General features: G+C 56.5%; 169 protein-coding genes, 1 tRNA gene and 3 pseudogenes (1 of these 173 running past the window's edge). 111 read left to right on the forward strand and 62 right to left on the reverse strand.

The genetic code is table 11. The annotated features are described in order from the left end of the window. From ACFO6X_RS03715 to ACFO6X_RS03730, 4 genes are all read left to right on the forward strand, one after another. A tRNA-Asn gene (locus tag ACFO6X_RS03715) sits at window positions 1-29 on the forward strand (it extends 47 nt beyond the left edge of the window). 582 nt (window positions 30-611) lie between these two features. Continuing rightward, window positions 612-1,763 carry an ATP phosphoribosyltransferase regulatory subunit gene (locus ACFO6X_RS03720; protein WP_382430175.1) on the forward strand — a complete coding sequence of 384 codons (1,152 nt, stop codon included), beginning with the start codon at window positions 612-614 and terminating at the stop codon, window positions 1,761-1,763. 24 nt (window positions 1,764-1,787) lie between these two features. Beyond that, a complete protein-coding gene (locus tag ACFO6X_RS03725; protein ID WP_382430177.1) occupies window positions 1,788-3,164 on the forward strand; it encodes an adenylosuccinate synthase in 1,377 nt (458 codons plus the stop codon). A 62-nt stretch (window positions 3,165-3,226) separates the two neighbouring features. Continuing rightward, window positions 3,227-3,751 (forward strand): phosphoribosyltransferase, encoded by a 525-nt coding sequence (locus ACFO6X_RS03730; protein ID WP_382430179.1) that lies wholly within the window; start codon window positions 3,227-3,229, stop codon window positions 3,749-3,751. Window positions 3,752-3,776: 25 nt separating this feature from the next. Here the strand turns inward: ACFO6X_RS03730 and ACFO6X_RS03735 are convergent, their stop codons facing one another. Together ACFO6X_RS03735 and fabI are read right to left on the reverse strand one after the other, a co-directional pair. Further along, window positions 3,777-8,204 carry a response regulator gene (locus tag ACFO6X_RS03735; protein WP_382430181.1) on the reverse strand — a complete coding sequence of 1,476 codons (4,428 nt, stop codon included), beginning with the start codon at window positions 8,202-8,204 and terminating at the stop codon, window positions 3,777-3,779. An 89-nt stretch (window positions 8,205-8,293) separates the two neighbouring features. After that, a complete protein-coding gene (gene fabI, locus ACFO6X_RS03740; RefSeq protein ID WP_382430183.1) occupies window positions 8,294-9,091 on the reverse strand; it encodes an enoyl-ACP reductase FabI in 798 nt (265 codons plus the stop codon). Between the two features lie 131 nt (window positions 9,092-9,222). Here fabI and ACFO6X_RS03745 point away from each other — a divergent pair, with 131 nt between their 5' ends. From ACFO6X_RS03745 to ACFO6X_RS03770, 6 genes are all read left to right on the forward strand, one after another. Beyond that, the gene (locus ACFO6X_RS03745) at window positions 9,223-11,040 is read left to right on the forward strand and encodes an extracellular solute-binding protein (protein WP_382430185.1); all 1,818 of its coding nucleotides are present in this window, start codon (window positions 9,223-9,225) and stop codon (window positions 11,038-11,040) included. Between the two features lie 3 nt (window positions 11,041-11,043). Next, a complete protein-coding gene (locus tag ACFO6X_RS03750) occupies window positions 11,044-12,075 on the forward strand; it encodes a microcin C ABC transporter permease YejB (protein WP_382430187.1) in 1,032 nt (343 codons plus the stop codon). 7 nt (window positions 12,076-12,082) lie between these two features. Then, the gene (locus ACFO6X_RS03755; RefSeq protein WP_382430510.1) at window positions 12,083-13,114 is read left to right on the forward strand and encodes an ABC transporter permease; all 1,032 of its coding nucleotides are present in this window, start codon (window positions 12,083-12,085) and stop codon (window positions 13,112-13,114) included. 38 nt (window positions 13,115-13,152) lie between these two features. Continuing rightward, entirely contained in the window at window positions 13,153-14,895 is a 1,743-nt protein-coding gene (locus ACFO6X_RS03760; protein ID WP_382430189.1) for an ABC transporter ATP-binding protein, read from the forward strand. Further along, window positions 14,882-15,523 (forward strand): maleylacetoacetate isomerase, encoded by a 642-nt coding sequence (gene maiA, locus ACFO6X_RS03765; protein WP_382430191.1) that lies wholly within the window; start codon window positions 14,882-14,884, stop codon window positions 15,521-15,523. Before ACFO6X_RS03760 ends, maiA begins: the two co-directional genes overlap by 14 nt. A 126-nt stretch (window positions 15,524-15,649) precedes the next feature. Next, window positions 15,650-17,788: a putative bifunctional diguanylate cyclase/phosphodiesterase gene (locus tag ACFO6X_RS03770; protein WP_382430193.1), complete on the forward strand. Its 2,139-nt coding sequence runs from the start codon at window positions 15,650-15,652 to the stop codon at window positions 17,786-17,788. Window positions 17,789-17,796: 8 nt separating this feature from the next. Here ACFO6X_RS03770 and ACFO6X_RS03775 read toward each other — a convergent pair whose 3' ends face one another. Next, window positions 17,797-18,348, reverse strand: a complete 552-nt coding sequence (locus tag ACFO6X_RS03775; RefSeq protein ID WP_382430195.1) for an NUDIX hydrolase — start codon at window positions 18,346-18,348, stop codon at window positions 17,797-17,799. A gap of 10 nt (window positions 18,349-18,358) precedes the next feature. Further along, entirely contained in the window at window positions 18,359-19,054 is a 696-nt protein-coding gene (locus tag ACFO6X_RS03780; RefSeq protein ID WP_382430197.1) for a fumarylacetoacetate hydrolase family protein, read from the reverse strand. Window positions 19,055-19,131: 77 nt separating this feature from the next. On the opposite strand from ACFO6X_RS03780, the gene pgeF reads away from it, so the two are divergent. Further along, the gene (gene pgeF / locus ACFO6X_RS03785; protein WP_382430199.1) at window positions 19,132-19,983 is read left to right on the forward strand and encodes a peptidoglycan editing factor PgeF; all 852 of its coding nucleotides are present in this window, start codon (window positions 19,132-19,134) and stop codon (window positions 19,981-19,983) included. On the opposite strand, the gene ACFO6X_RS03790 is transcribed toward pgeF, so the two are convergent. Beyond that, window positions 19,894-20,211 carry a hypothetical protein gene (locus ACFO6X_RS03790; protein ID WP_382430201.1) on the reverse strand — a complete coding sequence of 106 codons (318 nt, stop codon included), beginning with the start codon at window positions 20,209-20,211 and terminating at the stop codon, window positions 19,894-19,896. The two genes, pgeF and ACFO6X_RS03790, sit on opposite strands and share 90 nt — an antisense overlap. Before the next feature lie 111 nt (window positions 20,212-20,322). Here ACFO6X_RS03790 and ACFO6X_RS03795 point away from each other — a divergent pair, with 111 nt between their 5' ends. The 4 genes from ACFO6X_RS03795 to phbB all read left to right on the forward strand — a co-directional run bounded on the left by ACFO6X_RS03795 (window position 20,323) and on the right by phbB (window position 25,013). After that, window positions 20,323-22,029 carry a PHA/PHB synthase family protein gene (locus ACFO6X_RS03795; RefSeq protein ID WP_382430203.1) on the forward strand — a complete coding sequence of 569 codons (1,707 nt, stop codon included), beginning with the start codon at window positions 20,323-20,325 and terminating at the stop codon, window positions 22,027-22,029. Window positions 22,030-22,068: 39 nt separating this feature from the next. Continuing rightward, a complete protein-coding gene (locus tag ACFO6X_RS03800) occupies window positions 22,069-23,247 on the forward strand; it encodes an acetyl-CoA C-acetyltransferase (protein WP_382430205.1) in 1,179 nt (392 codons plus the stop codon). A 135-nt stretch (window positions 23,248-23,382) separates the two neighbouring features. Continuing rightward, window positions 23,383-24,165: an EAL domain-containing protein gene (locus ACFO6X_RS03805; protein WP_382430207.1), complete on the forward strand. Its 783-nt coding sequence runs from the start codon at window positions 23,383-23,385 to the stop codon at window positions 24,163-24,165. Window positions 24,166-24,275: 110 nt separating this feature from the next. Next, window positions 24,276-25,013: an acetoacetyl-CoA reductase gene (phbB, locus tag ACFO6X_RS03810; RefSeq protein WP_382430209.1), complete on the forward strand. Its 738-nt coding sequence runs from the start codon at window positions 24,276-24,278 to the stop codon at window positions 25,011-25,013. Window positions 25,014-25,302: 289 nt separating this feature from the next. On the opposite strand, the gene ACFO6X_RS03815 is transcribed toward phbB, so the two are convergent. The 11 genes from ACFO6X_RS03815 to dapC all read right to left on the reverse strand — a co-directional run bounded on the left by ACFO6X_RS03815 (window position 25,303) and on the right by dapC (window position 38,084). Next, entirely contained in the window at window positions 25,303-27,264 is a 1,962-nt protein-coding gene (locus ACFO6X_RS03815; RefSeq protein ID WP_382430211.1) for an ATP-binding cassette domain-containing protein, read from the reverse strand. Between the two features lie 17 nt (window positions 27,265-27,281). Further along, complete coding sequence (locus ACFO6X_RS03820; protein WP_382430213.1) at window positions 27,282-28,667, reverse strand: DUF2142 domain-containing protein; 1,386 nt, start codon at window positions 28,665-28,667, stop codon at window positions 27,282-27,284. A gap of 139 nt (window positions 28,668-28,806) precedes the next feature. Then, window positions 28,807-29,685, reverse strand: coding sequence for a DUF7654 domain-containing protein (locus ACFO6X_RS03825; RefSeq protein WP_382430215.1), 879 nt, complete (start codon window positions 29,683-29,685; stop codon window positions 28,807-28,809). Window positions 29,686-29,708: 23 nt separating this feature from the next. Further along, the gene (locus ACFO6X_RS03830) at window positions 29,709-31,346 is read right to left on the reverse strand and encodes a DUF7657 domain-containing protein (RefSeq protein WP_382430217.1); all 1,638 of its coding nucleotides are present in this window, start codon (window positions 31,344-31,346) and stop codon (window positions 29,709-29,711) included. A gap of 20 nt (window positions 31,347-31,366) precedes the next feature. Continuing rightward, window positions 31,367-31,714 (reverse strand): DMT family transporter, encoded by a 348-nt coding sequence (locus ACFO6X_RS03835; RefSeq protein ID WP_382430219.1) that lies wholly within the window; start codon window positions 31,712-31,714, stop codon window positions 31,367-31,369. A 7-nt stretch (window positions 31,715-31,721) separates the two neighbouring features. Continuing rightward, entirely contained in the window at window positions 31,722-32,702 is a 981-nt protein-coding gene (locus ACFO6X_RS03840; protein ID WP_382430221.1) for a glycosyltransferase family 2 protein, read from the reverse strand. Continuing rightward, window positions 32,699-33,622, reverse strand: coding sequence for a 50S ribosomal protein L3 N(5)-glutamine methyltransferase (gene prmB / locus ACFO6X_RS03845; protein ID WP_382430223.1), 924 nt, complete (start codon window positions 33,620-33,622; stop codon window positions 32,699-32,701). The genes ACFO6X_RS03840 and prmB overlap by 4 nt, the downstream gene beginning before the upstream one ends. Further along, entirely contained in the window at window positions 33,619-34,788 is a 1,170-nt protein-coding gene (gene dapE, locus ACFO6X_RS03850; protein ID WP_382430225.1) for a succinyl-diaminopimelate desuccinylase, read from the reverse strand. Before dapE ends, prmB begins: the two co-directional genes overlap by 4 nt. 33 nt (window positions 34,789-34,821) lie before the next feature. Next, the gene (locus tag ACFO6X_RS03855) at window positions 34,822-35,991 is read right to left on the reverse strand and encodes a PilT/PilU family type 4a pilus ATPase (protein WP_382430227.1); all 1,170 of its coding nucleotides are present in this window, start codon (window positions 35,989-35,991) and stop codon (window positions 34,822-34,824) included. A gap of 54 nt (window positions 35,992-36,045) precedes the next feature. Continuing rightward, on the reverse strand, window positions 36,046-36,870 hold the full coding sequence (dapD, locus tag ACFO6X_RS03860; RefSeq protein WP_382430229.1) for a 2,3,4,5-tetrahydropyridine-2,6-dicarboxylate N-succinyltransferase: 825 nt from the start codon (window positions 36,868-36,870) through the stop codon (window positions 36,046-36,048). 8 nt (window positions 36,871-36,878) lie between these two features. Continuing rightward, window positions 36,879-38,084 carry a succinyldiaminopimelate transaminase gene (gene dapC, locus ACFO6X_RS03865; protein WP_382430231.1) on the reverse strand — a complete coding sequence of 402 codons (1,206 nt, stop codon included), beginning with the start codon at window positions 38,082-38,084 and terminating at the stop codon, window positions 36,879-36,881. A gap of 130 nt (window positions 38,085-38,214) precedes the next feature. Here dapC and ACFO6X_RS03870 point away from each other — a divergent pair, with 130 nt between their 5' ends. Further along, window positions 38,215-39,729 carry a methyl-accepting chemotaxis protein gene (locus ACFO6X_RS03870; RefSeq protein ID WP_382430233.1) on the forward strand — a complete coding sequence of 505 codons (1,515 nt, stop codon included), beginning with the start codon at window positions 38,215-38,217 and terminating at the stop codon, window positions 39,727-39,729. 45 nt (window positions 39,730-39,774) lie between these two features. Here ACFO6X_RS03870 and ACFO6X_RS03875 read toward each other — a convergent pair whose 3' ends face one another. The 13 genes and pseudogenes from ACFO6X_RS03875 to ACFO6X_RS03935 all read right to left on the reverse strand — a co-directional run bounded on the left by ACFO6X_RS03875 (window position 39,775) and on the right by ACFO6X_RS03935 (window position 51,629). Continuing rightward, the gene (locus ACFO6X_RS03875) at window positions 39,775-40,530 is read right to left on the reverse strand and encodes a ParA family protein (protein ID WP_382430235.1); all 756 of its coding nucleotides are present in this window, start codon (window positions 40,528-40,530) and stop codon (window positions 39,775-39,777) included. Between the two features lie 14 nt (window positions 40,531-40,544). After that, window positions 40,545-41,762, reverse strand: coding sequence for a methyl-accepting chemotaxis protein (locus tag ACFO6X_RS03880; RefSeq protein ID WP_382430237.1), 1,218 nt, complete (start codon window positions 41,760-41,762; stop codon window positions 40,545-40,547). 23 nt (window positions 41,763-41,785) lie between these two features. After that, window positions 41,786-42,160 (reverse strand): response regulator, encoded by a 375-nt coding sequence (locus ACFO6X_RS03885; protein ID WP_382430239.1) that lies wholly within the window; start codon window positions 42,158-42,160, stop codon window positions 41,786-41,788. A 14-nt stretch (window positions 42,161-42,174) separates the two neighbouring features. Then, window positions 42,175-42,420: a hypothetical protein gene (locus ACFO6X_RS03890; RefSeq protein WP_382430241.1), complete on the reverse strand. Its 246-nt coding sequence runs from the start codon at window positions 42,418-42,420 to the stop codon at window positions 42,175-42,177. After that, window positions 42,420-45,122, reverse strand: a complete 2,703-nt coding sequence (locus ACFO6X_RS03895) for a chemotaxis protein CheA (RefSeq protein WP_382430243.1) — start codon at window positions 45,120-45,122, stop codon at window positions 42,420-42,422. The genes ACFO6X_RS03890 and ACFO6X_RS03895 overlap by 1 nt, the downstream gene beginning before the upstream one ends. After that, a complete protein-coding gene (locus ACFO6X_RS03900; RefSeq protein ID WP_382430245.1) occupies window positions 45,119-45,490 on the reverse strand; it encodes a response regulator in 372 nt (123 codons plus the stop codon). The genes ACFO6X_RS03895 and ACFO6X_RS03900 overlap by 4 nt, the downstream gene beginning before the upstream one ends. 3 nt (window positions 45,491-45,493) lie before the next feature. Further along, window positions 45,494-45,994, reverse strand: a complete 501-nt coding sequence (locus ACFO6X_RS03905; protein ID WP_382430512.1) for a CheR family methyltransferase — start codon at window positions 45,992-45,994, stop codon at window positions 45,494-45,496. Between the two features lie 3 nt (window positions 45,995-45,997). Continuing rightward, a complete protein-coding gene (locus tag ACFO6X_RS03910) occupies window positions 45,998-46,330 on the reverse strand; it encodes a protein-glutamate O-methyltransferase CheR (RefSeq protein WP_382430247.1) in 333 nt (110 codons plus the stop codon). 6 nt (window positions 46,331-46,336) lie between these two features. After that, complete coding sequence (locus tag ACFO6X_RS03915; protein WP_382430249.1) at window positions 46,337-46,969, reverse strand: HEAT repeat domain-containing protein; 633 nt, start codon at window positions 46,967-46,969, stop codon at window positions 46,337-46,339. After that, window positions 46,956-48,068, reverse strand: a complete 1,113-nt coding sequence (gene cheB, locus ACFO6X_RS03920) for a chemotaxis-specific protein-glutamate methyltransferase CheB (RefSeq protein ID WP_382430251.1) — start codon at window positions 48,066-48,068, stop codon at window positions 46,956-46,958. The genes ACFO6X_RS03915 and cheB overlap by 14 nt, the downstream gene beginning before the upstream one ends. 25 nt (window positions 48,069-48,093) lie before the next feature. Beyond that, window positions 48,094-49,641, reverse strand: coding sequence for a chemotaxis protein CheW (locus ACFO6X_RS03925; protein WP_382430253.1), 1,548 nt, complete (start codon window positions 49,639-49,641; stop codon window positions 48,094-48,096). Window positions 49,642-49,655: 14 nt separating this feature from the next. Further along, window positions 49,656-51,170, reverse strand: a pseudogene (locus ACFO6X_RS03930) (methyl-accepting chemotaxis protein); the annotation flags it as partial. A gap of 66 nt (window positions 51,171-51,236) precedes the next feature. Beyond that, window positions 51,237-51,629 (reverse strand): response regulator transcription factor, encoded by a 393-nt coding sequence (locus tag ACFO6X_RS03935; protein WP_382430255.1) that lies wholly within the window; start codon window positions 51,627-51,629, stop codon window positions 51,237-51,239. Between the two features lie 337 nt (window positions 51,630-51,966). Between ACFO6X_RS03935 and dusA the strand changes: the two genes are divergently transcribed. From dusA to urtE, 10 genes are all read left to right on the forward strand, one after another. Beyond that, window positions 51,967-52,977, forward strand: a complete 1,011-nt coding sequence (gene dusA, locus ACFO6X_RS03940) for a tRNA dihydrouridine(20/20a) synthase DusA (protein ID WP_382430257.1) — start codon at window positions 51,967-51,969, stop codon at window positions 52,975-52,977. Between the two features lie 136 nt (window positions 52,978-53,113). After that, a complete protein-coding gene (locus tag ACFO6X_RS03945; protein WP_382430259.1) occupies window positions 53,114-54,571 on the forward strand; it encodes a polyhydroxyalkanoate depolymerase in 1,458 nt (485 codons plus the stop codon). Between the two features lie 6 nt (window positions 54,572-54,577). Then, a complete protein-coding gene (locus tag ACFO6X_RS03950) occupies window positions 54,578-55,225 on the forward strand; it encodes an RnfABCDGE type electron transport complex subunit B (protein WP_382430261.1) in 648 nt (215 codons plus the stop codon). 168 nt (window positions 55,226-55,393) lie between these two features. Next, on the forward strand, window positions 55,394-56,998 hold the full coding sequence (locus tag ACFO6X_RS03955) for a methyl-accepting chemotaxis protein (protein ID WP_382430262.1): 1,605 nt from the start codon (window positions 55,394-55,396) through the stop codon (window positions 56,996-56,998). A gap of 91 nt (window positions 56,999-57,089) precedes the next feature. Continuing rightward, complete coding sequence (locus ACFO6X_RS03960) at window positions 57,090-57,926, forward strand: urease accessory protein UreD (RefSeq protein WP_382430264.1); 837 nt, start codon at window positions 57,090-57,092, stop codon at window positions 57,924-57,926. A 155-nt stretch (window positions 57,927-58,081) separates the two neighbouring features. Continuing rightward, window positions 58,082-59,365 carry an urea ABC transporter substrate-binding protein gene (gene urtA / locus ACFO6X_RS03965; protein ID WP_382430266.1) on the forward strand — a complete coding sequence of 428 codons (1,284 nt, stop codon included), beginning with the start codon at window positions 58,082-58,084 and terminating at the stop codon, window positions 59,363-59,365. Between the two features lie 95 nt (window positions 59,366-59,460). Continuing rightward, the gene (gene urtB / locus ACFO6X_RS03970) at window positions 59,461-61,071 is read left to right on the forward strand and encodes an urea ABC transporter permease subunit UrtB (protein ID WP_382430268.1); all 1,611 of its coding nucleotides are present in this window, start codon (window positions 59,461-59,463) and stop codon (window positions 61,069-61,071) included. A gap of 13 nt (window positions 61,072-61,084) precedes the next feature. Further along, on the forward strand, window positions 61,085-62,239 hold the full coding sequence (gene urtC, locus ACFO6X_RS03975; protein WP_382430270.1) for an urea ABC transporter permease subunit UrtC: 1,155 nt from the start codon (window positions 61,085-61,087) through the stop codon (window positions 62,237-62,239). Continuing rightward, window positions 62,236-63,117 (forward strand): urea ABC transporter ATP-binding protein UrtD, encoded by an 882-nt coding sequence (gene urtD, locus ACFO6X_RS03980; RefSeq protein WP_382430272.1) that lies wholly within the window; start codon window positions 62,236-62,238, stop codon window positions 63,115-63,117. Before urtC ends, urtD begins: the two co-directional genes overlap by 4 nt. Before the next feature lie 11 nt (window positions 63,118-63,128). Beyond that, window positions 63,129-63,833, forward strand: coding sequence for an urea ABC transporter ATP-binding subunit UrtE (gene urtE, locus ACFO6X_RS03985; RefSeq protein ID WP_382430274.1), 705 nt, complete (start codon window positions 63,129-63,131; stop codon window positions 63,831-63,833). 11 nt (window positions 63,834-63,844) lie between these two features. Here urtE and ACFO6X_RS03990 read toward each other — a convergent pair whose 3' ends face one another. After that, a complete protein-coding gene (locus ACFO6X_RS03990) occupies window positions 63,845-64,840 on the reverse strand; it encodes a response regulator (protein ID WP_382430276.1) in 996 nt (331 codons plus the stop codon). Next, window positions 64,837-68,265, reverse strand: coding sequence for a hybrid sensor histidine kinase/response regulator (locus ACFO6X_RS03995; protein ID WP_382430514.1), 3,429 nt, complete (start codon window positions 68,263-68,265; stop codon window positions 64,837-64,839). Before ACFO6X_RS03995 ends, ACFO6X_RS03990 begins: the two co-directional genes overlap by 4 nt. A gap of 131 nt (window positions 68,266-68,396) precedes the next feature. On the opposite strand from ACFO6X_RS03995, the gene ACFO6X_RS04000 reads away from it, so the two are divergent. The 9 genes from ACFO6X_RS04000 to ACFO6X_RS04040 all read left to right on the forward strand — a co-directional run bounded on the left by ACFO6X_RS04000 (window position 68,397) and on the right by ACFO6X_RS04040 (window position 74,798). After that, window positions 68,397-68,699, forward strand: a complete 303-nt coding sequence (locus ACFO6X_RS04000; RefSeq protein ID WP_382430278.1) for an urease subunit gamma — start codon at window positions 68,397-68,399, stop codon at window positions 68,697-68,699. 24 nt (window positions 68,700-68,723) lie between these two features. Continuing rightward, window positions 68,724-69,329 (forward strand): HupE/UreJ family protein, encoded by a 606-nt coding sequence (locus ACFO6X_RS04005; protein ID WP_382430280.1) that lies wholly within the window; start codon window positions 68,724-68,726, stop codon window positions 69,327-69,329. A gap of 18 nt (window positions 69,330-69,347) precedes the next feature. Beyond that, entirely contained in the window at window positions 69,348-69,656 is a 309-nt protein-coding gene (locus tag ACFO6X_RS04010; RefSeq protein ID WP_382430282.1) for an urease subunit beta, read from the forward strand. After that, window positions 69,653-71,434: an urease subunit alpha gene (gene ureC / locus ACFO6X_RS04015; protein WP_382430284.1), complete on the forward strand. Its 1,782-nt coding sequence runs from the start codon at window positions 69,653-69,655 to the stop codon at window positions 71,432-71,434. The genes ACFO6X_RS04010 and ureC overlap by 4 nt, the downstream gene beginning before the upstream one ends. A gap of 1 nt (window position 71,435) precedes the next feature. Beyond that, entirely contained in the window at window positions 71,436-71,981 is a 546-nt protein-coding gene (gene ureE / locus ACFO6X_RS04020) for an urease accessory protein UreE (RefSeq protein WP_382430286.1), read from the forward strand. Beyond that, entirely contained in the window at window positions 71,965-72,723 is a 759-nt protein-coding gene (locus tag ACFO6X_RS04025) for an urease accessory protein UreF (RefSeq protein WP_382430516.1), read from the forward strand. The genes ureE and ACFO6X_RS04025 overlap by 17 nt, the downstream gene beginning before the upstream one ends. Next, entirely contained in the window at window positions 72,720-73,370 is a 651-nt protein-coding gene (ureG, locus tag ACFO6X_RS04030) for an urease accessory protein UreG (RefSeq protein WP_382430288.1), read from the forward strand. The genes ACFO6X_RS04025 and ureG overlap by 4 nt, the downstream gene beginning before the upstream one ends. Window positions 73,371-73,592: 222 nt before the next feature. Beyond that, a complete protein-coding gene (locus ACFO6X_RS04035) occupies window positions 73,593-74,057 on the forward strand; it encodes a Helicase associated domain protein (RefSeq protein WP_382430290.1) in 465 nt (154 codons plus the stop codon). 72 nt (window positions 74,058-74,129) lie between these two features. After that, the gene (locus tag ACFO6X_RS04040) at window positions 74,130-74,798 is read left to right on the forward strand and encodes a c-type cytochrome (RefSeq protein WP_382430292.1); all 669 of its coding nucleotides are present in this window, start codon (window positions 74,130-74,132) and stop codon (window positions 74,796-74,798) included. Here the strand turns inward: ACFO6X_RS04040 and ACFO6X_RS04045 are convergent. Then, entirely contained in the window at window positions 74,795-75,433 is a 639-nt protein-coding gene (locus ACFO6X_RS04045) for a GntR family transcriptional regulator (protein ID WP_382430294.1), read from the reverse strand. The genes ACFO6X_RS04040 and ACFO6X_RS04045 overlap by 4 nt on opposite strands. Before the next feature lie 128 nt (window positions 75,434-75,561). On the opposite strand from ACFO6X_RS04045, the gene scpA reads away from it, so the two are divergent. From scpA to ACFO6X_RS04090, 9 genes are all read left to right on the forward strand, one after another. Beyond that, the gene (gene scpA, locus ACFO6X_RS04050) at window positions 75,562-77,724 is read left to right on the forward strand and encodes a methylmalonyl-CoA mutase (RefSeq protein WP_382430296.1); all 2,163 of its coding nucleotides are present in this window, start codon (window positions 75,562-75,564) and stop codon (window positions 77,722-77,724) included. Window positions 77,725-77,726: 2 nt separating this feature from the next. Continuing rightward, complete coding sequence (meaB, locus tag ACFO6X_RS04055; RefSeq protein WP_382430518.1) at window positions 77,727-78,734, forward strand: methylmalonyl Co-A mutase-associated GTPase MeaB; 1,008 nt, start codon at window positions 77,727-77,729, stop codon at window positions 78,732-78,734. Between the two features lie 49 nt (window positions 78,735-78,783). After that, window positions 78,784-80,316 (forward strand): acyl-CoA carboxylase subunit beta, encoded by a 1,533-nt coding sequence (locus tag ACFO6X_RS04060; protein ID WP_382430298.1) that lies wholly within the window; start codon window positions 78,784-78,786, stop codon window positions 80,314-80,316. Between the two features lie 27 nt (window positions 80,317-80,343). Continuing rightward, complete coding sequence (locus ACFO6X_RS04065; protein ID WP_382430300.1) at window positions 80,344-82,398, forward strand: acetyl-CoA carboxylase biotin carboxylase subunit; 2,055 nt, start codon at window positions 80,344-80,346, stop codon at window positions 82,396-82,398. Between the two features lie 67 nt (window positions 82,399-82,465). Continuing rightward, the gene (locus ACFO6X_RS04070; protein ID WP_382430302.1) at window positions 82,466-82,936 is read left to right on the forward strand and encodes a VOC family protein; all 471 of its coding nucleotides are present in this window, start codon (window positions 82,466-82,468) and stop codon (window positions 82,934-82,936) included. Then, window positions 82,936-83,553, forward strand: a complete 618-nt coding sequence (locus ACFO6X_RS04075; RefSeq protein ID WP_382430304.1) for a fused MFS/spermidine synthase — start codon at window positions 82,936-82,938, stop codon at window positions 83,551-83,553. The genes ACFO6X_RS04070 and ACFO6X_RS04075 overlap by 1 nt, the downstream gene beginning before the upstream one ends. Next, window positions 83,550-84,467 (forward strand): spermidine synthase, encoded by a 918-nt coding sequence (locus tag ACFO6X_RS04080; RefSeq protein WP_382430306.1) that lies wholly within the window; start codon window positions 83,550-83,552, stop codon window positions 84,465-84,467. The genes ACFO6X_RS04075 and ACFO6X_RS04080 overlap by 4 nt, the downstream gene beginning before the upstream one ends. 6 nt (window positions 84,468-84,473) lie before the next feature. Beyond that, the gene (locus ACFO6X_RS04085) at window positions 84,474-85,367 is read left to right on the forward strand and encodes a DMT family transporter (RefSeq protein ID WP_382430308.1); all 894 of its coding nucleotides are present in this window, start codon (window positions 84,474-84,476) and stop codon (window positions 85,365-85,367) included. Window positions 85,368-85,389: 22 nt separating this feature from the next. Continuing rightward, window positions 85,390-85,665 carry a hypothetical protein gene (locus ACFO6X_RS04090; protein ID WP_382430310.1) on the forward strand — a complete coding sequence of 92 codons (276 nt, stop codon included), beginning with the start codon at window positions 85,390-85,392 and terminating at the stop codon, window positions 85,663-85,665. A gap of 27 nt (window positions 85,666-85,692) precedes the next feature. Here the strand turns inward: ACFO6X_RS04090 and ACFO6X_RS04095 are convergent, their stop codons facing one another. From ACFO6X_RS04095 to ACFO6X_RS04110, 4 genes are all read right to left on the reverse strand, one after another. Continuing rightward, the gene (locus ACFO6X_RS04095; protein WP_382430312.1) at window positions 85,693-85,887 is read right to left on the reverse strand and encodes a YgaP family membrane protein; all 195 of its coding nucleotides are present in this window, start codon (window positions 85,885-85,887) and stop codon (window positions 85,693-85,695) included. A gap of 18 nt (window positions 85,888-85,905) precedes the next feature. Further along, the gene (locus ACFO6X_RS04100; RefSeq protein ID WP_382430314.1) at window positions 85,906-86,286 is read right to left on the reverse strand and encodes a rhodanese-like domain-containing protein; all 381 of its coding nucleotides are present in this window, start codon (window positions 86,284-86,286) and stop codon (window positions 85,906-85,908) included. A 61-nt stretch (window positions 86,287-86,347) separates the two neighbouring features. Then, the gene (locus ACFO6X_RS04105; protein ID WP_382430316.1) at window positions 86,348-86,641 is read right to left on the reverse strand and encodes a rhodanese-like domain-containing protein; all 294 of its coding nucleotides are present in this window, start codon (window positions 86,639-86,641) and stop codon (window positions 86,348-86,350) included. Between the two features lie 19 nt (window positions 86,642-86,660). After that, a complete protein-coding gene (locus tag ACFO6X_RS04110) occupies window positions 86,661-86,870 on the reverse strand; it encodes a YgaP family membrane protein (protein WP_382430318.1) in 210 nt (69 codons plus the stop codon). Between the two features lie 141 nt (window positions 86,871-87,011). Here ACFO6X_RS04110 and ACFO6X_RS04115 point away from each other — a divergent pair, with 141 nt between their 5' ends. Beyond that, entirely contained in the window at window positions 87,012-87,356 is a 345-nt protein-coding gene (locus tag ACFO6X_RS04115) for an ArsR/SmtB family transcription factor (RefSeq protein ID WP_382430320.1), read from the forward strand. 29 nt (window positions 87,357-87,385) lie between these two features. Here ACFO6X_RS04115 and ACFO6X_RS04120 read toward each other — a convergent pair whose 3' ends face one another. After that, a complete protein-coding gene (locus tag ACFO6X_RS04120) occupies window positions 87,386-88,765 on the reverse strand; it encodes a heavy metal sensor histidine kinase (protein ID WP_382430322.1) in 1,380 nt (459 codons plus the stop codon). Continuing rightward, a complete protein-coding gene (locus ACFO6X_RS04125) occupies window positions 88,766-89,452 on the reverse strand; it encodes a heavy metal response regulator transcription factor (protein WP_382430324.1) in 687 nt (228 codons plus the stop codon). It lies immediately after the preceding gene. A 153-nt stretch (window positions 89,453-89,605) separates the two neighbouring features. On the opposite strand from ACFO6X_RS04125, the gene ACFO6X_RS04130 reads away from it, so the two are divergent. The 5 genes from ACFO6X_RS04130 (at window position 89,606) to ACFO6X_RS04150 (ending at window position 93,729) form a co-directional block, all read left to right on the forward strand. Then, entirely contained in the window at window positions 89,606-89,917 is a 312-nt protein-coding gene (locus tag ACFO6X_RS04130; protein ID WP_382430326.1) for a hypothetical protein, read from the forward strand. Then, on the forward strand, window positions 89,914-91,347 hold the full coding sequence (locus ACFO6X_RS04135; protein ID WP_382430328.1) for a TolC family protein: 1,434 nt from the start codon (window positions 89,914-89,916) through the stop codon (window positions 91,345-91,347). Before ACFO6X_RS04130 ends, ACFO6X_RS04135 begins: the two co-directional genes overlap by 4 nt. A gap of 16 nt (window positions 91,348-91,363) precedes the next feature. Further along, window positions 91,364-92,785 carry a multicopper oxidase family protein gene (locus tag ACFO6X_RS04140; RefSeq protein WP_382430330.1) on the forward strand — a complete coding sequence of 474 codons (1,422 nt, stop codon included), beginning with the start codon at window positions 91,364-91,366 and terminating at the stop codon, window positions 92,783-92,785. Between the two features lie 31 nt (window positions 92,786-92,816). Beyond that, the gene (locus tag ACFO6X_RS04145; protein ID WP_382430520.1) at window positions 92,817-93,311 is read left to right on the forward strand and encodes a cupredoxin domain-containing protein; all 495 of its coding nucleotides are present in this window, start codon (window positions 92,817-92,819) and stop codon (window positions 93,309-93,311) included. Window positions 93,312-93,375: 64 nt separating this feature from the next. Continuing rightward, a complete protein-coding gene (locus ACFO6X_RS04150) occupies window positions 93,376-93,729 on the forward strand; it encodes a copper-binding protein (protein WP_382430332.1) in 354 nt (117 codons plus the stop codon). 7 nt (window positions 93,730-93,736) lie between these two features. Here ACFO6X_RS04150 and ACFO6X_RS04155 read toward each other — a convergent pair whose 3' ends face one another. After that, window positions 93,737-94,825: a tyrosine-type recombinase/integrase gene (locus ACFO6X_RS04155; protein ID WP_382430334.1), complete on the reverse strand. Its 1,089-nt coding sequence runs from the start codon at window positions 94,823-94,825 to the stop codon at window positions 93,737-93,739. Window positions 94,826-94,938: 113 nt separating this feature from the next. Between ACFO6X_RS04155 and ACFO6X_RS04160 the strand changes: the two genes are divergently transcribed. Next, complete coding sequence (locus ACFO6X_RS04160; RefSeq protein WP_382430336.1) at window positions 94,939-95,928, forward strand: DNA-binding protein; 990 nt, start codon at window positions 94,939-94,941, stop codon at window positions 95,926-95,928. Here ACFO6X_RS04160 and ACFO6X_RS04165 read toward each other — a convergent pair. The 8 genes from ACFO6X_RS04165 to ACFO6X_RS04200 form a co-directional block, all read right to left on the reverse strand. After that, window positions 95,907-96,575: a nitroreductase gene (locus tag ACFO6X_RS04165; RefSeq protein WP_382430338.1), complete on the reverse strand. Its 669-nt coding sequence runs from the start codon at window positions 96,573-96,575 to the stop codon at window positions 95,907-95,909. The genes ACFO6X_RS04160 and ACFO6X_RS04165 overlap by 22 nt on opposite strands. A gap of 23 nt (window positions 96,576-96,598) precedes the next feature. Next, window positions 96,599-97,759, reverse strand: a complete 1,161-nt coding sequence (locus tag ACFO6X_RS04170) for a thiolase family protein (protein WP_382430340.1) — start codon at window positions 97,757-97,759, stop codon at window positions 96,599-96,601. Beyond that, window positions 97,750-99,222 carry an AMP-binding protein gene (locus ACFO6X_RS04175; RefSeq protein ID WP_382430342.1) on the reverse strand — a complete coding sequence of 491 codons (1,473 nt, stop codon included), beginning with the start codon at window positions 99,220-99,222 and terminating at the stop codon, window positions 97,750-97,752. Before ACFO6X_RS04175 ends, ACFO6X_RS04170 begins: the two co-directional genes overlap by 10 nt. 5 nt (window positions 99,223-99,227) lie before the next feature. Further along, the gene (locus ACFO6X_RS04180; RefSeq protein ID WP_382430344.1) at window positions 99,228-99,809 is read right to left on the reverse strand and encodes a biotin transporter BioY; all 582 of its coding nucleotides are present in this window, start codon (window positions 99,807-99,809) and stop codon (window positions 99,228-99,230) included. A gap of 29 nt (window positions 99,810-99,838) precedes the next feature. Further along, window positions 99,839-100,432, reverse strand: coding sequence for an energy-coupling factor transporter transmembrane component T family protein (locus ACFO6X_RS04185; protein ID WP_382430346.1), 594 nt, complete (start codon window positions 100,430-100,432; stop codon window positions 99,839-99,841). Between the two features lies 1 nt (window position 100,433). After that, window positions 100,434-101,183 carry an energy-coupling factor ABC transporter ATP-binding protein gene (locus ACFO6X_RS04190; protein ID WP_382430348.1) on the reverse strand — a complete coding sequence of 250 codons (750 nt, stop codon included), beginning with the start codon at window positions 101,181-101,183 and terminating at the stop codon, window positions 100,434-100,436. Window positions 101,184-101,190: 7 nt separating this feature from the next. Continuing rightward, entirely contained in the window at window positions 101,191-102,222 is a 1,032-nt protein-coding gene (gene bioB / locus ACFO6X_RS04195) for a biotin synthase BioB (RefSeq protein WP_382430350.1), read from the reverse strand. Window positions 102,223-102,505: 283 nt separating this feature from the next. Further along, window positions 102,506-103,387 (reverse strand): LysR family transcriptional regulator, encoded by an 882-nt coding sequence (locus ACFO6X_RS04200; protein WP_382430352.1) that lies wholly within the window; start codon window positions 103,385-103,387, stop codon window positions 102,506-102,508. Window positions 103,388-103,517: 130 nt separating this feature from the next. On the opposite strand from ACFO6X_RS04200, the gene ACFO6X_RS04205 reads away from it, so the two are divergent. The 17 genes from ACFO6X_RS04205 (at window position 103,518) to ACFO6X_RS04285 (ending at window position 123,145) form a co-directional block, all read left to right on the forward strand. After that, the gene (locus ACFO6X_RS04205) at window positions 103,518-104,498 is read left to right on the forward strand and encodes a TerC family protein (RefSeq protein WP_382430355.1); all 981 of its coding nucleotides are present in this window, start codon (window positions 103,518-103,520) and stop codon (window positions 104,496-104,498) included. Window positions 104,499-104,591: 93 nt separating this feature from the next. After that, on the forward strand, window positions 104,592-106,310 hold the full coding sequence (locus tag ACFO6X_RS04210) for a sensor domain-containing protein (RefSeq protein WP_382430357.1): 1,719 nt from the start codon (window positions 104,592-104,594) through the stop codon (window positions 106,308-106,310). A gap of 22 nt (window positions 106,311-106,332) precedes the next feature. Continuing rightward, window positions 106,333-106,746, forward strand: a complete 414-nt coding sequence (gene gloA / locus ACFO6X_RS04215; RefSeq protein WP_382430359.1) for a lactoylglutathione lyase — start codon at window positions 106,333-106,335, stop codon at window positions 106,744-106,746. Window positions 106,747-106,767: 21 nt separating this feature from the next. After that, a complete protein-coding gene (pdxH, locus tag ACFO6X_RS04220) occupies window positions 106,768-107,415 on the forward strand; it encodes a pyridoxamine 5'-phosphate oxidase (protein ID WP_382430361.1) in 648 nt (215 codons plus the stop codon). A gap of 27 nt (window positions 107,416-107,442) precedes the next feature. Further along, window positions 107,443-107,775, forward strand: coding sequence for an STAS domain-containing protein (locus tag ACFO6X_RS04225; protein WP_382430363.1), 333 nt, complete (start codon window positions 107,443-107,445; stop codon window positions 107,773-107,775). A gap of 9 nt (window positions 107,776-107,784) precedes the next feature. Further along, window positions 107,785-109,938, forward strand: a complete 2,154-nt coding sequence (locus ACFO6X_RS04230; RefSeq protein ID WP_382430365.1) for a chemotaxis protein CheA — start codon at window positions 107,785-107,787, stop codon at window positions 109,936-109,938. 13 nt (window positions 109,939-109,951) lie between these two features. Next, a complete protein-coding gene (locus ACFO6X_RS04235; RefSeq protein ID WP_382430367.1) occupies window positions 109,952-111,604 on the forward strand; it encodes a methyl-accepting chemotaxis protein in 1,653 nt (550 codons plus the stop codon). Next, complete coding sequence (locus ACFO6X_RS04240) at window positions 111,591-112,169, forward strand: chemotaxis protein CheW (protein ID WP_382430369.1); 579 nt, start codon at window positions 111,591-111,593, stop codon at window positions 112,167-112,169. The genes ACFO6X_RS04235 and ACFO6X_RS04240 overlap by 14 nt, the downstream gene beginning before the upstream one ends. A gap of 18 nt (window positions 112,170-112,187) precedes the next feature. Next, a complete protein-coding gene (locus tag ACFO6X_RS04245; protein WP_382430371.1) occupies window positions 112,188-113,051 on the forward strand; it encodes a CheR family methyltransferase in 864 nt (287 codons plus the stop codon). Window positions 113,052-113,066: 15 nt separating this feature from the next. Beyond that, window positions 113,067-114,116, forward strand: a complete 1,050-nt coding sequence (locus ACFO6X_RS04250; RefSeq protein WP_382430373.1) for a site-specific integrase — start codon at window positions 113,067-113,069, stop codon at window positions 114,114-114,116. Window positions 114,117-114,160: 44 nt separating this feature from the next. Then, window positions 114,161-115,432 carry an NYN domain-containing protein gene (locus ACFO6X_RS04255; RefSeq protein ID WP_382430375.1) on the forward strand — a complete coding sequence of 424 codons (1,272 nt, stop codon included), beginning with the start codon at window positions 114,161-114,163 and terminating at the stop codon, window positions 115,430-115,432. A 542-nt stretch (window positions 115,433-115,974) separates the two neighbouring features. Next, window positions 115,975-116,283 carry a DUF3649 domain-containing protein gene (locus ACFO6X_RS04260; RefSeq protein WP_382430377.1) on the forward strand — a complete coding sequence of 103 codons (309 nt, stop codon included), beginning with the start codon at window positions 115,975-115,977 and terminating at the stop codon, window positions 116,281-116,283. A gap of 41 nt (window positions 116,284-116,324) precedes the next feature. Continuing rightward, the gene (locus ACFO6X_RS04265) at window positions 116,325-118,028 is read left to right on the forward strand and encodes a PepSY-associated TM helix domain-containing protein (protein ID WP_382430522.1); all 1,704 of its coding nucleotides are present in this window, start codon (window positions 116,325-116,327) and stop codon (window positions 118,026-118,028) included. Next, window positions 118,021-118,356 carry a DUF3325 domain-containing protein gene (locus ACFO6X_RS04270; protein ID WP_382430379.1) on the forward strand — a complete coding sequence of 112 codons (336 nt, stop codon included), beginning with the start codon at window positions 118,021-118,023 and terminating at the stop codon, window positions 118,354-118,356. The genes ACFO6X_RS04265 and ACFO6X_RS04270 overlap by 8 nt, the downstream gene beginning before the upstream one ends. 286 nt (window positions 118,357-118,642) lie before the next feature. After that, window positions 118,643-119,368, forward strand: coding sequence for a TonB-dependent receptor (locus tag ACFO6X_RS04275; RefSeq protein ID WP_382430381.1), 726 nt, complete (start codon window positions 118,643-118,645; stop codon window positions 119,366-119,368). Between the two features lie 36 nt (window positions 119,369-119,404). Further along, on the forward strand, window positions 119,405-121,594 hold the full coding sequence (locus tag ACFO6X_RS04280; protein ID WP_382430383.1) for a TonB-dependent siderophore receptor: 2,190 nt from the start codon (window positions 119,405-119,407) through the stop codon (window positions 121,592-121,594). Window positions 121,595-121,660: 66 nt separating this feature from the next. Further along, window positions 121,661-123,145, forward strand: coding sequence for an Lcl C-terminal domain-containing protein (locus ACFO6X_RS04285; protein ID WP_382430385.1), 1,485 nt, complete (start codon window positions 121,661-121,663; stop codon window positions 123,143-123,145). 53 nt (window positions 123,146-123,198) lie between these two features. Here the strand turns inward: ACFO6X_RS04285 and ACFO6X_RS04290 are convergent, their stop codons facing one another. Further along, on the reverse strand, window positions 123,199-124,089 hold the full coding sequence (locus ACFO6X_RS04290; RefSeq protein WP_382430387.1) for a LysR family transcriptional regulator: 891 nt from the start codon (window positions 124,087-124,089) through the stop codon (window positions 123,199-123,201). Window positions 124,090-124,211: 122 nt separating this feature from the next. Here ACFO6X_RS04290 and ACFO6X_RS04295 point away from each other — a divergent pair, with 122 nt between their 5' ends. The 14 genes from ACFO6X_RS04295 to ACFO6X_RS04360 all read left to right on the forward strand — a co-directional run bounded on the left by ACFO6X_RS04295 (window position 124,212) and on the right by ACFO6X_RS04360 (window position 139,778). After that, a complete protein-coding gene (locus tag ACFO6X_RS04295; protein WP_382430389.1) occupies window positions 124,212-125,075 on the forward strand; it encodes an MBL fold metallo-hydrolase in 864 nt (287 codons plus the stop codon). Window positions 125,076-125,681: 606 nt separating this feature from the next. Next, complete coding sequence (msuE, locus tag ACFO6X_RS04300; RefSeq protein WP_382430391.1) at window positions 125,682-126,263, forward strand: FMN reductase; 582 nt, start codon at window positions 125,682-125,684, stop codon at window positions 126,261-126,263. A gap of 66 nt (window positions 126,264-126,329) precedes the next feature. Continuing rightward, a complete protein-coding gene (locus ACFO6X_RS04305) occupies window positions 126,330-127,754 on the forward strand; it encodes an LLM class flavin-dependent oxidoreductase (RefSeq protein ID WP_382430393.1) in 1,425 nt (474 codons plus the stop codon). 24 nt (window positions 127,755-127,778) lie between these two features. Continuing rightward, window positions 127,779-128,600 carry an ABC transporter ATP-binding protein gene (locus ACFO6X_RS04310; RefSeq protein ID WP_382430395.1) on the forward strand — a complete coding sequence of 274 codons (822 nt, stop codon included), beginning with the start codon at window positions 127,779-127,781 and terminating at the stop codon, window positions 128,598-128,600. 14 nt (window positions 128,601-128,614) lie between these two features. Then, a complete protein-coding gene (locus ACFO6X_RS04315) occupies window positions 128,615-129,496 on the forward strand; it encodes a branched-chain amino acid ABC transporter permease (protein WP_382430524.1) in 882 nt (293 codons plus the stop codon). A 3-nt stretch (window positions 129,497-129,499) separates the two neighbouring features. After that, entirely contained in the window at window positions 129,500-130,591 is a 1,092-nt protein-coding gene (locus ACFO6X_RS04320; RefSeq protein ID WP_382430397.1) for a branched-chain amino acid ABC transporter permease, read from the forward strand. Window positions 130,592-130,652: 61 nt separating this feature from the next. Beyond that, entirely contained in the window at window positions 130,653-131,981 is a 1,329-nt protein-coding gene (locus ACFO6X_RS04325) for an ABC transporter substrate-binding protein (protein WP_382430526.1), read from the forward strand. Window positions 131,982-132,003: 22 nt separating this feature from the next. Then, the gene (locus ACFO6X_RS04330; protein ID WP_382430399.1) at window positions 132,004-133,266 is read left to right on the forward strand and encodes an acyl-CoA dehydrogenase family protein; all 1,263 of its coding nucleotides are present in this window, start codon (window positions 132,004-132,006) and stop codon (window positions 133,264-133,266) included. An 11-nt stretch (window positions 133,267-133,277) separates the two neighbouring features. Further along, entirely contained in the window at window positions 133,278-134,060 is a 783-nt protein-coding gene (locus tag ACFO6X_RS04335; protein ID WP_382430401.1) for an ABC transporter ATP-binding protein, read from the forward strand. 56 nt (window positions 134,061-134,116) lie between these two features. Further along, window positions 134,117-135,349, forward strand: a complete 1,233-nt coding sequence (locus ACFO6X_RS04340) for an acyl-CoA dehydrogenase family protein (RefSeq protein ID WP_382430403.1) — start codon at window positions 134,117-134,119, stop codon at window positions 135,347-135,349. Between the two features lie 55 nt (window positions 135,350-135,404). Next, window positions 135,405-136,580 (forward strand): acyl-CoA dehydrogenase family protein, encoded by a 1,176-nt coding sequence (locus tag ACFO6X_RS04345; protein ID WP_382430405.1) that lies wholly within the window; start codon window positions 135,405-135,407, stop codon window positions 136,578-136,580. 11 nt (window positions 136,581-136,591) lie between these two features. Further along, a complete protein-coding gene (locus ACFO6X_RS04350; protein ID WP_382430407.1) occupies window positions 136,592-137,746 on the forward strand; it encodes a sigma-54 interaction domain-containing protein in 1,155 nt (384 codons plus the stop codon). Then, a complete protein-coding gene (gene ssuD, locus ACFO6X_RS04355) occupies window positions 137,743-138,894 on the forward strand; it encodes an FMNH2-dependent alkanesulfonate monooxygenase (protein WP_382430409.1) in 1,152 nt (383 codons plus the stop codon). The genes ACFO6X_RS04350 and ssuD overlap by 4 nt, the downstream gene beginning before the upstream one ends. Next, window positions 138,891-139,778, forward strand: a complete 888-nt coding sequence (locus ACFO6X_RS04360; RefSeq protein WP_382430411.1) for an amidohydrolase family protein — start codon at window positions 138,891-138,893, stop codon at window positions 139,776-139,778. Before ssuD ends, ACFO6X_RS04360 begins: the two co-directional genes overlap by 4 nt. Window positions 139,779-139,908: 130 nt before the next feature. Here ACFO6X_RS04360 and ACFO6X_RS04365 read toward each other — a convergent pair. Together ACFO6X_RS04365 and metE are read right to left on the reverse strand one after the other, a co-directional pair. Beyond that, a pseudogene (locus tag ACFO6X_RS04365) lies at window positions 139,909-140,241 on the reverse strand (transposase family protein); the annotation flags it as partial. Window positions 140,242-140,348: 107 nt separating this feature from the next. After that, window positions 140,349-142,643 carry a 5-methyltetrahydropteroyltriglutamate--homocysteine S-methyltransferase gene (metE, locus tag ACFO6X_RS04370; RefSeq protein WP_382430413.1) on the reverse strand — a complete coding sequence of 765 codons (2,295 nt, stop codon included), beginning with the start codon at window positions 142,641-142,643 and terminating at the stop codon, window positions 140,349-140,351. Between the two features lie 111 nt (window positions 142,644-142,754). Here metE and ACFO6X_RS04375 point away from each other — a divergent pair, with 111 nt between their 5' ends. After that, window positions 142,755-143,651 (forward strand): LysR family transcriptional regulator, encoded by an 897-nt coding sequence (locus ACFO6X_RS04375; protein WP_382430416.1) that lies wholly within the window; start codon window positions 142,755-142,757, stop codon window positions 143,649-143,651. Between the two features lie 69 nt (window positions 143,652-143,720). Here the strand turns inward: ACFO6X_RS04375 and ACFO6X_RS04380 are convergent, their stop codons facing one another. Continuing rightward, a complete protein-coding gene (locus ACFO6X_RS04380) occupies window positions 143,721-145,166 on the reverse strand; it encodes a short-chain fatty acyl-CoA regulator family protein (protein WP_382430418.1) in 1,446 nt (481 codons plus the stop codon). Between the two features lie 118 nt (window positions 145,167-145,284). On the opposite strand from ACFO6X_RS04380, the gene ACFO6X_RS04385 reads away from it, so the two are divergent. The 17 genes from ACFO6X_RS04385 to nadS all read left to right on the forward strand — a co-directional run bounded on the left by ACFO6X_RS04385 (window position 145,285) and on the right by nadS (window position 161,977). After that, window positions 145,285-145,683 carry an acyl-CoA thioesterase gene (locus ACFO6X_RS04385; RefSeq protein WP_382430420.1) on the forward strand — a complete coding sequence of 133 codons (399 nt, stop codon included), beginning with the start codon at window positions 145,285-145,287 and terminating at the stop codon, window positions 145,681-145,683. Further along, window positions 145,680-146,843, forward strand: a complete 1,164-nt coding sequence (gene prpC, locus ACFO6X_RS04390) for a bifunctional 2-methylcitrate synthase/citrate synthase (RefSeq protein ID WP_382430422.1) — start codon at window positions 145,680-145,682, stop codon at window positions 146,841-146,843. The genes ACFO6X_RS04385 and prpC overlap by 4 nt, the downstream gene beginning before the upstream one ends. Window positions 146,844-146,957: 114 nt before the next feature. Continuing rightward, window positions 146,958-149,582 carry a Fe/S-dependent 2-methylisocitrate dehydratase AcnD gene (acnD, locus tag ACFO6X_RS04395; protein WP_382430528.1) on the forward strand — a complete coding sequence of 875 codons (2,625 nt, stop codon included), beginning with the start codon at window positions 146,958-146,960 and terminating at the stop codon, window positions 149,580-149,582. Between the two features lie 4 nt (window positions 149,583-149,586). Next, on the forward strand, window positions 149,587-150,768 hold the full coding sequence (gene prpF / locus ACFO6X_RS04400; protein ID WP_382430424.1) for a 2-methylaconitate cis-trans isomerase PrpF: 1,182 nt from the start codon (window positions 149,587-149,589) through the stop codon (window positions 150,766-150,768). A gap of 124 nt (window positions 150,769-150,892) precedes the next feature. Further along, window positions 150,893-151,753, forward strand: a complete 861-nt coding sequence (locus tag ACFO6X_RS04405) for an isocitrate lyase/PEP mutase family protein (RefSeq protein WP_382430426.1) — start codon at window positions 150,893-150,895, stop codon at window positions 151,751-151,753. Window positions 151,754-151,922: 169 nt separating this feature from the next. Continuing rightward, on the forward strand, window positions 151,923-152,345 hold the full coding sequence (locus ACFO6X_RS04410; RefSeq protein ID WP_382430428.1) for a GntR family transcriptional regulator: 423 nt from the start codon (window positions 151,923-151,925) through the stop codon (window positions 152,343-152,345). Window positions 152,346-152,925: 580 nt separating this feature from the next. Continuing rightward, complete coding sequence (locus ACFO6X_RS04415) at window positions 152,926-153,618, forward strand: substrate-binding domain-containing protein (RefSeq protein ID WP_382430430.1); 693 nt, start codon at window positions 152,926-152,928, stop codon at window positions 153,616-153,618. A 48-nt stretch (window positions 153,619-153,666) separates the two neighbouring features. After that, window positions 153,667-155,001, forward strand: coding sequence for an MFS transporter (locus ACFO6X_RS04420; RefSeq protein WP_382430432.1), 1,335 nt, complete (start codon window positions 153,667-153,669; stop codon window positions 154,999-155,001). A gap of 24 nt (window positions 155,002-155,025) precedes the next feature. After that, window positions 155,026-156,054 carry an amidohydrolase family protein gene (locus ACFO6X_RS04425; RefSeq protein WP_382430434.1) on the forward strand — a complete coding sequence of 343 codons (1,029 nt, stop codon included), beginning with the start codon at window positions 155,026-155,028 and terminating at the stop codon, window positions 156,052-156,054. A 48-nt stretch (window positions 156,055-156,102) separates the two neighbouring features. Next, window positions 156,103-156,786, forward strand: a complete 684-nt coding sequence (gene ligK / locus ACFO6X_RS04430) for a 4-carboxy-4-hydroxy-2-oxoadipate aldolase/oxaloacetate decarboxylase (protein ID WP_382430436.1) — start codon at window positions 156,103-156,105, stop codon at window positions 156,784-156,786. 97 nt (window positions 156,787-156,883) lie between these two features. Then, window positions 156,884-157,891 (forward strand): Bug family tripartite tricarboxylate transporter substrate binding protein, encoded by a 1,008-nt coding sequence (locus ACFO6X_RS04435; protein ID WP_382430438.1) that lies wholly within the window; start codon window positions 156,884-156,886, stop codon window positions 157,889-157,891. 150 nt (window positions 157,892-158,041) lie between these two features. Then, on the forward strand, window positions 158,042-158,977 hold the full coding sequence (locus ACFO6X_RS04440; RefSeq protein WP_382430440.1) for an amidohydrolase family protein: 936 nt from the start codon (window positions 158,042-158,044) through the stop codon (window positions 158,975-158,977). A gap of 11 nt (window positions 158,978-158,988) precedes the next feature. Beyond that, entirely contained in the window at window positions 158,989-159,423 is a 435-nt protein-coding gene (gene ligA, locus ACFO6X_RS04445; RefSeq protein WP_382430442.1) for a protocatechuate 4,5-dioxygenase subunit alpha, read from the forward strand. A 2-nt stretch (window positions 159,424-159,425) separates the two neighbouring features. Continuing rightward, window positions 159,426-160,289, forward strand: coding sequence for a class III extradiol dioxygenase subunit beta (locus ACFO6X_RS04450; protein ID WP_382430444.1), 864 nt, complete (start codon window positions 159,426-159,428; stop codon window positions 160,287-160,289). A 13-nt stretch (window positions 160,290-160,302) separates the two neighbouring features. Then, window positions 160,303-161,250 carry a Gfo/Idh/MocA family oxidoreductase gene (locus tag ACFO6X_RS04455; protein WP_382430446.1) on the forward strand — a complete coding sequence of 316 codons (948 nt, stop codon included), beginning with the start codon at window positions 160,303-160,305 and terminating at the stop codon, window positions 161,248-161,250. 113 nt (window positions 161,251-161,363) lie between these two features. After that, window positions 161,364-161,684 carry a type II toxin-antitoxin system RelE/ParE family toxin gene (locus ACFO6X_RS04460; protein ID WP_460593435.1) on the forward strand — a complete coding sequence of 107 codons (321 nt, stop codon included), beginning with the start codon at window positions 161,364-161,366 and terminating at the stop codon, window positions 161,682-161,684. A 2-nt stretch (window positions 161,685-161,686) separates the two neighbouring features. Then, window positions 161,687-161,977, forward strand: a complete 291-nt coding sequence (gene nadS, locus ACFO6X_RS04465) for a NadS family protein (protein WP_382430448.1) — start codon at window positions 161,687-161,689, stop codon at window positions 161,975-161,977. A gap of 25 nt (window positions 161,978-162,002) precedes the next feature. On the opposite strand, the gene ACFO6X_RS04470 is transcribed toward nadS, so the two are convergent. Further along, a complete protein-coding gene (locus ACFO6X_RS04470) occupies window positions 162,003-162,128 on the reverse strand; it encodes a hypothetical protein (RefSeq protein ID WP_382430450.1) in 126 nt (41 codons plus the stop codon). Window positions 162,129-162,445: 317 nt separating this feature from the next. Here ACFO6X_RS04470 and ACFO6X_RS04475 point away from each other — a divergent pair, with 317 nt between their 5' ends. Continuing rightward, entirely contained in the window at window positions 162,446-163,102 is a 657-nt protein-coding gene (locus ACFO6X_RS04475; protein WP_382430452.1) for a hypothetical protein, read from the forward strand. A 506-nt stretch (window positions 163,103-163,608) separates the two neighbouring features. Here the strand turns inward: ACFO6X_RS04475 and ACFO6X_RS04480 are convergent. Together ACFO6X_RS04480 and ACFO6X_RS04485 are read right to left on the reverse strand one after the other, a co-directional pair. Continuing rightward, window positions 163,609-163,914 (reverse strand): annotated as a pseudogene (locus tag ACFO6X_RS04480) (IS110 family transposase); the annotation flags it as partial. Window positions 163,915-164,079: 165 nt separating this feature from the next. Next, window positions 164,080-164,976 (reverse strand): LysR family transcriptional regulator, encoded by an 897-nt coding sequence (locus tag ACFO6X_RS04485; protein ID WP_382430454.1) that lies wholly within the window; start codon window positions 164,974-164,976, stop codon window positions 164,080-164,082. Between the two features lie 82 nt (window positions 164,977-165,058). On the opposite strand from ACFO6X_RS04485, the gene ACFO6X_RS04490 reads away from it, so the two are divergent. Together ACFO6X_RS04490 and ACFO6X_RS04495 are read left to right on the forward strand one after the other, a co-directional pair. Further along, window positions 165,059-165,400 carry a protocatechuate 4,5-dioxygenase subunit alpha gene (locus ACFO6X_RS04490; RefSeq protein ID WP_382430456.1) on the forward strand — a complete coding sequence of 114 codons (342 nt, stop codon included), beginning with the start codon at window positions 165,059-165,061 and terminating at the stop codon, window positions 165,398-165,400. A gap of 24 nt (window positions 165,401-165,424) precedes the next feature. Next, window positions 165,425-166,279, forward strand: coding sequence for a class III extradiol dioxygenase family protein (locus ACFO6X_RS04495; RefSeq protein ID WP_382430458.1), 855 nt, complete (start codon window positions 165,425-165,427; stop codon window positions 166,277-166,279). A gap of 17 nt (window positions 166,280-166,296) precedes the next feature. Here ACFO6X_RS04495 and ACFO6X_RS04500 read toward each other — a convergent pair whose 3' ends face one another. Beyond that, window positions 166,297-167,748 carry an aldehyde dehydrogenase gene (locus ACFO6X_RS04500; RefSeq protein WP_382430460.1) on the reverse strand — a complete coding sequence of 484 codons (1,452 nt, stop codon included), beginning with the start codon at window positions 167,746-167,748 and terminating at the stop codon, window positions 166,297-166,299. Window positions 167,749-167,910: 162 nt separating this feature from the next. Here ACFO6X_RS04500 and ACFO6X_RS04505 point away from each other — a divergent pair, with 162 nt between their 5' ends. The 7 genes from ACFO6X_RS04505 (at window position 167,911) to ACFO6X_RS04535 (ending at window position 177,739) form a co-directional block, all read left to right on the forward strand. After that, window positions 167,911-168,753 (forward strand): p-hydroxycinnamoyl CoA hydratase/lyase, encoded by an 843-nt coding sequence (locus ACFO6X_RS04505; protein ID WP_382430462.1) that lies wholly within the window; start codon window positions 167,911-167,913, stop codon window positions 168,751-168,753. 97 nt (window positions 168,754-168,850) lie between these two features. Next, window positions 168,851-170,989 (forward strand): acetate--CoA ligase family protein, encoded by a 2,139-nt coding sequence (locus ACFO6X_RS04510; RefSeq protein ID WP_382430464.1) that lies wholly within the window; start codon window positions 168,851-168,853, stop codon window positions 170,987-170,989. Between the two features lie 93 nt (window positions 170,990-171,082). Next, the gene (locus ACFO6X_RS04515) at window positions 171,083-172,816 is read left to right on the forward strand and encodes an acyl-CoA dehydrogenase family protein (protein ID WP_382430466.1); all 1,734 of its coding nucleotides are present in this window, start codon (window positions 171,083-171,085) and stop codon (window positions 172,814-172,816) included. Between the two features lie 37 nt (window positions 172,817-172,853). Beyond that, the gene (locus tag ACFO6X_RS04520; protein WP_382430468.1) at window positions 172,854-173,960 is read left to right on the forward strand and encodes a porin; all 1,107 of its coding nucleotides are present in this window, start codon (window positions 172,854-172,856) and stop codon (window positions 173,958-173,960) included. 84 nt (window positions 173,961-174,044) lie between these two features. Further along, entirely contained in the window at window positions 174,045-175,634 is a 1,590-nt protein-coding gene (locus ACFO6X_RS04525) for a methyl-accepting chemotaxis protein (protein ID WP_382430470.1), read from the forward strand. Between the two features lie 65 nt (window positions 175,635-175,699). Continuing rightward, window positions 175,700-176,719 (forward strand): aldo/keto reductase, encoded by a 1,020-nt coding sequence (locus ACFO6X_RS04530; protein WP_382430472.1) that lies wholly within the window; start codon window positions 175,700-175,702, stop codon window positions 176,717-176,719. A 102-nt stretch (window positions 176,720-176,821) separates the two neighbouring features. After that, window positions 176,822-177,739 carry a LysR family transcriptional regulator gene (locus tag ACFO6X_RS04535; RefSeq protein ID WP_382430474.1) on the forward strand — a complete coding sequence of 306 codons (918 nt, stop codon included), beginning with the start codon at window positions 176,822-176,824 and terminating at the stop codon, window positions 177,737-177,739. Window positions 177,740-177,758: 19 nt separating this feature from the next. Here ACFO6X_RS04535 and ACFO6X_RS04540 read toward each other — a convergent pair whose 3' ends face one another. The 6 genes from ACFO6X_RS04540 to ACFO6X_RS04565 form a co-directional block, all read right to left on the reverse strand. Further along, window positions 177,759-178,499, reverse strand: coding sequence for an ABC transporter ATP-binding protein (locus ACFO6X_RS04540; RefSeq protein WP_382430476.1), 741 nt, complete (start codon window positions 178,497-178,499; stop codon window positions 177,759-177,761). A 1-nt stretch (window position 178,500) separates the two neighbouring features. Then, window positions 178,501-180,321, reverse strand: a complete 1,821-nt coding sequence (locus ACFO6X_RS04545) for a branched-chain amino acid ABC transporter ATP-binding protein/permease (protein ID WP_382430477.1) — start codon at window positions 180,319-180,321, stop codon at window positions 178,501-178,503. 2 nt (window positions 180,322-180,323) lie between these two features. After that, window positions 180,324-181,364, reverse strand: coding sequence for a branched-chain amino acid ABC transporter permease (locus tag ACFO6X_RS04550; protein WP_382430478.1), 1,041 nt, complete (start codon window positions 181,362-181,364; stop codon window positions 180,324-180,326). Window positions 181,365-181,444: 80 nt separating this feature from the next. Then, window positions 181,445-182,581 (reverse strand): ABC transporter substrate-binding protein, encoded by a 1,137-nt coding sequence (locus tag ACFO6X_RS04555; RefSeq protein WP_382430480.1) that lies wholly within the window; start codon window positions 182,579-182,581, stop codon window positions 181,445-181,447. A 424-nt stretch (window positions 182,582-183,005) separates the two neighbouring features. Next, window positions 183,006-183,497, reverse strand: a complete 492-nt coding sequence (locus ACFO6X_RS04560; RefSeq protein WP_382430482.1) for a MarR family winged helix-turn-helix transcriptional regulator — start codon at window positions 183,495-183,497, stop codon at window positions 183,006-183,008. Window positions 183,498-183,561: 64 nt separating this feature from the next. After that, a complete protein-coding gene (locus ACFO6X_RS04565) occupies window positions 183,562-184,461 on the reverse strand; it encodes a helix-turn-helix domain-containing protein (protein ID WP_382430484.1) in 900 nt (299 codons plus the stop codon). 116 nt (window positions 184,462-184,577) lie between these two features. Here ACFO6X_RS04565 and pobA point away from each other — a divergent pair, with 116 nt between their 5' ends. After that, window positions 184,578-185,750: a 4-hydroxybenzoate 3-monooxygenase gene (gene pobA / locus ACFO6X_RS04570; RefSeq protein ID WP_382430486.1), complete on the forward strand. Its 1,173-nt coding sequence runs from the start codon at window positions 184,578-184,580 to the stop codon at window positions 185,748-185,750. Between the two features lie 300 nt (window positions 185,751-186,050). On the opposite strand, the gene ACFO6X_RS04575 is transcribed toward pobA, so the two are convergent. Continuing rightward, a partial coding sequence (locus tag ACFO6X_RS04575) for a zinc ribbon domain-containing protein (protein ID WP_382430488.1) occupies window positions 186,051-186,304 on the reverse strand: 254 nt, incomplete at its 5' end.

Below are 186,304 nucleotides of genomic sequence, written 5' to 3' on the forward strand. Positions count from 1 at the left end.
CCCTGGTTCGAGCCCAGGTTGAGGAGCCAAACAAAAAAGCCCACCGCCTTGGTGGGCTTTTTTTTGCCTTGCTGTATAAAAATACCTAAGTCTGTCTGTGGCTTGGGTCAGCAGTCCCTGTAAAGTGGTTACAATCCCGGCTGCGGAAGGTTGGCAGAGTGGTCGATTGCACCGGTCTTGTTCAATCGAGCGCCAATGTGGAAACGCATTGGCTGTAAGGAGTCAAATTCGGAGAAGCCCCTGGCCTAGGTCGAGGTAACGCCGAGCGAAGCTGCTGCTTTTATTCAAAGCAGCAGAACGTGTAGAGACTTGACGGCTCCCACCTAACAGCCTTTGATAGGCCACGGTGAAGGCAAAGTCCAGACCCCAAACAAGGCATGTTCAGCATGTTCTTGGTGGTGAAAACCATAGCAGGTAAGGAAAACCGGCAGGGCTTTGCGGCCCTCCAGGGTTCGAATCCCTGACCTTCCGCCAATTTTCATGTCCATAGTGGCTGCTTTCAGAGCAAACTGTTCTTTTTCGGACAGGCCGGCAGCCAAATTTCCGGCGCGGACTCTCCAGAGTCACCCGCAGCCGGTAGAATCGCTTTTTTAACAGCGAACCGTTCCTCCATGTCTGCCTGGGTCTTGCCGGATTACATTGCCGATGTTTTGCCTTGTGAGGCCCGGCATATCGAGGAGCTTCGTCGTGGCTTGCTAGATACTGCGCACAGCTACGGTTATGAATTGGTCATGCCCCCCTTGTTGGAGCACCTAGAGTCTTTGCTCACAGGTACGGGCGAGGCACTGGATCTACAAACTTACAAGCTGGTAGACCAAATTTCTGGGCGCATGATGGGATTGCGGGCCGACACCACGCAGCAAGTGGCCCGTATGGATGCCCATTTGCTCAATCGTCCGGGTGTGACGCGCTTGTGCTATTGCGGCTCGGTGCTGCACACTTGGCCAGACCGTCCCCATGCCACCCGCGAACCATTGCAGTTTGGTGCCGAGATTTATGGTCATGCTGGTTTGCAGGCTGATCTGGAAGCGGTAGAGCTGGCGCTTAGTTGTTTGCAAGTGGCGGGTATTGATCAGGTCAGTGTCGACTTGGCAGATGTTCGCATTGTGCGTAGTTTGCTGGCGGGGGTGCCTGCCGATGCGGTGGTGTTGCGCCAAGTCCACGCTGCTCTGGCGGCCAAAGATGCCAGTGAGCTGCGCGCGTTGACCCAAGGCTTTCCTGCAGCCTCTCGCGATGGCTTACAGGTATTGTTGCAGTTGTATGGTGACAGTTCTGTGCTGGATGTGGCAGAAAAAGCCTTCCGTAACATTCCTGGCGTGCAAGAACCCTTGGCCCATCTGCGTGCAGTGATGGCCCATATCGGCACCGATCGGGTGACGTTTGATTTGGCAGACCTGCGCGGTTATGCCTATTACAGCGGTGTCCGCTTCTCTATGTATGCCCAAGGGGCCAGTGATGCACTGGTGCGTGGGGGGCGCTATGACGAGGTGGGTGCGGTATTTGGCCGCAACCGACCCGCCGCAGGCTTTAGCCTAGATATTAAGCAACTGGTGCAGGCTCTGCCAGAGTCTGCAACGCAGGGGGCCATTTGTGCTCCTTGGAGCAGTGACCCCCAGGTCAGCAGTGTGGTGGCCGACTTGCGCCGCCAGGGCGAAATCGTCGTTTGCGTCCTTCCGGGGCAAACGTATGAGGCGGATGCGTTCCGCTGTGACCGCGAACTGGTGTGCGTTGAAGGCCGCTGGATCGTGCAAGCCATTGAGTGAATTTGACAATTGATCGGGTTTGAGATGAAAACTACCAAAGGTCGTAATGTGGTCGTGGTCGGCACCCAATGGGGTGACGAGGGTAAAGGCAAACTGGTTGATTGGTTGACCGAAAGTGCCCAAGGCGTCGTGCGTTTTCAAGGTGGGCACAATGCAGGCCATACCCTGGTGATCAACGGCATTAAAACGGCATTGCACTTGATCCCTAGCGGCATCATGCGTCCCGGCGTTAAGTGCTATATCGGCAACGGCGTGGTGCTGTCTGCAGCCAAGCTGTTTGATGAAATCGCGGGTTTGGAAAAAGCTGGTGTAGAAGTGCGCTCACGCCTGCGTGTGAGCGAGGCTTGCCCGCTGATTTTGCCTTTCCATGTCGCACTCGATGTGGCTCGTGAAGCAGCCCGCGAGCAAGGCGGCACCGAGAAAATTGGCACCACCGGACGTGGTATTGGCCCGGCCTACGAAGACAAAATTGCCCGCCGCGCCTTGCGTGTGCAAGACCTTAAATACCCCGAGCGTTTTGCCAGCAAACTGCGGGAGTTGCTCAGTTTGCACAACCATGTGTTGCGCACCTTCTTGGGCTCAGAAAAGTTCGATTTTGGCCCCGGCTTGGCACCTTATATGCAAGATGGCCAAGTGCAATTTGAGGCAGTTTATGCTGAGGCCATGCACCACGCCGAACTGCTCAAGCCCATGATGGCGGATGTGTCGCGTGAACTCAACGATGCCCATGCCCAAGGCAGCAATTTGCTGTTTGAAGGCGCCCAAGGCACATTGTTGGACGTCGATCATGGCACTTACCCCTACGTGACCTCCAGCAACTGTGTCGCGGGCAATGCCGCCGCCGGTGCTGGCGTGGGGCCAGGGCTGTTGCACTATATCTTGGGCATCACCAAAGCCTATTGCACCCGTGTGGGTGGTGGCCCTTTCCCTACCGAGTTGGAATGGGAAAAGCCTGGTACCCCCGGCTACCACATGAGCACCGTGGGAGCCGAAAAAGGCGTGACCACAGGCCGCAGCCGCCGCTGTGGCTGGTTTGATGCAGCCTTGCTCAAGCGCAGTGCGCAAGTCAATGGATTGACTGGCCTGTGCATCACCAAGCTGGATGTGCTCGATGGCCTGACCGAGTTGCAACTGTGCGTGGGCTATCAACTCGATGGCGAACGTATTGATTTGCTGCCCATGGGTGCCGATGACATTGCCCGTTGCGAGCCCATTTACGAAATCCTGCCCGGCTGGAGTGAAACCACCGTAGGTGTGACGCAATACGATGCGCTGCCCGAGAATGCACGCCGTTATCTGCAACGCATTGAGGATGTGACTGGGGTGCCTATTGCCGTGATCTCTACCAGTCCAGACCGGGATCACACTATTTTGCTGCGCCATCCCTATTTGGCCGACTGAATGACCCAGCATTGCCAGCACCGAGCTGGCGGCGGGTGCCAATCAAACTTGAAGGAGGCGTCATGTTGACGGAAGATGGCAAGCATCTCTATGTGAGTTACGATGAGTACCACAACCTCATTGAGAAACTGGCACTTAAGGTACATCAGTCGGGATGGCAGTTTGACACCATCTTGTGTTTAGCCCGTGGCGGATTGCGTCCGGGCGATATGCTGAGTCGTATCTTTAATAAGCCGCTGGCGATCATGTCCACCAGTTCTTACCGTGCCGAGGCTGGCACGGTACAGGGCTATCTCGACATTGCACGTTTTATTACGACACCCCAAGGTGAAATTGCGGGCCGGGTCTTGCTGGTGGATGACTTGGCGGACTCGGGCAAAACGCTGAATGCAGTGATTCAAATGCTGCGCAGTAACTACCCACCCATCACCGACTTGCGCAGTGCTGTGATCTGGACTAAGGGTGTTTCTACCTTTACCCCAGATTATTCGGTGGAGTTTTTGCCCAGTAACCCTTGGATTCACCAGCCATTTGAGGTGTACGACAGTATGCCGCCACAAAAATTGTTGGAGAAATGGCGTCTGTAGCAGGCAAACGCCAGACCCAAGAGAATCAGGCCTGATGGAGCTTGTGGAGCAGTTGCTCAACCAGTTCCAGTGCGCTTTTAAAATTCAGCCGCTCCATTGCCGTGGCGAGTGCCGGCAGTTCCTCCATTTCTAGCCCCGCCGCTTTTTGTTGTAGCTCCTCATGCAGTTTGCGGGCGCGTAGTTGGCGTTTGCCCAAGGGCTCGCGCAGTGCCAGCAGCAGTGTGCGCAGGTCTTGGGTATCCACAGCGTTGTGTTGCGTCACGATAGGGGGCGTGGTGGTGCTAGGGTGTAGTTGGTCGGCCAACCCTTCTAGCGTGGCCAGTTCGGCCTGCAACGGTGCCTCTAATAGTGCCAGAAGGGGTTGAATTTCTGAGGTGCTGGGGCAGTCTTGCAGTGCTGCTTCGGCTTGGGCTACCTGATCCGCCAGCGTTTGTGCTCCCAGGGTTGCCAACAGCCCTTTCAGGGTGTGCAGGGTGCGTAGTGCGGCCTCACGATCACCGCTGTGCCAGCATTGGGCGGTACGGTGGAGAGCATCGCTTTGTTCTTGTGCACAATGGCGAGCCATCTTGGCATAGAGTGTGCGGTTGTTACCTACCCGCGCCAGCGCCTGAGCCAGATGGATGTTGGGTGGGCAGGGTGGTAGATTGCCAGCTGGTTCTGTGCTCAGTGCGGTGCTGGTGGTTTGGTCGGCATCCAAGCCACAATGGTGGCGCAAGGTGGCAATCAGGTGCTGGATGTCAAATGGCTTGCCGATATGGTCATTCATACCACAGGCCAGACAGGCATCGCGGTCACTGGCCATCGCATTGGCGGTCATTGCGATGATGGGCAGTGTCAGTTGCAGATCTTGGCGCAGAACGCGGGTGGTTTGGTAGCCATCCAAGCCTGGCATGTGAATGTCCATCAGGATGATGTCGCAGGCATCGGTTTGCCCTTGCAACAAGTCAATGGCAGCTTGGCCGTGGTTTGCCACCCGCACCTGTGCTCCAGCATGCAACAGCAATTCACGGGCGACCTGTTGGTTTAAGGGGTTGTCTTCTACCAACAAGATGCGCAAGTTTTTCAGTGGTTGATCATTGCCAGCAGTATCTGCTGGTGCCAGTGTGCGGGCAGAGCGGCCACTGGTGGCCTCTATCGCGGCATCGAACAAGGCAGATGGCGTAAATGGTTTGACTACATAGCCATCCAGCAGCTCCACTTGGGTGTTTTGGCGTTGTTCCAGCCACTCGCGGCTGTGGGCGCTGACCATCAGTACCTTGGCTGCATTGCCTACGGTGTCGATGGAGCGCAGTTGCTCTAGTGTAGACCAGCCATCCATGCCGGGCATCATCCAGTCCAACAAGACCAAGTCAAACGGGTCTGTCTGGGCCGCATGGGCGCGTTCAAGAGCTTGGCTGCCGCTGGCAACCGCTTCTGCCCGCCAGCCAAAAGATTGGGTTAGGCTCAATAGCACTTCGCGGGTTGTAGGGTGGTCGTCTACGATCAGTACGTGCAGGCCCGAAGTCCGTGCTGGTGGGTTGTCTTGCTGACGTATCTTGGCTTCCATCGCTTCGGTGGTGGCATCGCGTGAAAAATCGATACAAAAGCCAAAACAGCTGCCTTGGCCCAGAGTGCTTTGTACGGTCAGTCGTCCCCCCATCGCTTCTACCAGCGATTGGCAGATGGCTAAGCCTAAACCTGTGCCGCCGTAGCGGCGGCTGGTGGAGTTTTCAGCCTGGGTGAAGCTTTCGAAGATGGCCTGTTGACGCTCTGGTGCAATACCGATACCCGTATCGCGCACGGCAAATGCAATGCGGGCATGGTCTGCATCGGCAGCCAGTACCCGAAGTTGGAGCACGATTTCGCCTTGCTCCGTAAACTTGATGGCATTGCTGCTCAGGTTCAGCAGAATCTGTTGCAGTCGTGGCCCATCGCCACGCAACACGGTGGGCAGGTGCTGATCGATATCGAACACCATTTCAATGTTTTTTTGCTGCAAAGCAGCCGAGACAATGACTGAAAGGTTGCGCAGCACCTCGTCAATGCGGAAGGGTGCTTGTTCCAATACCAGCTTGCCTGCTTCGACTTTGGAGTAGTCCAGGATATCGTTGATGATACCCAGCAGCGAGCGGGCCGCTTCTTGGGCTTTTTGGGTGTAGTCGCGCTGACTGGCATCTAGCGGAGTGCGCAGAAGCAATTGCAACATACCCAACACGGCATTCATGGGGGTACGAATCTCGTGGCTCATATTGGCCACAAAGCTACTCTTGGCTTGGCTCGCAGCTTCGGCAGCTTCTTTGGCTTGGCGTAGGTTGGCTTCGTATTGCTTTTGCTCCGTGTGGTCAATAAAAGTGACCAGAAGGTTGTCACCAAACACAATGCCACCCACCTGTACGGTGCGTTCTTCACCGTGGGCGGTGTGGAATACAAATTCCTGCGGTGCAATCTCACTGCCTTCGCGCATGGCTTCTTGGACGGCAGCAGACCAAGCTTGATGGGCTTGGGCGCGGTACTGGGCATCGGGGTGTACCAGTGTGCGCAGGGCTTGTAAGGTGGGGGTTTCGGTGTCGTTGTAACCGAACAGCTCAGTAAAACGGCGATTGCGGAAGTAGATTTGGTCTTGGGCGTTGATTTGGCATAGTCCAACCGGCATATCGTGCATCAGGTGGCGCAGCAGGCGCTCAGCGCCTTGTAGCGCCACCCGTTTGGCTTTGGCCTCGGTGATATCGTGGATATATCCGTGCCACAGTATGCAGCCGTCATTGCAAAGTTGTGGCGTGGCCTGACCACTGACCCAGCGTTCGCCCAGTGTGGGATGCAAAGTGCGGTATTCGTCATGCCAAGGCGTGAGGTGCTGCCCAGATTGTTGAATGTTGGCTAGCACCCGTGCATGGTCGTCGGGATGGATGTGGTCAAACACCTTGCGGGCATCTTCCAGTACGCTCTCTGGTGGTATGCCATAAATGCCAACGATGCCTGCACTGGCATACGGAAAGCTGCTACTGCCATCTGCGCAGAGGTGATATTGGTAGAGAAAACCAGGCACGTTCTCGGCCAGCCGTTGCAGCCGTTCTTGTTGCTCGCGTTGTTCAGTGACATCGGTGCACGAGCCCACTGCACGCACAGGCTTGTTGGCTGCGTTGCGCTCAATGACACAGCCACGATCAAAAATCCATTTGTAGCTGCCATCCTTGCAGCGTAAACGGTGTGTGCTCTCGTAAAACGGGGTGTGTCCGTCTAAGTGTTGTTGCAGGTTGGCATAGACTTTATCCCTATCCTCAGGGTGCAGGCGCGAATCCCATTCACTCAATTGGTTGCCAACTTCATGGGCGGCATAACCGAGCATGGTCTTCCAGACGGTGGACAGAAAAACCTGGTTGGTTTGTGTGTTCCAGTCCCATACTCCCTGATTGGTGGCATTGAGCACGGCTTGCCAGCGCATTTCTAGGGAGGCGGTTTGTGCGTCCAGTTCGGCTTGGGCAGCCAAGCTGGCCGCCCAAGCCCGCCGTTGCCGGATTTGCAACAGCCATAAACCCGAAATGCTCGTCAGTGCCAACAGCCCAAACAGCATCAGCATGGAGGTGGCACGGGACTCCCAACCTGCATACAGTGCACTCAGGTCACGCCCCACGGCCACGACCAGTGGATGGTTCATGTGCAGTGGTGTTGGCTGTATGGTGTGCATCGCCAGCATCCGCAGCTCTCCGGTGGCATAGACTTGGCCTGTCAGCACGTTGCTGGGTTGGCCACTGCTCAGGTGGCGCGAGAAAAAAGAGCCAGGTTGGGCCAAATTCTTGCCCGCTTGATCAGGGTGTTCGGGCACCATCATGAATTGAACACCGCTGCCGTGGGCCAGTGCCGACCACATATCGGGGGCATAGAGCACCGAGTCGAGCAGCACCCGGAATTCTTCTGGATCTAGGGTGGCACTCACAAGGCCCTGAAATTCACCTTGAGGGCCGGGTACCATGCGCACCAAGTTGATGGCCCAAACCCCTAGGCTGGTGGTGAAAGGGGGGCTGACATAGAGGGTGTTGAGGTCTGGATTTTGGCGTACTGCCTGAAAATATGGACGCTGGCTAAAGTTTTGGCCCAAGACTTCTGGGCGGTTGGAGGCCTCGACCACGCCCTGTGCGTTCATGAGCAGCATGGTACGCACCCCCGTCATGGCATCGTTCAGAGAGCGCAGACGACGGTTGGCCTCAGCCAGACCTTCCGGAGAGGAGCGCCATGTTACGGCATCATCGCGCGCACCCAACAGGGCCAGGTTGATGGCTTCTAGCTGGCGCTCCATGTTTTGATGCACCACACGGGCTTGGGTACTCAGGCGCTCGTGCTCGCGGATGGCAATGTCGTTGCGCTCGTTCCAGAGTGACCAGCCAATGAAGCCCCCCAAGAGCAGCAAGCCCGCCACGAGAAACAACCATTCCTTGATGAACTGATTTTTGGTGGGTGGCACGGATGCTGCGATCATGGTAATGAGGGCGTTTGCAGGAGAAAGTCTGGCGGCGTGGGCAGGGCACCTGTGGCCCTGCCGCCTAACCACAGGGGCTTTTAGGCCAGTTAGGCCAGTTCTGCACTGTCGCGGCTGATACCGGCAGTTTGGCTAAAGCCACCATCAACGTAGGTGATTTCTGCGGTAACGCCACCGGCCAAGTCCGACAGCAGAAAGGCTGCGACATTGCCTACATCTTCGATAGTGATATTGCGTCGCAGTGGTGAGGCATTGGCTACAGTGCCCAATAGCTTGCCAAAATCCTTGATGCCGCTTGCCGCCAATGTCTTGATGGGGCCAGCACTGATACCATTAACCCGCATGCCTCGTGGCCCCAACGATTCAGCCAAGAAGCGCACGCTGGCCTCCAAGCTGGCTTTGGCTAGCCCCATGGTGTTGTAGTTGGGAATGGCGCGCAGTGCCCCCAAGTAGGACAGTGTCAGCAGCGCAGACTTGTCATTCAGGTAAGGCAGGGCCGCTTTGGCCATGGCTGGAAAGCTATAGGCACTGATGTCGTGGGCAATGCGAAAATTTTCGCGGTTGAGACCATCCAAAAAGTCTCCGGCAATAGCCTCGCGTGGGGCAAAGCCAATGCTGTGGACAAAACCGTCAAACTTACCCCAGGCAGCACCCAGGTCAGCAAAAAGTTGGTCGATTTGTGCGTCATCGGCCACATCGCAATCCAAGACGAGGTTAGACCCAAATTCGGCGGCAAACTCCGTAATCCGGCCTTTGAAGCGTTCACCTACATAGCTAAAGGCCAGTTCGGCACCTTGAGCATGGCAAGCCTTGGCAATGCCATAGGCAATGGAGCGGTTGGACAATACGCCAGTGATGAGCAGCTTTTTACCCGTCAAAAAACCCATGATGGTTCTCCTGTGAAAAGAAGGAAGTGAGTGTTGGAGGAAAGTAGAAGAAGGCCGCAGCCAAGGTGTGCGGGCCATGCAGTAAAAGGGCGCGCAAAAGCAACCCTGACAACGTGGTGCAGAATTGTCTCATGCGCTGTTTGTTTCTTTCTCTGCTCTGTGTGACCTTCCCCGCTTGGTCGGCGCATGGTTATGCGCTCTGGGGCAGTCCCCAATACCCAGCGGGTTTTAGCCACTTTAACTATGTGAATCCACAAGCGCCCAAAGGCGGCGAGTTGCGCTTGGTGAGTAATTCACGGGCATCCACATTTGACAAATACAACCCTTTTACCATCAAGGGCAGTGCGCCAGCCTATTTGTCACAGTTGTTGTTTGACTCTTTGCTGGCTGGTTCACTCGATGAAACTGCGACTGCCTATGGTCTGCTGGCCGAAGATGTGCATGTGGCTCCTGATGGCCTGAGTGCTACTTTTCGTTTGCGGTCCGAAGCGCGGTTTCACCACGGCAAGCCGGTGCTGGCGCTGGATGTGAAGCACAGCTTTGATACCCTTACTGGCCCACACACCTCGCCCGCTTACAAAACCATGCTGATGGACGTGTTGGGGGTAGATGTGTTGGACGAGCGCACAGTGCGTTATCGCTTCAAAAAGCCCAACCGAGAGTTGCCCTTGACGGTAGGCGGACTGCCGGTGTTTAGCCGTGATTGGGGGCTCGACAATGGCAAGCCCACACCGTTTGACCAAGTCGTGACGCAAGAGCCGCTGGGCAGTGGCCCGTACAAAATTGGCCCAGTGCGCTTTGGCAAAGACATCACCTACGTGCGCGATCCCCACTATTGGGCCAAAGATTTGAACGTGCGCCGGGGCACTGCCAACTTTGACCGTATTACCGTCAAAATCTACAAAGACGCTACCGCACGGCTAGAAGCATTGAAGGCGGGCGAGTTCGACTTGATGCGCTTTTTCAGTGCCGGAGATTGGGCCCGGCGCGTCAATGGCAAACGCTTTGCAACCGGAGAACTGGTGAAGGGCGAGTTTCGCCACCAGCTGCCCTCGGGTTTTCAGAGTTATGTGCTCAATACGCGCCGTCCGTTGTTGCAAGATGTCCGCGTGCGTGAGGCACTGGGGCTGGCGGTCGATTTCGAGTGGATGAACCGGCAGATGTTTTATAGCTCCTATGCCCGTGTCAATGGCTTGTTTGGCAATACCGCTTGCGCTACCGAGGGTCAGCCCTCAGTGGCCGAGCTGGCCTTGATGGCACCTTGGCGTGCGCAGTTGCCTGCCGCTGCTTTTGGCCCGATGACACTGCCACCGCGCACCGACGCACCACAGTCTTTGCGTGGTAACTTGCGTCGTGCCCAACAACTGCTCCAAGATGCAGGATGGCAAGTGCGCGATGGCGCCTTGCGCAACGCCCAAGGGCAGGCACTGGTGCTCGAATACATGGACAGTAACGAAGGGGGAATGCGCACAGTAGCGCCGTGGATGCGCAATTTAGAAAAATTGGGGATTACGCTGCGTTTTCGCTCAGTAGATTTTGCGCTGTACCAACAGCGGTTGCAAAAATTTGACTTTGACATCACCAGCATTGCCTATGGGGGCACGCACAATCCAGGTCAGGAATTTGCCGATCTGTTTGGCAGTCAAGCCGCTGACACCGAGGATTCGGGCAACTTTGCTGGCATCAAGAACCCAGCGGTAGATGCTTTTATTGCCGCCATGACAGCGGCCAAAACCGAAGCTGAATTGTTGCCTGCCTGCCATGCACTAGAGCGGGCTATTGCCCACAGCCATGTTCTGATTCCGCAGTGGACGGCCCCCACCCACCGCATGGCCTACAACGCTTGGCGGCTGGATCGCCCTGCCACCGTGCCTCCCTACACCAGTGGCGAGGGGTGGGTGATGGACACTTGGTGGGCCAAACCTGCGCCCACACAGAAGAGGCCTTAAACCGTGTTTGCCTATATCCTGAAACGTATTTTGCTGATGCTGCCCACCTTGTTGGGTGTGCTGCTGCTTACTTTTGTGGTGCTGCAATTTGTGCCGGGTGGCCCGGTGGAGCAGTATTTGGCCGAGGCAAAAGCTGGAGCCAGTGGTGGTGGCGCTGAAGGTGGGGGCTTATCGTACCGGGGGGCGCAGGGCGTTGATCCCAAGCGTTTAGAGCAAATCAAGGCACTGTATGGGTTTGACAAACCAGCACATGAACGATTTGTGCAAATGCTGGGCCAGTTTGCACGCTTTGATTTAGGACGCAGCTTCTTTCAAAATAAAGAGGTTTGGCAGTTAATTCTAGAAAAGTTGCCTGTTTCTATCAGTTTGGGGTTGTGGACTTTTTTTATCAGCTATCTGGTGGCCGTGCCATTGGGTGTTGCCAAGGCTGTGCGAGCCGGTTCGCGTTTCGATTTTGTCACCAGTTTGTTGATTTTGATTGGCTATGCCATTCCGGGTTTTGTGCTTGGGGTGGCACTGTTGGTGGTTTTTGGTGGGCAGTTACAATGGTTCCCGCTGCGTGGGCTCACCTCTGCCCACTGGGAAGAATTGTCTTGGGGGGCGCGTATCGTTGATTATATTTGGCATATTACTTTGCCTATTACTGCAATGGTGCTAGGAAGTTTTGCTGTCACAGCCATGCTAACCAAAAATGCTTTCTTGGAAGAAATTCGAAAGCAGTATGTGCTTACGGCACGCGCCAAAGGGTTATCAGAACGACAAGTATTGTATAAACATGTCTTTCGCAATGCATTGATTCCGATTGTGACTGGGTTTCCAGCAGCATTTATTGGGGCTTTTTTTACCGGATCTTTGTTGATAGAAACACTGTTCTCACTCGACGGATTAGGATTGTTAAGTTTTGAAAGTGTCATCCGACGTGATTATCCAGTGGTGCTTGGAACTTTATATCTGTTCACGCTGATTGGATTGGTAACCAAGTTGATCAGTGATCTCTGTTATGTTTGGGTAGATCCGCGTGTCAAGTTTGATTAATTCTGAAGTGCATTCGGTGTCTTTGTCCCCATCGCGGCGGGCTTGGCGTCGTTTTCAGCGCCAGCGCCTGGGCTATTGGAGCCTGATCATTTTTTGCACGTTGGTGTTGATGAGCCTATGTGCTGAGATCATTAGCAATGATCGGCCTTTGCTTGTGCGTTACCAAGGCCAGACCTACTGGCCAATGCTGCAAGACTATCCAGAAACCACCTTTGGTGGTGATTTTGCTACGCCCACTGATTATTTAGATCCTTTCATCAAAGAACGCATTACCCAAGGTGATAACTGGGCCATTTATACCATCAATCCCTATGGCCCCAATACTCTGAATTATTTTGCTGAGAGCCCCAATCCTGCAGCGCCGTCAAACTTCAATTGGTTAGGCACTGATGACCGAGGGCGCGATTTATTGGCACAATTGCTCTACGGATTTCGTGTGAGTGTATTGTTTGCACTGGCTTTGACTTTGACGGGAGTCGTGTTAGGAGTCGTGGCAGGGGCGATTCAAGGGTTCTTTGGAGGAAAAACAGATTTGATTGCCCAGCGTTTGATTGAGATTTGGGGCTCCATGCCGGAATTGTATCTGCTGATTATTTTCAGTGCTGTGCTATCGCCCAGTGTGGGTTTGCTGTTGCTGTTGTTAAGTTTATTTGGTTGGATGGGGTTGTCGGATTATGTGCGAGCGGAGTTTTTGCGTAATCGACAGCTTGATTATGTGAAGGCGGCCAGGGCACTGGGGGTTAGTAACTGGCAAATTATCTGGCGGCACATTTTGCCTAATAGTTTGACGCCGGTGGTTACATTTTTGCCATTTCGCATGAGTGCGGCTATTTTGGCGCTGACCTCACTAGACTTTCTGGGTCTGGGGGTACCACCCGGCACCCCTTCGCTTGGAGAACTACTTAGCCAAGGCAAAAATAATATTGATGCTTGGTGGATTTCGTTGTCTACCTTTGCTGTGCTGGTGGTTACTTTGCTGTTGCTCACCTTCATGGGGGATGCTTTGCGCGATGCGCTAGATCCACGCAAAGCCGATTGAGCTTGTTGCATTGAATGTTACTTACATGATTTTTAGATATGAAAGAAAATAACATTCAAAACCAAGAAAAATTCCATCAGAAAAACGAGGCGTCAGCAGTCTTGTTAGACGTGCGTGATCTGTCGGTGCGATTTGACCAAAAAACGGTGGTTGATCGGGTCTGTTTTAGCATTGGTGCGGGAGAAAAGTTGGCACTGGTGGGCGAATCTGGATCTGGCAAAACCATCACCGCATTGAGCTTGCTGCAATTGGCCGGAGAGGCCACCATGAGTGGTCAAGCCTTGTTTCAGGGGCAAAACTTGCTCACGCTACCTGCACCTGCTATCCGTGCTGTGCGTGGAGGCCAAATTGCCATGGTGTTTCAAGAACCCATGACCGCGCTGAACCCGTTAATTCCTATCGGCCAACAAGTTGCCGAAGTATTGGAGTTGAAGCAGGCACTCAGCCGTGCGCAGGCTTGGCATGCTGCGGTAGAAATGTTGGCACATACTGGTATCCCAGAGCCAGATCGACGAGCCAATGCGTTTGCCCACCAACTCAGTGGCGGCCAGCGCCAGCGGGCCATGATTGCAATGGCTTTGGCCAGCAAGCCCTTGCTGTTGTTGGCTGACGAACCCACCACGGCGCTGGACGTCACATTGCGTGGTCAGATGCTTGATTTGCTGTCAGATTTACAGCGTCAAACCGGCATGGCCGTCCTCTTGATCACCCATGACTTGAATTTGGTGCGCCGATTTGCAGATCGGGTAGCAGTGATGGAACATGGCGTGTTGGTGGAGCAGGGGGAAGTAGCCTCGGTGTTTGCAGCACCTGAACACAGCTATACCCGTCGTTTGATGGCAAGTCAGCCCCGCCGTGATGTCGTGGAGGCCCACGCCACGACGACACACACACCACCTGTACTAAAAACCCAGAATTTGCGGGTCGCCTATTCTGTACCCTTGCCAGGGTTGCGAGGCTGGTTCCAAAGTGGCGAATTCATTGCAGTGCAGAGTGTGACCCAGCAATTGTTACCCGGCCAGACACTGGGCGTGGTCGGAGAGTCTGGTTCGGGCAAATCAACCTTGGCACAGGCTATCTTGGGTCTGTTACCGTACCAGGGGGCTCTGGAGTTAGCGGGCCAAACATGGCAATTGCCCGCCAACCACAATACCCCTGCCAACCAACGGCTGCGCCAACAGGTACAAGTGGTGTTTCAAGACCCGTTCTCCTCTTTGTCTCCTCGGTTGACGGTGGAGGAGATTGTCGGTGAGGGTTTGCGGGTACATGCCCCCACGCTGACCGCGGCACAGCGGCGCGCCCAAGTGCAGCAAATGCTGGCTGAAGTGGGGTTGGATGAATATCAGTTTCCTGGGCTATTGGCACGGTACCCACACGAGTTCTCTGGCGGCCAGCGCCAACGGCTGGCCATTGCTCGGGCGCTGATCGTGCAACCCCGCATTTTGGTGCTAGATGAACCTACCAGTGCCCTGGATGTCACTATCCAGCAACAAGTGCTCAGCCTGCTGCAACGCTTGCAGCGCGAAAAAGGCCTGAGTTATTTGCTCATCACGCATGACATAGCCGTGATCCGTGCCATGGCACACCAGATCATTGTGATGAAAGATGGTGCCGTGTTAGAAAGTGGCCCACTAGAGCAGGTACTGAACCGGCCCCAACACGCCTACACCCAGCAATTGATTGCAGCGGCAGAGGTGCTGGAAGTGCCACCCACCACCTCTGCCACACAGACAGACCTTATCTCTCCACACCTGAAAGCGTCACCACATGAAGCTCTATAACTTTTTTCGCAGTGGCACATCCCACCGTTTGCGTATTGCGCTGCAGCTCAAGGGACTGCAAGCACAATATATTCCGGTAGATCTGCGGGCGGAACAACATTTGCAAGATGAGTTCAAGGCCATTAATCCACAAATGCTGGTGCCAGCACTGGCTACTGAAGACGGTCAGGTGCTGATCCAATCGCCCGCCATCATCGAGTGGCTAGAAGAGACCCATCCTACCCCAGCTTTGTTGCCTACCAATGCCAACGAGCGTGCCCATGTGCGGGCTTTGGCCGCCATCGTAGGCTGCGATATCCACCCTATCAATAACCGCCGCATCCTAGAATACTTGCGCAAGCAGTTTGGGGCCAATGAAGACACCATTAATACTTGGTGTGGCACTTGGATCAGTGCGGGCTTTGATGCCTACGAGGCTTTGTTGGCACAAGATCAGCGCCGAGGCCGTTTCAGCTTTGGCCATACACCCACTATGGCGGATGTCTATCTGGTGCCCCAGGTAGAGAGCGCCCGCCGCTTCAAGGTCGACCTATCGCGCTGGCCGCTGATTGCCGCCATTGACAAAGCTTGTGCCGAGTTAGACGCCTTCCAACAGGCGGCGCCTGCCCGACAACCCGATGCGGGCTGAGGCATGGTGCCAAGCTACACGCAGTAGATTGTGGGCAAAGCAACAAGCAAGGCATGGAAATTGCATTTCAGATGAAAGAGTTCTCGGTCAGAATTCCTCCTTTTGAGAGTTCCATCTTCCATTTGTATGCGCCGCGCCAGCCTGCTGTCTACTGAAACCGTCAATCGCTCGCGTGTCTTGGATACGCTGGTCAACAATCTCGAAGGGATGGCCTATCGTTGTCTGAACGATGCACATTGGACGATGGTTTTTGTCAGCCGTGGCTGTGAAGCACTGACTGGCTACGCCCCTGTGCAGTTGCTTCGCAACCATGCGATCTCTTGGGAGCAGATTACCCATCCCGAAGATCGGGATCGGGTGCGCCAAGTGATTCAGCAGGCCGTAGAAGGGGGACAGCGTTTTTCTGCCCAGTACCGTATCACTACCCTGTCAGGAGAGCTGAGGCATGTTTCTGAGCGGGGCATTGGTGTCTTGGATGAACAAGGCGTTTTGGTGGTGGAAGGCTTCATTGAAGACATCACTGAGCGCCAAGCCACGCTGGATGCCCTCAAGCACGCCGAATTGCGCTATCGCCATATTTTTGAGCATGCCAGCGAAGGCATTTTCCAAACCACCCGCGATGGGCACTATCTGGCAGCCAACCCGGCACTGGCGCATATCTATGGTTACGATTCGCCCAATGCGTTGATGGCCGACCTCTCCGACATTGATCGGCGTTTGTATGTCAAGCCAGGGCGGTATGTCAAGCCAGGGCGTCGTGAGGTTTTTCACCGCCTGATGCAGGCGCAAGGGCAGGTACTGAACTTTGAGTCCGAAGTTTATCGGCGCGATGGCACCCGCATCTGGATTTCTGAAAACGCCCATGTGGTGCTCGGCCCCAAAGGCGAGTTCATCTGTTACGAAGGAACGGTGCAAGATATTTCCGAGCGCCGCCACTACCAAGAGCAACTTGAGCGCCAGGCCAACCACGATTTGCTCACCGGATTGCCCAACCGAGTGCTCCTCGGAGACCGCATTGATCAGGGCATTGCCCGTGCCACTCGCTTGGGTTACTACTTGGCACTGGTGTTTATTGATCTAGACAATTTCAAGTTTATCAACGACAGCCTAGGCCATGCGGCAGGTGACGAGCTGCTCAAAGAGGTGGCCGCTCGGTTGGCCAGTTGTCTGCGCAGCCCCGACACCGTGGCCCGACTGGGTGGGGACGAGTTTGTGCTCGTTATAAATGACCACTACCGTACCAACAGTGTGATTTCGTTGTTAGAGCGTATTTTGCAGGAGATAGGTCGCCCCATCATGCTGTCGGGGCGTGAGTTCCATGTGGGAGCCAGTTTGGGCGTCGCTATGTATCCCAATGATGGCGATGATGCACAAATCCTGCTCAAACATGCCGATGTGGCTATGTATGCTGCCAAAGACCGAGGCCGGAACAATTTCCAATTCTTCACCAGAGAACTCAATCGCGTTGCCGATGAGCGCCTGAATTTAGAAGCGGCCATGCGTGCTGCACTGGAGAGTCAGAGCTTTGTTGTCCACTACCAACCCAAAGTAGATCATCGGCGGCGTATTGTGGGAGTGGAAGCCTTGGCCCGTTGGGTTCATCCGCAATTGGGTGCGGTAGCACCAGACCGTTTTATTCCAGTGGCGGAAGAGACGGGCCTGATCCTGCCACTGACACGAATCATTTTGCGTCAGGCTTTTGCCGCTGCTCGGCGTTGGAATCTTCAACGCGAGAAACCTTTGTGCATTGCGGTCAATCTGTCGCCTCAATTGTTCTTGAGTGACGATATCGTCGCTCAGGTGGCTGGTTTGCTGCGTGAGGCAGATTTACCGCCCTGTCAGGTAGAGCTGGAAATCACAGAATCGGTCTTTATGGGAGACAGTGAGCGGGCCGTGGCAGTGCTCAGTGATTTCAAGGCGCTGGGGGTAAGTTTGGCAATGGATGACTTTGGCACAGGCTACTCTTCCTTGAGTTATCTGCGCCGTTTTCCTTTGGACATTATCAAGATTGATCGCTCGCTCGTGACGGGCATTGAACACGAGGAAGAAGTGGCGATGATTGCCCGTGCTGCCATTTCTTTGGGCAAGAGCCTGCGCAAAACAGTGGTGGCTGAAGGGGTAGAGAACCAGGCACAGTTTGATTTTCTACGCTATCAGGGCTGCGACGAGTTTCAGGGCTACTTGCTCTCGCGCCCAGTGAACGAAGAAGATTTTGGGCGCTTGCTGGCGCAGGCGGGCGGCATCATACCGCCTGTGCCCATGTAGCCTAGCGGTTATTCGATGTCAATGCAGTGGATGCCAAACTGACCACCACCACGGCGGTCGGCAAAATAACGCAGCAGGGTTTCGCGCACAGTGCGAAACGACAACTCGTCCCAAGGGATTTCTTCCTCAGTAAACAGACGTGCTTCCATGGTTTCTTCACCTGGGGCAAAGGCATCGCTGAGCAGCGTGGCATGGTAGAACAAATGGACTTGACCCACGCGACGCACATTGAGCAGACTGAACAGGGTGCCAATCTCAAACTCGGCGCCAGCCTCTTCTTGGGTTTCGCGGGCGGCCCCTTGGGCCGTAGTTTCATCAAGTTCCATAAAGCCTGCGGGCAATGTCCATTTGCCTTTGCGTGGCTCAATATTGCGCTTGCACAACAGCACGCGGTCTCCTAGCACCGGCACTGTGCCCACCACATTGAGCGGGTTTTCGTAATGTACGGTTTGACAGGTGGTGCAGATGGCCCGTTCTCGGGTGTCACCATCGTCTGGGAGGCGGTAGATCACGGGGGCGCCGCATTGACGGCAGTGCCGAATTGGAGGATGAAAGCTCATAGCGTCAGACTCAAACCACATGCAGGCGCAGTGTGCCCAGCCCATCAATGCCCCCTTCGAGCGTATCACCGCGCACCACCGCACCCACTCCTTCAGGGGTGCCGGTATAAATCAGATCGCCGGGTTGCAACTCCCATGCCGCAGAGAGATGTTCAATGGTTTCGGCAATATTCCAAATCAAACGCGAAACTTGGCTGCGCTGGCGGTCAGTGCCATTGACCTGCAACCAGATGGCTGCCCGCTCTATCTCACTGGCCTGATCCACAGGGGTGATGGGGCCAATGGGGGCGCTATGCTCAAACGCCTTGCCAATGCACCAAGGACGGCCTTGTTTTTTCATGTCGTTTTGCAGATCGCGGCGGGTCATGTCCAGTCCCACGGCATAACCAAAGATGTGCTTTGGTGCATCACTGGCGGCAATATGGCTGCCCCCTTTGCCAATAGCCACTACCAGTTCTATCTCGTGGTGCAGATTGCCCGTTAGGCTGGGATAGGGCAAATGGCCTGTACTGCCTGCGTCTACCACTACCAAAGCATCTGCGGGTTTCAGAAAAAAGAACGGTGGTTCACGGCCCGTAAAGCCCATCTCTTTGGCATGTTCCTCGTAATTGCGTCCGACACAGTAAATGCGATGTACCGGAAAACGATCATGGCTGCCCTGCACGGGCACACTGGTGACTGGGGCAGGAGGAAAGACATAGCTCATGGCAACAGAGATGGAGTGAAAGAGGGGGATGTGTTGGGTTGGTAGAGTGTGCCATGCTTGGTCGGTACACTGGCACTATGCCATCTTCTTCTGCTCTTTCTGCCTTTCATCCTGATTGGATATGCCCTGACTGGCCCGCACCTGCCCATGTGCAGGCACTGTGTACCAGCCGTGCTGGGGGGGTGAGTGCAGCACCTTACGATAGCCTGAACTTAGGCGATCATGTGGGGGATTTGCCAGAAGATGTGCACACCAATCGCAAGCGGTTGCAAACGGCATTGCAAGCCCATTTGCCAGCAGCGCAGGCGGTGTTCTTGCGCCAAGTGCATGGTACGCACACCGTTGATTTGGATGCCGGGCTATCCGATGGCATCTGTGCGGATGCCTGTGTGGCCACCATGCCCGCAAAAGTATGCACCATCATGGTGGCCGATTGCCTGCCGGTGCTATTGACCGATTTGCAAGGCCGTGCTGTAGCAGCAGCCCATGCAGGGTGGCGGGGGCTGGCCGATGGGGTGCTTGAATCAGTGTTTGATGCCTTTTGCACCCGTTTGCTGCATGAGACCACGCCTGCCAACCGATGGGCGCTGGCGCAATCCACCTTGGCTTGGTTGGGGCCGTGCATTGGGCCATTGGCCTTTGAAGTAGGGGAGGAGGTGCGAGCAGCCTTTTGTGCCCATGACAGCAGGGCCGCCTTGCATTTTCAGCCCCAGACAGACAGGCCAGGGAAGTATCTGGCTGATTTAGCCGCGTTGGCCCGCCAGCGTCTGCAAGCCTTGGGGATTCGGCAAATCAGTGGCAACGACAGCACCAGCACTTGGTGTACGGTGGGCAACCCATCAAGGTTCTTTTCTCATCGCCGTGATGCCATCGCCCTCGGCGGTAGCGGGCGCATGGCTGTGTGCGTTTGGCGCCACGGTGGTGTCTGATGCAGCAGCCCGTGCCGCAGCTTCCTGTGCCCGCTCGGCTATTTCTTTGGCATGGATGGCCCGGCGTCGCCCCGGTGTGCCTAGGATGTAAACCACAATCGACAAAGGCAGCAAACCATACAGCACAAAAGTGATGATGGCCCCCAATACCGAGCCCGTGCTACTGGTGGCTTCGGCCACGGCCATCATGACGGTGACATAAAGCCATGCGATAACTACAAGATACATCTGTGCTCCAAGACAGAAACAGTGAAAAGGGGCGTTACCATAACCATGTGGTCAGCAACAATCGGGGCGAAAGTCGCTGCGTGCGAGTGATCCGCAATTTCAGGAGAAAAAATGAGTTCTGAATCATCCTGGGGACAGAATACCCAGCAATTTCAGCAGATTTTCGGCGACAACCTGGCACAGGTGCTGCGATCCCTGCAGCAAATCGGTTCTGTAGGTACCCCTGGGCCAGCAGTACCCTTAAAAATCGCTCCAGAAAAACTCCAGCAACTGCAACAGCAGTACCTTGAAGAGGCACGGGCTTTGTGGAACCAGGGTTTGCAAGCCCCAACCGAGGCCGTAGGCCAAGATCGTCGCTTTAGTGGCGAAAGTTGGAAAGCCAACCCGATGGCGGCATTCTCAGCAGCCATGTACCTGCTCAATGCACGCACCCTGATGGAGCTGGCCGAAGCCGTAGAGGCCGATGAGAAAACCCACAACCGCGTGCGCTTTGCGGTGGAGCAATGGGTGGCCGCAATGGCCCCCAGCAACTACTTGGCCTTGAATGCAGAGGCACAACAAAAAGCCGTGGAAACCAAAGGGGAGAGTCTGACCAAAGGTATCCAGAACCTGCTCAACGATCTGCGCCAAGGCCATGTCTCCATGACAGATGAGAGCCAGTTCGAGGTGGGGCGCAATGTAGCCACCACAGAGGGTGCCGTGGTGTTTGAGAACGAGCTGTTCCAGCTCATCGAATACAAACCGCTCACCGCCCATGTGTACGAACGGCCTTTTTTGCTGGTGCCCCCGTGCATCAACAAGTTTTACATTCTAGATTTGCAGCCGGCCAATTCCTTGGTGCGCTACGCAGTAGAGCAGGGCCACCATACCTTCTTGGTCAGCTGGCGCAACCCCGATGCCGAACTGGCGCAAAAAACCTGGAATGATTACGTTGAAGACGGTGCTATTGAAGCGATCAGCACTGTGCAGCAAATCACAGGGGCAGAGCAAATCAACGCCTTGGGCTTTTGCGTAGGCGGCACTATTTTGAGCACCGCCTTGGCTGTGTTGGCCGCACGCGGGCGCGATCCAGTGGCCAGCCTGACCTTGCTGACCACCTTTTTGGATTTCAGTGACACGGGGATTCTGGACGTGTTCATTGACGAAAATTTCGTCAAATTCCGCGAAATGCAAATGGGCAAGGGCGGTCTGCTCAAAGGGCAGGAGTTGGCATCTACCTTCAGCTTTTTGCGTCCCAATGACTTGGTATGGAACTACGTTGTAGGCAATTACCTGAAAGGTGAAACCCCTCCGGCCTTTGATCTGCTCTACTGGAACAGTGACAGCACAAACTTGCCAGGGCCGTTCTTTGCGTGGTATCTGCGCAATACATACCTAGAGAACAACCTCAAAAAACCCGGCATGCTGACTGTGTGCGGAGAGAAGGTGGATTTGGGGGCAATTGATATCCCGGTGTACCTTTATGGCTCCCGTGAAGACCATATTGTGCCTATCGGGGCAGCTTATGCCAGCACGCAAATCCTCTCTGGCCCCAAACGCTTTGTCATGGGGGCATCTGGGCACATTGCTGGTGTGATCAACCCGCCAGCCAAGAAAAAACGCAGCTATTGGACGCGAGAAGACGATCAATTGCCCACCGCATTTGACGATTGGCTCCAAGGCGCACAAGAACATCCTGGCAGTTGGTGGACCGATTGGAGCACCTGGCTGCAAGGGCACGCGGGAGCGCAGATTGCAGCCCCCAAAGGCTACGGCAAGGGGTCTAAGTTCAAGGTCATTGAACCTGCCCCAGGCCGCTATGTAAAGCAAAAAGCCTGATCCTAGGCTCCTTTCCTCTCTGACAACAAGGACAAAACCATGGAAGACATCGTTATCGTTTCCGCTGCCCGTACTGCGGTGGGCAAGTTTGGTGGCTCGCTGGCCAAGGTGGCTGCTACCGAGTTGGGCAGCATCGTTATCAAGGAAGCTCTGGCCCGCGCCAAGGTTGTACCCGATCAGGTGGGTGAAGTCATCATGGGTCAGGTGCTGACCGCTGGTTTGGGTCAGAACCCTGCCCGTCAAGCACTGATGAAGGCGGGTGTTGCCAAGGAAACCCCAGCCCTGACCATCAATGCTGTATGTGGCTCTGGCTTGAAGTCGGTGATTTTGGCCGCCCAAGCCATTGCCCATGGTGACAGTGACATCATCGTCGCTGGTGGCCAAGAAAACATGAGCGCCAGCCCCCATGTGCTCAACGGCTCGCGCGATGGTCAGCGCATGGGCGACTGGAAGATGCAGGACTCGATGATTGTCGATGGCCTGTGGGACGTCTACAACCAGTACCACATGGGCATCACTGCTGAGAATGTGGCTAAGCAGTACGGTATCACCCGCGAAATGCAAGATGCCCTGGCCTTGGCCAGCCAGCAAAAAGCCGCCGCCGCACAAGATGCAGGCAAGTTCGCTGATGAAATCGTGGGCGTGAGCATTCCTCAGCGCAAAGGCGATCCCTTGGTCTTTAATGTGGATGAGTACCTGAACCGCAAGACCAGTGCCGAAGTGCTCGCTGGTTTGCGCCCTGCTTTCGACAAAGCAGGCACTGTGACCGCTGGCAATGCCTCCGGTATCAATGATGGTGCCTCTGCCGTGGTGGTGATGAGTGCCAAACGGGCTGCGGCATTGGGCCTGACACCCTTGGCACGCATTGCCGCATATGGCACCAGCGGGCTAGACCCGGCCATCATGGGTATGGGCCCAGTTTATGCCACCCGTAAGGCACTCGAGCGTGCGGGTTGGAGCGCCGCCGATGTGGACTTGTTCGAGTTGAATGAGGCTTTTGCTGCCCAAGCTGCTGCCGTGAACAAGGAACTGGGCATTGACCCAACCAAGGTCAATGTGAACGGTGGTGCTATCGCGATTGGCCATCCTATTGGCGCGTCCGGCAACCGCATCTTGGTGACGCTGTTGCACGAAATGCAGCGTAGCAATGCCAAGAAGGGTATTGCTTCGCTGTGTATTGGCGGTGGTATGGGCGTAGCCCTGGCACTAGAACGCTAATGCTGGCGCATGGGCCTGCTTAACAGGCCCATTCCATTGCCAAGCCGCGACCTGTTCGCGGCTTTTTTGTTCTGTTGCAATTTTTGCCCTCGAATCCCTGTAATGTCTGCCACAGGAGCGTACACTGGACTTTGTATGAATCAGACTGTCTTTGCACAACCGTTTGTGCCAGTGGGTTGCGCAGCTTGTCAGGACAAAAGCTTGCTGCCTTTCGATTTCACGATGGCCTTTCAACCCATCATGGATTTGGAGTTGGAGCGGCCTTTTGCGTATGAGGCACTGGTGCGTGGCATGAATGGAGAATCGGCGGCCACTGTGTTGTCGTGGGTCGATGACACCAATCGCTACCGTTTCGATCAAGCTTGTCGTGTCAAGGCCATCCAATTGGCGGCCAGTTTAGGTGTGGCCCGATTGCCTGATTGCCGCTTGAGTATCAACTTTTTACCCAATGCGGTTTATCGTGCAGAAACATGCATTCGTGCCACCATGCAGGCTGCTGCCGAGTTCAATTTTCCGCATGATCGCTTGATGTTCGAAGTCACTGAGGGGGAGCCACTGAGCAATGGTGCCCACCTGAAGTCTATTTTTGATGAGTACCGTCGTCAGGGGCTGATCACGGCCATCGATGATTTTGGTGCTGGGTATGCGGGTTTGAACATGTTGGTGCATTTTCAGCCCCATGTCTTAAAACTAGACATGGAACTGATTCGCAATATTGATCAAGACCCTGTGCGGCAAGCCATTGTGTGTGGCATTGCTGGGGTTTGTGCCCGCTTGCAGATTGATATGGTGGCCGAAGGCATAGAAACAGCCCAAGAATCGGAGTACCTTTGTTCTGTGGGGGTGCGTTACCAGCAGGGGTATTGGTTTGCCCGACCAGGGTGGGAAACCTTGCCGTTGGCCGCTATTCCTGTTTGAGGTGCAAAAAATATCCCATTACAGTGTTTTCCTTCACTGCACCGTCGTAAATATTCGGTAGAGTGGAGGCGAGACCCCTGTTCACTATTATTCACAAGGAGCATGAAAACATGAGTCAAAAAGTAGCATACGTCACTGGTGGCATGGGTGGCATCGGAACCGCGATCTGTCAGCGTCTGCACAAAGACGGTTTCAAAGTGATCGCAGGCTGCGGCCCTACCCGTGACCATGCCAAATGGCTGGCCGAGCAAAAAGAACTGGGTTTTACCTTTTACGCCTCGGTGGGCAATGTAGGTGACTGGGATTCCACAGTGGAAGCCTTTACCAAGGCCAAGGCTGAACATGGCAGCATTGATGTGTTGGTCAATAACGCTGGTATTACCCGTGACCGCATGTTCTTGAAGATGACCCGCGAAGACTGGGATGCGGTGATCGAAACCAACCTGAACAGCATGTTCAACGCCACCAAACAAGTGGTGGCTGACATGGTAGAAAAGGGCTGGGGCCGTATCATCAATATTTCGTCGGTCAACGGTGAAAAGGGCCAGTCTGGTCAGACCAACTACTCGGCAGCCAAAGCCGGTATGCATGGTTTCTCGATGGCCTTGGCCCAAGAAATGGCTACCAAGGGCGTGACCGTGAACACCGTCAGCCCCGGTTATATCGGCACGGACATGGTCAAGGCCATTCGTCCCGATGTGCTAGAAAAGATTGTGGCTACTGTGCCCGTCAAGCGTCTGGGTGAACCTAGCGAGATTGCCTCTATTATTGCTTGGCTGGCCTCGGAAGAAGGCGGCTACGCTACAGGTGCAGAGTTCTCGGTCAACGGTGGTTTGCACATGAGCTGATAGGCCTTAGGCACTTGGCTACAAAAAACCCCGCAACGCGGGGTTTTTTTATGGGCAGCTTTTGCAGGAGGCTCAACCACCCTGCCACACCAGATCCGTACTTCAGAGACGGCTGGGAGCACGCTTGCGATCGCGTTCGTCTTCAGGCCAAACGGTCAAAACAGTGAAGGAGGTCATGGTGTTTACTCTGCAAAAGTGTCTGTGATGCGTATTCAACGTTGTGGTTGTCTCGGGCGTTGACAACATCCATCAAAAAAATTGCCATTGAATACCACCTCTTTTCGTCTGTTCAGGCCTGTGCTTCCATCTGCTCAGACAATTCCAACCAGCGTTCTTCTAAACGCTCTATTTCATCGTTGCAGTTTTTAAGGCAGCGACCTGCTTCAGCAATGTCTGTGGGGGCCAGAGGCTGGCTAAGACGTGCTTCTAGCGCAGTGCGCTCGGTGCCTAACGCAGCCATGCGCTGCTCTACCTGTTCCAATTCACGTTTGAAAGGACGCAGCTTCTGGGCAAGTTGTTGTCGAGCCTGGGCTTCTTGTTTGCGTTGTTCGCGTGGATCGGTGGCTTTTTTATTGTCGGGATCTGTATTGGTGGTGGCAATGGTGGGAATGTGCTCTTGCTTCGCCAGTTCACGTTGGCGCTTGGCCTCATCCAAGAGATAACGCTGGTAATCGTCCAAGTCGCCATCGAACGGCCCTACCGCGCCTCGGCCGACCATCCAGAATTCATCACACACCGACCGTAACAAAGCCCGGTCATGGCTGACCAACATGACAGTGCCTTCAAATTCATTGAGTGCTATCGACAATGCCTCGCGTGTGGCCAAATCCAAATGATTGGTGGGCTCATCGAGCAGCAGCAAATTGGGACGTTGCCAAACAATCATTGCCAGCACCAATCGGGCTTTTTCACCGCCGCTCATGCTGCCTACGCTCTGCTTCACCATATCACCGGTGAAGTTGAAGGTGCCCAGAAAATTGCGCAGGTCTTGTTCGCGGCTGGATTCTTGGCTTTGGGCTCCTAGCTCCTTTGCCAGCCGGATCATGTGTTCTAGTGGATTCTCATGAGAGCGCAGCACATCCAGCTCTTGCTGGGCGAAGTAACCTATGGACAGACCTTTGCCCTCCGTCACCGTGCCTGTGAGAGGCCGCATGGTGCGAGCAATGGTTTTTACCAAGGTGGACTTACCCTGCCCGTTGGCCCCCAAGATACCGATACGTTGGCCTGCCAGCACACTGCGGTTGACATGGTGCAGGATGGTGGTTGCCAGTTCATCCTCGGTGCGATAGCCAAACGAGGCATCGGTGATGGCCAGCATGGGGTTGGGTAGATTGAGTGGCTCCTTAAATTCAAAGGTGAAGTCGGCTTCTGCCAGCACGGGCGCAATTTTTTCCATGCGTTCCAGTGCTTTTACTCGGCTTTGGGCCTGTTTGGCTTTGGTGGCTTTGGCCTTGAAACGGGTGATAAATTTTTGTAAATGCGCAATTTTTTCTTGTTGGCGAGAGTAGCTGGCCTGTTGCAACTCCAGTTGCTGGGCACGCAATTCTTCAAACTTGCTGTAATTGCCACCATAGCGTGTGAGTTGCGCACTGTCGATGTGCAGCGTGACATTGGTGACAGCATCCAAAAATTCGCGGTCATGGCTGATGACGATCATGGTGCCTTCATACCGCTTGAGCCACGCTTCTAGCCAGACCAAGGCATCTAGATCCAAGTGATTGGTTGGCTCATCCAGCAGTAGCAAATCGGAAGGGCACATCAGGGCTCGGGCCAGTTGCAGACGCATCCGCCAGCCCCCAGAAAAGCTATTGACGGGATGGTTTAATTCTGAAACCTTGAAGCCCAAACCCAAAATCAATGCTTGTGCGCGTGATACAGCATCATGGGCACCTGCATCGTGTAGATCGGTGTAGGCATGGGCAATTGCCATGCCATCACCCGATATTTCAGCCTCGGCCAGCTTGGATTGGGCTTCGGCCAGACGGGTATCGCCAGCAACGACAAAAGCGGTGGCCGATTCTTCTGTTTCTGGCATATTTTGTGCCACCTGGGCCATGCGCCAGTGTGGTGGAATACTAAAATCTCCTCCATCTTCGTGCAAAGAACCGTTGAGCAGTGCAAATAGGCTGGATTTTCCTGCACCATTACGGCCCACTAAACCGACATGCTCTCCGGGATTGATAGTAGCATGAACACCGTTTAGTAGAACTTTGGTACTGCGACGTAGAGTGACGTTTTTAAAGAGAATCATAAAGTTTTATGTTTTGATCAGAAAATAGACAATTGATAGTGTTGTATCAATGTGATTCCTGTAACATAGACTGAGTATAAGATGTAAATACCAAAGAGTTTTTTTGAAACATAATGGCTAAGAACTGACGATTTGTCAGTAGTTGGAATCCAAAGAGCACAGCAGGCAACGAAAATAGGCAATATAAAATAACGACCTTGAATACCTTGTATTGTATCTGCTGGATAACTTGTCCATGTGATCGCAAGTGCTGCAAATGTAATTATTATGGATGATAGAGATATAATAATCAAAAGAACTCTTGCCTTGAAGAATTCAAATCTTGTATTCTTTGATAAATACAAAGAAATGAAAAACAATGCTACCAACCCAAGGGTCAGAAATTTCAGGTGTTGGCTATCAATAGGGGCGTCAAGCCATCCCAGCTTCCCAATGAATGATTGGAAATAAAAGTTTTGAAGATCTTGATTGCTCAAGGTTCGATAAAGCAGATGAATAAATTCAATGGGTTGATTGATATAAATGCGTACTATTTCTATAGTTGAGTAGGATCTATTTATTCTCGTGTCAATTGTAGATGTGACAGCAAAAATAATCCACCCAAGACTGAAAATTGTATTTTCTATTGAAAGCAATAGGGTTTTCTTTGAATGATGGTGCCATGCCAAATAAAATTGTAATGCCAGCATGGGAAGCATGTGTATTCGCGTGGTCGATATGATAAAAATAGATATCGCCAAAATAACTTGTCGTTGGGATGATGGTTGTGCAGATTTTAATTCTGCCAAAAATATGCTGATAGCATACAAAGTAAGTCCCATCGTGAGGCCATCAATGGTTGGAGATATCCATTGAAATAATGCCATAGGCGTAAATAAAATACCTACGGCGATGGGTGGCAGTGTGAGTAATTGCGCTGATAAAATAATGAGTGTGATGCAGATGGTTGCAACTGTGATGCGCACTAAATCATAACTAGCCATCAATGACAACCCCATGTTTTTTCCTAGCCATAGAGCGGCAGCATGTGGTATATAAATAACAGGAAAATAGTATCCAGTTCCTGAAGCTGGTGAGAATAATTGCTGATCTGACCAATAAGTTTTTTGGCCCATTGAGCGTAAATCTTCAAATGAGTTTAAGTTTTGCAATTTCAATGGTTCTGCCAGTCGTGCTGGAGCTGGATTTTCCGGAAAATTAAGGTGCAGCGATTGTAAAATAAATAAAAATAAATTTTTATCTATTTCTCCTCCTGATCCGCCTGCTTCAATGGGTATATTTTTGGGCGCGGGTTCTAACAGAATTTTTCCATGTACCAACATGTCTGCACGCGCAATGTGAACATTTTCATCTGGAGACATAAATGGTGGCACGAGTCGCATCAACACCAAAGCTGGAATCATCAATAGAAAAAATAAAGAACATAATTTTATGTAATTATTTTTTGCTTTTAATGACATGTTGCTTGGCTTATTATTGATGAGTAGAAAGCTAAATGGCAATTAATTAATTGCCTGAGATTTATTGAAAAATGATCAAATATCAGGGGCTATTGGTTTTTATATCAAACCAATTCCAGCCCCGATAGTTTATTATTTTTTTAAGTGCAGGATGTGTGTGTAAAGCTGTGATTGTTTCTGGAGCAGCAACCAGTTGCGCACCAGTTTTTTCAAAATTAAAGTTTTTCACATCTATTGTTACATGCACCGCATCAAGCTGAGTAGATTTTATATGATGACCATCATTGTTAGGCACATCGCCTAGCGAGAAGGAAAGGTGTTGGTATCGATTGATGGTTTTTTGAATAATTTCTGGTTCAGAAGAAAGTTGTTCCCAAAATTTGAATTGCGGATAATAAAAAACACCACCAACCACAGGAACCCCAGCAGCCAATAAAGCCATTGATTCGGTAGCTCCCGGATTTATGATTAAAACTCTTTTCAATGATTTTTTATCTTCTGAAGAGTATTGAGTAATATTTTGAATTTCTGGGTTTAGTGATATTTGATTGGGTGCTACTGACAACGGATTGAAGTTCCATGTTGCGATAAGATAGATGATGACATTCAGTGCAATTGCCTCTGATATTCTTCTTTGCAATATGCAGTAAGATATAAATAATGAGGCAAATATTATTGCAATAAATAAAATTGGCGATAATGTTGAATAAAAAGATGCAGGTGTAGCCAATAGGCTAATAATTATTGGAGTGACGCTAAAGACCGCTAATCCTATGAGTGCAATAGAATTGTAGATATTAAAATTTGAGCCAGAGATTTCTGTGTCTCTTGACGGAATCAATGCTAATCCAATAATGCAAGCCAATCCGAGTGCCAAGTCTAGCCTTAGAGAAGGAACCATATGCCAAAAGATTAATTTTGCAAACCAGGAGGAAACACCAGTGCAGTAAAAAATTAACAAGAATGAGGTGAAAACTATCCAGCCTAACCAAATTTTATGATGGTTATTTTTTTGAATAGATAATAAGAAGCTAAAGCAAAAAGAGGAATAAGCGGAAATGTGTAGGAACTAAATTCACTTTCATTCCAAGCACTGTTTCTCAATTCTGTAAGGGTTTCTAAATTTGTATAGCCTCGAAAGATAAGGTGCCAAGGCAATTCACCACCTTGTAATGCTGCGCGTTGTCCTGGGTAAACTGTGGCACGCATTAATGATATTGTATCGTGCGCATCTAACCACCAAGCCAGTAGTATTCCGCTACAGATAAGTATTGCTATGCTAATGCCTGCAAAAACATGTTTATTGAAGTATAAAGTTTTTCGATACTGAAAGATATATGCTATTAAAAATATAGCATAAAAGGATGCAATAGTAATTTGCCATGGTGGGTATAAAACTAATGCAAAGCCTGTCGCCAATAATCCAAGAAAAACACTATGGATATATATGTAAGAATTAGAATTAGTCTTGAGTATTTTTATAAATAGAAAGGTTGCTGCCGTAGGAAAAAAAACGACATAAAGCGGCCAATGTGACCAGCCTGCGGCATAAGGTGCCAAGCAAAATAAAATCGAAAGACCAAGATTACGACCAGATCTTTCTGGAGCAACCGTATTTAATAAAAACCATAGGGCCAGAAGACAACTTATGACAGGAAAAAACCAATACCAACTCAATGCTTGGCGTAGTGGTAAGAAAAAGAAGCCCCACGTAGCAGGACGTCCCAACGCAGATACATGCCAAACAGGAACGCCTGTCATTCCTACAATCAGCATGTTTTGACCTTCAATCCCAAGATTTTTATTCACAATTGGGAAGGAAGGATGATGGTTAACTTGTGCCAGTGCATTGGCGGTCACAACCATCCATTCGTCTGAACGTATAGGCCGCGGCGCAAAAAGCAGATTTTTTGTGCCATCATGAGCTGAAATAAATGGGTGTTCAGATCTTTTGCTATCTCCTATCAAAAGTTGCACAGAAGATCCGCTGATTCCAAAGGCAACTAACAAAAGAAAAAAGGCAATGGAGTAGAAAATGATCGATTTTTTCTTTTTATTAACCCATGTGTTTAAATTTTCAAAAACATTGAATTTTGTATAAAAAAGAAAAATAACTATAGAAATGAGAAAAATAGCAAGAATGAACCAGTGTCGCTTGGGTATCTCTGGGCTAGAAATAAGAATGGAGTCTGATTTCCCAGCAATAATTGGTAAATTAAATGCTGATGTTGATGGAAATGTTGCCGTAACTTTAACTTGATGATGCGCTGAAAATAAATTGATGGGTGCTCGGGCAACGATATTAAAACCTGCATGGCTTGCTTTTGTTGTACCAAAATATTTTGGTAAATCATCGCGTACTACAGAAGTAGATGAAATAATTTCTACTTGTTGGTCATCAATTGTGATTTGAAACTTATCAGGGACTTGTTCTGTACTAGAGTCAAAACTCCAACCTGTAATATGTACAGAATGGTTTGCAAGTTGGTGTTCAATGGTTTCAATGTAACCATAAATTCCAGCCGGAATTTTTTCTTCTGCTTGGGCTAAAGTAATTGGAATGAAGATTGCAAAGAAAATTGCAATTAATAAATTCCAGAAGGTTGATCGATCATTCAACATGCTCGTCGCCACTCTTGAAGTCAGCGAGATGCCATGACTGTGACTGCAATTCCAGAAACAATCAGTGCTGTTCCTACAAAATACATTGGAGCAAAACGTTCCCCAAAGAAAAAGCGACTAGCCAAAGGAACGATAATAAATGCTAATGCCATGAAAGGGTATACTTTGCCTAACTCTGCTTTGCGCAAAATAAGTACCCAACCTATGGATGTAATTCCATAAAGAGCCATTGTTGAGAAGAATATAGCCAATGTTTTAATGTCAAAAAAACTCCCTGATTCATTAATGGCGCTTGCGCTGAATTTAAAAAGAATCTGCCCAGCAGCAATTCCTATCACACATAAAATGGTTAGCAGATAGATGTACATGGTATTTTTATAATTTAATTTTTCGATGCAATACTTTATGTATGGGTCGAGTCGGAGTAGATTCCACATCATGGCCAATAAAAGCCAGTAAAAGCTGTAGCCCTGTGATAATGGGCAGAGCTGCCAGCATCACGGTGCCCGCAGATGAGTATGATTGTAGTGATGTAGATTGAATCCAATGGCTGATACCAAACCATGCACCAAAAAGCAACATTAAAATTCCGGCAGGCAATTCAATTGAAGCCAGTGACATATCCCTTAAATAATAATTATAGAAAATACGCTTGCTAAAGTTAATAGTATGCTTGGCTAAAAACTCAGGAAGAATTTTGCCAATTTTCAGGTTGCTTTCCTCATCTGCGTAATGTGCATCCATAGGGACGTCTACCACCACAGCTTTGAGCGTATTCAGCCGGAACAGCATATCTGTTTCAAAAAAATACCTGCGGCTAATTTTGGAGAAGGGGAGGTGGCTGGCAATTTTGGCGTGAATGGCCGTATATCCATTGGTGGGATCAAAAATATTCCAATACCCAGAGGATATTTTGGTTAGAAATGACAGACCTGCATTGCCAAGCAATCGCAGTCGTGGCATTTGATGAATTTCTTCTAAATCAAAAAAACGATTGCCTTTGGTGTAGTCAGCCTCACCATTAACAATGGGGGAGATGAATGCTGGCAAAAGCTTGGGGTCCATCTGACCGTCACCATCAATTTTGACAATGATGTCATATCCATCATGGATAGCGGCTTGATATCCTGCCATGACCGCCCCGCCTACACCTTGATTTTGTGCATTAAATAGAACGGTTACCCGTGGGTCTTGGCAATGTTGTTGGATAAAAAATCCGGATTTTTCTGGGCAGCAGTCATCGACCGCAAAAATGCCATCTACTTCATGGCCGATGCGTGCGATCACATCAAGAACGTGGTTTGTTACACGATAGCAAGGAATGACAACGGCAACACGAAAGGGCGGTGAACTCATAAATTGGATAAAGCTTGACGGGTGAGTAACAATACTTGGTCTTCTCCAGCACTGGTCTCTAACCAGAATACAGGCAGTTGCGGGAATGCTGCCTCAAAAAAGGCGCGCTCATTGCCAATTTCTAGCACCAGAACCGCGTTTTCCGTCATGTGAGAGGGAGCATCACGCAGCAACTGGCGGATAAAATCCATACCATCCTCACCCCCGGCCAATGCCAGCACCGGCTCAGCCTGATATTCTTTGGGCAGGCGGGCCATGCTGTCGCTATTGACATACGGAGGGTTACACAAAATCAAATCCCAGGGGCCGGGCAATTGCGCCAGTCCGTCAGAGAGTTGCAACGAAATACGCTCTTGCAGCCCATGTCGATGGACATTGATCTGTGCCACTGCCAAGGCATCAGGAGAGATATCGGCACCTGTGACGGCAATGTCGGGCCATGCCATAGCGGCCAATATCGCCAAGCTGCCATTGCCTGTACATAAATCGAGTACCGCATGGGTCTGTTCGCCCAGCCAGTCGTCAAAACCGCCATTGGCGATCAACTCCGCAATGAAGCTGCGCGGCACAATGGCCCGCTCGTCAATATAAAACGGTACGCCTTGTAGCCAAGCCTCTTGGGTGAGGTAAGCGGCGGGTTTACGACTGCGGATGCGTTCGGCAAACAGGGCTGCCACCAGTGCTTGCTGTTCAGCCGTGACAGGTTGATGCTGCACGGCATTGGGTTCGTTGCCATCCAAGGGGGTGTCTAGTGGCAAGCCCAGACGCCACAACACCAGCCAAGCGGCTTCATCTTGGGCATTGGTCGTGCCATGCCCAAACGACACCCCGGCAGTTTGCAAACTGTGGGCGCCAGAGGCCACTAAGGCACCAATGGTGCTTCCTGCAACAGGGGGCAGGGCCAAAACTTGCGCGCTCATGCGAGCGCCGCCACTGCTTGCGCTTGCAGGTTGTGGAGGGTGCGGCAATAGATGTTTTTTAACGGTTCAATGTCAGCCAAGGCGATGTGTTCGTCAATTTTGTGGATACTGGCATTGGGCGGGCCCAATTCAATGACCTGAGGGCAAATGGTGGCAATGAAGCGGCCATCGCTGGTACCACCGGTGGTGGACAGTTCAGTGGCCAGCCCGGTTTCTGTGTGGATGGCTTGTTGGACGGCCTGCACCAGTTCGCCAGGGGTGGTGAGAAAAGGTTGTCCACCGAGTGTCCATTGCAATTCGTATTCGAGGTCATGGCGATCGAGTACGGCATGGACACGCTTTTTGAGGCCTTCGGCAGTGGACTCTGTGCAGAAGCGGAAATTAAAGTCGATGACCACTGCGCCAGGAATGATGTTGCTGGCTCCCGTGCCACCGTGGATGTTGCTCATTTGCCAGCTGGTAGGCTGAAAAAAAGCATTGCCTTCGTCCCAACGCATGGCGGCCAGTTCGGTCAGGGCGGGCACGGCTTCGTGGATGGGGTTGCGGGCCAGATGTGGATAGGCAATATGGCCTTGGATGCCACGCACAGTGAGTTTGCCGCTGAGGGTGCCCCGACGGCCATTTTTGATCATGTCGCCAGTGCGCTTGACGGAAGTGGGCTCGCCAACGATGCAATAGTCCAACCGTTCGCTTCGGGTTTTGAGCTGCTCTACGACAACTTTGGTGCCATCGATCGAGGGGCCTTCTTCGTCGCTAGTGAGCAAAAAAGCCAGGTGGATCAGTGGCTCTGGGGTGGCGGCCAAAAACTCCTCCACGGCGACGACAAAAGCGGCGATGGATGTTTTCATGTCGCTGGCACCCCGTCCATAGAGTTTGCCATCGCGCTGCGTGGGGATGAATGGATCGCTCTTCCATTGCGTTAGCGGGCCAGTGGGCACAACGTCGGTATGGCCGGCAAAAACCACGGTTTTGGCATGGGGCGTTGTTGCGGCCCGTTTGGCCCACAGGTTTTGCACGCGAAAATTGGCGGGGCCGCTGTCCATAGCTTCGCAGACAAAGCCCAGAGGGGTTAGGCGTTCGGTCAAGAGTTGCAGACAACCTGCATCTTCGGGGGTGACAGATGGGCGCGAAATCAGCGCCTCGGCCAGAGACAAGGTCAGGGACATGGATAAAGTTCAGAAGGATGCAGCCACGGTCACTTAAGTGCCCGGTGTGACATCCAGGGTGATTTCGGTGAATGAGGGAACATCATCTTCCCCCTTGGCTTCTTGGGCGGCCTTGTTGGCCTGGGCGGCTTTGGCAGCCAGAGAAAAGTCGTTTTGCAAACGCCACATCAGGTTGGTAGGAGAGTCGGCATAGGCCAGACCTTCCTTACGGTCGATGCGGCCTTCCATAATCAGGCGGGCCAAATCTTCTTCAAAGGTTTGCGAGCCTTCGGCCATTGATTTTTCCATGGCCTCTTTGACGCCAGAAAAATCGGCCTTTTCGATCAGTTCCGAGACCAATTTGGTGTTGAGCATGACTTCGACGGCAGGCACACGAGCGCCAGCAGCAGTGCGCACCAACCGTTGCGTGACCACCGCCTTGAGTGCCGAGGATAAATCGCTGAGCATGGTGGCGCGCACCTCGACCGGATAAAAACTCAAAATCCGGTTGAGTGCATGGTAGCTGTTGTTGCCGTGTAGCGTAGCCAGGCACAGGTGGCCGGACTGGGCGTAGGCAATGGCCGCCGACATAGATTCACGATCTCGGATTTCGCCGATCAGAATCACATCCGGGGCTTGGCGCAGGGCGTTTTTCAGTGCAATCTGCATGGATTGCGTGTCGCTGCCTACTTCACGCTGGTTGACGATGGATTTCTTGTTGCGGAACTGAAATTCCACAGGGTCTTCAATCGTCAGAATGTGGCCAGTTTGCAAACTGTTGCGTTTGTCAATCATGGCGGCCAGCGTGGTGCTTTTGCCAGAGCCTGTGGCCCCGACGACCAGCACCAGCCCGCGCTTTTCCATGATCAAGTCGCCCAGCACGGGTGGCAAGTTCAGATCTTGCAGGTTGGGTACTTCTTGGGCAATAAAACGCACTACTACGGCATAGCTGCCACGTTGGCGCATGGCACTGACCCGAAAACGCCCCACCCCCGAGATGGGCACGCCCATGTTCAGTTCGCCGGTCTCTTGCAACTCTTCAATGCGCTCAGGTGCCACCACTTCCGACAGCAGATTGCGCGGTGCGTCAGGCGGCAAAATCTGGTTGTTGATGGGGATGCACTCGCCATTGATTTTGATCAGTGCCGGTGCATTGGCTGAGAGATAGACATCGGAAGCCTTCTTCTCGGCCATCAGGCGCAAGATGCGCTCCATCGTGCTCATGTGCAGTCCCCAAAAGGTAGTGGTGTGGGTGTGCAGGCGGCTGCGGCGGCGGTATCAGTCGCGCAGCAGGTCGTTCAGGCTGGTTTTGGCGCGGGTTTGGGCATCGACACGCTTGACGATGATGGCTGCATACAGGCTGTAGCGGCCATCGTCTTTGGGCAAGCTGCCAGAAATAACCACAGAACCAGCAGGCACGCGACCATAACTGATCTCTCCGGTGGCGCGGTCGTAGATGGGGGTGCTTTGGCCGATATAGACGCCCATGCTGATGACGGAGTTTTCTTCGACGATCACGCCCTCGACCACTTCGGAGCGAGCGCCAATAAAGCAGTTGTCTTCAATGATGGTGGGGTTGGCTTGCAGTGGCTCCAATACGCCACCCAGACCAACACCACCGGACAGGTGAACGTTTTTGCCGACTTGGGCACAAGAGCCTACGGTGGCCCAAGTATCGACCATAGTGCCCTCATCGACATAAGCACCGATGTTGACGTAGGAGGGCATCAGAATGGCGCCTTTGGCAATGAAACTGCCACGGCGGGCCACAGCCGGGGGCACTACGCGCACGCCGGTAGCGGCGATGTCGGCTTCGCTCATACCTTCGTATTTGGTGGGCACTTTGTCAAAAAAGTTGAGCGCGCCCGATTGCATGAGTACGTTGTCTTTGAGGCGGAAGGACAGCAGCACTGCCTTCTTAATCCACTGGTGTACTGTCCATTGGCCTACGCCTTCGCGTGTGGCGACGCGCAATTGACCGTCGTTGAGTTGGGCAATGACATGTTCGACGGCATCGCGTACCTCGGCTGGTGCTACCGCTGGCGACAAGTTGGCGCGGTTGTCCCAAGCGGCTTCGATGATGCTTTGCAGTTGTTGGCTCATGGTAAAAATCAGGGGTTGGATTGGATAAATTGCACGATGCGTTGGGCGGCTTCTAGGCATTCGGCGGTTTCGGCCACCAAGGCCATACGGATACGCCCTTGACCGGGGTTGAAGCCTTGGGCCTCGCGGGCCAAGTAGCTGCCGGGCAAAACCGTGACATTGTATTGAGCCAGCAGCTCTCGGGCGAAGTCGGTGTCGCTGCCATTCCAGCGATGTGGCACAGCAGCCCAGAGGTAAAAACCAGCATCGGGCAGGGCTACATCCATCACACTGGCCAGTAATGGTGTGACTTGGGCAAACTTGGCGCGGTATTGGGCGCGGTTGTCAATGACGTGTTGTTCGTCGTTCCAAGCGGCGATGCTGGCGGTTTGCACTACTGGACTCATGGCGCTGCCGTGGTAGGTGCGGTAGAGCAAGAATTGTTGCAGGATGGCGGCATCACCCGCAACAAAGCCGCTGCGCAGGCCGGGTACGTTGCTGCGCTTGGACAGACTGGTAAAGGCCACCAAACGTTCAAAGCCGGTACGGCCCAATTGGATGGCTGCTTCTAAACCGCCCAATGGCGGTTCGTCACGGAAATATATCTCGCTGTAGCATTCGTCTGAGGCAATGACAAAGCCGTAGCGATCGCTCAGGGCGAACAGCTTGCGCCATTCGTCCAGTGGCATCACGGCTCCGGTGGGGTTGCCAGGGGAGCAAACGTAAAGCAGTTGGGTGCGTTGCCAAACCTCTGGGGGTACGCTGTCCCAATCGACGGCAAAGTTGCGCGCTGGGTTGCTGGGCGCATAGTAAGGAGTGGCCCCTGCCAACAGGGCTGCGCCTTCGTAGATTTGGTAGAACGGATTGGGGCAGACGACCGTGGCACCTTCGCGCGTGGGGTCAATCACGGTTTGGGCAAAGGCAAACAGTGCTTCGCGCGTACCATTGACTGACAGTACCTGTGTGCTCGGATCAACCTCGACACCATAGCGGCGTTGTAGCCAGTTGGCACAGGCCTGGCGCAGGGCGGGGGTGCCAGTGGTGGCAGGGTAGCCTGATAAGCCGGTGCCCAACGCTGCCGTGAGGGCTTGCTTGACCAGCTCAGGGGCGGCATGTTTGGGTTCACCAATCCCTAAGCTGATGGCGCGATAGGCTGGGTTGGGGGTGATGGGGGAAAAGAGTTCGCGCAACCGCTCGAAGGGGTAGGGCTGCAAACGCGAGAGCAAGGGATTCATACCCTTGATTATCGGGGATGTCAGTGGTGCGCAAGCAACTGTCATGACCATGCCGGCTTGCTTGGCTGTGGCTCTCGGGCGCCACGGTCAAGGTGGCATCGCTTAAAAATACCTATTGGAGACAAGCCCCATGTCTGGATTTTCACTGTTGCACCCAGGGGTGTGGCTGATGCGGCGTTTGCGTCTGCCCGGAAAAATGCTGTTGTTGGGCGGCACTTTTGTGTTGGGCTGGTTGGTGCTGGGCTTAGGGGTGATGTGGGGAGGTAGCAGCATCACCCTCGGTGCCATTGCTCTCTTGACGCTGCTGTGGCTCTTGTATGCTCTTTTTGCCTTTCATGCCAGTTTGGCAGCAGATTTGCGTGGCTTGGCCCAAGCGATGGAGCAGGCGATTGCTGGAAATCTGTGCGTGCAGGTGCCCGTGCATGGCCGCGATGAGTTGGCGGGGCTGGCGCGTTTGTTTGATCGGTTGCTGCTGACGCTGTCGTCGATGGTGGCCGATATTCGCAGCAATGCGGCGCTGGTGGCAACAGCGGGTCAAGCATTGGCCGCCGATAACCGTGCCTTAGAAGCACGCACGGAACAACAGGCGGCCAATTTGGCACAAACGGCAGCCAGTGTGGAGCAAATGTCGGCCTCGGTGCAAAGCAGTGCCCAAGCGGCGCGCATGGCCGATGAGCATGCCAGCGAGGTGAGCCATGCCACTGGCAAGGGCACAGAGGGTATGGCATTGGCGGTGCGGTCGGTACAAACCATTGAACAAGATGCACGCCGGATGAACGAAATCATTGGCGTGATTGATGGTATTGCGTTTCAGACCAATATTTTGGCGCTCAATGCCGCTGTAGAAGCAGCCCGCGCTGGAGAAGCTGGGCGTGGCTTTGCGGTGGTGGCTTCTGAGGTGCGGATGCTGGCTGGGCGCTCCAGTGCTGCTGCGCGTGAAATTCGCAGCCTGATCCAAACGACCGTGCAGCAGGTGGTAGCCAGTGCCGACACTATTCGTGCCGCTGGAACGGGCATTGGCCTGATGGCAGAGGGCATCCAAGGGGTGGCGGCGGGGATGTCTGATATTTCAGCCTCCACGGCGCAACAAAGCACCGGGCTGCAAGAAATAAGCCAGGCGGTGCGCCAACTCGACCAGATCACACAAGAAAATGCCCAAATGGTAGCGTTGGCGGTGCAACAGGCCAATACCTTAGAAGATCGAGCCAGCACCCTGACGGAGGCGGTGGCCCGGTTCCGCTTGCAACAGGGTACGGCCGATGAGGCCGTGGCCTTAGTGCAACGGGCATTGACTTTGCGTCAGCGGCTATCGGGAGATGCTTTTTTGCGCACCCTGAGCGATCCTACCCAGCCTTACCATGACCGGGATATGTATGTCTTTGTCTTGGATTCCGATGGCGTCTACCATGCTTTTGGCGGCAACCCGCAGCGGGTGGGCACCAGGGTGCAGGATGTGCCCGGTATTGCTGGGGATGCCTTGGTGTATGACATTGTGGCGCAGGGCGATCGTGGGCCGGGTTGGGTGGAGTACGATTTTCGCAACCCAGTGACGGGTGCTGTACAGGCCAAAATGTCGTATGTTCAACGCGTGGACGACAACCGATATTTGGGCTGTGGTGTTTACAAAGGTTTGGTGCAACGCTGAGCGTGCTGGCTCACTGCGGCTGGAGCGGTGTGTATCTTTGGTGCTTTACCAGCGCAGCAGCAGGGCATCGACGGCCTCTGTGTAATCGGCAGCGGCGCGGCTTTTGGGCGCGTAGTAACGTAGCGGTTGCCCAGCCGCAAAGGCTTCAGCCACCCGAATATCATTTCGGATTCCAGGCAACATGCGGTTGCGGCCAAATTGTTGCCCTAGCCCTTCTTGTACCTGGCGGTGCAAATTGATGCGGGTGTCTAACATCACCGGCAGGAAGCCCAATACACGCAAATCCTCATTGCTGCCGCGGCTGGCTATTTTGAACAATACCCGTGCCAATTGCCGTACACCCTCACCAGCCAGAAAATGGGGTACGAAAGGAATCAATACCCTATCGGCAGCGCACAGGGCGTTGAGCAGCAAAGCATCCAAGGATGGTGGGGTGTCTAGCACAATGGTGTCGTAAGCCTGTGCCAGCCCTGTGTGGTGCAGGGCGTTGCGCAACAGCAATTCACCCACTTGCCCAGAGCCATGTTCAAACAACGGATCTCCGGGGATCAAATCTAACCCCGCCCACCCGGTGTGCAGTACGGCATCTTGCAAGGAATGGCGCCCAGCCATAAAACCATGCAGGGTTGGGGTGTCTCGGCCTATGCTGAGACCAACACCATAGGCGCAATGGGCTTGGGTATCCATGTCGATCAACAGCACACGCTGCCCCCTGGCATGGAGCTCTGCGGCGATGTTGACGGCGCTGGAGGACTTGCCGGTGCCGCCCTTGCGGTTGCTCACAATCAGGGTGCGTGCCATATCTGTTGCTGGTGTCAGAAGAGTTCGATTTTGGGGCGCTCGTCTGCTGCCCCAGCTTGGGCGGTGGTGGCGCCGGTGATTGCTTGGTGGGTGTCGCGCTGGCTTTGCATGACGTAGTTTTGTATCTGTGCCTCTAGCCGCTCTTTGAGCGTGGTCATGGTTTCTTGATCCCAAGGATGATCCAGCAATTGATCGGCAAGGTTTTGTAAATGCTGATCAAGCTCGGCCATCGCTGATTGCACATGTTCGACCCGCTGGCGCATCACATCATGGAATTGCATCTGCCCCATCGCATCGGTCAGGGAGCCAGAGAGTACCTGTTGGCCTTGGGCCACTCCGGCAATGATTTCTTCCATGTGCTGTTCAGCTTTGGCAAACCGATCCTGCATTTCTTCGATATCTGCCAAGACCCGGCGCATGTTGCCAGTGGAGGCGTGGCGCTGGCTGGTATCCAGGGCTTGGGCCAACTCGCTGTCGATGCCATCGGTGGCTCCGGAAATTTTGCTGGCAATTTCTTTGGCTGCCGCGGCGGTGCGAGTGGAAAGGGCACGAATTTCTGCAGCCACCACTGCAAAGCCTTTGCCACTGGGGCCAGCCCGGGCTGCTTCAATGGCCGCATTGATGGCAAGAAAGTTGGTTTGTTGCGCTACGCTTGCAATCACATTGACCAAGTCGGACAGTTTCTTGACTTCTTGCAGGCGCCGGATGCGTACCACATTGCTGTTTTCATCGGCTTCCATTTTGTCGACAAACATCTTCAAGATGGCACCCAGTTGTCGGTCGATCAGCACCTTGTCACGGAAGATTTGCGTGACTTCAACCCCTTTTTCTTGGGAAGCTGTGATACGGTTGACTTGTGCTGTGGAGTTGCTATGCATCTGGTGGAGTGTGCTGATCAGACCAACCACCCCTTCCTCGGTTTGTTGCAGGGCACCTTGGAGCTGTTCACGCATGACCCCCAGATAGGGCACCACCTGTCGCAGTTCATCTACCGCCACATCGACGGGCATGTGCTCTTGGTGCTGGTGGTGGGTGGGACGGCGTTTTTGGAGTCGCAACAGCAGGTAGTACAAGAGGGAACTGATGAGTGCGGTTCCCCCGGCAGATACCCATGCCAAGACCCAAGGGCTAGGCTGCCAAGGCAGCCACAGCACTACACAGGCGACAGCGGTAGCCGTGAGCGCAGAGACCAGCAGAAGACGCCAGAAGTCGGTGGATGGACGAGTTCCCATAGTGCCCCCCTTCCTGCCAGTGCTCAGGCACCAGGCAGCACCTTCTTGACGATCTTGACCAGATCGGGGCCAGACACTGGTTTGACCAGCCAACCCGTAGCACCAAGCCGTTTGCTCTCATCGCGTTTTTTGGGATCGCTCTCAGTCGTCAGGGTCAGGATGGGGGTAAAGCGCAGGCCAGGCAGCCCTTTGACTTGGCGAATCAGCTCCATGCCATCCATGCGTGGCATGTTGATGTCGGTGATGATCAAGTCGGGTTTGAAGCCGCCTTTGAGTTTGGTCAATGCTTGGAGGCCATCGCTGGCAGTCTCGACCTTGAAGCCATTGAGTTCCAGATTGGACTTGAGACTCATGGTCATGGTCAGGGAGTCGTCAACGATAAAAATAGTTTTAGGCATGAAAACAAGGTGCTTCAGGCACCACTTGGAACAAGAATAGATTGCAGAAACTGTGTCAGCACCGGATCGGTGGGCCAGGCATCGATACGGGTGTTGGCCGCCAGCAGGACTTGTAGATTGGCAGGGTGCAGGTGTTCGCAGCCAGAGAGGTCGGCGGTGGCAGCCGGTTTTTTCTGTAGCCATTCGAGCAGGGTTTCGGCTTCTTCAACGCCAATCACCCCCTGCAACAGCACTTGCTTTTTGCGAAATTCAAACGGCATCAGAGCATCTCCTTGACGTTGAGCACCATGAGTACCGAACCATCACCCATCAAGGCCGAACCGGCATACAGACCGATGTTGGACAGCACGCCCTCCAAGGGTTTGAGGATGATGTCGGCAGTTTCGCAGAAATCATCCACCAGCACTGCATATTCATCGCTGTCATTGGTGAGCGGAGGGGGGGCCAGACTCAGCAATCGGTTGAGCGATTTGAGTGGCACAACCCGCCCGCGCAACACGGTGACCATCCCCTGTTTGATCTGGCGGGTGTTGCTACGTGGTACGCGCACGGTTTCGACCACCACATCCATCGGAATGCCAAAAACTTGGCCGTCGGCCTCGATGGTCATGACATTGGTGACGGCCATTGACAATGGCAGAGACAACCGGACGCGGGTGCCTTGGCCCAGCCAGCTCTCTAGTGCAATGCTACCGTTAACCCGGTCGATGGCGGTGCGAACCACATCCATGCCCACACCCCGGCCCGATAGTTCTGAAACCGATTCAGCGGTGGAAAAACCGGGCAAGAAAGTCAGGTTGATGGCCTCTTGGTCGCTGATGCGCTCGAGTGTGGTTTCATCGATCAGGCCTTTCTCGTAGGCTTTGCGCTTGATGAGTTGTGGGTCAATGCCTTTGCCATCGTCACTTACCTCGATCACGACCCGGTCGGCTTCTTGGCGCGCACTGATGCGCAGGGTGCCTTGGGCAGGTTTACCCGCGGCCAAACGCACCTCGGGCTGCTCGATGCCGTGGTCCATGCTGTTGCGCACCATGTGAACCAGTGGATCGCCCATGGCTTCAATGATGTTTTTGTCGGCGGCGGTGTCTTGGCCCTCCATCACCAGCTCTATTTCTTTGCCAAGGCGCCGTGCCGTGTCACGCACCAATCGGGGAAAACGCTGGAATACAAAAGACACGGGCAACATGCGCACCTGCATGATGGCGTCTTGCATTTCTTCGGAAATGCGATTGATCACTGCATATTGGGCTTTGATCTCGCGCGACAGTTCGCGCATGCCGTATTGCGTTTCGGCACGGTTAGCCAGATAGGGAATGGCGTTTTTAGCCACCACCATTTCGCCGATCAGGTTCATCAGCCGATCAATTTTGACTTGATCGACCTTCAGGCTCTTGGCGCTGAGGTGGTCATCGCTGCGGCGGCCCATTTTCATATCACCATCGCCGCTCTCAGGGGGCGGGGCGGTGTTGCCAGGTGCTGTGTCTGGGGCTGCGGGGGGGCGGGTAGATGCCAGCTCTACCGGCGGGCCTGGCGGTGCGGGGGTGGCGACCAACGTTGCTTCTGTGGCAGGCATTGCCACTGATGCCACCGGCTCCAAGGGCGCTGGAAAAGCGTCTTCTAGCCAAATAGCCAGTGGTGCCGAGGTGGTTTGTTGCAGTGCGTCTTGTAGGGCTGCTTGCAACTGAGGCAGCTCTGCACTGCGCCCGGCAGCCCGCAAGCAAGGAGCCAATGAGGCAAAGACCCCCTTGAGCCGACCAGCTAGCCAGGGATCGTTGTCGGGCAGGGCCAATACTTCGCGTTGCACGGCCAGCAACTCGTGCAGGGTGTGCTGGTTGATATCCAGAGGGGCAGGGGTTGCTGCAACTGGGGCAACGGGGGGTGGGGCCACCGTTGGCACGCCGCACAGGATGGGGTTCCAGTCGGGTGCTTGCTGTTCGCGCAGCGACACCACCAACGTTTCGATTGTGTGCGGATCGGGGTTGGGGCTTTGCAACAGTATCTGCATCCATCGCAGCGCGGAGGCCAGCCACAAGTTGCTGTTGGACAGCTCCAGCATTAACCGAACGGTGCGTTCCAATCCGGCCAAGTCATGTCGGCGTACAAAGTCTAGTGCATCGGTCACAAAGTCTTCATACACTGGGCCACCGTTGAGCTCTCCGCTAGGCAGCACCAAGGCGAGTGCGGGCAGGGGCAGAATCTCGATCTGCTCAGGCACATAGCGGAAATGGGTTTCAATCTCACTGCGCAGTGCCACGGTCAGCACGGCAAAGTCGAGCTGGCAGTTGTAGGCGTCGAGCGTGATCAGCGGGGGCCAAGATTGTCGGGCGCTGATGCCGCCCCACAGCAAGCCCGGTGTCAATCGGGCTTGGTGCAAAGGGTCTTCACCTTGAAAGAAGCAACCTGCATCAGGGCCATAACGCACCCACAGCAGGGGTTCGCCAGCTTGGGCACGTTGCCATGCTTGTTGGCGCACTTCTTCAGGTACACGCAGCAGCTCTGCGGGGCTGGGCAGGGTGGGGGCTGCTGGTTTGGTGGCAGGGCTGGAGACCGTGTGGCTGTTATCGCTGTCTGGTGGTGGCAACACGATCAGCGCACGCAGTGCCGCAGCGAGTTGTGCTGCTTGCGTGGCGGTGGCAGGGTCGGAGGGATGTTCTTTTTCGATCTCATCGCATAGCCGCCCGACAAAATCCATGGCGTCCAGCAACCGATCGGCCAAATCGGGAGAGTAGGCCACCTGACCGTGGCGCACGGCGTCCATCAGATCTTCGCCAGCGTGCAGCACCCGGGTCATCTCTGGGAAGTCAAACAGGCCACTGTTGCCCTTGAGGGTATGCACTAACCGAAAGAGCTGGGTCATCAGTTCCGCATCATCGGGGGCATGCTCCAACTGCATCAGCTTATCGCCAATGCCTTCGAGGGCATCGCGGGCCTCGGGCAAAAACTGTTCCAGCAGGCTGTTCATTCTTCGGCCTCCCCTAGCAACAGGGCAATGGGTGCCACCAATTGCTCGGGGCGAGTGGGTTTGACCAGATAGAGGTTGGCCCCAGCGGCATAGGCACGTTTGCGGTCTTCGGCGCTGGCTTGGGTTGAGATCATGATGGCAGGCATTTGTGCGATGTCTTGGCGGCGCAGTTCCCGCAGGAAGCCATAGCCATCAAGCTTGGGCATGTTGACATCGACCAGATACAGGTCAAATGGTGTCAGCAGTACCTTTTCTAAGGCTTCCAGGCCATTGATGGCCTCTTCCACCTCGTAGCCTGCCGCCTCCAGAATGCCCCGGTGGTACATACGTACAGTAGCGGCATCGTCAATGATCAAAATGCGTTTCACGGCTTACTCCATCGGTTTCTGGTAGACGATGGCCTCAGGAAATTTACGTACACGGTAAAGCGAGGAGATGCGGCTCATCGATTCAGAATGGCCCAGACAGATAAAACCACCCGGCCTGAGCGCGTCATAAAAGGTTTCTGCGGCGGCCTTGCGTGAAACATCGTCAAAATAGATCAGCAGGTTGCGGCAAAAGACGATGTCAAAGTCGCGGTAGGGGCGGGTGTCGGCACGGTTAGATAGGTTGACCCGCGTGAACTCCACCGCCGAGCGCACATCATCACAGAGCTGGTAGTTGTGGCCGCTGCGCCGAAAATACTTTTGCAAGTAGGTGATGGGCATTTGTGCCACCGATCGCTCTGAAAACAACCCAGCTCGGGCCAAGTTCAGAATGTCGGTATCGATGTCAGAGGCGATGATCTCTACATCGTGGTGTTCCAATCCGGCCCAGCGTTCGAGTAGACAGATGGCAATCGAATAGGGCTCCTCGCCTGAGGATGAAGGAATGACCTAGATGCGCAGTGGCCCATCATGCTGCTTGCGTGTCAATAAATCAGGCAGTATGGAGTTGACGAGGCAACGAAACTGGTACTCCTCGCGAAAGAAATAGGTTTCGTTGACGGTCATCAGGTTGGTGAGGTTTTGTAGTTCTTCGCCCGATGCCTGAAAACGCAGCATCGTAAAGTAATGGCGAAATGAGGCGTTGCCAGTGGCGGCCATGCGCTCTAGCAGGCGCTTATCCACAAAATAGCGTTTGCTCAGATCAAACTGGATGCCAGTCTTGCGGTAGAAGAATTCACGAAACTTTCCAAAATCTTCATCACTGAGGGTGGGCGTGGTCATGGGGCCTCACTCTTGCAGAATGCGCTTGATAGCCAGATCCGCGGCAAACTGGATATAGGGCTCTGCGGCAAAGCGGGTTTTGAGCTGGCGCAGGGGCTCTAGTGCGGCGCTGGAGCCCACCTCGCCAAGCAAATCCACAGCGGTGGCGCAAACGTTGACGTGGGGATCGTGGGTAATGACGGTGATGAGCCAGTTTTCTACCTCAGGGTGGCGCAGCGATTCGAGCACATTGACGGCAAAGATGCGCATGTCACTGTTGTCGTCGCTGAGCAGTTGACGCATGATGGGCGCCACGGCTTGGGGCAGTTGTTTGAGCGCCTCAATCGACTCGTTGCGCAGGGCCGCGTCTTGGCTGCGCAGGCATTGCACCAGCCCTGCAACGGCGGTGGCGTCTCCCACACGCACCAGGGTGGTAAGCATTACTTCGCGCACCGAATGATCGGTTTCTTGTAGCAGCCCGGCCACGATAGCGCCGCTGCTGCTAGGACAGTCCAGCAGATCGCGCGCAGCCCACCGCCGAGCCTCTGGACGCGGGTCGTTTAACTGGGCCAGCAACAATGGACAATCGCGTTCGGGCCGCTCTGGCAGATGCAGTTGTGCGGGAGCAATAGCCGGTGTTGGCGGTTTAATGAGGGCCATGGTCTGTCCTTGTGGAGCGGGTAGCCCAAGCGTTGAGCTGGTTGGCGATTTTGTCCAGTGGCAGCACGATAGAGGCACCGCCTTGTTGTATCAGGGCGGCGGGCATGCCAAAAACCACAGCAGTGCTGTCGGATTCGGCAATGGTGCGCCCACCATGTTGGTAAATTTGGCTGAAGGCCTGCGCACCATCATCGCCCATGCCTGTCAGCAGCACTGCAATCAGGTGCTTGGCGTTCACATGTTGCAAGGCACTGCGCCCCAGCATTTCTACCGATGGGTGCCATAAATATTCAGCAGAGGCGGGCTTAGGCAACACCATCAGGGTGCCCGCCCGGCGGGCCAGCACCATGTCAGCAGAACCCTTGGCAATGTAGATGCGTCCGGTGGACACAGGCATGGGGCTGGTGACTTCTACCACTTCTAGCGGACAGACAGTATTGAGGCGGTGGGCAAACGGCCCGGTGAAGGTGGCAGGCATGTGTTGTGCTACCAGTACCGGCCAAGGAAAGTCGGCGGGCAAGGCAGGCAGCAACTCTTCCAAGGCACGGGGGCCGCCGGTAGAGACACCGATCAACAGCAGGTCTTCGCAGATCAGTCCAGATTGGTGGGCCAAGGCGCTGGCTCGGCGCTGGTGTTCGTCGCGCAGGCGTTGGCTCAAACCTTGCACCGCCCCGCCGCTGCGGCGGCGAGCGGTGGCCGCAGTGGGGCGGGATTTGGCTGCGGCGCGTACCTTAGCCACCAAATCGGCCTGTATTTCTTGGATGGACAGCGAGATCGTGCCATCCGGTTTGGCCACATAGTCTATGGCCCCTAAGTTCATCGCTTCCAGCGTGACCAAGGCACCTTTTTCGGTCAGTGATGAGACCATGATGACCGGCACGGGGCGCTCGGCCATCATGAGTGACAGCGCCGTGATGCCGTCCATCTCTGGCATATTGATGTCCAGCGTGACCACATCGGGTAAAAAGCTGCGGTTTTGCTCCACGGCTTCGGCTCCGTTGTGGGCTTGGCGGATCTCGAAATCACCCTCTGCTTGGAATAGCGCCGGGAGTTGACGGCGCATGAGCGCGGAGTCATCCACAATCAACAGTTTGATCATCTATCGTCATCTCTCCCCTGGAGTGCTAGGTAGCGATAGTGGCCATAGAGGACAGTTCGGCGGCGGCGAGCAGGTGGTTGGGGTCGAGCAATTGCAGCATCCGCTTTTGCTTTTCTAGGTTGGCCATGCGTGCTAACAGCGTTGCCTGTTCCTGAGACAGATGGGGCGCTGGCTCAATGGCTTGGCGGGGTACTTTGAGCACTTCAGCCACGGCATCGACAATAAAGCCAGTGCGTACATTCTGGATCAAAAACACCATGATGCGCTGCCCATCGTTGCGCGCTACTGTGGGCAGCCCCAAACGGCGGCGCAGGTCAATCACTGGCAGTACGGCACCACGCAGATTGATGACCCCTTCTACCGCAGCAGGAGCTTTGGGCACATGGGTCAGGACTTCGGGCACCCGCACAATTTCTTGCACGCTGTCAATGGGTACGCCAAACTCTTCGGTGCCCAGTCGGAACACCACCACCTGTTCATCGTCGCCAGATTGGCTGTGGTTGGTGTCGCTGGTGCGCAAAGTAGGGTCATGGCTGTTCACGGTGCTCAGAGCCTCCTTGATGGCCGAATGGCGAAAAAGGTTGTCGGTAGAAATGATGGATACCAAGCGTTTGCCATCGCTAAGGCGGCAGATGTCGGTAATGTCGGCCATATCACTGTCGCGGGCCAGCAAACTCGGCATGGATTCCACATTGCGCCGAGGTACACGCAGCACCTCGTTGACGTTGTCCACCACAATGCCCACGGAAGCCCCTCGGATAGAGACGACCACAATGCGACTTTGCTCGTTGGCCGATTGGTTGGCCAAACCAAACATGCGTCGCAACGAAACCAGTGGCAGCAGGCGTTGGCGCAGCGTCATGACCCCCAACACATGGGACTGGGAATGAGGTACCTGCACGATTTGCTCGGGCACCTGCACAATTTCTTGCACATCTTCAATGGCAATCGCGTATTCCTGCCCTGCAACGGCAAAACTGACCAAATGCAGCTCTTCTTCGCTGGCGCGGCTTTGTTCGTCGCTATTGGCAGAGGCCAACAGCCCGCCTTGGCGGTTGCCTCCCAGGTGGGCAAACTCTTGGGCAATCAGTTTCTGGAAGTTGAGCACCATCACCATAGCGTGCCCCCCCACATCTTTGATCAGACCCGAGAGCAGTTCGGTATTGACCGTGCCTTGGATGCCTGCCACGTCTTCAATTTGGTTGGCATCGACACCCACCACGCTGGCTACGCGATCGACGACAAAGCCCATCGGTTGCCCTAAGTTGATGACCACGGCCCGCGAGGTGTCGTCGGCTGTGCGGTCGGCAAAACCCAACGCCCGGCGCAACGAGACAATGGGCAGCACCTTACCCCGCAGGTTGGCTAAACCTTCCAGAGTGGGTGGAGACAGGGGAACACGCACCACATCAGGCACGCGAATGATTTCTTGTACCGGTGCCATTTCGACAGCAAACACCTCATCCCCGGTCATGAAGGTGACGTATTGGCGGGTATCTGAGGACTGGAGGATGGTATGGCTCTCTGCCGATGCGCAGGAGGTATCGGGGTCGGCGTAGGTTTCGCTGCTCATGTGTCGCCCCAATGTCAGGCGCTTTGCAGCTCATCGGCCAGCGAGGCCACTTCTTCAATGGCAGCCGCTAGCTCTTCTGCTCCTTGGGCCTGTTGACGGGCAGCGGCGGCAGCTTCGTCTGCAGCCTTGGAAGCCTCTTGGGCCGCCGAGGCGATTTGATCAACACCACGCTTGACCTGAACGATGGCCGAGCCGATTTCGTTGGCGGCATTCAGGATTTCGGTGGTGCTGCGTTCCAGTTCGGCGGTGTCGTTTTCGATGGATACCAGACTGGTCGAGGTGGCTTTGGCCTTTTCCACTTCGGTGATCGTGGCGGCGATGATTTCGTCCAAATCGCGCCCGACCACGCCAATTTGGTCTTGCACGGCTTTGACCAAGTCTTTGATGCGGTCGGCATTTTCGGCGGAGTCTTGGGCCAGATTGCGGATATCGGTAGCGACGACAACAAAGCCCTTGCCAAATTCACCGGCGCGGGCCGCCTCAATCGAGCCATTGACCGCCAACATGTTGGTTTGGATGGATACGGTGGCGATGGCATCAACGATTTTGTCGATACGCCGCGACACCAGCTCCAGCTCTTTGACCTGCTTGATACTGACCCGTGAGGCTTCTGCCGAGGCCTGAATATTGGCAATCAGGCTGTTGACCATCGATTGGTTGGTGGCTAACAGCTTGCGCATGGCGGCCACTTTGTTGGCATTGGCGGTGCTGCGTTCTGTAGCCAATTGGGCGCTGCGTTCAATTTGGTTCACGGCGGTAGCGGAGGCTTCGGCGCCGGCCGATTGCACGTCGGCACCTTTGCGAATCTGTTCAATCGCCGCCATGATCTGCCCACCCGAGCGGCTGATTTCTTGCACAGCAGTGGAAAGCTCTTCAGCGGCCGAGGCAACCTCTTCGGCACTCTTGGCTACATCGGTAGACCGCTTGAGTTCTTCAGCCAATTCAGACAGGCCAGCGGCAGCTTGTTCGCTCTCGTTGAGGGCTTGGGTTTGTTCGGCCACGGTTTTGGCCGCTTCTTCGCTAGCGGCAGTCTGTTGCTCTGCAGCAGCAGCGATGTCTTCTGAGCCCTTGACCGCTTGGCGCGTGGCCGTGGCAGCCTGTGCCGCACCGCTGGCGATGTCGGTGATGCCTTGCACCAGCTCGGCCATGGTGTGACGAACTTCGTCCAGCTGCTGGGTGATGGTCTTGCCCTTTTCGACTTCGCCCTCTACGGTTTTGGCCGATTGGCCAATGCCATCAGCAATCACCTTGACTTCCTGCTGAATTTGGCCGACCAGCCCCTGAATTTGCTTGGCGCTTTTTTCTGAGGTTTCGGCCAAGGTGCGCACTTCATCGGCCACCACGGCAAAGCCCTTGCCATGCTGGCCTGCCCGAGCAGCTTCGATAGCGGCATTGAGGGCCAACAGGTTGGTCTGGTCGGCAATCCGGGCCACGGCCTTGACGATATCGCCAATGTTGGCAGCCTGTTTTTCCAGTTCAGCCACCTGGGTGACGGATGCCCCTTGGCGCTGGGCCGAAATGCTGACATTGTTGGTCAGAGGTGGTGCAGGGCGCACCAGGAGGGGAAAAACGGTGTTGGTGTGCCATGCATGGCCTTATCCCTGCTGGGCAGGCGTATGACCACTGCCCAGCAGTTGCTTGATCAGTTGCAATAACTCCACCGGCCCAAACGGTTTATTGAGATAGGCTTTGGCACCGGCGGCCAGTCCGGCATCGCGGTCGGTGGCGCTGTCTAGCGCGGTGATCATCACTACGGGTATATGGCGCAACAGGCGATCGGCTTGCAGGATGCGATTGACTTCCAGCCCATCCATACCCGGCATCATGATGTCTAGCAAGATCAAATCGGGCTGGTGTTGGCGTACCAGTCGCAGACCTTCCTCGCCTTGGCAGGCCTCTATGACGGTGTGACCATCAAACTCCAGGGTCATGCGAATCAACCGCCGGATGTCGGCTTGGTCTTCTATGGTAAGAATGGTGTTCGGCATATCCTGCAACAACTGTTTGACCTTGGCTATGCAACAAGGCGGGGTGATTGTTTGCGTATTCTGTACGAATTCATCCCCATGAAAACACAAGAATGACGAAAAGTGCCGTACATGTGCCCATGATCAGAGGCGGGGTTCAGGGTGTGTGATGGCGTGCATGTTGGCAGTGGCACCGTGATGCCACTTGGCGCAGTTGAATACCGTCCAGCGGTGGGCACGCCTGTCGAAATCGGCGTCCTTGGGGACGGGGAAGATGTCCAATGAACGGCAATAGTGGGGTCACTATCCTGCGCTACCATCGCCAGTCACCAATGGGCCTGCCGGGCCGACATCAGAGATGCTGCACATCGCTTCCCCTACAAATACCGAGAAACACTCACCGTGGCGCATGAGCGTGGCGCCCATGCTGGACTGGACGGATAGACATTGCCGGTTTTTTCACCGTTTGCTGACCAAGAACACGCTGCTGTATACCGAGATGGTCAACGCGGGGGCTATTGTTCATGGAGGCACGGAGCGCCATTTGCGTTTTAATGCCGAGGAGCACCCGGTGGCGCTGCAACTAGGGGGCAGTGATCGTGCTTTGTTGGCACAAAGCGCCCAACTGGGTGCCCAATGGGGCTATGACGAGATCAATCTGAACTGCGGTTGCCCAAGTGAGCGTGTACAGCGGGGGGCGTTTGGTGCCTGTCTGATGCAAGAGCCTACCTTGGTGGCCGATTGCGTCAAGGCCATGCTGGATGTGGTGGACGTGCCGGTCACTGTAAAGCACCGCATTGGGATTGATCAGAACGAGGAGTACGGCTTTGTCCGCGACTTTGTGGGTACGGTGGCAGGGGCTGGCTGCCGGGTTTTTATCGTTCATGCACGCAATGCCTGGCTCAAAGGCTTGTCACCCAAAGAAAACCGCGAGGTGCCTCCGCTGCGTTATGGTGTTGCTGCCAAACTAAAACAGGATTTTCCCCACTTGACGATCGCTATCAATGGCGGTTTCACTACCGATGCCGCTGTGCAGGAGCAGTTGGCCTTGGTTGATGGCGTGATGGTGGGTCGTGAGGCCTACCACAACCCTTGGTGGCTAGTTCGATGGGATGAAGTCTTTTATGGCGCCACCCCACAGCATCTGTCACGCGAGGCGGTGGAGGCCACGATGGTGGACTACATGGCCCGCGAGGCAGCCCAACACGGCACCCATTGGTATGCGATTGCTCGCCACATGCTGGGGCTGCGTCACGGTTTGCGTGGAGCCAGGCATTGGCGGCAGGTGTGGAGCAATCACCGCCTCAAGGATCTGCCTGCCCATGAAGTGATGGCTCTGGCCCATCAGCCGCCTGCGGTGTTGGGCTGAATTAGTGTCTTGGGTGCAACGCTGTTTCTCGCTGTTTCATTTTAATCATTAGTCTGCTATCCATTAACAAAATCTATCAGCTTGCCATATTGCAGTGCAGCATTTATATTGCAGTGCAACAAAACAGGACGCCACCATGCTCTACCAGATCTATGAAAACCAACGCTCTTTAATGGAGCCGTTCTCCGACTTTGCGCAAGCTTCGTCTAAGTTGTTTAGCAATCCCGGTTCTCCCCTGAGCCAGTTGCCTGTGGCGCAACGGGTGGCCGCCGCCTATGATTTGTTCTACCGCTTGGGTAAGGACTACGAAAAACCAGCCTTTGACATCAAAACCGTGAAGGTCGAAGGCGTGGAGGTGGCTATCCATGAGCGTGTGGCGCTAGACAAGCCGTTTTGTGAGTTGCGCCGTTTCAAGCGGTTTTCTGATGATCCGGCCACACTGAACAAGCTGAAAAAGCAGCCAGTGGTGCTGATCGTAGCCCCCCTGTCTGGTCATTACGCTACGCTGCTGCGCGACACAGTGCGCACCATGCTGCAAGACCACAAGGTTTTTATCACCGATTGGAAGAACGCTCGTTTGGTGCCCCTGTCGCAGGGCGAGTTTCACTTGGACGATTATGTGAACTATGTGCAGGAATTTATCCAGCACTTGCAAGCCAACTATGGCAATTGCCACATCATCAGTGTGTGTCAACCCACAGTGCCGGTGCTGGCCGCCGTGTCGCTCATGGCCAGCCGAGGCGAGAAGACACCTCTGTCCATGACCATGATGGGTGGGCCTATTGATGCCCGCCACTCGCCCACTGCGGTGAACGATTTGGCTGCCAAGCGCAGCTATGAATGGTTTGAGAACAACGTCATCTACCGGGTGCCTGACAGCTTTCCGGGGGCGGGCCGCCGCGTCTATCCTGGCTTTTTGCAATACACCGGCTTTGTGGCCATGAACCCCGACCGCCACATGGTCAGCCATTACGATTATTTCAAAGACCTGATCAAGGGGGATGGGGCCAGTGCTGAAGCGCACCGCAAGTTCTACGATGAGTACAACGCGGTGCTGGATATGGATGCGCACTACTACTTGGAGACGATTCGTACCGTGTTCCAAGAATATAAGTTGGTCAATGGCACCTGGGATGTGCGCTCCAACAGTGGTGCCTTGGAGCGTGTGCGGCCCCAAGACATTCATCACACCCGTCTGCTGACAGTGGAAGGGGAGTTGGATGATATTTCTGGCACGGGTCAGACCCGTGCGGCCCATGATCTGTGTAGCGGTATTGCGGCCACCAACAAAGAGCATTTCGAGGCCAAAGGGGCAGGCCACTATGGTATTTTTAGTGGTCGGCGCTGGCGTGAAATGGTGTATCCGCAGGTGCGGGCCTTTATCTACCACAGCCAAGGTGATGTGGCTTCCACGTCTGTGCCCAGTGCGCCCGTGACCACAGCAGCCGAGGCGGCACCAGCGCCTGCCAATGTGCCTACAGGGGCTGCCGAACACATGCACCAAGCAGACCCAGAAAATAGCTTGCAAATGGCGGTCACTGCCAGCCCCCGCAAGGCACCAGCAAAATACAACCGCCGTACGCGCAAGGGTTGAGCCGGGGTGTCTGCAGCGGATGAAAATTGGCAGGTGCTGGCGCTGCACATAGAGGCAGCATTGCCCCAGACGCAATGCACCCGCTGCGGCTATCCCGACTGTGCGGGCTATGCCCGTGCCATTGCCCAAGGGCAGGCGGCCATTAACCAATGCCCACCTGGGGGCGAGGAGGGTGTGCGGCGGCTCGCTGCCTTGACGGGGCAGCCGCCCCTGTCACTCAACCCTGAGCATGGGAGTGAAGGCCCACGCAGCGTGGCTGTGATTGATGAGGCTTGGTGCATTGGTTGCACCTTGTGCCTTGCGCCTTGTCCTACCGATGCAATCTTGGGTGCCAACAAGCAGTTGCACACCGTCATGGGTGAGCATTGCACCGGCTGTGGTTTGTGTGTTCCGGTTTGCCCTGTTGATTGCATTCAGTTGCAGACAGTGAGTGGAACGGCCACCGGTTGGCAAGCTTGGTCAACCGCTCAAGCACAACAGGCACAGGCCCGTTATCGGCAACATCAGCAGCGTTGGGGTGGGGGGGCGGCTCCTACACCAGAAGCCTCTGCGTTGCCAAAAACGGCTGTTTTGCCAGCAGCCAATCCACCATTGGATAAAAAAGCAGCCATTGCTGCTGCTTTGGCTAAGGCACGCGCTCGTCGTACAGGCTGAGTAGCAATCCGCATTGACCTCGGCTGGATTTCGTGTTTTAAAGATCCGCAGGAAGAACTGACAAGAAAACGTCACAGCCAACGGGCATAGTGGCGCCACACCCTGCACTTTGGGTGTGTTGATTTTCTGAATGGTCTTTCAATGCAATTCTTTTCACACACTTCTGAGATGTCACGCAGCAGCTTGGGGCGCCGTCTGCTGTCGGCTTTCCTGTTGGTGTTGTTGTTGGGCCTGGTGGGGGCCATGATGGGGATTTGGTCGTTGAGCCGCATCAACGACGCTACCAAAGGCATGGTGCAGCACAGCATGGCTGCTGAACGCTTAGTGGCAGACGCCTATCGCGCCCAGGCCATCAATTCTGAGCGGTATAAGGCCGTGGCCTTGAGTTCGGAGCCAGAGGTGGGAGAGATACTGGGGAGCGATATTGCCAAAACCCAGGAAAATTATGATCGCCTCATGGCCGAGCTGGACCAACAGCTGCAACAACCTGCCGAGCGCGAATTGTTGGCACGCATTCAGGCCGCAGCCAAGGACTTTATGCTGGCGCGCACAGAACTGGTGGCCGCCCGCGACTCGGGTCTGACAGCCCGCATCCATTTGGTTTATAGCAACCGTTTCTTGCCCGCCACCAACACGTTGCAGACCTCTCTGGGGGCTTTGACCCAGTGGCAGCGCAATGCCATTGATGCGCGTGACCGCGAGATTGCCCAGTGGAGCGACCGGGCCAGATTGGCGTTGTTGGGTTTTAGTGCCCTGGCTTTGGTGTTGGGTGGTGGTTTGGCTTGGTGGTTGATGCGCAGTATTACCCGACCCATCGCCACGGCCAGTGCCACGGCCAACCGGGTGGCTAACTTGGATCTGCGCCATGAAATTCAAGGCCATGAGCGTGATGAGGCAGGGCGTATGTTGATGTCGCTGGCCGTGATGCAGGAGGCCTTGCGCACCTTGGTGGCACAGGTGCGGGCATCGGCACACAGTATTCGCACTGCGACCAGTGAGATCGCGATGGGAAATGCGGATTTGTCGGCACGCACCGAAGAGACCGCGTCCAAATTGCAAGAGACAGCGGCTTCGTTGGAGCATATTACTGGGCGGGTGGTGGCATCGGCAGCCGCTGCCCGTCGGGCAGAGAGCCTCGCCAGCACGGCAGCGGCAGTGGCACAAGAGGGCGGCACTGCTATGGGTCAGGTGCAAAGCACGATGCGGGGCATTGAGCAATCTTCAGACAGGATTGTGGACATCATTGATGTGATTGATGGCATTGCCTTTCAGACCAATATTTTGGCGCTCAATGCCGCCATTGAGGCAGCGCGTGCCGGAGAGCAGGGGCGCGGGTTTGCAGTGGTGGCCAGTGAGGTGCGGATGCTGGCTATCCGCTCGGCAGAGGCTGCGCAGCAGATCAAATCCCTGATTCAAGATTCGGTGGCCCAAGTGCAGGCAGGAGCCAAGATGGTCAATGATGCGGGCGACACCATTGCGCGCACGGTCTCATCTATTCGGCAGGCTTCTTATGCCATGACAGAAATCAGTGCAGCCACTTTGGCACAAAAAGAAGGGATTGGTCAGATCAATGTGGCGGTGGCCCGGATTGATCAGGTGACACAGCAAAACTCGGCTTTGGTGGAGGAGTCGGCTGCTGCTTCTGAGAGTTTGCAACAACAGGCCCAAGAGTTGGCCCGCTTGATCAGCCGGTTTGTCTTGCCAGAAGCAACGCCAGAGCCCGAAGTGCTCCAGTGTGCCACGCCTCTGGAGCTGGGCATGTCGCCCCGCTGAGGGGGGCTTCCCATGTGGCCGCCTATGGGGGCGCGGGTTGCAATGGCATTGATTTTGCTTGAATGGGGGCTGGTTCTTACTCCTTTTCAAAATGTCCTGGCAAGCCCGACTCGATCTTCAGTACCACCGCCATCTTTCAGGACAGACGCTATTGCGCCACCAGCACACTGGGCCATTGCGCATCTTTAAGAGCCTGTATCCAGAAGGTGCTGGTATTTGCCACAACGTGATCGTGCACCCCCCCGGTGGCTTGGTGCAAGGCGATAGCCTAGAGATTGAAGTGGCAGTGGCGCAAGGTGCCCATGCCTTGATTTCTACGCCGGGTGCCACACGCTTTTACCGCAGCACCAGTGGTGAGTTGGCACGGCAGCAGGTGCGTTTGCAACTGGAGGCCGGGAGCCGACTAGAGTGGCTGCCATTGGAGACAATTGCTTACGATGGCTGCCAAGCACAGAACCAAGTGCAAGTGGAGTTGGCACCGGGGGCAGAATTGCTGGCTTGGGATGTGGTCAGTTTGGGCCTACCCGCCGCTGCGCTGCCATTTGCCAGCGGTTGCCTGACCCAACATTGGGAATGGCCTGGCATCTGGCTGGAGCGGGCCTGTATTGCTGCCGAGGACAAGCGCCTGTTGTGCAGCCCATTGGGTTTGGCAGGTCAGACGGCCTTGGGCACCTTGGTGCTGGCTTGTGGCACACCCTTGACACGGCTACGACGTGAGGCGCTGTTGGAGGCCTGCCGTGGCCTGATAGAGGCCCATCCGTTGGCATCACGTTGTGGCGCCACTTGCCCCAATGATTACATGCTGGTGGTACGGGCACTGGCCTCGCAGGTGGAGCCATTGATGCAGTTGTGGCAATCCCTGTGGGCGTTGCTGCGGCGAGAAGCTTGGTTACTGGCAGACCAACCGCCCCGCATCTGGAGCGTGTAGCGGGCAAGATACGCCCGCTTGTACGCCATCTGGCGTACAGACGAAAACAGGGGCCGTTCCTACCATCACTACATCTGCTCCACACAAGGCCACCACAGGGTGGCAGTGCAGCAGAAACCGTAGTCCCCATTACCCTTTAGGAACGGAAAACCGCCATGACCAGCTCCTCCTCGCGTCGTCTGACCCTCAAGACCCTGTCGGCTGCCGCCGCTGTAGCCTCTATCGGCCTGTTGGGTCTGCCTGCCCAGGCGGCAGACACCATCAAGGTGGGTGTGCTGCACAGCCTGTCGGGCACGATGGCTATTTCTGAAACGGTACTCAAAGACACCGTGCTGATGGCGATTGATGAAATCAATGCCAAAGGTGGCGTGCTGGGAAAGAAGCTCGAACCCGTGGTGGTCGACCCAGCCTCTAACTGGCCGCTGTTTGCCGAAAAAGCCAAACAACTGATTGACCAAGACAAGGTGGCGGTGGTGTTTGGCTGTTGGACTTCGGTCAGCCGCAAGTCGGTGTTGCCGGTGTTCGAAGAAAAGAATTCGCTGCTGTTTTACCCCGTGCAGTATGAGGGCGAGGAGTTGAGCAAGAACGTGTTCTACACCGGTGCAGCCCCCAACCAACAGGCTATTCCGGCAGTGGAGTATCTGATGAGCAAAGACGGTGGTGAAGCCAAACGTTTTGTGCTGTTGGGCACGGATTATGTGTACCCCCGCACCACCAACAAGATTTTGCGTGCTTTCCTGAAGTCCAAGGGTGTGGCCGAGGCCGACATCATGGAGGAGTACACCCCTTTTGGTCATTCAGATTACCAGACCATCATTGCCAAGATCAAAAAGTTCTCCGCAGAGGGTAAGAAAACGGCAGTGATTTCTACCATCAATGGTGACTCCAATGTGCCCTTCTATAAAGAGTTGGGCAATGCAGGCTTAAAGGCCAAGGACGTGCCTGTGGTGGCCTTCTCCGTGGGTGAAGAGGAGTTGCGCGGTGTAGATACCAAACCATTGGTGGGCCATCTTGCTGCGTGGAATTACTTCATGAGTGTGAAGAGCCCAGCCAACACCGATTTTGTGAAGAAATGGAGTGACTACGCCAAGGCCAAGAGCATTCCAGGCCACAAAGACAAGCCGTTGACCAACGACCCGATGGAGGCCACCTATATCGGCATCAACATGTGGGCGCAGGCCGTGGCCAAGGCCGGCTCTACCGATACCGACAAAGTGATTGCAGCGATGGCAGGCCAGACCTTCCAAGCCCCCGGTGGTTTTGTCTCCACGATGGACAAAGAGAACCACCATCTGCACAAGCCGGTGTTTATTGGTGAAGTGAAGGCCGATGGGCAGTTCAAGGTGGTGTGGAAGACCAAAGGCCCGGTAGTGGCCGATCCGTGGAGTGACTACATCGCCGAAAACAAGGGTAAGGCCAACGTACCCGCCAAGAAGTAAGGCCGTGGGCCGGGTGCCCCCGTGGCACCTGTGGATGGAACGGGCCGCCCTTTGCGGCCCGCAGTTTTATCGGGAAGTCAAAGATGCGACACACCATGATGAGCGTACTGCGGCGCACCGTGCTAGGGCTGGGCCTGGCCTGTGGTGCCCTGCTGCCACTATCGGCTTCGGCACTGACCGCCGATCAGGCCTTGCAATTGGTTGAAGGCGAGGCTGATGAGCGTGTAGCCCAACTATTGCAACTGGCCGCTAGCGACGATCCGCGCGCCCATGCACTGATTCGGGCCTTGTCGGAGGAGAGCGTGCAGGTGCAGGAAGGCCGCGTGCTGATCGTGCAGGGCACGCAGGCGTTAGACGCGGTGAGTGGCGTGGCTGTGCCATTGGGCGATTTGGCAGAGGAAGCGGTGGTCAACAACCGTTTGCGCGGTGCCTTGGACAGCGCACTGGCGGGCATGGATCTGTTGGAAGGCGACAGCACACGCCAAGCACAAGCGGCAGCCATTTTGCAGCGCGGCGCTTTTGATGACCCTAATCCGGCACAACTGCTGTTGGTCGAGCGTGCGCTCTCGGCTGAATTTGCCAACAAGCTCGACCCTGCCGCGCGGGAGTCGTTGCTGCTGGCACAGGCTGCACTGCATTTGGCCAGTGCCGACCCAACCCAGCGCATAGCTGCGGCACAAAAGCTGGCCCACACAGGCCAACCGATTGTGAAGGCGCTGTTAGCACAGCGCCTGAGTGCCGAGGCCAACCCCACCGTGAAAGCTGCGCTGAGCCAAGCCCTGCGCACGGTAGAGAACCAACTGGACACAGCCGCAGCATTGGGGCAGATGTTTACTGGCATCAGCCTAGGTTCCATCTTGCTGCTGGCGGCACTGGGGTTGGCGATTACTTATGGCCTGATGGGGGTCATTAACATGGCGCATGGCGAACTCATCATGATTGGTGCCTATGCCACCTATCTGGTGCAGGTGGCTTTTCGCCAGTATTTGCCCAATGCCTTTGACTGGTATTTGTTGGCAGCGTTGCCGCTCTCGTTTCTGGCTGCAGCCTTGGTGGGTGCGGCGATGGAGCGCAGTGTGATCCGTTTTTTATATGGTCGTCCACTGGAAACGTTGCTGGCCACTTGGGGCATTAGTCTGGTGTTGATGCAGGGGGTGCGTAGCCTCTTTGGCGCCCAAAACGTGGGGGTAGAAAACCCAGCGTGGATGAGCGGCGGCATCACGCTATTGGGCAGCCTGACCCTGCCCTGGAACCGCATCGTCATTGTGGCTTTTGCCTTAGCGGTGCTGCTGGCGGTGGCACTGTTGATTGGCAAAACGCGCTTGGGCCTGTTTGTGCGTGCTGTCACACAGAACCGCCCTATTGCCTCTTGCATGGGGGTCAATACGGCGCGCATCGATACCTATGCCTTTGCACTGGGCTCTGGTATTGCGGGGCTGGCGGGCTGTGCCTTGAGCCAAGTAGGCAATGTGGGGCCAGACTTGGGCCAGAACTACATCGTCGATTCTTTCATGGTGGTGGTGTTGGGAGGCGTAGGGCAGTTGGCAGGCACGGTGTATGCCGCGCTGGGGCTGGGCCTGTTAAACAAGCTGCTGGAAGGCTGGGTGGGGGCTGTGCTGGCAAAGATTGCTGTGCTGGTGTTCATCATTGTCTTTATCCAAAAGCGTCCGCAAGGCATTTTTGCCCTCAAGGGCCGTCAAGCCTGAAACCGGAGGTCTTATGAAAACCACCCTTTCCCTTTCTGTGACGGCCAGCCCGTCAGCCATCGCATTGCCTGCCAAAGGCCCATTGATGGCCCGCAGCGGTTGGCGTGCCCTGTGGCTGGTCTTGTTGGTGATTTGTGCGGTCGCTCCGGCGCTCAATCTGTGGGTGCCAGCGGGCAGCGTTTTTCACTTGAGCGACTATATGGTCGGCTTGCTCGGCAAGATGATGTGCTATGCCATTTGTGCGTTGGCGATGGACTTGATCTGGGGCTATACCGGCATCTTGAGTTTGGGCCACGGCTTGTTTTTTGCCTTGGGCGGCTATGTGATGGGCATGTACCTGATGCGCCAAATTGGCCGTGAGGGCAGCTACCAAAGTGATTTGCCCGATTTCATGGTGTTTTTGGACTGGAAGGAGCTGCCTTGGCACTGGGCTTTGAGCGACAGTTTTGCCGCCACTGTGTTGCTGGTGCTGTTGGTGCCGGGGCTGGTCGCCTTTGTCTTTGGCTACTTTGCCTTTCGCTCGCGCATCAAAGGGGTGTATTTCTCCATCATTACGCAGGCACTGACTTTTGCTGCCATGCTGCTGTTCTTTCGCAATGAGACCGGCTTGGGCGGCAACAACGGCTTTACCGATTTCAAACGCATTCTGGGCCAGCCCTTGGCTACGCAAGAGATGCGCATGACGCTGTTTGTGCTGACGGGCCTGACGCTGGTGGGCTGCTACTTGTTGGCGCGTTGGCTGGTGCAAAGCAAGTTTGGCCGCGTGTTGCAAGCCATCCGAGATGCTGAAAGTCGGGTGATGTTCTGTGGCTACGACCCACTGCCCTACAAGCTGACCATTTGGGTGATTTCTGCCGTGATGTGTGGCGTGGCGGGGGCGCTTTATGTGCCCCAGGTGGGCATTATCAACCCCGGCGAAATGAGTGCGGCCAACAGCATTGAGATTGCTGTATGGGCGGCAGTGGGTGGGCGGGCATCACTGATTGGCCCGATTGTGGGTGCTTTCTTGGTCAATGGAGCCAAGAGCTGGCTGACGGTGACTTTTCCAGAGTTTTGGTTGTATTGCCTTGGGGCATTGTTCATTGTCGTAACGCTGTACCTGCCGCAGGGCGTGGTGGGCTTGGTGCAAAAACTGCGTTGGAAGAAAACCCAAGGAGGCAAAGCATGACCCCCGATTTGATGGATCAAGGCGCCGAACGTTATGCGCGCGCTCAAGCCAGAATAGCGCAACAACAAGGAAAAACCGCCTCAGGAGGCAGGGCGGCGGGATTTTCGCGCCCGGTGGTGCCTGGTGAAGTAGACGTGACCCACGGGCGCATTCTGTATTTGGAAGATGTGCATGTCAGTTTTGATGGCTTCAAGGCCATCAATGGCCTGAACTTGGACATTGCCCCTGGTGAGCTGCGCTGCATCATCGGCCCCAACGGTGCAGGCAAGACCACGATGATGGACATCATCACCGGCAAAACCCGGCCTGATATGGGCACGGTGTTTTTTGGCTCCACCATCGATCTGCTGCGCTACAAAGAGCCAGAGATTGCCGCTTTGGGTATAGGGCGCAAGTTTCAAAAACCAACGGTGTTTGAAGAACTGAGCGTCTTTCAAAACTTAGAACTGGCCTTGGCTACACACAAGGGCGTGTGGCCAAGCATGAAGTTTGGCCTCAATGGCGAACAAAAAGACCGGCTGGCCGAAGTGCTAGAAACCATCCACTTGCAAGATGCTGTGCTGCGCCGCTCGGGTGATTTGAGCCACGGCCAAAAGCAATGGCTAGAAATTGGCATGTTGCTGATGCAAGAACCCAAATTGCTGCTGCTCGATGAGCCGGTGGCAGGCATGACCGATGAAGAAACGATGCGCACTGCCGAGCTGTTTTTGCGTCTCAAGGGCAAGCATTCGTTGATGGTGGTGGAGCACGACATGAGCTTTATCCGCGCCATCAGCGAAAAGGTAACGGTGCTGTGCGATGGCTCTGTGCTGGCCGAAGGCACCCTAGACCAGGTGCAGGCCGATGAGCGCGTGATTGAGGTCTATCTGGGCCGCTGAAGGAACACAACATGCTACAGATCGAACAATTGCACCAGTATTACGGCGGCTCACATATTTTGCGCGGCGTTGATTTGCAAGCCAAGGCTGGTGAAATCACCGTGGTGCTGGGGCGCAATGGTGTTGGCAAGACCACCTTGCTCAAATCATTGATGGGACTGGTGCCAGTGCGTTCGGGCAAAGTGGTTTTTAATGGTCAATCGATCGAAAAAACCACCCCCTACGAACGGGCCAGAGCAGGTATTGGCTTTGTGCCCCAAGGGCGTGAAATTTTTGGCCGGCTGACGGTACACGAAAACCTGCTGATGGGGTTGGCTACCCAAAAAGCTGGCACGCCTATTCCTACGCAGCTTTATGAGCTGTTTCCGGTGCTCAAACAGATGTTGGGGCGGCGCGGGGGTGACCTCTCCGGCGGGCAACAACAGCAACTGGCGATTGCCCGCGCTCTGGCCCCGGCACCCAAACTGTTGGTGTTGGACGAACCCACCGAAGGCATCCAGCCCAACATCATCAAAGACATTGGTCGGGTGCTCAAGCAACTGGCCCAGCAAGGGCTGAACGGCCAGCCGATGGCTATTGTGCTGGTAGAGCAGTATTACGATTTTGCTGAAGAACTGGCCGACCGCTATCTGGTGATGGAGCGTGGCGAGGTAATTGCCAGTGGGCCGGGTGCCGAAATGCCGGATAAGGGCATTCGGCAACTGGTGGCTATTTGAACCCCCCATCTTCAGTGTGCGCCGGGGTGTTGCACAGAGCGCACCCGGTTGACGGCCATGGCGGCAGCAGCGGTGCGGGTCTCTACCCCTAGTTTGGCATGAATGCGCTCAAGGTGCTTTTTGACTGTGGCCGGGCTGGCGCCCAAAATCTCTGCAATGTCGCGGTTGATTTTTCCTTGCGCTACCCAGTGCAGCACCTCTGCTTCGCGCTGGGTCAGGCCAAAACTGCTGGCTAGCAGCTCCACCGTGCTGGCCTCGGAGGTTTCTTCCATCACAATCAGCCACTCGCCCTCGGGGCTATCGTCTGATCGTTCAGACTCGCCCAAAGCGCGGTGCAGCCGGAAGGTGAGCGCGCTGGCCTCTTGTGTGAGGGTCAGGCGGGGAGGCTCGAGCTGGCGCTGGGCTTCGGACAGGTGGCGGCGCAACCAGTGCAACACATCGGCAGGGGTGGCAGGCGCTTCGGTGCCACAGTAGCGTAGCAACAGCTGCCGCGCCAGTGGCGTTTGCCACATTAGGCGGCCATCACGCGCGCGCACGGTGATGGTGGCATAGCCAAAGGCATCTAATGCGCTACGTGCCTGCTGTCGTTCCAAGGCACCTTGTCGGGCCTGACGGGCCGATTGCAGATGTACGCCCATGCGGGCCATCACTTCCAGCGGTTTAACCGGCTTGGTCACATAGTCACAGCCGCCTACACCCAGTGCCTTGACCAGATGCTCCGTCTCGGTCAAGCCGGTCATGAACAAAATGGGGATAGCTGCCAGCATGGGGTCGGCCTTGAGGCGTTGTGCCACCTCAAAGCCATCCATGCCTGGCATCAGGGCGTCTAGCAAGATCACATCGGGCCGGGCTTGCGCTGCACGCTCCAGTGCCGAGGCACCATCCAGTGCCACAAGCACGGTGTAGCCGGCATCGTCCAAGGCATCGTGCAGTGGGGCGATGTTGTCGGGCATATCGTCCACCAGTAGCACCACGGCGCCATCGGTGGGGAGATTGGGTAGGGTCATGAGGAGGCTCCGGTGGCAGGCACAGACTGCAACTTTTGCACAATGGCATCAAAGCGAAATTCGCGCGCCTGCGCATACAGTGGTGCAGCCCAAGCTGCACATTCGGGGTATTGGGCTTGCAGGGCATCGAGCCGTTTGACAAAGCCACGGTAGTAGCCCAACTGGGCCAGTTCTATCAAGCTGTCGATGGCCGGTGCCGGAAGATTTGGGGTGGGGGCCATGCTACTGATCATTGGCACCTTGGTGGGGGCAGGCGTGGGCGGTGCAAACTGCCATTGCAAAGGCAGTTTGCCTTGTAACCATTGCAGTACATCGCGGTGGCGCACGGGTTTGACCAAGAAATCTTCGGGTGGCAGGCCAATGGTGTTGTCCAGCCCTTTGTCAAAAGCGTTGGCCGATACCACCGCCAATATCGGGGGCGGCTCCAAAGCCATGGCCTGAATATGCCGCAGGGTCTCCCAACCATCTATGCCGGGCATGGCCAAATCCATAAACACCACATCGGGGCGCAAGCCCGCCCGCAATTGTTGTAAGGCGTCTTCACCTTGGGTTGCCAGGCTGACAACAAAGCCCAGCGGCTCCAACCAACGGGCCAGCAATTGGCGGTCTGCCTCTTCGTTGTCTACGACCAGCAGTTGGCGGCGGTGGCCCGCATAGCCCACAGGCATTTGGTGGGTGGGCAGGGTGGCAGAGGCGGGCGCTTGGTGCAACTCGGGCAAAAACAGCCGTAGCAAAAAGCGTGTGCCCACGCCAGGTTGGCTGTGGGCGCTGAGTTCCCCCCCCATCAGTTCAGTCAGCATTTTGGCAATGGTCAGGCCCAAACCTGAGCCAGGCGTTTGTGCTGTGGCCGCACTGGCAGCACGGGCAAAAGGCTCGAATATCTGCGCCAGTTCTGCTGCCGTCATGCCGGGGCCGGTGTCGCTGATCTCGATATGGGCCATCTGCCGGGCGTAGCGCAGCGCCAGCCGTACTTCACCTTGGGCCGTAAACTTGACGGCATTGCCCAACAGGTTAATCAAAATCTGGCGCAGGCGCTTTTCGTCAGCCCGCACAGCGGTAGGCCATTGGGACGGCCCCTCAAAAACAAAGCGCAGCCCTTTGTCGCTGGCTTGCAACTCAAACAGATGGGCCATTTCTTGCATGAGCGCACGCAAATCCAGTGGGACTGGTTGCAAGGCCACTTTGCCCGACTCAATCCGGGCCACGTCTAACGTGCCCTCAATCAGCGACAGCAGATGCTCACCACCACGCAAAATCACACGGATCGCATGGGCATGTTGCGTCCCTAGTGCGCCGTCTTGTTGTAGCAATTGTGCATAGCCCAGAATGCTGTTGAGTGGTGTGCGCAGCTCATGGCTGATATTGCTGATGTAGCGTGTCTTGGCCTGATTGGCTTGATCGGCCAGAGCGCGGGCCTTTTCTGCCTGCTGTTTGGCTTGTTGCAATTGTTGGTCGGTGCGCCGGTGCGAGTCGATCTCGCGCAGCAGCAGCCCCGTTTGGCGGTTGGATTCTTGCTGCGCCACCTCGCGGCTCTTGTGCGCTAGCACCAGCCACCACGCTACGATGGCAAACACCAGCAGCAGCACCACATACACTTTGGCATAACCCATGCGCAGTGCTTGGCCCACTGTGGCCTGCACATCTGGTGGGGCAGACAATTGGCCCAGACTCTGCCACTCTTGCCGGTACACCAGCCCCAGCACCGCTGCCAGCACCAACCCTGTCACCAATAACAGCAAAATGAAATGGGCCAGCCCGCCATCCAGATAGGGCCACAGTTTGCGCGGAGTGAGGCTGCGCAGCACTTGGCTCCATTGGGCCGATAGCCGTGCCTGCGGTTTGCAGTGGTCAGCACAGCGGGCATCCAGCGTGCAGCACAGTGAGCAAATTTGTCCCCGGTAGGCTGGGCAATGGGCGGTGTCTGGGGCTTCATAGTCGCCCCCACACACTACACAACGGCGCAGCTCGGTCGCACTGGTAGGTGCTTGGGGCTGGCGGGCCAGATAGTAGCGCCCGCGCGTAGCCCAAGCAATCAGCGGGGAGGTAATCAAGGCCGTGACCATTGCCACCAACGCCGAAAATGCCTGCAACAAGCTGCCAAAAACCCCCAGATGTGCCATGATGGACAGCACCGAAGCCAACACCATCGCGCCCACCCCCACGGGATTGATGTCAAACAGATAGGCACGGCGAAACTCGATGCCCGCTGGCGACCAGCCCAGCGGTTTGTTGATCACCAGATCGGCCACCACGGCCATGATCCAAGCAATCGCCAGATTGGCATATAGCCCCAAAACATCACCCAGTGCCTGAAACAAGTTCATTTCCATCAGGAGCAGGGCAATGGCGGTGTTAAACACCACCCAAACCACCCGCCCCGGATGGCTGTGCGTTAGGCGCGAGAAAAAATTACTCCAAGCCAACGACCCGGCATAGGCATTGGTCACATTGATTTTGAGTTGTGACACCACCACAAACAGTGCCGTCACCCACACCGCCCAGCCATAGGGCAAAAAGGTTTCGAAGGCGGCCAGATACATCTGATTGGGATCTACCGCCTGCTGCGCTGGCACCATTTGCGACAGCACCAGCCAAGCCAACAGGGCGCCACCCAGCATTTTGAGCATACCCATCAACACCCACCCCGGCCCTCCCACCAGCACAGCCAGCCACCACTGCCGTGTTGACTTTGGCTCTGGGGCAGGCATAAAGCGCAGGTAATCAGCCTGCTCCCCCATTTGGGTCATAAGTGCCATGCCCACCGTCAGAGCTGCACCAAAGAGGTGCCACTGGAAAGTGCCTCCTTGACCAGATGTGCCAGCATAGTGCGTGAGCTGGGACAACACCTGCGGCTCTAACAACAGCACAGCACCATAGGGAAGCACCATCAACGCCAGCCAGAGGGGCTGCGTCCACACTTGAAAGCGGCTGATGGCAGCAATGCCATGTGTGACCAGCGGAATCACGGCCAAAGCGCAAATCAGGTAGCCCCAGACTGGCGCAATACCCAAAGTCAACTCCAGTGCATAGGCCATCACGGCGGCTTCTAGTGCAAAGAAGATGAACGTAAAAGAGGCGTAGATCAGCGAAGTCAGGGTCGAGCCGATATAGCCAAAACCAGCCCCGCGCGTCAGCAAGTCCATATCTACCCCGTAGCGGGCAGCGTAGATGCTGATGGGCCAGCCAGCCAGAAAAATAATCAGCCCCGTGGCCAAAATAGCCCAGAAGGCATTGTCAAAACCATATTTCAGCAGCAGTGTGGCCCCCACGGCCTCCAGCACCAAAAAAGACGCTACACCAAAGGCCGTATTGGCAACCCGCCACGGCGACCATTGTCGGGCCCGTTGGGGGGCATAGCGCAGAGCATAGTCTTCCAGGGTTTCGCTGGCTACCCAACGGTTGTAGTCGCGCCGCACCTTGACAATGCGTTGCACGGCTTGGTTGCCTGGGACAGAAGGTTGGGAAAAATCGGGGTCGTGCACACGCCATCTGAGGCAGTTTTCATGCCATTGCCATCGTCCTGATAGGTAGGCATGGCTTTTGCTGATCCTTTGCTATGGATCTGACACCCCGCGAAAAAGACAAGCTGCTGATCTTTACCGCAGCATTGCTGGCTGAGCGCCGCCGCGCGCGTGGCCTCAAACTCAACTACCCCGAGGCGGTGGCACTCATCAGTGCTGCTGTGATGGAGGGCGCCCGCGATGGCAAAACCGTGGCCGAGCTGATGAGCGCAGGCCGCGAAGTGCTCACGCGTGATGATGTGATGGACGGCATCCCCGAGCTGATTGCCGACATTCAAGTCGAGGCCACCTTTCCTGATGGCACCAAGCTGGTCACCGTCCACCAGCCTATCGCCTGAACCCCCTTACAGGAGATTTTTTCCATGACACAGACACAGCCTACCTCTCCTATGCGCGCTCTGCGCACTGTGGCCCCGGCCCTGCTGGCCCTTGGCTCTAGTGCGGCACTGGCCCATGCTGGTGTGGATGCCGGAGAGCACCACGGTTTTCTCAGTGGTTTGCTGCACCCTATGAGCGGGTTAGACCACTTGGGCGCTATGTTGGCCGTGGGCTTATGGAGCGCCACCACAACAGCCCGGCCTGGGGTAGCACCGCTATCGTTTGCTTTGACGCTGTTGGCCGGTGCCCTGTTGGCACAGTCGGGCTTGAGTTGGGCAGGGGTCGAGCCAATGATTGTGGCCTCCTTGCTGGTGGTGGGGCTGTTACTGGCTGCACAAACCCGGTTGCCACTCGCAGTAGGTGGGGCACTAGTGGGGGCTTTTGCGTTGTTTCACGGCATGGCACATGGTCAGGAGTTGAATGGTGGCCCTGCTCTGTTGGGCATGGTGGTAGGCACAGCCCTGCTGCATGGCGTGGGCTTGGCGGCAGGGTTGGTGTTGCGCCAGCGTCACCGTTGGGTATCTCGTGCTGCTGGAGTGGCAGTGGCTGCCAGTGGTGTGGTGTTGGGCTGGCCTTTGCTCATGGCCTGAGTGGCACAGGAGTTATTGATGATTCCAGGCGAATACCTGATTGCCGAAGGCGAGCATCTGCTCAACCCTGGCCGCCCTACACATACGTTGGTGGTGCGCAACACAGCAGACCGGCCCATTCAGGTCGGCTCTCACTACCATTTTGCCGAAACCAATGGCGCGTTGGATTTTGACCGCACCGCAGCCCAAGGTATGCGCTTGAACATTGCGTCTGGCACCGCGGTGCGTTTTGAGCCAGGCCAGCAACGCACGGTCGAGTTGGTGGCCTACGCTGGTGATCGCATCGTGATCGGTTTTCGTGGCCTGACCAATGGAGCCTTGTCATGAGCAGCACAATTTCCCGCCGTGCTTACGCTGAAATGTTTGGCCCCACCGTGGGCGACCGGGTGCGACTGGCCGATACAGATTTGCTCATTGAAGTTGAGCGCGACTACACCCTGCAAGCGGGTGGCGGCCTGCGTGATGCCCAAGGTCAACCCTTGGGCTATGGCGAAGAAGTCAAATTTGGCGGCGGCAAAACCGTGCGCGACGGCATGGGCCAGGGCCAGCGCAGCCGTGCCCAAGGGGCTGTCGATTTGGTCATTACCAATGCACTGATTGTCGATCACTGGGGTATCGTCAAAGCCGATATTGGTGTAAAGAGTGGCCGTATTTGCGCTATTGGCAAGGCAGGCAACCCCGACATTCAACCCGGTGTAGACATCATCATTGGCCCCGGCACAGAGGCATTGGCCGGTGAGGGCATGATCGTAACGGCAGGCGGGCACGACAGCCATATCCACTTTATCTGCCCTCAGCAGATTGAAGAAGCGTTGATGTCCGGCATCACCACCATGACAGGTGGTGGCACTGGCCCAGCCACCGGCACCAACGCCACCACTTGCACCCCCGGCCCTTGGTACATGGAGCGCATGTTGCAGGCGGCGGAGGCCTTTCCGATGAACATCGGCTTCTTGGGCAAGGGCAATGCCAGCCAGCCACAAGGCCTGCTAGAGCAGATTGAGGCCGGTGCCATTGGTCTGAAGCTGCATGAAGATTGGGGCACCACGCCTGCCGCCATCGACAACTGCCTGAGCGTTGCCGAAGCCACCGACACCCAAGTAGCTATCCACACCGATACCCTGAACGAATCGGGCTTTGTTGAAGACACCCTGGCCGCCTTCAAGGGCCGCACCATCCATACCTTTCACTGCGAAGGTGCAGGCGGCGGTCATGCCCCCGACATCCTGAAAGTAGTGGGCGAGGCCAATGTATTGCCCTCCTCCACCAACCCGACCCGCCCCTACACCGTCAACACCCTCGACGAGCATGTCGATATGCTGATGGTCTGTCACCACCTTGACCCAGCCATCCCTGAAGACTTGGCTTTTGCCGAGAGCCGGATTCGGCGTGAGACCATCGCTGCCGAAGACATCCTGCACGACTTGGGCGCCATCAGCATTTTCAGCTCTGACAGCCAAGCCATGGGCCGCATTGGCGAAACCATTACCCGTTGCTGGCAAACCGCCCACAAGATGAAGCAACAACGTGGCTGGCTGGCCCCCACGCCGGGCCGCTCTGACCAGGCAGAGGCCCACAGCCGCAACGACAACTTTCGCGTCAAGCGTTATATTGCCAAATACACCATCAACCCAGCCATCGCCCACGGCATAGCCCACGAGATTGGTTCGGTAGAAGTGGGCAAATGGGCCGATCTGGTGCTGTGGAAGCCCGCTTTCTTCGGTGTCAAACCTGCGCTGATTCTCAAGGGTGGCATGATCGCGGCAGCACAGATGGGCGACCCCAACGCCTCTATTCCAACGCCACAACCCGTGCATTACCGGCCCATGTTTGGAGCCTATGGCGGAGCCATCGCCCAAACCTCTTTGACCTTTGTTTCACAGGCGGGTTTGGCCGCAGGCATTGGCGAACGATTTGGCCTGCAAAAACGGCTGGTAGCTGCCAAAGGATGCCGTGTGGCGAACAAGTCCTCAATGGTGCTCAACGATTACGCCCCGCAGATGGATATCGATGCCCAAACCTACGCCGTACGTGCAGACGGTCTGCTCCTGACCTGTGAGCCAGCCCAAACCTTGCCCATGGCACAACGCTATTTTCTGTTCTAAGATGCTGCAAGCCTCCAAACGCATTCCCCAAGGTCAGGGGTTGGCCTCGGTATTGATTCGCCGTGCCGCCACCGTCACGTTGGACTGGGATTTGCGCCAAAAAAGCCGTTTTGACTGTACCGACAGCCAAGACCGGCATGTAGGTGTTTTTCTGCCACGCGGCACACTTTTGCGCGGTGGCGATGTGTTGTTGACCGTTGAAGGCGACCTGCTGCTCGTGGTTGCAGCACCGCAGTCGGTGCTGCGCATCACGCATTGTCCTGAACATGGCAGCCCCTTTGATCTGTTGCGCGCTGCCTACCATCTTGGCAACCGCCATGTGCCGATAGAACTTCAGCCCGACCACCTCAAAATTGAGCCAGACCATGTGCTGGCAGACATGTTGTGCCAAATGCACCTGACGGTGGCTGAAGCCTATGAAGCTTTTGAGCCAGAGGCCGGCGCTTATGGAGAACATGCCACGATGGGGCATTCACACCACAGTGGCAGCCATGCGCATCACCACCCCCACGTTACAGCAGAGCACCACCATGACCCTGTGCATTGAAGCAGGCAGGCAGGCCGCACCTGTATCTGCACCTTCCCAGCCCTTGGCCGGCACAGTCACGCCAGCTCTACTGCCCCTGTTGTGGTTGGCTTCGCCAGCTTTGCCGATAGGTGGATTTTCGTACTCTGAAGGACTGGAGGCAGCTGTAGAGGCCGGACTGGTGCATGACGAAGCCAGCACGGCCCAATGGCTCACCGACCAACTTCACTTGGGCCAGTCGCGTTCTGATTTGGCTGTATTGGCCCAAGCGGTACATGCTTGGCGTTTGCGCGACTGGCCCACTTTGCTGCGTTTAGACCAATGGGTGCGCAACACCCGAGAGACAGCAGAGCTGCGTTTACAAAGCGAGCAAATGGGCCGCTCGTTAATAGAGTGGCTTAAATCGCTGCAACGGCCTGAGTTTTTGTTGGCGCTGTTACCTACAGCCCTACAGGCACCCAGTTACCCTGTGGCCTATGCGTTGGCATTGGCAGTGCATTTGCCACCAGAGCAACCACCGGCCTCTGGCCTGTATGCCTATGCCTTTGGTTGGGCAGAAAACATGGTGCAAGCGGCCATCAAGGCCGTGCCATTGGGCCAAAGCGCAGGCCAGCGTATTTTGGCGCGGCTCAGTCGGCAAATTCCAGCGGCAGTGACCCATGCCATGTCCCTGCCCGAAGAGGATCGGCAGGCGTTTAGTCCCATGTTGGCCATTTTGTCGGCCCGGCATGAAACCCAATATTCCCGTCTATTTCGTTCATGAGCCTGCACCATATTCCTCACCGTACTAAAAAACTTCCACCCTTGCGCGTGGGCATTGGTGGCCCCGTTGGCTCTGGCAAAACCACATTGCTAGAAATGCTGTGCAAGGCGATGCGCCAACGCTATGACCTGATTGCCATTACTAACGATATCTACACCAAAGAAGATCAGCGCCTGCTAACCCTCAGTGGTGCATTACCACCTGAACGCATCATGGGGGTAGAGACAGGGGGGTGCCCACATACCGCTATCCGCGAGGATGCCTCCATCAACCTAGAAGCCATTGACAGGATGCTGGGCCAGTTTCCACAGGCGGATATTGTTTTTATCGAGTCTGGTGGCGACAATCTGGCAGCCACATTCAGCCCTGAACTGTCGGACTTGACCATTTATGTGATTGACGTGGCCGCGGGCGAGAAAATCCCCCGAAAGGGTGGCCCTGGCATCACCAAGAGCGATCTGTTTGTGATCAATAAAACCGATCTGGCGCCCCATGTGGGTGCCAATCTGGAGGTGATGCGACAAGATACTGCCCGCATGCGTCCAGATGCTCAACGCCGCCCATGGGTGATGACCAATCTCAAAACGCTGGATGGCTTAGAGCAAGTGGTGCAATTTATTGAACAACGTGGCATGTTGACGGCCTGATCGCGTTTGAATGGGCAGACCATCACCAGAGAGAGCACTCTGGGGCCGCCAATGCTAAAATGTGCTCTGGCGCCACCGTTATTTTGAGTTATTTTTCCATCCGGCAGTCGGTGCCTAAAACTCTCCGCCATTCACATAGCGTCAAAACCTGTCTATAGCTGGCGGTGCCGTTTTCGACTGCCAGACTCCACGGCTTGCTTTTCAAACAGCCGTCTCTGTGCCATGTCCCAAGGAAAACCGATTCCCATTACCACGCCCCTGAGCCATTTCACCGACCGCCTGCCCGTGATTGCGCAATTCATTGCCCGCGAAGGCCATGCCCACATTCCCCTGCAACAACAAGAGGATGGGCATCCCATAGGTTATTGGTGTAGCAATTGGCGCTTTCGGATCGAGACAGCCATCGACACCATCCCCCATGAGCAATTGGAAGCCTTGCGCCGCATTGGTTTTCTCGAGCCAGCAGGCCCAGTGCCCCCTGCACCATCCGATACACCCGTTACAAACGATGAAGACTGCATCGGTATCCCCGCCGAATGGATGCAGTCGCCACAGAAGCCACAGGAGCCTACGTGGCTGCTGCCCGTTGGTAGCTTGCGCCCTACCAGCCCTCTGCCTGCCAACCCTATGCCTCTACAGCCCAAAATCGAGGTCAAAAAGAAGCGCCAGCTGCAAATCTATCGTTGAGAAGGCGTGCTGGCGCGGCATAAGCACGCCAGCTTCAATCTAGAATGCCCTTTTTCCGGAAGGGATTTATTCATGGTGAAACGCATTCCAGTGGCCTTGGCCACCGCATTGCTTGCAGTGTGTGCCTTGCAGCCAGTGGCTGCACAGCCATCCAGGGCACGGGCCACCGCCGATGTGGATCTAAGTGCCCGTTTGAAAGAAGTGCAAGCCAATCCGGCGTTAGAAGAAAACCTGTTCAAACTGGGCCGCAAAGTGGCTGCCGTCTGCGTCCACTGCCACGGCGATGGTGGTAACAGCCTGAATCCCGACATTCCGAATCTGGCAGGACAAAATCCTGCTTACCTGTTGGAGCAATTGCGCCTGTTTGCCACGGGGCAGCGGCGCAATGAGTTCATGGAGGGCATGATCAAATCCATGAACAGCGACGAAAAAGTGGGCATGGTACTGTTTTATTCGGCGCAAACCGTCAACCACAAACCCAGCACCACACCTGCACTGGCGGATAAAGGCAAGGTGGTGTACCAGAAGCAGTGTTTGGCCTGCCACGGTGCCAATGGTTTGGGTAATGAGCAAATCGCCCGCATTGCGGGGCAGCAGCCGGGTTATTTGCGCAAAATGCTAGACCGCTACCGCACGGCCCAATCGGGGCCATTGGCCAAATCCATCATGACCCCCACCATGCGCAGCATGAGCGATGCAGACATTCAGGCCGTGGTGGCCTTTGTCACGGCCATGCCCTAAGGTGTAGCGGCCTCTAGGCCTTGGGCAAAATGCGTTTGCATGGCTTGGGCCGCAGCAGCGGCATCGCGGGCCGTGAGCGCCGTCAAAATAGCCCGGTGTTCGCGCAAAGAGTCCGCCATCCGGCCCTGCTTGAACAGCGAGTTGTGCCGGTTGAGCTTCATCACTTTGCGCAAATCCGTCACCACTTGGCTGCGCCAGCGGTTGTCTGCCAGCTCCAGCAATTGCATGTGAAATTGCTCGTTCAGGGCAAAAAAGCGTTCGCGTTCATGCACGGCACTTTCGAGTTCGGCGTGTAGCTCTTGCAGTGCCTGTAACTGTGCTGCGCTGGCCTGTGCCGCCACGACCCCCGCAGCATCGCTTTCCAGCAGACTGAGCAGGTGGTAGACATCGCGCAGGTCTTTTTCAGACATTTCGGTCACGTAAGCGCCACGGCGCACCTTCATCGTGACCAGCCCTTCGGCAGCCAAGACTTTCAATGCTTCGCGCAGCGGCGTGCGGCTGATGCCAAATTCTTCGGCAATCTTGAGTTCATCAATCCAGCAGCCGGGTTCCAACTCGCGGCGGAAAATGCGCTGGCGCAGTTGTTCGGCCACTTCTTCGTACAGTGCACGGGGGGTCAGGGTGACGGCAGACATGGGCGCAATGGTACCGAAAAAAACTATAAATTAATAATTACGGATGCGGTACACTCGCCACCGTCGTGCGGGCCTGCGAAGCATTGCGAGCGAGCCAGCCACTCTCTTAGCGACCGGAGACCATGCCCATGAGCAGCCCTAACGAAAATTCTTTCAAAACAGCCTCTCTTGAGGACTGGCAACGTGCCGCCGCCAAATCGGCCCCCGGTGGCAATGTCGATGCCCTGAACTGGACGACCCCTGACGGTATCGTCGTCAAGCCACTCTATACCGCCGAAGACACGGCTGATTTGCGCCACACCAACACCCTGCCCGGTTTTGAGCCCTATCTGCGCGGCCCGCAAGCCACCATGTATGCGGTGCGCCCTTGGACAATTCGCCAATACGCCGGTTTTTCTACCGCTGAAGAATCCAATGCTTTTTACCGCAAGGCGCTGGCCGCTGGCGGCCAAGGCGTGTCGGTGGCGTTTGACTTGGCAACCCACCGGGGTTACGACTCTGACCATCCCCGCGTCACGGGCGATGTGGGCAAGGCCGGTGTCGCCATTGACTCGGTAGAAGACATGAAAATTTTGTTCAACGAGATTCCGTTGGACAAAGTGTCGGTGTCCATGACCATGAACGGTGCGGTGCTGCCGGTGCTGGCGGGTTATGTGGTGGCGGCAGAAGAACAAGGCGTGAGCCAAGACAAGCTCTCTGGAACTATTCAGAACGACATTCTGAAAGAGTTCATGGTGCGCAACACCTATATCTACCCGCCCAAGCCATCGATGAAAATCATTGGCGACATCATCGAGTACACGGCGCAGAACATGCCCAAGTTCAACTCGATTTCGATTTCGGGCTACCACATGCAAGAAGCTGGCGCTAATCAGGCGCTGGAGTTGGCCTTTACACTGGCCGATGGCAAAGAATACGTCAAAACCGCCATTGCCAAGGGTATGGACGTGGACGCTTTTGCCGGTCGTCTGTCGTTCTTCTGGGCGATTGGCATGAACTTCTACTTGGAAGTCGCCAAGATGCGTGCTGCCCGCCTGTTGTGGTGCCGCATCATGAAGGGTTTTGATGCCAAAAACCCCAAGAGCCTGATGCTGCGCACACACTGCCAAACCTCGGGGTGGAGCCTGACCGAGCAAGACCCGTACAACAACGTGGTGCGTACCACCATTGAGGCCATGGCGGCTGTGTTTGGTGGCACACAAAGCCTGCACACCAACGCATTGGACGAAGCTATCGCCCTGCCCACCGAGTTCTCGGCCCGTATTGCCCGCAATACCCAGCTCATCATCCAAGAAGAAACCCACATCACCAACGTGATTGACCCTTGGGCTGGCAGCTACATGATGGAAAAGCTGACCCAAGACATGATGGACGCGGCTTGGAAAATCATTGAAGAAGTCGAAGCAATGGGCGGTATGACCCAAGCGGTCGATTCGGGCTGGGCCAAGCTGAAAATTGAAGCCGCTGCGGCTGAAAAGCAAGCGCGTATTGACTCCGGCAAAGACGTGATCGTCGGCGTGAACAAATACAAGCTGGCGAAAGAAGACCCGGTCGATATCCTGCAAATTGACAACGTCAAGGTGCGCGAGGGCCAAGTGCAGCGCCTGAACCAGATCAAGGCCAGCCGCGACAATGCTGCCGTGCAAGCCGCTTTGGATGCCCTGACCGCTGCCGCCGAATCCGGCCAAGGCAATTTGCTCGATTTAAGCATCAAGGCTATCCGTCTGCGCGCTACCGTGGGTGAAGTGTCGGATGCGTTGGAAAAAGTGTATGGCCGCCATCGTGCCGACACACAAAAGGTGACGGGTGTGTACGCTGCTGCTTACGATTCTGCCGAGGGTTGGGACAAGCTGAAAGAAGAAATCAACGCCTTTGCCGAGGCCCAAGGCCGCCGTCCGCGCGTCATGATTGCCAAGCTGGGCCAAGACGGCCACGACCGGGGCGCTAAAGTGGTAGCCACCGCCTTTGCCGATTTGGGCTTTGACGTGGACATGGGGCCGCTGTTCCAAACCCCCGAAGAATGTGCGCGCCAAGCAATTGAAAACGACGTGCATGCCGTGGGTGTCAGTACCTTGGCTGCTGGGCACAAAACGTTGGTGCCTGCCATCATCCAAGCCCTGAAAGACCAAGGCGCAGACGACATCATCGTGTTTGTGGGTGGCGTGATTCCGGTACAAGACTACGAGCACCTGTACGAAGCCGGTGTGAAGGGCATTTACGGCCCCGGTACCCCGATTCCGGCCAGCGCAAAAGACGTGCTGGAACAAATCCGCAAGGCCCAAGCGGCGTGAGCATGGCCGTGCTGGCGCTGCAAGAAGCCCTGTTGCACGGCAATGCAGTGCAACAGCGGCGGGCGATGGCCAAGGCCATCACCCTGCTGGAGTCCACCCGGGCTGACCACCGCGCACAGGGCGATGAGCTGCTGACGGCCCTGTTGCCACACACCGGCAAAGCCTTGCGCTTGGGCATCAGCGGTGTGCCGGGGGTGGGCAAATCCACCTTTATCGAAACGCTGGGCCTGTATCTGATCGGCCAAGGACATCGGGTGGCAGTGCTGGCGATTGACCCGTCCAGTAGCGTCTCGGGTGGCTCCATTTTGGGTGACAAAACCCGCATGGAGCAGCTTTCGGTGCAAGAGCGGGCCTATATCCGCCCCAGCCCCAGCAGTGGCACGTTGGGCGGCGTGGCCGAAAAAACCCGCGAAGCCATGCTGGTCTGCGAAGCGGCTGGCTACGACATTGTGATTGTAGAAACCGTGGGTGTGGGCCAATCTGAAACCGCAGTCGCCAACATGACCGATATGTTTGTGCTGCTGCAATTGCCCAATGCCGGTGATGATTTGCAGGCGATTAAAAAAGGCGTGATGGAATTGGCCGATTTGGTCGTCATCAACAAGGCCGACATCGACAAAAACGCAGCCACGCGCGCCGAAGCGCAAATCACCTCCAGCCTGCGTTTGCTGGGCCAGCATGGCAACCCAGAACATGCCCACCACAATGAGGCGCTCTGGCATCCCAAGGTGGTGCAAATCAGCGCCCTGTTGGGCCAAGGTGTGGATGGCTTTTGGGCAGCGGTGTCGGAGTTCCGGCAACTGCAAACCACCAATGGCCGTTTGGCCGTCCGGCGCGAAAAACAAGCCCTGAGCTGGATGTGGGAACGCATTGATGCCGGGCTGAAGCTGGCTTTTCGTCAGCACCCGCAAGTACAGGCACTGCTACCGCACACGCTGGCGGATGTGGCGGCGGGCCGTTTGGCCCCCTCCACCGCTGCAAGAAATCTGCTTCTGGCCCATAGCCGCTAAACACCAGAAGCGCCCTTACCTCTCCCCCCTACACAACCAAAGGAACGACATGCACGAAATCCTAGAAAAACTGGAGCACAAGCGCGAACTCGCCCGCTTGGGCGGCGGTCAGCGCCGTATTGACGCACAACACGCCAAAGGCAAACTCACCGCCCGCGAGCGCATCGAGTTGCTGCTGGACGAAGGTACGTTTGAAGAATGGGATATGTTTGTCGAGCACCGTTGTGCCGACTTTGGCATGGCCGAGAACAAAATCCCCGGCGATGGTGTGGTCACTGGCTACGGCATGATCAATGGCCGTTTGGTGTTTGTGTTCAGCCAAGACTTCACTGTGTTTGGTGGTGCGCTGTCCGAAGCCCATGCAGAAAAAATCTGCAAGGTGATGGATCAAGCCATGAAGGTGGGCGCTCCGGTGATCGGCCTGAACGATTCGGGCGGTGCGCGTATTCAAGAAGGCGTAGCCAGCTTGGGCGGTTATGCCGATGTGTTCCAGCGCAACGTGTTGGCCTCGGGCGTGATTCCACAAATCAGCATGATCATGGGCCCCTGCGCTGGTGGCGCGGTCTATTCGCCCGCCATGACCGACTTTATCTGCATGGTCAAGGACAGCAGCTACATGTTCGTGACTGGCCCCGAAGTGGTCAAAACCGTGACGCACGAAGACGTAACGGCCGAAGAACTCGGCGGCGCGATTGCCCACAGCACCAAGAGCGGTGTGGCCGATTTGGCCTTTGAGAACGATGTCGAAGCATTGCTAATGCTGCGCCGCCTCTACAACTACCTGCCGCTGAACAACCGCGAAAAGCCCCCGGTGCGCCCCAGCAACGATCCGGCAGACCGCGCCGATATGTCGTTGGATACGCTGGTACCAGACAATCCAAACAAGCCCTACGACATGAAGGAGCTGATTGTCAAAACGGTGGACGATGGCGATTTCTTTGAGTTGCAGCCCGACTACGCCAAAAATATCGTGATTGGTTTTGGCCGCATGGAAGGCCAAACTGTGGGCATCGTAGCTAACCAGCCGCTGGTGCTGGCCGGTTGCTTGGACATCAAGAGCAGCATCAAGGCGGCCCGTTTTGTGCGCTTCTGCGATGCCTTCAACATCCCCGTGATTACCTTTGTCGATGTGCCCGGCTTTATGCCCGGTACCGCGCAAGAATACGGCGGCATCATCAAGCACGGCGCTAAGCTGCTGTACGCCTATGCGGAATGCACCGTGCCCAAGATCACCATCATCACGCGCAAAGCCTACGGCGGCGCTTATGACGTGATGAGCTCCAAGCACCTGCGCGGCGACGTGAACCTGTCGTGGCCCAATGCCGAAATTGCCGTGATGGGCGCTAAGGGTGCGGTAGAAATCATCTTCCGCGAAGACAAAAACGACCCGGTCAAGCTCGCTGCCCGCGAAGCCGAATACAAAGAACGCTTTGCCAACCCCTTCGTGGCCGGTGCGCGTGGCTTTATCGACGATGTGATTTTGCCGCACGAAACCCGCAAGCGCATTTGCCGCAGTTTGGTCATGCTGCGCGATAAGAAGCTCGACAACCCCTGGCGCAAGCACGGGAACATTCCGCTGTAAGTCTGCGCCATCCAGGAGAACGAGAACATGTTTACCAAAATTCTGATTGCCAACCGTGGCGAAATCGCCTGCCGCGTCATCGCTACCGCCCGCAAAATGGGCATTAAAACGGTCGCCGTGTATTCCGATGCCGACCGCGAAGCGCGCCACGTCAAGCTGGCCGACGAAGCCATCAACATTGGTGCTGCCCCCAGCCGCGAAAGCTACTTGCTGGCCGACAAAATCATTGCCGCTGCCAAGCAAACCGGCGCACAGGCCATCCACCCCGGCTATGGCTTCTTGAGTGAGAACGAAGCCTTCGCCCAGCGTTGCGAAGACGAAGGCATTGCCTTTATCGGCCCCAAGGCGCACTCGATTGCCGCTATGGGCGACAAAATCGCTTCCAAGAAGCTGGCCAATGCCGCCAAGGTCAACACCATTCCCGGCTACAACGATGCCATCTCTGGCCCCGAGCAAGCCGTGGAAATTGCCAAGGGCATTGGCTACCCTGTCATGATCAAGGCATCGGCCGGTGGTGGTGGCAAGGGTTTGCGCGTCGCTTTTAACGACAAGGAAGCCTTTGAAGGCTTTGCCAGCTGCCAAAACGAAGCCCGCAACAGCTTTGGCGATGACCGCATCTTTATCGAAAAATTCGTGCAAGAGCCGCGCCACATCGAAATCCAGATTTTGGGCGACAGCCACGGCAACGTCATTTACCTGAATGAGCGTGAATGCTCGATTCAGCGCCGCCACCAAAAGGTGATTGAAGAGGCGCCTAGCCCCTTCATCTCGGATGCCACGCGCAAAGCGATGGGCGAGCAAGCGGTGCAATTGGCCAAGGCCGTGAAGTACCAATCGGCTGGCACGGTCGAATTTGTGGTGGGCAAAGACCAAGACTTCTACTTCTTGGAAATGAACACCCGCTTGCAGGTAGAGCACCCGGTGACCGAGTGCATCACCGGCTTGGATTTGGTCGAGCTGATGATTCGCGTCGCCGCCGGTGAGTCCTTGCCCCTGACGCAAGAAGAAGTGAAGCGTGACGGCTGGGCAATTGAGTGCCGTATCAACGCCGAAGACCCCTTCCGCAACTTCCTGCCTTCGACTGGCCGTCTGGTGCGCTTCCAGCCGCCCGAAGAAAGCATGTTCCAGTCCGACACCAGCAAAAAGCATGGTGTGCGTGTGGATACCGGTGTGTACGAGGGTGGTGAAATCCCGATGTACTACGACTCGATGATTGCCAAACTCATCGTGCACGGTACTGATCGCAACGATGCCATCGCCAAAATGCGTGCTGCGCTGAATGGCTTTGTCATTCGCGGCATCAGCAGCAACATTCCGTTCCAAGCGGCACTGTTGGCCCATCCCAAGTTTGTCACCGGCCAATTCAACACCGGTTTTATCGCCGAGCACTACAGCCAAGGCTTCCATGCAGCCGATGTGCCGCACGAAGACCCGCTGTTCTTGGTGGCTTTGGCCGCTTACATGAATCGCCGTTACCGCGCTCGCGCCTCGGGCATCAGCGGTCAGTTGGCTGGGCACGAAGTCAAAGTGGGCGAGAAATTCACTGTGGCCGTGTTGGGTGTGGGTGGCCACAACGAATACCACCAAGTCTCGGTGAGTGATTTTGAAGTAGCAGGCCACGCCCGCTCCAGCGCCGTGCTGGTAGATGGCAAAACCTACCAAATCAGCAGCACCGCTACGCTGGGCCAAATTCGCGTGCAGGGCCAATGCAATGGCATGGGCTTTACTGCCCAAGTCGAGCGCGGCACGGCCAAAAACCCGCTGGCCCTGCGTATCAGCCACAACGGCACGCAAATCGAAGCGATGGTGTTGTCGCCCCGTGGGGCTGAGCTGCATGCGCTCATGCCCTACAAGGCACCGCCAGATTTGTCCAAGTTCTTGCTCTCGCCCATGCCCGGCCTGCTGGTGGATGTGGCGGTGCAGCCCGGCCAAACCGTGCAAGCGGGTGAAAAGCTGGCCGTGATTGAGGCCATGAAGATGGAGAATGTGCTGTTTGCGGCCCAAGATGGCGTGGTTGGCAAAATTGTGGCCGCCAAGGGCGAATCGCTCAGCGTGGACCAAGTGATTATTGAATTTGCCTAAAACGCAGCTTCAAACCACTCCAAGGGGCCTTGTGCCCCTTTTTTATCGCAAAATCGGAGGCATTCTTATGAGCACCACTCCCCGTCCGTTCAAAGTGCTGGGCATCCAGCAAGTCGCCATTGGTGGCACCGACAAGCAACGCATGAAAACCCTGTGGGTCGATATGCTGGGCTTAGAGCAAACCGGCACTTTCCAAAGTGAGCGTGAAAACGTGGATGAAGACATCCTCGCCATGGGCCAAGGCGCATTCAAGGTCGAAGTAGACATCATGCAGCCACTGGACATCGAGAAAAAACCCGCCGTCCACACCACGCCGCTCAACCACATTGGCCTGTGGATTGACAACCTGCCCGTGGCTGTGGAATGGCTCACCGCCCAAGGGGTGCGCTTTGCCCCCGGTGGTATCCGCAAAGGCGCTGCGGGTTACGACATCACCTTTTTGCACCCCAAGAGCAACGAGCAGTTCCCTATTGCCGGTGAAGGCGTGCTGATTGAGTTGGTGCAAGCCCCCCCCGAAGTGATTGCGGCCTTGGGTTGATGCTGCCCCTGCGCCACCTGCTGATTTACAAAGCCGCGGGCTGGAGCGGCTTTTTTGTCATGGGCGTAGAGCTGTTGGGCGGGCGCTTGCTGGCCCCGTTTTTTGGCAACAGCATCTTTGTCTGGGGTGGCGTGATTGCCGTGTTCATGGCCTGCCTGTCGGTGGGCTATTTGCTGGGCGGGCGCTTATCGTTACAGCAGCCCTCTTTGACCAAACTGGGACTGTTGCTGCTGGGCGAGGCCGTACTGGCCCTGCCCATTATTGTGCTGGGCGATACCGTGCTAGAGGCTTTATCCGAGGCCATCCCTGACCCACGCTATGGCTCTTTATTCGGCTCGTTGTTGCTGTTTGGTGCGCCCACGGTGTTCTCGGGCATGATTTCGCCTTATGCCGTGCGCTTGCTGATTGTGGCACTCGACAGCTCTGGCTTGTCAGCCGGGCGTTTGTATTTTGTCTCGACCTTGGGGTCTGCGGCAGGCACACTGATCACATCGTTCTATTTGGTGCTTTACCTAGAAATCCACACCATCTTGCTGTGCTTGATGGCTGTTTCAGCCAGTATAGGGCTGGCCTTGATGGTGCTAGACCGGCTGCCGTTGGCTAAACTGCCCCGATGATGCTGCGCCACCATCAGCTCGCCACCATCCCTGTGCTGGCATCGGCCTTGTTGGCTACACCAGCCTATGCCATGCAGGAAGACAAGTTTCAACTGCTACACACCATTTACCAAGAAAAATCCCTGTACCGCAACATTTTGGTGGTGGAAAGCGAAGACGGTAGCTACCGCTGCATGAAGTTTGGCCGCCTGCATGCGCGGCAAACTTGTATCCACCTCATGCAACCGCAACGCTTGGTACTCAATTACACCAAGGGCTTATTGGCGGCACTGTACATGGCCCCCGCTCCGCGCAAGGTACTGATTATTGGGCTGGGTGGCGGTGTTTTGCCGATGGCGCTGCACACGCTCGATGCACAGTTAGAAATTGACACCGTGGAGTTAGACCCGGCGGTGGTCAAAGTGGCACGCTCGCATTTTCGCTACCAAGAAAATGCCCATGTGCGCACCCATGTGCAAGATGCCCGCGTATTTGTGCGCCAGCAGCAGCGGCGCGCAGCACAATACGATGTGGTGCTGGTCGATGCGTTTGACCGCGATTACATTCCAGAGCATCTGCTTACGCGCGAGTTTTTGCAGCAGTTGCATAGCCTGCTCACCCCCAACGGTGTGCTGGCGGCCAACACTTTTGCCGCCGGTGCGCTGGCTCGCCATGAGGCCGCTACTTACCAAGCCGTTTTTGGGCAACTCTACCAAGTGGAGTTGCATGGCGGCAACCGTATTTTGTTTGCCCGCCGCGATGGTCTGCCTCCGTTGTCGGCAGTGCAACACCATGCACAGGCATGGGAACAGCGGCTGGCCCTGTTCGGCCTGTCTTCTGCCGATTTGCTGCCTCGCTTTAGCCTTCAGCCCCAAGCTGTGGGGGTCAAGGTGCTCACAGACCAGTATTCACCCTCCAACTTGCTGCTGCCATAGATACAGATGCACTCCACCCCAACCACCGGGCTATCAAGCATTTTGACCCCACTGTATCCATTGCTTTTTGTCGCTTTGTGGAGCACTGGGTTTATTGGAGCCAAGTTTGGGCTGCCAGATGCAGAGCCTTTAACCTTTCTGTGTTGGCGCTATCTGTGTGTGCTGGTGCTGATGGGTATGGCCGCTTGGCTGATGCGTGCGCCTTGGCCGCGCACCGCAAGGCAATGGCTGCATATTGGTGTCTCTGGGTTGTTGGTGCATGGGGTCTACCTCAGTGGTGTGTTTGTGGCTATCAGCCATGGCTTGCCTGCCGGGGTAACGGCCTTGGTGGTGGGCTTGCAACCTTTATTGACCGCTTTGGGGGCAGGGGTGTTCTTGGGCGAACGTGTCCGCACAACCCAATGGATGGGTTTGGGACTAGGGTTTGTTGGCGTCGGTTTGGTGGTAGCGCACAAGGTGGTGGCCGATACCAGTGGCACCGCTTTGCTGACGATGTTGTTGCCCGCTGTTTTTGCCTTGCTGGGCATTACCGCTGGCACCTTGTACCAAAAGCGGTTTTGTCCAGCCTTTGATTTGCGCAGTGGTTCGGTGATTCAGTTTTTACCTTGTCTGCTCCTGACCGCACTGGTAGCCTATCAAACAGAAACCATGACCGTGCATTGGAGCAGTGACTTTGTTTTTGCCTTGGGCTGGTTGGTTCTGGTGCTGTCTGTTGGGGCTATTAGTTTGCTCAACACGCTTATCCGTCGGGGCAGTGCTGTCAATGTAGCCAGCTTGTTTTACCTCACGCCCCCCACTACTGCATTGATGGCATGGGCGTTGTTTGGCGAGACCTTGACCGGCTTGGCGCTGATAGGTATGGGCCTGACCGCCTTGGGGGTCTGGTTGGCTCGTAAGTGAAATCTGCGATATTGTCTGGAAGATGAACCATAAAACCAGCCCACACAGCCCACCGTTGTTGACCGAGCAAGAGCTGGGCGCCCTACTGCAACGCAAAGCAGCTATCCAAGCCAACCTCAAAACAGGCTCAACAGTGGCAGGGGCGTGCAGCACGTCTTCGCCCGCAGCGGCTTGTCCAGGTTGCGGCTGCGGTCAGGGGGCCGAACACCCATCCGCAGGAATAAACCGCCTGTTCAAGCCCATACTGGCCGCTGTGGTCATAGCAGTGGTGGCCGCCTTGGTGTTTTGGCAAACATAAAGCGATAGCCCCCAGTGCTATCTCGGTTCAGGGTTTGTTGAGAGGGCAGGTATTGATGCCCAGCAGGGTGTAAGCAGGGCAAAAACGAAACACCCCTGTCAGCAGCGGCACCACACCGATCCAGCCCCACCAGCCCACAGTACCTGTGGCGGCCAAAGCGATCAGCACCAACCCGACAGCAATACGCAAAATACGGTCAATTCCACCAATATTGGTTTTCATGTTTTTTCCTGGGTGTTTTTAGTCAAACGAGGGTTGTTCTGGTTTGGCAATGGGTTTGGCAGCAGCAGTCCAAGCATCAAAGCCACCAGCAATGGATTGCACATTCAAATAGCCCATCTCTTGCATGGCCCGAGCCGCCAAGGCCGCTCGGCCACTGGTCTTGCAATACAGCACGATCTTGAGGTCTCGGGGTTCCATCGCTGGGGTGCTGCTCAATCGAAACTCCAACAAGCCCCGCGGCACCAGAATGGCTCCAGGCAAGTGACCTGCGGCAAACTCATCGGCCTCGCGCACATCCAGCAGCAGGTCGGCATCGCGGATGGCTTGTTCTGCATCGTCGAGCGATACCTCGCGGATGCCGCTTTTGGCTTGGACGACCAAATCATGGGCTGTTTTCATCAGGGTGTCCTTGTGTAAGAGAGAGATTCCGGCGGAATAAGGGCACGGGTACGGTGTGTTCTCAAAGGCGTTGGACTGCGCGGCCCAGTTGCAAAGCGACCGTGCTAACACCACCGCCGTTGATGGCTTGGGCGTATCCGGTTTGCTGTAACCATTGCACGGCCATGCCCGAACGGGCACCAGACAGGCAATAGACCAGCAAGGGCCGGTTCTTGTCAGGTAAGGTATGGGCTGCTTCTTGGGTCAGTCGGTCTAGGGGTACATTGATGGCCCCAGCAACATGGCCTGCCGCGAACTCGCCGGGCGAGCGCACATCCACCAACAGACAATTTTCTACATCGATCCGATTTTGCACAGCGGTTTCCTTCTGGCACTCAGCAGCCGGGTTGCACACCAAATTTGCGCAATAGGGTTTCCATCAGGCACCAGCGGGTCACGGCACTCTGCAACAAATTGGCACCCACAAAAGCCGTAAAGGCCAGCCACCATTGGCTCATGAAGATGGGGCTGCCCGGAACACCCAGTGCCAACGATAAAAGAATGAACATGCCTGCTACCAAGCGCACGATTTGCCAAGAGGTCATGACCTTGCTCCTTCATATCAAAAACCGAATAACTTAATGATTATTTAACTAATCATCTAATTAGTCAAATGGAGTAACATTCGTTCCATCCAGCAGCATGGATGTGTCGATGTGGCCTCACTGTCTGTTCTTTCCTTTTCCATGAAGAATCTCCCTCCAGAAGCCCTGCAACAAGTAGCCAGTTACTTCCATGTGTTGGCGGAGCCAACGCGTCTGCGCATCCTGAATTTTTTGCGTCAGGAAGAGCACAACGTTGGTGAGTTAGCGCAGTTGTGTGGCTACACCGCCGCTAATATTTCGCGGCATTTGTCATTGATGATGCAGCAGGGGTTGGTCGCCCGTGAGAGTCGGGGCACCTGTGTCTACTACCGCATTGCCGATCCTTCGGTGTATGCCCTGTGCGATTTGGTCTGCGACAGCATCGCCCGCCAGTTTGAGCGTGCCAGCGAAAACCGCCAGGCGCTGCTCAGTCGCACAGCAGCCTGAGTTGCACCCTCCCTACACCGCGCCTTGTGTCAGGTAGGAAACACCAAAGTAAAACGTGTGATGCCGTGGGCAGAACTCACGCTGGTGTGGCCTCCGTGTGCCTCCACGATGGCTTTGGTGATGGCCAAACCCAACCCAGCACCCTCAGAAGTGGGATGTGTGCGTGCGGGGTCAGCGCGGTAAAAACGCTCAAACAGGCGTGGCAACGCGGATGGATCAATGTCTTGACCTGTATTTTCAACAGAGACTTGGGTGCCAGTGGGCAAAGTGACCACGGTCAGCCTGACGTTACCGCCTGCCGGGGTATGGCGCAGCGCATTCGATAGCAGGTTGCTCAGCGCCCGGCGGAACATCAGTCTATCCCCCTCAATGCTGCCATTGCCTTGCAAGGTGAGCTGAATGTCTTTGTCCTCCGCTACGGCCTCGTAAAAGTCCAGCAGAGTCTGCGCTTCATCGGCAGCCATGAAGCGTTCTTTGTGGGGCAGATCCACACCACGCTCTGTCTTAGTGAGCAGCAACATGTCCGACACCATGCGGGCCAGGCGTTGCATTTCTTCGGCGTTGGAGGCCAGTATGTCGCGATACGCTACGTTGTCTCTGGGGGCAGCCAAAGTCACTTGTGTTTGGGTGAGCAAATTGCTGATGGGGGTGCGTAGCTCGTGGGCCAGATCTGAAGAAAACTCCGATAGCCGTCGGAAATCGTCTTGCAGCCGCTCTAGCATCTGGTTGAGGGTCTGGGCCAGATCGGCCATTTCAATGGGCACGGCCTGCACCGGCATACATGCTTGCAGGCGTTGAGCGGTGACTGCTGCTGCGTGGGTTTTGATGGCCCGTAGCGGAGCCAAACCGTAGTAAATAGCCAGCCAACCCAGCAGACCACTTACCAGTATGGCCACCAGCGCATACAACCCCAGTGTTTGCAGCAGGTCATCCAAAAAATGCTGGTGATGGACGGTGTCCATAGCCAAGGTAATCTCTAATTGGGTGATGGGTTGGTACTGCGTCTGGGCTTTGAACTGTTGGGTGCGAAATTGCCTGTGCTGGTGGTGCCACCACCCAAGCAGGGCATGCAGAGATGCTTCTTGTTCGGGAGGCAACAAGCGGTCTGTTGGTGGAAAGCCATCGGTCTGAAACAGTGACTTTCCTTCTGCGCTGACGACACGTACAAACAGCCCATGATGGTGGTTGAGTGTTTCAGACAGGCGCTGGTGTATGTCTTGGGCAGAATGGGCGCTGGTCAGAATATCTTCGATAAGGTGCTGCTTGTCTTGCAGAGAGCTGCGATCGAGTTCAATAAAGTGACGGTCTGCCGCCAGCATAAAGAGCCCGCCTAATCCCAGCACTACGCTGGCAGCAACCAAAGTAAAAAACAAGGTCAGGCGGCCACTCAGAGACAGACGGTGCAGCATTCAAGGCTCTTGTGGCATTTCTAGTACATAGCCCATGCCACGCACGGTTTGGATCAACTTGACGGGCTGCCCATCGTCAATTTTTAGCCGCAATCGACGCATTGCTACTTCGATCACATTGGTGTCGGAATCGAAGTTCATGTCCCACACCTGCGATGCGATCAGCGAACGCGGCAAAATCTCGCCTTGGCGCCGCATCAGCAACTCCAACAAGCCAAATTCTTTGGCCGTCAGATCAATGCGCCGTCCACCTCGGGTGATACGGCGGCGCAGCAAATCGAGTTCCAAATCGGCCACACGCAAGGTGTCGCTGTTCATGCCATTGCCACGTCCGCGCCGCAGTATGGTTCGCACGCGGGCCAACAATTCGGCAAAAGAGAAGGGTTTGACCAGATAGTCGTCAGCCCCCAACTCTAGCCCCTTGACGCGGTCTTCTACCTGATCGCGTGCGGTCAAAAACAGCACAGGCATTTCCAACCCACGCTGTCGCAGCGATGCCAACACCTGCCAGCCGTTCAGTGTGGGCAGCATCACATCCAAAATGACCAGATCGTATTCACCGTGCAGGGCCAAGTGCAGCCCATCGCTGCCGTTTGGTGCCAGATCGGCCACAAACCCAGCCTCATTCAGGCCTTGGCACAGGTATTCACCGGTTTTGGGTTCATCTTCAATAATCAATATTTTCACCGGCCCGCTCCACGTATCGTTGCCTATCAGTCTGCCAGCAAATGGCCCGTCTGCCCGCAAGATGACATGAATGTCATTTTCGGCTCATGTTTTTGACAGAGAGGCGGCGGCAAAATCTTGCCATCCGTGTCAATGCCTTGAGAGGAGCCCACAGTGAGCCCCCCCCCTTCGCCCCTGTTCAAATGCTTGCTTCTGTGGTCTGGTTGGCTGATCGCTGGGGCTGCGCTGGCGGCACCGCCAGAGAAAGGCAGCGCCAATTCAGCACCCATCACATTGCAATACACCTCGGCCATTGCCAGTTATCGGCCATATACGGATCAGGCCGTGCAATCTTGGTACAACGCCAACGACCGCGTAGGCCAGATCGGTGGCTGGCGCGCGTATGCCAAGGAAGCAGCAATGGGGGCTGCTGCGCCAGTCCCTGTCGATCCCCATGCCGGTCATCATGGGGAGGCCCAGCGATGAATTGGTCGAGCACCGCCCACTGGGGAAAATGGGTTTGGGCATTTGTTGCTGTGGGAGGCTTGTCTGGTTGCGCCAGTGTCAGCCTTGAACAAAACCTTGGCCGTATCCAAGCTAATGTGGCAGGGTTGACTGAAGGCCAACTGGTCTTGGCCCAAAGCAGCCAAGAGCATCAACAGTATGCCCAACGGGCCAACCAACTGCTGAGCCGCCCCGTAGGGCAGCAAGAGGCCGTACAGATCGCATTAACCAACAGCCATGCGTTGCAAGCCTTGTTGGCACAGGGATGGGCAGAAGCTGCTGATGCGGCACAAACAGGGCGTATGACCAATCCGCAGTTTACTTTTGAGCGTATGGTGGCTGGCGATGGATTGGAGCTGGGTCGTGCGTTGTCGTTTGGCTTGTGGGATCTTATAACCTTGCCTGCCCGCGCTGGACTTGCAGAACGCCGCATCGAACAGGCGCAGCTGCGTTTATCCATAGAGGTGGTGGATCGTGTGACGCAGGTGCGTCAGGCTTGGGTGAGTGCGGTGGCAGCACAGCAAACGTTGGCTTATGCGCGACAAGTATTCACCAGTGCCGAAGCAGGTGCTGAACTGGCACGGCGTATGCAGTCGGTGGGTAACTTCAATCGCCTCAGTCGTGCGCGTGAACAGTCTTTTTATGCCGAGGCTGCCACCCGACTGGCCACAGCCCAGCACCAAGCCATTGCCCGCAAAGAGGAGCTGGTGCGTTTGCTAGGGCTGGATGAGTCGCAGGCCCAGCAGCTCAAACTGCCCGAGCGTTTGCCCGATCTGCCCCCTGCTGTGCTGGCGCCCGATGTTGTGGGTGCACAGGCCACGCAAGGGCGGCTGGACATCCGACTGGCCCAAAACGCACTGACCAGTGCAGGCAAGGCACAAGGCTTGAACATTGTCACCAGTTTCACAGACATTGAACTGACCGCCCGGCGCAACACCACATTTGACGACATGGCTGGAGGGCATGCCCATCCGCGTGGATGGGAGGTGGCAGTGCGGCTGCCAATTTTTGATGGAGGCGGTATGCAGCGAGATGCTTGGAACGCACAGACCCTGGCAGCAGCCCATCGGCTAGAGGCCACGGTGCGCGCCGCAGGCTCTACCCTGCGTGAGAGCTATTCGGCCTACCGCACGGCCTACGATGTGGCAAAGCACTATCGGGACGAGGTGGTGCCCTTGCGCCGAGTGATCTCCGAAGAAAACCAGTTGCGTTACAACGGCATGTTGATAGGTGTCTTTGAGTTGTTGGCAGACGCCCGCGATCAGGTGGGCACAGTCATGGCTGCTATTGATGCACAGCAGCAATTTTGGCAGGCCGATGCTGCCTTGCAGGCCTCTTTGTTGGGGCGTCCCACGATGACTTCTTTGTCGGTAACGTCCCTTGTGCCCAGCAGTGGTGGCGCTGGGCATTGAATACAAGAGGAACACCATGACATCCAGACGAGACTTTTTCCAATGGGCTGGTATCGCCGGTGGTGCGGTGGCAGCCAGTACCGTCAGCCGTGTGGCACTCGCCGCTTTGCCCGAGCCGGTGTTGCAAACCCATCCCCACACCATGCCTCCACTGTTGCCCAGCACAGGACGCTCTTACAACCCGGTGGTTACACTCAATGGTTGGACGCTTCCTTGGCGCATGAACAACGGCATCAAGGAGTTTCATTTGGTGGCCGAACCCGTGGTGCGTGAGATGGCCCCCGGTTTCAAGGCCCATTTGTGGGGTTACAACGGCCAAAGCCCCGGCCCCACCATCGAAGTGGTGGAAGGCGACCGCGTGCGCATTTTTGTCACGAATAAACTGCCGGAACACACCAGTGTTCATTGGCATGGCCAGCGTCTGCCCAATGGTATGGATGGCGTGGCCGGTTTGACCCAGCCAGCCATCCAGCCAGGCAAAACCTTTGTATACGAGTTTGTGGCACGCCGTCCGGGCACCTTCATGTACCACCCGCATGCAGATGAAATGACACAAATGGCAATGGGCATGATGGGTTTTTGGGTCACACACCCCAAAGGCAAGCACCCCCTGATTGACGAGGTGCAGCGCGACTTCTGTTTCTTGCTCAATGCCTACGACATTGACCCCGGCAGCTACACCCCCAAGACGATGACGATGCTGGATTTCAACTTGTGGGGTTGGAACAGTCGCATCTTTCCTGGCATTGATTCCCTGAATGTTCGCTTGAACGATAAGGTGCGCATTCGCATAGGCAATTTGACAATGACAAATCACCCGATCCACCTGCATGGACATGAGTTTCTCATCACGGGCACCGATGGCGGCCCCACACCCAAAAGCACCCGCTGGCATGAAGTCACCACCGATATCGCTGTCGGACAAATGCGACAACTCGAATTTTTAGCTGATGAGGAAGGCGACTGGGCATTCCACTGTCACAAAAGCCACCACACCATGAATGCTATGGGCCATAACGTGCCCAACTTGATTGGTGTTGATCACCGTGGGATTGCCAAGAAGATCAATGCCTTGATTCCAGACTATATGGTGATGGGCGAGCGCGGCATGGCCGACATGACTGAAATGGAGATGCCCATCCCAGACAACACCATCCCGATGATGACTGGGGATGGCCCATTCGGATCGGTAGAAATGGGCGGTATGTTCAGTGTGTTGAAGGTGCGTCGTGACCAAAAGCCGGGCGACTACAGCAACCCAGGCTGGTTCAAGCACCCCCAAGGCACGATGGCCCACGAATACACCGGCCCACTTGCCGAGCCAGCACGGTTCAAGGCCGAGGGGGGGCAATCGATGCCGCGCCACCAAAAGCCTGTTACCCCGACCGAAGTTAAGGTACGTAAGCCCAGTGCCAGTGGTGGTCATGACCACCACTGACCCAGCCCATCTCATTCTAGGAACAGTGGCAATGATCCATACAAGCCGTGTACTTCATGGTGTGACAGTTGCGGTGGCGCTGGCGCTGTCCGGCACCGCCTTTGCCAGCGCAAGCCATGCAGGTGGCCACGGGCATCACAGCGACGAGACCGCGATCGGCAAGCCTGGCATAACCAGCCAAGCGCGTCAGACCATCACCATCGAGATGGCCGACAACATGCGCTACACACCTGCCAATATCCGCGTCAAGCAGGGTGAGACTGTGCGCTTTATCGTCAAGAACAAAGGACAAGTCAAACATGAACTGAGTTTGGGCACTCAGCGCGAATTGCTCGAACACTTGGAACAGATGAAAAAGTTTCCTGATATGGAACACGACGAGCCTAGCAAAATTACCCTGGCCCCCGGTGAGCAAGGGGAAATCGTCTGGCAATTCACCCAAGCCGGTATCGTGAACTTTGCTTGCCTGATGCTAGGACACTATGAGTCCGGAATGAGGGGGCAGGTCAAGGTCAGCAAACAATAGTCGGCACCCGGCAAGCACAGGATGCAGACGTCATTGCGCTCAACACATACCCATGAGAATCACTATGCACATTGTCCAAACTATCACCACTGTCTCTGCCCTGACCATAGGCATGGCCCTGCCATTGAGCAGCATGGCACAAACCACGGCCACTATGGATCACCACAGCCAGATGGAAATGCCACAGACCACTGCAGCCATGACCGAAGGCGAGGTCAAGAAGGTGGATATGGATGCGGGGAAAATCACGATCAAGCATGGGCCAATTCAGCATCTGGACATGCCCAGCATGACAATGGTCTTTACGGCCCAAGACAAAAGCCTACTTGCCCATGTCAAGCCTGGGGATAAGGTGTTGTTTATGGCGGCGCACCAGGGCGGAAAGATGGTCGTTACCGCCATGACGCCTGTTCGCTAGCGATGGCTCACCGCGTTTCATGTTTTTCTAAAAGTTGTGCCGCCGGGTTCAGTACGCTGGTCTGCGCCCGAAAATAGCCCAGCACCGTGGCCACACTTTGGTGGCCTGTCATTGCCATCGTATCGGCCAAGGGTACGTTTTGGCGTCCAGCCTCTGTGACAAAGCCCGAGCGCAAGGAGTGCGCCGAAAAATCCCCCTCCACACCTGCCAGTGCGCAACGTGTTCGCACAATGTCACGCACCGCTGCGGCTGACAATGCTCCCCCTAGGTGCCCGCCCTTGAGCACCCGCCGAAAAATAGCTCCTGTGGTGATGCCACTGGCATCCAACCAAGATTGCAGCGCCTGCCCTGCCACCCCCAAGAGTGGTTTGTGGTTTTCTGGTCGGTCTTGCCCGCTTTGGTTGGTTTTGGAGTGGTACAGGGTGTAGACGAATTCGCTGGGTCCCAGTCGCCGCAGATGGTGCATTTCGGCCTCTGCTACTTCTGAACGCCTGCGCCCGCCACTGGCCCAGGCAAACAACAGCAGCGCCCGGTCGCGCCGCCCACGCAAGGAATCGTCGCAGGTGGCTAGCAGTGCCTGGAGGGTGTCTTTGGTCAAGGCCGCCTTTTTTTGTGCCAGGGCACCACGCCGAGCATAGGCTTTGCGCGTGCGCGACAGCAAATCGCGCACCTGCACGTCCATGCACGGGTTGGCTAGTCCGCGCAATTGGTGGGCCTTGGACATGACCGCCACACGATGTGCCAAGGTGGCGTAGGCCATCGGGCCACTTTTGCCTTTGTACCCCTCTTGTTGCAATCGTTCGGCAATGGCTGCGGGCAATTCGGCAGCCAAGCCCTTGGCCGTCATGCGCTGAGCGTGATCGACGATGAACTGAAAGATGCAAGCCACAGGCAGCGGCAATTGGATACGGCTGCCATAACGCAAACCGTACCACGCAGCCCAGTAACGCATGGCGGCCCGATAGCTGGCCACAGTGTTTTGCGATTCGCCTTCCTGCATCAGGGCATCTATGGCGTTCTGCGTCAGATCGCTCAAGGTGCTGGGCTGCAAAGGGCTCGCCGTATCGACCAAAGGCATGTTGTTTGGTGTTTCCATTGCTTTATTGTTATATAAATAACATTGTATGTATGATATATTACAAATATTAAAAATAGATCACGATAACCATTTCTTATCGTGGGCTATTTTCCACCAAAGCCCTGATTCTGATGAATACTCCCTTCCCTACGCCCCGAGGCATCCAGTACGAAGATGTAGCCCAAGCAGCTGATGCCTTGTTGCATGAAGGCTTGCGGCCAACCATTGAGCGCATACGCCAGCGCATAGGCCGGGGTTCGCCCAACACCGTGAGTCCGATGCTGGAGCGTTGGTTTGGTGCATTGGGGCAGCGGCTTCAGGGGGGAGAGGCACCGCAGGAGCAGATGCATGGCTTGCCACCTGCCTTATGGCAGGCATCACAAGATTGGTGGCAGCAAGCCCGCCACGAGGCGGAGCAGTTGGCCGCTGCTGCCTACCGTGCTGACCGGGATGCCTTGCTTGCACAGTCCCAACAACTGGAACAAGACCGGGCGCAATTGAATGCCCGCGAAATCGCCTTGGGTGAGCGTTTGCAGGCGATGGAGGAGTCGCTACAACTTTGCACCCAGCAGTTGCAAGAAAGCAATGAGCGTTGGAAAGCCAGCCAGCGCAGTTTGGCCCAGCGGGAAACCGAGATCACGGCCCAGCATGGGCTGCTAGAGAAACTGACGGCCCAACATGCTGCATTGCAGTTGCGTATAGAAGCAGTTCAAGCGCAGGCCGATGCCGAACGCCAAGCCATGGAGGAGCGTCACCACAACCATGAGCGTCGCTGGATGGCGGAAGTGGATCGGGCGCGACAACACACCAAACAAGTAGTGCAGCAACTCCAGGAGCAAGAGCGCCACAGTGCGGGTTTGCAGACGCGGTTGGAGCAACAACTGGCAGCCCAACAACAACAGGATCAGCAGCAGCAAGCACAGGTGGCGGCATTGCGGCAGGAGTTGGCCAATGCCCAAGGGCAGGCAACGCAGGCAGCCTTGTTGTTGGCGCAACGGCAAAGCCAGCCGGAGTTGACTGCTACGGGCCGGAGCTTGTCCGCCCCCTCGCGTGTGCTGCGCCCGGTGCGGCGCAGCCTAGGCAAAGGCCGTATGCCCCTTCAGCATAAGACGCTGAAATAATCAGCCATGTCCAAACGTTGGGTGCGCGTTTGGTTGATGCGGTGCTGCGTGTCTTCCTGGCCCATCGCCAAGCCACACACCGCGATTTGATCGTCTGCCAACCCCAAACATTCTTTGATCAGTTGGGGGTAGCTCGCAAGTGCCCCAATAGCACAGGTTGCCAGCCCTTGGGCCTGTGCTGCCAGCATCACACTGTGCAGGCACATACCCAAATCCATAAAACCACCGCTGCCAAAGTCCCGGTGTATGGTGACTACCAGTGCGACCGGCGCATCGAAAAAACGGTAGTTCTGCTCAAATTGGGCTGCTCTGGCTTGGGTATCGCCCCGCTCCACACCCAAAGCACCATACAGTGCTTGGGCGGCACTCACTTGGCGTTTGCGCAAATGCATGGGCATGGGTTGGGGAAAATAGTCGTATTCCTCCTGCTCACGCACCCCGGCGCGAAAGGCCGCACACAAGGCGTGCGATAAATGCGCTCGTCTCTCGCCTTGCAAGTACCAAAAATGCCCTGGCTGCAAATTGGCACCACTCGGGGCCCATCGGGCCGTGGTCATGATGTGTTGCACAGTGGCTAAGGGAATAGGGTTGGGCAGAAAAGCGCGCACAGAATGGCGGTCACGCACCAAACGCTCGTAGGTATTCATAAAACGTGTCTCTGCATAGAGGATCACCAAGGGGCTAACAGGGTTGCTGTGCCTAACCCGCCTGCTCCAGCCACACAGGCTATGGCCCGAGCCTGCGGGTGGGCGTGTTTGATTTGGCTAAGCGCCCGAACCAAAGCAATAGCGCCTGAGGCACCAATGGGATGCCCTCTGGCCAGCCCGCCACCTTGTCGATTGATGCATCTGGTAGAGATGCCTAACGCATCGCACAAGGCCAATCCTTGTCCGGCAAAGGCATCATGCAACTCAAAAGCACTTAGCTGCTTAGGATGAAGGCGGTGGCGTTGGAGCAAGCTCTTGACCGGGCCAATCACGCTCAGCATGGGCGCTTCGGGGGAGCTGCCTTGGCTCAAAGAATCTAACCACCGAGCCTGTGGCTGTAAATTCCATCGTTCACATGCTTGTGGTGTGGCTAGCACGACAAAAGCGGCACCGTCGGCTTTGGGTGAAATGCCGACCACTGACAGGCTACAGTCCAAACCCGTGTCGTGTAGGCGGTGCTGGATGGCGGGCATACGGGCCACACGTTGCGCCAGCATCAAGCGGGGATAAGTGTCGTTTGCCAGCCCTGCCACGGGCACTATTTCCATAGCTATCCTCTGTGCTGCTTGCATGGCGTGTTGGTGGCTTTGTATGGCGTAGGCATCTTGTTGTTGGCGGCTGATTCCTAGGTGCTGGGCCGTGTCGGCAGCTGCTTCGAGCATGTCTGGATCACGAAAGGGGGGCGGTGCAAATGCAGGCTGCTCATATCTTTGGGCGATCTCGCCTGGTTGCACAGGCCGGTGCATACGTATGGGGGCACGGCTCCAGGCCTCCACACCGCCTGCAATCACCACTTGCGCCTGCCCCAAGGCCAGCAAGCCACAGGCTTGGGTGATGGCATCGAGTCCTGAACAGCATTGGGTGTCGATCGTCATCGCTGGACAGGCTGTGGACAAGCCTGCTGCCAGTGCCACCATGCGTGCTGGGTTGCCGTTGGCCCCCAAGGCGTTCCCCAACACCAGCGCATCAACGGCACTGACCGGAAGCTGGATTTGCGCGAGCAAATGCTGTATCACAGGAGCGGCCAATTCATGAATTGCCAGTTTGGACAAAGCCCCGCCCACTGGAGCGACAGCACTGCGCGCCCCCCCAAGGATGGGCCAGCCGCCACCCGTCAATGCCATGGTGTGATGCCCTCTTGTGTCCAAGAGTCAGGGCTTCCTACTAAGGATGCCAGCGTTTGTGCAATGGCTGCATGGTCGGTTTTGCCATTGCGGGTCAGGGGCCAAGGGCCGTGCCACAGCCACCACCGCCGTGGCGTTTTATACGGTTCTAGGGCATGGCGACACAGATGCGTGAGGGCTGTCTTAGGAACGGGGTGGGCACCTTCCTTGAGTTGCACCACAGCATGGATACGGTAACCACGCAGCCTGTCTGGCAGACCCAGAACACTGGCATGACCCACCTCGCCGTGGGTGAGCAAGCAAGACTCCACTTCTTCTGGGAAAAAGTTCTTGCCCTGCGTCACGAGCATCCGGTTCTCACGACCACACAAATACAACTGCCCTTGTGCATCGAGCCAACCCATATCCCTTACCGACAACCAATCGTGATGGCGTATGGCGGCAGTAGGGTCTTGGGTATGCACGTAATCCATAAACAGCATAGGACTGCGCACCCAAATGCGCCCTGCTGTGCCCGTTGCGCAGGGTGTGCCTACCGGCCAATCTCCAATACGCAGCTCTACATTGCTAAAGGGTTGCCCCACCACCTGCGAGTCATTGGCACCATCGGCCTCTCGCCAAGCAACGTAACTGGTTTCTGATGCCCCATAAAATTCGATCAAACGGGCGTTAGGAAAAAGTGTGTGCAAACGCGGGGTCTGTTCACGCATCCAGCGGGCACCACTGATCAGAATCAAGGTGGTAGAGGCGATGGGGGGGTGTCCTTGGCGTTGTGCGGTATCGAGCATGAGCAGCAGTTGGCTAGGCACCGCCAGCAACACACAAGCCTGCCCTTGGGCCAAGCTCGCCAGCGTTGCCGATGCAGAAAATCGCTCTTGGACGACGGCGCCTGCACCAGTCCATAGTCCCATCATGGCGCCAAACAAAAACAACGAATGCGACAAGCGACCCGGAGCCGCTACTGGGCCTGTGGCACAGGCACCAAAATCTGTCACGCTGGCCCGAAAACTTTCTGTCCAAGACAAATGGTTTCTGCGAAAGCCCTTGGGTTGGCCCGTGCTGCCCGAGGTAAACCCAATATAACAAGGGGCCAACGCGGGGGGGATGGCCGCCGCTGCCCGTAGATGTGCTGGCTGGGGTAGCCCGGCAATGCTGGCGGCCACCTCGGCCAAGATATGCGAGGGCCACGCAGGATCACCAAGGGCGGCACATCGGCCCGAGGCGATCACGGCCAAGAATTCAATCAAGGTGTCGAGCACACCCATCGTGGTAGGCAACAGCACTGTCTCTGGCAGATTTTGGCTGTCTATTGCTGCCCTCCTAGAATGAACCCGCTGATGCAGTTGGGCAAAACTCAGCGCCGTGTGTTCATTGCGCAACGCCACCACTTCTGGGCGTTGGCGCGCCCACCAATCCAGGGGGCCATGCAATGTAGAGAAGGATTCGTGTGGGTGCCCAGACATGGCTCTCAAGGTTGGCCCCCCAAGCGCCAGTCGGGCATGGCTTTGGACACGGTGTGCACAATCAGGCCACACAGCACGCATTTGACCAAGTCACCGGGGACAAATGCCAAATCTACCCACATGGCTTTCATGACATCCATCTGGGCGACGAGCACCAAGCCCGCAATTCCCATGAGATGCAGGACAAAAACTCCACCTACCGCAGCAGCGACAAAAGCACTGACGCCCGCTTGCCGGGGGGTGACGCATGGCAACCACCGCATGACCAACCCCGTGACCAATGCGGCCACAGGGTAACCCAGCAAATAACCGGCAGATGGTGCCATGAACACACCAATCCCCCCCCGCCCCCCTGCCAGCAGGGGCAGCCCCACCGCCACAGCCAACAGAAACAGTGCCACAGACTGAAAGCCCCGGCGGGCACCCAGTAAACAGCCCGCCAGCATGGTGGCTAAAGATTGCAGGGTAATGGGTACGCCAAAGGGCAGATCGATTTTGGGGATCAAGCCCATCACGGCCATCAAGGCAGCAAACAAAGCAATTAGAGTAAAAGAATAAGACTCATTTCGATCAAAGGTGTAGTTCATATTGTTTTTCCAAGTTCAGATCACACAATTTAGGGGCCGAGACGGAGAAAAAGCGCGTCGGCCACACGCCGAGAAGTCTGGAGCAGTTGCACAATCAACGGCGCCAGCAGGTGCCGTCCGCCAGATTGGCCTGTGCGCAAGCGGTAGGTTTGATCAAGCTTGTGCCATTGAACAAAAAAGTGCTCGGCAAAACGAAGCATCAGCGCCAGTTGCAAAGAAATCCGTTCTGGGTGCAGCCCCAGCCATTGGGCAGGGCGTAGCACCTGTTCCAGAACATCGATCAAATCACTGCTGCGGGTGGTCACGGTCAGGGCCATGCCAAGACAAGCGGCGCAAGCCAAGCGCAACGCACTGGTCACCCCAACTTCCCATTGGCCCCAGAGAGCGTGGAACCCTGCAATCAGCAGTGCAGCCAGCCCCAACGATGTCAACAAACCCCGCATGGCACGCATGGCCTGCCCGAGGCTGCACAGCAATCCCATGCAGAACAAAGCCGTAATAACCAGCGGCCCGAGTCCATCTACCCAAAAGATCCCAGAGCCTATGCAGGCGATGCACCAGAGTTTGATACCTGCCGACCAGTGGTGCAGCCAAGTGATGTGCTGGCTGTATAAGCTGCCCATATCAAGTGCTCCTTGGGCTGCTCACGCCCCATGCAGGCGCTTGTGCCTGCACGGCAGACTCGTATGCACGGCATACCTCGTCTCCCGGCCCATCCGCGCAGATACGTCCAGCGTCCAACCAAATCACCCGCTCAAAACCACGCACATGGTCTAACGCATGGGTGGACACAATCACTTGCTGCGCACAGGTGTCGATGGCGTGGGCCAACGCGATTTGGCCCGGCAAGTCCAGGCTGGCAAAAGGCTCGTCCAGTAACAAAACCTGTGGTTGGGCCAGCAACATGGCGAGCCAGCACACCCATTGCCGTTGGCCTTGGCTCAAACTGCCAATGGAGCGCGAAGCCCAGTGCTGCAACCCATAGGTTTCCAGAAAAGCATGGCTACTTTGACGTGCAGCCTTACGACCCAGACCCGACAAAGTTTGCAAGCTCAGCGCCAGCTCTTCTTCTACCGTTGGGAAAATAATTTGATCTTCAGGGTTCTGGAACATCATGCCTATCAACCGGGCGCGAGGCATCGTGGGCTTGTGGGCGTAAATGTCTTGCCCTTGCACCAGCACCTGCCCTGCATGTGGCGTTTCTAGCCCACACAGCAGCCGCAACAGACTGGTTTTGCCAGCACCGTTGTGCCCAATCAGGCCAATCCGATGCTCCTGCAGGTTGACATCCAAACCTTGAAACACCGTGCGGCCACCACGGGTCAGGCTGACAGCCTTGATGGCACAGCCCATGCAATCGTCTGTGACTAGCATGCTGCACTCAGGCCTGTACCGTGGTTTTGCAGGGCACCAGCCCGAGTTTGGACAACAGGGCGGCATCGGCCTCCACATCTGGGTTGCCCGTCACCAGCAATTTGTCGCCATAAAAAATAGAGTTGGCACCAGCCAAAAAACACAGGGCTTGCACTGCGTCTCCCAGTTGTTTTCTGCCAGCCGACAGACGTATGCGGGCTTGGGGCATCGTGATGCGACAGACCGCCACCACACGCACAAAATCGAAAGGGTCTATAGGATCACTCTCTGCGAGAGGGGTGCCTGGCACCCGCACCAGACTGTTGATTGGCACGGATTCGGGGTATGGTCGTAGGTTAGCCAGTTGTGCAATCAGCCCCGCCCGATGCACGGGCATCTCTCCCATGCCCACAATACCACCACAACAGACACGGATGCCTGCTTCGCGCACCGCAGACAAAGTGTTCAGCCGGTCTTGGTACGCACGGGTGGAGACCACCTCTTGGTAATACTCGGGGGCAGTATCCAGATTGTGGTTGTAGTAGTCCAAGCCCGCTGCTTTCAAGGCTTGTGCTTGGTGTGCCTCCAGCATGCCCAAGGTAGCACAGGCTTGCATACCGAGGCTCTTGACGGTGCGGATGAGCACTGCCATTTTCTCAATGTCTCGGTCTTTGGGCGCACGCCAAGCGGCACCCATGCAAAAGCGTGTTGCCCCTGCCTCCCGTGCGGCCAGTGCCGCCTGATGCACTTCTTCTGGGGCCATGAGTTTGTCAGCCTGCACCTCGGTATCGAATGCAGCAGACTGCGGGCAATAACCGCAGTTTTCTGGGCAGCCCCCAGTCTTCACAGATAACAAGGTGGCCAGCTCCACTTCCCCCGCCGGCCAATGGGCATGGTGTACCTGCTGCGCTTGCCACAGCAATGCATGAAATGGCAGCTCTAGCAGGGCTTGGATTTGCTCCAGTGTCCATGCCATTTCGTGTTTGCCTCCTACTGTCGGATCGCTAGGGCGATGGATATGCACTGGGCATACCTGTGGCGCTGGTACCTGCTGCGTCATGGAAATTCACCTTGAAACCGGCAGTCACATCTGCCGTGGGGCGCGATTCTATGCAGCATTTTTCAGATATGAAAAGGCCAAAGCGCAAAATAAACAGATAAAAAGAGATGGCTACAAATGAGTGCAAATTCGGCAAAAAATAACAGGAGATGGCTGTTTTTATGCTGGATTGCATGTGGGTAAGCAACACTCCAAAAGGGTTGCAACGAACATGCCGCCATTTGTCGCTAAATCACCCTTATCTCCCAATCTTGTGCTGTGAGAAGCCAGAAGATAGGCGCATTTACCCTCTGGTATGGGCCAGCAGTTGCTGCACCAAGGGGTGTTGCCGCCCCCGGCGGCCATAAATGGCGTGGATTTCTTCATGGATGTCTTCACAACGGCCCAATAGCAGCAAACCGGGCATCAGGCCAACATCATCAGCACCAAAACGGCTGACAGGAAAAACACCCAAGCCGCGTGCTGCAAATACTGTCATGAGGGCGCTGTCTTCAAATTCCCCAACCACCTGGGGCCGCAGGCCTTGCTCCTCAAACCAGCGATCCAAGCTGCTGCGTAGCACCGAATGGGCAGTGGGCAAGAGCACCGGCACCTGCTCCAACAGGGCCGGAAATTGGGTGGTGTCGCAGGTTTGCACCAAGCTGGCAGGGCCATACCAATCCACGGGGGATGACACCAGGCGCTCACTGCTCAAGCGCAGGTTGGGGTTGGGGGGGGCTGCCTGTCCGGCCAATACCACATCAAGGTGGTGCTGGGCCAATTCACTTTGCAACTGTTCAAACTCGCCCTCATGGCACAACAGCCGCAACGCACCTGTGCGCAGCACGGGCCATAGCAGGGCATGGGCTGCCAGTTTAGAAATCCCATCGGACAGCCCCACAGCCAGCCTAATCGTGGAGCCGGAGCTGGTTTGGCGCACCTCGTCTTCTAGCCGCTGACCAATCTGAAAAATTTCTTCTGCCCGAGCAAAGACGGCCTTGCCCGCCTCTGTCAAGGCCACGCCACGACCCGCAGGTTTTAACAGTTGCTGCCCCAGCGATTTTTCCAATTCACGCACTTGCACGCTGATGGTTTGGATAGCCATATCCAGCCGTTCGGCAGCACGGGCAAATCCCCCTTCCTTGGCAACGATCCAGAAGTAATGCAGATGGCGATAGTTGAGCATAAGACACTTCGTTTTTTACGAACTAAAAATAAACTTATATCTGATTTATTAGAAATAAGAACACCTGAATAATCCGCCAGCGTTAGGTTTTTTCTCTCTTCAACCCAAAAGTTCAACAAGGAACAACACAATGGAAACCATCGGTACTTGGTGGATGTGGGCGGGGTTCTTCACCATCGTCCTTGTGATGCTGGCCATCGACCTGTTTGTGGTCGGTGGTGGCAAACAGCACCGCGTCTCTTTTAAAGAGGCGGCAACTTGGTCTGGCATCTGGGTGAGCGTCTCCATGCTCTTTGCCGCACTTTTGTGGTGGTACCTTGACAGCACCGCAGGGCGCGAGATTGCCAACGAGAAGGCACTGGCGTTTGTGACCGGCTACCTGATAGAAAAATCACTGGCAGTCGATAACGTCTTTGTCTGGCTGATGCTGTTTAGCTTCTTTGCTATCCCGCTGGAATTGCAAAAGCGGGTGCTGGTCTTGGGTGTACTCGGGGCCATCGTCTTGCGCACGATCATGATCTTTGCCGGTGTTTGGCTGATCACGCAATTCCATTGGTTGCTCTATGTGTTTGGCGCTTTTCTGCTGGTCACAGGCATCAAGATGTGGTGGTTTGCGGACAAGGAGCCCGACTTGGCTAGCAACCCCGTCATCCGCTGGATTCGTCGGCACATGAAGGTGACGGACGAGCTGCACGGCGAGCGATTCTTTGTTCAGAAGCAAGTCTGTGGCCCGCATGGTGATGTGCGCTGGGTACGTTATGTCACGCCGTTGTTTTTGGTGCTGGTGCTGGTGGAGATCAGTGACATCATCTTTGCGGTGGACTCCATTCCCGCCATTTTCGCCATCACGACCGACCCGTTTATCGTGTTGACCTCCAATGTGTTTGCCATCTTGGGTTTGCGCGCCATGTATTTCTTGCTGGCTGACATGGCAGATCGCTTCTCGTTGCTCAAGTACGGGTTGGCCATGGTGCTGATGTTCATTGGTGTGAAGATGATGCTGATGGATCTGTACAAGATTCCAGTCGGTGTGTCGCTGGGCGTGGTGGCAGCCATCATCGGTACATCGGTGGTACTGTCACTGAAAAAGGATGCCCATTCCTCCCATTGAGGTCTGTGGTGTGCGGGGGAGCGTATTTCGCTTCCCCGTGATGTGTAAATATATGTACCATCCTCTACAAGCACCCTGTTGAGGAGCCAGTACATGACTTTGGAGACACCCCTTTCTGCTGCTGAATTGCGTCGCTTGGGGTTGGCCATTTTGACCGACCGCATCGAGATGGCAGCGTTTATCAAAGACAGCCACGGCCGCTATGTCTGGATGAACCCTTATGGTTTGCGGTTGTTTGAAACCAGCCTTGACGCGTTGGTAGGGCGTTCACTGTCGGACTTTATTGGCACCGCACAAGCAGAAGCCATGACGGTGGCTGAACAACAGGTGTTGCGTTTAGGAAAACCCGATCAGCGGGTGGAGCACATGGTGCTGCGGGCATCCGATGAGCGGCGCAGTTTTCGTACGGTGCGTATTCCCATACAGCATGCGCAAAGAGTGGTGGGGTTGTGTGGTTATTCGCAAGAGATCACTGGTCACCTGGCCGATGCGGCCAGCTTGTTGGACAGTAAAAGTTTGCTCGACAACATCCTGAACCACCTACCGGCCCTGATCTATATTAAAGACTGGCATGGGGCTTATCTCTATGCCAACCAAATGACACTCCAAGACTTGGGGCATTCGCTGGGTGAAGTCATTGGCAAAACCGATTTTGATCTGGTGGATGTGGCCAGTGCCCAAAGGTTTAGGGCTATGGATGAGGAAGTGCTCACGAGCCGCCAGAGCCTAGAGCGCGAAGAGACCTTGCGCACCAACAATGGCTTGCACAAGCATTACCTGTCGTTCAAGTTGCCCTTAGAGTTGGATGAAAAGAAACCTTTGTTGTTGGGATTTTCGACAGAAATCACCAACATCAAGCGCACCCAAGAAGCATTGGCGCAATCTGAGGCCAGATTCAGGGCTTTGTTTGAAGCCAGCAGTGAAGCCGTTATTTTGATGACGCCCGAACGCTTCATCGATTGCAATCCTGCGGCTTTGCGTCTCTTTGGGCTGCCCGGCAAAGAAGAGTTTTTGGGTTTTACACCAGCCGATTTGGCCCCAGAGAAGCAGGCCTGTGGCACCCCTTCACAAGAGCGGGCCATGCAAATCATTGCCGAAACCGTTGCGCAGCGCAGCTATCGCACGGAAATCATCATTCAACGTTGGGATACGGCGGAACAGATTCCGGTAGAGATTGTGGCGACTGCTTTGGACATTGACCATGAACTGCTGTTGATGGTGACATTGCGGGATTTTTCTGAACACCGCAAGCAGATCGCACTAATAGAACGCATGGCGCTATACGACCCGCTGACCGATTTACCCAACCGCAAACTGTTAAAAGACCGAATGCAGGTAGCCATTGCTGCCTTGCAACGTCAGCACCGCCATGCTGCCTTGATGTTTCTGGATTTAGACAATTTCAAACCACTGAACGACCGTTATGGGCATCAAGCGGGTGATCTGTTGCTGCGGGAGGTGGGCAGTCGGCTCAAGCGCCATTTGCGTGCTGAAGACACGGTGGCCCGTCAAGGGGGAGACGAATTCATTGTGCTGCTGGTAGATTTGGATGAATCACGGTTGCGAGCAGAACTGCATGCACTCAAGGTGGCTGAGAAACTGCGCCATGAATTGCAATATCCCTACTCCATCGAATTGCAGCCGGGGCGGGTGGTAGAACACCATTGCAGTTGTAGCGTGGGCGTGACGGTGTTTGGCCCTGGAGAAACCAGCATCGATGATGTGCTGCAACGTGCAGACCATGCCATGTATCGGGCAAAAGCCAAAGGACGCAACTGCGTTCGCCTGAGCTTGCCATCGTTTCGCTCCTGAGATGGGGGCACAATTGCTAACTATGCGAGTTCTACATACCATGCTGCGCGTTGGTGATCTTCAACGCTCCATCGACTTCTACACCCAAGTATTGGGCATGCAATTGTTGCGTACCTCCGAGAACCCCGAATACCAGTATTCACTGGCTTTTCTGGGCTTTGAAGGCGGCAACCCTGCGCAAGCCGAGATTGAACTGACCTATAACTGGGGCACCGACCATTACGACCACGGCAATGCCTATGGTCATATAGCCATCGGTGTGTCTGACGCCTATGCCGCTTGCGAAAAAATCCGGGCTGCCGGTGGCAATGTCACCCGTGAAGCTGGCCCCGTGAAGGGAGGCAGTACGGTGATCGCCTTCGTTACCGACCCTGATGGCTATAAGATTGAATTGATCCAACGGGCAGATGTGGCCGCTGGTGTGGGTTTGCGTTGATTATTGCTTGGGGATATTGCCATGACCAGCCCTTCCTCAGCGATTGCCAGCTTGCGCAAAAGCTACGAACGTGCCGAACTCAACGAAGAGGCCTCCCATGCCAATCCGCTCGACCAGTTTGCCCATTGGTTGCAAGAGGCCATCCAAGGAGAACTGCCCGAACCCAATGCCATGACGGTGGCCACAGTGGGTAGTGATTTGCGCCCTAGCACCAGGGTGGTGTTGATCAAGGGCTACGACGAGCGCGGTATCGTCTGGTACACCAACTATGACAGCCGCAAAGGCCGAGAGCTGGCGGGCAACCCCTATGCGGCACTGCAATTCCATTGGGTGGAACTGGAGCGTGTAGTGCGTATTGAAGGGGTGATGGAAAAAGTCAGTCCGGCTGAGAGCGACGAGTATTTTCACAGTCGCCCGTTGGATTCACGCATTGGTGCCTGGGCCAGCCCACAAAGCCAGGTTATTGCCGGGCGCAGTGTATTGGTGGCCAATGCTGCCAAGCACGCCGCTCAATTTCTATTGCAGCCGCCCCGCCCTCCCCACTGGGGTGGCTACCGGCTTCGGCCTGAGCAATGGGAATTTTGGCAAGGCCGTAAGAGCCGGTTGCACGATCGTCTGCGCTACCGCCAAGATCAGGGCATGTGGTTGCGTGAGCGTTTGGCCCCTTAAAACTTACTTTTCCTCAAGGGATGTCGTATGGAAGTCATTCAGGAACAATCGGGAGACAAATGCTGTCTGCATCTGCGTGGTGACTGCAATATCTACCACGCAGCCGAGTTGCGAACCGTGTTGATGGAAGCCTTACGCACCCCGGTCTCATTCGATGTCGATCTATCGGGTGTGACCGAAATAGATACTGCTGGCATACAGGTATTGATGGCCGCCAAAAACCATGCGCGTGCGCATGGGGTGGAATTGCGCTTACTGGGCCACAGCCCGCCCGTGCTGGAGTTGATCGAAATCTACGATCTGGCCGCTTGGCTGGGTGATCCCTTGATCGTTGCGGCAGCGCCTAACCACCCGGCATAAAGGCAAGTCATGGATTTGAACGACGCACTGCAAACCTTTTTTGATGAGAGCCGTGGCCTGCTGACCGATATGGAAGCGGCATTGATTTATCTGGAGCAAACCCCCAATGATCCAGAAGCGATCAATGCGGTTTTTCGTGCTGCCCATACCATCAAAGGGGCGGCAGGCCTGTTTGGCCTTGATGACATCGTGCTCTTCACACACCATCTAGAAACTTTGTTGGTGCTGGTGCGCGAAGGGTCGCTGGATTTGAACAGCGACCTGATCGGCCTGTTGTTGCAAAGTGGTGACCATGTAGGGCATTTGCTCGATGCGATGGAAGCGGGCGGTTTACGCAACGACTCCTTGATTCATAAAGAGCAGCAGTTGTTGGCACAGTTGCAACAGGCCTCTGGCAGCGTGGGCGGAGCGGTGCAGGTAGCCTCTTTACCCAAAGTGGATTTCAGCAACCCTGAAAGCCTGAATAGCGATGAGTTATGGCATCTGTCTTTGCGGTTTTCTGCTGGTGTGATGCAAGAGGGCTTTGAGCCAGCGTCTTTTATCTACCACCTGCGCACGTTGGGGCGCATCGTACAGATCAGCACCTTGACCCACGCGCTGCCCGCGCTGAGCGAAATCGAACCAGAAAACTGCTACTTGGGCTTTGAAATTCGTTTTGCCAGCCATGCCAGCAAAAGCGAGATTGAGGGAATTTTCGAGTTTGTGAGCCAAGACTGCGAACTGCGCATTCTGCCCCCTGACAGTCGATTAGAAGATTATTTACGCCTGATTGACGAGTTGCCAGCCGACCGGATGCGGTTGGGCGAGATTTTGCTGGCTTGTGGCGCTGTGACCGAGCATGAGTTGCAACGCGCCTTGCACGAACAAGCCCAAGAGCCTGGGGAGGAGCGGCACCCACTGGGCGAAATTCTGATTGAGGAACAAGCGGTACAGCCTGAATTGGTGCAAGGGGCCATTGGACGGCAAACCGAGTTGCGCCAGCGCCAAGCACAAGAAGCTAAGCTGATTCGTGTGCATTCAGACAAACTCGATGCCCTGATTAACCGGGTGGCTGAACTGATCATTGCCAGCTCGGCAGTAGGGGTGCTAGCCCGGCACAACAAAGACCGGGCCATGCGCGAGGCCGCCTCTATGGTCTCACGCTTGACAGAGCAAGTGCGCGATGGTGCCATGATGCTGCGCATGGTGGAAATAGGCGAGACCTTTAATCGGTTCAAACGCTTGGTACGCGATGTGTCGAAAGAAACGGGCAAAGAGATTGAGCTGCACATTGGTGGTGCCGACACCGAGTTAGACAAAATCCTGGTCGATAAAATTGCCGATCCATTGACGCATCTGGTGCGCAATGCGATTGATCATGGCATTGAGCCTCCGGCCTTGCGTTTGCAACGCGGCAAACCTGCTGCGGGTCGGCTAGAGTTGCGGGCCTACCACGAGGCCGGGATGATTGTGATTGAGGTCTGTGATGACGGTGCAGGTCTTAACCGTGAACGCATTGTGGCCAAAGCCATACAAAAAGGCTTGGTTGCCGCCGATGTAGAACTGACTGATGCCCAAGTGTGGGAAATGATTTTTGAGCCGGGGTTCTCTACGGCAGAACAGGTCAGTAACCTGTCTGGGCGCGGTGTGGGTATGGATGTAGTGAAACGCAACATCGAAGCCTTGCGCGGTAGCATCGACATAGAAAACCGGACTGGGCATGGTGCCAGCTTTCGTATCCGACTGCCATTGACGTTAGCTATTATTGACGGGTTTTTGATGTCGGTCAGTGATTCACATTATGTGGTGCCACTCGATGCCGTGATTGAGTGTATTCAACTCACACCAGATGCCAAAAATTATGTCAGTTTGCGGGGGGAAGTGCTGCCCCTGCTGCGTTTACGACAGCACTTTAACCTGGAAAAACGTGATTTGCGCCGTGAGAATGTGATTGTGGTGCAAGTGGGTGGACGAAAAATGGGGCTGGTCGTGGATCAGCTCAAGGGAGAGTTGCAGGCGGTTATCAAGCCACTGGGGCCGCTGATTGATGGTCTGCCCGGCATTTCTGGGTCGGCTGTGCTTGGTACGGGCGAAGTGGCGCTGATGCTGGATATACAGGAGCTGATCAATCAGGCCTCTTATACGGCTATTGATCATGCCAAAATAGCAATTACAATGCATTAAGAGAGGGGTTTTCATGTTGAATAATCTACGTATTGGCCTGCGCATGGGCTTGGGATTTTTGTCGGTCATTATTGCTACCATGTCTATGGTAGTGCTATTGCTGATAGAGCTCTCTAACTTTAACAGCAGTATGCAGACGCTGTCTGACCGCCGTTTTCCTAACGTGGTCTATTCCAACATGTTGATCGATGGCCTCAATGGCGCAAACATATCGATGCGCAATATGCTTTTATCGCAGGATGATAACACCACAAAAAAAGAACTGGAGCGTATTGCAGGCATTCGGCAGAAGTTTACAGAAACCGTTGCATATTTAGATAAGAGCATTCAATCTGAAGAAGGCAAGCGATTGTTGGCGCGTATCAAGGAAAATAGAGTTCAATACGGTGCCAATCTGGAAAAATTCTTAAAGCTGGTTGCAAGCAACGAGAAGGAGGCTGCCAGGGCACTTTTACTGGGTGAACTGGATGCAGCCCTGACACCCTATCAAGCCTCAGTGGAGGAAATGATTGTTTTTCAGAGCAAGTTGGTAGAAAAGGCAGGAGATGAGGCCAATAACCAATTCCATGCCACAGAAAAATTGATGATTGGGTTGGCCTGTGGCACGGTTTTGCTGGCGCTGCTGGCCGCATTCTTGGTCACACGCAGTGTGACCAAGCCCATCGCCCAAGCTACCCAAGTGGCTGGTTTGCTGGCTGAAGGAGACTTGAGGGTCAAAATTGAAGTGCAGGGCCGTGATGAAGTCGCTCAACTGCTGGAGGCTATGCGCAACATGGCTGATAAGCTGTCGCAAATCATTACCGATGTGCGTGCCGCCTCTGACAATCTGTCCAGTGCTTCAGAAGAAATCTCTGCAACAGCCCAATCGCTGTCGCAAGGTGCTACAGAGCAGGCAGCTAGTGTAGAAGAAATTTCTTCTACGTTGGATGAGGCCAGTGCCTCGGTACAACAAAACTCCGAAAATGCCCGTGTGACAGATGATATGGCTACCCAAGCAGCCCAAGATGCGGGCCAAGGTGGGGATGCTGTGAAGCTCACGGTGCAAGCCATGAAAAGTATTGCCAGCAAAATTGGCATTATTGATGATATTGCCTACCAAACCAATTTGTTGGCCCTGAATGCAGCTATTGAGGCCGCACGGGCTGGCGAGCATGGCAAGGGGTTTGCTGTGGTGGCCGATGAAGTGCGTAAACTGGCCGAACGTAGCCAAGAAGCCGCCCAAGAGATTGGCGAACTCGCTAGCAGTTCGGTCGATCAGGCAGAGCGGGCGGGCAAGTTGTTGGAAGAAATGGTGCCTGCCATTCGCAAAACTTCGGATCTGGTCAAAGAAATCGCCGCCGCCAGTGAAGAGCAAAGCAGTGGCGTGGGACAAATCAATGCGGCGGTGGGGCAGCTGAACCAAACAACCCAGCAGAGTGCTTCTGCCAGCGAGGAGTTGGCTGCCACCTCTGAAGAAATGAGCTCTCAGGCAGAGCAATTGCAACAGTTGATGGCTTTTTTCAAACTCCACGCTCATGAGGTTGGCATGGCCACCAAGCCCCCAGCAGACTATCCTCCGACAAAACCGCCAGTCAAATTTGGCGCTAACAAACCCATGCAAACCATGTCCGCACGCCGCAATACTGCCGCCAAGGGCGCGCCAGGGGCTGATTTTGTCCGCTTCTGACCCCTTGGCATTGGTCGCAGGCACCACACCGGCAGTGCCGAGCCGCAACGCAGCCTTGGCACTGGGGCATGGTGCCCCTCCTCCTAAAAAACACCTGGGCTTTACGCTCAATGGCGAAATCTATGCCATTGCCATTGAACAAATCAAGGAAATCATTGGTTTTCGCCCTATGACCACGGTACCTATGATGCCTGCTTATTTGCGCGGCATTATCAATTTACGTGGCATGGTGGTGCCCGTGATTGATTTGGCGCGGCGCTTTGGTCAGGATCCTACCCCGGTAGGTAAACGCAGCTGCATTGTGATTTTAGAGATTCCTCTTTATCCAGAAATGCCAGAGCAGCGCCATACCATGGGATTGGTAGTGGATATGGTCAATGCGGTATTAGATATTTCTCCCGCCGTTATTGAGCCTGCCCCTAGTTTTGGAATCAATATACGACCTGATTTTTTGCATGGAATGGCAAAAATCAAGGATAAATTTGTTCTGCTGTTAAATATCCAGCGCGTTATTATGTTGGAAGAATTGAATGCCCTGCGCTCCCTTGCCAGAAAAGATGTTTAATTTTGGGGCCATCGTGGCATGTCGATAAAATACACGAAATGGGATGGGGTCAATGCACCTGCGGGCTTGATGCTGTCAGACCACGATTTCAACCAATTTAGGCACTGGATTTTTGATATTTCTGGTATTTCGATGGGGCCGAGCAAAAAGGCACTGGTGGCAGGAAGGTTGGCACGCCGGGTGCAGCACCACGGTTTGCGCAGCTTTCATGCTTATTTTGAGCACTTGCACCGTGATGCTGCCGAACACCAGATCGCTATTGATTTATTGACCACCAACGAGACCCATTTTTTTCGGGAGCCACGGCATTTTGAGTTGCTGCGTGATGTGGTGTTGCCTGCCCATACTGGCCCCCATCCATTGCGCATTTGGAGTGCAGCATCCTCTACTGGGCAAGAGGCCTACAGTATTGCCATGTTGCTGTCCCATGTGCTGGGGCAAGAGGCTTGGGAAGTGCTGGGTTCTGATTTATCTACCAGAGTGCTAGACCAAGCCTGCTCTGCTTTATATGATATGTCGATGGCCCGTGAGATACCCGATGTTTTTTTGCGCAATTTTTGCCTCAAAGGGGTTGGTTCACAAGCTGGTCGTTTCTTGATTTCTCCCGAAGTAACGGCGCGGGTGCGATTTGCCCAAGTCAATCTGAACCAAGAATTGCCCAATGTAGGGGATTTTGATGTCATCTTCTTACGCAATGTGTTGATTTACTTCAATGAAGACACCAAACGTGGCGTGATCGACCGCCTACAAAAAAAACTCCGGCCTGGCGGCTGGTTTTTTGTGGGTCATTCCGAAAGTCTCAATGGCGTCCACCCGGCACTAGAATCTCATGGTTATTCGGTTTACCGCAAACGTGTTTCATCCACAGCATCTAGGGCCTGAGAGGCACCCCTGCCCATGAGCAGTACGCACCACCATTTTCCTACGGGTTCTGCGGTATTTTTGCAATGGTTACAGGCAGAAAGCAGCAAGCCTTCGCGCCGCCTAGGCTCCAATCCTTTGGGGGTGTATCAAGATATTTGGAATGCTTGGTTGGAAAGTCTGCAATCCCCAACCCCGGATGATTGGACTTCTTCACCTTCCCCGTCTTTGCTGCCTGCGGTTGAATGGCACCAGGCACAGAGCGAGGATGTCGCTCGTTTTTTGCGTATCCGGGCAGGCCAACGGGCGCACCACCAGCCAGATCGGCAACTGAGCGAAGTGACTCGCCGACGTTATTGGCGGGTCTTGGATCGGGTGTATGCTTATGCCGTTCAACAAGGCTGGTTGGACACCAGTCCTGTGACGCAATTGCCCAGGGCCGATCGTCCTAAAGCGGTAGATCAGTTGGGCCATTGTCTGCCCCCTGTGCTGTGGGCGCAATTGCCACAGCATTTTCCTGCCAGCCATGGTTTGCAAGGTGCCAGAGACCGGGCTATTTTGCTGCTGCTTTACGAGCTGGCACTGGCTCCAGAAGAAGTGCGTACCCTGACCGATGACAGCCTGCTGGATGCAAACCGGGTGCCATGGCACTTGATGTCAGAGTCTCCGCCCGCAGCTTTACGCATTGATGGCGCTCGCAAGGCGCAACAGCGTATCTTGGCGTTGACACCCCATTTGGGCACGGCGTTGGCCGACTGGTTGCGTTATCGCCATGCCCACGATCCCGAACTGGCCGGATTGATTTTCCACTCCCGTAAGGGTGGGCGTCCGCTGTCTATTCGGGCTCTGTTCCATGTGGCATCTAAAGTGATTCATGAGGCCCATGCTGCTCAGTCGGTAGCACAGCAAACCTACCCTTTGCAAAGGGTGGGGCCACAGGTGATGCGCAACACGGCTGTGGTGAGTTGGCTACGCACAGGTGTGGCAGAGGCCGAAGTAGCACGCCGTATTGGCGTAGATGGCGTGCGGGCTTTAGACCATTTACGCCATCAATGGATGCAGCCACACACGATGTCAGCCCCATGATGCCTCTGCACGGGCACAATTGGCTCCCCCACTGTTCTCTGCCTATGAAAAGCGCTCTTTTTATTGATTTTGATAATGTCTACAGCGCCTTGCGCCGTCTGGATATCCACTACGCTGAACGTTTTGCCCGCCAGCCCTTAGACTGGTTGCATTGGCTGACGGACAGTCTGCCCTTGCCCGCCCATGCTCCTGCGGGTGTCAAGAGCCGACGCCTGCTGGTGCGGCGCTGCTATTTCAACCCGCACGTCTATCAGCGTTTTCGGCCCCACTTTAACCGGGCTGGTTTTGAAACGATTGACTGCCCACCCATGACGACCGAGGGCAAAACCAGCACAGACATTCACATGGTGCTGGACATGGTGGACTTGCTACAGCATGAAACTCGGTTTGATGAGTTCATCGTTTTTTCTGCTGATGCCGACTTCACTCCAGTACTGCGCAAGTTGCGCCGCAGTGATCGGCGCACAACGGTACTGGCAGTAGGTTTTCCCTCTGCGGCTTACCAAGCCTCGGCCGACTTGCTGATCGATACCGATATTTTTGTCCGTGATGCGTTGGGCGAGGCTGAGGAGCACTGTGAGGGCAACCACCCAACACCCATGCGCCACGGTTATCCGGCAGAAATGCACGCACCTGTCCATACCTCGGAATCGATGGAGTGGGAAGACATTCGGGCCTTGGCGACACAAATCATCCGCCACGAGGTAGCCGCCTCGGATTTGGCCGTGCCGTTGGCCCGTATGGCCAGCCGCCTGCCAGCACAGGTGCCGGGGTTGGACAGCAGCAGTTGGGCAGGTTTGGGCAGTTTTCGCCGTTTTGTAGAAACCTTGGTGTTGTCTCCGTTGTTGTTGGATTGGTCGCATTCGGGCGGTTATTTGTACGATCCCCAGCGCCATGCACGCCCTATGTCGCCCGCTGGCCGCGACGGCACACTCGACAGTGCCGATCCCCAATTGTTGCGTCAGATTTGCGATGCTACAGATGCACCACGCCTAGGACGGATGGAGTTTCGGCGGCTTTGGCAGGCCATTGCCACCGATTTGGCCGAACAGCCTTTCCATCTGCGCGACACCGGAAAACGTGTCCGAGATCTGTGCCGTTTGGCCCAGTGCGATATCAGCCGCGAAGATGTGAACTGGGTGCTGCGCGGCTTGTTGATGGGCGGGCACCAATTCGGCCAAGGCCAAGACACGCCACAACAACTGGCATGGCAGATGGCGAATAACTTGGAAAAGCTCTGCGCTCGTGAGGAGTTTTGGCTCGATGAGGGCCAGCGCGCTGCTCTGCACGAGTGGGTGGGAGCCGATCTGGGGTAAGTTGGTAAATAAGAATTAATTCTATTTATTGGAGCGGTAACGAGGCTCCCGATGTTAGAATTTTTCTCAGTGCAACGACGATTCCGAATGCTTTGCCATGAAGCCGTCGGAATCCAGCACGAAAATTTCCAGTAATTCGCCGCCTTGTAGAAGTCCGAGAGGTAGGCGTTTTGCTGCATAAGTCAGCGCCAGCTGATGCGGTCGGGCATGGCCGTCCTATAGAGGAAATCTCCGCCATTCGTGGCGAGGGAAGATGTCCCTTCTTCAGCCAGTAGCGCAGCCCACTGAGACTGAGCATCAGGCCATTTGGCCTGATTGCCCACACGCTCCTTTTCTGCCAGCCAGCTAACGTTTAAACCAAGGTGCTGTATGGCACCTGGCGTCACGTTGAGGCGTGGCATTGGAGGGCTGGGGAGTGAATGATATGCACTGCTATCGATACGGTACGGTATCTGTTGCTGCATTGCTGCCACACGGTGGCGCACAGCATTTGGGCTTTGGTGCGTTGCACAGCACTTGGTGATGCTGGTGGGTGGCTCGCTATGAAGGTGACTCGTCCTATAGGGCGTTATCGTTTGGGTGTTGCATCCCGTACTCTGGCTGCTATGGCTGGGGGTTATGCGCTAGCGGCTGGGTTTTCTGCCGCCGTATCGCTGGGATTGGTGCAGTGGATGCCGCGCGTTGAGGCGGTGCTGACCGCTACCATGCTGGCGTGGTGGGTCTATGCCATAGCCATTGGCTGGGCGTTTTATGCGCGCACGGCCTGGGGTGCTTGGGGTGGAACGCTGTTGCCCGCTTTGGTGTTGGGCGCATGTGCCATGATGCCACGATGGATACAGGCGGCACCATGACCGCTACATCATCGCACAGACCAACCCGGCCTGACACCGACATGCCTGCGCCAGCCCGCCAGGCAATTTCTTCCAAAATGCCCAACGACCGAGAGGGTGTGCGCCAAGCTATGTCGTGGTTGCACACTTGGGCAGGCTTGTTGTTGGGCTGGTTGCTGTTTGCTATCTTTTTTGCTGGCACGCTGTCGTTCTTCAAGAACGAGTTCAATCTATGGATGCGTCCAGAGATGTATGGCTTGCCTGCCGCTGACGCGGAGGTAGCACAGAAGTCGCTGGATGCCCTGACACGCCAGTTTCCTGCACTGACGCAGTGGATCATGCACCTGCCCGATGAGCGCAACCCCGCCGTGGGTATTTTGTGGCGTGACACAGGCAATGGGCGGTTTGAAACCCTGCACATGAATCCGCAAACAGGTGAGGCCATCGCAACACGGCCAACTATGGGTGGTGATTTCTTCTACCGTTTCCACTTTGAACTGCGCACAGCACAGAAGGGGCGTTGGACTCTAGAGGGCCGTTGGTTGGTTGGTGTAGCCACCATGCTGATGTTGGTGGCATTGATCACAGGCGTCATCACACACCGGCGAATTTTCAAGGATTTCTTTACTTTCCGTCCGGCCAAAGGCGGGCAACGGGCGTGGTTGGATGCACACAATGTCAGCGGCGTGTTGGTGTTGCCCTTCTATCTGATGATTACGTTCAGTGGGCTGATGATCTTCCACACCATGTATATGCCAGCGGGCATAGCCACGGTGTACCAGACCCAGAGTGGGGTAGACGCCAATACCTACTTGGCCCAGTTGCAAGGCGAGAACCCTGCCAACCGTCCCCCCCGTGGGGGTCATGGCCCGCTAGAGCCGCTGCCTGCCATTGCACTAAAACCCATTATCAATGCGGCCACTGCCTACTGGCAGGGAGGGCGTATTGGCAGTTTGCAGGCCCGTCGTGACGCACAGGGTCATGCCGTGGTAGAGGTGACACGCCATGAAGGAGATCGTCTGCAATACCGTCCGCCGCGTTTGGTGTTCAACGCCACCACGGGCCAGAGGCTAGAGCATGCAGACCCTAGTAGCCCAGCCGCAAAAACTTATGGCGTGCTGTATGGCCTGCACTTGGCCCGTTTTGCAGATATTGGCATGCGTTGGGCACTGTTTGGTTTTGGTGTGTTGGGCTGTTTGATGATCGCCACAGGTTTGGTGTTGTGGTCTGTCAAGCGTAGCGCCAAGGTTCAGCCTTCTCAAGTCCCGTTTGGGCAGCGTCTGGTGATGGGCCTGAATATTGCCACTTTGGCAGGGCTGCCGCTGGCCTGTGGCGTTTATTTGGCCGCCAACCGTTTGTTGCCCGTAGATATCAAGGGCCGTGCAGATGTGGAGTTGGCTTGGTTCTTTGGGGCTTGGGGTTTGGTGTTGCTGTGGGGGCTGGCTTGCACCGTGTGGCGTCCAAGCCGTATGGGCTGGTCTGCGCCATTGGGTGTGGCGGGCTTGGTATGGGCCATGTTGCCTTTGCTCAATGCCCTGACCACCCACACCCATTTGGGTGTGACTTTGCCTGCCCAGGAATGGATGTGGGCTGGCATGGATTTGTCGTTTTTGGCTGCTGGTATGGCGTGGGGCTGGCTATCTTGGCGTTTGCGACCCGGACGGTGTAGCCCTACCCGCCAAGGCCAGAACAAACGGGCCCATACGGGCAACCGTGGTGCCACTCTGGGCACGAGCATCCATGTGGAAAGCCTGAAAAATGGCTGATTTTTTTCTTTGCTTTGCGGCCTGGTCTGTTGTGGCATTGGGCATGGAGCGCCACCATGAGGATGCCCTCGGGCAGGAAGGGACTGCCCGTAGCCTGATGCAGTTACGCCAGTTGGGGGGGCTGTTGCTGCTGTGGTCGTTGTGGCTGGGCACAGCATACCCCGTGGGAGGCGTATCTGCCGCACTGGGCCTGACCACTTGGATGGTGGCATTGTCTGTGGCGGCTGTAGCCGTCACGGCCACCACCACATGGCTGCCAAAGTACATCCCCACTATGGCAGGGGCAGCATGGCTGATGGGCCTATGGATACGGGCCATCAGTGACTGAAACCGACGGTAAGGTGCGGTTTTATCATATACAAATAAAAATACAAATGATAACTATTGTTATTTGTAATATAGAATTGGTTTCTACCGATGTGGTGCCTTTGCATCGATGGCCTGGGTGCCCCTGTGCGATGTGTCCGCAATGGCGCGGCCCGTATGGCTCCACCAGCCCCGTCCTCTAGAACCTAGGCAGCTATCAAAAAAAGAGTTTGCCCCCCGGCATAGCCAGGGGTGTGGGATTGCGTGCGCTTTTGATTCTTGTTGAAACCACTGAAAGGAAAACGGCTATGCCATCACCCAAATACCTGAAAACCTCCTTGCTGGCCGTCTTGCTGACCAGTGCGGCCATGAGCACCCAAGCCCATCAAGTCTGGCTAGAGAACACTGCAGGCCAAGTGCGCCTGTACTTTGGGGAGTTCAACGACAACTTGCGTGAAGCCTCCCCCGGAGGGCTGGACAAATTCAAGGGTGTGCCTGCACTGGAGCAGCAGCGTGCTGGCGCTGCCCCTCAGCGATTGGGGGGCAAGTTGGACAAAGAGTCGTTTCATTACACCTTGACGGTGGCCGCAGACTCCTTGTTGGCGGCACCCTCTTATCCACTGATTGACCGCAGCAAACGCCAGTTGCCTGCCATGTACTGGCAGCCTTCGGCCCGCTGGGTAGCCAGTTTGGCACAGCCTGTAGCGCCCACAGCACCCTTGGATATCGTGCCCACAGGCAAACCGGGGCAGTTGAAAGTTTTTTTCCAAGGTGCTCCCTTGGCTAAGGCCAATGTGCAACTGGCTGCCCCCTCGGGCTGGACACGCGAGGCGGAATCTGGGGAGGACGGCACTGTGACCTTTCTCACCCCGTGGAAAGGCCAGTATGTGGCTGAGGTTAAGCACAGTGACAAGACCCCCGGTGAAGTCCAAGGCGAGAAATACAGCGAAGCCAGCTATGTGACAACGCTCAGCTTTGTGCAAGCTGATGGCTTGGCATCGCCACCGCTGCCATCCGCACCTGCTGCCCATTGAGTAGTGGCGCCGTTTTGATCTATCGACAACAACACCATGCCATTTTCTGTCTCTCTTCCTCCGGCACAACCGGGACGTCTCCCGCGCACCGCCTTGGCCCAGGCTGCTTTGCTCTTACTGTGTGGCGGATCGGCCTATGCGCAAACCTCTACGCCCTCTACCGCCGAGCCCACATTGGCCCCCGTGACGGTCACTTCAGGTGCTGAAGCAGAAACCCCTACCACCCCGGTGACGGGCTTTGTGGCCAAACGCGCACTCAGTGCCACCAAGACCGACACCCCGCTTCTTGAAACACCACAGGCCATCAGTGTCGTCACGCGCGACCAAATGGAAGCCCAGGGCGTGCAAACGCTGCGCCAAACCACCGCTTACACCGCTGGTGCAGTATCTAACTATTTTGATAGCCGGGTTGACAGCTTTAATGCACGCGGTGCCAGCGTCACGCAATACCAAGACGGGTTGTTGCGTATTTACGGTACTTACAACACCAGCCGCCCCGATCCCTATACGCTCGAGCGCGTGGAGTTGCTGCGTGGCCCTACCTCGGTGCTGTATGGTCAGGGCAGTGTGGGGGGAGTGCTCAACCTGACCAGCAAACGCCCACAAGCAGAAACCCTGCGTGAAGTGCAAATTCAATTGGGCAACAACCATCGCAAACAGATCGCCGCAGACCTGACCGGGGCGCTAGACCAAGAGGGCCAATGGCTCTACCGCTTGGTGGCTGTAGGCCGTGATAGTGGCACACAGGTGCACCATGTGGACGATGACCGCTTGGTGCTGATGCCATCGCTCACTTGGAAACCCAATGCCGACACCTCTCTGACACTGCAAGCATTGCACCAAAAAGACAAGAGCGGTTCACTGATTGGCTTTTTCCCGTGGCAAGGCACGCAATTAGCCAGCCCCTATGGGCAAATTCCCCGCTCCACCTTTATCAGTGAGCCAGGCTGGGATGCGTATGACACCACCAACCACTCGTGGGGCTACCTGTTGAGCCACCGCTTGAACAGCGACTGGACGGTGCGCCAAAACCTGCGCCGCACGGTGAGTGAGGTGGACTATCGCACCATTTACACCAGTTTTACGGCCAACGCCGCTACGGGCCGTCCGGCTCGCCCCGTGTTTAACAGCGATAACCGCACGGTTTACCGTGATGCCGTCTGGCAAATGAATGGGGGCCGGATGCTGCTGGTGGATACTCAGCTAGAGGGCAAGCTCCATACCGGCGGCACTGCACACACAGTGCTGGCCGGGCTAGACATACAACGCAACCATACCAGCCAATCCAGTTGGCGCAGCGTCACTGCTGCTTTTGATGTGTACAACCCGGTGTACGGCAACTTCAGGCCACCCGTGGCATCGCAATTGGTGCGTCAGCCCAATGTCGAGCAGCGCCAATGGGGGCTTTATGCCCAAGACCAAATCCAATGGGGGCGCTGGACAGCCACTTTGGGCCTGCGCCATGACAGTGCCCAAACCGATACCGAAGGCCGACCCGCTGCGGCGATTGATGACAAGGCATGGAGCAAACGCGCAGGCGTTACCTACCAGATGGACAATGGCTGGGCACCTTATGCTGGCTATTCTGAATCGTTCCAACCCTTGGGTGGCGTAGATGCGTATGGCGCGCCCTACAAACCCCAGCGCGGTCAGCAGTGGGAGGCGGGTGTCAAATGGCAACCCCCCGGTCAAGGCATCAGCGCCTATGCAGCCATGTACCAATTGCGAGAAAAAAACCGCAAAACCACAGACCCCAACAACCCACTCAACAGCCTGCAATTGGGTGAAGTCAAGGTGAACGGTTTGGAGGCCGAGGTACAAGCCAGCTTGGCCCGCCGTTGGGACATGACCCTGGCTTATGCCCTGACCGATGCCAAGATCAGCCGCAGCAATGCAGGTGACCAAGGGTTGCCTGTGGCTAGCGTGCCCAAACACACAGCATCGGCTTGGGTTTCCCACCGTTTTGCCAGCCAAGGCCGTGGCGGTTGGGTCGCAGGTGCTGGGGTACGCTATACAGGCTCACAATGGAGCGGCACTTCTGCCATCAGCACACCCGCCACCACTGTGGCCGATGCGATGGTGGCCTACGATGCGGGCGATTGGCGTGTGGCATTCAATGTAGTTAACTTGGCCGATAAAGTGCAGATTACGCAGTGCCTGGCGCGGGGAGACTGCTTTTATGGACAGGCGCGCACTTATACCTTGACGTCTACCTACCGATTCTGAAGGCTATATTCAGCGCCTTCTTGGTATATGCTGGGGGCGTAATCCACCGCATGGAAAGACGCTCCCATGAGATTGCCTCAATGCCTTTGTGCCACAGCTGCGTTGTGGCTGGCTTTGGCTGCCCCAAGCAACGCTGCTACGGCCAACACCCAGGTTGATTGCCTGTTTGCTTGGGCCGAAAGCAGCGCGCCCGCATGGTTTCCGTCCATGGGCGCTGTGAGTGGTCAGAAAGACAGCTATAACTACCGCTACTACGCTGGTCAGAATGCCTATTTGGCTGTCTCCTCTGCCGACAACCACGTCTACTATCTTGGCCCTGTCTCGAATGGCGCTCTGTACGACCTTGGTGCCTTGGCACTGTGGGCTGATAAAGCCGATTGCACAGCCAGCACAACCTATCCGGTGGTAGATACCGGCCAATACAAGTTCTACGGTAACCAAGCCGAGCTTGGCAGTGCGCCAGCCAGCGCCACCACGGCTTTCTATGGCGAAGATGCCCAGTTTGCTGGCCGACAGCCCTCTTACCGGGACAACGGGGATGGCACCGTTAGCGATCTTCAAACGGGCCTGATGTGGGTGGCGGCACGGGGCAGCAAAGTCACTTGGGAGGCCGCTGTGGCGGGTGCCAGCCACAGCCGAGTGGGCGGCTACAGCGATTGGCGCATGCCAACCATCAAAGAGCTGTATTCACTGATCGACTTCAATGGCAAGTCGGCTGCCACGGATACAGATTCGGTGCCCTACATCAATACCCGTTATTTTGAGATCGTCTTTGGTAACGCCACGGGTGGTCGGGTGATCGATGGGCAAGACTGGTCTGCCACCAAATACGTCAGCACCACCATGAATGGCGATGCCACAGTGTTTGGCGTCAATTTTATCGATGGTCGTATCAAAGGCTATCCTCAATACTCGCCACCAGGCAGCAACACTGGCAATACCCTGTATGTCCGCTATGTTCGTGGCAACAGCAGTTACGGTGTTAATCAATTCCAGAACAATGGTGATGGCACTGTGACCGATGTGGCTACCGGATTGATGTGGGCACAAGCCGATAGCGGTGTTGCCAAGAATTGGCAAGATGCATTGGCTTGGGTGCAGACGCAAAACCATGCCAACGCCTTGGGCTACAACGACTGGCGCATGCCCAACGCTAAAGAATTGCAGAGCATTGTTGACTACAGCCGCTCGCCAGAGACCACCCAATCGGCTGCCATCAGCCCAGATTTAATGGTGACTGCCATCCGCAACGAAGGCGGTGCCACGGACTACCCTTGGTATTGGGCAAGCACCACCCACCTCGATAGCAATGGCGCTGTCTATGTGGCTTTTGGTAGGGCACTGGGTTGGATGAAACCACCGGGCAGCAGCAGTTACAGCCTGTGGGATGTGCATGGCGCTGGTGCCCAGCGTAGCGATCCCAAAAGTGGCAATGTGGGCAATTACCTACTAGGCAAAGACGCCCATGGTCAGTCGGTTTACGGCCTTGGCCCACAGGGTGATGTGGTTCGTATTGCCAATTTTGTGCGCCTGGTGCGCGATGCCAAATGATGCTGTATCTCGTCACTGCACAGCCCCCAGTTTGAACAGAGACGAAAAATAGACTACCAAGGTTGTTTGACGAAACGCTGCACCAGAAAGTCCACCAGAGCCCGCACTGCGGGCGACAAATGCTTGCGTGAGGGGTACAGCGCGTAAATCGACATGTCTGGCACCTTCCAATCAGGCAGCACCACCTGTAAGCTGCCATCGCGTAAATGCGGATTAGCAAGGTAAGTGGGTTGTAGTGCGATGCCTCCGCCCGCCAAGGCGGCGCGTAACAGGGCCGTGGCCTCGTTGGCGCTGAAATGGCTGGTCACACTGACATGGGTTTGCTCCTCGCCCTTGCTCAAGCGCCACACAGTTTTGCCAAAGTGGGCATAGCTCAAACAGCGGTGTGTGCTGAGTTCGGAAGGTGCCTGTGGTTGGCCCCGCTCGGCCAAGTAGGCGGGTGAGGCCACCAGCACCGATGCGCAAGGCGCAAGTACCCTGCCAATCAGCATAGGATCTGGCTCGGCGCTGATGCGAATCGCCAAGTCGATACGTGCCTCCACCAAGTTGAGTGTGCCTTCACTGGCGTTGAGGTCAATCTTGAGCTGCGGATGTTGTTGCAGAAAGTCCACCACCGCTGCCGCCATCTGGGCATAGGCCAGTGACATGCTACAGGTGATGCGCAGCTGACCACGCAACACCTCTCTGTGGTAGCTGGTCTCTTCTTCCACATGGTCCATCAGCACCAGCATCTGCTGGCAGCGGTGCAGGCAAGCCTCACCCGCATCCGTCAGCGTCACGCTGCGTGTGGTGCGTTGCAACAGGCGCGCACCCAGCCATTGCTCCAGCTCACCAACGTAGCGCGTCACCATAGCGCGGGACATTTCCAGCTTGTCAGCCGTGGCACTGAAGCTGCCGCTGGCGGCCACCTCTACAAACACCTGCATGGCGGTCAGTCTGTCCACAATTTGCTCGGAATATGAAACAGTAATGGCCGAATTATGCGGTTTATCTGTGCGGATACTGAAACTAAAGTTCGCTTCAGTGCTTGAGAGCATCTTTGCAAACCACGAACAGGAGTATTTTTATGATCCGTACTACCGTCATCGCCGCCACTTTGGCTATAGGTTTCTCCGCACAAGCCGCCCAGCCACTGGCTGTCAAAGTCTACAACGCGGGTACTGGCAGCTTCAACGTCAACTCCACACTGGTCTATGGCGAAAAAGACGCTATGGTGATTGATGCTGGATTCACCCGCGCCGACGCATTGCGCATTGCTGCCAATGTGCTCGACAGTGGCAAGCAGCTCACCACCATCTATGTGAGCCAAGCCGACCCAGACTATTACTTCGGCGTCGAGACCCTGAAAGAAGTATTCCCTCAGGCGAATGTGGTTACCACCCCCGCCGTATTAGAGAAATTGAGCGCCAAGCTGACGGGCAAGGTCGCGTTTTGGGGCCCCAAGATGGGTGTCAACGCACCCCGAAAGCCCGTCATACCACAGGCACTCAACGGCAACGCCTTGACATTGGAGGGGCAAACGATAGAGATTCGTGGCACGCAAGGCGTGCTGGCGCACCGCCCCTACGTCTGGATTCCGTCCATCAAGGCTGTTGTTGGCAATATCGGCGTGTTTGGCAACATGCATGTGTGGACGGCTGACACCCAAACACCGGCCTTGCGTGCCGCGTGGGTGGCACAGTTGGACGAGATGGCTGCACTCCAGCCAGAGTTGGTGATTCCTGGTCACATGAAAGCGGGCACCGCACTCGATGCCAGTGCTATTGGTTTCACCAAGGACTATCTGCAAACTTTCGAGAAGAACCTGGCCGCCAACACCACCAGTTCTGCCCTGATCGGTGCCATGAAGCAGTCCTATCCCCAATTGACGGAGGGTGCAATATCCTTGGACATTGGTGCCAAGGTTCACACGGGCGAAATGAAGTGGTGAAGATATAGCGCCAATCTCATAGGCGGCTAGCCTCTACCTGGAGTTGCTACTGGCCGCCACATGGCTCCATCGGCCAAACCGTCGCTGTCCCAGAGGTCAAAACGCAGCATGCTGCCTCGAAGGCAGCGTAGCTCAGATGGACAGCACCTTCGCGCCCGTTTGCATGGCAGCTCAACGGGCCGTACATCGGTCATTCTCCCATCGGCTCACAAAACTGAACGCCCCTTCAATGGCGGCTGTGGCATCGCCACATCGGGGGCGGTGCTTGTTTATTTCTATATAAGAAATCATTATTTAAGGGTGCCTGATTTTTTATCGCTGCGACTCCCACGGGGTTGTTGAAAAATAGGGTTTTTTGGCGTTAAAGGCTTAGGTTTAAAGATAAGCAAATATGGATTGCTTATAAAGGCCAAAACCAATTGGATTACTCTCAATAAAAACAAAGACTTGCATTGATTTCATGATTTGCATAAGCATCTCTGTTTTTCTAGTAAGTCAGAAGTTTTTTCCTCTCCAGAATGTGGCTTGTAGCGCAGAGCAATCTGTGATTTATCACAACAGGAATATGTCTGTTGGGTTTTGTTCAGGCTTTTGGAGATTGTTGAAATGGGTCGAACTTATAAGGTGGTGGCAGTGTCGGGCAGTGTGCAAAGCCCTTCACGCACCCTGGCGTTAATAGAGCAATTGGTCAACACCTTGGGCGATGCTGTGCCCATTGAGGTGCAACAGATTGAACTGGGTTCTTTGGCACCACTGATCGGGGGTGCTGTATCCCGCGCACAGTTGCCCCCGGTTGCACAAGCCAGCGTTCAGGCGATTGAATCTGCCGATGTGCTGATCGTAGCCAGTCCAGTCTATCGCGGCTCTTATACCGGCCTGTTCAAGCACCTGTTTGATTTTGTCCACCACGAGGCGCTGGTGGATGTGCCGGTGCTGCTGGCGGCCACCGGCGGCAGCGAGCGCCACTCGCTGGTGATTGACCACCAGTTGCGCCCACTGTTCAGCTTTTTTCAAGCCCGCACGTTGCCAATTGGCATCTATGCCACCGAGCGCGACTTTGAGCACTACGAAGTCACCAATCCGGCGCTGTTAGCGCGCATCCGTTTAGCAGTTGAGCGTGCCGTGCCCTTGCTGGATCGCGCTCCGGCATTGCAAGCCCAAGCCGCCTCAAGTCCTGTGGCCGCTTGAGCCGCATTGGGCCATCGCACGGGTAATCACGTTCTTCACTTCTCACTTTCTCTACAGGCTTTTCCCATGACCACTTCGAAAAAACGCATCATCCTGAACGCTTTTGACATGACTTGCGTCGGCCATCAGGCAGCCGGTACCTGGCGGCATCCGGCCAGCCAAGCCTCGCGCTACAACGATTTGGAGTATTGGACAAATCTAGCCATTGAGTTGGAGCGTGGTGCATTTGATGCGCTGTTCATCGCCGACGTGGTGGGGGTTTATGACGTGTACCGAGGCTCGGCTGAGGGCGCTTTGCAAGATGCTGCACAGGTGCCGGTGAACGATCCGTTTGGTGCCATCTCCGCTATGGCTGCGGTGACTAGCAATGTTGGTTTTGGCGTCACGGCTGCGGTGACGTTTGAGCATCCGTATTTGCTGGCCCGCCGACTGTCCACCTTAGACCATCTGACCAAAGGCCGGGTAGCTTGGAATGTGGTGTCGTCTTATTTGGACTCAGCAGCGCGCAATATCGGCTTGGACAAGCAGATTCCCCACGATGAGCGTTATGACTTGGCTGAAGAGTACATGGAGGTCATCTACAAGCTCTGGGAAGGCAGTTGGGAAGAAGGTTCGGTGTTGCGCGACAAGGAGCGCGGTATCTTCACTGACCCGACCAAAGTCCACCCGATTCAACATGAAGGCAAGTACTTTAAGGTTCCGGGCTTTCATCTGACCGAGCCATCACCCCAGCGCACGCCCGTGATTTTTCAGGCTGGGGCTTCTACGGCGGGTCAAAAATTTGCTGCTCGCCATGCCGAGGCCATGTTTATCTTGGCTACCAGCCCCGAGTCGGCCCGGGTGCTGACCGACAAAATCCGTGCCGAGGTGGCGGCTGCGGGGCGCGAGCCGGATGCCCTGAAGATTTTCACGCTGCTCACGGTGATTACCGGGCCGACTGACGAGGCGGCGCAGCGCAAGCATGAGGAATACCTGTCTTATGCCAGCCCCACCGGGATGATGGCACTCTATGGTGGCTGGACGGGGCTGGACTTCGCTTCCCTCGACCCCGATACGCCCCTGAAGGCGGTGGAGAACGATAGCCTGCGCACCACCCTCGAATCCTTGGCTGCCGACGGCAAGGAGTGGACGGTGCGCGAGGTCATCCGCCAACGCTCTATTGGTGGCCTAGGCCCAGTGGTGGTGGGTGGGCCGCAGAAGGTAGCGGACGAACTGGAACGCTGGGTGGATGAAGGCGGTGTGGATGGCTTTAACTTGGCCTACGCCATCACCCCTGCATCCACCACCGACTTTATTGATTTCGTGGTTCCAGAATTGCGTAAGCGCGGACGCGCACAGACGGGCTATGCACCGGGCACGCTGCGCGAGAAGCTGTTGGGCGATAAAGACGGCAAAACACGCGACTCCCACCCAGCCACGCACTGGCGCAAGCACTACATTGGCAAAGAGAGTGTGGCCGATGCCAGCGGGCCAGCAGCGTCTTGGGCTTGATTGGCTGAATAGAAGAGGCACACCATGTCCCGCGTCCCCCTGCCCCCTGAGCAGCCACTCCACGCCGCCAGCCCGGTGCTTGAATTGCAAGGCATCGATTTGTCCTTTGGCGGCATCCATGCCCTGCATGGCATTGACCTGAGCGTGGCAGCGGGCGAGATTCGCGCCATCATCGGCCCCAACGGTGCTGGCAAAAGCTCGCTGGTCAATGTGATGAGCGGGTTGTACCAGCCGGATAGGGGCACGGTCTGGCTGAATGGGCAAGCCTTTTCCCAAGTGCCTACCGCCCAATTGGCCCGCTTGGGCGTGGCGCGTACCTTCCAAAATTTGGCGCTGTTTCGGGGCTTGACCGTGCGTGACAACATTGCGTTGGGGCGGGTCGAACACACCCGCTCCACCTTTATCGAGCAACTTTGGGGCCGGGGGCGGGCGCGGCGCGAGTTGTTGGATGCCCGTGCCCGGGCGGCTGAAGTGATTCAGTTTTTGGGGCTGGGTGAGGTGCAAGACCGCTTGGCCGGTACGTTGCCCTATGGCCTGCAAAAGCGGGTGGAGTTGGGTCGGGCCTTGATTGCCCGCCCCCGTCTGTTGCTGCTGGATGAGCCGTTGGCTGGCATGACCATGACAGAAAAAGCCCAGATGGTGCAATTGGTGCGTGCCGCTCGTGACCAATGGGGAGCCACCATTGTGCTGATTGAGCACGACATTGGCATTGTGTTGGGCCTGTCTGACAGGGTAGCGGTGCTGGACTATGGCCGCAAGATTGCCGATGGCACGCCGGCAGAGGTGCGCGACGACCCGGTGGTGATTGATGCCTATTTGGGCGTGGCCCACGAGGAGGCCGCGTGATGGGTGGTTTTGATATTGCCTTTTTTGCCGAGGTGCTGGTGGGCGGGCTGCTCTCGGGTGTGATGTATTCGTTGGTGGCGATTGGCTTTGTGCTGATTTACAAAACCTCTGGAGTGCTGAATTTTGCCCAAGGGGCACAACTGTTGTTTGCCGCCTTGAGCTTTGTCAGCTTGGTGGAGCGTGGCGTGCCTTTTGCGCTGGCGCTGGCCCTGACTTTTGCCCTGATGGTGCTATTGGGCCTGCTGATTGAACGGGTGGTGTTGCGCCCGCTGGTCAACCAGCCACCTATCACCTTGTTTATGGCGACGCTGGGGCTGTCGTATGTGATTGAGGGGGTAGCCCAACTGGTGTGGGGCACGCAGGTGCATGAGCTGGATTTGGGTATCTCTGATGAGCCACTGGAGTTGGGCGGTGTCTTGATTTCTAGTTTTGATTTGTTTGCGGCAGGCATTGCTGCCGTGATGGTGGCGCTGCTGTCGGCCTTCTTTCGTTACACCCACATTGGCTTGAGCTTTCGGGCGGCTGCCGACGATACCTTTGCTGCCCTGTCGGTGGGGCTGCGCTTGCCGCGCATTTGGGCCACGGTCTGGGCCACCGCCGGAATCATCGCCTTGGTGGCGGGCTTGCTCTGGGGCGCACGCTTGGGAGTGCAGTTTTCGCTGTCGATGGTGGTGCTGAAAGCCTTGCCGGTGCTGGTCTTGGGCGGCTTTGATTCCATTTTGGGCGCGATTGTGGGCGGTCTCATTATTGGCGCGCTGGAAAAACTGGCCGAGGTCTATCTAGGCGAGCTGGTCGGGGGGGGCATTGAGAGCTGGGTGGCCTATGTGGCGGCGCTGGGCTTCTTGCTGGTCAAGCCCGGTGGCTTGTTTGGGCAACGTCTGGTGGAAAGGGCTTGAGCCATGTCTTCCTCTTCTACATTTTCTTTGGCTACGGTGGTGAAGACCCTGCGCCGCTGGCCGCTGTGGGCGACGCCTGCCATCACTTTATTGCTGGCGTATGGCTTAGTGCCGTGGGTAGCCACCGATTACTGGCTCGATGCCATCTTGTTGCCTTTTCTGGCGCTGTCGCTGGCTGCAGTGGGTTTGAATTTGCTCACGGGCTATGCGGGCCAGCTCTCGCTGGGCTCGGCGGCGTTTATGGCGGTGGGGGCTTTTGCTGCCTACAACTTCTATCTGCGTGTGGAGGGGCTACCGCTGCTGGGCAGCATGGTGCTGGCTGGGTTGGCAGCTACCACCATTGGCGTGGTGTTTGGTTTGCCCAGTTTGCGGCTACGGGGCTTTTATTTGGCCGTGTCCACGTTGGCAGCGCAGTTTTTTGTGCAATGGGCATTGACCAAGTTTGGTTGGTTTAGCAACCACAACCCATCGGGCGTGATTGATGCCCCAGCCATCCGCGTGGCAGGCTACACCTTTGACACCCCCACCGGGCGCTACCTGTTTGCTTTGACGGTGGTCACGGTGCTGACGCTGCTGATTTGGCGCTTGGTGCATACGCCCACCGGCCACCACTTTATTGCCATCCGCGATAACGAACTGGCTGCCCGCGTCACTGGCGTGCCAGTGTTGCGTACCAAGTTGCTGGCCTTTGCCATTTCGTCCTTTGTGATTGGCGTGGCCGGGGTGCTGTGGGGCTTTGTCTATCTGCGCACAGTCGAGCCTGCGGGCTTCAACTTAGACCGCTCATTCCAGATTCTGTTCATCATCATTATTGGCGGTCTTGCCACCATTCGTGGGGCTTTCTTGGGCGCGGCACTGATTGTGGTGTTTCCACTGCTGCTATCGCGCTTGGGCACGTTTTTCTTGGGCGATTGGTTTGACTCGGGCGTGCTGGACTTGAGCCAGCGCATTGTGCTGGGCGTGCTGATTGTGGCCTTTTTGATTGTGGAGCCGCAAGGGCTAGCGGCTCTGTGGCCGCGCCTGTGGCAACGCCTGCGCTCTTTCTTCCGGCCTCGGCCTGCTGTTGCCACGGTCGCGTCTGCTTCTGCGGCCTGAGTTTCTTTTCTAACCCCTGTTGATTCACCACTTAGCTACATCTTTAGAGGAGTTTTTCATGATGTCTTTGTCGCGCCCATTCAAAACGCTGCTGCTGGCCGGGGCTATGGCCCTGACCGGCATACAAGGCAGTGCCTATGCCCAACAGCAGCAGGAACAGTTCTTTCCGCTGCAAAGCTACCGCGTTGGCCCCTATGCCGCCGGTGGCACGGGATTTTTTGGTGGTTTTATCGACTACCTGAACTTGGTCAATACCCGTGATGGTGGCATCAATGGTGTCAAGCTGACATGGGAAGAGGGCGAGACCCAGTATGAAGTGGAGCGCGGCGTCGAGGTGTATGAACGCCTGAAGAACAAACCCGGCATTGCCACTTGGAACCCGCTCTCGGTAGGCATTGCTTATGCGCTGCTCGACCGCGTAACGGCTGACAAAGTGCCCTTGCTCACTATCAACCACGGCCGCACCGACACCACCGATGGCCGGGTCTTCAAATACATCTTCCCACTGTTGGTGAATCCGTACAGCGAGACTTCGGGCATCGTCAATTACATCGGCACAAAAGCCGGGGGTAATGACAAGCTCAAGGGGAAAAAGATTGTGGTGCTGTACCACGGCTCGCCCTACGGCAAGGAAACCATTCCGATTTATGAACTGTTAGCCAAGCAATATGGCTTTACGGTGCAACAAATTGAAGTGCCCCACCCCGGCAACGAACAGCAATCGCAATGGCTGACCATTCGCCGCGCCAAGCCCGATTTTGTGGTGTTGCGTGGTTGGGGCGTGATGAACCCGGTGGCGCTGAAAACCGCGCAAAAAACCGGCTTTCCCGCCGACCGCATCATTGGCAACATCTGGTCAAACTCTGAAGAAGATGTGATTCCAGCGGGTGATGCCGCCAAAGGCTATGTCGCCATCACCTCGGTGGCTCCCGGTAACCAGTTCCCAGTGTTGCAAGACATCACCAAAACCCTGTACGACGCCAACAAAGGCAACTTGCAGGACAAAAAGCGCATTGGCAGCGTCTATCACAACCTTGGGGTACTCAACGGCATCTTGAATGTAGAGGCTATCCGTATCGCCCAAGCCAAGTTTGGCAAGCGCACCCTGACAGGCGATGAAATCCGCTGGGGCTTAGAAAACCTGAAGATTGACGAAGCCCGTGCCGCCGCACTGGGGGCCAAGGGCTTGTTCCACTCCATCAACGTGACTTGGGACAACCACGAAGGCGATGGCCGTGTGGCCTTCCAGCAATGGGATGGCAAGAAGTGGAACGTGGTCTCGGACTGGATTGCACCCGATTGGAAGCTGCTGCGTCCCATCATCGAGAAGTCTTCCCAAGCCTACGCCAAAGAAAAAGGCGTGAAGGTACGCACCAGCATCAACGACTGATTAGACACGGACAGGACACACCATGAGCAGCGTAGCTACCTCAGACATTTCGATTCTTGGCCCGCAATACGAAGCCATTGCCGCCAAATACCGCCCCATCTTCCAACGCATTGCCGATACAGCACTAGAGCGTGAACGCGAGCGCAAATTGGGCCGCGATGCTATTCAGTGGCTCAAAGAAGCCCGCTTTGGTGCGGTGCGTGTGCCGGTGGAGTATGGCGGCGATGGGGCTACCCTGCCCCAATTATTCCAACTGTTGATAGAGCTGGCTGAAGCCGATTCCAACATCGCACAAGCCGTGCGCGGGCATTTTGCTTTTGTCGAAGACCGGCTCAACGCCCCACGCGATGAGCAAACCATTGTTTGGCTGCGCCGCTTTGTGGCGGGTGATTTGGTGGGCAATGCTTGGACAGAAGTGAATGTAGCGATTGGTGACGTGATTACCCGGGTCTCGCAAAAAGATGGCGGCTGGGTGGTCAATGGGCAGAAGTTCTACAGCACCGGCAGCATTTTTGCCGATTGGATTGACCTGTTTGCCCGCCGTGACAGCGATGGCGTGGACGTGATTGCCGCCGTCAGCACCCACCAGCCGGGTGTGACCCACCAAGACGACTGGGATGGCTTTGGTCAACGCACCACCGGCAGTGGCACGTCCACCTACCAAGATGCCGTGGTCGAGGAGGTGAATATCTTCCCGTTTGCGGGCCGGTTTAAGTACCAAACCGCGTTTTATCAACTGTTCCATTTGGTCACGCTGGCCGGTATTGCCCGCGCCGTCACCCGCGATGCGGCACAGCAAGTACGCGAGCGCAAACGCATTTTTAGCACTGGCAATGCCCCAGCCGTGGCGCAAGATGTGCAGATTCAGCAGATAGTGGGCGAGATTTCAGCCCTCGCCTACGCCGCCGAAGCCATCGCCATCCGTGCTACTTTTGCCGCCCAGCGGGCCTACGATGCCCATTGGAGTGGCGATGCGGCCCGCGAAAAGCAGGCCAACATCGAGGCGGAGCTGGAATCTGCCCAAGGCCAAGTGGTGGTGTCTGAGCTGGTGCTGCGGGCCAGCACACAATTGTTCAATGCGCTCGGGGCTTCGTCAGCCAGCTCTAGCAAGGCGCTAGACCGCCACTGGCGCAACGCACGCACAGTGGCCTCGCACAACCCACTGGTCTATAAGGCCCGCATCATTGGCGATTGGCACATCAACGGCACCGAGCCGCCCTATGTGTGGCAAATTGGGGCTGGTTCGGGGCAAACCGCTACTGCGGATGCTGGGCAGCCTGCCTGAAGGAGCGCATGATGGACGCTGCCAACGCCCTGCTACACCTCCAAGGCATTGAGGTTTGCTACCAAAACGCCGTGGTGGCGCTGCACGATGTCCACCTGACGGTGCGGCCCGGAGAAATCCATGCCGTCCTCGGGGCCAATGGCGCGGGCAAGTCCACCACGCTCAAGGCGGTATCCAACCTGTTGCCTGCCGAGCGAGGGCAAGTCACTGGCGGGCATATCACCTTTGCAGGCCACGATGTCACTCGCACCAACCCGGCCACCTTGGTGCGCCACGGGCTGGTGCAGGTGCTGGAGGGGCGGCATTGCTTTCCTCACCTGACCGTAGAAGAAAACCTGATTACTGGGGCTTTGGGGCGTGATGCCACCCGCGCCGAGATAGCCACCGACCTCGAAAAGGTCTATGCCATCTTTCCGCGCTTGCAAGCCCGCCGCCACAGCCGTGCTGGTTTGACCTCGGGCGGCGAGCAGCAAATGGCCGCGATTGGCCGGGCTTTGATGTCGCGCCCGCGCTTGCTGGTGCTGGATGAGCCGTCGATGGGGCTGGCCCCGTTGGTGGTGCAAGACATTTTTAGCCAGCTGCAACGCCTGAACCGAGAGGAAGGGCTGTCCATTTTGGTGGCAGAGCAAAACTCTACCGTGGCCCTGCAATACGCCGACACCGCCACGGTGTTGGAAGCCGGAGTCACGGTGCTGTCAGGCACAGCACAAGAGCTGCGCCAGCGCGAAGACATCCAACACTTTTACTTCGGCCAAGGGCTGGCCCAAGACGCGCCTGCACTGGTGGCCGCCTAAGCAACCGCACCACGCCCCTTTTGACCCCTATCACCCCATTTACGAAAGATTTCACCATGACAACCACTGCAACACCGACTTCTCGCTGGGCCGAACAAGCCACCCCGACCACGGCCCCGGAGTGGCTGGCCCGTGCCGCCGAAGTGGCCGCCCTCTTGGCCCAAGACCAGGTGGCCCGCGACCGCGCCCAAGCTGTGCCCTATGCCGAGGTGCAATTGCTGAAGGACTCGGGTCTGACCAAGTTGCTCGGCCCAGTGCAACATGGCGGTGGTGGCCAACGCTGGGAAACCGCCTACCAAGTGATTCGCAAGGTATCGAGTGGTGATGGCTCTATCGGCCAGTTGCTGGCTTACCACTACCTATGGGCTTGGGCGGTGCGGCTGGTGGGCACACCAGCGCAGATTGAGGCCGTGGAGGCACTGTACACCTCGCAAAATCTGTTCTTTGGCGGGGCAGTGAACCCGCGTGATGGTGATGTCGTTATCACCGAAGTGGATGGACAACTGCACTACAACGGGCGCAAGAGCTTTTGCACCGGCTCCAAGATTTCTGACCTCACAGTGCTGGAAGGCATTTTGGCGGGCACAGATAAGCATATTTTTGCCATCGTGCCCTCCAAGCAGCCGGGCATCATCTACCACGATGACTGGAACCACTTGGGCCACCGCCTGAGCGAGTCGGGCAGCGTAACCATTCAAGACGTGGTGATTGATTGGAGCAGCGCAGCAGGCTATGTGGACAAGGTGTACCAAAGCCGCCCCTACGCTACCCTCAACTTACCGGCCATTCAGCAGATTTTTACCGAAATCTACCTCGGTACGGCCCAAGGCGCGTTGGAAACAGCAGCCAACTACACCAAGAGCAAAACCCGTGCGTGGCCCTATGGCGGCGACAACAAGCAAAGCGCCACCGAAGAATGGTACATCCTAGAAACCTATGGCACGCTGCAATCGCGCCTGTGGGCCGCGCAAGCCTTGGCCGATGCCACGGGTGCAGAAATTGCCCAACTGCTCCACGCAGACCGCGACAGCGTCACCCCCCAAGAGCGGGGCGAAGTGGCAGTGCGTATCGCTGCCGCCAAGCAAGTTGCTATTGATGTGGGGCTGGACATTGGCACGCGCGTGTTTGAAGTGACGGGTGCGCGCGCCACCTCCAATGAGGTGGGCTTGGATATTTATTGGCGCAACCTGCGTACCCACTCGTTGCACGACCCGATTGCCTATAAGCGCCGCGAGGTGGGCGCTTATGCCCTGCTGGGTGAAATCCCTGAACCCACTTGGTACACCTGAGCTGGGGTTGTTCAACCCACCACAGCCCTCTTCTCAACCCAATGCCTCTAGCACTATGCCGGACACCCCTTCTCTGCCTTATTCACAGATCACTGAAACCCTGGCGCGCGAGTTTGCCGCCACTGCCGTGGAGCGTGATATCCGTGGCGGTACACCCAAAGCCGAGCGCGACGCACTGCGGCGCAGTGGATTGCTGTCGTTATCTATCCCTACCGCATACGGTGGTCAGGGGCTGAACTGGGCGCAAGTGCTGGAGACTGTGCGGCGTTTTGCGCAGGTGGACAGCTCTATTGCCCATGTCTATGGTTTTCACCATCTGTTGTTAGCCACAGTACGCTTGTTTTCTCGCCCAGACCAATGGGAGCCTTGGCTGGAGCAAACGGCACACAAACATTGGTTTTGGGGCAATGCGCTGAATCCTTTAGACACCCGTACCGTGGTGCGCCATAGGGAAGGCTGGTATGAGTTCTCCGGAAAAAAGAGTTTCTGTTCAGGAGCCACGGACTCTGAAATGTTGGTGGCTTCAGGCCTTGACGAACACAGCCAAAAACTCCTGATTGCGGCTATTCCTACATCGCGGGCAGGTATCACCCTCAATGAAGACTGGAACAGCATCGGGCAGCGCCAAACGGACAGTGGCAGCGCCTTGTTTGAAAAAGTTCGGGTGGAAGCCCATGAGCTGCTGTTAGACCCTGGCCCGTTGTCTACCCCGTTTTCATCGTTGCGGCCTTTGCTGGCACAGTTGATTTTTGTGCATTTGTTCTTGGGCTTGGCCGAAGGCGCGTTTGAGCAGGCCCGTCATTACACCTTGAACGAGTCACGGCCTTGGTTCCGTTCTGGGGTCGAGCAGGCGGGTCAAGACCCATATACGCTGCTGCATTACGGAGAATTTTTTGTGGGCTTGGAAAGCGTGCGCTTGTTGGCAAGCCATGCGGCCCAACGGTTTGATGAGGCCTGGAGCCGTGGTGCAGCCCTCGATGCACAGCAGCGCGGACAAGTGGCGGTAGCCATTGCCGCAGCCAAGGTGGCATCGTCCAGAGTGGGTTTGGAAGTCTCAAGCCGATTTTTCGAGACCACGGGGGCGCGCGCCACCCACGGTGCATTGCGCTTGGACAGATTTTGGCGCAATCTGCGAACCCAATCTTTGCATGATCCGGTCGATTACAAGCTCAAAGAGTTGGGCGGCTGGGCCTTGCATGGCGAGGTGCCTGCGCCCTCGTTTTATTCCTGAACGGCACGCCTATGGCCACCCTTCCGATCTGGCCGCCACCGCCGTCCAATTCTGAAAGCCCTGCGTTCGATTGGATTTTTGAAGACCCGCGTTCCAAAACCTTGTTAGCCGAGGTGGAACAGGTGGCACATAGCAAAGCCAACGTACTCATCACGGGCGAGACGGGGACGGGCAAGGAGCTGATTGCCCGCCATCTGCACTACCGTAGTGCCCGTTGCAACGGGCCATTTGTGGTGGTCAGTTGCGGGGCATTTTCAGAAACGTTGGTCGATGCCGAACTGTTTGGCTATGAGAGCGGCGCATTTGCAGGAGCCTTTGGCACCCAAATTGGCTGGTTTGAGGCGGCACATGGCGGGACGATTTTTCTGGATGAAATCAATGACTTGCCGCTCATGGTGCAAAACAAGCTCTTGCGCGTACTGCAAGAGCACGAGATTGTGCGCCTAGGCGGGCGCAAACCCATCCCGATTGATGTGCGCATTGTGGCTGCGGCCACAGGCGATCTGGAAGAGATGGTGCAGCGCAAGTGTTTTCGCAAAGACCTTTATTACCGGCTCAATGTGGTCAGTTTGCATGTGCTGACCTTGCGTGAACGCCCCGGTGATATTGTGCCTTTGGCCCGGTATTTCATGGAGGTGTACAGCCGCAAGCTGGGTTACCCCCGGCTGCGCTTGACGCCACAAGCTGAACGCCTGCTGATGCAAGCGCCTTGGCCGGGCAATGTGCGGGAGCTAGAAAACACGATCCATCGCACCTTGCTGCTGTGCGATGGCGAGGTGATTGATGCGGCAGATCTGCGTTTGTTGCCACCTCCTGCGAAATCGCATTCTGCGGTATCAGCGCCTCACAAACATGTGCCGGCAGCACCTGCACCCATGTTGGCCCCGGCCCACAGCGCGGCAACGACGGCGTTGCAACAGGCTATTCGGCAATTGTGTCAGGCCCAAGGGGGTGATTTGCACCAAACCGTGGAGGACACCCTCCTGCGCGAGGTCTTTCATTACTGCCATTACAGCCAAAGCGAAACCGCCCGCCTATTAGGGCTGAGTCGCAACATAGTGCGTGCCCGCCTGATTCGGCTGGGGGCCATTAACACATCACGCAAAACCTCTGTCTTTTCAGAATTTACCTCTTCCCCTTTTTTCAGCAACAAGGATATTCCATGAGCCTCGATATTTTCTGGTTTCTTCCTACCTCTGGTGATACCCGCTACTTGGGTAAGTCCGATTTTGGTCGCGCGCCCAGCAATGCCTATTTGCGTCAAATTGCCGTTACTGCCGAGCATTTGGGCTACGACGGCTTGTTAATTCCCACGGGTAGTTCGTGCTTAGATCCGTGGGTCACTGCGGCCAGTTTGGTGCCCGTGACCCAGCGTATCAAACTATTGGTGGCTTTACGCACATCGTTGGGCAACCCCACAGCCACAGCACGCCAAGCAGCATCACTAGACCAAGCCCTCAATGGCCGTTTGTTGTTGAATGTAGTGCCCGGCGGTGATGCCGTAGAGCTGGCTGCCGATGGCATTTTTTATGATCACGATGCCCGTTATGCCGTGAGCGATGAGTTTTTGACCATCTGGCGCAAGCTCTTGCAAGGTGACACTGTAGATTTTGAGGGCCAACACCTGCGTGTGCAAGGAGCCAAGAATTTCTTCCCTCCTGTCAGCCAGCCTTATCCGCCGTTGTATTTTGGTGGCTCTTCTGCGGCAGCCCATGAATTGGCTGCCAAACATGTGGATGCTTATCTGTCTTGGGGGGAGCCACCCGAGGCGGTGGCCCAAAAAATAGCCGATGTTCGTGCTCGGGCTGCCCAATATGGGCGCACTGTGCGTTTTGGCGTGCGTATCCATGTGATTGTGCGGGAAACCAGTGCCGAGGCATGGGCTGCTGCCGATCGCCTGATCAGCCACCTGACGGATGAAGACATCCAACGTGCCCAGCAAAACTATGCCCGCATGGATTCCGAAGGCCAGCGCCGCATGGCTGCATTGCACGGCGGACGGCGAGACAAATTGGTGGTTGGCCCTAATTTGTGGGCTGGTGTGGGGCTGGTGCGGGGTGGTGCAGGCACCTCATTGGTGGGCAATCCTGAAGAAGTGGCGGCTCGTTTGCAAGAGTACGTGGATTTGGGGGTGGACAGCTTTGTGTTGTCCGGCTATCCCCATCTAGAAGAAGCTATCCGGTTTGCAGAACTGGTGTTTCCACTGTTGCCCGGCAAACAAGCAGTAACTTTGCGTGACCAAACTCTCACAGGTGGTGCCTTCGATGCCCGGGCCACTGTTCCAACAAAGTCACATCAAGTGGAGGCAGCATGACCAATGCTTTTTTGCCATCTGCCGGGGCTGCTACAGGGCAGCGTGTGATTGACATGCGCTGTCGGCCTGCCTATTTGCATGATTTCTTTGGTGCCACGCCCAGTTCACCGGGCGAGACCGTGGCCCGCTGGCTCAACCGGCGTGTGGGCACGCGGGGTGATGATCTGCATTTTGCCCGTTCGCGAACGCCCGAGGGGTTTTTGGCTGAAGTGCACGATGCCGGGCTGACCCATGCCGTAGTGGTAGGACGCCACACCCCCAGCCAGCATTTGCCCAATGACACCATCCATCAGATAGTGCAAGGGCATGGGGAGTTGATTGGTATTGGCTCGGTTGATCCTGCTTTGCAGGGCATTGAGGCGGCCTTGGCCGAAGCAGATCGGGCGGTTCGCACGTTGGGACTGGCAGGGATCGATTTGGAGCCTGGCTTTGGTGAGCCCGCCCGCCATCCCGACGATCCCATTTATTTCCCGGTGTACGACTTGGCCCAGGATTTGGGGGTGCCGGTCTTTTTGATGAGCGGCCCGACCACGCCCGATCTGCGTTACAACGATCCCGCACCGCTGGCACGAGTGGCACAGGCGTTTCCGCGTTTGCCTTTGGTGGTTTACCACGGTTATTGGCCCCACGTTCAACAAGCTATTGGCGTGGCGTTCCGTTACGAGAATGTTTTTCTGGTACCGGATATGTATTTGTTTCAACCGGGAACACAGTTTTATGTAGAAGCGGCCAATAGCTTTTTGAGAGAACAACTCCTTTTTGGCTCCTCTTATCCATTTCGACCGATCCGGCAGTCGATTGAAGATTTTTTGGCGCTGGGTTTTCGGGAAGACGTGGTCAGCCAATTGCTCTATGACAACGCGGCCCGACTTCTGAAGGTTTGAAGATGGGCAGGGGTTTTGTTGCACAAGGTGCAATCGTGCCAAGAGAACCCCAATCCCAATCCCAATCCCAATCCCAGACGCAGCTAGGCTATGGCAGGCACCGGCACCGTTGTCGGGTGCCTCAGAGCCGCTAACATAACTTCTCCACGAACCGAGAACAGATGATGGCAGCGGCCAAGTTCAGCAGTGCTTGGTGAATATCAAGCCGCTGCTCGAATCTGATACGTAACTTGCCAAAGCCCGCAAACCATGCATGCGTATGCTCGACCACCCAACAATGATTACCCAGTCGCTCGCTGCTCTATACTCGTTTGCGCGCTATACGGCTGATAATGCCCCGCACCGTCAAGTAATCGCGACAACGGCACGCGTCATACCCTTTGTCGGCATGCAAATTCCCAGGCCTTCGGCGTGTTCGACCCTTCAAACATCGCACTGCCGGGATGGCATCCAAGCACTGCTCAGACAGAGCCAAAGGCAGAAGCAACCGTGCTCCAGCACTGGATTGGTCTGGCAAAAGAGGTTGACCGATCGCGGTTCGCTCCGCCCACTGAACCTTGAAGACTGATGTTAGGCCAGCTCAGCCCGCAGGGTCTTGGCGGCAGCAACCATGTGCGTGAGGGCTGGAATGACTTCAGGCCACTGGCGGGTCTTGAGACCGCAATCAGGATTGACCCACAGGCGTTCGGCGGGAACGCGCGCGGCAGCCTTCTTCATCAGCTCGACCATGTGCTGCTCGCTGGGGATGTTGGGCGAGTGGATGTCATAAACACCGGGGCCGATCTCGTTGGGGTAGCTGAAGTCGTCGAAGGCATCGAGCAACTCCATGTCCGAGCGTGAGGTCTCAATAGTGATGACATCGGCATCCATCTCCGCAATGGAAGCGATGATGTCGTTGAATTCCGAATAGCACATGTGGGTGTGGATCTGCGTTTCATCGCGCACACCGTTGGCGGTGATGCGGAAACTTTCCACTGCCCAGTCAAGGTAGTTCTTCCATTGGGCACGGCGCAGCGGCAGACCCTCACGCAGCGCGGCCTCGTCAATTTGGATCACCCGCACACCAGCCCGTTCCAGATCCAGCACTTCTTCGCGGATAGCCAGTGCCAGTTGGCGGCACGACTCTGAGCGCGGCTGGTCATCGCGCACAAAAGACCAGTTGAGGATGGTAACTGGGCCGGTGAGCATACCCTTCATAGGCTTGCTCGTCAGGGACTGGGCATAGGTGATCCACTCCACCGTCATGGCGCGCGGGCGGCTGATGTCGCCGAACAGAATCGGTGGCTTCACGCAGCGCGAGCCATACGACTGCACCCAGCCAAACTGGCTGAAAGCATAACCCTCAAGCTGCTCGCCGAAATACTCGACCATATCGTTGCGCTCGGCCTCACCATGCACCAGCACATCCAGCCCCAAGGCTTCCTGTTCGCGTACGGCGCGTTCAATTTCTTGGCGCATGGCGGCTTGGTAGCTTGCCAGATCCAGTCGGCCCGCCTTGAATTCGCTGCGCGCATGGCGGATTTCAGGCGTTTGCGGGAACGAGCCAATGGTGGTGGTCGGAAACTGGGGCAGTTGCAGCAGTGCAGCCTGCTTGGGTGCACGTTGGCTATAGGGGCTCTCGCGGCGGCCCAAATCACTGGTGATCTTGGATACAGCCAGCTTGACGGCTGGGTTGTTCACGCGCGGTGAAGCGCGGCGCGCCGAGAGTGCTGCTTGGTTGGCAAGCAAGGCTTCGCGTACTGCATCACGACCTGCATTCAGGGCCTGGGCTAACACTTGAAGCTCCACCAACTTCTGACGGGCAAAGGCCAGCCACGACAGGATTTCCGCGTCCAGCTTTTGCTCGCTGGCCAAGTCTACTGGCACATGCAGCAGCGAGCATGAGGGTGCAATCCACAGGCGCTGGCCTAACTGCTGCGCTAACGGCTCCAGCCAATCCAAGGTGGCATAGAGGTCGGTTTTCCAGATGTTGCGGCCATTGATCACGCCCAGCGACAGCACCTTGTGTGGGGATAGCAGGTTGATGAGCAGCTGCACACCATCGCGGTCGTTGATCGCGTCTACATGCAGACCGGCCACAGGCAGGTTGGCGGCCAAGTAAGCATTTTCCTGTAGTTGGCCAAAGTAGGTTGCCAGCAATAGCTTGAGCTTGGTAGCTTTGAGGTGGTGATAGGCAATCTTGAAAGCGTGTTGCCAATCGGCATCCAACTCGGTGACTAGGATGGGCTCATCGATTTGCACCCATTCCACCCCTTCACCGGCCAAGGTTTCGAGTAGTTCGGCATATACCGGCAGCAGTCGCTCCAGCAAAGCCAGACGATTGGAGCCGTCCTTGCTTTTGCCGATGGCCAGGTAGGTTACGGGGCCAATGATGACTGGCTTGGCCTTTACGCCTTGGGCACGGGCCTCGGCTAGTTGCTCCAACAGGCGACTGGCATCCAGTTTGAATTCGGTTGTTGTGGTGAACTCGGGCACGATGTAGTGGTAGTTGGTATCAAACCACTTGGTCATCTCACCTGCGGCCACGCCACCGCAGCAGCCCGCATGGTTCTCGGTCGTTTGGGCTGAGCGGCCACGCGCCACGCGGAAGTAATTGTCTAAGGAGTCGCCATGAAAGTCACGCACCCGCTCAGGCAGGTTGCCCAGTGTGAAACTCATGTCCAACACTTGGTCGTAGAACGAGAAATCTCCCACTGGAGCCCAGTCTAGCGGTGCTTGGTCGGCCCAGTGTTGCTGCCGAAGGCCAGCGCCCAGTGTCTTCAAGTCGGATAGCGCGGATTGGCCTTTCCAATAGGACTCCAGCGCGAACTTGAGTTCGCGCTGGACACCAATGCGGGGAAAGCCGAGGTTGTGTGTTGTGACCATGTGTCTTCTTCAATGTCATCTGAGTTCGAGATGCCGTGAGGTTAAAGACATGTATGGATTAAGTAAAATGATGTTTTTTCAGGAATTGATAAATTTTATTCATGAAGAACTATGATCGAACGTAGTCACTTGGCCATTATTCGGGAGGTTGATCGGCAGGGCTCGATGACGGTGGCAGCCTCTACCCTGTGCCTCACTCAGCCCGCACTGAGCCACGCCATGAAAAAATTGGAGCAGCTGATAGGCACCGATATCTGGCTGCGTGAAGGCCGCAGTCTGCGTTTGACCCAAGCGGGCCAGTACCTGTTGGCGATGGCTAATCGGGTGTTGCCACAATTGGAGCTGGCCGAGGAGCGCATGCGACAGTTTGCTCAGGGCGAACGGGGCACGTTGCGCATCGGCATGGAATGCCACCCTTGTTACCAATGGCTGCTGAAGATCGTGGCCCCCTACTTGGCCGCTTGGCCTGATGTTGAAGTGGACGTGAAGCAGAAGTTTCAATTCGGCGGTATCGGTGCACTGTTCGGCTTTGAGATTGATCTGCTGGTGACACCGGATCCGGTGTTCAAGCCGGGTCTGCACTTTGAGCCAGTGTTCGATTACGAGCAGGTGTTGGTAGTGAGCAATCAGCACCGATTGGCGCATCAGGTTTTTGTGGAACCGGCACAGTTGACATCGGAGGTCTTGCTCAGTTATCCGGTGCCCCCAGAGCGCCTGGACATTTACCAGCAGTTTCTGTTGCCCGCCGGGGTGTTACCACGCCGCCACAAACCGATCGAAAACACCGACATCATGCTGCAGATGGTCGCTAGTGGCCGAGGTGTCACTGCACTGCCACGCTGGTTGGTAGAGGAGTATGCGGTGCGGTTAGCCATCAAGCCTGTGAGGTTGGGGCCGCAGGGTATCGCCAAACAAATCTACTTGGGTGCGAGAGAAGCTGATATGCAGATTGATTATTTACAAGCCTTGGTTGTACTGGCGCGTACCTCGAAGGATGGTCTTACCTGAACGATGCCTAGTAAAGTGGCTTTGACATCGGCTATTGATGCAGGAATGGATGGCCCCAAGATCGGAATCTCACTGAAGTTTTTGGCTACCCGCACGCTGCCCGACGAGTGATCCATAGGGTGCAGACTGGCTTTGGTTCTCGTCCACGGCCAAAGCTCGGCCGACAAATGGAAAAGCACGCTGCGGGCAGTCCTCCCGTTCACACACCTTGCAGCCCATACCGATGGGTGTGGCTGCTTCCGGGCTCTGCAAGTCCAAGCCTTTTGCATAAACCAGCCGATGTGCATGGCGTACATCGCAACCCAATCCGACAGAAAACGTTCTGCGTGGTGCGCCATAACCCGCTTCACCATGGGTGACGGTGTGTGCAATCCACAGGTAGCGGCGGCCGTCTGGCATGCTGGACAACTGTGCCAAGATTTGGCCCGGCCTGGAGAAAGCCTCATAGACGTTCCACAGCGGGCAGGTACCACCGATGCGGCTGAAGTGGAAGTGGGTGGCCGACTGGCGTTTGGAGATGTTTCCGGCCCGATCCACCCGCACAAAAAAGAAGGGTACGCCCGGCGAACCTAGCCGCTGCAAGGTGCTAAGCCGATGACAAACGGTTTCAAGCCCGACACCAAACAGTTGTCCCAGCAGTTCGATGTCGTAGCGCAGTGTCTCAGCCGCCTGCAAAAAATTCATGTAGGGCAGTAGCAACGCCCCGGCAAAGTAGTTGGCGAGGCCCACTCTCACTAACTTACGAGCGGGTTCGTTCTTGGTAAAAGGCGGGACTTTGATCAAGTCATCGATTAACGATGAGAACTCCATCAAGGCCAACTGTGTCGCCATTTGAAATGATTGCTGTGGTGGTTCGAGGTGAGCGGATAGGGTCAAAGTGAACTGGACGGGATCAAAATGACGTTTGCTGCGCTGTGCCGACCGATCCCTCTGAACTTTGACCCCATGGGTTTCTAGCCGTTGTTCTAGCCATGCATCTAGTTTCATTGAGGGGGCTTTGGCTTGTGCCTGTTGGGCCAATCCTTCGGCTGCGCGATCCAAAGGATCGAAGTAATTTTGGTGCGAAAAGAAAAAATCACGTACCAACTCGAAGGGCTGGCTGATCATCGGTTCATCATGATTGCGACCATCGCCCAACTGCAGCGACAGGGACTCCAATCGCCCAATCAGCTCATGTTGGCGGCGATGTAGAGCGATCACAGCTTGCGCCAAGGCTGGCATCTGAGAGGCTACCTCTTGAAACTCCGGCAGCGATATCGGTTGTGCGGCCTCGGCCAGCGCCTCTTTCAATCCTGCCAATAGACGCGCCTCCTCATCTTCTGAGAACTCTTGGATGTCAATGCCCATGGCACGGTTGAGTTTGAGCAGCACAGATACCGTGAACGGTCGTTGATTCTGTTCGAGTTGGTTCAAGTAACTGGGTGAGATCCCCATCGCTTGGGCCAGTGCAATCTGTGACATGCCGCGTTCAGCACGCAGTTTGCGCAGTTTGATGCCCATGAAAGTTTTTTTCATTGCTGTGCATTCAAGAGTTTGTGAAATTCGCAAATTTCGCAAATTTACGAATTTCTTTCGCAAAAATTCGCCAATTCAGTGGTTTTCTAGGGGCCATATTTTGCGTAAATTGCGAATCATGACAAGCCCTCTTGGAACCGTTGAATTACGCGAATTGGTGTTACCTGCCTTGGCTAACCACCACGGCACCCTCTTTGCTGGTCAGAGCCTGCAGTTGTTGGCCAAAGCGGCCTTCTTGGCTGCCCGCAGCTTGGCGCAGCGTGAAGTGGTCATGGCTAGTGTGAGCGGTGTGGACTTCCTGCAACCCGTGCCAGTCGGTCACCAGCTACTGCTGCGGGCCTGGGTCAGCCGGGTTGGCCGTAGCTCGATGACGGTGTGCGTTACTGCCTTGGCCGATACGCCCGGCGTGCCGCAAGACCAGGTGCTCAAGGGGGTGTTTGAAATGGTGGCGGTCGATGCGCTAGGCCGCCCTGCAACGATGGATTGTTCTTATATTCAACAGGAGACCCCAACATGAGTTCCGAGACATTGCAAGCCCCAGTGACCTTGAAGCCCAAGAAATCCGTTGCCCTGTCGGGCACGGCGGCTGGCAACACTGCCCTGTGTACCGTAGGCCGCACCGGCAATGACCTGCACTACCGAGGCTACGACATCCTCGACATCGCTGAGGTCTGTGAGTTTGAGGAGATCGCCTACCTGTTGGTACATGGCAAGTTGCCCACGCGAGCCGAGCTCAAGGCCTACAAGGCCAAACTCAAGGCATTGCGTGGCTTGCCCGGCAGCGTAAAGGCGGCCTTGGAGCAACTGCCCGCCGCTAGCCATCCGATGGATGTGATGCGTACCGGTGTCTCGGCTCTGGGTTGTGCATTGCCAGAAAAGGACGACCATAACCTGCCCGGCGCACGTGATATTGCCGACCGCCTGATGGCCAGTTTGGGCAGCATGCTGCTGTACTGGTACCACTTCAGTAACTCGGGCCGCCGCATCGAGGTGGAGACGGATGACGAATCGATTGGCGGCCATTTCCTGCATCTGCTGCACGGTGAGAAGCCGTCCGAGGGTTGGGTGCGCGCCATGCACACCTCGCTCAACCTGTACGCCGAGCACGAGTTCAATGCCAGCACCTTCACGGCCCGTGTGATTGCTGGCACCGGCAGTGACATATATTCGAGTATTGCCGGGGCTATTGGTGCGTTGCGCGGCCCCAAGCACGGCGGTGCCAACGAGGTGGCGTTTGAGATCCAGAAGCGCTATGACAACCCGGATCAGGCCGAGGCCGACATCCGTCGCCGCATGGAGGCCAAGGAGGTGGTGATTGGCTTTGGTCATCCGGTGTACACCGTGAGCGACCCGCGCAACGTCATCATCAAGGGTGTGGCCAAGCGCCTGTCGGAGGAGGCCGGATCAACCAAGATGTACGACATCGCCGAGCGACTCGAATCCGTGATGTGGGAAGTCAAGAAGATGTTCCCGAACCTGGACTGGTTCAGCGCCGTGAGCTACCACATGATGCAGGTGCCCACCGCCATGTTCACGCCGCTGTTCGTCATTGCCCGCACCAGCGGCTGGGCTGCGCATGTGATTGAGCAGCGCGTGGACGGCAAGATCATCCGACCCAGTGCCAACTACACCGGGCCGGAAGACCAAAAGTTTGTGCCGATTGAAGAGCGCCGTTGAACCTCCAAAGATAGCGACCAACGCTTGTTCAGCAGATTTTTTGCCTATTTCTGCACTGAAAGTAACGCTGAGCAAGCGCTGGTAGCCCACAAAGAAGCGAACCTGCCCCCTATGATGAACACTGTCCACCGCAAACCCCTTCCTGGCACGGCCTTGGAGTATTTCGACGCATGCGAAGCCGCCGAACAACTCCAGCCCGGCGCTTGGGCCACCCTGCCCTACACCGCCCGTGTCCACGCTGAAAACTTGGTGCGCCGTGCTGCGCCGGAACAGCTGAACGCCTTTTTACGCCAGTTGATTGAGCGTAAGCGTGACATCGACTTCCCTTGGTTCCCTGTACGTGTGGTGTGCCACGATATCCTAGGCCAAACAGCCTTGGTGGATCTGGCTGGTTTGCGCGATGCGATTGCCAAAGAGGGCGGTGATCCGGCAGCGGTCAATCCGGTGGTGCCAGTACAACTTATCGTTGATCACTCGCTGGCCGTGGAATGTGGCGGCTTTGACCCTGATGCCTTTGCCAAGAATCGGGCGATTGAAGAGCGCCGCAACGAAGACCGTTTTCACTTCATCGAGTGGACGAAGAAGGCGTTCGCCAATGTGGACGTGATTCCGGCAGGCAATGGCATCATGCACCAGATCAATCTGGAAAAGATGTCGCCCGTCGTGTATGTGCAGGACGGCGTAGCTTTCCCCGACACTTGCGTGGGCACTGACAGCCATACGCCCCACGTCGATGCGCTGGGCGTGATTGCCGTGGGCGTGGGCGGGCTGGAAGCCGAGAACGTGATGCTGGGCCGCGCCTCCTGGATGCGCCTGCCGGATATCGTGGGTGTGAAGCTCACGGGCCAGCGTCAGCCGGGCATCACCGCCACCGACATTGCGCTGGCGCTGACCGAGTTTCTGCGCCAAGAAAAAGTGGTGGGCGCGTATGTGGAGTTTTTCGGCGCGGGGGCAGACAGCCTCTCGATTGGCGACCGTGCCACCATCTCGAATATGTGCCCCGAGTACGGTGCTACGGCGGCGCTGTTTTATATCGACCCGCAGACCACCGACTACCTGCGCCTGACCGACCGCAGCCCAGAGCAGGTGCGCTTGGTAGAAACCTATGCCAAGACTGCCGGTCTGTGGGCTGACACGCTGCGCGAGGTGCAGTACGAGCGTGTGCTCTCGTTCGATCTCTCCAGTGTGGTGCGCAACATGGCCGGCCCCAGCAACCCGCACCGCCGCTTGCCGACCTCGGCACTGGTGGATCGCGGTATTGCTGGCCCCATCAAGCTGGAGATGGCCCGCGCCGAAGAGGCCGAGGGGTTGATGCCTGATGGTGCTGTCATTATTGCGGCCATCACCAGCTGCACTAACACCAGCAACCCGCGCAATGTCATCGCCGCAGGCCTGCTGGCGCGCAACGCCCGCCGTCTGGGCTTAGCGCGCAAACCGTGGGTCAAGACCTCGCTCGCCCCCGGCTCCAAGGCGGTAGAGCTGTACCTGAAAGAGGCCGGGCTGCTACAAGATCTAGAAGCACTGGGCTTTGGCATCGTCGCTTTTGCCTGCACCACTTGCAATGGCATGAGCGGTGCGCTTGACCCGAAAATTCAGCAAGAAATCATCGACCGCGATCTGTACGCCACGGCGGTACTCTCGGGCAACCGCAACTTCGACGGGCGCATCCACCCCTATGCCAAGCAAGCCTTTTTGGCCAGCCCGCCGCTGGTGGTGGCCTACGCTATCGCGGGCACGGTGCGCTTCGACATTGAAAACGATGCCTTTGCCGTGGTGGATGGCCAGCCTGTGTGCCTGAAAGACCTGTGGCCTAGCGACGAGGAGATCGATGCCATCGTGGCAAAGGCTGTCAAGCCCGAGCAGTTCCGGGCCGTATACGAGCCGATGTTTACCATCCGTCAGGACGATGGTCCAAAGGCTGCGCCGCAGTACGACTGGAGAGCGCAGTCCACTTACATCCGCCGCCCGCCTTACTGGGATGCGGAAGGTGTGGGCGCACTGGCAGCCTACCCGCGCACGCTGAAAAACATGCGCCCGCTGGCCCTTTTGGGTGACAACATCACTACCGACCACCTCTCCCCCTCCAACGCCATTTTGGCCGACAGTGCGGCAGGCGAGTACCTGGCGAAGATGGGGCTGCCGGAGGAAGACTTTAACTCCTACGCCACGCACCGGGGCGACCACCTGACGGCTATGCGCGCTACCTTTGCTAACCCGCAGCTCGTCAATGAGATGGCGGTGGTCTATGGACAGGTGAAGAAAGGCTCACTGGCGCGCATTGAGCCTGAAGGAAAAGTGGTACGCATGTGGGAGGCCATCGAGACCTACCTGAACCGCCGCCAGCCGCTCATCATTATCGCCGGAGCCGACTATGGCCAAGGGTCGAGCCGCGACTGGGCCGCCAAGGGCGTGCGCTTGGCGGGCGTGGAAACGGTGGTGGCCGAAGGTTTCGAGCGCATCCACCGCATCAACCTGATCGGCATGGGCGTGCTGCCGCTGGAGTTTCAGCCGGGCGTAAACCGTCTGACGCTACAGCTCAATGGCACCGAAACCTACGATGTAGAAGGCAATTTGGAGCCGCGTGCCGAACTGACGCTGCTCATCCACCGCCAAAACGGACAGACCGACCATGTGACCACCACCTGCCGCCTCGACACTGCCGAAGAAGTTTCAGTGTACGAAGCGGGCGGCGTGTTACAGCGTTTCGCGCAAGATTTTTTGGCATCCCATCGGGCTTGAAGCCATGACCCAATACCTTCCCCAAATCCGCATCCCCGCTACTTACATGAGGGGTGGCACCAGCAAAGGCGTGTTCTTCCGCCTGCAAGACCTGCCCGAAGCCGCGCAGCAGCCCGGCCCGGCGCGTGAAAAATTGTTCCAGCGCGTCATCGGCAGCCCCGACCCCTACGGCGCACAAATCGACGGCATGGGCGGTGCAACGTCGAGCACCAGCAAGTGCGTGATCCTCTCCAAGAGCACGCGGCCTGGGCACGATGTGGATTACCTCTACGGCCAAGTGTCCATCGATAAGGACTTTGTGGACTGGAGCGGCAACTGCGGTAACCTCTCTACCGCTGCCGGGGCTTTTGCTATCCATGCGGGTTTGGTAGATGCCAGTCGCATCCCTGAGAACGGCGTGTGTGTGGTGCGCATCTGGCAGGCCAACATCGGCAAAACCATCATCGCCCACGTGCCCATCGCGGGCGGGCAGGTGCAGGAAACCGGTGACTTCGAGCTGGACGGCGTGACCTTTCCGGCCGCCGAAATCGTGCTGGAATTCATCGATCCCTCAGACGAGGGTGAAGACGGCGGCGCGATGTTCCCTACCGGCAATCTGGTGGATGCACTGGAAGTGCCCGGCATTGGCACCTTCAAGGCCACCATGATCAATGCGGGTATTCCTACCGTGTTCGTCAACGCTGCCGACATCGGCTACCAAGGCACAGAGCTGCGCGAGGACATCAACGGCGACCCAGCGCAACTGGCACGCTTTGAGCAGATTCGTATCGCTGGTGCGCTGCGCATGGGCCTGATTCAAACGCCCGAGGAGGCGGCCACGCGCCAGCACACGCCCAAAATTGCCTTCGCCAGTCCGCCCAAGGACTACACCGCCTCCAGTGGCAAGGTGATTGAGGCAGCGGATGTCGACCTGCTGGTGCGCGCCCTCTCTATGGGCAAGCTGCACCACGCCATGATGGGCACTTGCGCAGTTGCTATTGGTACGGCGGCGGCTATTCCCGGCACGCTGGTGAACCTGGCTGCTGGTGGTGGTGAACGCCAAGCCGTGCGCTTTGGCCACCCCTCGGGCACCTTGCGCGTGGGCGCAGAGGCGCAACAGAAAAACGGCCAGTGGACGGTCACCAAGGCGGTAATGAGTCGCAGCGCCCGCATTCTGATGGAAGGCTGGGTACACATACCCGGTTGACCGTGTTTCTTCTGCAGGAGTTTTCTCCCTTGGAGGCATAGCAAAAACTCCTGTTTTCATTGCTGCTAACGCTTGCCAGACAGGCGCTAGCAGCGGTCTTTGGTTCAAGTATTGGAGGGGATGGATGTCCACCCGCAAGCAACTCAAGCATCTCGTCGAGGCCCGCAACGGCCTGCTCGTTCCGGGCGCATTCAACGCATTGTCGGCCCGAGTCATCGCAGATTTGGGCTTTCAGGCCATCTACGTCACTGGTGCAGGCGTGACCAATATGTGGTTTGGTATGCCTGATCAGGGGTTCATGGGGCTGCATGAGATTGCCGAGCACACGGCGTGCATTCGCGATGCGGTCGATGTGCCGCTCATCGTCGATGCCGATACCGGCTTTGGCAGTGCGCTCAACGTAGTGCATACCGTGCGCACGCTGGAGCGTGCCGGGGCTGACTGCATTCAGCTAGAAGATCAAGTGGCGCCCAAACGTTGCGGGCACTTTAGCGGTAAGGAGGTCATCAGCACAGAAGAGGCTGTCAGCAAAATCAAGGCGGCTGTCGATGCGCGGCGTGATCCAGATTTCCTCATCATGGCGCGCACCGATGCTGCCGCTACGCATGGCTTTGAAGCGGCCGTGGAGCGTGCGCACAAATTCGCCGAGGCAGGCGCGGACATCCTGTTTGTTGAGGCTGTGACTAAAGCTGACGAAGTGCGCGCACTGCCGCAGCGGTTGCACAAGCCTCAGCTGATGAACATGGTGATCGGCGGGCGTACCCCTATCTTCAATGCTGAGCAACTTGGTGAACTGGGCTTCGGCATCGTGTTGTACGCCAACGCCGCGCTGCAGGGCGCAGTGATGGGCATGCAGAAGGCCTTGACCGTATTGCGCGACGAGAGGGAAGTGCAGGAATTCAGCGGCTTGGTCACGCCGTTTGCCGAACGTCAGCGCCTGGTGGGTAAGCATGCTTGGGATGCGTTGGAGAAGCAATACACCTGAATACGGACTAGCGCAGCCTTGTGTATGGGGGCCGCCCACTCTCGGTCAGTAACTGGCGCCCTGAACACAGAATTGCAGAGCTGGACTGGGGGTGATCTCAATGAACGCTGTGAACTTTATCTGGCCCGGCTTGTCAGCGCCGGCTTCTACCATTCTCCAACCCCAAGCCTTGAGCGAGTTGCTGGCCGAGCGATTACGCGAGCGTATCTTGCGACATGAGTTCATGCCTGGAACAGACATGGATGAAGTAGCTTTACTCAAGGAGTATGGGGTTAGTCGTACCCCGGTGCGCGAGGCTTTGAAGTTACTACACCACGAAGGGCTCCTAACGGCTAAGCACCGGCGCGGCATGGCCGTAACTGTGCTCAGCGAGACGGAAGTGCACGAAGCTCGAGAAATGTTCGATTCACTAAACCGCTACGCGCAATACCACCCGACCTATATGCACTTTCCACGTTCTTTGTTGCGTCAGATGCTAAGCATGGTCGAGCAGCGCTTGCGCTTAGCCTATGGTCTGGAATTCGATTCATTGCGAAGAGGGACAGAGACGGCTGCCGTACCACCACCCACCAATTTACACGAAAGCCAATGACCGGCCAAAAAGCTGCTGCAAGGTCTTTGCCCTGCCCGTGTCAACCAGGGGCTAAAACTAGCCGCCACTTTTGCGCTTGCTGGGTAAGATTTGTGCCAGCACATCCCGCTAGTGATCCGCTTTACGCTCCCAAGCGTACCTACCCCACAGATACTCCTGTGCCGCAGGAGCTTTCTTCAGCACATAGCCTGCGAGTTCTTCGCTTGGATCGCCTACCTACACCGAAAGTGCCTCATCCCAACCATCGAATACAGGCCAGGGTGGCAGCACTTGTCTGCCGTCTGAGTGCTGCACCCGTACCCAGCCAGAGCCGTCTCGGAGTAGGACACACCAATTAGAGGACAACGACTTTTGCCCAGGCCAAGGCGAATTCAATAAGTGATTTGATCCTGATAAAAAAATATGCGCACGAGGGTGGTTGAACGGTACCGCTGGCCGTATTTTCTTTGGCTCTTCTTGTCTACACCCTCAGAGCTGCCCCTATGCTGGTTTGGCATAGCTGCTAGCTGCTTTACCCGACTGTCTCAACGGAAAGTGGGTAGTCACAATGCCGTCACTTCTAACCGGCACGAGACAAGCCATGCAACCCATTCTCCACGGCATTTCCTCCATGGCGACACGCCAGGCCTTCAGTGAATTGCTGGTGGATTGGCATGCCCGCGGTGGTGAGACAACCACCATCGAGTCGGTGGGAGGGGTGGATGCAGCACGGCGCGTGCAGGCGGGTAAGGAGGCTTGGGATGTGGTGTTTCTGGCCTCTGAGGCACTGACCAAACTACAGGCCGCAGGCCGTGTGGTCGAAGGCAGTGTGTTGCCATTGATGCGTTCAGGCACGGCGGTGGCTGTGCCCGCAGGTGCTGAGCCACCCGACATCACCTCAGAAGATGCGGTGCGGGCAGCGGTGCTGGCAGCCCCCAGCATCGGCTACTCCACCGGGCCCAGCGGGGTGGCATTGCAGGCGCTGTTGGATCGCTGGGGCATTGCTACACAGGTCAGCACACGCACGGTGCAGGCACCACCCGGTGTGCCCGTGGGCACCCTCATTGCCCGGGGTGAAGTGGCTTTGGGCTTTCAGCAGTTGGCCGAACTCATCCATGTGCCAGGAATTGCCATTGTGGGCTTGCTGCCACCATCCATTGCCATTGACACGGTGTTCAGTGGCGGCATCGTGGCAGGCACGCCCCACACCGATGCGGCCCGGCGCTTGCTGGCCTTCATGGCATCGCCCGAGGCATCGCAAGCCAAGCAACGCCAAGGCATGACGCCGGTCTGATACGGCACAGCGCACTTCTTTTCAAAAGAATTCTTCAGGAGACAAACCATGGCCGGCAGCAATGCGCCAACCAATGTGCAAACGGTGCTCAACGAGCACCCGTTTTCGGGCTTTCAGTGGCTGATTTTCGGCTTGTGCTTTTTCATCGTGCTGCTCGACGGTTTTGACACCGCCGCCATTGGCTATATCGCGCCCTCGTTGATGGCCGAATGGGGGGTAGCCAAGCCCCAGTTGGCCCCGGTTCTGAGTGCGGCCTTGTTTGGCTTGGCAGGCGGGGCTGTGTTTGCCGGGCCGATGGCCGACCGTTGGGGCCGCAAGGCCGTGCTGGTTACTTCGGTGCTGGTTTTTGCCGTGGCCTGTTTGGCCTCTGGCTATGCCCATGACATTGACTCTCTGACCATGCTGCGCTTTATCACTGGCCTGGGTTTGGGCGCAGCCATGCCCAATGCTGTCACGTTGATGAGCGAATACTGCCCCGACGCGCGGCGTGCCATGCTCACCAACGCCATGTTTTGCGGCTTTCCGCTGGGTGCTTCGTTGGGCGGCTTTCTAGCGGCTTGGATGATTCCCCAGTTTGGTTGGCGTAGTGTGTTGTATCTGGGCGGCGTGGTGCCATTGCTCTTGGTGGTGTTGCTGGTTTTGCTGTTGCCCGAGTCGGTGCGCTACATGGTGGCCCGCGGCTATTCGGTTGAGCGCATCCGCAATGTGCTGTCGCGCATCGCGGGGGATGCGGTCAATGGTGTGCAGGCTTTCACGATGACAGAAAACAAGCCCGCAGCCCAAGGCAAGAGCGGCATTGCCATTGTGCTGTCGCGCCCCTATTGGTTGGGCTCACTGATGCTGTGGACGACCTATTTCATGGGCTTGGTGATCTTTTATGCACTCATCAACTGGATGCCAGTGCTCTTTAAAGACGCGGGGCTCGATCCCAAGACTGCAACTTTGGTGTCGGCGCTCTTTCCGCTGGGCGGGGTGGGGGCCGTGGCTTTTGGCTGGCTGATGGATCGCTTTGAAGCCAACCGTGTGATTGCTGCGGGCTATGCGTTGACTGCGGTGTCAATCTGGTGGATTGGTCAAGCGGCAGGCAACTTGGGCGGGCTGGTGGTGGCGGTGTTCGTGGCTGGCACTTTGATGAATACGGCGCAATCGTCGCTGCCTGCCTTGGCCGCAGCGTTTTACCCCACGGCTGGGCGTGCCACGGGCGTGGCTTGGATGATGGCTATTGGCCGTTTTGGTGGCATTGCAGGCTCGTTCATGGTGGCGCAATTGGCTGCGCTGCAGTTGAGCTTTAGCCAGATTTTCACCGCATTGGCGGTGCCGGGCTTGATTGCCATGACCGCGTTGATTGTCAAACAAGTCGCCAGCGCCAAGGCGGAGCAATGAATCGTTTTCTGAAAGGTTGAAACCATGATCATCGACGTACATGGCCACTACACCACGGCCCCAACGGCGCTAGGCGCTTGGCGCGATCTGCAAATTGCAGCTTTGCAAGATCCATCCAAAGCCCCCAAGGCCAGCGATCTGCACATCAGCGACGACGATATCCGCGAGACTATCGAGACCAACCAGCTCAAGCTGATGAAGCAACGCGGCTCGGATCTCACCATCTTTAGCCCACGCGCTTCGTTCATGGCGCACCACATCGGCGACTTTGAAACCTCTAGCACTTGGGCCGCAATCTGCAACGAGCTGTGCTACCGGGTATCACAGCTGTTTCCTGATCACTTTATCCCTGCCGCCATGCTGCCGCAGTCGCCGGGCGTAGACCCTGCTACCTGCATTCCCGAGCTGGTCAAATGCGTAGAGCAGTACGGCAATGTGGGTATCAATCTGAACCCCGATCCCTCGGGCGGCCATTGGACGGCACCCCCGCTGTCGGATCGCAGTTGGTATCCCATCTACGAAAAAATGGTGGAGTACGACATCCCCGCGATGATCCACGTCTCTACCAGCTGCAATGCATGTTTTCACACCACTGGCAGCCACTATCTGAACGCTGACACCACGGCCTTTATGCAGTGCCTGACGTCTGATTTGTTCAAGGATTTTCCGACACTGAAGTTCCTGATTCCCCACGGCGGCGGTGCAGTGCCTTACCACTGGGGGCGCTTCCGTGGTTTGGCGCAGGAGATGAAGAAGCCTTTGCTGGAAGAGCATCTGCTGAACAACATCTTCTTTGATACCTGCGTGTACCACCAGCCGGGCATCAACTTGCTGACCGAGGTGATCCCCACCCAAAACATCTTGTTTGCCAGCGAAATGATTGGCGCTGTACGCGGTATTGATCCTCAGACCGGCCATTACTACGACGACACCAAACGCTACATCGAGGCCACACAGAACCTGACAGCCGAAGAAAAACACATGGTGTACGAAGGCAATGCACGCCGTGTGTTTACCCGTTTAGATACGGCTTTGAAGGCCAAGGGTTTGTAAAGCGTTTGCTTTTTTAGTAGCCATTATTTTTAGAACAGAGGTCGTTTTATGTACGAACTTGGCGTCGTTTACCGCAACATCCAACGGGCTGACCGTGCTGCTGCTGATGGCTTGGCAGCCCTGGGCTCAGCCACCGTACACGAGGCCATGGGCCGCGTGGGTTTGCTCAAGCCCTATATGCGCCCGATCTATGCTGGTCAGCAGGTCTCCGGTACGGCGGTGACTGTGCTGCTGCAACCCGGTGACAACTGGATGATGCATGTGGTGGCCGAGCAGATTCAGCCCGGCGATATCGTGGTGGCCGCTGTCACTGCGGAGTGTACCGATGGCTACTTTGGCGATCTGCTGGCCACCAGTTTTCAGGCACGTGGCGCCCGTGCGCTCATCATCGACGCCGGTGTGCGTGATGTGAAGACGCTGCAAGAAATGAACTTCCCCGTGTGGAGCAAGACGATTTCCTCCAAGGGCACGATCAAGGCGACTTTGGGTTCGGTCAACATTCCTATCGTCTGCGCTGGCATGTTGGTCACCCCCGGTGACGTGATCGTGGCCGACGACGATGGTGTGGTGTGCGTGCCTGCGGCGCGTGCGGTGCAAACCCTGGCTGCTGCCCAAAAGCGCGAGAGCTTTGAGGGCGAAAAGCGCGCCAAACTGGCCAGTGGTGTGCTGGGTTTGGACATGTACAAGATGCGCGAGCCGCTCGAAGAAGCGGGCCTGCGGTACATCGACTGATCCGCTGATTTCGGATCAGAAGCTGGATTCTGGCGCTCTATGGTGTTGCGTTAGAAGCGATGGAAGTAATAGCAATTTAGAACGACGAGACAATTCCATGAACCAACTGAATACCCCCTCCCGTATCCGCCGCGCATTGGCATTGGGCCTAGGCCTGAGCGTGACTTTGGGCGCTAGCGCCCAGCAACCGGCTACGGCGGTCGCCTTCCCCTCCAAGCCTGTGCGCATCATCACCCCGTTCCCGGTGGGGGGCGGCCCAGACGGCGTAGCCCGCTTGGTGGCCGACAAGCTCTCCAAGGCTTGGGGGCAATCTGTGGTGGTGGAGAACCGTCCCGGCGGCAATGGCTTTATTGCGATCGATGCATTCAAGCGTGGTGCCAAGGATGGGCATGACCTGATCGTGCTCGACAACGTACACCTGGCGGCCTACCCCAGCCTGTTTAAGAAGCTGCCCTACGATTCTGCCAAAGACTTTGACACCCTGCTGCCACTGTTTCGCACCTTCTTCTTCTTCACGGTAGGCACCAACAGCCCCTACAAGAGCGTTGCCGACGTCATTGCCGATGCCAAGGCCCGTCCGGGCAAGCTCAACTACGGCTCTTGGTCGGTGGGCAACCCCGTGCACCTGGGCTCAGAATTGTTGGAGAGCATGACCGGCACGCAGATGGAGCACGTGATCTTCAAGGAGACCACGCAACTGTATACCGCCGTCTCCACGGGCGATATCGACTTTGCGCTGGGCAGTGCCGCCACAGCAGGCCCGCTGTACCGCGCTGGCAAGCTGCGTCTGCTGGCCTTGGCAGCCCCCAAACGTTCTGCCGAGTTCCCAGATGTGCCCACGGTGGCCGAATCTGGTGGCCCCAAAGACTTTGCTGTGACGGGTTGGAACGCCATCGCCGTGCCACCGGGCTTGCCAGCCGCTGTGACCGACAAGATTAAGCGCGACATCGAGCAAGCCCTCACCGGCCCCGATGTGGCCGAGAAGTTCAAGACCTTTGGCTATGAGCCCTTCCCCACCACGCGCCCTCAGTTTGCGCAATTTGTGAAGGAAGAGAGCCAACGCTTTGGCGATGTGATCCGTAAGGCCAACGTGTCGCTGGACTGAGCGTCTCGAGCCTCCAGTAGCCCGGATTCCATTGCATTTTTTCCCGTTGGGTGGTGCTGGCAGCACCCCCAACCAGCCTGATGGATCTATTACCCATGCGGCACGTTCTTGACGACCTGCCGCCATCACAGACCGATTGCGAGACTGCCTATGTCCAAAACCACCTCTGGTGACTTCACCAAAACTACCGGTTGGCTTGACTGGTACACCGGCCCGGCCAAGCCCCAATTCCAGTTACCCGCAGGCGCTGTGGACGCGCACTGCCATGTCTTTGGGCCCGGTGCAGAGTTTCCGTATGCCCCAGAGCGCAAATACACCCCCTGCGATGCCAGCAAGGCCCAGTTGTTTGCACTGCGCGACCACCTAGGATTTGCGCGCAACGTAGTCGTACAAGCTACCTGCCACGGTGCTGACAACCGCGCTATGGTGGATGCGTGCTTGGCCAGCGGTGGCAAGGCCCGCGGCGTTGCGACCGTGCGCCGCACCATCACCGACCAAGAACTGCAACAGTTGCATGCCGCTGGTGTGCGTGGTGTGCGCTTCAACTTCGTCAAGCGTCTGGTGGACTTCACGCCCAAAGACGAGCTGATGGAGATTGCTGGGCGCATTGCCAAGCTGGGCTGGCATGTGGTGATCTACTTCGAGGCCGTGGACTTGCCGCAACTGTGGGACTTCTTCACCAGCCTGCCCACCACGGTGGTGGTGGATCACATGGGCCGCCCCGATGTGACCAAGGGTGTGGACAGCGAAGAGTTCGCCCTGTTCCTGAAGTTCATGCGTGAGCACCCGAACGTGTGGAGCAAAGTGAGCTGCCCCGAGCGCCTGTCCGCTACCGGCCCCCAGGCGCTGGATGGCGAGCAAGCCGCCTACCGCGACGTAGTGCCCTTTGCACGCCGCGTGGTAGAAGAATTTCCAGACCGTGTGCTGTGGGGCACCGACTGGCCGCACCCCAACCTCAAAGACCACATGCCCGACGATGGCCTGCTGGTGGATTTCATTCCCCACATCGCACCCACACCCGAGTTGCAGCGTAAGCTGCTGGTGGACAACCCCATGCGCCTGTACTGGCCCGAAGAAGCCTCATAAGCGGAGTTCCTATGGCACTGGAAAAACCCTACCTCGACATCCCCGGCACCGTTATTTTTGATGCCGATCAAAGCCGCAAAGGCTACTGGCTCAACCAGTTTTGCATGAGCCTGATGAAGGCCGAGAACCGCGCACGCTTCAAAGCCGATGAGCGTGCCTACCTCGACGAATGGGCCATGACCGAAGAGCAGAAGCAGGCCGTGCTGGCGCGTGACCTCAACTGGTGCATGCGCACTGGCGGCAACATCTACTTCTTAGCCAAGATTGGCGCCACCGATGGCAAGAGCTTCCAACAGATGGCAGGCTCCATGACCGGCATGACCGAAGATGAGTACCGCACCATGATGTTGGCCGGGGGCCGCGGTGTAGAAGGCAACCGCCACATCGGCGAAGACGGCGATGCCCAAGCACACCGCCAACCGCAAGGCCAAGCGAACAAGGATTGAACATGGCACGCATTACCGCATCTGTTTACACATCGCATGTGCCCGCTATCGGCGCAGCCCTGGATTTGGGCAAAACCCAGGAGGATTACTGGAAGCCCGTGTTTGCAGGCTACGACTTCTCCAAGCAATGGATGAAAGACAACAAGCCCGATGTCATCTTCCTAGTCTATAACGACCATGCCACCGCGTTCAGCCTCGATCTGATCCCCACCTTTGCCATCGGTACTGCCGCTCAGTTTCAGCCAGCCGATGAGGGCTGGGGGCCACGCCCTGTGCCCGTGGTGCAAGGCCACCCTGCGCTGGCCAGCCACATTGCACAAAGCGTGATCCAGCAGGACTTTGACCTCACCATCGTCAACAAAATGGACGTGGATCATGGCCTGACGGTGCCGCTATCGCTGATGTGCGGCGAGCAGAGCCCACAAACGGGCAACTGGCCTTGTCCAGTGATTCCGTTTGCCGTGAACGTGGTGCAATACCCCGTGCCCAGTGGTCGCCGCTGCTTCCAGTTGGGCCAAGCCATCCGCCGTGCAGTCGAGAGCTTTGATGAAGACCTGAACGTACACATCTGGGGCACCGGCGGCATGAGCCACCAGCTGCAGGGGGCACGCGCTGGCCTCATCAACCGCGAGTGGGACAACGCTTGGCTAGACCAGCTCATCCACGACCCCGCCGCCTGCGCCGCAGTGCCGCACATCGACTATGTGCGCGAGGCCGGAAGCGAAGGCATTGAGCTGGTGATGTGGCTGATTGCTCGGGGCGCTATGGCCGATGTGGCCGGTGGCCCTGCGCCCAAGGTGGCGCACCGCTTCTACCATGTGCCCGCCAGCAACACAGCGGTTGGGCACCTGATTTTGGAAAACTGATAAAGGACTACACATGACCATCAAAGTTGCACTCGCCGGGGCTGGTGCCTTCGGCATCAAACATCTGGACGGCATCAAGAACATCGACGGCGTTGAAGTCGTCTCTCTTATCAGCCGCGACCTGGCTAAAACCCAAGAAGTGGCCGACAAGTACGGCATCCAGCATGTCACCACGGAGCTGGCCGATGCCTTGGCTATCAAAGAAGTTGATGCTGTCATCCTGTGTACCCCCACGCAAATGCATGCCAGCCAGTCCATGGCTTGCTTGCAAGCAGGCAAACATGTGCAGGTAGAAATCCCCCTGTGCGACATCCTGAGCGAAGGCCAGGCCGTGGTTGATCTACAAAAGCAGACGGGCTTGGTGGCTATGTGCGGCCACACCCGCCGCTTCAACCCCAGCCACCAATGGGTGCATAAGAAGATCACCGCTGGTGAATTCAACATCCAGCAGATGGATGTGCAAACCTACTTCTTCCGCCGCACCAACATGAACGCGCTGGGCCAGCCCCGCAGCTGGACAGATCACCTGCTGTGGCACCACGCCGCCCACACCGTAGACCTGTTTGCCTACCAATGCGGCAGCCCTGTCGTGAAGGCCCATGCCATTCAGGGGCCGATCCATAAGGATCTGGGCATCGCTATGGACATGAGCATCCAGCTCCAGGCCGCCAATGGCGCGATCTGCACCCTAAGCCTGTCGTTCAACAACGATGGCCCCTTGGGCACTTTCTTCCGCTACATCGGCGACACGGGCACCTACATCGCCCGTTACGATGATCTGGTCAACGGTAAGGAAGAAAAGATCGATGTGAGTCAAGTGGATGTCTCCATGAACGGCATCGAATTGCAAGATCGCGAATTTTTTGCCGCCATCCGTGAAGGCCGTGAGCCCAACGCCAGCGTAGCCCAGGTGTTGCCTTGCTACCAAGTGCTGCACGATCTGGAGCAGCAGCTCGCCTAAGCGACACTACAAGGGCTTGTAGTACTTTAAATTCCGTTTTCTACAGCGACCCCATCAAATGACCCCTGTTAGTGCAGGTACTGCCGGTATTTTATACGCCAATGGCGCATAAAATGAGCCGTCTGGAATTTATCGAGACCCCCACGTTTACCCGCTTGTTGTCTGGTCTGCTGACCGACGATGAATATGCAGGTCTTCAGGGGTTCTTGGCAGAGAACCCAGCGGCGGGCGACATCATCCGGGGAGGTAGTGGTATCCGTAAACTGCGCCATGCGCTGCCCGGACGCGGCAAAAGTGGCGGTGTGCGGGTCATTTACTACTGGCTTTGGGACGATGGGCAGATTTACATGCTGCTGATCTATCCCAAGTCGAAGAAAGAAACGCTGACAGACCAAGAAGTGGCTGTGTTGCGTGAACTGGTCAAGGAGCTATGACGATGGAACAAGCCTTGTTTGATGACTTGGTACAAAGCCTGAAAGAAGCCAAAGCCATTGCCCACGGAAAGGCACCGGCATCACGCCGGTTCATCGTGGAGAAACCCGATGTGAAGGTGGTGCGAGAACAAATTGGCTTGTCTCAGAGCGAATTTGCCCGACTGATGCGGGTCAGCGTGAAAACGCTCCAAAACTGGGAACAGCACCGGCGTCACCCTAGCGGCCCAGCGGCAGCCTTGCTCAAGATCGTGCTCACAGCGCCCGAGGTGGCGCTCAAGGCCTTGCACGCCTGATGTGGCGCTAGGGCGCTAACTCAACCTACGTTGATTTTTTGGGCCGGAAAAGAAAAGCGCATTCTTCCTGCAAGATGGCGGCCACGGTGTCCATCCCGGCAGCATTGACGGCCTCAACGGCCAGCATACCGATACGAATGGGTAGTTCCATCCGGGACAAAAGCGTTTCAAAAATATCCGCTTGGGTGAAGCCTGCCTTTGTGGCGGCACCCAAGATGCGCTGCGTGGCCCATCGACGTATCGGCGGTCAGGGTTTGTGGTCTTGGTTTTTTCATGGGAATGTCTTTTGATGGGGCATCGTACCCAGTCTTTGGCCTACCTGCCTCTACCCCCATTGGCTGTGTTTTTGCCCTGTTTTTTGGGATAGCTCGCGATAACCATCAAAATCAGCTTGATACAGTCCACGGGCTACCCCTATCGGTGTGCGTGCCCGGTTTCAAATGCTTGTTCAGATTAGGAGAAAAAACGGTGAAAGCCAAACTTGAGAAATTGAGAGACTTGGCGTCTGATGCGGCATCTGTAGCGAATCACGGCTTGTCATCAGCTAAAGAGGTCGCTGGCAGGGCTAGCTCGGCTGCGTTAGCTGCCGGGAAAATTGAGAAATTGAGAGACTTGGCGTCTGATGTGGCGTCTGTAGCGAATCACGGCTTGTCATCAGCCAAAGAGGTTGCTGACAGGGCCAGCTCGGCTGCATTCGCTGCCGGGAAGTCTGGGCAACAAATCATCGGCAAAGTCATTGAGCACGAAGATACGAAAGCGGCAGTAGCCAAGGCGAAAGAGTTTTCGGTGTCCGCAAGCACTGAGGCAAAAAGACTCGCTTCCCATGTTGCAGACAAAGTTAAAGAGGCTGATGCCAACCACAAAGAAATTGCCGACAAAGTGGAAACCGTCTCTATGGGCTTGGGCATCACTTCTGGCATTGCTGCTGCGGGAGCGGCACTGGCTGCACCAACTGGGGTGAGTGCAATAGGTCTTGCCCTTGGAATAACCACCGCACCGTTGATAATTACCGCCGCACCTGTACTTTGTGCTGCATCCACGGTCACGGGAGTTATTTCTGGAGGTGCATACTTTTATTCCAAATGGAAAACCAGTAAAGAGAAAAAAGACTCTGAGCAGGATTAAACGCCAAAATGCTCTTTCCCCCTGTAGGGGGCGCTGTAGGTGTAGGGACTGAGCGCACCAGAACAGCACAGCACAGTGCCCTAAGATAAGCTTGATTATCTCAGGGCTATATCACTACTTTTTGGTACCAGAGACGCTAGTTTTTTGATAGCAAATCCGGCCAACTGTACGCACCTGTTCGAGGGTGGCGCTGGCCAAGCAGTGAAACAGAGACAGACTGGTAGCTGAACTTGGAGCGTTAGCGATGATGCCGATATTTCCCGGCGTGCATGGGTAGGTGCTCAAATTTTATGCGGGAGCGAAGAACTCACAGAAAATCTAATTTCGACCACATCAACCTACCCATGTCTCTCTTATTTCAGTTTGTTTTTAATTGAACTGTGTAGTTAAATGTTTGCCCTGACTCAAGAATAGTAAAAGATTAGGTCAAATTTGCATATTACCCACCAGTAAAAGGCGAATGAAAACTAAAAGAAATAGATTAAACACCATCTATTTTTTGATTATTCATAGATGGCTGCTGCGTTTGCTGCATCGTTCTTACCTTGCTTGCCCGACAACCGGTAAGGTGCCACAAACTTTGGAGCCATCAGGCGAACCGTATGACCATGGGCCATGAACAAACGTGCCCAGTGGTTGGCACCAGAGCATGCTTCTATGCCAATGGTGCAAGGTGGCAACGATGCTATCAACTCAAGCAACTTAGCGCGGGCAACCGAAGGTTTAACCAGTGCAGGCTTTCCTGCCTCATTGACCCCATGCACTGCAAAAACATTTTTTGCAATGTCAATCCCAATGGTTAGGATAGCCATGACTTCCCCTCTCAGGTCAGTTGATGAACAGTTGAACCTCTCCATCGTGGCGCTTTTTTGCCGTAAAACGCAAGGGGTGTGGTCACCGGGGACGGGGAAGTCCCTTTCATTCTTTTTCTCATGACGGCCCGCACCTTCTGTCAGGAAGTGCGGGCATTGTTGCTCTTAAAGCCACTGGGCTTGCATCTCTAAGCACTGGCGTAGCCAGCGGTGGTGCGGGGCATCTTGGTGGCGACGGTGCCAGATCATGTACATCTGCACTGCTGGAGTGGGGGCCGGAACGGCACAGGTCGCCAGTGCGTGCAGCAAGCTGTGTTGCAACAGCGTGGGGGCTGTGGTGAGCAGGGTGCTGCCACGCACAAAGGCGGGTAGTGCCGCAAAGCCGGGCACCATGACGGCAAAGCGCCGGTGCAGGCCTTGCACTTCCAAGGTGCGGTCGATTGCGAGTGGGCGGCGGGGCTCATACACCACGGTGGCATGGTCTGCGGCCAAGTATTCCTCTAAAGAGGCCGGTGCCGCACGCACCGCAGCATCGTAATACACACTGTAGCTGTCAGTGAACAGGCGCTTTTGCATGATGTCGCTGCCATCGGGCGGGCGTGGGCTGATGGTGAGGTCACAGGCACCATCGCGCAGCATTTCTAGGCTGGGCACGTCTGAGGGAATGATGCGCAGCGCCAATCCGGGCGCCTGCGTGCGCAAGGTGCGCGCTAGCGCAGGCAGCAACACTTCACGTTGAAAGTCGCCAGCTGCAATGGTCATACAACCACGCCAATGTGCGGGTGAGAACGTGTGGGCTTGTGCAAAGCCCTGCAATTGGTGCAGCAACTCGCGGGCCTGTGCAGCCAATGCCTGGGCGCGTGCTGTGGGCACGACGCCGCGCCCGCTCTTCACAAACAGCGGATCTTGGGCAATGGCACGCAGCTTGTCGAGCCTATGGCTTACGGAGGATTGGGTCACGCCCAAGGCTTGCGCCGCTCCGGTGATGCCCCCTGCATCCACCACGGTCACCAACAAGCGCAAAAGCCGGGCATCAATGTCCAACCAATCGAAATCACGCATGGGTTTGATGAGCTTTCATCGGTTTATTTTTTTCTGTGTGCACGAAATACTAGCTGCTTCTATCCACCCACAAGGCTCTTTTATGCATCCCGAAATCGAAGGCACTACGCCGTTTGACAGCACCATGGCGCGGCGTGGTTATGCGCTCAACAAGATGTGTTTTTCTTTTAACCACGAGGCCAACCGTGAAGCCTTTCGCGCCGACCCCGAGGCGTATATGCAGCAATACGGTCTGACTGCACAACAGGCCGATGCCATCCGCTCGGGCCAAGTGCTGGCGATGCTAGAGGCGGGCGGCAATGCCTACTACCTCGCCAAGTTTGCGGGCATTTTTGGTCTGGACATGCAAGACATCGGGGCACAACAAACCGGCATGACCAAGGCCGAATTCCAGGCCAAGCTCGTGGCCGCCAATTTCCAATAAATCACATTTTTCAGGAGACATACTGTGGCAAAAATCATTGGTGCTGTTGGCACTTCGCACATCCCCGCTATTGGCGGAGCCATTCACAAAGGCTTGCAAAACGAACCCTATTGGCAGCCTTTCTTTGGCGGCTTTGCGCCGGTGCAACAATGGTTGGGGCAGGAGCCACCTGATGTGGTGGTGGTGTTCTATAACGACCATGGACTGAATTTCTTTCTCGACAAAATGCCCACCTTTGCCGTGGGGGCCGCGCCAGAGTATTTGTCGGCCGATGAAGGGTGGGGCATTCCGGCACAACCGCCGGTGCCTGGCTGCCAAGATTTGTCGTGGCATTTGATTGAGGCGTTGACCGAGCGTGAATTCGATGTTGTGACCTGCCAAGAAATGCTGCTCGATCATGCAGGTACGCTACCACTCAAGCTGCTGTGGCCCCAAGGCAATGGCCAAGGGGGGTGGCCGGTGCAAGTTGTGCCGGTATGCATCAACACTGTGCAGTTTCCCTTACCCAAGCCCAGTCGCGTATACGCCCTGGGCAAGGCGGTGGGCGAGGCCGTGGCCGCGTGGCAAAGCGACAAGCGCGTGCTGTTTGTCGGATCGGGCGGGCTGTCGCACCAGCTTGAGGGACAACGTGCAGGCCATATCAACAAGCGTTTTGACTTGCAGTTCCTCGACAGCATGGTTTCCAACCCCGAATGGGCCACCAGCTACACCAACCATGAACTGGTGGAACTGGTGGGTACACAAGGGGTGGAGTTGCTGATGTGGCTGGCAATGCGCGGTGCCCTCACGGCGGCGGGGCCGAGCGTGCGCGAGGTGCACCGCAACTACCACATTCCTATCTCCAACACCGCAACAGCGGTGATGGCACTGGCAACCTGAACGCAGGCCGCAGCACGTCAGAAAGGCAACTGGCGTGGTGTGGTTTGCATGGTGATCCAGCGCAGCTCGGTGAAGGACTCAATACCGGCACGGCCGCCAAAGCGGCCAAAGCCCGACTCCTTGACACCACCAAACGGCATTTGGGCTTCATCATGCACTGTGGGGCCGTTGATATGGCAAATGCCCGACTCAATGCGCTGTGCCACGTTCCAGGCGCGTGCGGTATCGCGGCTGAACACCGCAGATGACAGGCCGTAAGGGTTGTCGTTGGCACAGGTGATGGCCGCTTCTTCCCCCTCTACACGCACAATGCCTTTGACAGGGCCAAAGGATTCTTCGTGGTAGATCGACATCTCGGCGGTGACATGATCCAGCAGCGTTGCAGGCATCAGTGTGGAGTCGGCCTTGCCGCCGCACAGCAGCTTGGCCCCTTTGGCAAGGGCATCATCAATCAGGTGGTTGCAACGCTGCACTGTAGCCATGTCCACCACCGACCCAAGCACCGCCGGGCCGGTGCGTGGGTCGGCCAGCGGCAAACTAGCAGCCTTGACAGCGAGCTTTTGCGTGAAGGCATCTGCCACCTTGGCATCTACGACGATGCGCTCAGTGGACATACAAATCTGGCCCGAGTTGGCAAAAGCGCCAAAAGCGCAGGCGTTCACGGCGGCATCCAAGTCGGCATCGTCCAGCACCACAAAGGGAGCCTTGCCACCCAACTCCAGCACGCTGGGTTTGATGTATTTGGCGCAAAGCCCCGCAATGATCTTGCCCACACGCGTGGAGCCAGTGAAGTTGACGCGGCGCACCGCCGGGTGGGCCACCATTGCTTCAACCACCGCGCCCGCATCCTCGGGGGCGTTGGTGACAAAGTTGACCACACCAGCAGGCAATCCAGCCTCGAACAGGGCGTCAATGATCAGGCCATGTGTTTGCGGGCACAACTCCGAGCCCTTGAGCACTACGGTGTTGCCGCAGGCCAGTGGCACGGCAATGGCGCGGGTGGCAAGGATGACGGGAGCATTCCACGGCGCCATGCCCAACACCACGCCCGCAGGCTGGCGCACAGCCATAGCCAAGCTACCGGGCACATCCGATGGAATGACCTCGCCATTGATTTGCGTGGTCAGTGCAGCCGCTTCACGCAGCATGTCGGCAGCCAAGTGGACATTGAAGCCAGCCCACATCGCCGATGCACCCGTTTCTGCCGCCATCGCAGCGATGAAGTCCGCCGTGCGGGCATCCAACGCATCGGCTGCTTTCACCAGATAGCTGCGGCGTTGGTTGGGGCCTAGGCGCGACCAAGCCGGAAAGGCGGCTTGTGCAGCTTCTACAGCGGCCACTGCATCAGCCACCGTGGCAGCAGGGGCAGTGGTGGCCACAGTGCCATCCAAAGGGTTGTTGCGCACAAAGGTAGCGCCGTTACCAGCGGCGCGGCGTTCTGCGCCGATTAGCAGGGAAATAGTGTTCATCAAAAGTCTCCTGAGGGGTGGGTGAAATGCAAACCTAGGGTAAGCACCATGTTGCCGAGTGGCAAATTAGTTATTTATCATAACCATATTGCGCACTAAATGACCTAGGGATTTCTCCTAGCGCGCCTTGCGCATACTTTTTTTCACCAAGGAAATTTTTCTATGAGCACACCTCGTCCCGAAGAGCAAACGGTTGCCTTCACCGTTGAAAACCGCATCGCTTGGGTGCGTTTCAACCGTCCCGAAAAACGCAACGCCATGAGCCCTGCCCTCAATCGCCAGATGATGGTGGTTCTTGATGAACTCGAGCACCGCGACGATGTGGGGGTGTTGGTGTTGACAGGCGAGGGCACGTCTTGGACGGCCGGTATGGATTTGCACGAATACTTCCGCGAAACCGAAGCCACTGGTTTGGGCGGCACCCGCAAGGCCCAGCGCGAGAGCTATGGCTGGTGGCGCCGTCTGCGTTGGTACCAAAAGCCCACCATCGCCATGATCAATGGCTGGTGCTTTGGTGGCGGCTACGGCCCGTTGTTCGCTTGCGATCTGGCCTTTGCTGCCGACGAAGCCAAGTTTGGCCTGTCGGAAATCAACTGGGGTATCTTGCCCGGTGGTGGTGCCTCCAAGGTGGCCGCCGAGCTGTTGTCTTTCCGCCGCGCGATGTACCACGCCATGCTGGGTGAGAACATCGATGGCAAGACGGCTGCCGAATGGGGTCTGATCAATGAGTCGCTGCCGTTGGCCCAACTCAAAGAGCGCGTGACTGCTGTGGCAGAAAGCCTGCTCAAAAAGAACCCCGTCGCACTCAAAGCAACCAAAGACGCCGTGCGCCGTGTCCGCGAGATGACCTACGATAACGCCGAAGATTTCTTGGTGCGTGCGCAGGAAGCGGCCAACAGCTACGACAACGAAGGCCGCAAGGAAGGCCTGCGCCAGTTCCTGGACGAAAAGACCTACAAGCCGGGCCTGGGTGCTTACGACCTGAGCAAGCAAAAGAGCGCCTGAGACCACGTTGACATTCAAGCCGGGGCGTTTAGCGCCTGGCGTGGGGCGCCATCCCCCACCCATGCTAAGCGCCCTGTAGGCTATTTAGGAGACTCCTGTGACGAATTCCCCCCAGGCCGTGCAGGGCGCGGCCCATTCGGCAATTGGGCGCATGTTGCGCCCGCGCTCTGTCGCCATCGTCGGTGCATCACCCACGCCAGGCGCTCTGGGCGCAAAAATGCTCGCCAATTTGGAGAACAACGGTTTTGCCGGTGCAATCCATCTGATCAACCCCAAACGCGCTGAGATCAACGGTCGCCCATGCCTGCCATCGGTCGATGACCTGCCCGAAGGCGTGGATGTGGCCGTGTTGGCGATTCCGCAGATGGCGGTGCTCGAGACCGTGCGTGCGCTGGCACGCCGCAAGGTGGGTGCCGCGGTGATTTTTTCGGCTGGCTTTGCCGAAGGTGGCGCCGAAGGGCTGGCGCAGCAGCAGGAGATTGCACAGATTGCGCAAGAGGCGGGGATGGTCATTGAAGGGCCAAACTGCCTCGGCTGCATCAACTACCTCGACCGTGTGCCACTGACCTTCATTGACACCGACATCAGCCCTGAACAAGCAGCGTTCAACCGCAGCCAGCCCAACATTGCCTTTTTGTCGCAGAGTGGCGCAATGATGGCAGTGGTTGCGCGCACGCTGGCCGACCGCGCGCTGCCATTGTCGTTTGCCGTATCCACCGGCAACGAGGCCGCCAGTACCATCGAGGACTACTTGGAATATGCGCTGGAAGAGCCCAGCATCCATGTTCTGGCGCTGTTTGCCGAGCAGTTCCGCCAACCGCACCGTTTGCTGGCTGCTGCCCGCCGTGCCCACGCATTGGGCAAACTGGTGGTGCTGTTGCACCCCGGCAAGAGCAGTGCCGCGCGTGAGTCTGCCGCTACCCACACGGGAGCCATGGCGGGCGACTACCAAGTCATGCGCGTGAAGGTCGAGCGTGCAGGGGTGGTGTTTGCCGAAACACTAGAAGAATTGGGCGACATTGCTGAAATCGCACTGCGTTGCCAGCAGCTGCCAAAAAAAAGCCTGGCCGTGGTTGGCGAATCCGGCGCGTTCAAGGCGCTGTGCCTGGACTGGTGTGAAGAACTGGGGCTGCATCTGCCCGTGGTGCACGATGCAGACTCGCCAGCACTGCGCGAGGCGCTGCCACCTTTTGTGGCCCTGAGCAACCCGCTCGATCTGACAGCACAGGGCTTGGTCGATCCCGATCTGTACCGTCGCACGCTGGCTGCACTGTTGGGTGATGAGCGTTTTAACGCGGTTATCGTTGGCGTGATCCAACGCGATGCCATCGAAGTGAAAATGCCGCCGCTGATCCAGGCACTGCGCGAAGGTGGTGCCCACAAGCCGGTGATCATTGTGGGTCTGGATGAAGGCGCACAGGTGCCAGCAAAGTTCATTGCCGAACTGCGTTCGCTGGGCGTGCCCTATTTCCCCAGTTCCGAGCGCGCATTCCGTGCAGTACAGCGCCTCACGGCCTTTGCCTCACGCGGCTTGGATGCAGCGGCGGCTGAGCCGGTGGCATTGGCCTTGCCTGCACACCGCAAAGTGGTGCCAGAGTACGAATCTAAGGCGCTGTTGTCGCAGGCTGGCATTGCCTTTGCACCGGGCCAATTTGCGGCCAATGTGGACGATGCTGTGGCCGCTGCCGATGCACTAGGTTGGCCCGTGGCGCTAAAGGCGCAGTCCGAACAGCTTTCGCACAAGAGCGATGCTGGTGGCGTGGCACTGGGTATTGAGGATGAGCACGACTTGCGCCGCGCATGGGAGCGCATGTTCGACAGCGTCAAAGCCTATGACCCAAGCATTGCCTTGGATGGTGTATTGGTCGAAGCCATGGGCCAGCGTGGGCTGGAGCTGATCATTGGTGCCAAGTGCGATCCGCAGTGGGGCCCGGTGATTCTGGCGGGTCTGGGCGGTGTGACGGCAGAAGTCATCCACGACGTGCGCTTGATGGATGCCGATCTGTCGCAAGCCGAAATCGTGGCCGAACTGAACCAGCTCAAGAGCGCCGCGCTGTTCCACGGTTTCCGTGGCACACCCGTGCTGGACGTGCCTGCCGTGGCGGCACTGATCGAGCACTTGGGCCGTGTGCTGCGTGGCACGCCTGCCATCCGTGAGATCGATCTGAATCCAGTGGTGGTCTATCCGCAAGGACAAGGCGTGGTGGCGCTGGATGCGCTGATGCTGATCGACTAATCCCACCTCTTTCACCCGAGATACCTCTATGAATGCATCCCACGCCCATCAGGGCGCGGGCGCAGGGTCTGCTGCGCCCGCACTGGAGGCCGCATGAGCGATTCCAGCCATTACACCCCCCCTTTGACCGATATGGCCTTTGTCATGGAGCAGTGGCTGAATGCCGCTGACGATTGGCAACGCATGCCAGCCCATGCTGCACTGGATGCCGATACGGCACGGATGGTTTGCGAAGCAGCAGGCGACTTTTGTGCCGGCCAGCTCGCACCACTCAACTCCAGTGGCGATATGCAAGGCTGCACATTACAAGATGGCCGCGTACGCACGCCCGATGGCTTTGCCGCCGCCTACCATGACTATGTAGAGGCAGGCTGGCCTGCACTGGCCTGCGATGCCAGCGTGGGCGGCCAAGGCCTGCCGGGCCTGTTGGATGCAGCATTGAACGAGATGCTCATCAGCAGCAACCATGCCTGGACTATGTACCTAGGGATTTTGCATGGCGCCTACGCTTGCCTGTATACACATGCCAGCGAGGAACTCAAGGCACAGTACCTGCCCCACCTGGTTCGGGGCGACTGGCTGCCCACCATGTGCCTGACAGAGCCTCAGGCTGGCAGCGATCTGGGCTTGCTGCGCACGCAGGCGCGGCCCGATGCCGATGGCAGCTACCGCATCAGTGGCAACAAAATTTTCATCTCTGGCGGCGACCAAGACTGGACGGACAACATCGTGCATTTGGTGCTGGCACGCCTGCCCGATGCACCACCGGGCACCAAGGGGATTTCGTTGTTTCTCGTGCCCAAGCGCATTCCGTTGGCCGGGGGCGGCTTTGCTGACAACGCTGTGTACTGCGATGGCATCGAGAAAAAGATGGGCATCAAGGGCAGCTCCACCTGTGCCATGCGCTTTGAGCAAGCCCAAGGCTGGTTGATTGGTCAGCCGCACCGGGGCTTGGCCGCGATGTTCGTGATGATGAACTCGGCACGTCTGAACGTGGGGCTGCAAGGGCTGGGGCATGCAGAAACCGCCTACCAGTTGGCACTGGCCTATGCGCGCGAGCGCCAACAGATGCGCGCGGTGGTTCGCCCCGAGGGTAGCAACGGCAGCGCCGACCCCATTGCCTTGCATCCACCAGTGCGCCGCATCTTATGGGATCTGCGCGTGTGGACTGAGGGTATGCGGGCGCTGGGCTATTGGTGCGGTCATGTGCTGGATCTGGCGGCGCAGGCTCCAGAGGCTGCCGAGCGCGCGCGCGCTCAGGCCTTGGCGGCATTGCTCACGCCCATCATCAAGTCGTTATTTACCGAGCGCGGCTTTCTGCTAGCCAATGAGGCTCTACAGGTGTTTGGCGGCTATGGCTACGTGCATGAATACCGCATCGAGCAAACCGTGCGCGATGCCCGCATCGCCATGATCTATGAAGGCACCAACCAGATTCAGGCACTGGATTTGCTGCAACGCAAGGTACTCGCGGCTCCTGAGGGGCTGGCGCCGCTGCTGGAGGCGTTGCGGGCTGAAGCTGCACAGCCCTCCATCCACAGTGCAGCACTGCAAGGCTGGTGCGATGTGCTGGAGACCACCACGCAGGCACTGGCACAGGACGCTCTCAGTGATGCCGAACTGCCTGCCCGCGCTGCTGAGGACTATCTGCGCTTGGTCGGCTTTGTCGCTTTGGCCTTTGCTTGGTGCCGTGCGGCACGCATAGCCACGGATGCTTTTGCGCACAAGCGCGAGAGTGCCCGCTACTTCTTTGATTACGTGCTGGTGGAAGCCGAGCACTGGCGAAATCGTGTGCAAGCGGCACGTCACCCCGTCGCCCCAATTTGACCGGGACGACATTCACTACAACCAAGGAGATAACGATATGAACAGAAAGACATGGATTCGTTGCGCCGCAGCGGCCATTCCGCTGCTAGCGGCGGGTACTGCATCCGCACAGAGCAGTGTGCAGGTCTACGGCTTTGTCGATACGGGTGTGGAGTATTTAAATCGTGTGGCCGATAAAGGCTCGGTCACACGGATGCCCACCGTGACAGCGGGCATCATGCCTTCGCGGATAGGTTTTCGTGGCACCGAAGACTTGGGCGCTGATCTCAAAGCCGTGTTCGTGATGGAGATGGGTTTGACGCTCAAGGATGGCGGTCTGCAACAAAGTGGCCGGGCCTTTGGCCGACAAACCTACCTGGGCTTGTCTGGCAATTGGGGCACACTGACGTTCGGACGCCAATACACCATGGGCTTGTACGCGCTGATGGGCTCCGACCTGATGGGGCCAGCCGTGTTTGGGCTAGGCTCTCTCAATGCGTACATTCCCAACCAACGTTTGGACAGCGCTATTGCATACCGGGGCAAATTCGGCGATCTGGATGTAGGGGCCGTCTACTCCACTGGGCGTGATGGCCGTCCACCCTCCAATTGCGCTGGCGAAGACGGCAGCAGCAGCTGCGATGCCTACTCGGCCATGGTGAAGTACGACAACAAGCGTTGGGGCGTCACGCTGGCGCATGACCGGCTCAAAGGCGCTACAGGCTCTGCCTTCTTTGGTCAGCCCAGTGGGTTGACCATTGCCGATGGCAGCCGCGACGATCACACCTACCTGACTGGGTATGCCATGCTGGGTGAGACCCGTGTGGGCGCGGGTGTCATCCACCGCCAGTTGCGCGCTGCAAACGACAACTACCGCAGCGACCAATACTACGTGGGTGTGAGCCAGCGTATCACCCCCACAGTGGTGGTTGATGCCACCTACACCCATCTCAAGTCCAACCGCGACAACGCCAATGCACAGTTGTTGTCTGCACGGGCCAGCTACAACTTCAGCAAACGTACCAAGGTCTATGGTTTGATGGGCTATGTGCACAACGGTGCCGCTGTGGGTTACAGCGTCTCAGGTGGCACGGCTGCAGCCGCATCGCCAGGCTTGGGTAAGAGCCAGACCGGCTTGATGGTAGGTATAGCGCATTCCTTCTGATGGATGATGGCCGGACTGGTGCTGCCAACGGTTTTTGGGGAATTTCCGTTGGTGGCACTGGCTCCCGCCTGACAGGAGCAAGACATGGACGAAGCAGCAGCGGCAGCACCTGGCATATCGGGCCTGCGTAAGGGCCGATTTGGCACAGGGTTTCAGCTGGCGCTGGCGTTTGCTTTTGCGCTGATAGTGATGTGTGGGTTCGTCGCTGGTGCATGGTTGCAGCAAAAAGCGGTGGACGCCACGCTCCAAGAATTTGGGGATGTGGAGGTAGACCGCATCCGGCGGGTGGATCGTTGGATTGCGGTGTCGGAAGACGCATCGTTGCGCTACATGGTCATCCACAAGTCCAACGATGCCAGCCTTCAGCAGCTTTTGGAGCCCACGGCCCAAGCACGCTCCAAAATGGCCGATGAAATGGCGGCTGCCGTGGCTGCCGATGCCTCTACGCAGGAGGAAAAGGCTTGGCTTGCCAACTTTACCAAGGTGCGTGGTGCATTGCGCAAAGCAACGGAAGACACCCAGTATTACAAACAACTGGGGGACGTCGCTGGAGCCAGCGCGTTGTTTGACACCGAATTTCTTCCCGCACAGCAAATTTATAGCCAAGAGTTGCAGCGTTATGGTGACATTCAACGCCAGCGCCTAGAAAGCAAGCTCCAAGAGGTGGTCGCCGCAGGGCAGCGCAAAGCGCGTCTTGCCGTTGTGGCAGCAATGCTGTTTGCCTTCATGACTGCACTGTTTGCATGGTATGTGGTGCGGCATATCCAGCGTTCATTGCGCAGGGCCGTCCAGTCGGCCCAGTGGGTGGCAGAAGGGGATCTCTCGCATCCAGTGATGGTGACTGGGCGCGATGAATTTGCAGTTTTAATGCACTCTATGGCCGCGATGAATCTGGGCTTGGCCCGCATTGTGGGAGAGGTGCGTTTGGGCACTGATGGGATTGCGCTGGCCGCCCATGAGATTGCACAAGGTAACAACGATCTGTCCCACCGTACAGAGCAGCAAGCCTCCAGCCTGCAACAAACAACGGCTGCCATGTTGCAATTGACTTCCTCCGTACACCACAATGCCACCACTGCGCAGCAGGCCGATGCTTGTGTGCGTCAGGCCACCGAGGTGGCAACGCAGGGGGGCGTGGTGATGACGCAGGTGGTCAACACCATGAATGCGATTGACCAGGCCGCACGGAAGATTGAAGAAATCGTTGGTGTCATCGACACCATTGCCTTTCAGACCAACATTTTGGCCCTCAATGCGGCTGTGGAAGCCGCCAGGGCTGGCGAACAGGGGCGCGGCTTTGCCGTGGTGGCACAGGAAGTGCGCGACCTTGCAAAAGGCAGCGCCACAGCGGCCAAAGAGATCAAGGCGTTGATTGCAGACTCAACTGCTAAAGTGCGCGAAGGCAATGGACAGGTTCAAGCGGCAGGCGTGGCGATGCAAAGCACCGTGACTGCCATCCAAAGCGTCAGCCAGTTTATGTCCGTTATCCGTGCTGCCACCACCGAGCAAGCCACAGATATTGGGCATGTGAATACCTGTGTTGCGCAACTGGATGCGCTCACGCAACAAAATGCTGCTTTGGTCGAACAGGCCGCTGCCGCTGCGCAGGCATTGCACCAACAGGCCCAGCGTTTGGAAACCGCAGTGGCCTCGTTTCAGCTGACGGCTGCATAGGGCACTTGGTTTTGTTTAGGCAGCGTAAGAACTGCTCCTATTTTTCCCATCACTGAAAGATCTTTATGTCTCCCCGTTCTCTTGGCCCCTTCACGGTTTCCAGCATTGGCTTGGGCTGCATGAACCTGAGCCATGCCTACGGCCATCCCCCTGATGCACCACAGGCACAGGCTGTGCTGCACGCCGCATTAGATGCAGGCGTAACGCTGTTTGACACAGCGGCGCTCTACGGCTTTGGTGCCAATGAAGAACGCATCGGCCCGGTGCTGGCACCGCACCGCAACCGCATCACCCTGTGCAGCAAAGGTGGTATGGCTGGGGTTGCCGGTGATGATGGTGTGCTGCGTCGTGTTATCGACGGCAGTCCACAAGCCCTGCGCCGAAACTGTGAAGACAGCCTGCGCCGTTTGGGCACAGAGGTGATTGATCTGTATTACCTGCACCGCTGGGACAAGCGCGTGCCTATTGAAGAGTCTGTGGGCGAGATGGCACGCCTGCAACAAGAAGGCAAGATCCGCGCCTTGGGCTTGTCGGAAGTCAGTGCCGACACCCTGCGCCGCGCCCATGCAGAACATCCGATTGCTGCACTGCAAAGTGAATATTCCTTGTGGTCGCGCAATGCCGAGTTGGGCACATTGGCTGCTTGCCAAGAGCTGGGCATTGCCTATGTAGCCTTCAGCCCTGTGGGGCGTGCCTTTCTCACGGGCAAGCTGCAAGAGGTGGGCAGTTTGGTCAAGGGGGATATTCGCACCGCGATGCCACGCTTCGCGCCGGAGGCCTATGCACGCAACCTGCGGCTGTTGGCACCCATGCAGACGTTGGCCGATCAGGTGGGTTGCACGCTGGCGCAACTGGCCATTGCTTGGGTGCTGCACCAAGGCTCCCATGTCATTGCCTTGCCGGGCACCACCCGTGTCGACCATTTGCAAGAAGATGTGCTGGGTGGTGCGCTACAGTTGGATGCCAACGTGCTGTCCGCATTGGACGCGCTGTTCAAACCCGAGGTTATTGCTGGCGACCGCTATGCCCCGCAGGGGCAAGGTGAAGTCGATACCGAGAAATACGCCTTCGAAAAGAAAGGCTGAACATGGCAAGGGGGTCGGCGTGTCGCGCCACCCCATCAATTTGCCATCAGCCCATACCTTTTAGCTATAGCAAAATAGCATAGCTTTAAGGTGTGGTGTACGATGAATCTTCAGCAAATAGAAACCTTTGTCCATGTGGCTGAGAGTGGCAGTTTCAGCAAAGCCGCCGTATTGTTGGACACGGCCCAACCAGCCTTGAGCCGCCAAGTGCGCGCATTAGAAACGGAGCTGCGCGAGACGTTGCTGATCCGCACAGGCCGAGGTGTGGTGCCTACCGATGCTGGGCGGCGTTTGTTGGAGCATGGGCACGCCATCATGCAGCGCGTGGCATTGGCCAAGGAAGACTTGGGGGCTTTGCGTGACGAACCTGTAGGCAGCATTACGGTGGGTCTGCCACCCAGCATGGCGCGGCAACTGACCCGGCCGCTGATTGATGGCTTTCGCAACGATATGCCACGGGCACGGTTGGTGTTGGTGGAAGGTTTTTCCGTACACATTGCCGAGTGGTTGGTATCGGGCCGCATGGATCTGGGGTTGGTGTACACGCCCGAGCCCCATCCGCAGATCGAAATCACCCCCGTGCTACAGGAGCACCTGTGCTTGGTTGGTGCTGCCGACCGATTGGCTCCATGCCAGGAAGTGCCGTTTTCGCAGTTGGCGGAGTTTCCACTCATCATGCCGCAACGTGGTCAGATTTTTCGCAAACTGATGGAAACACAGGCTGCACTGTCGCAGGTGCGCCTGAATGTTGCATGGGAAGTCTCTAGTGTGCCTGCCATTTTGGATCTTGTGCAAGGTGGCTATGGTTATGCGGCATTGACCGACAGTGCTATGCGTGGCTACATCACTGGAGGTTTGCCATCAACTTTGGTAGCCGTGCCTATTACGGCACCGCAAATCACCAGCACGCTGTGTTTGGTGCAATCGGCCAAGAAAAAGGCAACGCCACTGGTGCGCCGTACGGCGGCACTTTTGCACCAGTTGAGCATGCAGGCTTGTATGCCACCTTTGTCTGACTGAATTGCTTTTTATTTTGAAGTTAAGCGGTTGTAGTGTTGTGTCCTGTCCCTAGGTAAGTTTCAATCACGCGCGCATCGTCAGCTAGCGCACTGGCTGGGCCTTGCAAGCTGACCTCACCCATTTCAAGCACATAGCCGTGGTCGGCCACCTCCAGCGCGGCGCGGGCATTTTGTTCCACCAATAGGATAGAAACGCCGGTCTCACGCAGTGCCTGCACATTGCGCAAGATCTCTTGCACGATCAATGGGGCCAAGCCTAGGCTGGGTTCGTCCAGCATCAGCAACTGCGGGCGCGACATCAGCGCCCGGCCTACGGCCAGCATTTGGCGCTCGCCGCCCGAGAGCGTGCCAGAGGTCTGTGTGCGTCTGTCCTTCAGGCGAGGAAACAGGGTGTATACATCGTCGATGTGCTCGCGCCATTGGCGGTTGCCCAAGCGCATCTGGCGAAATCCCCCCAGCACCAAGTTATCTTCCACCGACATGCTGGAAAACAGCTCACGCCGCTCGGGCACCAAGGCAATGCCCAGCATCACGCGCTCTTCCAACGTGAGCTCTTGGATACAGGTGCCGTTGTAGTGGATGCTGCCCTTGCTGGGCAGCACGCCCATCAGCGTATTGAGCAGCGTGGTTTTGCCAGCGCCATTGGGGCCAATCACGGTGACAATGCTGCCCTTGTTCAGGGTCAGGTCAATGCCGTGCAGCACCTCGGCGCGGCCATAGCCTGCGCGCAGGCCAGTGATTTGTAAAAGAGGCGTCGTCATATCAATGTTCCGTTCCCAAATAGGCAGCACGCACCTTCTCGCTTTGCTGCACTTCGGTGGGGGTGCCTTCCATCAGGTGGGTGCCAAATTCCATCACCACGATGTGGTCGCAAATGTCCATCACCAATCCCATGTCATGCTCCACCAGCAAGATCGCCATGCCCTCAGCACGCAACGTACGCAGCACCTCGGCCAGCTCTTGCTTTTCCTTGTGGCGTAAACCGGCGGCCGGTTCGTCCAACAGCAGCAGGGCGGGGTCGGCACACAGTGCCCGCGCAATCTCCAGCAGACGCTGCGGGCCCATAGACAAATCCCCCGCTTTGTGGTGCAGGTAAGCCCCCATGCCAACGCGGCGCAGTTGGCGTTCAGCCTCTGCAAACAGTTGGCGCTCCTCGGCACGGTCCCAATGCAGCATGGCAGACAGAGCGCCTTTGCCACTGCGCAGGTGGGCACCCAAGGCCACGTTTTCCAGCACCGTCATGTCTGGCACCATCTTCACATGCTGAAAGGTGCGCGACATACCACGGCACGCAATGGCGCGCGAGGGCAGTCCACTGATGCGCTCGCCACGAAACAGCACTTCACCGCTGGTCAGGCCCAGCACACCCGTCACAAGGTTAAAGGTGGTGGATTTGCCTGCACCGTTGGGCCCGATCAGCCCTGTAATTTGGCCCGCACGGATTTGGAAGCTGATGTCGTTGACCGCGACCAGCCCACCAAACTGTTTGCGGATGGCACGCACATCCAGCACCACATCACCTGTTGTAGGTTTGGGCTGCATGGGCAAGGCTGGAGCTTGGGCCCAGTCCTGTTTGCGTGGCGCACGTGGCAAGCGACGGTCAATAGCGTCCCACAACCCACTGGGGAGGTACTTGAGTACCAACACGATCAGGATGCCAAAAACGATCAACTCATAATTGCCACTGGTGCCAATCAATTTGGGCAGCAAAACCTGCAATTGGTCTTCCAGCAGCTTCACGATACCGGCCCCCGCAGCCGCGCCCCAAACATGGGCAGCCCCCCCCAACACGGCCATAAACAGGTATTCAATACCCATCTTCAAACCGAAAGGCGATGGGTTCACCGTCTGCTGGAAGTGTGCAAACAACCAGCCCGAAATAGACGCCAACATGGCCGCCAGCACAAACACGCCAACTTTGTAGCGGAAGGTATCCACCCCCATGGCTTCTGCCATCTGTGTGCCGCCTGCCAATGCCCGGATGGCCCGGCCCGTGCGAGAGTTGAGCAAACGCACCACGGCCACGCAGGCCAACAGCGCCAAAGCCCACACAAGCGCATAGAACAAGCGCAGCTTACCCAGATCCAAGCCAAACAGGCTCAGGCCAGGCACACTCAAAATGCCATCGTACTTGCCCAGCGCATCCAGATTGCCCAGCAGGTAATACAGCGCCAGCGCCCATGCCATAGTAGCCAGTGGCAGATAGTGGCCCGACATGCGCAGGGTGATGGCGCCGATGAGGGTGGCGCTGGCGGTGGTCAGACCCAAACCCATCCACAGCGTGAACCAAGGCGACAGGCCCAACTGCGTGGTCAGATAGGCGCTGGTGTAGGCACCCACGCCCACGAAAGCCGCTTGTCCGAAGGAGGTCAGACCGCAGACCCCAGTGAGCAATACCAGGCCCAGTACCGGCAATACGTAAATGCCAATGTAGTTGAGCTGGATGATCCAGAAGTCGGGCAGGGGCAGCAGTGCCAACGCAGTCAGCGCGGCGGCCAGCGCCCACAGCCCCCCACTGCGCAGAAGGTTACTGGCACTGCGGTCGTTGTCTGTAGGAGTGGCGTATGTGGAAAGACTGTGCATGGTCAATGCTCCTCGTTGGCATGGGGCGAGCGCAGCGAACGCCACAACAGCACCGGCAAAACGATGGTGAAAACGATGACTTCTTTGAAGGCACTGGCCCAGAAAGAGCCAAATGACTCAATGGCACCGACGCTCAAGGCACCCAGCAAGGCACCGGGGTAGCTGTGCAGCCCCGCGATCACGGCCGCCACAAAGCCCTTGAGGCCAATCAGAAAGCCCGAGTCATAAAAAATGGTGGTGGTGGGGCCAATCAGCAGCCCCGACAGTGCGCCAATCAGCGCCGCCATGGCAAAGGTGAGTTGGCCCGCGCTTTCAGTGGAAATCCCCATCAGCCGTGCCCCCAAGCGGTTCACTGCTGTAGCGTGCAGCGCCTTGCCATACAGGCTGCGCTCAAAAAACAGCCGTAGCAACACAATCAGCGCAGCTGAGGCCAAAAAGATGATGAGTGCTTGGCCACTCAGCGTCAACGGGCCGATCGACAGGTTGCTATCCCAGAAAGAGGGATTGCGAAAACCCTCTGCCCCAAAGAACAGCAGGCCCAACCCCGTCATCGCAAAATGCACGCCCACCGAGACGATCAACAACACCAGCGAACTCGAACCGGCCAAAGACTGGTAGGCCACCCGGTACACCAGCGGCCCATACGCTGTTACCAGGGCCAGCGACAGCAATGCTTGCACGGCCAACGGAAATTGGCGCGGTGCTGCCCACAACGACACCAGTCCCACAGCCAAGGCCGGCACTGCGGTGCGCAGTGCCGCTTTGACGGCAGGGGAGGCACTGCCACGGTGGCGCCACACAGAAACCAGTTCCATCATGGCCGCAACGCCCGCGATGATGAACAACAGCCATACCGTGCCAGGCACCTGGCCTGTTTGAAAAACGGCCAGCGTGAGTGCGCCGTAGGCGACAAACTCGCCCTGAGGAATAAAAATGACCCGTGTGACCGAGAACACCAGGACGATGCCCATCCCCAGCAGCGCGTACACCGCACCGTTGGTCAGGCCGTCCAGCGTCAACACGCTGGCGATGGTGAAATCCATAGCAAAAATCCAAAAGTGCGCAGCCACGCGCACCAGAGACAAAAGCCGCTGGTGCGTTGGCTACTGCGAAAGAAGAGGGCTTACTGATCGACCTTGAACTCGCCACCCACGACTTTGAGCATCACGCCCGTCTCGTTGGTGAAACCCCAGTGATCATTGGGTGTCCATGCAAGCACACCTTGCGACAGCACGGTGCGCCCCATGTTTTCCAGCGCATCGCGCAGCGCCGCACGGAACTCGGGCGTGCCAGGCTTGGCTTTCTTCAAAGCCACTGGCGCAGCCTTTTCCAGCACGGTGTAGGCATCCATGCCGTGGGCGGCAAATTGGGTGCGGGTGTTCGGGCCATAGGTCTTTTCGTAAGACTGCACATAGGCCATCGACAGGGGTTTAGAGGGATGGGTATCGGGCAGTTGCTCTGCCAACGGGCCAGGGCCAGAAACCACGAAGGCACCTTCGGCATCCTTGCCTGCCGTGCGCATCAGATCGCGCGTGGCAGCGGCATGTGTCTGGTAGACCTTGCCTTGGTAGCCCCGCTCTTTGACGGCTTTTTGCGGCATACCAGCACCGCTGCCTGATGCAACGATCAAAATCGCATCGGGTTTGACAGCCGTGAGCTTGAGCGCCTGCGCCGTCACGCTGGTGTCAGTGCGTGCAAAACGCTCCGTTGCCACCACTTGAATGCCCACCTTGGCCGCTTCCTCGTTCAGCCCCTTGAGCCACAGCTCGCCATAAGCATCGGTGTAGCCCAGAAAGCCCACGGTCTTGATGCCCTGTTTCTTCATATGGGCCACCAGCGCATGGGCCATCACGGCGTTACTTTGTGTCAGGCGGAAAGTCCATTTGTCTTTCCCCTGTGGCAGCGCCGCAGGCGAGGTAGCCAGTTGGGGCGTGCCCGATGCTGCAGCCACATCGGCAATAGGAATTGCCACCGGTGTAGCCGTCGAACCCACAATCACGTCCACCTTTTCTTCAGTCACGAGGCGCTGGGCGCTCTTGACCCCCGCAGTCGGGTCGCTTGCATCATCGAGGATGATGACTTTCAGGTTCTCTCCCCCCAGCGTTTTGGGCCAGATGGCAATCGCATTCTTGACTGGAATGCCCAAACCCGAGGCCGGGCCCGTCAGCGGCTGCACCACGCCTACTGTAATGTCGGCTTGAGCCGCCCCGAGAAAGGTCAAGGAAAGTGCTGCAGCGAGCGTGGAACGCAAAAAATTCATGGTCTTGTCTCCTATCGGCTGTTGGTGAAATCGAACGTTGTCTAGCGTTCTGGGATAACCTGAATTTTGATTATGATTCATAACTAATTCAAGCCAAAGACTCGCCTTTTTCATCGGGGATTACCCTCGGCACCGCCCCGAAAGACACCCACGGATCACGAAAACCTGGTGGCGATGGATCTCCACCCCACAGCGCCCAATCCAGGGGGACAGCATCGCATTCCGAACGCCGAGACTGCAGAGGCCAGACACGCCATCTGCCGAGATACACCAGAAAACAAGGCTTAAAGCAGCCCCCCTCGCGCACTGTGGACGCACCACCCCATGACCGCATGGCCTCAGGGCCATCTGTCACACAGAGTCGGTTGCGTACATCAACGGGCCATAACGCCCCGCTCATTCCCCCAGCGAAGGCTAAGGGCGCTCAGTTGCCGTCATAGACTTTTTGCAGCAAAGCGATCAACGTGGTGCGCTCCGCCGCCGTCAGGCGGGCTGTGGCATCAATCTCCGCTTGTTCAATGATGCTTTCGACCTCGGCGGTCAATTGCTGACCGGCCGCCGTCAAATACAAGCCCATCGCGCGTCCATCGCTAGGGTGGGGACGACGCTCAATCAATTTGCGCCGTTCTAAAGCGGCTACCAGCCCCACCAGATTGGGGGGCATGATGCTCAGTGCCGCACAGACATGGCGTGACGTCAATCCCGTGTTGTGCGCCAGCAAGGACAGCACCGACAGCTCCACGACCTTCAGCTCATACGCCGCGATACGTTGCTCCACCAGCCCCACAATGTGCAATGCAGCTCGGCGGGCGTTGTAACCCGCTTGGGATCGCAGAAAAGACGCATCAATCTGCTGCACAGCATCGGCGTCTGTCGTCTGGGTGCGGTTGGTTTTTCGGGAGCGAATACGTGGCATAGGCGCAAAGCGATCTGGGATGTTACTGAGACAATCTTCCCAGTGTACGGTTGGACTGAACCATTCATGCCTTCTGACGGAAGGCCGCAGGCGTAAAGCCGGTGTGGCGCCGGAAAAATCGGCTGAAATAGGCCGGGTCTCGAAAACCCAGATCAAACGCCAGCTGCGATACCGGAGCTTGCACATACATGAGCAAGCGGCAGGCTTCGCGCACCAGACGTTCATGCACAATTTGTTGGGCCGACAAGCCGGTTTCGGCGCGAACCAAGCGGTTGAGTCGCTCGGTCGATAGGCCGAGTTCACTGGCGTAATGGGTGATAGGCCAGTGCTTGGTGTAGTGTTTTTCTACCAGCACCAGCCATCGCGTATACAACGCATGTTGCCCCTGCACGCGAGGGCGCTCATCGGAGTGAGCACGCCATTGCGCCAATTGCCAGACCACACAACGCCCCAGCCACAAGGGAACCGGGCCGCTCACCAAGGCAGAGGGGGCTTGGGCTTCGGCATGCAACGCCTGCCACAGCACATCCAAGCGCAACATGGCGGCATCCTCTGCAGGGAGCGGGATGGCAGCGGGGGTCGCAAACAGGGTGCGCAATGCGGTGCCAGCCTCCTCGTCATCACGTTCTGCCAGCAGTGCTGCATCGAAGGTGAAAACATAACCTTGTGTGTGCCGGGCAAAACGGAATGCATGTGCCACGCCAGGCGGTATCACCAAGGCTACAGGGCCGCTGGCAGCAATCCGTGTTTCATCCAACAGCGCATGCACGCTGCCATGCCGAAGCCACAGCAATTGGTGCAAACCGTGGTGGATATGTGCATCGATTTCCCAATCGTACAGACGGCTGCGTGAATCGATGGATTCGATGTGCAGCATCCGCAACGTGCCTGCACGCCCTTCGCCGTACAGGGCAAAAACGGGTAGGCGGCGCAGCGGGCGGCGGGATATGACAGGTGCAGGCATGTCAGCAAATATACGTCAAAAGTACCAGTGGCACAGGTGTTTCGTCCGACTGTGTGCGAGGCTTTTTTTTCACAATTCGGGGCTTGTTTTAAGTCAACTACAAGGAGACATCTCTTATGAAAACCCAAGTCGCTATCATCGGCGGCGGCCCTTCGGGCCTGCTACTTTCACAACTGCTAGACCGCAAAGGCATCACCAACGTGGTGCTGGAAAAGCACACCCGCGACTATGTGCTGGGGCGCATCCGTGCTGGGGTGCTGGAGCACGGTTTTGCGGCACTGATGCGAGAAGCTGGCGTGGGCGAGCGGATGGACAGTGAAGGTGAAATTCACGAGGGCTTCTACATTGCCACCCAAGGCGAGCGCAAGCGCATCGACCTGCACGCACTCACGGGCGGCAACTCGGTGGTGGTGTATGGGCAAACCGAAATTACCCGTGATTTGTACGATGGTCGTGCCCGTATGAACGGGGCCGTGATCCACGAAGCAGAAGATGTGCAACCCCACGGCATGGAGAGTGATGCGCCCTACGTCACCTTCCGCAAAAATGGCGAGTCACAGCGCATTGACTGCGACTACATCATTGGTTGTGACGGTTACCACGGTGTGAGCCGCGCCAGCATTCCTGCAGACCGCATTCGTACCTATGAGCGCATCTACCCATTTGGCTGGTTGGGCCTGCTTTCGCAAACCAAGCCCGTTTCGCCCGAACTGATTTATGCACGCCACGAGCGCGGTTTTGCGCTGTGTTCGCTGCGCTCGCAAGTCCTCAGCCGCTACTATGTGCAAGTGCCACTGACGGACAAGGTAGAAGATTGGTCTGATGACCGCTTCTGGGGCGAGCTGAGCAACCGTCTGCCCTCGGATGTTGCGGCCACCCTGCAAACGGGCCCATCGATTGAAAAGAGCATTGCACCACTGCGCTCTTTCGTCGCAGAGCCCATGCGGTACGGGCGCATGTTCTTGGCGGGCGATGCCGCACACATTGTGCCCCCCACGGGTGCGCGTGGCCTCAACAGTGCTGCATCGGATATCTATTACCTCTACCACGCCTTGCTGGCGTACTACCAACAAAACGACTCCAGCGGATTGGATGCGTACTCTGATAAAGCGTTGGCGCGGGTGTGGAAGGGGCAGCGTTTCTCGTGGTGGATGACCAACCTCCTGCACACCTTCCCAGACCAAATTCCTTACGACCAACATCTGCAACAGACAGAACTGGACTATCTCTTCTCCTCGCAGCACGCACTGGCATCGCTGGCAGAGAACTATGTAGGTCTGCCGTTCTGATTGCAAATACCCACCAGCACCTCTGCCAGCCTTGAGCTGCCCTAGACTTCGCAGAGACTGCTGGCTTGAACCTGAGCACCCATTCCAGGGTGCTCAGTGCCACAAATGGCCTGCTCTTTCAAGCAATCCCGCGGTTCATCAATCCAAATCAACCCCGCCTTGCGGCCCACTGATCAGTGTATGCCCGCCTGCGGGCGCTCACCGGCCCACCCATCATGCGCCGCGCGTGCGCATCCACGCAACACAGGCCGCATACCGCCAACCCGGCCAAATCCGGACAGAGTTGACATCCTCCCCGCCCTAAAGGACGGGGATTCCTACTGCTAGACGGCGATGCCCCGCCGCGAGAATGTTGCGTGCTGCATTCACATCACGGTCATGTGCCTCCCCGCAATCGCTGCACGTCCATTCCCTTATTCGCAAACCCGCCCTACCTTTCGGACTGCTGGTGGGAATGGCCCCACAGCACGAGCAAGTCTGGGTGGTGTAGCTTTCATTCACTACTTCAAAGACGATACCGGCCTGATGGCTCTTGTATTCCAACATCGTCTTGA

The organism is Giesbergeria sinuosa (assembly GCF_042652905.1).
GTDB classification, from domain to species: Bacteria; Pseudomonadota; Gammaproteobacteria; order Burkholderiales; family Burkholderiaceae_C; genus Simplicispira; species Simplicispira sinuosa.

Excerpts from the sequence above, each read along its gene's own strand:
- ACFO6X_RS03720 (WP_382430175.1), top strand. The coding sequence starts at position 612 with ATGTCTGCCTGGGTCTTGCCGGATTACATTGCCGATGTTTTGCCTTGT.
- ACFO6X_RS03725 (WP_382430177.1), top strand. The coding sequence starts at position 1,788 with ATGAAAACTACCAAAGGTCGTAATGTGGTCGTGGTCGGCACCCAATGG.
- ACFO6X_RS03730 (WP_382430179.1), top strand. The coding sequence starts at position 3,227 with ATGTTGACGGAAGATGGCAAGCATCTCTATGTGAGTTACGATGAGTAC.
- ACFO6X_RS03735 (WP_382430181.1), bottom strand. The coding sequence starts at position 8,204 with ATGATCGCAGCATCCGTGCCACCCACCAAAAATCAGTTCATCAAGGAA.
- fabI (WP_382430183.1), bottom strand. The coding sequence starts at position 9,091 with ATGGGTTTTTTGACGGGTAAAAAGCTGCTCATCACTGGCGTATTGTCC.
- ACFO6X_RS03745 (WP_382430185.1), top strand. The coding sequence starts at position 9,223 with ATGCGCTGTTTGTTTCTTTCTCTGCTCTGTGTGACCTTCCCCGCTTGG.
- ACFO6X_RS03760 (WP_382430189.1), top strand. The coding sequence starts at position 13,153 with ATGAAAGAAAATAACATTCAAAACCAAGAAAAATTCCATCAGAAAAAC.
- maiA (WP_382430191.1), top strand. The coding sequence starts at position 14,882 with ATGAAGCTCTATAACTTTTTTCGCAGTGGCACATCCCACCGTTTGCGT.
- ACFO6X_RS03770 (WP_382430193.1), top strand. The coding sequence starts at position 15,650 with ATGCGCCGCGCCAGCCTGCTGTCTACTGAAACCGTCAATCGCTCGCGT.
- ACFO6X_RS03775 (WP_382430195.1), bottom strand. The coding sequence starts at position 18,348 with ATGAGCTTTCATCCTCCAATTCGGCACTGCCGTCAATGCGGCGCCCCC.
- ACFO6X_RS03780 (WP_382430197.1), bottom strand. The coding sequence starts at position 19,054 with ATGAGCTATGTCTTTCCTCCTGCCCCAGTCACCAGTGTGCCCGTGCAG.
- pgeF (WP_382430199.1), top strand. The coding sequence starts at position 19,132 with ATGCCATCTTCTTCTGCTCTTTCTGCCTTTCATCCTGATTGGATATGC.
- ACFO6X_RS03790 (WP_382430201.1), bottom strand. The coding sequence starts at position 20,211 with ATGTATCTTGTAGTTATCGCATGGCTTTATGTCACCGTCATGATGGCC.
- ACFO6X_RS03795 (WP_382430203.1), top strand. The coding sequence starts at position 20,323 with ATGAGTTCTGAATCATCCTGGGGACAGAATACCCAGCAATTTCAGCAG.
- ACFO6X_RS03800 (WP_382430205.1), top strand. The coding sequence starts at position 22,069 with ATGGAAGACATCGTTATCGTTTCCGCTGCCCGTACTGCGGTGGGCAAG.
- ACFO6X_RS03805 (WP_382430207.1), top strand. The coding sequence starts at position 23,383 with ATGAATCAGACTGTCTTTGCACAACCGTTTGTGCCAGTGGGTTGCGCA.
- phbB (WP_382430209.1), top strand. The coding sequence starts at position 24,276 with ATGAGTCAAAAAGTAGCATACGTCACTGGTGGCATGGGTGGCATCGGA.
- ACFO6X_RS03815 (WP_382430211.1), bottom strand. The coding sequence starts at position 27,264 with ATGATTCTCTTTAAAAACGTCACTCTACGTCGCAGTACCAAAGTTCTA.
- ACFO6X_RS03820 (WP_382430213.1), bottom strand. The coding sequence starts at position 28,667 with ATGATTCCAGCTTTGGTGTTGATGCGACTCGTGCCACCATTTATGTCT.
- ACFO6X_RS03830 (WP_382430217.1), bottom strand. The coding sequence starts at position 31,346 with ATGTTGAATGATCGATCAACCTTCTGGAATTTATTAATTGCAATTTTC.
- ACFO6X_RS03835 (WP_382430219.1), bottom strand. The coding sequence starts at position 31,714 with ATGTACATCTATCTGCTAACCATTTTATGTGTGATAGGAATTGCTGCT.
- ACFO6X_RS03840 (WP_382430221.1), bottom strand. The coding sequence starts at position 32,702 with ATGAGTTCACCGCCCTTTCGTGTTGCCGTTGTCATTCCTTGCTATCGT.
- prmB (WP_382430223.1), bottom strand. The coding sequence starts at position 33,622 with ATGAGCGCGCAAGTTTTGGCCCTGCCCCCTGTTGCAGGAAGCACCATT.
- dapE (WP_382430225.1), bottom strand. The coding sequence starts at position 34,788 with ATGTCCCTGACCTTGTCTCTGGCCGAGGCGCTGATTTCGCGCCCATCT.
- ACFO6X_RS03855 (WP_382430227.1), bottom strand. The coding sequence starts at position 35,991 with ATGAGCACGATGGAGCGCATCTTGCGCCTGATGGCCGAGAAGAAGGCT.
- dapD (WP_382430229.1), bottom strand. The coding sequence starts at position 36,870 with ATGAGCCAACAACTGCAAAGCATCATCGAAGCCGCTTGGGACAACCGC.
- dapC (WP_382430231.1), bottom strand. The coding sequence starts at position 38,084 with ATGAATCCCTTGCTCTCGCGTTTGCAGCCCTACCCCTTCGAGCGGTTG.
- ACFO6X_RS03870 (WP_382430233.1), top strand. The coding sequence starts at position 38,215 with ATGTCTGGATTTTCACTGTTGCACCCAGGGGTGTGGCTGATGCGGCGT.
- ACFO6X_RS03875 (WP_382430235.1), bottom strand. The coding sequence starts at position 40,530 with ATGGCACGCACCCTGATTGTGAGCAACCGCAAGGGCGGCACCGGCAAG.
- ACFO6X_RS03880 (WP_382430237.1), bottom strand. The coding sequence starts at position 41,762 with ATGGGAACTCGTCCATCCACCGACTTCTGGCGTCTTCTGCTGGTCTCT.
- ACFO6X_RS03885 (WP_382430239.1), bottom strand. The coding sequence starts at position 42,160 with ATGCCTAAAACTATTTTTATCGTTGACGACTCCCTGACCATGACCATG.
- ACFO6X_RS03890 (WP_382430241.1), bottom strand. The coding sequence starts at position 42,420 with ATGCCGTTTGAATTTCGCAAAAAGCAAGTGCTGTTGCAGGGGGTGATT.
- ACFO6X_RS03895 (WP_382430243.1), bottom strand. The coding sequence starts at position 45,122 with ATGAACAGCCTGCTGGAACAGTTTTTGCCCGAGGCCCGCGATGCCCTC.
- ACFO6X_RS03910 (WP_382430247.1), bottom strand. The coding sequence starts at position 46,330 with ATGACCACGCCCACCCTCAGTGATGAAGATTTTGGAAAGTTTCGTGAA.
- ACFO6X_RS03915 (WP_382430249.1), bottom strand. The coding sequence starts at position 46,969 with ATGGCCCTCATTAAACCGCCAACACCGGCTATTGCTCCCGCACAACTG.
- cheB (WP_382430251.1), bottom strand. The coding sequence starts at position 48,068 with ATGATCAAACTGTTGATTGTGGATGACTCCGCGCTCATGCGCCGTCAA.
- ACFO6X_RS03925 (WP_382430253.1), bottom strand. The coding sequence starts at position 49,641 with ATGAGCAGCGAAACCTACGCCGACCCCGATACCTCCTGCGCATCGGCA.
- ACFO6X_RS03935 (WP_382430255.1), bottom strand. The coding sequence starts at position 51,629 with ATGCCGAACACCATTCTTACCATAGAAGACCAAGCCGACATCCGGCGG.
- dusA (WP_382430257.1), top strand. The coding sequence starts at position 51,967 with ATGCTGCACATCGCTTCCCCTACAAATACCGAGAAACACTCACCGTGG.
- ACFO6X_RS03945 (WP_382430259.1), top strand. The coding sequence starts at position 53,114 with ATGCTCTACCAGATCTATGAAAACCAACGCTCTTTAATGGAGCCGTTC.
- ACFO6X_RS03955 (WP_382430262.1), top strand. The coding sequence starts at position 55,394 with ATGTCACGCAGCAGCTTGGGGCGCCGTCTGCTGTCGGCTTTCCTGTTG.
- ACFO6X_RS03960 (WP_382430264.1), top strand. The coding sequence starts at position 57,090 with ATGTCCTGGCAAGCCCGACTCGATCTTCAGTACCACCGCCATCTTTCA.
- urtA (WP_382430266.1), top strand. The coding sequence starts at position 58,082 with ATGACCAGCTCCTCCTCGCGTCGTCTGACCCTCAAGACCCTGTCGGCT.
- urtB (WP_382430268.1), top strand. The coding sequence starts at position 59,461 with ATGATGAGCGTACTGCGGCGCACCGTGCTAGGGCTGGGCCTGGCCTGT.
- urtC (WP_382430270.1), top strand. The coding sequence starts at position 61,085 with ATGAAAACCACCCTTTCCCTTTCTGTGACGGCCAGCCCGTCAGCCATC.
- urtD (WP_382430272.1), top strand. The coding sequence starts at position 62,236 with ATGACCCCCGATTTGATGGATCAAGGCGCCGAACGTTATGCGCGCGCT.
- urtE (WP_382430274.1), top strand. The coding sequence starts at position 63,129 with ATGCTACAGATCGAACAATTGCACCAGTATTACGGCGGCTCACATATT.
- ACFO6X_RS03990 (WP_382430276.1), bottom strand. The coding sequence starts at position 64,840 with ATGACCCTACCCAATCTCCCCACCGATGGCGCCGTGGTGCTACTGGTG.
- ACFO6X_RS04000 (WP_382430278.1), top strand. The coding sequence starts at position 68,397 with ATGGATCTGACACCCCGCGAAAAAGACAAGCTGCTGATCTTTACCGCA.
- ACFO6X_RS04005 (WP_382430280.1), top strand. The coding sequence starts at position 68,724 with ATGACACAGACACAGCCTACCTCTCCTATGCGCGCTCTGCGCACTGTG.
- ACFO6X_RS04010 (WP_382430282.1), top strand. The coding sequence starts at position 69,348 with ATGATTCCAGGCGAATACCTGATTGCCGAAGGCGAGCATCTGCTCAAC.
- ureC (WP_382430284.1), top strand. The coding sequence starts at position 69,653 with ATGAGCAGCACAATTTCCCGCCGTGCTTACGCTGAAATGTTTGGCCCC.
- ureE (WP_382430286.1), top strand. The coding sequence starts at position 71,436 with ATGCTGCAAGCCTCCAAACGCATTCCCCAAGGTCAGGGGTTGGCCTCG.
- ACFO6X_RS04025 (WP_382430516.1), top strand. The coding sequence starts at position 71,965 with ATGACCCTGTGCATTGAAGCAGGCAGGCAGGCCGCACCTGTATCTGCA.
- ureG (WP_382430288.1), top strand. The coding sequence starts at position 72,720 with ATGAGCCTGCACCATATTCCTCACCGTACTAAAAAACTTCCACCCTTG.
- ACFO6X_RS04035 (WP_382430290.1), top strand. The coding sequence starts at position 73,593 with ATGTCCCAAGGAAAACCGATTCCCATTACCACGCCCCTGAGCCATTTC.
- ACFO6X_RS04040 (WP_382430292.1), top strand. The coding sequence starts at position 74,130 with ATGGTGAAACGCATTCCAGTGGCCTTGGCCACCGCATTGCTTGCAGTG.
- ACFO6X_RS04045 (WP_382430294.1), bottom strand. The coding sequence starts at position 75,433 with ATGTCTGCCGTCACCCTGACCCCCCGTGCACTGTACGAAGAAGTGGCC.
- scpA (WP_382430296.1), top strand. The coding sequence starts at position 75,562 with ATGAGCAGCCCTAACGAAAATTCTTTCAAAACAGCCTCTCTTGAGGAC.
- meaB (WP_382430518.1), top strand. The coding sequence starts at position 77,727 with ATGGCCGTGCTGGCGCTGCAAGAAGCCCTGTTGCACGGCAATGCAGTG.
- ACFO6X_RS04060 (WP_382430298.1), top strand. The coding sequence starts at position 78,784 with ATGCACGAAATCCTAGAAAAACTGGAGCACAAGCGCGAACTCGCCCGC.
- ACFO6X_RS04065 (WP_382430300.1), top strand. The coding sequence starts at position 80,344 with ATGTTTACCAAAATTCTGATTGCCAACCGTGGCGAAATCGCCTGCCGC.
- ACFO6X_RS04070 (WP_382430302.1), top strand. The coding sequence starts at position 82,466 with ATGAGCACCACTCCCCGTCCGTTCAAAGTGCTGGGCATCCAGCAAGTC.
- ACFO6X_RS04075 (WP_382430304.1), top strand. The coding sequence starts at position 82,936 with ATGCTGCCCCTGCGCCACCTGCTGATTTACAAAGCCGCGGGCTGGAGC.
- ACFO6X_RS04080 (WP_382430306.1), top strand. The coding sequence starts at position 83,550 with ATGATGCTGCGCCACCATCAGCTCGCCACCATCCCTGTGCTGGCATCG.
- ACFO6X_RS04085 (WP_382430308.1), top strand. The coding sequence starts at position 84,474 with ATGCACTCCACCCCAACCACCGGGCTATCAAGCATTTTGACCCCACTG.
- ACFO6X_RS04090 (WP_382430310.1), top strand. The coding sequence starts at position 85,390 with ATGAACCATAAAACCAGCCCACACAGCCCACCGTTGTTGACCGAGCAA.
- ACFO6X_RS04095 (WP_382430312.1), bottom strand. The coding sequence starts at position 85,887 with ATGAAAACCAATATTGGTGGAATTGACCGTATTTTGCGTATTGCTGTC.
- ACFO6X_RS04100 (WP_382430314.1), bottom strand. The coding sequence starts at position 86,286 with ATGAAAACAGCCCATGATTTGGTCGTCCAAGCCAAAAGCGGCATCCGC.
- ACFO6X_RS04110 (WP_382430318.1), bottom strand. The coding sequence starts at position 86,870 with ATGACCTCTTGGCAAATCGTGCGCTTGGTAGCAGGCATGTTCATTCTT.
- ACFO6X_RS04115 (WP_382430320.1), top strand. The coding sequence starts at position 87,012 with ATGAAGAATCTCCCTCCAGAAGCCCTGCAACAAGTAGCCAGTTACTTC.
- ACFO6X_RS04120 (WP_382430322.1), bottom strand. The coding sequence starts at position 88,765 with ATGCTGCACCGTCTGTCTCTGAGTGGCCGCCTGACCTTGTTTTTTACT.
- ACFO6X_RS04135 (WP_382430328.1), top strand. The coding sequence starts at position 89,914 with ATGAATTGGTCGAGCACCGCCCACTGGGGAAAATGGGTTTGGGCATTT.
- ACFO6X_RS04140 (WP_382430330.1), top strand. The coding sequence starts at position 91,364 with ATGACATCCAGACGAGACTTTTTCCAATGGGCTGGTATCGCCGGTGGT.
- ACFO6X_RS04145 (WP_382430520.1), top strand. The coding sequence starts at position 92,817 with ATGATCCATACAAGCCGTGTACTTCATGGTGTGACAGTTGCGGTGGCG.
- ACFO6X_RS04150 (WP_382430332.1), top strand. The coding sequence starts at position 93,376 with ATGCACATTGTCCAAACTATCACCACTGTCTCTGCCCTGACCATAGGC.
- ACFO6X_RS04155 (WP_382430334.1), bottom strand. The coding sequence starts at position 94,825 with ATGGAAACACCAAACAACATGCCTTTGGTCGATACGGCGAGCCCTTTG.
- ACFO6X_RS04160 (WP_382430336.1), top strand. The coding sequence starts at position 94,939 with ATGAATACTCCCTTCCCTACGCCCCGAGGCATCCAGTACGAAGATGTA.
- ACFO6X_RS04165 (WP_382430338.1), bottom strand. The coding sequence starts at position 96,575 with ATGAATACCTACGAGCGTTTGGTGCGTGACCGCCATTCTGTGCGCGCT.
- ACFO6X_RS04170 (WP_382430340.1), bottom strand. The coding sequence starts at position 97,759 with ATGGCATTGACGGGTGGCGGCTGGCCCATCCTTGGGGGGGCGCGCAGT.
- ACFO6X_RS04175 (WP_382430342.1), bottom strand. The coding sequence starts at position 99,222 with ATGTCTGGGCACCCACACGAATCCTTCTCTACATTGCATGGCCCCCTG.
- ACFO6X_RS04180 (WP_382430344.1), bottom strand. The coding sequence starts at position 99,809 with ATGAACTACACCTTTGATCGAAATGAGTCTTATTCTTTTACTCTAATT.
- ACFO6X_RS04185 (WP_382430346.1), bottom strand. The coding sequence starts at position 100,432 with ATGGGCAGCTTATACAGCCAGCACATCACTTGGCTGCACCACTGGTCG.
- ACFO6X_RS04190 (WP_382430348.1), bottom strand. The coding sequence starts at position 101,183 with ATGCTAGTCACAGACGATTGCATGGGCTGTGCCATCAAGGCTGTCAGC.
- bioB (WP_382430350.1), bottom strand. The coding sequence starts at position 102,222 with ATGACGCAGCAGGTACCAGCGCCACAGGTATGCCCAGTGCATATCCAT.
- ACFO6X_RS04200 (WP_382430352.1), bottom strand. The coding sequence starts at position 103,387 with ATGCTCAACTATCGCCATCTGCATTACTTCTGGATCGTTGCCAAGGAA.
- ACFO6X_RS04205 (WP_382430355.1), top strand. The coding sequence starts at position 103,518 with ATGGAAACCATCGGTACTTGGTGGATGTGGGCGGGGTTCTTCACCATC.
- ACFO6X_RS04210 (WP_382430357.1), top strand. The coding sequence starts at position 104,592 with ATGACTTTGGAGACACCCCTTTCTGCTGCTGAATTGCGTCGCTTGGGG.
- gloA (WP_382430359.1), top strand. The coding sequence starts at position 106,333 with ATGCGAGTTCTACATACCATGCTGCGCGTTGGTGATCTTCAACGCTCC.
- pdxH (WP_382430361.1), top strand. The coding sequence starts at position 106,768 with ATGACCAGCCCTTCCTCAGCGATTGCCAGCTTGCGCAAAAGCTACGAA.
- ACFO6X_RS04225 (WP_382430363.1), top strand. The coding sequence starts at position 107,443 with ATGGAAGTCATTCAGGAACAATCGGGAGACAAATGCTGTCTGCATCTG.
- ACFO6X_RS04230 (WP_382430365.1), top strand. The coding sequence starts at position 107,785 with ATGGATTTGAACGACGCACTGCAAACCTTTTTTGATGAGAGCCGTGGC.
- ACFO6X_RS04235 (WP_382430367.1), top strand. The coding sequence starts at position 109,952 with ATGTTGAATAATCTACGTATTGGCCTGCGCATGGGCTTGGGATTTTTG.
- ACFO6X_RS04245 (WP_382430371.1), top strand. The coding sequence starts at position 112,188 with ATGTCGATAAAATACACGAAATGGGATGGGGTCAATGCACCTGCGGGC.
- ACFO6X_RS04250 (WP_382430373.1), top strand. The coding sequence starts at position 113,067 with ATGAGCAGTACGCACCACCATTTTCCTACGGGTTCTGCGGTATTTTTG.
- ACFO6X_RS04255 (WP_382430375.1), top strand. The coding sequence starts at position 114,161 with ATGAAAAGCGCTCTTTTTATTGATTTTGATAATGTCTACAGCGCCTTG.
- ACFO6X_RS04260 (WP_382430377.1), top strand. The coding sequence starts at position 115,975 with ATGAAGGTGACTCGTCCTATAGGGCGTTATCGTTTGGGTGTTGCATCC.
- ACFO6X_RS04265 (WP_382430522.1), top strand. The coding sequence starts at position 116,325 with ATGCCTGCGCCAGCCCGCCAGGCAATTTCTTCCAAAATGCCCAACGAC.
- ACFO6X_RS04270 (WP_382430379.1), top strand. The coding sequence starts at position 118,021 with ATGGCTGATTTTTTTCTTTGCTTTGCGGCCTGGTCTGTTGTGGCATTG.
- ACFO6X_RS04275 (WP_382430381.1), top strand. The coding sequence starts at position 118,643 with ATGCCATCACCCAAATACCTGAAAACCTCCTTGCTGGCCGTCTTGCTG.
- ACFO6X_RS04280 (WP_382430383.1), top strand. The coding sequence starts at position 119,405 with ATGCCATTTTCTGTCTCTCTTCCTCCGGCACAACCGGGACGTCTCCCG.
- ACFO6X_RS04285 (WP_382430385.1), top strand. The coding sequence starts at position 121,661 with ATGAGATTGCCTCAATGCCTTTGTGCCACAGCTGCGTTGTGGCTGGCT.
- ACFO6X_RS04295 (WP_382430389.1), top strand. The coding sequence starts at position 124,212 with ATGATCCGTACTACCGTCATCGCCGCCACTTTGGCTATAGGTTTCTCC.
- msuE (WP_382430391.1), top strand. The coding sequence starts at position 125,682 with ATGGGTCGAACTTATAAGGTGGTGGCAGTGTCGGGCAGTGTGCAAAGC.
- ACFO6X_RS04305 (WP_382430393.1), top strand. The coding sequence starts at position 126,330 with ATGACCACTTCGAAAAAACGCATCATCCTGAACGCTTTTGACATGACT.
- ACFO6X_RS04310 (WP_382430395.1), top strand. The coding sequence starts at position 127,779 with ATGTCCCGCGTCCCCCTGCCCCCTGAGCAGCCACTCCACGCCGCCAGC.
- ACFO6X_RS04320 (WP_382430397.1), top strand. The coding sequence starts at position 129,500 with ATGTCTTCCTCTTCTACATTTTCTTTGGCTACGGTGGTGAAGACCCTG.
- ACFO6X_RS04325 (WP_382430526.1), top strand. The coding sequence starts at position 130,653 with ATGTCTTTGTCGCGCCCATTCAAAACGCTGCTGCTGGCCGGGGCTATG.
- ACFO6X_RS04330 (WP_382430399.1), top strand. The coding sequence starts at position 132,004 with ATGAGCAGCGTAGCTACCTCAGACATTTCGATTCTTGGCCCGCAATAC.
- ACFO6X_RS04335 (WP_382430401.1), top strand. The coding sequence starts at position 133,278 with ATGGACGCTGCCAACGCCCTGCTACACCTCCAAGGCATTGAGGTTTGC.
- ACFO6X_RS04340 (WP_382430403.1), top strand. The coding sequence starts at position 134,117 with ATGACAACCACTGCAACACCGACTTCTCGCTGGGCCGAACAAGCCACC.
- ACFO6X_RS04345 (WP_382430405.1), top strand. The coding sequence starts at position 135,405 with ATGCCGGACACCCCTTCTCTGCCTTATTCACAGATCACTGAAACCCTG.
- ACFO6X_RS04350 (WP_382430407.1), top strand. The coding sequence starts at position 136,592 with ATGGCCACCCTTCCGATCTGGCCGCCACCGCCGTCCAATTCTGAAAGC.
- ssuD (WP_382430409.1), top strand. The coding sequence starts at position 137,743 with ATGAGCCTCGATATTTTCTGGTTTCTTCCTACCTCTGGTGATACCCGC.
- ACFO6X_RS04360 (WP_382430411.1), top strand. The coding sequence starts at position 138,891 with ATGACCAATGCTTTTTTGCCATCTGCCGGGGCTGCTACAGGGCAGCGT.
- metE (WP_382430413.1), bottom strand. The coding sequence starts at position 142,643 with ATGGTCACAACACACAACCTCGGCTTTCCCCGCATTGGTGTCCAGCGC.
- ACFO6X_RS04375 (WP_382430416.1), top strand. The coding sequence starts at position 142,755 with ATGATCGAACGTAGTCACTTGGCCATTATTCGGGAGGTTGATCGGCAG.
- ACFO6X_RS04380 (WP_382430418.1), bottom strand. The coding sequence starts at position 145,166 with ATGAAAAAAACTTTCATGGGCATCAAACTGCGCAAACTGCGTGCTGAA.
- ACFO6X_RS04385 (WP_382430420.1), top strand. The coding sequence starts at position 145,285 with ATGACAAGCCCTCTTGGAACCGTTGAATTACGCGAATTGGTGTTACCT.
- prpC (WP_382430422.1), top strand. The coding sequence starts at position 145,680 with ATGAGTTCCGAGACATTGCAAGCCCCAGTGACCTTGAAGCCCAAGAAA.
- acnD (WP_382430528.1), top strand. The coding sequence starts at position 146,958 with ATGAACACTGTCCACCGCAAACCCCTTCCTGGCACGGCCTTGGAGTAT.
- prpF (WP_382430424.1), top strand. The coding sequence starts at position 149,587 with ATGACCCAATACCTTCCCCAAATCCGCATCCCCGCTACTTACATGAGG.
- ACFO6X_RS04405 (WP_382430426.1), top strand. The coding sequence starts at position 150,893 with ATGTCCACCCGCAAGCAACTCAAGCATCTCGTCGAGGCCCGCAACGGC.
- ACFO6X_RS04415 (WP_382430430.1), top strand. The coding sequence starts at position 152,926 with ATGCAACCCATTCTCCACGGCATTTCCTCCATGGCGACACGCCAGGCC.
- ACFO6X_RS04420 (WP_382430432.1), top strand. The coding sequence starts at position 153,667 with ATGGCCGGCAGCAATGCGCCAACCAATGTGCAAACGGTGCTCAACGAG.
- ACFO6X_RS04425 (WP_382430434.1), top strand. The coding sequence starts at position 155,026 with ATGATCATCGACGTACATGGCCACTACACCACGGCCCCAACGGCGCTA.
- ligK (WP_382430436.1), top strand. The coding sequence starts at position 156,103 with ATGTACGAACTTGGCGTCGTTTACCGCAACATCCAACGGGCTGACCGT.
- ACFO6X_RS04435 (WP_382430438.1), top strand. The coding sequence starts at position 156,884 with ATGAACCAACTGAATACCCCCTCCCGTATCCGCCGCGCATTGGCATTG.
- ACFO6X_RS04440 (WP_382430440.1), top strand. The coding sequence starts at position 158,042 with ATGTCCAAAACCACCTCTGGTGACTTCACCAAAACTACCGGTTGGCTT.
- ligA (WP_382430442.1), top strand. The coding sequence starts at position 158,989 with ATGGCACTGGAAAAACCCTACCTCGACATCCCCGGCACCGTTATTTTT.
- ACFO6X_RS04450 (WP_382430444.1), top strand. The coding sequence starts at position 159,426 with ATGGCACGCATTACCGCATCTGTTTACACATCGCATGTGCCCGCTATC.
- ACFO6X_RS04455 (WP_382430446.1), top strand. The coding sequence starts at position 160,303 with ATGACCATCAAAGTTGCACTCGCCGGGGCTGGTGCCTTCGGCATCAAA.
- ACFO6X_RS04460 (WP_460593435.1), top strand. The coding sequence starts at position 161,364 with ATGAGCCGTCTGGAATTTATCGAGACCCCCACGTTTACCCGCTTGTTG.
- nadS (WP_382430448.1), top strand. The coding sequence starts at position 161,687 with ATGGAACAAGCCTTGTTTGATGACTTGGTACAAAGCCTGAAAGAAGCC.
- ACFO6X_RS04470 (WP_382430450.1), bottom strand. The coding sequence starts at position 162,128 with ATGGAACTACCCATTCGTATCGGTATGCTGGCCGTTGAGGCCGTCAAT.
- ACFO6X_RS04485 (WP_382430454.1), bottom strand. The coding sequence starts at position 164,976 with ATGCGTGATTTCGATTGGTTGGACATTGATGCCCGGCTTTTGCGCTTG.
- ACFO6X_RS04490 (WP_382430456.1), top strand. The coding sequence starts at position 165,059 with ATGCATCCCGAAATCGAAGGCACTACGCCGTTTGACAGCACCATGGCG.
- ACFO6X_RS04500 (WP_382430460.1), bottom strand. The coding sequence starts at position 167,748 with ATGAACACTATTTCCCTGCTAATCGGCGCAGAACGCCGCGCCGCTGGT.
- ACFO6X_RS04505 (WP_382430462.1), top strand. The coding sequence starts at position 167,911 with ATGAGCACACCTCGTCCCGAAGAGCAAACGGTTGCCTTCACCGTTGAA.
- ACFO6X_RS04515 (WP_382430466.1), top strand. The coding sequence starts at position 171,083 with ATGAGCGATTCCAGCCATTACACCCCCCCTTTGACCGATATGGCCTTT.
- ACFO6X_RS04520 (WP_382430468.1), top strand. The coding sequence starts at position 172,854 with ATGAACAGAAAGACATGGATTCGTTGCGCCGCAGCGGCCATTCCGCTG.
- ACFO6X_RS04525 (WP_382430470.1), top strand. The coding sequence starts at position 174,045 with ATGGACGAAGCAGCAGCGGCAGCACCTGGCATATCGGGCCTGCGTAAG.
- ACFO6X_RS04530 (WP_382430472.1), top strand. The coding sequence starts at position 175,700 with ATGTCTCCCCGTTCTCTTGGCCCCTTCACGGTTTCCAGCATTGGCTTG.
- ACFO6X_RS04535 (WP_382430474.1), top strand. The coding sequence starts at position 176,822 with ATGAATCTTCAGCAAATAGAAACCTTTGTCCATGTGGCTGAGAGTGGC.
- ACFO6X_RS04540 (WP_382430476.1), bottom strand. The coding sequence starts at position 178,499 with ATGACGACGCCTCTTTTACAAATCACTGGCCTGCGCGCAGGCTATGGC.
- ACFO6X_RS04545 (WP_382430477.1), bottom strand. The coding sequence starts at position 180,321 with ATGCACAGTCTTTCCACATACGCCACTCCTACAGACAACGACCGCAGT.
- ACFO6X_RS04550 (WP_382430478.1), bottom strand. The coding sequence starts at position 181,364 with ATGGATTTCACCATCGCCAGCGTGTTGACGCTGGACGGCCTGACCAAC.
- ACFO6X_RS04555 (WP_382430480.1), bottom strand. The coding sequence starts at position 182,581 with ATGAATTTTTTGCGTTCCACGCTCGCTGCAGCACTTTCCTTGACCTTT.
- ACFO6X_RS04560 (WP_382430482.1), bottom strand. The coding sequence starts at position 183,497 with ATGCCACGTATTCGCTCCCGAAAAACCAACCGCACCCAGACGACAGAC.
- ACFO6X_RS04565 (WP_382430484.1), bottom strand. The coding sequence starts at position 184,461 with ATGCCTGCACCTGTCATATCCCGCCGCCCGCTGCGCCGCCTACCCGTT.
- pobA (WP_382430486.1), top strand. The coding sequence starts at position 184,578 with ATGAAAACCCAAGTCGCTATCATCGGCGGCGGCCCTTCGGGCCTGCTA.